This is a genomic window from Pseudomonas ogarae (assembly GCF_014268695.2).
GTDB lineage: Bacteria > Pseudomonadota > Gammaproteobacteria > Pseudomonadales > Pseudomonadaceae > Aquipseudomonas > Aquipseudomonas kilonensis.
On the sequence record NZ_CP077086.1, the window covers coordinates 3294089 to 3524774 of the forward strand.

Genomic DNA, 230686 nt, shown 5'->3' on the forward strand with positions numbered 1-230686 from the left:
GAACTCTGGAGCATCGAGATTCGCTGCGCCGAAGGCGTCCTGCGCCTGGACAACGGCGGTGCGCTATTGAGTCTCGACGGCGTGGGCCAGGCTGTTTCCGAGGAAGGCGAGTACGCAGCGGTGTATCGACATTTTCAGCAACTGATTGCCGACAAAACCAGCGACATGGACCTGCAGCCGCTGCGGTTGGTCGCGGACAGCTTTTTTGTCGGCAGCCGGACCGCGGTCGAGCCGTTCTACGATTAATCCAGGGAATTGCAGTTGAACGAACAGACCTTGTCCATGCGCCTGGAGCGCGTGGCGGCGCATATGCCAGCGGGTGCGCGCCTGGCCGATATCGGCTCGGACCACGCCTACCTGCCGGTGGCCTTGTTGCGTCGTGGTGCTATTGCGATGGCGGTGGCTGGCGAGGTGGCGTTGACACCGTTTCGCGCCACCGAACGCACCGTTGGCGAGAATGGCCTGGAACAGCAGATCAGCGTGCGCCTGGCCAATGGCCTGGCGGCGATCGAGCCGGAAGACGGGATCACGGCGATCAGCCTCTGTGGCATGGGCGGCGAGACGATCCGCGACATCCTGGATAGCGGCAAAGCGCGGTTGAGCGGTCAGGAGCGTCTGATCCTGCAACCCAATGGCGGTGAACAACCGCTGCGCCAATGGCTGATGGAACACGACTACCGCATCCTCTGCGAGGAAGTGCTGCGGGAAAATCGTTTCTACTACGAGATCATCGTCGCCGAGCGCGCTGGGCCGGTGACGTACACCGCCGAGGAGCTGTACTTCGGCCCGCTGCAGCTGCAAGCCCGCACCCCGATCTTCCTGGCCAAGTGGCAGCGCCTGCTGCGCCAGAAGCAAAAGACCCTCACCAGCTTCGCCAAGGCGCGGCAAGCCGTGCCGGAAGAGAAGCTGCAAGAGGTTGCTCGGCAGGTCCGGTGGATCACTGAGCTGTTGGCTTGAGTTGCATTGAGGTTGGCTGTGCCGACGTCATCGCGAGCAAGCTCGCTCCCACAGGGGGTTGCGCAAGACCTTTTGTGGGAGCGAGCTTACTCGCGATGAGGCCATCAGCTAAATGCCACGATTTCCAGCCGCCTGATTATCGACCCACCACCGGGTAGTGCTTGATACGACACGCATACGAGTTGCCGTCGCCTTTACAGACACCATCCAGGTAGCGGTAGTCCACCCGTACCGACTGCCCTTTCCGGGGCCATTGCCGGCGGGGGAGCGTGGCTTGGTAGTCCGGGGTTTCCGGGGTAAAGGTGAGCAATGACCCTTGCTGCGGACACTCCACCGAGGCGGACTTCGGCCTGATTGTCATGACCTGTGCCTGGAGCTGCGGATAGGGTTGTTTCAGGACCTCGACGATACGCAGTTCCATATGGCAGATCTGCCACGTCGAGGCCTGGACGGGCTCGCACAGGAAGGGGAGCGTCAAGGCAAGCAGTCCGAGGCACGCTGCGTGAGTGTTCATGGTTACCCTTGTTTGAGGTGCTGGCGTTCGCGAAATCATCGACTGGTATTGCACCTTTGCCTGACTCAACCGTAAAGCCCCATCAGCGAGAAAGACTTGTCAGTGGTCAGTGCGACAATTTCGGCCAGCGAATGCAGGAGCACCGGCACCAGCAGGCCACCGCTGACCACTCTCGCAACAGCGAATACGCCTCCACAGGCGAAGATCAGCGCGACAGTCATCCAATTCCCGTATTGGATGTGCATGCTGGCGAAGATGGCTGACGTGACGATGATCGCGATCCATGTCCAGGCACGGCTGTTCTCGTAAGGAAACAGCCGGAGCATGTAATGACGGAAAAATAACTCTTCAGCGATGGGCGGCAGCACGATCAGCGAGGCGATCTTGATCGTGGCCTGCCAACGGTTGAGCCCCTCCAGGAGCTCGGCCATGAACACTTCTCGTGGCAACCCCTGCACGCATATGGCGACCCCGAAAAGCAGGTAGGCCCCAATGATGCCAAGCGCCCCCCAATGCAGGGGGGGGCGTATGGAATGACCGCGCCATTGGGTGCGCGCATCGGCACGGTATTGCAAGGCGAAGAGGGCGAGGAGAACGAGCGCGGTGATACCGGAGGTTGTCGTGAACGCCAGGTAGGCCTGCATGTCTGCGGGTACGAAAAGGAACTCGGGCACTGCTGCCAGGAAGACGACCAGGGTGGCAAGCGCAAACATCCCGAGTCGGGGAAAAAAGCGGTAGGGCGATAAAGTGGAGGCGGATGCCAACTCAGAGGCGGTACACAGATTCGTCACAGTCACTCCATGAGTGCAAGGAAAAAGGCATGATGCCAGTGTTTTGATCTTCTGGGATGAGCGGCTATCGGCTTTGTGGGACGGTCCACTCAGGAATGCCCCTCAACCGGTTTCGTCGTACTCAACCGCGGCGCTGCCGAATGACGAATCACACTAAGAATAGCCAGCGTCGCAACCACCAACCCAGGAGACGTCGCCAGCAATACGGCCGTGGTCCCGCCCCCGGCCGCCAGGATCTGCCCGGCGGCCAGAGGCCCGGCCACCGACCCCAGGCGTCCGATGGCCACCGCTGCACCAACCCCCGTCGCACGGATGGCCGTAGGGTAGGAGGGCGGTGCCAGGGCATAGAGGACCAATTGCGCGGCCATGACGAACAACCCGGCGGCGAACCCGGCAATGGCCATCGGTACGATGCCGACGGACAACCCGACCCCGGCCAGGGCGCTCAGCAGACCGGCATAGACGAACAGCACCACCTTGATGCCATTGCAGCGGTCCAGCAACAGGCCGCCGAGCAACGAGCCAAGCGCTCCGCCGATGTTGAACAGCATCTGCACCAGGCCGGCCTGGGGTTTGCTGAAGCCTTGTTCCAGCAGCAACGACGGTAGCCAGTTGAGCAACATGTACATCACCGTCAAGGTGAAGAAATAACTCAGCCACAGCGCCAAGGTGGTACGGCCGCGACCTTCACCGAACAGCGCCTGGGCGGTGGAGTCGCGCGATGAGCCGCCATCCTGCGCCTGGCGAAAGGCGCTGGACTCGGGGAGCCACAAGAGCATCAGCGGGACCACCAGCAAGGGCGCCAACCCACCGATGAAAAACGTCATCTGCCAGTGTTCGCCAAACAGCATGGCGACCACTGCCGCCAACGCACCGCCCAACGGCACGCCCGCATACATCACGCTGATGGCTGTGCCCCGGCGCTGCTCGCCCACGGCTTCGGCGCACAGGGCAATGAGGTTGGGCAGGGCGGCGCCCAGGCCCAGGCCGGTCATGAAGCGCACCAGCAAGAGGCTGGAAAAGTGTTCGACATAAGCAGTGCTGAGGGAAAACACGCCGAACAGCAAGACCGCGGCGACGAGGATTTTCTTGCGACCGATGCGATCCGCGATCCAACCACCGAAGAACGCACCTGGCAACAGCCCGATGATCCCGGCGCTGAATACCCAACCCATCATTTTCGGGTCGAGGGCAAACGTCTGTCGCAGCCCTGCGGCTGCGGTACCGGCTGACTGCAGGTCGAAACCCTCGATCAACGCAACGATGAAGCACAAGGCGATGGTCAGCGTCGCACGACGCGCCGGCTGGTTCATGGCAAATCCTCTTATTGTTTTTGTGAGGGAACACCGGCTCGGAGGAAAACCGGCGGGTGCATTTAAGATTAACAAAGCTAACTAAAAAATGAAGGCGGCCAAAGGGAAGTCAATAACGGACCAGATCATTAAGAAAATCAGCGGTTTGGCGAGAATCTTCAGGGTAATTGATAAATTAGTTAATGATATTAATGTTCGATTATCGGTCATTCTAGATTGACGAAGCGCCCGTACCGTTTCCATTCTTTGTTCGCGCGGCCCCCATTACCTAGGCAGGGCCGATCAAAACAACAACAATAAATGGACATCGAACATGCCAAACTTTGCTCGGGACACGCTGACGGCGCGCCCTGTTTTATCGCTCGTCCCTCTGCTGGCCTGCCTCGGGCTGAGCCTGGGGTCTCCCGCCTTGTGGGCGGAGGGCTTCATCGACGATAGCCACGGCACCCTGACCCTGCGCAATTACTACATGGACCGCGACTACAAGGACGACGGCACCAAGACCGCGACCAGGGAGTGGGCTCAAGGCGTGTTCATGAACGTCGAGTCGGGGTTTACCCCAGGCACGGTCGGGTTCGGCCTCGACGTGAGGGGATTGCTGGGCATCAAGCTCGACTCGTCGCCGGACCGAAGCGGCACCGAACTGTTGCCGGTGTCGAGCAGCGACAAGCGCGCAGCGGATGAATATTCGCGTCTGGGCGTGACCGGCAAGCTGCGGTTCGCACAAACCACGGTGAAGACCGGCGATGTGTCGATCTTCCTGCCGTTTGCCTTTGCCAGCCCGTCGCGGCTGCTGCCGCAGACCTTTCGCGGGACGACCCTCAGTTCCAAGGACATCGACGGTTTGACGTTGAACACCGGTTATATCGATCGCATCGCCCGGCGCGATTCCACCGACTACCAAGCGATGAGCATCGCCTCGCCCAACCGTCGTTTCAACGGTGCGGCGACTTCTTCCCATATGGCGTACGTAGGCGGCGACTACCAGGTCAACAAAGACCTCAGCCTGCGGGCTTACCACGCCGAAGTGGCGGACTTGTACCAACAGGACACCCTGGCGTTGTTGCATAACCTGCCCTTGGGCGACGGCGTCCTGACCACCGATCTGCGCAGTTTTTTCAGTGACGAAGACGGCGCGGCCAAGGCTGGGAAGGTGGATAACCGCAATGTCTCGGCGCTGGTCGGTTATCGCCTGGGCGGGCATCGCGTGAGCCTGGGCTACATGCATTCCAGTGGCGATACGGCCACGCCTTATGTGTCCGGCACCGAGCTGATGGGCTTGAGCGAAATGACCATGAGCTCGGACTTCCTCAATGCCAAGGAGCGCACCTGGCAGGCGATCCATGACTACGACTTTGCGGCCGTGGGCGTGCCGGGCCTGCGGAGTCGACTGCGTTATGTGCGTGGCGATCACATCGAACTGGCGGCCCTCAATGCCGAGGATCGCAAGGAGCGCGAGTTCCAGATGGAGCTGGGGTACGTGATCCAGGGCGGCCCGCTGAAAAACGTCGGGCTGCTGGCACGCAAATCGATCTATCGCAACAACTTCCCGGGTACGGCGGCATTTCGCGACGAGAACCAGACCCGGTTCCTGGTGACGTACAGTGTGCCGATCTGGTGATGCGCTGAGGAGCAATGAGGATCTCCTGTGGCGAGGGGATAAATCCCCTCGCCACAAGGATCCGTGCCAGGTTCGCTACTGATAAACCTTCTTCAACAACCGCAGCAACTCCTCACGCTCAGCCCCTGAGAGGGTCGCCGTGGAGTCAAGGTCGCTCTGCGCGGCGATTTGCTTGAGTTCCTTGAGCAGGGTTTCGCCTGTCTTGCTCAGGAAAATCCCATAGGAACGTTTGTCCGGCTTGCAGCGCACGCGCACGGCCAGGGCCCGGCTTTCCAGTTTGTTGAGCAGCGGCACCACTTGCGGTGGTTCGATCGTCAGGGCCTTGGCCAGGTCGGCCTGCATCAGGCCGGGATTCTGGTCGATGATCGCCAGGGCCGAGAACTGGGCAGGGCGCAGATCGTGGACGGCAAGCCGGCCAATCAGGTTCTGGAACAGTTTCAACTGGGCGCGACGCAGGGCGTAACCGATCAGGTCGTCCAGCGCGGAGTCCAACGGCGCTTGCGCGTCGGTACCAGCGGCCAGGGGCTCGGCGGGTTCGGCGGGTTCGGCAAGCTTGGAAGACTTGGCCATCGAAGTGAACTTCCTCAAGGTAAGTGGTTAACAAGGCTATCCAGTTTGCCGGGGTTGCGACGCCCTGGCTATGGGGTCGCGCATATTCGAGATTTGTAACCCTCGATCCAGGCCCGGAAAAATACAGATAAATCGATTAATAGTTAATTGACATAACTAATTTTCCGGTTTAGTTTTTGATCATCTTCAGCCAAGAACAAGAGAGCACGCATCATGAGCAATTACGAAGGTCGCTGGAAAACGGTCAAGGTCGAAATCGAGGAGGGCATCGCCTGGGTCATCCTCAATCGCCCGGAAAAACGCAACGCCATGAGCCCGACCCTCAACCGCGAGATGATCGACGTGCTCGAGACGCTGGAGCAGGATCCGGCCGCTGGCGTATTGGTGCTGACCGGGGTCGGTGATGCCTGGACCGCTGGCATGGACCTCAAGGAATATTTCCGCGAAGTGGATGCCGGGCCGGAAATTCTCCAGGAAAAAATCCGTCGCGAAGCGTCGCAATGGCAGTGGAAACTGCTGCGCATGTACGCCAAGCCAACCATCGCCATGGTCAACGGCTGGTGCTTTGGTGGCGGTTTCAGCCCGCTGGTGGCGTGCGACCTGGCGATCTGCGCCGACGAAGCGACCTTCGGGCTCTCGGAAATCAACTGGGGCATCCCGCCGGGTAACCTCGTCAGCAAGGCCATGGCCGATACCGTGGGCCATCGCCAATCGCTGTACTACATCATGACCGGCAAGACCTTCGGCGGGCAGAAAGCCGCCGAGATGGGCCTGGTCAACGAAAGCGTGCCCCTGGCGCAGCTGCGTGAAGTCACTGTGGAGCTGGCGCGCAACCTGCTGGAGAAGAATCCGGTGGTGCTGCGGGCCGCCAAGCATGGTTTCAAGCGCTGCCGCGAGCTGACCTGGGAGCAGAACGAGGATTACCTGTACGCCAAGCTCGACCAGTCGCGCCTGCTCGATACCGAAGGCGGCCGCGAGCAGGGCATGAAGCAGTTCCTGGACGACAAGAGCATCAAGCCTGGCTTGCAAACCTATAAGCGCTGAAACGACAGGCGAATGGCAGGCCGCATCCCGCTGTTCGCTGCGTCGCCCTGACGCTACTGTTACACCGCTGCGATGTATTCCCGATAAAGACAATAAAGAGGAATCACCATGCTGGACGTGCCCCTGTTGATTGGCGGCCAGTCGTGCCCGGCCCGTGACGGCCGGACCTTCGAACGCTGCAACCCGGTGACGGGTGAGGTGGTGTCTCGCGTGGCCGCCGCCACCCTGGAAGATGCCGATGCCGCCGTGGCCGCAGCCCAAGCGGCGTTTCCCGCCTGGGCCGCACTGGCGCCCAACGAGCGCCGCACACGTCTGTTGCGTGCGGCCGAGCAGTTGCAGGCCCGCAGCAGTGAATTTGTCGCCGCCGCCGGCGAGACCGGCGCCATGGCCAACTGGTACGGTTTCAACGTGCACCTGGCGGCGAACATGCTGCGCGAAGCCGCTTCCATGACCACCCAGATCAACGGCGAAATCATTCCTTCGGACGTGCCTGGCAGTTTCGCCATGGCCCTGCGTCAGCCTTGCGGCGTGGTACTGGGCATCGCACCCTGGAATGCCCCGGTGATTCTCGCCACCCGCGCTATCGCCATGCCCCTGGCCTGCGGTAACACCGTGGTGCTCAAGGCTTCTGAAATAAGCCCGGCGGTGCACCGGCTGATCGGCCAGGTGTTGCAAGACGCCGGGCTGGGTGACGGTGTGGTCAACGTGATCTGTAACGCACCCGCGGATGCGCCGGCCATCGTCGAGCGGTTGATCGCCAACCCGGCGGTGCGCCGGGTCAATTTCACCGGTTCGACCCACGTCGGGCGCATCGTCGGCGAACTGTCGGCGCGCCACCTCAAGCCCGCGTTGCTGGAGCTCGGTGGCAAGGCGCCGTTGCTGGTGCTGGACGATGCTGATCTGGACGCCGCGGTGCAAGCGGCGGCCTTCGGGGCGTACTTCAACCAGGGCCAGATCTGCATGTCCACCGAGCGACTGATCGTCGATGCCCGCGTGGCGGATGAGTTCATCGCCCGGCTGACTGCCAAGATTGCGACCCTGCGCGCTGGCGATCCGGCGGCCGGCGATTCGGTGCTGGGCTCGTTGGTTGACGTCAGTGCCGGCCAACGCATCAAGGGGCTGATCGACGATGCCCTGGCCAAAGGCGCAACGCTGGTCACGGGTGGACAGTTGGAGGGCAGCATCCTGCAACCGACCTTGCTCGACGGCGTCACTGCGCAGATGCGCCTGTACCGCGAAGAGTCGTTCGGGCCGGTGGCGGTGCTGCTGCGCGGTGACGGCGATGAAGAGCTGCTGCGCCTGGCCAACGATTCCGAGTTCGGCCTGTCGGCCGCTATCTTCAGTCGCGACACGAGCCGTGCGCTGGCCTTGGCCCAGCGGGTCGAGTCGGGCATTTGCCACATCAACGGGCCGACCGTGCACGACGAGGCGCAGATGCCCTTCGGCGGGGTCAAGTCCAGCGGTTACGGCAGCTTTGGCGGCAAGGCGTCCATCGAGCATTTCACCCAGCTGCGTTGGGTGACCTTGCAGAACGGTCCCCGGCATTACCCGATCTGAAACCCGTCGCATCGCGGGCGGTCGAGCCTTGAACGCCGCCGCCCGGATGCAGGCCAGAATAATAATGACAAGGCCGCAGCCTAGTGCTGCCACGCTCCGCTCGCATCGCGACCCGAGTGTGCCTTGGTGGAGGAAATGTACGTGAGTTCCGAGTCCAGATCGTCCTCCCGACCCGAGGCCGGGCGGTATCGCCAGGTGTCGATTGGTCATCCTGCCGTCGAAGTCCGGGAAGAGCGTGGCATCTTGCACATGCGCTCCCTGGAACCCCTGGCACCGCTGCCGGCGCGGTTGCTCGAGCGCCTGGTGCACTGGGCCGAGGTGCGCCCAGAGCAGACGTTTATCGCGGCCCGTGAAGCCGGTGGTGACTGGCGTCGAGTCAGTTATGCGCAGATGCTCGACAGTGTCCGGGCCATCGCCCAAAGCCTGCTCGGTTACGGTTTATCGGCCGAGAAACCCTTGGCGCTGCTCTCCGGCAACGACATCGAGCACCTGCAAATGGCCCTCGGCGCGATGTACGCCGGTATTCCCTATTGCCCGGTATCGCCGGCCTATTCATTGCTGTCCCAGGATTTCGCCAAGCTGCGCCACGTCTGCGATCTGTTGCAACCGGGGCTGGTATTTGTCAGCGAAGCCGCACCGTTCGAGCGGGCGATCACCGCCGTATTGCCAGCGGACGTGCCCTTGATCACGGTGCATGGCGAGATGGCCGGCCGGTCCAGGACAAGCTTCGCCAGCCTGCTGGCCCAACCTGGCGGCGTCGAGGCCGAGCAGGCGTTCGCCGCCACCGGCCCGGACAGCATCGCCAAGTTCCTGTTTACCTCAGGCTCCACCAAGCTGCCCAAGGCGGTGATCACCACCCAGCGTATGCTTTGCGCCAATCAGCAGATGCTGCTGCAGACCTTTCCGGTGTTCGGCGAGGCGCCGCCGGTGCTGGTGGACTGGCTGCCGTGGAACCACACGTTCGGCGGTAGCCACAACGTCGGCATCGTGCTGTACAACGGCGGCACGTTCTACCTGGACGACGGCAAACCTACTGCCCAGGGCTTCGCCGAAACCTTGCGCAACCTCAAGGAAATTTCACCGACCGCCTACCTGACCGTGCCCAAAGGCTGGGAGGAACTGGTTAGCGCCCTGGAGCGGGACGGTGAGTTGCGCGAGCGATTCTTCAAGCGCATCAGTCTGTTCTTCTTTGCGGCGGCGGGCTTGTCCCAAAGCACCTGGGACCGGCTCGACAAGGTCGCCGAACAGCATTGCGGCGAACGTATCCGCATGATGGCGGGCCTGGGCATGACCGAGGCGGCGCCGTCCTGCACCTTTACCACCGGGCCGTTGTCCATGGCCGGCTACATTGGCCTTCCAGCGCCTGGCTGCGAGGTGCGCCTGGTGCCGGTGGACGGCAAGTTCGAAGGGCGTTTTCGCGGGCCGCACATCATGCCCGGCTACTGGCGTTCGCCGCAGCAGACTGCCGAGGTATTCGACGAGGACGGTTTCTACTGCTCGGGGGATGCGATCAAGCTGGCCGATGCCAGCCATCCGCAACTGGGGCTGATGTTCGATGGGCGGATTGCCGAGGATTTCAAATTGTCTTCCGGTGTCTTCGTCAGCGTCGGGCCGTTGCGCAACCGGGCGGTGCTGGAGGGCACGCCTTACGTGCAGGATCTGGTGATCACCGCACCGGATCGCGAGTGCCTGGGGGCGCTGGTGTTCCCACGGCTTGCTGAATGCCGGCGCCTGTCAGGCCTGGGCGCGGACGCCAGTGATGCCCTGGTCCTCGCCAGCCCGCCGGTACGCCAATGGTTCGCCGACTGGCTGCAACGCCTGAACCGCGAAGCCAGCGGCAACGCCAGTCGCGTGGAGTGGATCGCCTTGCTCGATGAACCAGCTTCCATCGACCGCGGTGAAATAACCGACAAGGGCTCGATCAACCAACGGGCGGTGTTGCAGTGGCGGGCGGGGAAGGTCGAGGCGCTGTATCGCGGGGAGGATGTGTCGATCCTGCGGGCGGGAGCAGTGGCTTAAAGCAAGACCTTGTGGGTATTTCACGCATTACATGCCCACTCAGCAAATCCCTGTGGGAGCGAGCTTGCTCGCGATAGCGGTGGTTCAGCAGCAGAAATGTTGCCTGATACACCGTCATCGCGAGCAAGCTCGCTCCCACAGTTTTAACCATTCATAAAACCTCTGTGGGGGTTCTGGGGGCTGGTGTTTAACGCCGCCCCAGCAACAAGCCCACCACCAGCCCGAAACCGGCGGAAATCGCCACGGTCTGCCAAGGGTGGCCGCCAATATAGACCTCAGTGGCATCGACCATCGGACGGGTACGCTCCCGTGCGCTGGCGACCGAATCAAGCGCTTGCTGCAGTTTCTGGGAGATCTGGCCGCGCAGGTCGTCAGCTTCTTCACCCACCAGTGACGCACTGCTTTTGAGCAGTTTCTCCGATTCCTCGATCAACGCCTTCAGTTCGCTGAAGGCTTGATCCTTGATTTGTTCTCCATTCGCTTGCACGGTGCTTTTACGGGCCATTGAAGTACTCCTTGCTGATGATGGCATTGAACAATGGAGTGCTGCGCTTGAGCAAAAGTTGCAACCTCCGACCTTGGCAGCGCAGCCCCATCACAAATCGTGGTTAAGACGTTTCCCTGCAAGGTGTAAGATGGCGCCTATTTACGCAACAGGTAATTCCCATGAGCTTCAATCTGGCTGACAAGCCCCTGGCCGAGCGTGCCGCGCTGGAAGACGAAAAATCCCGACTTTTTGAACTGTGGCAAAACAACCTGGGCAAAGCCAAGGGCGATGCTGCCCGCTTGTTTGGCGAGCGCTCCAAGCGCAAGGGCAAGTGGGCCGAGTGGGTGCGTGCCGAACTGGACGGCATGTCGCCGCCGGAGTACGCCAACATGGTGCGCAGTGAGGTCAATCGACTGATGGCTGCCAACAAGTAAGCCTTAGGCGAATGTTGCCGTAATGGCCTCGCGAACCTTGAGCATCGTCGGTTCCATTTGCGTGTGGGTTCGCCATCCCAGTTCGATCGGGTAACGGGGCAAGGCCAGGGGGCAAGGTAGCAAGGCCAGGCCGCTGAGGTCGGCGATGGCCCGGGCGGCATGGGTCGGGATGGTCGCCACGGCCTGGCTGCCCTTGAGCAGGAACGGCAACGCGGCAAAGTGGGTGGTCGAGGCACAGACTCGCCGACTCAGGCCAAGCCCGGCCAGCCCTTCATCGGTGATGCCGATGAAGCCCCCCGAAGACACCAGCAGATGCTCGCGGGCCACGAACGCCTCCAGGCTGAGGGATTGCTGGCCCTGCGCAAGGCTCGCCGGGTCCAGGAGGCAGGCGTAATCGCCTTCGCCCAACACCTGGCGGCTGAGCAACCGCTGGGCGAAACCGCCCGCCGTGATCGCCAGGTCAAGGTCGCGCTCCATCAGGGCCCGGCCGACGATCTGACTGTGGGTCTGGCGGAAAATCAAGCGCAGGCCCGGCGCGCGGTGGGCCACTTCTTCGATCAAGCGTCGCCCATGGGCAATCTCGAAATCGTCCGACAGGCCGACGATGATCGAGCGGCCTTCGTAATGGCTGGCATCCGGGTCGACCATCGCCAGGCTCTGGCGGCATTTATCCAGTGCTTCGCTGATCACCGGCTTCAGCTGGTTGGCACGCAGCGTCGGCGCCAGGCCCCGGCCCGTTCGCACGAATAATTGATCGTCATACAAACCGCGAAGCCTGCGAAGCGCAGCGCTGATGGCCGACTGGGTCACGCCCAGGCGCACGGCGGCGCGGCTGGCGCTGGATTCGTCATGCAGGGCTTCGAAGGTCTTGAGCAAATTGAGGTCGATGTCGGCGATATTCATAAGGCTCATATCATTTAGCAGCATTCGGGGCTTTATTCATGATCGGCGGCTGCTTGAGAATCAGCAACACCTGATGATCAAGGAGTTGAAAAACCATGCCCAAATCCATTGTGGCTGCCCTGCAGATCGGCTCGTTGCCCGGCGGCAAGGGCGAGACCCTGGCACAGATCCTTTCCTACGAAGAGGCCATTCGCGAGGCTGGCGCGCGCCTGGTGGTAATGCCTGAAGCGCTGTTGGGTGGCTATCCCAAGGGCGAGGGGTTCGGGACTCAACTGGGTTACCGGCTGCCGGAAGGGCGCGAGGCGTTCGCCCGTTATTTTGCCAATGCCATTGATGTGCCCGGCGTTGAAACCGAAGCGCTGGCCGGGCTGTCGGCGCGTACGGGGGCGAGCCTGGTGCTGGGCGTCATCGAGCGTGTCGGCAGCACCCTGTACTGCACCGCGCTGTATTTCGAACCCGATGCAGGCCTGGTGGCCCGGCACCGCAAGTTGATGCCTACCGGCACCGAGCGGCTGATCTGGGGCAAGGGCGATGGTTCGACCTTGCCCGTGATCGACAGCCAGGTCGGTCGGGTCGGCGCGGCAGTGTGCTGGGAAAACATGATGCCGCTGCTGCGCACCGCGATGTACGCCAAAGGCGTGGAAGTCTGGTGTGCGCCGACGGTGGATGAGCGGGAGATGTGGCAAGTGACCATGCGCCATATCGCCCACGAAGGTCGCTGCTTTGTGGTCAGTGCCTGCCAGGTCCAGGCCTCGCCGCAGGCCCTGGATATCGAGGTTGCGCACTGGCCGGCCGAGCGGCCGTTGATTGCCGGTGGCAGTGTGATTGTCGGGCCCATGGGCGATGTGCTGGCCGGGCCGCTGAAAGACACGGCGGGGTTACTCACCGCCGAAATCGACACCGATGAACTGGTGCGGGCGCGCTACGACTATGACGTGGTGGGGCATTACGCCAGGCCGGATGTGTTCGAGTTGGTGGTGGACGAGCGCGCCAAGCCCGGCGTGCGCTTCACCGCCTGATCACCAGTTGGCGGCGGAGCCCGGCAGGTCGAGGGTTCCGCGGTCGACGAAGCGCAGGGTGCCGAATACGCCGCCGGCGAGCTTGCCCTTGAGCACATAGGGCAGGTTGTCCAGGCTTTGGGTCTGGCTCAGGCCCAGGGTCTGGCGCAACACCGAAAACGCCGAAATGCTCACTGGGACACTGAGGATCGCCTCGGAAAAGCGCGGGATCGAACCGCTCTGGTCACTGACCCCCGTCGCCAGCGTACGGTTGTTGACCTCCAGGTCCAGTGCCACGCCGTTGTAGTCGATGGCGGTTTCGTTGGGGTTCTGCACGCGCAGTTTCACAGCGAAACGCACCTCCAGGCCCTGGTTGGGCAATGGCTCGATGCCGACCACGTTGATGTTCAGCGGGTCACGGTGCGGGAAGAGGGCGCAGGCGCTCAGGCTGAGCAGTATCAGGAAAACGGAAAGGCCGAGGATTCTGCGCATGGATAGACTCTCAACGAATGAAAAAACGGAAGCGATCAAGCACGATACCCCACAGTTGCCTTACGGCAACCGACGAACCCTTGGATAGGGTGCTTTTGTGGCGAGGGAGCTTGCTCCCGCTGGGCTGCGTAGCGGCCCCAAGCTTTTGCGGTTGCTGCGCAACCGAGCGGGAGCAAGCTCCCTCGCCACAAAAAACCCATGCCACACCGATTTATGCGAGACATAGTGGGAGGGCTCCTGACAGTTTCTGACACCAGCCTCTGCTAATCTGCGTCATCTTTTTCTTTGCGGACAGTCCATCGTGTCGCGTACCACTCGTCTGCTCACTTTGCTGCAAGTCCTGCGCGGCAAGCGTTGCCCGGTCACCGCTGCGACGTTGGCGGGCGAACTGAACGTCTCCGAGCGCACCTTGTACCGCGACATCGCCGAACTCACGGCCCTCGGCGCGCCGATCCAGGGCGAGGCGGGCATCGGTTATGTCTTGCGCAGTGGCCTGTTCCTGCCGCCACTGATGTTCACCGCCGATGAAATCGAGGCCATTGTGCTGGGCTTGCGCTACGTGGATCAGCGCGCCGACGAGGTGCTGGGCAAGGCGGCGGCTGACGCGCTGGCGAAGGTCGCTGCGGTGCTGGCACCCGATGTGCGAGACGCGTTGCGCAACCCCACGGTGTTGCCTGGCCCGCCGGGTTATGGCTATCCGCAGAACACCGTGGAACTGAATGTCTACCGCCAGGCCATTCGCGCCCAGGCCAAGCTGCACATCGATTACGCCGATGTGAACAAGACCCCGAGCCAGCGCTTGATCTGGCCGCTGGCCCTGGGCTTTTTCAATGAGGCGCGGGTGGTGGTGGCCTGGTGCGAATTGCGCAGCGCCTATCGGACTTTCCGCACCGACCGGATTGCCTCTGCCACCGAGCAGGGCGAGCGTTATCCGGGCCGACGCAGCGACTTGCTGCGCGACTGGTTTGCGCTGATGAAACTGGACGAAACCGGGCGTTTCACTCCTGACAAAAACTGACACAGCGCTGGTCTAGCATGGTGCCAGATCGATAAAACAAGGAGCCGTATCATGTCCAATCCCGTCTCTTCCCTGGCCCCGGCCATCGCCGGCTACATTGCGGCCGCCAATGCCCGTGACAGTTCGGCGGTGACGCGTTTCTTCGCCGAGGATGCCAACGTGTTCGATGAAGGCCAGCACCGTGTTGGCACCCAGGCCATCGCCCAATGGATGGAAGACACTGCCCGACGCTTCCAACCACGTGTGGAGGTCCTCAATGTGCAGCAACGCACCGGCAAGGTGCTGGTGCAGAACCTGATCTCCGGGACATTCCCCGGCAGCCCGTTGGAGTTGCGCTACACCTTCCGGCTCGATGAGCAAGGCAAGATCAGCCGGTTGGATATCTCGATTTAAAGTTCTGCACCCAGGTCTGTGGGAGCAAGGCCTTGCTCCCCTGCAATCGTCCGCCATGGCATACTCCCCACCTTCGTTTTCCGGACCCGGGCCGTATGACTTTCGACTCCCCCCTGAGCGCCTGGCAGCATGCCATCGAACACCACGGCTTCGTCCAGGACGAGGCCCAGGAATTGGCCATCATGGCGTTGGAGCAATGCCACACGGCGTTGCACGAAGGGCGCAAGTCGATCCGGGGCGTTTACCTCTGGGGACCGGTGGGGCGTGGCAAGACCTGGCTGATGGACCGTTTTTACGAAAGCCTCAAGGTGCCGGCCCGTCGTCAACACTTCCATCATTTCATGGCGTGGGTGCATCAGCGTTCGTTCCAGCTCACCGGCACGCCGGATCCTTTGCAAGCCCTGGCCCGGGAGCTGAGCGCTGAAGTGCGGGTACTGTGTTTCGACGAACTGTTCGTCAACGACATTGGCGACGCGATCATCCTCGGGCGCCTGTTCCAGGTGATGTTCGAACTGGGCATGGTGATGGTCAGCACCTCCAACCTGCCGCCGGAAGAACTCTATGCCAACGGCCACAATCGTGAGCGTTTCCTGCCGACTATCACCGCGATCAATCGATATATGCAGGTCGTGCCGGTGAACGGCTGGCAAGACCATCGCCAGCACCCAGGCCAGTTACAGCAGCGTTATTGGCTGCACGATCCCGGGCAACCTGATCCGCTGGCCAATGTTTTCATCCAGTTGACCGCCGGGCAAGCGTCGAACAGCGCACCAATTGAAGTCGGTCATCGTCTGCTTGAACCGGTCCAGGCCAGCGATACCGTGCTCTGGAGCCGTTACCCCGACCTTTGCGAACAGCCGTTCTCGGCGTTGGATTTCATGGCGTTGTGCGACCGCTTCAGCGTCATCTTGCTCAGTGACGTGCCGTGCCTGAGCGCCGAACAGCGCAAAGGGCGCATTGCCCGTGGCACCGAGGACGGCGTCGAACGGGTCGCGGCGGGTGATCGCGAACTGCCGCAGCTGTCGATCCACGACGATGGCGTACGGCGCTTCATCGCCCTGGTCGACGAATGTTATGACCGTAAGGTGCCGCTGTGCCTTTCGGCCCAGGTGCCGATGGATGAGTTGTACACCGAGGGCTATCTGCAATTCCCGTTTCGCCGTACGCTCAGTCGCCTTCAGGAAATGCAAATGCAACGTTTTGGTCAGCAGGTCTGACCTGTATCCCGCCGACGGCCTCGAGTCGCCGGTACTACCGAAGTGAGATGGAAGGTCATGGAAGAAGCCAAGGACATTCTTGTTCTGCAAGCCAGCTACAGCAACCCGGTCCACGCCGAAGCGATCTGTCATGTGCTCAATGGCTATGCGCAGGACCCGATGGGAGGGGGGCATTCGTTGCCGGCCGAGGTGCTGTTGCACCTGCCCGGGGAACTGGCCAAGCGCCCCCATGCTTTCAGCGTGCTGGCCTTCGTCAACGGCGAACCGGCGGGGCTGGTCAATTGCTTCGAAGGTTTTTCAACCTTTGCCTGCCGGCCCTTGGTGAACATCCACGACGTGGCGGTCATGCCGGATTTTCGCGGCCTAGGGTTGAGCCAGAAGATGCTGCAGAAGGTCGAGGACATCGCCCGCCAGCGCGGTTGCTGCAAGATTACCCTGGAAGTGCTCGAGGGCAATGCCGTGGCCCAGGGCAGCTACGCCAAGTTCGGCTTTGCCGCTGGCATGTTCGACCCGGCCCACGGGCATATGCAGTTCTGGATCAAGCCCCTGTAAAAGCGGGCATCTGGACGACTGCAGTTATTTCTGCACGACTTTAGTCAATGTCGACTTGGGCTGCATCAGGCTAAAGTCGATCAGGGCCTTGCGTGGGGCGTGATACGGGTTGCCGATGAGCAGCGGCCGGGCCTTGAAGTCATCGCTGACCAGGCTCTTGCTGTGGTCCAGCTCATCAAAGCTCAAGCCAGCCATGTCCGCCCAGGTGTGAATCAGATGCGAGCTGCTGTAGGGCCGTGACAGGTCGCCGGCAAAGTTCCAGTCATGGCTTTCGCGCCATTTGGGTGACGCCCAGGCCATGAAGGGAATGGTGTACATCGGTGCGGTCGGCTTGCCTTCGTTACGGCCCAGCGTGCCGTGGCCCTGCGAGTCGAACACGTCTTCACCATGGTCTGACAGGTACAACAGGAAACCGTTGGGGTCGGTCTTGGCGTAGTCCTTGATCAGGCTGGACACGACGAAATCGTTGTAAAGCACCGCGTTATCGTAGCTGTTGTAGGTCGGGACCTGATCATCACGCAGGCCCGCCGGTACGTCCTTGCGGTCGGTGAACTTGTTGAAGGTCGGCGGGTACCGATACTTGTAGCTCATGTGGGTCCCGAGCAGGTGCACCACGATCAGCTTGCGCGGGGCGCTGTCGGCCAGGGCCTTGTTGAATGGCTCGATCACGTCGCCATCATACTGCGCGGCATTCTGGTTGCGGTTGTTATTCAGGTACACCTGTTCGTCGGCCTGTTGGGAAAAGGTCGTGAGCATGGTGTTGCGTTTGGTCATGGTCTGCTGGTTGGTGATCCAGAAGGTCTTGTAGCCGGCCTGTTTCATCATGCTCACCAGCGAAGGCGTGCTCAGGTACAGGTCCGGGTTCTGTTCGTCGGCGAACGTCAGCACCTGCTGCAGCGCTTCGATGGTGTAGGGGCGCGGGGTGATGACGTTGTCGAACACCGACAACTGGTCCTTGAGCTTGTCAAGTTCCGGTGTGGTTGCTCGGGGGTAACCGTAGAGGCTCATGCGCTGGCGGTTGGTGGACTCACCGATCACCAGCACCAGGGTGGCCGGCTGGTCGGCCATGGCATCCTTGAGGTTGCGCAATGGTGCAATCTTGCTGGTGCTGTGGAGCATGCCTTGCATGTTCTCCAACTGTTCACCGTAGCGACGATAGGCCACCAGCATCTGCCATGGCACCGCCGGTTCGATGCGATCTTCGAACTTCTCCAGGCCGCGGGCGAAGCTGCCGGTGCTCAGGGTCTGCTTGATCAACGGGTAGCCGGCCACGGCGAGCACGATGACGGCTGCCGCCACCATGGCCTGACCTCGGGGCAGGTACACCGGGCGCAGGCGGGTCCAGAGCCAATAGCCGACGGCGGTATGGGCCAGGAACGCCGCCACCATCCACCAAGCGAAATATTGTGTCAGATACTCGCCGGCTTCAGACACGTTCGATTCGAACATGATGAAGATGACGCTTTGGGAAAACTCTTGCTGATAAATGAAGAAGTAGCCCAGGCTAGCCATGGAGCAGGCCCACAGCACCAGGCCGATCAATGCGGCAAGCAAGCGTGTACGGGCGGGGAAGAGCAGCAGCGGGGCCAGCCATATCGCGCTCATCACGAATGCTTGGCGAAAGCCGGTGAAACCGGAGGTGTCGCTCAACAGAATGAGCAGTTGGGTGATGCCCGAGAAATACCAGAAGAACAGAAACAGCCAGCCGAATCCGGCCCAGTCGAAACCTTTCGCAGTCGTTTTGCTGCGTTTGAACAAGCTCATCAAGCGCTCCAGCCCTTATCGACGAAGCTGTCGGCACCGGATTGGTGACCGCAGGCATACGCCGAGCAACCCTAAAGGCGGGGAGTATTGCGAGCCGGTTGTGAAAAGTTTGTGAGTTTTTCGAATACAAATCGATGACGGGGTGCGAGCGCACCTTGGTGGGGGATTTATTTGTGGCAGGGGATGTATCTGTGGGAGCAAGGCTTGCCCGCGATGAAAGCGATGCGGTCCTTCAGGAACCGAGGTGCCTGTTTCGCGAGCAAGCTTTGCTCCCACAGCCCTGCGGGGACAAATATCCTCGCCACAAGCGCACATGGCGGACTCGCATGGAAGTGGCACCAGTTTGGCCAGTGTCACTTCCTGGTGCTGTGCCTCAGCGGCGGTTACCGAGCCAGGGACTGGCTCTGGTGGGGCAGTTGTGCGTGTTGCAACTGCATGCGCAGCTGCGCCACTTCATCAAGCAGTAGATCGCGTTCTTCCTTGAGTAGGCGCAATTCATCGCGACGAATGGTCACGTAAAGGGTTTGGGGAGGACGTGTGGTAACGACAGGGCCCATTGCTCACCTCGCAAATGGCGTACATCAACTATAGAGATGTCGCCATGATTTGGTCGACACCTCTACTATCGGCGCCGATTCTGATTTCTTTTGCTTGTGATTGGAACTTTTTTATTTTTCATGGTCGCTGTGTCTTTGGCCGGATCTTGTGCGTTATCCCTTGTGATCGCTGGAATTACCCGGAAACTATGCAGCAATGCTCTGGACTAACCTCCATTAGTCGATAGTGTTAAATCTTTGACACACCTTTATTTGTAGTAGGGAGCATCAGCACATGCAACTCGGGATCATTGGACTGGGCCGCATGGGCGGCAATATTGCGCGGCGCCTGATGCTCAATGGGCACACCACCGTCGTCTATGACCGCAATGCCGCTTTTGTCGAAAACCTGCACCAGGAAGGCGCGATGGGCGTCGCGGACCTCTCGGCACTGGTCGCCGGCCTGGAAAAGCCACGGGCGGTCTGGGTCATGCTGCCGGCCGGCGCACCCACCGAAGACACCATCAACGCCCTCAGCGAACTGCTTGAGCCGGGTGATGTGATCATTGACGGCGGTAACACGTATTACAAGGACGACATCCGTCGCGCCCAGGCCCTGTCGGAAAAAGGCCTGAGCTACATCGACGTCGGCACCTCTGGTGGCGTTTGGGGCCTGGAGCGCGGCTACTGCATGATGATTGGTGGTGAGGCCGACGTGGTGAAGCGCCTGGACCCGCTGTTCGACAGCCTGGCCCCGGGCATGGGCGACATCCCGCGCACCCGTGACCGCAAGTCCGACGATGACCGCGCCGAACGCGGCTACATCCACGCGGGCCCGGCCGGTTCTGGGCATTTCGTGAAGATGATCCACAACGGCATCGAATACGGAATGATGCAGGCCTTCGCCGAGGGTTTTGACATCCTCAAGACCAAATCCAGCGAAAGCCTGCCGGCTGAGCAGCGGTTTGACCTGAACGTCGCCGATATCGCCGAAGTCTGGCGTCGCGGCAGCGTGGTGTCGTCCTGGCTGCTGGACTTGACCGCCGACGCGTTGGCCAGCGATCCGAAACTGGACGGTTTTTCCGGTGAAGTCGCCGACAGTGGAGAAGGGCGCTGGACCATCGAGGCCGCCATTGAGCAAGCGGTGCCGGTTCCGGTCCTGTCCAGTTCGCTGTTCGCCCGTTTCCGCTCGCGCCAGCAAAGCACGTACGGTGACAAAATGCTTTCGGCCATGCGCTTCGGCTTTGGCGGCCACGTGGAGACGCCGAAAAAATGACCTCGATCGGCAGCAAATCCAAGGCAGAACCTGCGCCACCGAGCACGTTGTTTCTGTTCGGCGCCCATGGCGATCTGGTCAAGCGTCTGCTGATGCCGGCGCTTTACCACCTCAGTCGCGACGGTCTGCTGGACGATGGGCTGCGCATCATCGGGGTTGACCACAACGCCATCAGCGATGTGGATTTTGCCAAGAAACTCGAGGATTTCATCCGTAACGAAGCGGCGAGCAAGGGCGGTGATGCCAACCGCGCGCTCGACCCAGTGCTATGGGCCAAGCTGGCCCAGGGCATCAGCTACGTCCAGGGTGATTTCCTCGATGAGAGCACCTACCAGGCGCTGGCGGCGAAAATCGCTGCCAGCGGCACCGGCAATGCGGTTTTCTACCTGGCGACCGCGCCGCGCTTTTTCAGTGAAGTGGTCAGCCGCCTCGGTGCGGCCGGGCTGCTTCAGGAGCAGGAGGGGGCCTTCCGGCGGGTGGTGATCGAAAAACCGTTCGGCTCCGACCTGCATACCGCCGAAGCGCTGAACGCCTGTCTGCTCAAGGTCATGAGCGAGAAACAGATCTATCGCATCGACCATTACCTGGGCAAGGAAACGGTGCAGAACATTCTGGTCAGCCGTTTCTCCAATAGCCTGTTCGAGGCATTTTGGAACAACCACTACATCGACCACGTACAAATCACCGCTGCCGAAACCGTCGGCGTGGAAACCCGTGGCAGTTTTTATGAACACACCGGCGCCCTGCGGGACATGGTGCCCAATCATCTTTTCCAACTGCTGGCGATGGTGGCCATGGAGCCGCCAGCGGCGTTTGGTGCCGACGCCGTGCGTGGGGAAAAGGCCAAGGTCGTCGGGGCGATCCGGCCCTGGTCGGTGGAGCAGGCCCGGGCCAACTCGGTCCGCGGCCAATACACTGCCGGTGAAGTCGGTGGCAAGGCGGTAAACGGTTATCGCCAGGAGGCCAACGTGGTGCCTGACAGCAGCACCGAGACTTACGTCGCCCTCAAGGTCATGATCGACAACTGGCGCTGGGTCGGCGTGCCGTTTTACCTGCGCACCGGCAAGCGCATGAGCGTGCGGGACACGGAGATCGTCATCTGCTTCAAGCCCGCGCCTTACGCGCAGTTTCGCGACACTGACGTCGACGAACTGCAACCTACGCACTTGAGAATCCAGATTCAGCCCAATGAAGGCATGTGGTTCGACCTGCTGGCCAAGCGGCCGGGGCCGGCACTCGACATGGCCAATATCGAGTTGGGCTTCGCCTACAAGGATTTCTTCGTAATGCAGCCCTCCACAGGTTACGAAACCCTGATCTACGATTGCCTGACCGGCGACCAGACGCTGTTCCAGCGTGCCGACAACATCGAAAACGGCTGGCGCGCCGTGCAGCCGTTCCTCGATGCCTGGCAGCAGGACGCAGCGGTCCAGCCCTACAAGGCTGGCGAAGATGGCCCGGCCGCCGCCGATGACTTGCTTGCTCGCGACAGTCGCGTCTGGCACGACCTCGGATGAGTGATCTGATGAAGCATCCCATCCGTTTCCTGCTCAGCGACATGGACGGCACATTGCTGTTGCCCGACCACAGCCTGAACCAGCGCACCATTGAGGCGGTTCGCTCATTGCGCCAGGCCGGTGTGCTATTCAGCCTCGCCACCGGGCGGCCGCCGCGGGCCATGTTGCAGCAGATCGAGGCCCTGGGCGTCGACCTGCCCACGGCGGCGTTCAATGGCGGCACACTGGTTCATCCCGACGGCAGCTTCCTTGCCGTCCATTACCTGCCCCCCGAGGCCGCTCTGACCACGCTGGCCCTGTATGCCGATCAACCCGGCATCGAAGTCTGGGTATTTGCCGATGGCGAATGGCTGGTGCGCGACGCCAACGGTCCGATGGTACCGGTGGAGACGCGTGGCCTGGGCTATCCACCAGCAGAGGTCGAAAGCTTCGAACCATACCTGGAACGGATCGACAAGATCGTCGCCACCAGCGCCAACACCGACCTGCTGGTGGAACTGGAGGCGCGGCTGCACCCGCTGCTCAAGGGCCAGGCCCAGGTGTCGCGTTCGCAACCGATTTACTTGGATGTGACTGCGATGAAGGCCAACAAAGGGGAAGCACTGTCGACCCTGGCAGCCTTCCTTGATGTGCCACTGGAACAGACGGCGGCCATGGGCGACGGTGGCAACGACCCGGCGATGTTCCACCGCGCGGGGTTGTCGATTGCCATGGGGCAGGCGGAGGAGGCGATCAGGCGTCAAGCGGATGTCGTGACCGCTACTGTGATCGACGACGGTGCGGCGCTGGCGATCGAACGCTACATCTTGCTGCGATAAGTTTTGGCCCTTTGTGGCGAGGGAGCTTGCTCCCGCTGGGGCGCGAAGCACCCCCCCTGTACTTGCCTGACACACCGCAGTGTCAATGCTTTCTTGGGGCTGCTGCGCAGCCCAGCGGGAGCAAGCTCCCTCGCCACAGGTTTTCCTTCAGCTCAGCAATATTTCTACAACCAGTAAGTCACCGCATACCAGCCCAAGCCACCCATTACCACGGTGTAGGGCACGGCCATCCAGACCATCCGGCCATAGGACAGGCGAATCAGCGGGGCGATCGCCGAGGTCAGCAGGAACAGGAAGGCGGCCTGGCCGTTGGGTGTGGCGACGCTCGGCAGGTTGGTGCCGGTGTTGATGGCCACCGCCAGGGTCTCGAACTGTTCGCGGCTCATGTGGCCGTTGACGAAGGCCTGTTTGACCTCGGTAATGTAGATGGTCGCCACGAACACGTTGTCGCTGATGGCCGACAGCAGGCCATTGGCAATGAACAGCATGCCCGGCTGCTGGTCGGCGGGCAGGGCCAGGACCCATTGGATCAGCGGCGTGAACAACTGCTGGTCGTGGATGACCGCCACTACCGCAAAGAACACCACCAACAGCGCCGTGAACGGCATGGCGTCCTTGAACGCATTGCCCAGCCGGTGCTCGTCGGTGATGCCGGTGAAGGCGGTAATCAATACGATGACCATCAGGCCAATCAGGCCGACTTCGGCAATGTGTAACGCCAAGCTCACGATCAGAATCAGCGCGGCGATACCCTGAACGATCAGCGCCGCTCGTTGCCGTGCGGTGCGTTCGCGATTGTCCTGCTCGGCGTAGTCGGCCAGCACGGCACGCACGTTGTCTGGCAACAACGTGCCGTAACCGAACCAACGCAGCTTTTCCAGCGCCACGCAGGTCGCTAGCCCGGCTACCAGCACCGGCAGCGATACCGGCGCGACTTTCAGGAAGAATTCGGCGAAATGCCAGCCCATCTCATGGCCGATCAGCAGGTTCTGCGGTTCACCCACCAAGGTGCAGACGCCGCCCAGCGCCGTGCCCACGGCGCCATGCATCAACAGGCTGCGCAGGAACGCCCGGAACTGGTCCAGGTCGGCATGATGCAGCGATGGCAGGTCGTGGTCTTCATCGACGCTACTGTCCTGGCGCGGGTCGTTGCCCGACGCCACACGGTGGTACACCGCATAGAACCCCACGGCGGCGCTGATGATCACCGCGGTAACGGTCAGTGCGTCAAGGAACGCAGACAGGAACGCCGAGAGAAAGCAGAACATCAAGGACAGCATCGCCTTGGAACGCACCCCCAAAAGCAGGCGCGAGAACAGGAACAACAGCAGATCCTTCATGAAGTAGATCCCGGCCACCATGAACATCAGCAGCAGGATGACCGGGAAGTTATGCAGCAGTTCGTCGTACAGTGCCTTGGGGGTGGTCATGCCCAGCACCAGGGCCTCGACCAGCAGCAGCCCACCAGGCATCAATGGGTAGCATTTAAGGGCCATGGCGAGGGTAAAAATGAACTCCAGCACCAGCATCCAGCCTGCGACGACCGGGCCCAGGGTCCACAGCACCACGGCATTGAGGATGAGGAAGGTGATGATGCACGCCTTGTACCAGCGCGGTGAGTGGCCAAGAAAGTTGTGCGCGAACGCTTGAGCCATTGGACCGGACATCGGCTGCTCCTTTTAGTTAGAAGCGCGCAAGTTGCCGTAAGAAATGAGGAATATCAAGCGTAAGAATAAATACCGTTCACCCGCGACAATTCGACTCAGGCCCAATACCGCGCAATCACCGCTCGATAAAGCCCCAGGAGCGAGTAACCGCCCACCAGAATCCTCCCATCCGCCTGCACAGCCAGGGTGGTGGCGGTATCGAGGCTGTAGCCGAGTCGAGTGCGAACCCAGCCTTTGCCCTGGACGAAATCCGGGTCGAGGCTGGCATCTGGCAGATGTCGGGCAAGTACGAAATCGGCCTCGATACCGCCGATGGTGGCGCCGGCGGTCAGCAGTTTTCCGTCTGATTGAAGCCGGGCGGCAGTCCACTGACTGGCATTGCTCCCGATCGCCATCAGTTGGCACTGACCCTGGTTGCAATGACGGTCCGGCTTGCCGTCGGGGCGCACTTTCAGGGACAGGCTATGCATCGGATCACGGCTGCTGCCGAACACCTGCAGATCACCGTTCGTGTCCTGGACGATCTGGCTGACCATCACGCTGTGGCCCTGCGCCAGGATCGACAGAAAGCCGTTCTCGCCGAAGCTGTCATCGAGCTTGCCGCTGCTGTCATAGCGGGCAATCAAGCCATGCTGGGGCAAGTCGATGGCGCCGCCGACGACAATGTGGCCGTCAGCCTGGAGCGCCAGGCAGCGGCCTTGCTGATCGAACAGCGCCAGGGCGGGAAAGGTATGGTCGTTGTTTTCGTAGTGCAGGCCGGACAACAGGATATTCCCGTCGGGTAACTCGATCACCTTGCCTGCCGTCGCGTCGAAACCGTTTTCAAACGCGCCGATCACGCAGCCGCGAGTGCCGAAGTCCGGATCGGTTAATCCGTCATGGTTGAGTCTTGCCAGCCCGAACCGGCTGCCGTGGGCCGTCTCGATCCTGGCCGCCACCAGGATTCTTCCTGCGTGGTCGAGGGTCAATCCAGTGGTCAGGCTCGAGGTGCTGTCTTCGAAATGAACCCAGGCTTTGCCGTTGGCGGCAAAGCCTGAGTCAAGCTGTCCGGCGTGGGCCATGGTCCGGGGGAGCACAAACGCGAACTGAGCGAGCATGCCTGCCTCTCCTTGCGTGTCGAAAGGCCCGGAAGGGCGACGACTGCATGAGGGCAACATTCAATCCCTGAATGTGACAATGCACAACTGTCATGTTCTGCGGATACAGCAGCGATTCGTGCCATAACAATGGCTTTACAATCCAGAGCCAAGCCTGCAATCGATAACAGGCTTTACCGGTGGTTATTCAGGCATCGACCACGATTGCAATGTGTAACCTTCCTGGCTCAGTTCGGCACGGGCCTGTTTCAACAGGTCGGCCAGTTGGACCGGGTCGGTATAGGCGCTGCTTGGAATCTGGGTGCGGCCAATGTGGGTATTGGTGCGGTCGACGACGGTCAGGCTAAGTTCACCGTTACCGTCTTGTGGAGCCCAGGCCACGCAGTGGAAAGGACGGAATGCGCGGTCGGCAATCAAAAGAGCTTCGTTGATACGGAGCGGGGCGTTCATGGCGTTTTCTCTTAAGTGTGCCCAAACAAATGATGTGCCGTCGGTTGGGCGTACCGTGCGGCTGGTTACTTGTACTGATGTCCCGAACCCGCAGGCGGGTCACACATTATTTAAATAAATTTCGATTTTCTTTCAGACCAGGCTTTTTGGCTTTTGTTTGAAAGCGCCATGAAAGAAATACGCCTGCGACAACTAACGAAACGCTCGCTTATAACCAGTTTGACGCGATCTCGATAATCAATCGATACAAGGGGGCGTCAACTTCTTGCTACTGTTACATGCAGGTTTGCCAAACGACTGTTTCTAATCATATTTCCTTATTTTTGGCGCCAAGGATCAGTCATGATCGAAGCCAGTACGTCACGTCGTCTGCTCGTGGTTGATCCCTGCGACGATTGTCATCGCCTGTTGCCAGGTCTGCGCACCATTGGCTGGGATGTGGACAGTTGCGCCCTTGAACACGCCGGCGATCGGACGTGTGACGTCGGCCTTTTGCGGTTACAACCTTTTCACCTGGAGCGCCCGGAAGCGGTCAAGGAGTTGATCAGCCGTAGCGGCACCGAATGGATCGCCGTGCTCAACCAGGAAGTGTTGCGCCTGCAAAACGTCGGTGATTTTGTCTGCGAATGGTTTTTCGACTTCCATACCTTGCCGTTCGACGTGTCCAGGGTCCAGGTGACACTGGGCCGGGCGTTTGGCATGGCGCGCCTGCGGGGGCAGGGCTCGGTCCACATTGATCAGCCCGAACATGAGCTGCTGGGCGACAGCAAGCCGATACGCGAATTGCGCAAATTGTTGAGCAAGCTGGCGCCTGCCGAGTCGCCGGTATTGATTCGGGGTGAGAGCGGCACCGGCAAGGAACTGGTGGCGCGCACCCTGCATTGTCAGTCTCACCGGCGCAACAAGCCGTTTATCGCCATTAACTGCGGTGCGATTCCGGAGCACCTGATCCAGTCCGAATTGTTCGGGCATGAGAAGGGCGCGTTCACCGGGGCTCACCAACGCAAGATCGGACGGATCGAGGCGGCTCACGGAGGTACGTTGTTTCTCGATGAAATTGGCGACCTGCCGTTGGAGCTGCAGGCCAACCTGCTGCGTTTTCTGCAGGAAAAACACATTGAGCGGGTCGGTGGCAGTCAGCCGATTGGTGTCGATGTGCGGGTCTTGGCCGCCACCCATGTGGACCTTGAGGCTGCCATCGAGCACAAGCGATTTCGCGAGGATCTGTATTACCGCTTAAACGTGTTGCAAGTGTCGATGGCGCCGTTGCGCGAACGCCATGGTGACCTGGCGATGCTGGCCAGCCACTTTTCCCATTTCTACAGCCAGGAAACCGGCCGCCGTCCCCGCAGCTTCAGCGAGGATGCGTTGGTAGCGATGGGCATGCATGACTGGCCCGGCAATGTGCGGGAGCTGGCCAACCGCGTCCGTCGAGGTTTGGTACTTGCCGAAGGCCGACAAATCGAGGCCCGGGACCTCGGCCTGGCCAGCCACCAGGGTGTCGCGGCACCGATGGGCACGCTGGAGGACTACAAGACCCGCGCCGAGCGCCAGGCCCTGAGCGATGTGCTCAACCGTCACAGTGACAACCTGAGCGTGGCCGCCCGGGTACTGGGCGTGTCCCGGCCGACTTTCTATCGTCTGCTGCACAAGCACCAGATCCGCTAGAACGGTCTACACACACCTGTGGGGAGCTCGCGATGAGGCCCTTTCAGTCAGCATGGATGTTGACTGAAATACCGCTGTCGCGAGCAAGCTCGCTCCCACAGTGGTTTTGCAGTGCCCTTGGGGTATGTGCTCATCACATACCCCTAAGAGCGTCAGAAGTAGTACGGGAATTTGAGACTAAAGGTGAAATCCGGCGCATCGTCGGTCAGCCCGATGGACAGGTTGGGCACGATGGTCAGGTTGTCGGAGGCGGCGACGGTCATGCCGATATTGAAGTAGCCGGCGTTGGCGTCGCTGGAGGTCACCGACTCCCAGTCGCCACCGTCCTGTTTGAGCTTGCTTTTCTTTTGGATCAGGTCAGAGACCGAGAATGACATGCTCATCTTCTCGTTCAAGGCAAAGGCAATGCCCGCGCCGATCTGGAAGCTGTCGCCGATTCGAACCTTGCCCGGCACCTTCTGGTTGACCGTGGAGCTGATGTCGTCGAACGATTCTTCGAAGTTATGGGTGTAGGAAAGGGTGCCGAACAAGACGGCCGGGTCGAAGGTCTTGACCAGCGAAAGCCCGGGCGTGATCGACCATACGCCGTTGCCGGTGGGCAAGTCGTCAGGCACGAACAGGTTGGTGTTGGCCTGGGATTGGCGCAGCTTGATGCCGAACGGATCCTTGCCGGTGGGGGCCTTGACTCGCAAGGTGACCACTGCGTCCGGGGAGTTGATCGACTCATCCATGAATTTGTAGGCGATGCCGAAGTTGACGTCGCCGATGGTGGGGTCGCGGGTCACGGTTTCTTCGCTGGTGACGCCGGCAGCGCCGTTGTTCGCGCCGCCTGACTGGTACGTGGATTCGCGGTAGATCACCGGGACGTTGAGGTCGAACTGCCAGCGGTTGTCGAAGTTATAGCGACCGGTGAGGTCCAGCGTCCAGGTGTCGGCCTTGATTCGGTCGAGGTTGATGTTGCCCAGGAAAATCGAATCCAGGGCCAGGAAACCGTTGAGGATCAGTTGCCGCGTGTCGTAGCGCGAATAGGTCACGCCAGTCTCGAAACTGAATTTGCCCCCGCCGAAGAAGCCGCTGGCCTCGTCATAGAGGTTGGAGACGCTCTGGGCCGGTTGGGAATCATCGGCCAGGGACTGCCCGTAGCCGCTGCCACCAGCCGTTGCCGCGCCACCGCCGGCCACGGTCTGGTTGCCTTTCATGTCGGCCGGGGATTTGGCCAGGCGTTTGGGCGGTGGCGCCGCGGGTTGATCTTCCACCTGGCGAACCCGCTGTTCGAGCACCGCCAGGGCCCTTTGCTGGACCTCGTATCGTTGCTTGAGCTCGAGAAGTTCCTGTTTCAGGGCCTCGATGTCCGCATCCGGGGCCGCGTGCAACACAGCCGCCGGGAACAACGTGCTTAAACACATGACAGCGCGCAACGATACGGATCGATACATGAAATATGCCGTCCCTATTTGCCCAATGATCGGAGATCAGCGTAGTTCAATAACCGAGGTTACGGAGGCCACGCAGTTGGGTCAGATTGCAGTCCAAGGCGCCGGCACTAGGGCCGTTATTGTTGAGCACCACATTGAGTTGCGTCATGTTGTTGACCAGGTTGCTGTTGCCCAGCAGGCGGGTGTTTTGCAGCAAGCCGCCTTGGGCCACTTGTTGCAGGCTGCTGCCTTGGTTGTGGCTGGCCTGGATCGCCATTTGTACGCCGCTGCCGGTGGCGGTGACCGCGACGCTGCCGGCGGCGTTGCTGCCGCTGATGGTCTGGCCCTTGGTCAGCAGTTGGCCCTGGGAAGGCACAAGCGCTGGCGCCCGGTTGCTCTCCTTCACATTGATGTTGACGTTGTTGTAGGCCGTGTTGCCGTCGCCGGCGGCACGTACGCTCTGGGTCACGCCCTGGCTCGTGCCAAGGCCTGCACCACCGGTAATGTTGCCGCTGCCCTGTTCCGGGACGCTGCCGTTGCCGGTCTGCTTGACGGTGGAGACATAAAACTCGGGTTTGACGGTGGCAGCCTGGATCTGCATGGTGCTGGTGGCACCGATCAAGTCGCCGCTGGCGTTGCGCCAGGTACTGCTCATGACGATGCCAAAGCTGATGACTCGGCCGGGCATGACATAACGACCGCGCAGCTCGGCAAGCTCCTGGTCCTTGACTTCGATGGGTTTGAAGCCGGCATGGGCATAGCCCGAGGCAGTCGCGAGCAGGCAGGCCAGCGACAGCCAGTGTGAGGTTTTCATGTGTTGCTCCCGGAGCGTCCTGCTCCTTGTTGTACTTATTGTTGGCAGTAGGTCGGCGATTAAAAAAAGTCGCTCTGAATGAAGCCGAAATCCATCAGTTCCGCATCCCTGACCGGGTTGAAACCGTCCAGCTTGTTACGGGCTGTCAGGGGTTGAGGAGGGCTGCGTAGCGCATTGGTCTTGTCATAACCCGGGCCGACGATCGCGAAGACGATGCCGTTCCAGCCTTTGACGAACTCATCATGGGCGTAGCGCTTGTGGCCCAGCACCGGGTCGCCGATGTAGACCCATTGCTTGTCGGCCCGCTGCAACACCACGAAGTGCTTGTAGCCGCGTATATCCATCAGGACCACCACCGGGATCGTCACCGCTTCGAGTTTCTCTGGCGGTATCCGGTAGCCTCGGGCACGCATGCCGATGCTTTCCACGTAGCGCTTCATGTCCAGCATGGAAAAACCCTGGGTGCGAACCAGGTCCTGGTCGGCATTGACCAGCATGCCTTTGATGACGTGCTCTTCATCGACGTCAAGCCAATAGGCCTGGCGCAACACCGTGGCCAGTGCGGCGGCGCCGCAACTGAAATCGGTTTTCTGCTCGACGATGTCGCTGAACTTGCGCTCGCGTACGCTTTGCACCGGTTTGTAGACCAGCATGCCGCCAGGCAGGGCGGCGACCGGTATCTGCGCGGCTTCAGCCACGCACGCCAGGCAGAGCAGCAGGGAAACGGCAGTGACACGCATGATCAATACGCCTAGTGGACATCCGGGAAAAAAGCCCACTGTGGGAGCGAGTCCGTGGGAGCAAAGCTTGCTCGCGATAGCGGTTTACAGCCAACAGAGGCGTTTTATGTAACGACCTCATCGCGAGCAAACTTTGCTCCCACAGACTCGCCCTACAGCGGTACTTTTTTACATGCAAGCCCTGCAGCCGGCCGCGATGGACAGCGAGTTGCTTTGCTGGTTGCCCACGCCTGCCGACACGTTGGCGCCGCCGTTACCGGAGAAGCCGTTCATGGAGTTGGTCATGGTGGCGTTGTTGATCACAGGGTTTTTCCAACCGTCGCGGGTCAGCACCTGCTGGGTGTTGCTGCCGGCCAGTTCGAAAGTCCCCACGGCGGAGAACTTGAACTTGTCGTCATCGTGACCGCCGTTACCGCCTCTGTTGCCCCAGCCACCATGATCGTCTTCTTCCACGGTGCCGGTGCCTTTGGCCTTGAAGGTGCCAGAAGCGGCGTAGGTGCTGGTGAGCGTGTCGGTTTTGTAGGTCCGTACACCCTTGTTGTCGACCACAAGACCGGTGGAGGACTGATTGGCCTCGGCAGAGGCCTGTGCGACACGGCCACCCGACACTGCGATGGCCAGGTTGTTTTTCTGTTGGTTGAAGTTGCCGGCGGTCACGTTGATGCCGATGTTGCCGGAGCCGTTGTTGCCTGCATTGGTGAGCGAGGCGTTGTTGTGGGTCGAGTTGTTTTTTACATAGTTGTTGGTATTGGTTTGCGTGGCACTTGAGGCGGCGACAGCCGAGCCGAAGATGAAGCTTTCGTCAGCGGTAGCCAGCGCTGCGGCGTTGTCTTGTTGGTTACCGTCGCCAGCGGCGATGTTCGCCCCCATGTTCCCGTTGCTGCCATTGAGGGAATCGGTAGCTTCGGCGGTGTTTTTAGTGCCCTGGTTGAGCACCTCGTTGCCGTCGCTGTTCTGCTCATCAATCACGGTAGCCATCGCGCTGGCGTTGATGGACAGCTGTTCTTCCCACGTAGGGCCTTTGGGACCATGGTGGCCGTGCCCGTTGCCGTTTCCTCCAGCCTGTGCAGCCATTGCCATGACAGCGGCGAGAGCGAAAACCAATGGTTTGAGTGCCATTGTAGGTTTCATGGTGTTTCTCCTTGCGTGTCGTTGGTTAAGTGTCAGTACTTTCTTATGTAGCCTCCGGGTCAATCAGCGACTCGGATGCTCAGGGTGTTAGCCATACGGTTCCCCACCCCGGCGCTCTGGTTCACCTGGATTACCCCTCGGCTGCCGGTGAAGGCCTGGTCGCTGGTAACGACCTGGCGACTGCCGGTTGGGGCGCCAGCTGCTCCTGAGTTCGGTAGCAACGCCACGTTCTGTTGAGACAGGGCGCTGTCGTCAATGCTCTGCGGCTGGGCACTGATGCCCACGCGCATGACATTGGCCATCTGGTTGTTGGCCCCGGCGGACTGGTTGACGCCCAGCACACCGTTGCCGTTGGTAAAGGATTGGCCGCCGATGCGGGCGGTGGCGTTCATTGAGGGGTTGGCCTGTGTGTCGACCCGTTGCTGCACGCTCGTGCTGGCCTGGGCGTGGCTGCCAATGGCGATGGCCCGGGCATTGGTCTGCTGGATCTGGTCACCGGCCGCCTGGTTGACGTTGAAGTTGCCGGTGTAATGGCTGCCGGAGTCCTGCAGGTTGGCGTTACTGATCACCGCAACACCCGAATCGGCAAATACGGTGAAAGAGCTGAGCAGGGAAAGCATGAACAGAGTGAGCAGAAACAGCGCGGGCTTCATATCACTGACCTCCCGCCAGCCGACCCAGCGGGGCCAGGCCGGAACTCAACGAGCGGTTGATGGTGCCGGAGATCGCGCCACCGCTACCGCCACCGTGCCCGGCATTCATGCCCGGCATGCCGTTGGGGTTGGTCACGACGTTCAGGCCCTGCACGCCCGTGTTCGGGTTGATGGTGTTGCGGATCGACGAGCCGCTGGCCACGCTGGCGAACTCACCATCGCTCAGTTCGGTGCTGGCGGTCGCCTGGTTGATTCGTTCGGAGGGGTTGGCATTGACGGTGGTCGGGTAGGGGTCTTTACCACCGTTGCGACCAATTGCGATGGGCTGCACGTCACGGTTGAGCACAATGACGCCGTTGCCCTCGGCCTGAGCTGGCAGACTGAGCGTTGCGCTGGCGGCGCAGCCGATCAACAGCAGACAGGTCAAACTTTTCTCGAAAGTTCCCACGGCATCGATTCCTTCTTCGGTGGGCTGGCCCTGGTCCAGCGTTGCGAAATGGGGCAGAGCAGGTGTCGTGCCGTGTTTTGGAATGCCTTTGGATTCAATGAGTTGGATTTATGGGGAGGATGCCGGGGAAGGGACCTGTTTCAGCGCTGAGACAAGGGGCATGGTGACCAGGCGGTCACACACTGTCCCAGGGCTCTGGATCCAGGCTTTTGGGGGGGTGTTTCAGAAGCTTGACAGTCTTGATGGCAATTTGGTGAAAGCGACGTTGGATCCGGGTTTGCAGCGACCGTGGTGTTTCAGCAATGGAACAGATCACCCTTGTGGTCAGGCTTCAAGCAGGCGGGCAACGGCGGCGAACACTTGCTGCTGGCGTTGCGCCCAATCACCTTCAATGACCTGGAACGGTTGCCGATTTACGCTCAGCCAAGCCTCGATCGCCTGAAAAAACGCCAGCCGTTCTGCCAGTTCGGGTTGGCAACGCAAACCGTCGCCGGTCCATTCGACCTGCTCGGGGCTCAGCAGCAGGTGCAGGTCATAATGACGGGCCAGCAGTGCCGGCTCGAGCCAGTCCGGGCAGTCGCCGAACAGGGTCTGGCTCCAGAGGATGTTGCTCAGCAGGTGCGTGTCGAGGATCAACAGCGCGGGACGGCGGGCACGGGCTTGATCTTCCCCGGCCAGTTGGCCGGAGGCGATGTCGGTGATGTCGGCCAGGCAGGTATCGCGCCGGGTCTGTTCCATGAAGTGGCGCACGTACTCATCCACCCGCACGCCGCCAAAGTGTTCCTGCAATTGCGCCGCCAGCCAACTCTTGCCGCTGGATTCCGGGCCAGTCAGGACCACCACCTTCATGCGCGCAGGGCCGGGTCGGCGCGCCATTCTCGCCAGCCTTGCACGGCCAGGAGGGTGAACAGGGCGTAGAGCGCGGCGGTCAGGTGCAGGCCCTTGTAGATGAACAGGCCGACGAAGATCACGTCCAGGACGATCCACAGCGGCCAGCATTGCACGCGTTTTTGCGCCATCCACCACTGGGCGACGAGGCTGAAACCGGTGAGCGCGGCATCGAGCCAGGGCTGGGCGGCATCGGTCCAGTGAGCCATGGCGGCGCCCAACAGCAGGCTGCCTGCCGCGCCGATGGCCAGGCCGAGCAACACCGACGGCCCGCCGAGGCGGCTGACCTGGCGTCCATCATGATTGTTCCCGGCTCGGGTCCATTGCCACCAACCGTAGAGTTGCAGCACCGCGTAGACAACCTGCAGCAGCATGTCCGAGTACAACTTCACCTCGAAAAAAATCCAGCTGTACAGCAACACCATGACCAGGCCGATCGGCCAGCACCAGGGGTTCTGCTTGACGGTCAACCAGACAGCGATCACGCCGAGGGCTGCGGCAAACAGTTCAAGCCCGGACATGGCGGTTCCTTGGGGCAGTAGAAGAGGGCGGCGATTGTAAACGCTATGGCGTGGGCAGCTCCAATACCAATGTTGAATGTACCGTCGCTATCGCGAGCAAGCCCGCTCCCACAAATAGCCCATCAATCTTCAGACCCGGAACTGCTTGAGCAAACCGTTCAACTCTTCACTCAGTGCCTTGAGGCGGCTGCTTGCCTGGCTGGATTGTTCGGCGGCCATGGCGGTGCTGTGGGACAAGCCGGCGGCCTGGGTGACGTTCTGGTTGATGTCTTCCACCACATGGGCCTGTTGCAGGGTGGCACTGGCGATGGAGGCGTTCAGGCTGTTGAGATTGCGCAGGGCCTGGCCGATGGCGTTGAGGCTGGCCCCGGCCAGGCCGGCCTGTTCGATGGTCAGTTGCGAGGCGCGGCTGCTGTCGCTGATGACTTTCACGGCGGCTTCGGAATGGGTTTGCAGGCGCTCGATCATCGCCTGGATCTCTGCGGTGGACTTCTGTGTACGCTGGGCCAGCAGCCGCACTTCATCGGCGACCACCGCAAAGCCCCGGCCTTGTTCGCCGGCGCGGGCGGCTTCGATCGCGGCGTTGAGGGCCAGCAGGTTGGTCTGCTCGGCAATGGAGCGAATCACCTCCAGCACGCTGCCAATCTGGGTGCTTTCACTGGCCAGGGTGCGGATCACTTCCACCGCCTGGTCGATGGTCTGGGACAGGCGGTCGATCTGCTGCAAACTGCCATCAATGTTGACCTGGCCTTGCTGGGCCTGGGATTCGGCGTCGCGCATCTCGCTGGCCGCGTGCTCGGCGTTCTTGGCCACGTCCTGCACGCCATAGGTCACTTCATTGATCGCGGTCGCCACCAGTTCCATTTGTTGCGACTGCTGCTGGCTGCGTTCCTGGGCCTGGGCGGCGTCGTTGCCCAATTCACTGGAGGACTGCCCCAGCGCGCTGGCCGAAGCTTGCAGTTGGGTCACCACTTGCCGCAGCTTGGCGGTAAAGGCGTTGAAATGCCGCGCCAGTTGGGTGACTTCGTCCTGGCCGTGGGTATCGAGGGTGCGGGTCAGGTCACTTTCGCCGCTGGCGATATTGGCCATGGCGTTGACCGTTTCCTGCAGCGGGCCGACGATGCTGCGCACAATCAGGGTCAACAGCAGGCCCATGAGCAGGGTGATGATCAGGCCGACCACCGAGGCCTTGATCACTTGGGACTGGAACTCGGCCTGGACGTCATCGATGTAAACGCCCGAACCGATGATCCAACCCCAGGGTTCGAACAATTGGACGTAGGAGGTCTTGCCCACCGGGGCCTCGGCGCCTGGCTTCGGCCAGAGGTAGTTGATCATGCCGGCGCCCTTGGACTTGGCGATGGCAACCATCTCGTTGAACAGCGCATAACCGTTCGGGTCACGGATCGCCGAGAGGTTCTGGCCTTCAAGTTTCGGGTTGGTCGGGTGCATGACCATGACCGGCGCCAGGTCGTTGATCCAGAAATAATCACTCTGGTTATAGCGCAGGCCACGCACGGCGCTGAGGGCCTGCTTTTGCGCGGCGTCGCGGGTCAGGGTGCCAGCGGTTTCCAGGCCATGGTAGTAGGTCAGTACACCGCTGGCGGTCTGTACCACGTGCTGGGTTTTCTGCACCTTGGCTTGGTAGAGGTCGGTGTGGATCTGTTTAAGCATCAACGCGCCGAGCGTGAACAACATCACGACGGCCACGACCAGGATGAGCCACAAGCGTCGGCTGATCGACACACTGCGCAAGCTATTCATACGCTGTCACTCCGGTTTTTTATTCTTGTCATATCGACGGCCGGCACTGTAGCGCCCGGCCGCTATCGGTCATTGACCTGAGTCACAACGCGGCAGCGTTATCAGGGCTTGTCTGATAGGATTTCGGCCCCGCAGCGCAAAACCTGAGCCTGTTCTGATTTTTCATTGGTTTTTTTTGAAAGGTCACGGTTATCGTGCACCGGCCGCGGGGTACCTGCATGACACTTGAATATTGATAAGACCTGCATGAACAGCGTCTTTTTTGGGGGATGAATGGATTTGTGGACCGCCTTTTCGGCACTGATTCTTGGCGTAGTAGAAGGCTTGACGGAGTTTCTGCCGATTTCCAGCACGGGGCACCAGATCATTGTCGCCGACTTGCTTGAGTTCGGTGGCGAACGTGCGATGGCGTTCAACATTATCATCCAGCTCGGCGCGATCCTGGCGGTGGTCTGGGAGTTCCGGCGCAAGATCTTCGATGTGGTGCTGGGTCTGCCGACGCAACCCAGCGCCCGCCGGTTTACCGCCAACCTGCTGATCGCCTTCCTGCCTGCCGTGGTCTTGGGTGTGCTGTTCGCCGACTGGATCCACCACTACCTGTTCAACCCGATCACGGTGGCCGCCGCGCTGGTGGTGGGCGGCCTGGTGATGCTCTGGGCCGAGAAGCGCCAGCACCAGGTGCACGCCGAAACGGTGGACGAGATCTCCTGGAAGGATGCACTGAAGGTCGGCCTGGCCCAATGCATTGCGATGATCCCAGGTACCTCCCGTTCCGGTGCGACCATCATCGGTGGCCTGCTGTTCGGGCTGTCGCGTAAAACCGCTACCGAGTTTTCGTTCTTCCTGGCGATGCCGACCATGGTCGGTGCGGCGGTCTACTCGGGCTACAAATACCGTGAGTTGTTCGTCCCGGCGGATTTCCCGGTGTTCGCCATTGGCTTCGTCACGGCGTTCATTTTCGCCATGATTGCGGTCAAGGGCCTGCTGCGATTCATCGCCAGTCATAGCTACGCCGTGTTCGCCTGGTATCGAATCGCCTTCGGCCTGTTGATCCTGGCAACCTGGCAATTCGGCTGGGTGGACTGGACCGCTGCCCAGTCATGAACGAGTCAGGCAGGCGCAAGCGCGCCGGACGCAATGTCGACGGCGCCGTGCAGCACCTGCGGCTCAAACTGATGCTGTTTGCACTGCTCTGTGCCTTGCCGTTGTTCGGTGCGCTGCTGTTCGGACTACGGGCGGTGTCGTGGGTGCCGATGGTGGCCTATGGCGTCGTCAGCGTGGTGGCATTCCTGCTGTACTGGAGCGACAAGCGCAAGGCGCGCGCCGACGCCTGGCGCACCCCGGAGAATGTGTTGCATGCGGTGGAACTGGCCGGCGGTTGGCCCGGAGCCTTCCTGGCCCAGCAGCTGTTTCGCCACAAGACCCGCAAAGTGTCGTTTCAGGTGGTGTTCTGGTTCATCGTGCTGCTGCACCAGGTGTTCTGGATCGACCAGTTGTTCCTGGGCAGCTATCTGTTCTGAATGGCTAGAGCAACAGGCCCACCTGCGTGCGCTTGGGCAATTTGCTGACCACCAATTGGTGTGAGCGTTGCAGCAGGCCACGCAGCTCTTCGGCCCCCAGCGGGTAGGGCACTTGCATGATGACCCACTGGGCCCGCGCTAGGTAAGGCGCCGGGTGAATGCCCGGCCGGTCGCAGTGCCCCAGGAACAGGTCCTTGTCGACCTTGAACGCCAACGAGTCGCCTCGCAGGCCCTGCAGGGCGAACATCTTGTTCCCGGCAATGGAAAACACCCGCACGCCGCCCCATTTGTAGTCCTCCCTGGCGCCGGGCAGGCCCAGGCAAAACTGCGCGACATCCTCTTCGCTCAACCTCATATCGTTCTATCTCCACAGCCCTCGAAGGCTTCCACCAAATGATCGATCCATGCACGCACCGCTGGCAGCATACCGCGCCGATGCGGGTAGACCGCCTGGAGCCAGCCATCGGGCGACGACCATCCAGGCAACAGTTCCACCAGTGTGCCGTCCTGCAATTCCTGCTCGCAATACATGCTCGGCAATAAAGTGAAGCCCAGGCCGGCGAGGGTGCAGGCCCGGCGCACAATGAAGTCGTCAATGCCCAGGCGGGCTTCCAGGCTCAGTTCCACACGCTGCCCATCGCCGTTGACCAAGCGCAGGTGCACTTGGCGATCGGCTTCCAATGCCCCGAGCGCCGGCAACTGTTTGAGATCGTCCGGGGTTTCGATCCGCCGCCCTTCGACAAAGGCTGGGCTGGCGACCATCATCAGCCGCGCCTGGCGCAGACGTCGGGTCATCAGCAAGGGGTCCTCGTCCCCCAGGTCACGCACGCGCAACGCCACGTCGATGCCTTCGCCGATCAGGTCCACCCGCCGGTTGAGCAGGGTCATGTCCAGTTGCACCAAGGGGTATTTCACCAGGAAGGTTTCGATTACCACCGGCAGGAACTGGTGGGCCAGCCCTACCGGACTCGACACCCGCAATCGGCCACGGGGTTCGCTGGACATGCTCGCCACCGCTTCGTCGGCCATCTCGGCCTCCAGCAACATGGCCTGGCAGTGGCGCAGATAACGTTCGCCGACCGCCGTCAATTTCAACTGGCGGGTGGTGCGCTGGAGTAATCGGGCGCCGAGGCGTTCTTCCAGCTCGGCGATACGCCGCGACAAGCGCGACTTGGGAATGCCCAGCAACCGTCCGGCCGCCGCGAAACCGCCGGCTTCGACGACTTTGGCGAAGTAGTACAAGTCATTGAGGTCTTGCATATCGAGCTCGATTGTCCTGTCAGTGGGACAAACTATCGCATTTATGCCGACTTATCGATCATTGGCTTCGTCGATAGGATTGTCGCCAATTGATCGCCTGGTTGCGGTCCTCACTTGGAGAGCACTGACATGAAACTGCTGCACATCGATTCGAGCATCCTCGGCGACCACTCTGCTTCCCGCCAATTGAGCCGTGAAGTGGTTGAAGCCTGGAAAGCTGCCGAGCCAGGCATCACGGTGACCTACCGTGATCTGGCCGCTGATGCCATCAGCCATTTTTCCGCCCAGACCCTGGTTGCCGCCGGTACCAGCGCCGAATTGCGCGACGCCGCGCTCAAGTACGAAGCTGACCTGAGCGCCGAGACGATGGCAGAATTCCAAGCGGCGGACGCGCTGGTCATCGCAGCCCCCATGTACAACTTCAGCATTCCGACCCAGCTCAAGGCCTGGATCGACCGCATTGCCGTGGCTGGCCAGACGTTTCGCTACACCGAAGCCGGGTTCGAAGGGCTGTGCGGCGGCAAGAAACTGGTGATCGTTTCCACCGCGGGCGGCTTGCATGCCGGCCAGCCGAGTGGCGCAGGCCATGAGGAATACCTGAAAGTGATGTTCGGTTTCCTGGGCATCACCGATATCGAATTCGTCCGTGCTGAAGGGCTCGCCAAGGGCGACGACATGCGTTCCAAAGGCATGAACGAAGCCCAGGCGCAGATCGGCGAACAGTTCGCTGCTGCGTAAGGCTTGCGTAAAGGCACCGAGCGATTCGGGCAACCTTCGTAAAACCCTGTATTCTCGTCGTCATTGGATGGCCGGGATGCAGGGTTTTGCTGCATTCGGCGCCGGGCTTTATGGCGCAGCTTATGCACGGCCAAGATGGCGAGCGACGGGGCCTTCCCGTGCGCTGGTGAAGGTGGACGATTCGATGATACGTTTTGGTGCAGCGTTGTTGCTTTGCTTGTTTGCCAGCGTTGGTTCAGTGCAGGCCGCACCGGGGCCGCATCCGCATTGGAGCGCGGGTTTCCATGAGCTGAGCTTTCTCGATCCGCTGGATCAGCAGCCGATGCGCGCCATCGCCTTTTATCCGTCCACCGACCGGGAACAGTCCAGCCTGCTGGCTGGCTACCAGATCGATGCCGCACCAGACGCCCAGATCGCCATCGGCCGCTTTCCACTGTTGATGCTGTCCCATGGCAATACCGGTACGCCGCTGGCCCTGCATGACCTGGCCACCGCCCTGGCGCGCAAGGGGTTTGTCGTCGTGGCGGTGATTCATCCCGGCGACAACAACCAGGATCACAGTCGGCTTGGCACCCTGAGTAACCTGTACGGGCGGCCGATCCAGATTTCCGAAGCCATCACCGCCACGCTCAATGACCCGATGCTCTCGCCGTTCGTCAACGCCGGGCAGGTTGGGGTGATCGGCTATTCGGCTGGCGGCGAAACCGCGCTGATCCTGTCGGGTGCGACGCCGGACCTCAATCGCCTGCGCCGTTACTGCGTGGAGCGACCGGATGACCGAGACGCCTGTAATACCCAAGGCGAACTGATCGCCGACCGCGATGACCTGCAACCCGTGGCCGACCCCAGGGTCCGGGCATTGTTGTTGATGGCGCCGTTGAGCCTGAAGTTTGGCCGTCATACCCTGGCCGATGTCCACGTGCCGGTGCTGCTGTACAGCGGCGATGGCGACAAACTCGTGGCCTTCGACAAGAACGCCGCCGCTCTGGCCCGCAAGCTGCCCACTGCTCCGGACTTCAAGACCCTGGCCGGCGCGGGGCACTTTGTCTTCATGGCGCCGTGTACCGACGAGCAGGTCGCTGCGATGCCGGCGCTTTGCACGGATGCTGACGGGGTCGACCGCAAGGATATCCACCGCACCATGATCTCCGAGGCCAGTCGCTTCTTTGGCGAGGCCTTGGGCAAGCCGACCCGGGCAGGGATGAGGACGGCTGATCAATAGAGAGGCATGGTTTTACGTAAGGATGGTGTGTATATCCATTGCTGCGGTAACGGCTGCTTAGGGTTCCGCTCTTACAGCGGGTCACTTTCGAAAAGCGCGAAAGTAACCAAAGCGCTCTTGCCCCACCACTCGGTGCCTCGCTTAGGCTCGGCATGCCTTCACTCCGGCATTGGTTCGTGGGCCGCCGCGAAGGGCCATCCATGGCCCAGCGCGGCTAACCCGGCATCCATGCCGGGTTGCCCACGAACCAATGCCTGCGTTCAGCCATCGTGGTTAACGGGGCGCCCGAGATCAACGTCCACCGCGAGGCGGCCTAACAGCCGACCTGGTTCTTGATGGGACCGCGTTTCTCCTGTGGGAGCGAGCTTGCTCGCGATGGCGATGTGTCCGGTTGCGGCGATGTTGGATGTGCCGGCCTCATCGCGAGCAAGCTCGCTCCCACAGGTTTTGCGGTGTACATGGATTTTGTGTCTGCTGAAGATCCAATGTGGGAGCGAGCTTGCTCGCGATAGCGGTGGCTCAGCCACATAGAATACCGGCATGTACCTCGCTCTTGCTCTCGCTTTGGATCTTGCTCTTGCTTTGGATCTTGATCTGAACGCCCCGTTAAACCACGCTGGCCGAACGCAGGCCTTGCGCAGTGGGCACCTCGGCATGGATGCCGAGGTAGCCGCGCTGGGCCATGGATGGCCCTTCGCGGCGGCCCACGGAGCAATGCCGGAGTGAGGGCACACCGAGCCTAGGCGAGGTGCCAAGTGGTGGGGCAGAAGCGTTTTGCTTACTTTTGACTGGGCCGGCTCCCGGGCTTCTCAAAAGTGAGCCGCCGTCAGGGCGGAACCCTAAGCGGCCGTTACCGCAGAAACGGATATACACACCAGAGCAGGTAAATACCGGACCTTCTCAAAACAAAAAACAGCAGTGAACAGTATGACGATCAATAAGGTGCGCTTATGGCTCGGCGACGCAGCAGCAGAGTCAGGCCCAGTCCAGTGACGGACAACAAGGCAGCACAGAAGAAAATCGACGAATAACCCATGTTCAACGCCACCGCCCCCATCAGCGGACCGGCAATCGCCAGCGCCAGGTCAAAGAACACCGCATAAGCGCTCAAACCGGCACCCCGACTGGTGTTCGGCACCTGCTTGATGGCCTCCACCCCCAGCGCCGGGTATACCAGCGACAGCCCGAAGCCGGCCAGCCCGGCACCGACCAGGGCGAACGGGGTGGACGGTGCCAGCCACAGCAATACCAGACCGAGGGTTTCGATGCTCATGCAGGCAATGGCCGAGTTGAAGCCACCGAAGCGGGCGATGCTGGAAATGAACAACAACCGCGCCAGGATGAAGCAAATACCAAACACCGTCAGGCACCAGGCTGCGCCGGTCCAGCCGCGACTGACATAAAACAAGGTGATGAACGTGGTGAGCGTGCCGTAGCCGATCGACGCCAGGCTCAGGCCCGCCCCGTACGGCGCAATGCGCCCAAACACTGCCCAGAAAGGCAAGCGCTCGCCGCGAATGACCGGTACCGACGGCTTGTTGCGAATCATCAACAGCGCAGCGCCCGCCAGCAACGACAAGGCAACGCCCAGGCTGGCGAAGCCCAGTTCACCGACCATCACCACCCCCAATGGGGCGCCAATGGCAATGGCCCCGTACGAGGCGATGCCATTCCAGGAAATCGAGCGGGCCGTGTGCTCCACACCCACCTGGCCCATGCACCAACTGATGGTACCCACGCCAATCAGCCCTTGGGCCACGCCGAGCAGCAGACGGCCGGCAATCAGGATCAGCAGGCTGGGCAGGGGAAAGCTTTGCAGCAAGGTCGAGAGCAGCGTCAGCACGCCGCTGAGCACAATCCCCGACAGCCCGTAGACGATGGCCCGCTTGGTGCCGACGCTGTCCGACAACCGCCCAGCCATGGGGCGGCTGAGCAGGGTCGCCAGGTACTGTGAACCGATGGTCAACCCGGCCACCACCGCGCTGAAGCCCAGTTGTTCGTGGACATAACCCGGCAGCACGGCAATGGGCAGGCCGATGCAGAGAAAGGCGATGAAGGTGTAGAAAACGATGGAGACGATCTGCAGGGTGATCGACAGGGAGCTGGAGGCAGGTGAGGGCGTGGGCATAGGGCTCGTTCGCGGGCAGCGGTAAGAGAGCCTCATCATGGCGCGAGGAGGGGATAAAAGAAAGCAGGCTAACTAAATGTGCTTGGGGGCTGGGTGTTCAGTTTGGATTGAGGGTAAATGTACCGGCCTCATCGCGAGCAAGCTTTGCTCCCACAGGGGATTGACCTTTGGGATACAAAAAGGCCCTGTCACAGTGGACAGGGCCTTGCTTTTGCAGCGAACAGCCAAGGGCCGTCCTTAGAACACCACACCCTGGCTGCGCAGGTAATCGTCATAGGTGCCGCTGAAGTCGACCACGCCATCGGCGCTCAGCTCGATGATGCGGGTGGCCAGGGACGAGACGAACTCACGGTCATGGCTGACGAAGATCAGCGTGCCCGGGTAGTTTTCCAGTGCCAGGTTCAGCGCTTCGATCGATTCCATGTCCAAGTGGTTGGTCGGTTCGTCCATCACCAGCACGTTCGGCTTTTGCAGGATCAGCTTGCCGAACAGCATGCGGCCTTGCTCACCACCGGAAATGACCTTGACCGACTTGAGGATCTCGTCGTTGGAAAACAGCATGCGGCCCAAGGTGCCACGAACCAGTTGTTCGCCGCCCTGGGTCCATTGGCCCATCCAGTCGAACAGGTTGACGTCGTCTTCGAAGTCATGGGCATGGTCCTGGGCGTAGTAGCCCAATTCCGCGGCGTCGGTCCATTTCACGGTACCGGCATCGGGTTCCAGTTCATTGACCAGGGTGCGCAGCAAGGTGGTCTTGCCGATACCGTTCGGGCCAATGATCGCCACGCGCTCACCGGCTTCGACGGTGAAACTGAAGTCCTTGAACAGCGGCTTGCCGTCAAACCCTTTGGCCATGCGCTCGACAATGACCGCCTGGCGGTGCAGTTTCTTGGTCTGCTCGAAGCGAATGAACGGGCTGACACGGCTCGAAGGCTTGACCTCGGCCAGTTGGATCTTGTCGATCTGCTTGGCGCGAGAGGTGGCCTGCTTGGCTTTCGAGGCGTTGGCCGAGAAGCGACTGACGAACGACTGCAGCTCGGAAATCTGGGCTTTCTTCTTGGCGTTGTCCGACAGCAGTTGCTCGCGGGACTGGGTCGCCACGGTCATGTACTCGTCGTAGTTGCCCGGGAACAGGCGCAGCTCGCCGTAGTCCAGGTCCGCCATGTGGGTGCAGACACTGTTCAGGAAGTGACGGTCGTGGGAGATGATGATCATCAGGCTCGAACGCTGGGTCAGCACGTTTTCCAGCCAGCGGATGGTGTTGATATCCAGGTGGTTGGTCGGTTCGTCGAGCAGCAGCACTTCCGGGTCGGAGAACAGCGCCTGGGCCAGCAATACACGCAGCTTCCAGCCTGGCGACACTTCGCTCATCGGGCCGAAATGCTGTTCGATGCCAATCCCCAGGCCCAACAGCAGTTCACCGGCACGGGATTCGGCGGTGTAGCCGTCCATCTCGGCAAATTCGGTTTCCAGCTCGGCCACGGCCATGCCGTCTTCTTCGGTCATTTCCGGCAGCGAATAGATGCGATCGCGCTCGGCCTTGACCTTCCACAGCTCTTCGTGACCCATGATCACGGTGTCGATCACGGTGAATTCTTCGTAGGCGAACTGGTCCTGGCGCAGTTTACCCAGGCGCACGTTCGGCTCGAGCATGACCTGGCCGCCAGACGGCTCAAGGTCGCCGCCGAGGATTTTCATGAAGGTCGACTTGCCGCAACCGTTGGCGCCGATCAGACCGTAGCGGTTACCCGCGCCGAATTTGACAGAGACGTTTTCGAACAGTGGCTTGGCGCCGAACTGCATCGTGATGTTAGCTGTAGAGATCAAAGGTTTATCCTGCGGAACATTCAGAGTAGCTAAGGGTGCGGCAGTACCTGTTCAGTACCTGTTTGCGCACGTCCCGACCGCCCAAAGGCGTCGCGGTCGCAAGCGCAAGGGTCCATCCGGCATAAGAGGACAGCAGCATACGGAGCGCCTGGCCCGGTAGACGTGCGCCGAAACCGTGGTTTGCGGTATCGGCCAAAGGGGGCGCGTAATAGTTGGCGGCAATTGTACTGATCTGGCCGCATAAACGATAGGGGATTGCCTGGGCAAGACAGTTTTTCACAATTGAAGGATAACTTTCGGTTACAAACTGTGGCTAGAATGCCATCTCACCCGATGCCATCTCCCTTGCCGCTTGGCTGGCCCGGGAAAGCAACCTGTTCACTCCTGCATTGTGACGGTTTCCGTGAAGCTCATCATTGTTGCGATCTACATGTTCTCCATTGGCTACGTTCATCTGCGCGGGCGGGTGCGGCATAAGATCGGACGCCAGTTGAGCGATCATTCGTCTTTTCTCGCGCCGATCAATTGCCTGCTTTACCTGTGCTCGAAACTGCCCAACAGGCCGTTCCTGAGCCCGGCGCAGTTCCCGGACCTGAGCCCGTTGCAGGCCCACTGGGAAGAGATCCGGGCCGAAGGCCAGAACCTGCTGCACGCAGGGGAGATCAAGCGTTCCAATCAATACGACGACGTGGGCTTCAACTCGTTCTTCAAGACCGGTTGGAAGCGTTTCTACCTGAAGTGGTACGGCGACAGCCATCCTTCGGCCATGAAACTGTGCCCACGCACCACCGAACTGGTGCAGAGCATCGGTTCGATCAAGGCGGCGATGTTTGCCGAGTTGCCGCCGGGCTCGAAGCTGGTCCGCCACCGCGACCCATATGCCGGGTCCTATCGGTATCACTTGGGCCTGGAAACGCCCAACGATGCCGGTTGCTACATCAATGTCGATGGCGAGCCTTATCATTGGCGCGATGGCGAGGCGGTGATCTTCGACGAAACGTTTATTCATTACGCCCAGAACACCACCGACCAAAACCGCATCATCCTGTTCTGCGACGTGGAGCGGCCCATGAAGTTTCGCTGGGCTAGCGCGTTCAACCGCTGGTTCAGCCGCACCGTGATGGCGGCGGCGGGTGCGCCCAACGACGCGGGTGACAGGACGGGCGGCCTGAACCGGGCGTTCTCCAGGCTCTACAAGATCCGCTTGCAAGGCAAGGCCCTGAAGAAACGCAACCGCACGCTGTATTACCTGCAGAAGTGGGCTTTTTTTGGTGGTTTGCTGGCGATCTTTGTCTGGATTTGAACACCGGATTTACCCCTCATGCCTCGGGTTTTTGCGCATCCAGCTGCGCCCACATCCTGGCCGTGATCCGCTGGCGGTGGTTGTAGCCTTCCCAGGGATCGGCACCCAAGCCCTTGGCCCGTTCCAGGGCGGTATAGATGTCCCATTGCTGGGCGTTGCGCAGGGTCTGCAGTTCGGCCCGGGCAATCGGCACCGAGACCGGTAGGCCTGGCCTGGCGCGTACTGAGTAGGCGGCCACCGTGCTGGCCCCGCGGGCGTTGCGCAGGTAGTCGACGAATATTTTCCCGACGCGGTTCTTCGGTCCCATGGTGGCGGTGATGCGCTCTGGCATTTGCCGGGTAAGGAACTGTGAGATGGCCTTGGCGAACGCCTTGGTGGTGTCCCAACCCTCACTTCTCGCCAAGGGCACGATCACGTGCATGCCTTTGCCACCGCTGGTCTTGAGAAAAGCCTGCAAACCCAACTCGTCGAGCACCGTCAAGGTCATGTGGGTCGCCTCGATCATGGCGCGCCAGGGCAGCGAAGGGTCCGGGTCCAGGTCCAGGACAAACATATCGGGCGTCTCGATTCGGTCGTGGGTCGCGGTCCAGGTGTGCAGTTCCACCGTGCCCATCTGCGCCGCGCTGACCAGGGCGTGGATGTCATCGATTTCCATCAGCGCCGCATGGCCTGGGTCCAGGCGAGGATCCAGCTGCTTGATGTGGGGAATCTCCAGGCGATCGGCGTGTTTTTGGAAGAACTGCTCTTCGCCGATACCGTCCGGTGCCCGTAGCAGTGCGACCGGTCGCTGCTTGAGGTGCGGCAGGATCCACGGCGCGATGTCCAGATAATACTGCGCCAGTTCAGCCTTTTGCACGCCGCTGACACTGTCGATGACCCGATCGGGGTGGGTAATCGTCACGCCGTCGACCTTGGCCGCGCGGGCTTTGCTGCGACGCTTGGGTTCTGGCGTCGTGGGCTTTATCGGCAGGGGCTGCTCGCGAACAATCTTGTTGGCCGGCATATTGGTCGGCCAGCCCAGGAAAATAGCCTGCCGCACCTGGTTATCGCGGGTCCATTCAGTGAACTCGACCTCGCAGGTCTGGTCAGGTTCGACCCATTGCACGCCGCGCTCCTGCACACCGTTGAGTGGCAAAGCCAGTGGCGACGTCTCGCGCTGCTGCACGCACAATTGCGCATGTAATTGTTTGATTTGCGCCTGGCTGAACCCTGTGCCGACCCGACCGGCGTACACCAGCCCCGACGGCCCGTTGACCGCCAGTAACAGCGCGCCGAAACCGCTGCGCTTGCCTTGGGGGCGGGTGAACCCGACGATGACGAGGGCTTGGCGTAACCGGCACTTGAGCTTTACCCAATCGGCGCTTCGCCGGGACATATAAGGGCTGCCCAGGCGCTTGCCGACCACGCTGTCCAGGGAGAGCGCGATAGCGCTTTCGAACATGTCGTGCTGGCTTGCGGAAAACGACTCGGAAAAGCGCAGGCGCTGGCTGGCGTTGTTGCCAAGGGCTTTTTTCAGGGCTGCACGGCGTTCTTCCACCGGTGCCTGACGCAGGTCGACACCATTGAGGAAGGGCGCATCGAACAGGAAATACACCATGTCGACGGTGCGGCTGATGTCGAAGGCCTGGCGCAGGGCCGCGAAATCGGACTGGCCGGCATCATCGAGTAGAACCAATTCGCCGTCGAGCCAACTGTCCCCCAGGTTCAACCCGGCCAGGGCGTCGGCATGCAGCTTCAACCGCTCGGTCCAATCCTGGTGATTGCGATTGAACAAGCGGACTTCGCCACGCTCGATGCGGGTCAGCAGCCGATATCCGTGGAATTGGACTTCATAGCGCCATTCGCCGGTAGGCGGTTCTTCCACCGGCGTGGCCAATTGCGGCGACAGGCGCTCAGGCAGGCGGTTTTGAGGCGCCTTGCGGGCCGTCGTAGCGTCCGACTTGGCGTTGGACAAGCGAGCAGATTCACTCTCGGCGTTGGCCATGACAGATTCCCTTGTATTGCACACGCCAGGGTTTACCCCCGGGAGGCCTTGGTGGCTTTTTTGGCAGGAGCGGATTTGCGGCTTTTCGCAGGTTTTGCAGGGGCTTTCCCGGCGGATTTGTCGGTGACCTTGCCCTTGCTGCCCAGGCTGCGCTTGAGCAACTCGGTAAGGTCGATGACATCGGCGGTCTTGCGTTGTTCTTCGCCCGGGTCGGTCTCCACCGCTTCGAGACGGCCTTCATTGGCCTTTTTCTCCACCAGTTCCATGATTTTGTCTTCGAAACTGTCCCGGTATTCTTGCGGCTCCCAGTCGGCGCTCATGTCTTCCACGAGACGCTTGGCCATTTCCAGCTCGCCCTTGGCCAGGGTCGGGTTCGTCACCTCGTCGCCCAACTCGAGGACATCAAGGTCGCGCACCTCCGCGGGCCAGCGCAGCATCACCAGTACCAGCGCCGATTCAAGGGGCATGAGCGCCGCCAGGTGCTGGCGGGTATGCAGCACGACGTGGGCCAGGGCGACCTTGTGGGTCTTGACCAGGGTTTCGCGCAGCAGGGCATAGACTTTGCCCCCGCGTTTGTCGGGGGCGAGAAAGTAGGGCGTGTCGATGTTTTGCAACGGGATCTTCTCGCTGTCGACAAAGGCAAAGATATCGATGGTCTGGGTGGACTTGGGGTGGGCGGAGCGAATTTCCTCTTCGCTGAGCAGCACGTATTGACCCTTCTGGTACTGGACGCCCTTGACGATGTCTTCCTTGGTCACTTCCTTGCCCGTGGCCTTGTTGACCCGCTTGTAGCCCACCGGGTCCATGCTGCGCTTGTCCAGCCAGTCAAAATCCACGCCCTGGGAAGAGGTGGCCGACACCAGCGCGACAGGAATGTGGACCAGTCCGAAACTGATTGCGCCTTTCCAGATTGCCCGTGCCATGGTGGTGTTTTCCTTGCCGGTGAATGTCTTTCTGGTGACCTTCGCGCCTTGGGAAAAGTTTCCATTGTGGGGAGCGAGCTTGGAGACTCTTGGTTACATCTTCACCGGGACATTTCGCTTAACAATGGCGAACCTGCGGCGTAGCGTGCTTTCGATATGCCTGAACTCAAGAGGTGTCCGAATGAACAGGCTGATACTCGCCATCATGACGCTATTACTGACCGCCGCTGCCCAGGCCACCCCTCCGGGCGAAGGCCCTATGGTCCTGGCCCAGAATCTGCCGGGCAACAACAATCCCTATAACAGCCCGACACGGCGGGCCAATCCCAACAGCATGCAGGGCACCCGGCCCAACGTGCCGACGATTCATGACAATCCGAGCGTGCCTGTACCACGCCCACCGACCCTGGAAAATGGCGGTATCGGTAATGGCTACCCTCGATCCGGCCAACCGTCGGGTTCGCCGCGTCCCACCATCGAGTCTCCCACGCCCCCCAGGAACAGCCAGAATGGCAACCGCTAGGCGCTGGAGCCCGTTGTTCTCTTTCAACACCGCAGAAGGAAATGTGCATGTTGCGTAAAACACTCCTGGCCGCCTGTTGCGCCAGCGCTGTCCTGACCTTTGCCATGCCGGCTGCTGCCGCGCCAACCCAGTCATTCAAGAGCGAGGAGGGCACCCTGGAAGTGACCACCGTGGTCAAGGGGCTGGAACACCCTTGGTCCGTCGCGTTCTTGCCTGGTCAGCAGGGCATGCTGGTGACGGAGCGACCGGGCAACCTGCGCGTGGTCAGCCCCGATGGTCAATTGTCCACACCCTTGAGTGGCGTGCCACAAGTGTGGGCCAAGGGCCAGGGTGGTCTGCTGGACGTGGTGCTGTCGCCTGACTTCAAGCAGGACCGTACCGTCTACCTGTCTTATGCCGAGGCGGGCGCAGACGGCAAGGCCGGCACCGCCGTGGGACGCGGGCAACTGTCCGAAGACCTCAAGAGCCTGAAGAATTTCGACGTGATCTTCCGCCAGCAGCCCAAGCTGTCCACGGGCAACCACTTTGGCTCGCGACTGGTCTTCGATCGCGACGGCTATCTGTTCATTACCTTGGGGGAAAACAACGAGCGGGCCACCGCCCAGGACCTTGACAAGCTGCAAGGCAAGGTCGTGCGTATCTACCCCGACGGCAAGGTGCCCGACGACAACCCCTTCGTCGGCCAGAAAGACGTCCGTCCCGAGATCTGGTCCTACGGCATGCGCAACCCTCAGGGCGCGGCCATCAACCCTTGGAATGGCACGCTGTGGGAAAACGAGCACGGGCCCAGGGGCGGTGATGAATTGAACATCATCGAGCGCGGCAAGAACTACGGCTGGCCACTGGCGACCCATGGTATCAACTACTCCGGCGCCCCGATTCCCGAAGCCCAGGGCAAGACCGTCGAGGGTGGCCTTGACCCTCACCACGTCTGGCAGGTGTCACCGGGGCTCAGCGGCATGGCGTTCTACGACCATGATCGTTTCAAGGCCTGGCAGCGCAACGTGTTCATCGGGGCGCTGGTGCCCGGAGAACTGATTCGCCTGCAATTGCAGGGCGACAAGGTCGTCCATGAAGAGCGTTTGCTGGGCGAGCTCAAGGCACGCGTCCGGGATGTTCGCCAGGGCCCGGATGGTTACCTGTATGTGCTGACGGATGACGACGACGGGGCGTTGTACAAAGTCGGACTCAAGTAATTGTAGAAAATGTGGGAGCGAGCTTGCTCGCGATGGCTTTGGGTCAGCTGATATTAATGCTGACTGACACACCGTTATCGCGAGCAAGCTCGCTCCCACAGGTAAAGCTGTCCACTTAAGACTGTCGCCACAGCTAATCAATATTTGCCATTGACTTGCCACCAACTCACCGCTAATTTCCAACCATGACTTCAACCGTACTGCGCAGCCAGCCAAGCATTATTACCGCCATTCCTTATTTGGCGGGTTAGCTGACGGCTGCACCCAACCCGCCCTGGAGGCGGGTTTTTTCTTTCTGTCTCCTGGGCTCCGCCCGAACCAGGAGATCGCCATGACCGTTACCCGCACCGAGCAAGCCCTGCTTGAGCACTATGTTAAGAAGATTCTCGCCGCGCCGGTCTATGAACTGGCCGTGCGTACGCCGCTGCAAGCGGCTCCTGCACTGTCCGAGGCCTTGGATAACCGGATCCTGCTCAAGCGTGAAGACCTGCAACCGACCTTTTCCTTCAAGATCCGCGGTGCCTACAACAAACTCGTGCAACTGACCCCGGAGCAGCGCGCCCGTGGCGTCATCACCGCGTCTGCCGGCAATCATGCCCAGGGGGTCGCGCTGGCGGCACGGGAGTTGGGTATTTCGGCCAGCATCGTCATGCCTGTGACCACTCCCCAATTGAAGGTGCTGGGCGTGCGCAACCGAGGCGCCGAAGCGATTCTGCACGGGGAAAGCTTTCCGTTTGCCCTGGCGCACGCGCTGGACCTGGCCGAGCAGACCGGACGGGAGTTCGTCTCGCCTTTCGATGACCCGGACGTGATCGCCGGGCAGGGCACTGTCGCTATGGAAATCCTGCGCCAGCACCCCGGCCAGCTGGATGCGATTTTCGTCCCGGTCGGCGGCGGTGGGTTGATCGCCGGGATCGCGGCCTACGTCAAGTACCTGCGCCCGGAGGTACGCATCATCGGCGTCGAGTCGCAGCATTCTGCTTGCCTCCAGGCGGCGCTGGCAGCCGGCGAGCGGGTGACCTTGCCAGAGGTGGGAACCTTCGCCGATGGCGTGGCCGTCGCGCAGATCGGCGCCCATGGCCTCGATATCTGTCGTTTCTGTGTCGATGAAGTGATAACCGTGAGCAACGATCAACTGTGCGCCGCGATCAAGGACATCTATGACGATACCCGTTCCATCACCGAGCCGTCGGGCGCACTGGCGGTGGCAGGCATCAAGCAGTACGTGGCGCACACGGGGGCGCGAGGCCAGACGCTGGTGGCGATCGACTCCGGTGCCAACATCAATTTCGACAGTTTGCGCCACGTGGCCGAGCGTGCGGCGGTGGGCGCGATTTGAGTTTTTTACGCTACGTCACACTTTTTTTGAAGCAGGCGACGGATGCCCGCTTGCGTCTTCACATTAGGGGCTACTCTAGTTTGCGAACAGGATAAAAGCGATTGCAGTTTGCATGGAAAAAGTAGCGTTTCCTTGCATTTTGCACGAGCTCTCTGACGCGGGACGAAGCTAAGCGTTTGATTCAGATCAATCCGCAAGGTCTTCAATACAGGCACACTTCTTGCGGGATGATCCAAGAGTTCGCCTGGCGAACTCATTGACTGAAAACGCTAAAAAGAACGAACGAACGGCACGGTATTCGTAGTCCCAGTCCGCAGGGAAGAAAACGGACGAAAATACCGCCGGCGTGAACATAAGTTGGCCGCCTCAACAGGAGAGAGTCGCCATGTTTCTATCTGCCCTCGAAATGCGAAACATCATTGAAAGCAGCTTGTTGCCCAAGCGCTCGCAATGCACCTTGTCACCTGAGCTTAAGATGACGGTCAAGATTTACGACGATCACGAAACCGATCGCGTGGCTTTGGTCAAAACCGACATCGATGCCAATAAACTCACCGGTTGCCGGGCCATCAACGACTTGATCGCCGAGCTGCGTACCGAGCTCGACCACAACCCTGCCGTTGGCAATCACTTTCATCAGCAACACCATCGGATGACCGGGCGCTAATAGCAGCCTTGTTCTTGTTAGCCTGACGCTCGGGTCCGGTCATGTCCGAACCCGGCGTCCAGTTTTTTAGCCGCGATTTTTTAGCCGTGATGCGCCATTCAGTTCAATTGTTGCCTATAGGGCAGGTCCGGCCCGGTTTTGCCACACGTCAAGGCGGCGGCGCGAATGGCGAACTCAAGCATGGCGCTGATCTGCTCCCGGGTCAGGGTTTGCAAGCCCTCGACCGAATCCAATTGTTGTTCAGTCAACCACGCAATCAGCGCGGCCTGGAAGGTGTCGCCTGCACCCACGGTGTCGGCGATCTTCACCGGACAGGACGGCAGCGACCATGAGCCGTATTGGCGACTGAAGACCGTAGCGCCCTGGCCGCCACGGGTCAGGAAGACCAATTGGCAGCGGTTCCCCAGCCAACCTTCGATGATGGCCTTGGGCTCCACCCCTGGGTAGAGCAGCTCCAGATCCTCGTCACTGACCTTGATCAGGTCGGCATACTGCACCAGTGTCGCAATCCGTGAGCGCCACAGCGCGATATCCGGCTGCGGGTTGAGCCGCACGTTCGGGTCGAGGCTGATCAGGCGCTGGCCGCTTTCGCGTTGCATCAGGGCCAGGAGCGTGTCGGCGATGGGCTGGACCACCAGCGAGAACGAGCCGAAATGCAAGCCGCGCACATCGGGGCCCAGGTCCGGTAGATGCGCCAGGCTCAGTTGTCGGTCCGCACAGCCTTCGCCGCGAAAACTGTAGTGGGGCGAACCATTGGCGCCTACGGCAACCATCGCCAGGGTGGTCGGTGCGTCGAACTCCACCAGATATTGGGCGCTGACACCTTCATTGAGCAGCACCTGCTGCAAGCGTCGGCCAAGGTAGTCGGTGGACAGCCCGGTAAACAGCGCCGAATCAACACCCAGGCGGCGCAGCCCCACGGCCACGTTGAACGGTGAACCGCCGGCAATGGCCTTGTAGTTCACTTGCGAGGCAGGCCCATCCGCCTCGGTTTCACTGAAAAAATCAAACAGCGCTTCACCACACACCAAATACATAGTTTCCCGCTCTCAAAGGGTTGCGACGTGTTGTCGATAACGTTCATAAGCCTGTTGCGACGCCGCGACATGGGCGGCGATTGGCCGGGTTTCGCTGGTCGGGTCGAGCTTGACGCAGCGCTCGCACAGCTCGGCCAAATCCGTCTGTGACCCCGAGTGACACCATGCTGCCTGGATCGCCGCCCCCAAGGCAGCGGCTTCGCTCTGTTCGGTGCAAATGACCGTGGTGTCCATGGTGTCGGCGACGATCTGCCGCCACTCCGCGCTCTTCGATCCACCGCCGATCAGGCGAATGCTCTGGGCCTGGAGTCCGTTGGCTCGCAGCAAGTCCAAGCCATAGCGCAAACCGAAGGTCGTGCCTTCGACCACGGCGCGACACAGGTTGGCCCGGGTCAGGTTGGTGGTGGTCAGGCCCAGCAGGCTGCCGGTGGCATGGGGCAGGGCGGGAACACGCTCGCCGTTGAGGAACGGCAGCATGCACACGCCCTCGGCGCCAATCGGGGCCTGGACTACCAAGGCGTTGAAGGCGTCGATGTCCAGGTCCAGCAGCTCGCGAATCGCCCCGGTGGCGTTGGTCAGGTTCATGGTGCAGATCAGCGGCAGCCAGCCACCGCTGGAGGAGCAGAACGTCGCCACCGACGGCTGTGGACTGACCGCAGGTTCGGCGGCATAGGCGTAAACCGTACCCGAGGACCCGAGGCTCATGGTGATCACACCGGGCTGAATATTCCCGGTGCCGATGGCGCCCATCATATTGTCGCCGCCACCACTTGCCACCACCGCGTCGGGGTTGATGCCCAGGTGCGCCGCAATGGCCGGCAGGATACGTCCGACCGGCTGATGGGCCTCGATCAGTTCCGGCAGCGCTGCTTGCAAGCGACCGCTGGGGTCGATGTGTTGTAGCAGTTGCAGGTCCCATTGGCGGGTGCGTACGTTGAAATAGCCGGTTCCCGAGGCGTCGCCGTATTCGCTGCAATGGCGGCCGGTGAGCCAGTAGTTGAGGAAGTCGTGGGGCAGCAGGACGCTGGCGATGCATTCGAAAACCTGGGGATGTTGCTCCCGTGTCCAGAGCAGTTTGGAAACCGTGTAGCCTGGCGCGATCACCACGCCGAGGCGTTCGAGGCTACCGTCTTCACCGCCCAGGTGCGCCAGGAGTCGATCGTTTTCCGGCGTCGTCTCGGTGTCGCACCACAGCTTGGCCGGGCGCAAGACCTGGCCCTGGTCGTCAAGCAGCACCAAGCCGTGTTGCTGACCGGAGACGCCGATGCCGAGGATCGCCTGGCCATCGACCCCAGCGTCCGCCAAGGCTTGCTGAGTCGCCTGGGTGAATGCATCGAGCCATTGCTGGGTGTCTTGTTCGCGGCGACCGTTGAGGCCGCTGATCATGGCGTGCGCCGCGGCACCCTGGCCCAGGACCTGGCCACTGGTCGCGTCCAGGATCAGCGCCTTGGTGCCTTGGGTGCCGCAGTCGATGCCCAGGAACAGTTGTTGGTTTGCCATGGAAATCCTCGGATCAAAGAACAAAACACAGAACCTGTGGCCAGGGAGTTACTTGTGGCGAGGGGATAAATCCCCTCGCCACAAGAGCGGATCGCGTCGAGCTTAGTTCACGTCAGCCAGTATCCGCTCAAGCGTTCGCGTTACCCCGTGCTCGCGCAAGCTGTTGCAGCACCATTCGAATGCTGCCACGAACTCCGGCGAGCGGGGAATGGCGGTGCCAAAGATTTCTTCCACCCCCAGCACCCGCTGGGTCACCAGCGCATCGTCAGCCACCAGTGCCTGGCAGAACGCTGCCCGTGGGTCCGGGATTGAATACGTCACGCCGTTCTCGTCCACGCCCTTCAGGTACACGGCCCAGGCCGCCACCACCAGCGCCGCGCGACGGGTTTCGCCACCGTCGGCGATCAAGCGGTTGATGGTCGGCACCGTGAATTTTGGAAACTTCGACGAGCCGTCCGAACAGACCCGTTCCAGCTGGTCGGCAATCGCCTGGTTGGAAAAACGCTCCACCAGGGTGTTCTTGTAGTCGGTCAGGTCGATGCCCGGCACTGGCGCCAGTTGCGGCGTCACGTCCAGGTCCATGTAGGCGCGCATGTAACGCACGAACAGCGGGTCGTTCATGGTCTCGTGGACGAAGCGATAACCCTTGAGAAAGCCCAGGTAGGTCAACGCCAGGTGGCTGCCGTTGAGCAGCTTGATCTTCATCTCTTCATAGGGGGTGACGTCATCGGTGAACTGCACGCCGACCTTTTCCCAGGCGGGGCGACCGTTGACGAACTTGTCTTCCAGGACCCATTGCACGAACGGTTCGCAGACCACCGGCCAGGCGTCGTCGATGCCATGCTCATCATGCAGCTGCAGGCGATGGGCCACGCTGGTCATGGGCGTGATGCGATCGACCATGGCGTTGGGGAAACTGACGTTGAGGTCGATCCATTGCCCCAGCTCCGCGTCGCGCAACGCGGCGAAGGCCAACAACGCCTTGCGGGTCACGGCGCCGTTGTGGGGCAGGTTATCGCAAGACATCAGGGTGAACGCCGGGGTACCGGCCGCGCGGCGCTTGGCCAGGGCGGCGCAGAGGAAACCGAAGACGGTTTTCGGAGCGTCAGGATGGGCCAGGTCATGCTGGATCTGCGGCAGCTGGGCCATGAACTCTCCGTTGCTGTCGTCGATGCAATAGCCGCCCTCGGTGATGGTCAGCGAGACGATGCGGATCTGCGGATCGGCCAGTTTGTCGATCAGCGCCTGGGCGCCATCCTCAGCCAGCAACATGTCATTGATCGCGCCGATCACCCGGACTTCGGTGTCATCGGTGTCGCCCAATTCGTACAGGGTGAACAGGTAATCCTGGCCAGCCAGGTCGTCCCGGGCGCGGCGATCCTCGGCCCGCAGGCCCACGCCGCAGATGGCCCAGTCCAGGTCGGTGCCGGTATTCATCAGCGCATCGGTGTAGTAGGCCTGGTGAGCCCGGTGGAAACCGCCAACGCCGATGTGGGCGATGCCCTGGCGGATGTCGCCCAAAGGGTAGGCGGGCAGGGCGACGTCAGGCTTGAGGTTGTGCAGGTTTTGTCGGTTGAGTTTCATCGCAGGTCTCGGCAACCAGGCGGCAGCGAGCAGCGCGCGGGTCACCGCAACGCCCTCGGCATCGAATAAGTGGCAGTGTTCAGCGTCCAGGTGCAGGTTCAGTTGCTCGCCGAAACGGCTCGCCAGGTCGCCGCGAACGCGCATGGTCAAGGCTTCGCCGGAGGCCGTGACGACGTGACAGAAGGTGTCGCTGCCCAGTCGCTCGCTGACATCGGCGGTGACTTGCAGGGTGCAATCCCCCGGTTGCGCCAGGTTCAGGTGTTCCGGGCGAATCCCCAGGGTCACCGCGCCGCCGACGCTCAGGTTGGCACCGCTCAAGGGCAGGCTGATACGCGTGCCGGCGTCCAGCAGCACTTCACAGCCCTGACTGTCCAGGCCGGTAACCTTGCCTTTGAGAAAGCCCATTTTCGGCGTGCCGAGGAACCCGGCGACAAACAGGTTGGCCGGCTGGTGGTACAGCTCCAGCGGTGAGCCGACCTGTTCGATGCGCCCGCCATTGAGCACCACCACCTTGTCGGCCAGGGTCATGGCTTCGACCTGGTCGTGAGTCACGTAGATCATGGTCGCCTGCAACTCTTTGTGCAGGCGTGCCAGCTCCAGGCGCATTTGTACCCGCAGGGCGGCGTCGAGGTTGGACAGCGGCTCGTCGAACAGGAAGATTTTCGGGTTGCGCACGATGGCCCGGCCAATCGCTACACGCTGGCGCTGGCCGCCGGACAGTTGCTTGGGCTTGCGCTCGAGCATCGGCCCCAGTTCGAGGATGCGCGCCGCCTCGTTGACCTTCTTCTCGACCTCGGCCTTGGGCACGCCGGCCAGGTCCAGGGCGAAGGACATGTTCTTGCGCACGCTCATGTGCGGGTACAAGGCGTAGGTCTGGAACACCATTGCCAGGTCACGCTTGGCCGGGCTGACTTCGGTAATGTCCCGGCCATCCAGTTCGATGGTGCCGTCGCTGACCTCTTCAAGGCCGGCGATCAGCCGCAGCAGCGTGGACTTGCCACAGCCCGACGGGCCGACGAAGACCACGAACTCGCGGTCGTTCACCTCAAGGTCGATGCCCTTGATGATGGAGAAGCCTTCGAAACCCTTTTGCAGATTCTTGATTTTCAGGTTGGCCATGATGGGCCTCCACTTCTGATTATTGTGTAGGGCGCGTTATTTCACCGCGCCGAAGGACAAACCGCGCACCAGCTGTTTCTGGCTGATCCAGCCAAAGATCAGGATCGGCGCGCAGGCCAGGGTCGAGACGGCTGACAACTTGGCCCAGAACAAACCTTCCGGGCTGGAATAGGAGGCGATCAACGCCGTCAGTGGCGCGGCTTTGGAGGAGGTGAGGTTCAGCGACCAGAAGGCCTCGTTCCAGCACAGGATCAGCGACAGCAGCACGGTCGAGGCCAGGCCGCCCTTGGCAATCGGCAGCAGCACGCGGACCATTTCCTGCCACAGGGTGGCGCCATCCAGGCGTGCGGCCTCAAGGATGTCGCGAGGGATGTCCTTGAAGTAGGTGTAAATCATCCAGACCACGATGGGCAGGTTGATCAAGGTGTAGATGATGATCAACGCGACACGCGTGTCCAGCAGGCCAAACTGCTTGGCCAGCAGGTAGATCGGCATCAGCACGCCCACTGGCGGCAGCATTTTGGTGGAGAGCATCCACAGCAGCGTGCCTTTGGTGCGCTGGGTTTCATAGAACGCCATGGAGTAGGCCGCCGGCACCGCAATCAGCAGGCACAGGGCGGTGGCACTGAAGGAAATCACCACCGAGTTCCAGGCGAAGCTGAAGTAGTTGCTGCGCTCGTTGATGTGCAGGTAGTTCTCCAGGGTCGGCGCGAAGATGAACTGCGGCGGCGTGGCGAACGCGTCGATTTCAGTCTTGAAGCTGGTCAGCACCATCCAGAAGATCGGGAAGAAGATCAGGATCGCGATGGCCCAGGCCAGCGTGCCCAGCAGCAGGCTTTGCAGGCGACGGGATTGTTGAAGAGTCATGGCGACGGCCTCAATGCTTGTCGGTGAGGTTTTTGCCGATCATCCGGACCAGGATGATGGCGGCGATGTTGGCAATGACCACGGCAATCAGGCCACCGGCCGAAGCCATGCCGACGTCGAACTGCACCAGCGCCTGGTTGTAGATCAGGTAGGCAAGGTTGGTCGAGGCGTAGCCAGGGCCACCGTTGGTGGTGGTGAAGATCTCGGCGAACACCGACAGCAGGAAGATCGTTTCGATCATCAGTACCACGGCAATCGGGCGGGCCAGGTGCGGCAAGGTCAGGTGCCAGAAGATCGCGATCGGGCCGGCACCGTCCAGGCGCGCGGCTTCCTTCTGTTCCTGGTCCAGAGACTGCATGGCGGTCATCAGTATCAGGATCGCGAAGGGCAGCCATTGCCAACTCACGATGATGATGATCGACAGCAGCGGGTAATGGGCCAGCCAGTCCACCGGTTGGGCGCCGAACAGTTTCCACACCGAAGCGAGGATGCCCGAGACCGGGTGGAAGATCAGGTTCTTCCAGATCAGCGCGCCGACGGTGGGCATGATGAAGAACGGAGAGATCAGCAGGACTCGGACGATGCCGCGACCAAAAAACTCGCTGGCCTCCAGCAGCGCGCTGATCAACACCCCCAGCACGATACTGATCAGCAGCACGCTGCCCACCAGCAACAGGGTATTGGTGGCGCCGGGCATGAAGCCTGAGTCGGTCAGGAAATAAGTGAAGTTCTCCAGCCCGACGAATTCGTTTTCGCCGGGGTAGAGCAGGTTGTAGCGGATCAGCGAGAAGTAGACGGTCATGCCCAGCGGCACGATCATCCACAGCAGCAACAAGGCCACCGAAGGGCTGACCAGGAACCAGCCGGGATTGGCCAGGCGGACCTTGCGTGCCGGCGGCGGGGCAATCTCGATGGGGGCTTTGGCGGTTGTAGTTGAGCTATTCATGGCATTGGACCGATTTTTGCGGGCCTATGAAGATCCACTGTGGGAGCGAGCTTGCTCGCGATAGCGTCGTGTCAGTCGCTCGGAATATTGGCTGGGGGGCCCTCATCGCGAGCAAGCTCGCTCCCACAGGAATCGGGAGCGGGCCTCAATGAACTGACTACTTGGGATACCCAGCGCGTTTCATCTCGCGTTCGGTGGTGGACTGCGCGGCGGTCAACGCCTGGTCCACGGTCTGCTGGCCGGTCAGCGCGCCCGAAAAGAACTTGCCCACCTGCGTGCCGATGGCCTGGAACTCGGGAATGGTCACCAACTGGATGCCGATGTAGGGCACAGGCTTGAGGGTTGGCGCTTTCGGGTCGGCGACTTTCAACGACTCCAGGGTCACCTTGGCAAACGGCGCGGCCTTCATGTACTCGTCGCTGTAGGTCGAGGTGCGGGTGCCAGGCGGTACGTTGGCAATACCGTCGGTCTTGGCGACCAATTGGCTGTATTCCTTGGACGTCGCCCAGGTGGTAAAGACCGTGGCCGCTTCCTTGGCTTTGGAGCTGGCCGGGATGGCCAGCGACCAGGAGTACATCCACGAAGTGCCCTTGTCGGTTTTTTCGTGGGGGGCGAAGGTGAATCCAACGTGATCGGCCACCTTGCTCTGGGTCTTGTCGGTGACGAACGAGCCGGCGACGCTGGCATCCACCCAGATCGCGCATTTGCCGCTGTTGAACAGCGCCAGGTTTTCGTTGAAACCGTTACTGGAAGCACCCGGTGGGCCGGACTTCTTCATGTTGTCGACATAGAAATTGAGTGCTTCCTTCCACTCGGGCCCATTGAATTGCGGCTGCCATTTCTCATCGAACCAGCGCGCGCCATAACCGTTGGCCAGGGTGGTGATCAGCGCCATGTTCTCGCCCCAACCGGCCTTGCCCCGCAGGCACAGGCCATATTGTTCCTTGGATTTGTCGGTGAGTTTTTCGGCGAACTCACCGATCTGGGTCCAGGTCGGGTGTTCGGGCATGGTCAGCCCGGCGTTCTTGAACAGGTCCGTGCGGTAATAGGTGATCGAGCTTTCGGCATAGAACGGCAGGGCGTACAGCGAGCCTTTGACCGACAAGCCATCGCGCACGGAAGGGAATACGTCGTCCAGGTCGTAGGCGGCCGGCAGGTCTTTCATCGGTTCCAGCCAGCCCTTGGCGCCCCAGAGTGCAGCTTCGTACATGCCAATGGTCAGTACGTCGAACTGTCCGCCCTGGGTGGCGATGTCGGTGGTCAGGCGCTGGCGCAGGACGTTTTCTTCGAGCACCACCCAATTCAGCTTGATGTCCGGGTGTTCGGCCTCGAAGGTTTTCGAGAGCTTTTGCATGCGGATCATGTCGCTGTTGTTGACCGTGGCAATGGTGAGGGTCTGGGCGCCAAAGCTGACGCTGCTGAGGGTCATGCAGGTGGAGACAAGCAGAGCTTTTACCGAAGGTTTCATCGCGCACTCCTTTTCCGCGCCCGAAGGCTGCAGAAGGACAGTTATTGTTTTTGTGTCTTCCGGATGAAGGGAAGAATGTGCGCTGATTACAGCCCTCATTGGACGGCGTGACAAATCATCCGTCGCACTTGTGCTGATACTTTTTTGCACAGGATGGGGTGTGGTGATGGAAATTATCTGTGGGAGCAAGGCTTGCCCGCGATGAAGTTGACGCGGTCTTCCGGGGAACCGAGGCGCCTGCATCGCGGGCAAGCCTTGCTCCCACATTAAATCCCGTCACAGAAATGATTCGAGATTCTCAGCCCTGGTTCTGCTCGGTCAACCGCTGTACCGCCAGCCGCCGATAATGGGACGGGGTCATGCCCTTGAGTTGCTGGAAACGCCGGTTGAAATTGGAGATGTTGTTGAAACCGGATTCAAAACACACGTCTGTCACCGGTTTGTCGCCATCGGCCAGCAATTCGCAGGATTTGCTGATGCGCAGGCGATTGACGAATTCAATGAAGCAGCGGCCAGTGGCCTGTTTGAACACCCGGCTGAAATAGGTGGGTTTCATGCCCAGGTGCTCGGCCACTTCTTCCAGGGACAGTTCCCGGGCGTAGTGGGCAAAGATGTAGTCCACTGCGCGGTTGGTGCGGTCGATGCTGTGTTCGTCCGCCGCTTGCGCAGAGGTCGCGCCGGAAAGCAGTTGGTAGTCATCCGTGGCGGCCAGCAACTCCATCAGGATGAAAAAATGCCCGAGGCGGCTCATGCCTTGGGAATCGGCGATGCGCTGCATCAGGGTCATGGCCTGGCGGATGGTGCGCTTGCAGCGGAACTCGATGCCGTATTGGGCACGTTCGAGCAGCGGTGCGACCGTCTTGAGTTCGGCGAACACCTGGTGGCCGCTTTCGAACAACTCGTCGGTGAAGTTCACCAGCATGTCGCGCTTGTGCACCACTTCGTCCTCGGCCACCTGGCTGATCCAGTTATGGGGCAGGTTGGGCCCGGTGAGGAACAGCGACTGGGGATAGAAGTTGCCAATGTAGTCGCCAATGAACACTTTGCCGGAACTGGCAACGATCAAGTGCAGCTCGTATTCCTTGTGGAAATGCCAGCGCACCAGGGGGCAGGGGAAACCGTGCTGACGGTAGATGATGGACAGCCCGTTATGGTCGTCCATCAACTCGTAGGAGGGGTCGGTGATTCTGGCTGTTCGGGTCATGGGCCTGGCGCTTTTATTGTTATCGCCGTTGGATAATGCCCCCTTCGCCACGTGGTTGCCACTCTGACTGCTAAGCGTTGCGGTTTTTTTCTTCGATCCACTGGGACATGTATTGGGTGCTTTTGTGCTGGTGGTGACGCAGCATGCTGCCGGTGAAATTGTCCCTGCGTCGTTGTGCCAGGTCCGCCCGGCAAGCGTTGATGCTGTCGATCAACGCCGGGCCGTGCACCTGTTGCCGGTAGCGGTTCTCCAGCAGGGCGAGGCCCGCATCCCGGGCTTGGGCCCAGCGCGCCGGGTCGCGATACAACTGCACCGCCGCATCGGCGATGCCTTCGGCGCTCTGGGCAATCGCGCCCGGCCAGGGCATGCCGCCGTGCATGGCTTCGGCCCCCACGGGCGTGGTGACGTTGGGTGTGCCGCAGCGCATGGCATCGATCAGCTTGCCCTTGATGCCGGCGCCGAAACGCAGCGGTGCCAGGCAGATGCGTGCCGCCGACATCACCTGCAAGGCGTCCTCGGCCCAGTTCATGATGTGAAAGCCCTGGGCCGGGTTGTGCAATGCGGCGGCCTTGGGTGGGGTGTAGGCGCCGTACAGGTGCAGTTGCGCACCGGGCAATTGTTGGCGGATCAGTGGCCAGATGGCGTTCTTCATCCAGAGCACGGCGTCCCAGTTCGGCGCGTGGCGGAAGTTGCCGATGCTGAGGAAATGCGCCCGCTCCTCGAACGGCACGGGCTGTTCGCTGGGCAGGTCCAGCATCAACGGGCACCAGAGCAGCAGGCTGCGGGGCAACTTGAAGTGTTCCACCAACAGTTCGATTTCAACCTCGGACACCATCAGGTTGAGGTCGCAACGGTACAGGGCGGCGATTTCCCGCTTGGCCAGGTCGGTGTCGGCCATCCGCTGGAACTCCTCGTCCAATGCCGGAGCGAAGAGATCGCCGAAATCCTCGCTGGCCTCATCGCGCTTCAGGCGTTCCTTCAGGCGCTGATGCCGGGCGTGGCGCAGGCTTTGCAGATCGGAAGTCTCCAACACCCGCAGGGCGCCGGGGCAGTGCTTTTCGACCCGCCAGCCGAACTGTTCTTCCATCATGAATTGGTCGAACAGCACGATGTCCGGCGCAAGCTCGCTGATGAAGGCGTCGAAGCTGCTGCTATTGAGTTCGATCGGCACTTCGCGGATGCCCAGCGCGACCAGGTCGGCGCGCTGTTCGCCCGGGCCCGCCGGGCTGCTGAAGGTGATGTCCCAGCCTTGCCCGAGGAACGTGTCGAGGATCTGCATGATATGCCCGCTGGCAGCCGATGAGCGCGGCTCGGGCCAGACATAGCCGATAACCAGGACCTTGGTGGCGGTGGGGTGATGCATGAGCAGGGGGTTCCTCGGAGCGATTCAGGCGCCGTCGGCGCGCGGGGCGCCGATAGTGACCAAGAATGCGATCCGGCTCAAGAAAGAATGCGTTTGACCTTGTCGCGCAACTGATCGATGGAGAAGGGCTTGCCGATCACCGACATGCCTTCAGGCACATCGATGCTTTCGGCATAACCGCTGGCAAACAGCACCGGCAGCGCCGGCCGCATGGACCGAGCCTGCTTGGCCAGTTCCCGCCCGTCCATTACCGGCAGGCCGACGTCGGTCATCATCAGGGCAATGGCTTGCTCGTCGTTGCGCAAAAACGCCAGCGCCTGCTCACAACCGTCCGCCTCCAGCACCTGGTACTCCAGTTCCTCAAGCACGTCGACGATCAGCATCCGCACAATGTCGTCGTCTTCGACTACCAGGATGGTGGGCTGGGGGGGAGGAGGAGGGGTGGACATAGTCGGCATTCTCGAAGATGGGGGCGGGAGGGGGCTCGAAAAAAAATGGCCTCTTTCATGAGCCTCTTTTATGAGTAAGCTGCGAGGCGGCACAAGTTCCCAGGGTTGTACAAGAAAGGATCTATAGTACAAGAGCTGACAAGGATAGTCGCTTCCTTGCTACAAGGTAGATCCTCGCGGGACTTGCGCCTTTGACTCGTCAGAAAATGTGGATCCAACTGCCATTTTTCGGGCAGACTCCATGGTTTTCAACTGTCCACCAAGGCCCTTTCCATGATTCCTTCGTCTTCGGTTGACGAGCAAAGTTTTCGCAAACTCCTGAGCCGCAATATAAGCCTGCCGCTGGGCATGGGTGCTCTCAGCGCGGTGTTTTTCATCATCCTTGTCACGTACCTGCTGTCGGTGATCCAGTGGGTCGGGCATACCGACAGGGTGATCAATAATGCCAATGAGGCGCTCAAGCTGAGCGTGGACCTGGAAACCGGCATGCGTGGCTACCTGTTGAACGGTGACGAGCACTTTCTCGAGCCCTATGAAGTGGCCAAGCCGCGGATCGCCGTCGCGCTGGATACACTGCTGGAATTGACAGCCGACAACCCCGTCCAGATCGACCGGCTGCACAAGATACAGGCGCTCCAGACGGAATGGTCCAAGTACGCCCAGGGCATGATCGACCTGCAGCGCAGCAGCGGAGATTACCGGAGCGCGGTGAGGTCCGGGCGCGGCAAGCGCTTGACGGATGAGATCCGCCAAACCTTCGAGGAAATCGTCGATACCGAGCAGCAACTGCGTGCGGCGCGTAACCAGGATGTGCGCACCACCACGATCTGGAGCATTGCCCTGTACCTGCTGTTCGTCGCCGCCGTCAGTGGGTTGCTGGCCTACGTCGGTCGCCGGGATCTGTTGAACTTGTCCGAGAGCTACAGCGCCAGCCTGAAAGTCCAGCAACGCAGTGCCTTGCACCTGGAGAAGCAGGCCTGGTTGCGCAATGGCCAGACGCTGCTGGCCGAACAGGTCCTGGGGCAGTTGTCCCTGAACCTGTTGGGCCGCAACATCCTGCAATTCTGTGCCAAGTACCTGGATGTGGCGGTCGCTGCACTCTATACGCGGGAAGAAAATGGCGTCCTCAAGCGCGTCGCCACCTATGGGCTGTCCCGGGAGGATGACGAGCAGCAGCAGGTGATCATCGACGGTGAAGGCATTGCTGGCCAGGCCGTGCAACAGGGGCGTCTTATCCGCCTGGACGACGTACCGAACGATTATCTGAAAGTCAGCTCGGGATTGGGGCAAGGCTTGCCCAACAGCGTGCTGGTGGTGCCCACCAGTGACGATGACCGGATCAACGGGGTCATCGAACTGGGCTTCCTGCGGCCATTGACCGAGCGCGATATCGAGCTGTTGGAGTTGATCGCCGGCAATATCGGCACCTCCATCGAGGCCGCCCGTTATCGCCAGCGCCTGCAGGAAGTACTGGCCGAAACCCAGCAGTTGAACGAAGAGCTGCAAGTGCAGCAGGAAGAGCTCAAGACCGCCAACGAGGAGCTGGAAGAGCAGTCGCGCATCCTCAAGGAATCCCAGGCCCATCTGGAAGCCCAGCAGCAGGAACTGGAGCAGACCAACGAGCAATTGGCCGAGCAGCGCGACGCCATGGACCAGAAGAACAGCGAGCTGAACCTGGCCCAGATCCAGTTGCAGGAGCGCGCCGAAGAGCTGCAGCGTTCGAGCAAGTACAAATCCGAGTTCCTCGCCAATATGTCCCATGAGCTGCGCACGCCGCTCAACAGCTCGCTGATCCTGTCCAAGTTGCTGGCGGAAAACCCGCAGCAGAACCTCAGCGAGGAACAGGTCAAGTTCGCCGAGTCGATCTACTCCGCCGGCAACGACCTGTTGAACCTGATCAACGATATTCTCGACATCTCCAAGGTCGAGGCCGGAAAGCTGGAAGTGCGCCCGGAAAACACCAGCGTGCAGCGTCTGGTGGAAGGCCTGCGGGACATGTTCGAGCCCTTGGCAGCCGACAAAGGTCTGGATTTCGAGGTCCAGGTGCTGCCCGATGCGCCGGCGATGCTCTACACCGACCGCCAGCGCCTGGAGCAGGTGATCAAGAACCTGCTGTCCAATGCCGTGAAGTTCACCGAGCAAGGCTCCGTCTGCCTGTCCGTGGCCGGGCAGCCGGGCTCGGGCATCGCGTTCATGGTGCGCGACTCCGGGATAGGCATCGCCGCCGATCAGCAGCAGAGCATCTTCGAAGCGTTCCGCCAGGCCGATGGCACGACCAACCGTCGTTACGGCGGCACGGGCCTGGGGTTGTCGATTTCCCGGGACCTGGCCATGTTGCTGGGCGGCTCTATCTCGGTTTCCAGCGAGCCGGGGCAGGGCAGCGTGTTTACGCTGGTATTGCCTGAACGTTATGTCGAGTCCGGGGACACGCCGACAGAGCCGATGACCTTCACCCCGACGGCCACCGCGCCAGCGCCTGTTGCGCCAAGAGCCGCGCTGGCGCCACTGATCGCTGAAGTGGATACGCCGATTGCCCGCTTCGCCGACGACCGCGACAAGGCGCCGTTCGACACCCGGTGCATCCTGGTGATCGAGGACGAGCCCAAGTTTGCCCGGATCCTGTTCGACCTGGCCCATGAGCTCGGTTACCAGTGCCTGGTGGCCCACGGTGCCGATGAAGGCTTCGACCTGGCTTTGCACCTGGCCCCCGACGCCATCCTGCTGGACATGCGCCTGCCGGACCATTCCGGGCTGACGGTGTTGCAGCGGCTCAAGGAGCGAGCCGAAACCCGGCACATCCCGGTGCACGTTATTTCCGTCGAAGACCGCGTCGAAGCCGCCATGCACATGGGCGCCATCGGTTATGCCGTCAAGCCGACCACCCGTGAAGAACTCAAGGATGTATTCGCCCGCCTGGAAGCCAAGCTGACCCAGAAGGTCAAGCGAGTGCTGCTGGTGGAGGACGATGACCTGCAGCGCGACAGTATTACCCGCCTGATCGGCGACGATGACATCGAAATCACCGCCGTTGGTTTCGCCCAACAGGCCCTGGACCTGCTGCGGACCAATGTCTACGACTGCATGATCATCGACCTCAAGTTACCGGACATGCTCGGCAATGACTTGCTCAAGCGCATGTCCAGTGAAGACATCTGTTCCTTCCCGCCGGTGATCGTCTACACCGGGCGCAACCTGACCCGCGACGAAGAGGCCGAACTGCGCAAGTATTCGCGCTCGATCATCATCAAGGGCGCCCGTTCGCCAGAGCGCTTGCTGGACGAGGTGACACTCTTTCTGCACAAAGTCGAATCCCGGTTGTCCCATGAACGGCAGCGGATGCTCAAGACCGCCCGCAGCCGCGACAAGGTGTTTGAAGGCCGCAAGGTGCTGCTGGTGGATGACGATGTGCGCAACATCTTTGCCCTGACCAGCGCCCTGGAGGCGAAGGGGGCGATCGTTGTCATCGGCCGTAACGGCCTGGAGGCGATCGATCGCCTGAACGAATTCGACGACATCGACCTGGTGCTGATGGATGTAATGATGCCGGAGATGGACGGTTTCGAAGCCACCGCGCTGATCCGCAAGGACCCGCGCTGGCGCAAGCTGCCCATTATTGCCGTGACGGCCAAGGCCATGAAGGATGATCAGGAGCGCTGCCTGGCGGCGGGTTCCAACGACTACCTGGCCAAACCGATCGATCTGGATCGTCTGTTCTCGCTGATTCGCGTGTGGTTGCCGAATATGGAAAGAATTTAGTGGAACGTGACACTGACATTGAACTTCGTTTGTTGATCGAAGCCATTTACCTCAAGTACAGCTACGATTTTCGCGATTATTCCGGTGCGTCCATCAAGCGTCGGGTCCACCATGCGCTGAGCCAGTTTGAATGCAGGACCATTTCGGCCCTGCAGGAGCGTGTGCTGCACGACCCGGGGGCGTTCATGCAGTTGCTGCAACTGCTGACGATCCCCGTCAGCGAGATGTTTCGCGACCCCACGCATTTCCTGGCCATCCGCGAGGAAGTTGTGCCGCTGCTCAGGACGTACCCTTCGATCAAGATCTGGATCGCTGGTTGCAGCACGGGGGAGGAGGTCTACTCCATGGCGATCCTGCTGCGCGAAGAAGGCCTGCTGGACCGCACGCTCATCTATGCCACCGATATCAACCCGCGCTCGTTGGAAAAAGCCAAGCAGGGGATTTTTTCCCTGGAAAACGTGCGCACCTATACCCAGAACTACCAGAATGCCGGAGGCCGGCGCTCGTTTGCCGATTACTATACCGCCGCCTACGATTATGCGATGTTCGACAAAACCCTGTGCGAGAACGTGACCTTTGCCGATCACAGCCTGGCGACCGACAGTGTCTTTTCAGAAACCCAGTTAATTTCCTGTCGTAACGTATTGATATATTTCAATAAGAAACTACAAGATCGTGCCTTTGGACTGTTTCATGAGTCCCTTTGTCACCGTGGTTTCCTGGTATTGGGCAGTAAGGAAACGTTGGATTTCTCGGCTTACGGCCATCGATTCGAGCCGTTGGTCAAACAGGAACGGATCTATCGCAAGTTATGAACCAGACGAAGGACAGATCCAACCCGCCCATCGAGGCCATTGTTGTCGGTGCATCGGCCGGTGGCGTCGATGCGTTGCTGAGGGTGTTCGGTCACCTGCGCAACGGCTTTGGCGTGCCCATCCTGGTGGTATTGCATTTGCCGGATGAGCGCGACAGTCAACTGGCCCATGTACTCGGTCATCGTCTGGCGGTGCCGGTGGAGGAAGCCCGGGACAAGCAAGACATCCTGCCGGGAACCTTGTACGTCGCCACGCCCGGCTATCACTTGTCGGTCGAGGCCGACCGTAGCCTGTCGTTGAGCCTGGAAGAGCCGGTACACCATTCGCGGCCATCCATCGATGTGTTGTTTGAGTCGGCCGCCGATGTCTACGGCCAGAAACTGCTGGCCGTGGTGCTGACCGGCGCCAACAACGATGGCGCCCGGGGCTTGGCGAAGGTCAGGGCGCTGGGCGGGATCACGGTGGTCCAGGACCCCGGTGAAGCCCAGGTCTCGACCATGCCCGAAGCGGCGCTGGCCCTGCACGAGCCCGACCATATCCTTACTTTGCAAGGCATCGGCCAATTGCTGGCCGGGCTGGAATGAACTACATGCCAAGAGATATTCAAGCCAAACTGCTGATCGTCGATGATCTGCCTGAGAATCTGTTGGCCCTGGAAGCGTTGATCAGGGGGCACGACCGCGAGGTCTTCAAGGCTTCGTCGGCGGACGAAGCGCTGTCGCTGCTGCTGCAACACGACTTTGCCCTGGCCATCATCGATGTGCAGATGCCGGAGATGAACGGTTTCCAGCTGGCCGAGCTGATGCGCGGCACGGAAAAGACCCGCAGCATTCCGATCATCTTCGTCAGTGCCGCTGGCCGCGAGCGCAACTATGCCTTTACCGGTTATGAAAACGGTGCGGTGGACTTCCTGCACAAGCCGCTGGACACCCAGGCGGTCAAAAGCAAGGTCAATGTGTTCGTCGAGTTGTACCGTCAACGAAAGGCCATGAAGGAGCAGGTCGTAGCCCTTGAGCAGAGTCGCCGCGAGCAGGAGGTGCTGTTGCATCAACTGGAGGCCACCCGCGGCGAACTGGAGCAGGCGGTGCGCATGCGTGACGACTTCATGTCCATCGTCGCCCACGAGGTGCGTACGCCCCTCAATGGTCTCATTCTTGAGACACAACTGCGCAAGATGCACCTGGCCCGGGACAACGCCGCAGCCTTCAGCCTGGACAAGGTGCGGGCGATGGTCGAGCGCGACGAGCGGCAGATCAAGAGCCTGATCCGGCTGATCGAGGACATGCTGGATGTGTCGCGGATTCGCACCGGCAAGCTGTCGATCCGTCCGACCCGCTTCAACCTGACGGCACTGGTGGAGAACCTGCTGCGCAATTTCCAGCCGCAGATCGCCGTCGCCGAGTGCTCGTTGACCTGCATGGCTGAACCTGCGGTGGAGGGGCTTTGGGATGAGTTTCGTATCGAGCAGGTGATCTCGAACCTGTTGACCAATGCGTTGCGCTACGGCGGCAAGGGCCCGATCGAGGTGCGCGTCTACAAGACGCCCGACCACGCCTGTATCGAGGTTCAGGATCACGGGATCGGCATCAGCGAGGAGAACCAGAAACGTATCTTCCAGCAATTCGAGCGCGTATCGTCCAAGGCGGTCGCCTCAGGCCTTGGGCTGGGGCTGTTCATTTCCGAGCAGATTGTCACGGCCCATGGCGGGACGATCACGGTCGACAGTCGCCTCAATGAAGGGGCGTTGTTTCGTGTTTGCCTGCCCTTGCAGAAAACTGTCTTGGACAAAACCGCCGAACAGACGCAACCTCTGCGAGACCCCAAGGTCGTATCAGCAGCTATTGATCGAACAAAGGCTTCTCATGAGTGAAGATGCGCAAGATGTTGTATTGATCGTCGAGGATGACCCGTCGATCCTGATGGTGCTGTCGGCTTATCTGTCGGGCGAGGGCTACCGGGTGCTACAGGCCGAAAACGGTGCCCAGGCATTCGAGATCCTGGCGAGCAAGCCTCATCTGGACATGATGATTACCGATTTCCGCCTGCCGGGAGGTATCTCCGGGGTGCAGATCGCCGAGCCTGCGGTCAAGTTGCGCCCCGAGCTGAAGGTCATTTTCATCAGTGGCTACGCGCAGGAAGTGCGCGACACCGATAGCCCCATTACCCGCAAGGCGCCGATCCTGGACAAGCCGTTCGACCTGGATGAGTTGCAGAGCATCATGCAGTCGATGTTGTCGTAGGTCCCGGCAGATTAGGCAAACCCCTGTGGCGAGGGAGCAAGCTCCCTCGCCACAATGTATGCAATGCCCCTGCTCAAACAGAGCCCAGCACCTCAAACTGTGATCATCTCCCGCACCTTGGCCGTCAACAAATCAAACGTGAACGGCTTGGTGATCATCTGCATTCCCGGGTCCAGGAAGCCGCCGCGTACCGCTGCGTGTTCCGCGTAACCGGTGATGAACAGCACCCGCAGGTCCGGGCGGATCTGCCGGCCGATTTCCGCCAGTTGCCGGCCATTCATGCCGGGCAGGCCCACGTCGCTGATCAGCAGGTCGATGCGTTGGTCTGACTGGAGGATCGGTACCGCGCCGTTGGCGTCGGCCGCCTCCACAAAGGCATAGCCCAGTTCGCTCAGCACCGCGCTCACCAGCACTCGCACCGCTGGATCGTCTTCGACGATCAGCACGGTCTCGCCGTCCTGCGCATAGGGTGCGTGTGGGGTGGTGGCCTGGGGCTCATGTATTTCTTCACCGATGAAGCGCGGCAGGTAAAGGTTCACGGTGGTGCCTTTGTCGACTTCGCTGTCGATGGTCACATGCCCGCGCGATTGCTTGCTGAAGCCATAGATCATCGACAGGCCCAGCCCGGTGCCCTGGCCGATTGGCTTGGTGGTGAAGAACGGATCGAACGCGCGACCGATGATCGCTTCGGGCATGCCGCAACCGCTGTCCTGCACGCTCAGCACCACATAGTCGCCGGGTTCCAGGTTGGTGTAGGCGTCGGTGAAATCGGCCTCCAGGTGCTGGTTGCAGGTCTGTACCACCAGGTTCCCGCCGTTGGGCATGGCATCCCGGGCGTTGAGGACCAGGTTGAGCAGGGCGCTTTCCAGTTGGTTGGGGTCGGCTTCGGCGACCCAGAGCTGTTCGTCCAGCCGCATGTCCAGGCGGATACTTTCGTTGAGGCTGCGTTGCAGCAACTCGCCCATGGACAGCACCAGCGTATTCATCTGGACGGCCTTGGAGTCCAGTGATTGCCGACGGGAAAACGCCAGCAGGCGATGGGTCAGGCCGGCGGCGCGGTTGGCCGAGGTCACGCCCAGGTCGATCAGGCTGTCCAGGTCTTCGGTGCGGCCCCGGGCCAGGCGTCGGCGCAGCAGTTCGAGGCTGCCGATGATCCCGGTGAGCATGTTGTTGAAGTCGTGGGCAATACCGCCGGTGAGTTGGCCGACCGCTTCCATTTTCTGCGACTGGCGCAGGGCTTCTTCGTTATGGCGCAACTGGGCGGTACGTTCTTCTACCTGCTGCTCGAGGGTTTCAAGAGTGGTTTGCAAGCGCAGTTCGCTGTTGCTGAGGTCGATCAGGCGGTCGCGGGCTTCGTACTGCCTTCGACGGCCGCGCAGGGCGGTGGTCACCAGGCTGATCAGGGTCACTGGGTGGAAAGGACGCTCGAGGAAGGTCACGTTGCCCAGTTGCGTACCGATACGCGCCGCCGGGTTCTGTTCCGGGCCGCCGTGATGGGTCAACAAGACAATGGGCAGGTCGGACCAGGCCGGCTGCTGCTCGATGTGCAGTAACAGCGCTTCCAGATCGGGCCCCGCCAGGGCTTCCGAGGAAATCACCAGCAGACCGGCACCTTTTTCCAATTCTTCGCACAAATGGCCCAGATGACGGCAAATGAGGCCGGCAAAACCGGCTTCATTGAGGATCATCAAGGCGATCTGGCTGTCCCGTCCCAGCGGCGCGAGGATCAGCGCCCGTTCGGACAGGGGCTCGGCCAGCGTCACCGGTGTTCATCCTTGAGCAGCGGGTTGCTCTCGCCCATGTAGGTGGGAACTCCCCGCAGGACGCCTTGGAACGCCTCCAGCGGTTCGCCGATGGTCATGCCCTGGGCGCTGATGCGGTATTCGCGGATGGTCGACTCGTGGCTGCCGGTGCGTTTCTTGATGATGGAAATCGCCCGGCGCACCTTGCCCAGTGCTTCGAAATAACGCAACAGAATCACCGTGTCGGCCAGGTAAGTAATGTCCACGGGTGCCTGCATGTCGCCGACCAGGCCATGCTGGGCGACGGTCATGAAGGTCGCCGCGCCCTTGCGGTTGAGATAGAGCAACAATTCATGCATGTGCAGCACCAGGGCATTCTCTTCCGGCATGGCCGCCTGGTAACCGTTGATGCTGTCGATGACCACGGTCTTGATGTCGCCCTCATCGACGCAACGGCGCACGCGATGGGAGAACTCGCCGGGGGACAGCTCGGCGGCGTCCACCTGTTCGATCAGCAGGTTGCCGGTCTCTTGCAGGGCCTGCAGATCGATGCCGATGTTTTTCATGCGCTCGAACAGCAAGCCCAGTTCTTCGTCGAAGATGAATAGCGCGGCCTTCTCGCCGCGATGTACCGCGGCTGCGGCAAAAATCAGCGAGATCAGCGACTTGCCGGTTCCCGCCGGGCCCAGGATCAACGTGCTGGAACCGGTCTCGATACCGCCGCCCAGCAGCGAGTCCATTTCGCCGATACCGCTGGAGAGTTGTTGGCGCAGGTACTGGCCACGGTGTTCGGCGGCCACCAGGCGCGGGAAGACGTGCACGCCGTCACCCATGATGGTGAAGTCATGGTAACCGCCGCGGTATTTCTGCCCGCGATACTTGACCACTCGGATCCGCCGCCGTTCGGCGCCATAGTTGGGCGTCAGTTCTTCCAGGCGAATCACCCCGTGGGCGACGCTGTGTACGGTCTTGTCCAGGGACTCGGTGGTCAGGTCGTCGAGCAACAGGACCGTGGCGTCGTAGCGCACGAAGTAGTGCTTGATCGCGAGGATCTGGCGACGATAGCGCAGGGAGCTTTGCGCCAGCAGGCGAATCTCCGACAGGCTGTCGAGCACCACCCGGGTCGGTTTGACCCGTTCGACCACTTCGAATATCTGCCGGGTCGCCTCGCCCAGCTCAAGGTCCGATGAGTACAGCAAACTCTGCTGGTGCTCGGCATTGAGCAGGCTTTCAGGCGGGGTCAGCTCGAAAATATGAATGTTGTCGTCCAGCGTCCACCCGTGGGAGGTTGCGCCCTGACGCAGTTCACGCTCGGTTTCCGATAGCGTGATGTACAACGAGCGCTCGCCAGCCTTGGCGCCGGCCAACAGAAAATGCAGCGCGACCGTGGTCTTACCAGTCCCCGGTTCCCCCTCAAGCAGGAACACATGGCCGCGGGACAAACCACCGGAAAGGACGTCGTCCAGTCCTTCGATGCCGGTGGCGGCTTTTGCACTGATCAACTCGTTAGATGTAGACAAAAATAGCCCTCTCATGACTAGGGAAGTGGGCAGCAGGCGGGGTAACGCCTGAATTCAACTGCCTGAACACTTGACCCTTGGCGGTGATGGCGGTTCCGCTTATATCGATAAAACGCGGTGTGCTGCACAACTTTGGATGTGCAACGAGGGGCCTACAGACCCTGTTGCAGCGCCGGGTCGTCAGGGTTCAACTGTTCAAGTTGCGCCAGCAGGACTTGAACATTCTGCAACTGGCCGGTCTCCTTCCAATAGTTGATCAGCAGCACCCGTGCCTTGCGGTCGGCGGGGTAGCGCTGGACGATTTCCTGCAACTGTTTCTGCGCGGCTTCCACCTCCTGCTCGGCATGCAGGGTGGTCGCCAGGTCATAGCGGTAATGGCGGTTCTCGGGCTCCAGTTCCACGGCTTTTGCCAAACCGAGCACCGCATACTCGTTCTGGCCGTGCTGCAGCAGCCACATGCCCAGCGCATGTTGCAGATAGGCCGACGCTGGCTGGGTCTGCAACTGTCGGGCGAGCAATTGTCGTGCGGCTTCGCCCTGGCCTTGTTTGTCCAGCACTTCGATCTGCATGACCAGCGCCGGCAGGTTGTCCGGTTGCAGGCGCAAGGTCTGCTCAAGCGCCAGTTGGGCTTTCTTCAGTTCGGCGTTGTGCAGGTGCAGTCGGGCGAGCTGGTAGTGGGTCTCAGCGGTTTTCGGACCGTCCTCGAGCACCTGTTCCCAGGTGTCGATGGCTAACTGCATCGCCCCGAAATACAAGCCGAGGTCATCCGGCGACAAGCCCAGCAGCGCGTTCACGGCGGCGAACCGGACGTTCTGGTCATCATCATCCAGGAGCGGGCCGAGCAACAGGCTGCGCTGGCCGGTCGGCACCAGCCCGACGATGCTGCCGATGGCGGCTCGACGCACGTCCGGCGATTCGCTGTGCAGGTCCGCGTCCGCCAGTTTCAGGGCTTGAGGGCTGGGGTAGTTGGGCAGTTCGGCGTGCAACCATACGCGGCGCTTGGGCGAGAGGTCTGGACGCCCCAATTGCTGGTAAAGCATCCGTGCCGCCCCTGGCTGCCCATTACGGGCGTTTTCCAAGGCTTCGCTGTAGCCACGCTTGATCGCTTCGGGGATTTGCGGCGTGGTGCTGCGTAGCCACACCGCGACAAGACCGATCACCAACAGGACACAGAGGCTGAGGAGCAGATAGCGGCGGCGAGGCGAGAGCATGCAGGGAATCCATTACCAGAAGCGTGAAATGTCGCAAGCTTCGGTCAGGTGGGGGCTTGAGTCAAACCCTGTGAAGCATCTCATGGGCCCAGGGTAAGCTTGCCCGAATCAATGTGGGAGCAAGGCTTGCCCGCGATGAGGGCGGCACATTTAGCAGCAATGCAACTGACACACTGCTATCGCGAGCAAGCTTTGCTCCCACAGGGTGCTCCTACAGGGTGCTTCTACAGGAGGAGGTGGAGGTTCGCACCAGCCGAAAAAAAAGCCCCGCGTCCAAATGAGAGGCGGGGCAAAAATTTGGCTGGTTGCGGCCAACCAAAGGAGCTCGGTTGAGCAGGTGGATCAGTTGCTGGCAACGGTCTCCGGTTTCCAGCCGCCGCCCAGGGCCTTGTAGATCGCGACGATGCCGCGGTACAGGTCTACTTCGGCCTGGGCCTGAGTGTCTTCGGCGGCCAGGCGTTCGCGCTGGGCGTCGAGCAGCACGAGGAAGTCCTCGGTGCCTTCGCGGTAGCGAATCTCGGCCAGGTCGGCGGCGGCACGGCTCGATTCACTCTGGCGGATCAGCGAGATCAGCCGTTGTTGGCGCTTGCCGTAGTCACTGAAGGCGTTTTCCGATTCTTCCAGAGCCAGCAGCACTTGCTGTTCGTAGGTCGCCAAGGCGCCGTCCGCCTCGGCGTCGGCACCGCGCAAGCGAGCCCGCACGCTGCCCAGGTCGAAAGCCGCCCAGGTAATGCTCGGGCCCAGCGCCCAGGCGTTGGCCGCCGAGGAGCCGATCTGCGAACCGCGTCCAGCCGTGAAGCCAAGGAAACCGCTCAGGCTGACCCGCGGGAACAGATCCGCCTTGGCCACGCCGATGCGCGCCGTGGCAGCGGCCAGTTGGCGTTCGGCGCTGAGAATGTCCGGGCGCCGTTGCAGCAGCTCACCCGGATCGCCGATGGGCAGGGCCTTGGCGATGGCCGGCAACTGTTTCGGGCTCAGGTCCACGCTGAGTTTGTCCGGACGCTCGCCCAGCAACGTGGCGATGCGATTGCGTTGGCGCACCTGTTCGGCCTGCAACTGCGGCACGCTGGCTTCCACCGCGGCCAGGCGGGCGTCGGCACGCACCACGTCGAGCTGATCGCCGACGCCGGCATCACGCAGGCTTTCGGTGATCTTGCGCGAATCCTGCTGGTTCTTGAGGTTCGCCAGGGCGATCTTTTCCCGCAGTTGGGCGCCGCGCAATTGACCGTAGGCATCCACCAGTTCGGCGATCATCGTCACCTGCAACTGATAGAGATCGGCCTCGATCGCTTGTTGATCGGCATCGGTGGCTTCCAGGTTGCGCTGGATGCGTCCGAACAAGTCCAGCTCCCAGGCCATGTCCAGGCCCAGGTCGTAACGCTCGGAGTTGACCCGGTCGTCAGTTTGCCCCATCGGGTTCTGGCCTTTGCCCAGTTCGCTGCTGGCGCGGCTGGTAATGGTCGGCATGGCGTCATTGCTGGCGTCATCGCGAATCGCCCGGGCGGCCCGCAAGCGGGCGAAAGCCACGCGCAACTCGCGGTTGCCTTCCAGCGAGCGGGTCACCAACGCGTTAAGGGTCGGGTCGTCGAACTGCTGCCACCAGATCCCTTCAAAGCGGGCGCGGTCGAAGTTCTTCTGGCCGGCGGCGCCGTCGGTGGCGGTGGTGATGTTCGCCGCCTCCGTTTGCGGGGCCTTGTAGTCCGGGCCCACGGCACAGGCACTCAAGGCCAACACCAGCAAGCTCGGCACGAACGCTTTCAAACTCATTGTTGCGCCTCCAGTTTCAAAGCCCGGGCCGCTTTGCGGGCCTCGCTGCGCTCGACGAAGTTGCGGATCAGTACATAGAACACAGGGGTGAGCAGCAGGCCGAAAAAGGTCACGCCGAGCATCCCGGAGAACACCGCCACACCCATGGCGTGGCGCATTTCCGCACCCGCGCCGCTGGAGAACACCAGGGGCACCACGCCCATGATGAAGGCGAAGGAGGTCATCAGGATCGGCCGCAGACGCAGGCGGCACGCTTCGAGGACCGCCGCCAGCGGGTTCATGCCTTCGAGCTGTTTATCCTTGGCGAACTCGACGATCAGAATCGCGTTCTTGCAGGCAAGTCCCACCAGTACGATCAAGCCGATCTGGGTAAAGATGTTGTTGTCGCCACCGGAGAGAATCACCCCGGTAATCGCCGACAACAGGGTCATCGGTACGATCAGGATCACCGCCAATGGCAGGCTCCAGCTTTCGTACTGCGCCGCGAGCACCAGGAACGCCAGCAGTACGCAGAGCGGGAACACGAACAGCGCGGTGTTGCCCGAGAGGATCTGCTGGTAGGTCAGGTCGGTCCACTCGTAGGTCATGCCGTTGGGCAATTCGTCCTTGAGCAGTTTCTCGATGGCCTTTTCAGCCTGGCCGGAGCTGTAGCCCGGGGCGGCGGCACCGTTGATTTCAGCCGTGATGAAACCGTTGTAATGCATCACGCGGTCTGGCCCCGAGGTGTCGCTGACCTTGATGAAGGTCGCCAGCGGGATCATCTCGCCACGGTTGTTGCGCACCTTGAGCTGGCCGATCTGGTCTGACTCGAGACGGAATTGCTGCTCAGCCTGGACGTTGACCTGGTAGGTACGGCCGAAGCGGTTGAAGTCGTTGGCATACAGCGAACCCAGGTAGATCTGCAGGGTGTCGAAGATATCGCTGACGGCCACGCCGTGGGTTTTGGCTTTTTCACGGTCGATGGCGGCATCGACCTGGGGCACGTTCACGGTGTAGCTGGTGAACAACCCGGCCAGTTCCGGCACGTTGTGGCTCTTGGTAATGATGTTCATGGTTTCTTTGTACAGCTCGTCGTAGCCCAGGTTGCCCCGGTCTTCGATTTGCAGGCGGAAACCACCGATCGTGCCCAGGCCCTGTACCGGCGGCGGTGGGAAGATCGCCATGTAGGCCTCCTGGATCCCTGCGTACTGGCCGTTCAAGGCACCGGCGATGGCGCCGGCCGACATGCTCGGGTCCTTGCGCTCGTCGAAGGGCTTGAGGGTCACGAACACGATGCCGGCGTTCGGGCTGTTGGTGAAACCGTTGATCGACAGGCCCGGGAAGGCCACGGCGCTTTCAACGCCCGGTTGCTTGAGGGCCAGATCGGACATGCGCTTGATCACGTCTTCGGTGCGATCCAGGCTCGCGGCGTCCGGCAGTTGGGCGAAGGCCACCAGGTATTGCTTGTCCTGGCCGGGTACGAAGCCGGTCGGGGTGTTGGAGAAGCCGAAGAAGGTCAGCACCATCAGGCCCGCGTACAGCACCAGGGCGATGCCACTGCTGCGGATCACCCGAGCGACGGTGCCCACGTAACCGTGGCTGGCTCGTTCGAAAAAGCGGTTGAACGGACGGAACAGCCAGCCGCCGAAAACCTTGTCCAGGAACTTGGAAAAACGGTCCTTGGGCGCATCATGGCCCTTGAGCAACACGGCAGCCAGGGCCGGCGACAGGGTCAGGGAGTTGATCGCCGAGATCACCGTGGAGATGGCAATGGTCAAGGCGAACTGCTTATAGAACTGCCCGGTCAAGCCACTGATGAACGCCGCCGGAACGAAGACCGCGCACAGCACCAGGGCGGTGGCGATGATCGGGCCGGTTACTTCGCCCATGGCGCGCTTTGTCGCCTCCACAGGGGTGAGCCCCAGTTCGATGTTTCGCTCGACGTTCTCCACCACCACGATCGCGTCGTCCACCACGATACCGATCGCCAGTACCAGGCCGAACAGCGAGAGGGCGTTCAACGAGAAGCCAAACAGGTGCATCACCGCGAACGTACCGATCAGCGAAACCGGCACGGCCACCAATGGAATGATCGAGGCGCGCCAGGTCTGCAGGAACAGGATCACCACCAGCACCACGAGAATCAGTGCTTCGAACAGGGTATGCACCACTGCCTCGATGGAGCCCCGGACGAAGATCGTCGGGTCATAGACGATGCTGTAGTCCATCCCGGCCGGGAAGCCCTTCTTCAACTCATCCATCTTCTCGCGGACGTCGTTGGAGATCTGGATGGCGTTGGAGCCTGGACGCTGGAAGATCGGGATCGCCACCGCCGGCTGGTTGTCCAGCAGCGAACGCAGGGCGTATTGGCTGGAACCCAGTTCGACCCGGGCGATGTCCTTCAGGCGAGTGATCTCACCGTTGGCGCCGGAACGAATGATGATGTTCTCGAATTCTTCCTCATTTACCAGGCGACCCTGGGTGTTGATCGACAGCTGGAAAGCCTGGGCATTGGGCGCTGGCGGCGCACCCAGGGCACCGGCAGCCACCTGCCGGTTCTGTTCACGGATCGCCGTGACCACGTCGGTGGCGGTCAGGTTGCGCGAAGCGGTCTTGTTCGGGTCCAGCCAGACCCGCAGGGAGTAGTCGCCCATGCCGAACAGTTGCACGTCACCCACGCCGCCCAGGCGCGCCAGCTCATCCTTGATGTTGAGCAGGGCGTAGTTGGACAGGTAGAGCATGTCGTAGCGTTTGTCCGGCGAGGTCAAGTGCACGACCATGGTCAGGTCGGGCGATGCCTTGTCCACCGTGATGCCGATCCGGGTCACTTCTTCCGGCAGCTTGGGCTCGGTTCGGGTGACGCGGTTCTGCACCTGAACCTGGGCATTGTCCAGGTCGGTGCCCAGGGCGAAGGTGATGGTCAGGGTGATCTTGCCGTCAGCGGTGGACTGCGAGGACATGTACAACATGTTCTCGACGCCAGTGATGGCTTGCTCCAGGGGCGCGGCCACGGTCTCGCCGATGACCTTGGGGTTGGCGCCCGGGAAGTTGGCGCGCACGACCACGGTCGGCGGCACGACTTCCGGGTATTCGCTGATCGGCAATTGGAACAGCGAGATGGCGCCGGCGATCAGGATCAGCAGCGAAAGCACCGCTGCGAAGATCGGCCGCGAAATGAAGAACTGGGAAAATTTCATCTTGGATTCAGTCCCTTAACCGCGTGGGGTCGCAGCGGCCAGTTTGCCTGCCGATCCTGACGCGGCCTTGGACGGCGCGACTTGGGGCAGGTTGCTGGCTTCGAGCGCTTTACGTTGTTGTGCCAGGGCGGCAATGGTTTCGTCGCTGGCCATCGGCACGGTTTCAGGCGTGACCGGTGCGCCCGGGCGAGCACGTTGCAGCCCCTTGACGATAATGGTGTCGTCCTTGTTCAGGCCGCTGCGCACGATGCGCAGGCCTTCGATCTTCGGCCCCAGTTCGACGGCGCGGTAGGCCGGCTTGTTCTCGGCATCCATCACCAGCACGAATTTCTTGCCCAGGTCGGTGCCCACGGCTTCGTCGTTGATCAACACGGCGGAGTAGGTGCCGCTGCCCACCAGTTTCAGGCGGGCATACAGGCCTGGGGTGTAGGCGCCGTCCTTGTTGTCGAACACGGCGCGACCGCGGATGGTGCCGGTCTGCGGGTTGACCTGGTTGTCGACGAAGTTCATCTGGCCCAGGTGCGGGTTGCCGTCTTCGTTGGACAGCCCCATGTACACCGGGGTGGCCTGGCCACGCTGGCCCTGGCGGGCAAGTTGGGTGTATTTGAGGAAGACACGTTCGTCGGCATCGAAGTAGGCGTAGACCTTGTCCGTGGAGACCACGCTGGTGAGCGGCGTGACGTCGGCGGTCACCAGGTTGCCGGCGGTGATGTCCGCCCGGCTGACGCGACCACTGATAGGTGAGGTCACCCGGGTGAAGCTCAGGTTCAGCTTGGCCAGGTCCAGTTGGGCCTGGATGGCCGCAGCAGCGGCGCGGGCTTCCTGGGCGGCGCTGGTGCGCGAGTCGGCCAGCTCGGCGGAAATGGCATTGCTCAAGCGCAGGCGTTCGCCACGCTGGGCTTCGTTCTCGCTGCGGGTGGCGGTGGCGCGGGCTTGGGCCAACTGGGCTTCGAGACGACGTACTTCAGCCTGGAAGGGGCGTGGGTCGATCTGGAATAACAGGTCGCCTTTCTTGACCAGCGCACCTTCGGTGAAGGCCACTTCGTCGATCTGCCCGGAAACCCGTGGGCGGATCTCGACGGTTTCCGGTGCTTCAAGGCGGCCGGTGAACTCATCCCATTCGTTGACAGGCTGCTCCAGCACCTTGGCCACACTGACTTTGGCCGGCGGCATGGACGCTGCCGTGTCGGGAGTCTTGCCGCAAGCGCTCATCACCAGCACCGCCAGCAGCGCGAGGGGAAAACGCAGTTTTGAAAGTGAATGTTCCATGGATAGCATCCGCCAATGTATTGAGAATGGGCGGATGATGCGTGGCGCATGGCACAGGAACGAATCGAATGAAGCAAAGGTAACTATCATTCAGAATGATATAAGCCATCGATAAGGCCTCTAGTCCGGCAGTGCTGTCCATTGGATGTGAGTTATTGTGGCGAGGGGATTTATCCCCGCTGGGCTGCGCAGCAGACCCAAAAAAGCAGGATGCAACCAACCTGAGATGATGCGGTAGCTGGATTCAGGGTTGCTTCGCAACCCAACGGGGATAAATCCCCTCGCCACGGCCTAATGCGGCAAATAAACGTCATGGACCCGCTTGACTGTCCCATCCGCGCGAAGCGCTTCAACCGCTTCGCGCAAATCCTCGACCATTTTTGGCGAGCATTGCTTCGAGCAGGCCAGGTAAAGGTCAGCGCTGCTGCCGACCTTGCTCATGAGCAGTTTGCGCTTGGACACCTTCGGCCAGATGTACAGACTCTCCGGCACGCCGTTGAACCAGGCATCGATACGCCCCATCAACAGCATCTGGGCGGGGTTGTCGCCGATGACCAGCGGATAGATCTGCTCATCGCTGAACCCTTCGGTGCGCAGGATATCTGCTTGGGCGCTGCCCAGGCCGACGCCGATCTTGCGGTAGGTTTCTTTCGCTTGGGCGAAGCTGCTCACTCGCCGCTCAAGGCTGAAAAAAGCGCGCTCCATGGGCATGATCGAGGCTATCCAGGTGAAGCGATCCTCGCGGGTGGGTATGCGCGACAGTGGTGCGATCAAGTGGTCATGTTCTTCACTGACATGTTTCTGTGCCCTGGCCCAGGGGAGTACATGGATTTTCACTGTGTACCCAGCCTTGGTCATGGCCGCCACGGCGACATCGCCAACGATTCCGTGGCCCCTGGGGTCGTTGACGAACGTCAGCGGTGGCGCGTCGAGGATATGCAGTTCTATCTCCAAGGGTTCGCCGCGTGCATTGTTTACAACTAGCAGCGGTAGCAACAGACAAAGCCTGGATAGCGCTCTGGTGGGGGCATTCAAGACGCGTTTGCTCGGGCTCATGATCAATACTTCAGGCATTGGAAAGTGGTGCGCCATTCAAAGGGGGGGCGCGGAAACAGCGTCTTGCAGGCCGACGTTTTATGTCATGCAGCGCACCTGAAGCAGGTTCGCCACAGTCGTCTTATCAAGACACGCCAGTCTGTTGCCCTGGCCTGACTGCGTGTACTTGAAGGTATAGATCATCCGCTCGACAAAAACCTTGAGCCTGCGCATTGGTTTTTGTTTGGGCGCAAACAAAAAGGTGTGATTCATACGGGATTGGCTCGGGCCTGCTCGGCAAGCAATTGCACCAATATCCCCGCGGGTTCGGTGAGGCTATGTTGAGGTCTATGGACCAGCCCGACATCACGGTGGAAGGTGTGCTCAGCGAGGTCGAGGGCACGTACACCCTCAGGCCATTTGCGGTGGGTCGCGGTTTGCGGCACCAAGGCCACTCCGACGCCGTTTCCAACCAGCTTGATGATGGCCTCCAGTTCATCGAGCTCGCTGACTTCATGCAAGGCGAAGTGCATCTTGCGCAGGAAACGGTCCACCTGCCGGCCGCCGAACGACGCCCGGTCATAACGAATGAAGGGTTGGCTGCCAAGCAGTTCGGCCCAGTCTTCTCCGGGGAGCGTGCTCGGAACTATCAGCCGATACGGCTCCAGCGCCAGGGTCATCCAGCGCAGATCGCTCTGCAGCGAGAACGGCGGGCGGATAATGGCGGCCATGTCGATTTCGCCGGCATCCACCAGGTTGATCAACTCCATCGATACGCCAGGAAGGACCCGCGTTCGGCATTGCGGACATTGCTGGTGAAACCTGGCGAGCGCGTCTGGCAGGAAGGAGCGCTGCACCGAAGCGATAGCGCCAATGTTCACCAGGACGCTGGGGGCAAGCCCGGCAGGACTCGCGCCAAGATTGTCGTAAAGGCGCAACAATTCTTGGGCTTGCAAGAGTATTTGATGACCCATCCGATTGAGGTGAGCCGAGCGTCCCTTGCGGTCGAAAATCTCGAAGCCAAGCTCGGCTTCCAGACGCTGGATCTGCGCGCTGACCGCCGCCTGGGTGAGGCCGATTTTATTGCCTGCGGCAGCGAAAGTACCTTCCCGTGCTATGGCGATAAGGGTCTTGAGTTCTTTAATCATTCACAAATATTAATTGTGTCACTGAGAGAAATATATTGTTTTTCTTGTTTTAAGCACGGCCTTACGATGGCCCGGTCCTTACAAAAGCAACAGGAGCCATGATGAGCCTTTCTCCCTTCCACCTCGCAATCCCTGTTTATGACCTTCCAGGCGCTCGGGCCTTTTATGGCGAGGTGTTTGGGTTGCAAGAGGGCCGCTCCAGCGCCCACTGGGTCGACTTCAATTTCTACGGCCATCAGTTGGTGATCCATGAACAGCCGAAGACCGCTTCCCAAGAGAACGTCCACAGCAACCCGGTAGATGGGCACGACGTGCCGGTGCCTCACTTCGGCATCATTCTGGGTTGGCAGGAGTGGGAAGCGTTGGCCGAGCGGCTGAAATCCTTTGGCACCGAGTTTGTGATCGAGCCTTACATACGCTTCAAAGGGCAGGTGGGGGAGCAGGCCACGATGTTTCTGTTCGATCCTTGCGGTAATGCGCTGGAGTTCAAGGCGTTCAAGGATATGAGCCAGCTCTTCGCTAAATAGAAGGGAGGAGTGTGCCGACAGCTTGATAGTGGCTGGGTTGTGACGCTATTACTTAATGGTCACAAGTTGTCAACGATCTTCAGGATGCGTAAGCTGCCTCCATGAACCAGCCCTCAATACCTTCGCCCAGCACCCGCGGCCCCGCCGATCACGACATTCGAAACCAGATTGTCGCGGCGGCCAACGAGCATTTCAGTCAATACGGCTATGGCAAGACCACGGTGTCCGACCTGGCCAAGGCCATCGGGTTCTCCAAGGCCTACATCTACAAGTTCTTCGACTCCAAGCAGGCGATTGGCGAGGCCATCTGTAGCCAGTGCCTGGCAGAAATCGTCGCGGCGGTGGAGCAGGCCATCAGCGAAGACGGGCTTTCAGCGACGGAGCGTTTTCGCCGCCTGGTCAAGGCCCTGATCACCACAGGCGTAAACCTGTTTTTCAATGATCGCAAGCTCTATGACATTGCGGCGTTTTCCGCGTCTGAACAATGGCCCAGTTCGCAAGTCTATAACGCTCGGATCAAGAGTTTCGTGTTGCAAATCGTGCGCGAGGGACGGGAACTGGGCGAGTTCGAACGCAAGACGCCATTGGACGAAACCGTAGACGCGATCCATCTGGCGCTGCGGCCTTTCGTCAATCCCTTGCTGCTGCAGTACAGCCTCGATTACGTCGAGGTTGCCCCCACGCTCACCTGCAACCTGATCTTGCGCAGCCTCATGCCTTGAGCCGTGGCTGAAGATTGCACCCAGACCATTGCAGGCACGCCTTTACCCATCCGATTCACCTCTCGCCCCAGCGGTTGATGGTCGTCTTTATTTATCCACTTCGTGACCATTGACACAAATGGTCACATGAATAAATATGGCGCATCTGCTCTTAGCCTGGGGCGTCGGTATGACGAGCTTTGCCAAACTGCTGCAGCAATTCGATCCGGACGCCCCCTTTGTTTCCCCGCCCAACTGGCAGCAAGGTCGTACCATCTTTGGCGGGCTTTCGGCAGCGCTGTCGCTGCAGGCGGTCTTGCGGGAACGTCCGGTGGATTTCCCTCCGTTCAAGTCCGCCCAGGTGTCGTTCATCGCACCGGTGACGCAGGCCCAGACGTTCGATGTAAGCGTGTTGCGCCAAGGACGCTCAGTCACCTCGGTATCCGTCGACTGCCTGTCGGGCGATGACCTTGCGCTGCGCTCGATCCTGCTGTTCGCCCAGCCGCGGGCGAGCAGAATTACGCATGATTCCTGGGGCCGGCCGTTTGTGGAGGGGCCGTCCCGCTACGCCACCCTGGCGCTGGACAGCAAGATTGCTCCGGCTTGCGCCTATAACTTCGAGATGCGTCCTGCAGGCGGTTCGCTGCCGGTGTCCGGCGCCGAAAGTCCTGAGTTACTGATGTGGGTCCGCCATCTGGATGCCCAGGGCGTAGACCCGGCAGTTGCCTTGATTGCACTGGCTGACAGTTTACCGCCGGCCGCCATGACCTGCTTTACCGAACCCGCCGCTATCAGCTCCGCGTCCTGGATGATTGACCTGCCGCAGCCAGCCGTTGCCGGCGAATGGTTCCTCGTCAGCTCTTTCAGCCAGCAGGCGCTGGAAGGGTACTCGCTACAGGACATGGAGATATGGGACGAAAGCGGCCGTCGCGTGCTTTGGGCACGCCAGACGGTGGCGATTTTTACCTGATACAAACAACCCTACCCAGACTACCGCTCCCAGAGTTCCAATAATGAAAAAAATAATGCTCAAGGCCCCTATGGGTCTTGCCGTTGCGTTCGCCACTTCTCATGTGTTTGCAAGCGGCTTTGCCCTCAATGAACAGAGTATCAGCGGGATGGGGTCCGGGTTTGCCGGTCGCTCGTCCTCGGCCGAGGATGCAAGTACTGTCTTCGGCAACCCTGCGGGCATGTCTCGCCTCAAATCAGAGCAGGTCAGCCTGGGGGCGGCGACGCTCTTCGCGAAGAATGACATCAGCCAGACCCGCAGTACCTTTGGCGGCCAGGAAGACGGCGACGTCGTGCCTACGACCACCGTGCCCATGGGGTACTACGTCAAGCCCATCGATGAACATTGGGCGTTCGGCGTGGGCTTCTATGTGCCGTTCGGTCTGATTACCGATTACGGCAGCGGTTTTGCCGGGCGCTACTACGGCAACAAAAGCGAGGTCACGACGCTCACGTTTCAGCCCACCATCAGCTATGCCTTCAATGACAGGGTTTCGATCGGGTTCGGTCCGACGATCAACCGCATCAGTGGCGAGATAACGGGCATGGTGCCCAACCCACTGAGCCCGGGTCGCAACGATGGAAAACTCAAAAGCAACGGCGATGATACGGCGCTGGGTTTCAATGCCGGTGTCCTGGTCCAGGCGACAGATCGAACTCGTGTGGGGTTGACCTACCATTCCAAGGTCAGCTACCACCTGGATGCCAAGACCAAGGTCAGCAATGGCATCTTCAGCGTGATAGGGCTCAGCGGTCGCAGCTATGACGCTTCACTGGATGTGGATACCCCGGAGTCCGTGGACGTGTCGGTGACTCACCAGCTCGACAATGATTGGACCTTGTACGCGGGCAGTACCTGGACACGCTGGAGTCGCTTCAAGGAGTTGACCATCGAGAACACCGGCTTGCCGCCGTTATTGAGCGGTTCGCTGGGTACTATTACCGAAGAACAGGACTGGCACGACACGTGGGCTCACGCCATTGGTACGTCGTATCAGTTGAACAGCCAGTGGGTGCTGCGCGCAGGCTTCTCCGTCGACCAGTCGCCCGCCAACAACACCAATCGTGGGCCACGTATTCCTACCGGCGACCGAAAAATCGTCAGCTTCGGCGCTGGCTGGACGCCAGTGGACAATGTCACGATCGATGTCGCTTATTCCTATCTGTGGGAAGAGAGCGTACGGGTCAACGAAACTTCGGCAACCCGGGGAGCCTACAGCTCCAAGTACAAAAACAGTGCGAGTGGTTTCGGTACTTCAGTCAGCTATCGCTTCTGATCGAGTGCCGCTTTGCCGGCCGGGAGTGTAGGCTGACTCCCGGCTTTCAGAACACTTCGCCATCCTTTCAGGCGCCCATGATGCGTGCCATGAGACCTTGGTGAAACCGACGCGGCGTGGCCCAGGTCAGGACGGTCATCGCCTTGTTGCCAAAGCCCGGCACGACACTCAATCGTCCGGCTTGCAGCGCTCGAATGCCAGCGCGGACTACGGGTTGTGGTTGCATCATGACCATTTTCAAGGCTGGCGTAATCGTTTGCCTGGCGCTTTGCGCAAACCCGGTATCCGACATCCCCGGACAAAGAGCCGTCACGATGACGCCGTCGCTTTTGAGTTCACGATGCAACGCATCGGAGAAGCGCAACACGTAAGCTTTGGCGGCAGAGTAAACGGCAAAATTCTTCACGCCTTGAAAAGACAGCAGGCTGGCGACCATCAGGATGTGTCCACGCTTGCGGGCTCGCATGTCTGCCGCGAAGACGTGAGTCAGGGCCGTCAGGCTGGCGATATCCAGATCAATCATGGCCAGGGAACGATCCAGAGGCTGATCCAGAAAAGGCCCTTGCAGTCCATGTCCCGCATTGTTGATGAGCACATCGACCACTATTTTTCGCTCGCTCAGACGCTTATGCAGTTCGATGACCGCGGGGATCGACGACAGGTCTACTTGCTCGACGATCACATCAATGGCGAAGCGTTCGCGCAACTGAGCGGATAACACTTCGAGCTTATCCAACCTGCGCGCTACCAGGATGAGCGATTTTCCCTGTGCTGCGTATTGCCGGGCAAACTCTTCGCCAAATCCGCTTGAGGCGCCAGTGATGAGCACCCAGGAGCGTTCGTTCGGTTTCATATCGTTGTTCTCTGGTTGTGAGCGGAAGGAGAAGGAGCCGCAGGTGTTGTGTAACGGGGTCGGCTCAGCGAGTCGCCACCGGTTGGGTTTCAGAAGGCTGCCAGCCACCGCCGAGCGCCCTGAATGCTGCCACCGCCGCCCGTGCCGATTCCGTGCGTGCTTGCGCCCGTGCGTCGGAGACTTGCAGCAGCGTCGCGTCGGCATTCAGGACATCGATCAGGCTGGCTGTGCCTTTCTGATAAGCAATGAACGAGGACTGGCGAGCTTGCGTCAGCGAGGTTTCGCCCTGGGTGAGGGTGCTCGCCTGGGATTCTCGATTCACCAGCGCGGAGAAGGCGTTCTCGACGTCCTCGGTGGCGCGCAATACGGACTGGCGATATGCCGCCAGCGCTTCGGCTTCCTGTCCCTTGGCCTGGTCGATTTGCGCGTTGATGCGGCCAAAATCGAAGAGTCTCCAGCGCAGGCCCAGCGCGCCAGCCGCCTGGCTGGCGTCGCCGGTGAACAGATTGCCGCCGGAAACCGCCGTGGCACTGCCCAGCAATGCACTGAGGGAGAATTTCGGATAGTACTCAGCAACGGCCTCGCCGATACGCGCATTGGAGGCGGCAAGACGGCGCTCGGCCACGATCAGATCTGGTCGGCGGCGCAGCAGATCGGCGGGGGTTCCCATGGTCGTTATCTGTGGCGCCAGAGGGATGCTTCGTGCATTCGCCAGTTGCGTGCGATGGGTGCCGGGCGGCGTGCCAAGCATGACGTCCAGCGCATTCATGGCGGCATCCAGGCCGGTCTGCAGTACGGGAACCGTCGCCCGGACCTGCGAGAGGGTGCCCTCGACCTGGTGAACCTGATAGCTGGCCGCAAGGCCCTTGCTGTAGAGCAGTTGGACTTTTTCCAGCAAACCCTGTTGCGTCTTGACTTGTTGGTTGGCGATGTCCAGCCGCGCCTGCAACCCGCGGGCGGTGATGTAGAGGTCGGCGGTCTGTGCGGCAATGGCAAGTCGTGTGGCCGCGACGCCTGCCTCGGAAGCCTGGTATTGGGCCAATGCCGCCTCGCGTCCGCGGCGCAGGCCCCCAAACAGGTCTACCTCCCAGCTGGCACCCACGTTAAGTTCGTAGGCGTTCCCGTACCGATCGTATCCAGGTGTCGAGTTCAGCACTTGGCCCAGTGGCGTTTCGACGGATTGGTATGAGCGCGCGGCTTGGCCGCTGATGTTTCCAGAGGGCAATAACGCGGCATTGGCAGCACCCAGGCCCGCTCGCGCCTGCGTGACGCGGGCCGATGCCTGCGCCAGGTCCAGGTTCTGCTCAAGTGCCTTGGCAACGAGGTCGCTGAGCACTGGATCCGCAAAGCCTTCCCACCATGCGGCGAGGCTGGCCGATGTCGCTGCGGACCTCTGCTCGACAGACGCCTGGCCCAGGTAGCGATGCGCCAGCGCAGCGTCTGGACGCTGGTAGTCCGGACCGACCGTGCAACCTGTCATCAAGCTGAAGCTCACCAGCAAAGCAGCGGGGTGGAGGGGCGACATTGAGACTCCTGGAGCCATGGATGGTTTGTGACCATATTATATTATGGTCACAATCTGTCAATGAACACTCGTAGGACACAGCAGCGATATGATCTATTGTGCGGCAAGCATTGCTGCAATCAATGCAATGTGATGGGTTGTGACGATTGACAGTAATGGTCACTAGATTGAGAATAAGGCTCCTGTCCTATCTGCCCAAAAGGGAACCTATGCTCCGGCTTCGACCTGTCACCTTTGCCGCTTGCTTGTTGCCTCTCGTCCTGACGGCGTGCGGCGACTCATCCACCGCTAAAGATCCACGCACGCTTGCGCCCTTGGTGCGGGTCTCTGAAGTCCAGGGTTCGTCTGATCTCTCACGATCTTTTACCGGTGTCGTGGCGGCTCGGGTCCAGAGCGACCTTGGCTTTCGGGTAGCGGGCAAGGTGCTTGAGCGCCTGGTCGATAGCGGGCAGGCCGTCAAACGGGGGCAGCCGTTGATGCGCCTCGACCCCATCGACCTGGGGCTGCAGGCGCGAGCCCAACAAGAGGCGGTCTCTGCCGCCCGGGCCCGGGCCAAGCAGACCGCGGATGACGAGGCACGCTATCGCGACCTGGTCGCCGCAGGTGCTATTTCTGCATCGGGCTATGATCAGATCAAAGCCGCTGCCGATACCGCCAAGGCACAACTGAGCGCCGCACAAGCGCAGGCTGACGTCGCCCAAAACGCGTCTGGTTATGCCGTGTTGCTTGCCGATGCCGACGGCGTGGTGATGGACACGCTCGCCGAGCCTGGGCAAGTTGTCAGTCCCGGGCAAACCGTGGTTCGACTGGCGCGGGCAGGGCAGCGCGAAGCTGTTGTGCAATTGCCCGAGACCTTGCGGCCTGCCGCAGGCGCTACCGCACAAGCGACGCTTTATGGCGTCACCACGGGAGCGGTCACCGCGAAGCTGAGGCTGCTGTCGGATTCGGCTGACCGCGTGACGCGCACCTTCGAGGCGCGGTATGTGCTGGAGGGGGCGCTGGCCAATGCGCCGCTGGGTTCGACCGTCACCCTTCGCATCGTCGAGGACAGTGCGCAACGGCAGGCGCTGCAAGTGCCGATCGCTGCTGTTTTTGACCCGGGCACCGGCACCGGCGTGTGGGTCATCAACGGGGAACCGGCGAAAGTGACCTGGCGACCCGTGCAAGTCCTGGGTTTGAGCGATGACGCTGCACAAGTCGCCGGCAAGCTCAATGTGGGCGAGCGTATTGTCGGGCTCGGCGCCCATCTGTTGCGTGAAGGGGAGCAAGTGCGGTTGGCTCAACCGGGTGACGTGAAGGTTGCTGGGGGCCGTCCATGAGCCTCAACCTGTCGGCACTCGCCGTTCGCGAGCGCTCCATTACCGTGTTCCTGATCTTCCTGATTGCCGTCGCGGGGACCTTGGCGTTCTTCCAGTTGGGGCGTGCCGAGGACCCGCCGTTCACGGTCAAGCAGTTGACCGTCATCACCGCATGGCCGGGCGCGACCGCCCAAGAGATGCAGGACCAGGTTGCCGAGCCGCTTGAAAAGCGCCTGCAAGAACTGAAGTGGTACGACCGCACGGAAACCTACACCCGTCCCGGTCTGGCTTTCACCATGGTGTCACTGGTCGATCGAACGCCACCTTCGCAAGTGCAGGAGGAGTTCTATCAGGCGCGCAAAAAGCTCCAGGACGAAGCACTCAAGTTGCCGGCGGGTGTGATCGGGCCGATGGTCAATGATGAGTTTGCCGATGTGACATTCGCGCTGTTCGCCCTGAAAGCCAAAGGCGAGCCACAGCGCTTGCTGGTGCGCGATGCTGAAGCGTTGCGCCAGCGCCTGTTGCACGTGGCGGGTGTGAAAAAGGTCAACATCATCGGCGAGCAGGCCGAACGCATCTTTGTGTCCTTTTCCCATGACCGGCTGGCCACTCTGGGCGTTTCGCCCCAGGACATCTTCGCCGCGCTGAACAGCCAGAACCTGCTCACGCCTGCCGGCTCCATAGAAACCAACGGGCCGCAGGTCTTCCTCCGGGTAGACGGCGCCTTCGATAAACTGGCAAAAATTCGTGACACGCCCCTGGCGATCCAAGGTCGCACACTCAAGCTCTCGGACGTCGCGACCGTCGAGCGTGGCTATGAAGACCCCGCCACCTTCCTGGTGCGCAATAATGGCGAAGAGGCCCTGTTGTTGGGGGTCATAATGCGAGAGGGCTGGAACGGCCTGGACCTGGGCAAGGCCCTGGACGCAGAGACGGCCAAGATCAATGAAGGCATGCCACTGGGCATGACGTTGACCAAGGTCACCGATCAAGCCGTGAACATTGACTCGGCCGTCGGCGAGTTCATGGTCAAGTTTTTTGTCGCGCTGCTGGTTGTAATGCTCGTTTGCTTTCTCAGCATGGGCTGGCGTGTAGGCGTTGTGGTCGCAGCCGCCGTACCGTTGACACTGGCGATAGTGTTTGTGGTGATGGCGGCCACCGGAAAGAACTTCGACCGGATCACCCTGGGTTCGCTGATCCTGGCGCTCGGGCTGTTGGTGGATGACGCGATCATCGCTATCGAGATGATGGTGGTGAAGATGGAGGAGGGCTATGACCGGATCAAGGCCTCCGCGTATGCCTGGAGCCACACAGCCGCACCGATGCTGTCCGGCACGCTGGTGACGGCGATCGGATTCATGCCCAACGGTTTCGCCCAGTCGACCGCTGGCGAGTACACCAGCAACATGTTCTGGATCGTAGGCATCGCCCTGATCGCTTCCTGGGTGGTGGCGGTGGCCTTCACCCCTTACCTGGGGGTGAAGCTGTTGCCGGACATCAAGCAGGTCGAGGGCGGCCATGCCGCCATCTACAACACTCGACACTACAATCGTTTTCGCCAGATCCTGACCCGCGTCATCGCGCGCAAATGGTGGGTGGCCGGCACCGTGATCGCGACATTTGTCGTGGCGGTTCTCGGCATGGGGCTGGTCAAGAAACAGTTCTTCCCGACCTCCGACCGGCCGGAGGTGCTGATCGAAGTACAAATGCCCTATGGCACCTCCATTGAGCAGACCAGCGCCACCACCGCCAAGGTCGAGGCCTGGTTGCAAAAACAGGACGAGGCAAAAATCGTTACGGCCTACATTGGCCAGGGCTCGCCACGCTTCTACCTGGCAATGGCGCCGGAACTGCCCGATCCTTCGTTCGCCAAGATCGTAGTATTGACCGACAGCCAAGAAGCGCGCGAGACCCTCAAGTTCCGTCTCCGTGAGGCGGCTGCCGAGGGGCTCGCCCCAGAAGCGCGGATCCGGGTGACGCAACTGGTGTTCGGTCCGTACTCGCCATTTCCGGTTGCCTACCGGGTGATGGGGCCGGATCCGTCGAAATTGCGCGAGATCGCGGGCCAGGTCCAGGATGTCATGCAGGCGAGCCCGCTGATGCGAACCGTCAATACCGACTGGGGACCGCTGGTGCCGACATTGCATTTCAGCCTGGACCAGGACCGTTTGCAGGCGGTCGGCCTGACGTCAAATGCCGTCGCGCAGCAGTTGCAGTTCCTGCTCACGGGGGTGCCGATCACGGCGGTTCGCGAGGACATCCGTTCGGTGCAGGTGGTCGGTCGTGCTGCCGGTGACATTCGCCTCGATCCGGCCAGGATCGAAGGGTTCACCCTGGTGGGCGCGGCAGGCCAGCGCATTCCGCTGTCCCAGGTGGGCGACGTCGATGTACGCATGGAAGATCCCATTCTTCGTCGTCGTGATCGCACCCCGACCATGACCGTACGTGGCGACATTGCCGAAGGCTTGCAGCCACCGGACGTCTCGGGCGCGATCATAAAGGCACTGCAGCCGGTCATCGAGACGCTGCCGAGCGGCTACCGGATCGAGCAGGCAGGCGCCATCGAGGAATCGGGCAAGGCCGGCAAGGCGATCGTGCCGTTGGTGCCGATCATGGTGGCCCTGACGCTGCTGATCATCATCGTGCAGGTGCGTTCGATCTCGGCCATGATCATGGTGTTCCTCACCGCACCGCTGGGCCTGATTGGTGTGGTGCCGACATTGCTGATCTTCCAGCAGCCGTTCGGGATCAACGCCCTGGTCGGCCTGATCGCACTGTCGGGCATCCTGATGCGCAACACACTGATCCTGATCGGGCAGATCCATCACAACAAACAAGAAGGGCTGGAGCCCTTCCATGCGGTCATTGAGGCCACGGTGCAACGGGCCCGTCCGGTCCTGCTGACGGCACTGGCGGCCATCCTGGCTTTCATTCCGCTGACGCATTCGGTGTTCTGGGGCACGTTGGCCTACACACTGATCGGCGGCACGTTCGTGGGCACCATCATGACGCTGGTGTTCCTGCCAGCGATGTATTCCATCTGGTTCAGGATCCGTCCTGACCATTCAGCATACGCTCAGACAGCACCGCAGGTTTAAGCCCGCGCACTTGTGCTTTTTAGTGAACATTGACTGATATGAAGAGGTTCCAATGATGACTTCCCAAGGGCAAAAACGCATCGTCGTCACCGGCGTGGGCATTGTCGGCCCATTGGGCTGTGGCGTTGAAGAAGTCTGGCAGCGGTTGTTGGCCGGGCGCTCCGGCATTCGCCTCCTGTCGGGCGATATCACCGAGGGGACGGGCGTAGCCGTGGGCGGCCAGGTGCCGTCGCTGGAAGAGGACCCCATCGCCGGTTACGACCCGGAGCGCATCATCCCGGCCAAGGATCGCAAGAAGATGGACCGCTTCATCGAGTTCGCGCTGGTGGCGGCAGAAGAAGCGTTGCAGCAGGCCGGCTGGCAACCGGCCGATGCCCACGACCAGGAGCGGACGGCGACCCTCATCGCCTCGGGCGTGGGTGGCTTTGGCGCGATTGCCGGCGCCGTACGCACCACCGATGAGCGTGGCCCGCGGCGATTGTCGCCGTTCACGGCGCCGGCTTTTCTCGCCAACATGGCGGCCGGGCACGTATCCATCCGGCACGGTTTCAAAGGCCCGCTCGGTGCGCCGGTCACCGCCTGCGCGGCTGGTGTGCAGGCCATTGGCGACGCGGCCAGGCTCATTCGCAGTGGCGAAGCGGATATCGCCATATGCGGTGGTACGGAAGCGGCGATAGACCGCGTGACCCTGGGTTGTTTTGCCGCCGCCCGTGCGCTCTCCACCGGTTTTGCCGAACGTCCGCAAGAGGCTTCGCGGCCCTTTGATCGTGATCGCGACGGTTTTGTCATGGCCGAGGGCGCCGGGTTGCTGGTGATCGAGTCGCTGGAGCACGCCCTCGCACGTGGCGCCAAGCCCTTGGCAGAGCTGGTGGGTTATGGCACCAGTGCCGACGCCTACCACCTGACGGCGGGCCCGGAAGACGGCAACGGCGCCCGGCGTGCGATGGAACAGGCGCTGCGCCAGGCCTCTGTCAGCCCCTCGGATGTGCAACATATCAATGCTCACGCGACGTCCACCCAGGTTGGTGATAACGGCGAGCTGACTGCGATTCGCTCGGTGTTCGGGCGCGATTCCGATGTGGCGATCACCTCCACCAAGTCGGCCACCGGGCATCTGCTGGGGGCGGCTGGCGGTATCGAGGCTATTTTTACGGTGTTGGCGCTTCGGGACCAGATCGTTCCGCCTACCCTGAACCTGGTTCATCCTGACGAAGCCGCTACGGGGCTTGATCTGGTTGGTCTGGAGGCCAGGCAGATGCCGATTACCTATGCGCTTTCCAATGGGTTTGGGTTTGGTGGGGTTAATGCCAGCGTGTTGTTTCGTCGTTGGGGGGCTGAGGTTTAGGGGCGTGTGTATATCCGTTGCTGCGGTAACGGCCGCTTATGGTTCCGCCCTGACGGCGGGTCACTTTTGGAAAAGCGCCAAAAGTAACCAAAAGCGCTTTGCCCCACCACTCGGCACCTCGCCTAGGCTCGGTGTGCCCTCACTCCGGCATTGCTCCGTGGGCCCGCCGCGAAGGGCCATCCATGGCCCAGCGCGGCTATCCCGGCATCCATGCCGGGATGCCCACTCCACAATGCCTGCGTTCGGCCATCGTGGTTAACGGGGCGCCGAGATCAACGTCCACCACGAGGCGGCCTAATAGCCGACCTGGTTCTTGGTGAGACCGCATTTCTCCTGTGGGAGCGGGCTTGCTCGCGAAGGCGTCGGTCCATTCCCAACCCAACCTCGACGTAATCGCATGGCCCATACCCCGTTACGCCAATTTTTCTTAAGAACCGCCCAAACGTGCCGATACAGCGCGGTAGATCCGATTACGCGGGCGCTCCAGCAGTATCCCGCCAAAGATATCCCAGGCGTTCGCACGCCTGTGCCTTGTGATTTTTCAGGTTTGACCAGAATCGGACCGCAGGTAATGAACCATGTCAGCCCACGTCAGGACCGAACTGGAAGGCGCCCTTGCCGTCTGCAAAGGTAGTTTTCTTTCCGTTGGTTTTTTCAGTTTCTTCGTCAACTTGTTGATGCTGGTTCCTTCGTTCTACATGCTGCAGGTGTATGACCGCGCGGTAGGCAGCGCCAGCCTGTCGACGCTGTTGATGCTGACGCTGATCATGTTGCTGTTGATGGTCACGATGGGTGGCTTGGAGTGGGTTCGTTCGCGGATCATGGTGCGGATCAGCACTCGCCTGGATACGCTGCTGAGCCAGCGTCTGTTCGACGCCAGTTTCAAACAGGCGCTCAATACCAGTGGCATGCATGCCACCGCCCAGCCTTTGAACGACCTGAACGGTTTGCGCCAGTTCCTGACCGGCAACGGCCTGTTTGCGTTTTTCGACGCGCCGTGGATCCCGATCTACCTGGCCGTCATGTTCATGTTTCACCCCTGGTACGGCTGGATGGGGGTCGTGAGTGCCGCGTTGCTGGGGGCGCTGGCCTTCGCCAATGAAAAACTCACCCACGCGCCGCTGCAGGCGGCCAACCGTGAACAGATGGCGGCCTCTGCGTTCACCCACAAAAGCCTGCGCAATGCTGAAGTGGTGGAGTCCATGGGCATGCTGGCCAGCCTGCGCCAGCACTGGAGCGGGCGAACCCACAAGGTCCTCGCGCTGCAAAGCCTGGCCAGCGACCGCGCCGCGACCATGACGTCGGTGTCCAGGACATTCCGCCAGATCGTTCAGTCGCTGGTGTTGGGCCTGGGTGCCTATTTGGTGATCAATCACGAGATTTCGTCCGGGCTGATGATTGCCGGCTCCATCTTGCTGGGGCGTGCGTTGGCGCCCATCGATCAGTTGATCGGCGTGTGGAAGGGTTTTCTGGGCGCCCGCTCGCAATATGCCCGGCTGCACGAATTGCTGCTCAAGATTGCCGACGAACCTGAACGCATGTCGCTACCGGCACCCGAGGGGGCGATTCGCGTCGAGGGCCTTTCGGCGGGATCCCCGGACGCTCGTAAACCGATTATTCGCGGCGTGGACTTTCAGGTGGCCGCGGGCGAAGTCGTGGGCATCGTTGGTCCCAGCGGCGCTGGAAAGTCGACCCTCGCCAGGGCGCTGCTGGGCGTCTGGCCAAGCCTGGTCGGGACCGTGCGCCTGGATGGCGCGGACATCAGCCAATGGCGTCGGGAGGAGTTGGGCCCTTACATCGGCTATCTGCCACAGGACATCGAGTTGTTCGAGGGCACCATCAGCCAGAACATTTCCCGCTTCGGCCCGGTGAACGCACCTGCCGTGGTCGCTGCCGCGCGCATGGCGGGTGTGCATGAGCTGGTGCTGCAACTGCCCGATGGCTACGACACTTTGATCGGCGCCAATGGCGGTGGATTGTCCGGCGGCCAGCGGCAACGTATCGGCTTGGCGCGCGCCTTGTACGGTGAACCGCGCCTGGTGGTGCTCGATGAACCAAACTCCAACCTTGATGACGCCGGCGAAAAAATGCTCGCCGAGGCGCTGCAAAAGCTCAAGCAGAGCAGGGCCACGGTGTTTGTCATTACCCATCGACCCGGGGTGTTGGCGCAGGTGGATAAATTGCTGGTTCTCAATCATGGCGAACTGAGTCTGTACGGGCCGCGGGACCAGGTCCTGGCGCGCCTGCGAGACGTAACGCCCGCAGCCCGCCAGGCTGCCACGATTCAACCGTAGGAAGTGGATGAGCGATTTCATGCAAAACAGTCAACACTCGTCCACCGCGTTGCTTGTCGATGACACGCCGGTAAGGCGCGTCGGCTACCTCATGCTGCTGGTCACCTTTGGCCTGTTCGGTGGCTGGGCTGCGTTGGCCCCGCTCGACAGCTCGGCACTCGCGCCGGGTGTGGTCACGGTCAAAAGTTACCGCAAGACGGTGCAGCACCTGGAAGGCGGCATCGTGCGCGAACTGCGCGTGCACGACGGGGACTTGGTAAAAACCGGTGATGTGCTGCTGGTGCTCGACAGCACCCAGGCGCGTTCGGACATGGAAATGACGCGCAGCCAGTTGATCGCCGCGCTCCAGTTGCAGGCCCGCTTGGAGGCTGAACGTGACGCACTGCCCGAGCCTGTGGCGGTGCCCGCCCTGGATCCTGCTGACCCGCGAGTACAGGAGGCCCGCGACAGCGAAGCCCGGATCTTCCAGACCCGACGGACCTCGTTGCTGGGCGAAATCGGCTTGCAAGAGAAGACCATCGGACAAATCGAAGAACAGATTCGCGGCTTCAAGACCATCATCGCCAGCAAGCAGACGCTGGCGGCTTCCTATCAAGAAGAAATAGTCGATTTGCGGGCGCTGCTTGCCGAAGGCTACGTGGACAAACAGCGTCTGCGCGAGCAGGAGCGCAGCCTCTCTCGCCTGCAAACCGAAATAGCCGAAAGCCAGTCCGAGATCGCGCAGGCGCGGGTCCATATCGACGAGGCGAGATTGAAGATACTGCAGTTGAAAAAGGCCTTCGCCAGTGAAGTTGCCGGCCTGTTGGGCGATGCGCGGAACAAGGTGTACGAACTGCGCGAGCGACTGGCCACCCTGCAGGACCGCGATCAGCGTACCGATATCCTCGCGCCCGAGTCAGGAATGGTCATGGGCATGACGGTCCACACCCTCGGCGCGGTGGTCAGCCCAGGCACTGCGCTGCTGGACATCGTCCCGGCCAACGAGGAACTGATCGTCGAGGCGCAAGTGTCGCCGATGGACATCGACCGCATCGCCTTGGGCAAGTTGGCGGACATTCGCTTCAGCGCGTTCAAGAGCAGCACCACGCCCGTCATCGAGGGGCGGTTGGTGCAGATTTCCGCCGACCGCCTGATCAACAAGGACACCGGCACGGCTTATTACCTGGCCCGCGTGGCCCTGACGGACAAAGGGCGTCAGACGCTCGGCAACCTGACCCTGGTGCCGGGAATGCCTGTCGAAGTGCTGGTCAATACGGGTGCACGAACGCTGTTGCAGTACTTGATACAGCCTGCGAGCAATGTGTTCGCCCGTTCGTTGATCGAGGACTGAGATGAAGCTCCTGATCACGCTGTGCCTGGCCTTCATGCCACTGGGAGCGCTCGCTGACGAGACGTATGTCGACCTGTGGCAATTACATCAGGAGGCGCAGGGGGCTGATCCGCGCGTCCTGCGGGCACAAGCCCTGGTTCGAAGCGGCGAGGGCAAGGAGCGCGCGGCCTTTGGTCAATTGTTGCCACAGCTCAACGCCAGTGGCAGCGTCAACCGCAGCCGGCGCGACGACGACCTGGACCGTATCCAGTACAACGGCAAACGCATGGCCGTGATGCTCAATCAGGTGATCTACGATCCGCAGGTCTGGCGCAGTTACCAGAAGTACATCGAGTTGGCCCGGCAAAGTGGCTATGAGTCGGCCGATACGCAGGTACAGGCCAGTATTGATTTGTCCGAGCGCTACTTCGCCGTGCTTGCGGCGGAAGACGACTTGTCGCTGGTGCGCAGCGAGCTGGAGGCGACCGAGCGCAACCTCAAGCGGGTCAAGGCCCTGTACGCGCGGCAGATGGCGATGGTGACCGACGCACTCGATCTTGAGGCGCGAGTGGATGCGCTCAAGGCTGACGAGATCGAAGCCAGCAACAAAGTCCTGGTCAGTCGTGAAGCCATTTCCGAACTGGTGGGGCGCGATGTCAGCGAGCGGTTCAAGCGCATCGGCGACAATCCAGCCTTCAACCTGCCGGCCCAGGCGCAAGATTACTGGGTGCAGTCAGCGCTCGACAGTAACCCGGCATTGCACGCCCGCGAGCACAGTGTTCGCGCCGCGGAGGCGGCTATCGATGAAAACAAGGCGGGTCACCTTCCTCGGCTGGGTCTGAACTTGACGGCCCAACGCAGCGATATTGGCTATGAAGGCGCCGTGACGCCTCGATCGGACAACCTCGTCGCTTCCCTCGACTTGCAGATGCCGCTCTACAGCGGCGGCTCCACCCGGGCACGGGTATCGAGCTCCGAAAGTGACAAGGAAGCCGCCCAGCAAGAGCTGGAAGCCTTGCGTCGCCAGGTCATCAAGGAAACCCGCACCGCTTATCTCGGCATGACGGCCGAACTCAGTCGGATCAAGGCAACACGTCGCGCGCTGGAATCGGCTGAAAAATCACGGGTAGCGACGGAAAAAGCCTTCGGCTATGGCGTCAAGAATGCCGTCGATGTGCTGGACAGCATCAAGGACGAGTTTCGTGCACGGCGTGATTTCTATCAGTCCCAATACAAGTTCGTGACCAGCTTGCTGGTGTTGCACCGCTGGAGCGGAAGATTGGGAGATGGGGATATTCGCCGGGCCAATGAGTGGCTGGTTGCACCATCGTTATCGGATTTCGGATCAAAAAGCAGTGGCTAAGTGATATCAATGCTCCTGTTTCTCATGCAAAATAACCCCTATGTAGCGGCCGCATCCAGGAAGGTCCGCAGACAGCCCACAGGAAACACACATGCCCAGTCCATTAGGTTACTCATCCATTTCATACGCAAAGCTGACCGGCAACGCCCAGGTCAATAGCTTGCTCTATGGCACTTATTGGGCTGGCAGCTTGAGTACCACGTCCCTGACGTACAGTTTCATGACGATGAATTCATATTTCGCCAGCAATTACAGCAGCGATAATGAATATGAGGCTGGCTACGTCCTCTCGTCGGCGCAGAAAAATGGCATTGTCAGCGCACTAGGCACCTGGAGTTCGGTTGCCAACATTAAATTCCAACAGGTCAGCGAGACGGCGAGCAACGTCGGTGATTTGCGGTTCGGCGGCTATCTGTACATGGACGACGACACCGCTGCCTGGGGCTATTTCCCCGGCAGGACCCCCAGCGCGGGTGATGTCTGGCTGGGGCCAGTCACGAACAACCCGGCACCTGCCAAGGGCACCTACGATTACCTGGTCTTCATGCATGAGATTGGCCACGCCCTGGGCCTCAAGCATCCGTTCTCCCCAAGCTCGTCGAACGCCACGGTACTTTCTGCTCAGTTCGATGATGTTCGTTACACGATCATGAGCTACAACACCGCGTATTCCTATGAGCCAACCACCCCCATGCTGCTGGATATTGCCGCCATCCAGAGTCTCTATGGCGCAAACACCCAGTGGCAGACGGGTAATAACACCTACAGCTGGGCCGTCGACCAATCGGTTTTCGAGACGATCTGGGACGCGGGCGGCATTGACACCATCGACGCAAGCAATCAGCTGGCAGCAGTCCGCATCAATCTGAATGAAGGCCAGTTCAGCAAAATCGGCCAAGCGTTTCTGAAACTCGATACCCAGACGGCCTTCGATGAAGGATTGGCGATCGCCTACGGTGCCAAAATTGAGAACGCAGTCGGTTCGGCCAATGATGACACCCTCATTGGCAATGCGTTGGCCAACGTTCTGGACGGACGTGCTGGCAAGGACACTATGATCGGTGGCGCCGGCAATGATACCTACGTGGTCGATAACCTCAATGACGTTGTCAGCGAAACCAGCACCCTGGCCAGTGTCGATACCGTGCGATCTTCGGTGAGCTGGAGCCTGGGCGTTAACCTGGAAAACCTGGTCCTGACCGGCATTGCCCACCTCAATGGCACTGGCAACACTCTGAACAACGTACTCACCGGTAATGCCGGCAACAACGTACTGGACGGTGGAGCCGGGCGGGATACGTTGATCGGTGGCGCAGGGAATGACACCTACATTCTCGACAATACTGGCGACAAGGTCACCGAACTCGCCAACGCAGGCGTCGACCTGATACGCACCTCCGTTAGCTACACCCTGTCGACCAATGTCGAGAATGGCCAACTGCTTGGTGCTAGGGCCGTCAATCTGGTCGGCAATGCCTTGAACAACAACCTGGTGGGCAATAGCGCTGCCAACGTGCTCTATGGCCTGGGCGGCGCGGACATCCTGGACGGTGGTGCCGGAATCGACACCCTCATCGGTGGTACCGGCAATGACACCTACGTGGTCGACAATCTCAAGGACATCGTCAGCGAAACCAGTAGGCTGGCCAGCGAAATCGATACCGTGCGTTCTTCGGTAAGCAGGAGTCTGGGCGCCAACCTGGAAAACCTGGTCCTGACCGGCATTGCCCACCTCAATGGCACCGGCAACACGCTGAACAACGTACTCACCGGTAACGCCGGCAATAACGTGCTGAACGGTGGAGCTGGGCGGGATACGCTGAGCGGTGGGGCCGGGGATGACACCTATATTCTCGACAATCTTGGCGACACGGTCACCGAACTCGTTAACGAAGGCGTCGACCTGATACGCACCTCGGTCAGCTATACCTTGTCGACCAACGTCGAGAATGGCCAGTTGCTTGGTGCTAGCGCCATCAGCCTGGTCGGCAATGCCTTGAACAACAGCCTGGTGGGCAACAGCGCTGCCAACATGCTCAATGGCCTGGACGGCGCGGATATCCTGGACGGTGGTGCCGGGATCGACACCCTCATCGGCGGCACCGGCAATGACACCTACGTGGTCGATAACCTCAGGGATATCGTCAGGGAAACCAGCACTCAGGCCAGCGAAATCGACACGGTGCGCTCTTCGGTGAGCTGGAGCCTGGGCGCTAACCTGGAGAATCTTACGCTGACCGGCACTGCCCATCTCAATGGTACCGGCAACGCGCTGGACAACGTACTGATCGGCAATGCCGGCAACAATGTGCTGAATGGCGGAGCCGGGGAGGATACGCTGAGCGGCGGGGCGGGGAATGACACGCTGATTGGCGGCATTGGCACTGATACACTCACCGGCGGTGTCGGCGCCGACCGATTTGTTTTCGGTGCGTTGAATGAGCTGGGCATAGGCAGTGGTCGTGACGTCATTTTCGACTTCAGCCGGCTCCAGGGTGACAAAATTGATCTGTCGAAATTCGATGCCAATGTCCTGACCGCTACGGTCAATAAATTCAGTTTCATCGACTCGAATGAGTTCACGAGCGCAGGACAATTGCGTTTCGTCGACCAGATACTCTACGGCAACGTCAACGGCGACCTGGAGGCGGATTTTGAAATCCAACTGGTGGGTGTCAGTACCCTTAATGCCACCGATCTGATTGCGTGATAGAGCACTTTGGGGGCCTGAGGGAATGATCAGGACCCTGAACCATTGAGCGCTCAGTGTCCCGGCGGGCGCTCATTCAAGAAAAACCATGAACCCCATGGCGAGGAAGCACGCTCCCTCACCACCTGTTTTGTCTTCTGCCTAATCAGTTCATTGATTTCATGAACGCTGATCTATTCAAGCGCCGGGAGAAACGCTGCGATCGGCATTATTGATGTCGATCAGCATCAAAATGGTTGATCGCTACGATTATGATCATCATCATAAGGCTGCCAGTCGATGATCCAGGACCACAGTTGCGATCTCTGACCGGATAACGTCGATAACCGGAAGGAAAGTCATGATGATCAACAAACCCGTGGCGTTAGTGACCGGCGCTTCATCAGGCATCGGCGAAGCCATTGCACGCAAGCTCGTGGCCGCAGGCTACAGCGTCTACGGCACCAGCCGACGCGGCGGGCAGGTGGGGCAGCAGGGGTTTCCGTTGTTGGTGCTTGATGTCACCGACGATGTCAGCGTCGAAGCTGCCGTCCAAGAATTACTGAAGTTGGAGGGGCGGATTGATCTGCTGGTCAACAATGCCGGCTTCGGCATCGCGCCCGCGGCGGCAGAGGAGAGTTCAGTCGAGCAAGCCAAGGCCCTTTTCGATACCAACTTCCTCGGCATCGTACGGACTACCCGCGCGGTGGTGCCGCACATGCGACGCCAGGGCGGCGGTCGCATTATCAACATCGGTTCTATCCTCGGCGTCGTGCCAGTTCCTTATGCCGCCCTCTATTCAGCCAGCAAGCATGCGGTGGGGGGCTATTCGCAAGCGCTGGATCACGAATTGCGTACACACGGGATCAGGGTCACCGTCGTCGAGCCCGGCTATACCAAGACTCAATTCGAGAGCAACAACCTCCAGCCCGACGCTAGACTCGACGTGTACGAGGACGTTCGGGTAAAAGTGACGAAAGTGGTGAGCCAGGCCATGGCGACCGCCGATGGCCCCGACGTGGTGGCTGAAGTGGTACTCCAGGTCGCACGTGCCGAGCGTCCGAAGTTGCGCTATACCGCTGGCAAGTCGGCCGGCCAGTTGCAGTTTCTGCGCAATTTCGCTCCGGCACGCTTGCTGGACACGGGCATTCGCAGGGCGCTGCAACTCGAAACCAAATGGCCTGCTCAGGCACGCTGACAGCGATGACCATCCGTTTGAACGAACAGGATAAAAACCATGACATTCAAAGCGCTGCTCTCGAGCAAAACCGGTGACGCGATCTCGACCCACCTGGTCGACTTCAAGGACGAGGACCTGATGCCCGGTGACGTCACTGTCGCGATCGAGTTTTCGACCGTGAACTACAAGGACGCCATGGCCCTGAGCGGACGCTCCCCCGTCATTCGCCAGTTTCCGCTGATTCCGGGCATCGACTTCGCCGGTATCGTCGAGACGTCCAGCCATCCGGGGTTCGAGGCCGGTGACCGGGTGCTGGTCAACGGCTGGGGGCTGAGCCAGACCCACCACGGCGGCTTTGCGCAGAAGGCGCGGGTGAGCGGTGACTGGCTGGTAAAAGTCCCGGAGGTATTCTCGACCCAGGCGGCCATGGCCATCGGCACCGCAGGCTACACGGCGATGCTCAGTGTCCTGGCATTGGAGCATGGCGGGCTGACCCCGGATCGAGGCGATATCCTGGTCACCGGCGCCAGCGGCGGCGCCGGCTCGGTGGCCATCGCGCTGCTGTCGGGCCTGGGCTATCGAGTGATCGCCTCGACCGGACGGCAAGAGGAGGGCGACTACTTGCGCGACCTTGGGGCGACGCAGGTCATCGACCGCAACACCTTGTCGCAGCCGGGCGCGCCAATCGCCAAGGAGCGTTGGGCTGGCGTCATTGATTCAGTGGGCAGCCACACTTTGACCAATGCCTTGGCACAGACCCAATATCGCGGCGTTGTCGCTGCCTTCGGCCTGGCCCAGGGCGCGGATCTGCCCGGCTCGGTACTGCCTTTCATCCTGCGCAACGTGACCCTGGCCGGTATCGATTCGGTCAATGCTCCGCAAGCGGTGCGCCTGCAGGCATGGTCGCGACTCGCCCAGGACCTTGATTTGAGCAAGCTGGCCCGCACCACCCAGATGGTTGGCTTGGCAGAGGTGCCGGCCGTTGCCGCTCGGGTACTGGAAGGCAAGGTGCGCGGGCGCACCGTCGTGGACGTGAATGCATGAGCAACGCTTCTCGCGCTTTTCGCTACCTGGCGAGCTTTTCGGCGCTGTTGTTTTTTGCGTTGGCGGCCATCTGGTTGTTCGCGCCGGCCACGTTGCTGGCCAATTGGGGCGTGATCTTCGATGGCGGTACCACGGGGTTGGTAGGCCGGCGTGCGGCACCACTCTACGTGGGCATTGGTGTCGCGTTGCTGTTGGCACGCAATGCGCCGCCCTCGCCGGGACGAACCGCCGTGGTGGCGGGGTTTGTCACCACGTGCCTGCTGCTTGCGCTGCTGGGGCTGGGCGAGTGGGCCGTGGGGCATGTGGAGTCGGGCATCTTGCCAGCGGTGCTGGTGGAAGTTGCCCTGGGGCTGGCGTTCTTGTTTGTCGTAGGTGCCGAAGGTGGGGCAAAGGCTCAGCGCTGAACATCTGGGGACCGCGCCGATGCCTCGTCAAGTCAGCGTCACAGCATGCGGCGCAGGACGTCGTTTCGAGGGTCACGGTCATAAAATCGGTGCTTGAGGGCGCCGGCAATATGCACCAGGATCAGACCGAGCAGCGTATAGGCGAGCACTTTGTGCAGCCATTGAAAGACGACGAACCAGTCGTCATTCTTGGCCAGCAGCTCGGGAAGGTTCACCCCAAAAAAGAACACCCCGTCACTCATCGTGTAGGTACTCGACATCGAATAGCCCATCAACGGCACGATCACCAACAGCGCATACAAGGTACGGTGCGCGAGCCTTGACGAAACCCGCTCATATCGCGCAAGCGTCTCTGGCGGTTGTGGCAGCCTGGCCGTTTTCACCCGTAGGGCGATCTGGACCAGCACCACCAGGAATGCCAGCACCCCAAAGGATTTGTGCCACGGGTAATAGAGCTCATATTTGCTTGCCACTTCGTCATCGAGCCCGGTCATGTGCCAGCCTGCCCAGAGGAGGCCGGCGATGAGCACGGCGCGCACCCAGTGCAAAATCCGCAGGGACGTCGGATACCGATCAATTATTGTTTGATTTGTCGGATTCATCGCGGTCTCTCCATCCATCATCAAGGCATCGGAAATGCACGTTTGAACGGCCACCCTCTACGACACAGGGGTGGTCCGGTCAGTGCGGTTTTTTGTTCTCAGCTGGGTAGCAATACGGTAATGACTTTCTCCTCGGTATAGGCCAACGCGCCGCTAAATCCGCCTTCACGGCCAACGCCACTGGACTTGACGCCGCCCCAGGGCAGGTTGGCGTCCAACGGGCTCCAGCAGTTGATGCCCACGGCACCGGCCTTGACCGCTGCGGCGACGCGGTGCGCTCGCACCAGGTCGCTTGTCCAGACCGTGGCCGCCAGGCCGTAGTTGGAATCGTTGGCCAGCGCGATCGCCTCGTCCTCGCTGTCGAACGTGATCACCGTGCCGACGGGGCCGAAGATCTCGTCCCGGGCGATCGCCATGTCATTGCTGGCATGGGCGAAGATCGTCGGGCGGACAAACCAGCCCCGCTCAGGGCTTGATACGCCGCCGGCCAACAGGGTGGCACCTTGGTCGATGCCCAGTTGGATGTAGCGGTTGACGCGATCCAATTGCGCCTTCTTGGCCACCGGCCCCATCTGTATGTCGGGTTGGCGAGGGTCGCCGACCTTGACGGCTCGCGCGGCATCGGCAAGCGCTGCGGCGAAGCGATCCGCGATGTTGCGTTGGACCAGGATGCGCGAGCCAGCCGCGCAGACCTGTCCCTGGTTGGCGAACAGGCCGAGCGAGCAGCCGAACAGCGCGTCCTCGAACGAGGCGTCGTCGAAGACAATCTGTGGGCTCTTGCCGCCCAGCTCCAGTGCCACGTGCTTGAAAAGTACACCAGCGGTGCGTTGGATTTCGCGTCCGGCCTCGGGGCTGCCGGTGAAGCTGATCTTGGCGACGTGTGGGTGCTCGCACAAAGCGCGCCCCACCTCGTTGCCGTAGCCGGTGACCACGTTGATCACGCCGTCAGGGAAGCCCGCTTCCTGAGCCAGCGCCGCCAGGTGCAGGGCCGACTGTGGCGTCTCTTCCGAAGGCTTGATGACCACGGTGCAGCCGGCCGCCAGCAAAGCGGCGAGCTTCCAGACTGTGATCATCAGCGGCGAGTTCCAGGGAACGATGGCGCCAACCACGCCCACCGGCTCCCGGATCGTGTACGAGAGGGCCTTGGTGCCGAAGTAGCCGCCGGTGGGAATGGTGCGGCCCTCCAGCTGGTTGGCCCAGCCGGCGGCGGCGCGCAGGTTGGCGATGGCGTTGGGTACGTCCAGCCGGCGCGGCTCGATCGGTGAGCGCCCGATGGCATTGGCGTCCAGGTCAGCCAGCACGTCGGTGTCGCGCTCCACCAGGTCCGCCAGCTTCGACAACAGTCGTGCACGCTGGGCGCCGTCGAGCTGGCTCCAGGCGCCACCTTCAAGTTGGCTGAGTGCCGCCGCTACGGCACGGTCCACGTCCTCGGCGGTGCCCCGCGCGGAGCTGCCGTAGATCTGTTCTGTCACGGGGTCGACGAGTGTGATGCGACGCCCGTCGGAGGCCTCGAAGGACGCGCCTTCGATGAAGTGGTTCAAGTGTTGAGTCATTTTGCAGTCCCTCAAGTGATGTGGAGTAGGCGGGGTGTGCACATCTCATCCCTTGAGGGAGGCCAGGGCGTCGCCAAAGATGTCCAGTGCCTTGAAGAACAACGCCCGTGAGATCGTCAACGAAGGCATGACACGCATCACGTTGCTGTAGCGCCCGCAGGGAATCATCAGCACGCCGTGGCTCAGCAGGTAACCCATGAGTTGGCCGATCTTCTCCGGTGCCAGTGGCGCCTTGGTGACCGGGTCCTCGACCAGCTCAATCCCAATCATCAGGCCGCGACCGCGGACTTCACCGACCAACGGGCTGTCGAAGCCACGGATACGTTCCTGCGCTTCGAGCCCCAGCGTGTGAGCGCGGTTGAGCAGATCGAGCTCCGGGTCCTGGAGGATGCTGATGTTGGTCAGCGCCACCGCTGCAGACAACGAGTTGGCGGCGAAGGTGTTGGGCATTGATCCGTCAGGAATCGCGGCTGCCAGGTCCGAACGCATGATCAGGCCCGCCATCGGCAAGTCGCTGCCGATGCCCTTGCCGAAGGTGAGCATGTCGGGCTTCACGCCCGAGTGCTCGACCGCCCACATCTTGCCGGTACGTCCCGCGCCGGACTGCACTTCATCGACGATCAGCAGTGCGCCGCTGCGATCGCAGGCTTTGCGCAACAGTTGCAGGAACTCGGGTGAGGGTGGCACGTAACCGCCTTCGCCCTGCACCGGTTCCACGATCACGGCGGCCACGTCATCGGCGGCGGTGTAGGGGGTATTCAGCAGGTAATCCACGTAGTCGCCGGCAATCTGCTCGGCGCTTTTGTGCGTGGTGTCGAAGGGGAAACGATAGGCATAAGGGTAGGGCGCATGAATGACCCCGCCCATCTGGGCGCCGTAGCCCTTGCGGTAGGCCGTGCCTGTGGTCAGCGCACCGGAGGCGTTCCACACGCCGTGGTAGCCGCCGTGGAAGGCGATGATCTGGTGCCGCCCGGTGACGCGTTTGGCGAACTTGATCGCCGCTTCCAGCGCATCGCTGCCGCTTTGCGTGAAGAAGGTGATGCAGTCACCGCGCAAGCCGTCGGGCGCGATCTCGGAGAGCTTGGCGGCCAGTTCGGTGCGCCGGGTGCTGTTGACTTCCAAGGCATGCATCAGCACTTCGGACTGTTCGCGAATGGCCTGCACCACCTTCGGATGGCAACGGCCTACGCTGCTGACGCCCACGCCAGCGGACAGGTCGATGTAGGTGTTGCCATCGGCGTCCTTGAAGGTCGCGCCGAAGGCCCGGTCCATGGCCACAGGCATGCGTGCGCCGCCGCGAGCCATCGACCCGGTACGCGCCGACAGCGCCAGGGCCTCGGTGGTCCTTGGGCCGGGAATGGCGGTGGTAATTTGCGGGGCATCGGCGAAATGGAGGGATTCTAGTTTGGCTTCACTCATGACGGTCTCTCAGGATGTCGGTTTCAGTGTCCCGATCATCCTCGTGGCCCGTGCCCGGCCGGTAGCCCGAATCGGCACATTGGGCGGGCCGTCTAGAGGGGCAGCACCAGCGCACTGACATGATTTAAAGAGAATTTGCATAATTCTCTTATTGTGAGAATATCGCGCAACGAGGCATTCTAAGAACAAGAATATTGGCCGAGGCTTTCGTCATCATGAAAAATCAGAACATCAGCCATTTTCGTGACATCCATGTCCACGCCGCCACCGTCCAGGAGTGGAACCAGGACTACAACCAGTTAACCGCTGGTACGGCCGAGAGTTCGCTCATCCAGTTGTCGACAGGGCGTTGCCACGTATTCCGCGAGCAGATCAACCAACGCGTGGTGCAGCATGGCGTGGCCCCCCGAGGCAAGATGTGCTTTGCCGTGCCCATCACCGTCCCGGGTTCTATTCGGATGCAGGGTCGGGAGGTGGACGAGAGCAGCCTGTTCTTTCTTCATGGTGGCGAAGAGTTCATGTTCCACATGCCGATGGGCATGGAGCTGCTGGCGATCACCTTCGAACGTGAGTTGTTCGAGCAGGCGTTGGCGCAAACCGCGTCGGCCAAGGAAATCAGCCAGTTACTCCGCCAACCCGTAATCAGGCTCCCCGCGCAACGCTACGCTGACGCTCGACGTCGGATGCTGGCGGCATTCTCCCAGGCGCTCTCGAACGAAGAACTCGACAATGCGCAAGATCGGGAGCTGGAACTGGAACAGGCCATGCTCGACGAACTGCTGCAACTCATGACCGACCCGGCCTGTGACAAGCAGCAGCGTTCGCCAAGCTCCACGCGCAGCTTCATTGTCGAGAAATGCCATCGCCTGGCGACCGCAGAGCTGAACAACGTGCCCAGCGTCGACGAGTTGTGCCAGCGACTCCAGGTGAGTCGACGTACCGTGCAGAACAGCTTCCGCTCGGTTGCCGAGACGACCCCGCTCAATTACCTGCGCTCCGTGCGGCTCAACGGTGTACGCCGGACCTTGATGTCCACCCGGGCGTCGCATCTCTCGATCGGCGATGCCGCCGCCCAATGGGGTTTCTATCACCTCAGCCATTTTGCAGCGCAATACCAGGAACTGTTCGCCGAGTTGCCTTCCCATACGGCCCGTGCGGCCATCAACGACCGCGCGCCTGCCTGAATACCGGTGGACGGATAACGGTCATCTGTTTTTTTGAGAAGAGGCCTCTGGTTACCGATTTGGGATAGTGGGGTGTTCAGGGAGAGGCATAGGATCGAATCCAGCGTGCGACAAGAACAATAACGCTATTCGGTGACGGTGAGTGGTTGACTGCATCGATCCTACAGCGCCTGCCTCATACAATAAGGTCAAGAAAACATGAGTGTACCTCTCCCGGTCAACAGCTCCACGGAGCTCAAGCGTGGGGCCCTGGGTGTCGGCTTCATCATCTTCTTCGTGGTTTCGGCGGCGAGCCCCTTGAGTGTCATCGCCGGCGGCTTTCCCATTGGCATCATGCTGGGCAACGGTGCCGGCACGCCGGCGTTGCTGATCCTGGCTCTGCTGGTGTTACTGGCGTTCTCGGTGGGCTACACGACCATGTCCCGGCACGTCACCAACGCTGGCGGTTTCTATGCGTTCACCTCGCGCGGTCTGGGTGGCCTGGCCGGTGGGGCGGCGGGGGTGCTGGCGATGTTTGCCTACAACATCCTCCAGGTCGGCCTGTATGGCATGTTCGGTGGGGTGGTCAGCGGCACGATGGAAAGCGTGTTCGGCCTGGTGTTGCCTTGGTGGTCGTATTCGCTGATGGCGATGGCCAGCATTGCGATTCTCGGCTATCGCAAGATCGATCTGTCGGCGCGGGTGTTGTCGGTCATTGTGATCGCCGAATATCTGGCGATCCTGCTCCTGGACTTCGCCATTCTCAGGACCGGCGGCGACAGTGGCATCAATCTCGACGCGTTTGCGGGCCGCCACGTGTTCAGCGGCACTCCGTCGATCGGCCTGCTGTTCTGTTTCGCCGCGTTTATCGGCTTCGAGGCCACCACCATCTACGGTGAAGAGGCCAAGAACCCGCAACGTACGATCCCGATTGCCACCTACTGTTCGGTCTTGCTGATCGGTGGGTTCTACGCGCTGTCGGTCTGGTCGATGGTGATTGGCGTCGGGGCGGACAAAATCGTCTCCACGCTTCAGGCCTTGCAGGACCCGACGACGTTTATCTATGGCATGTCCGATCACTTTGTCGGCCCGCACCTGACTCAGGTCATCCGCGTGCTGTTCATGGTCAGCATCTACGCCGGGCTGCTGGCGTTCCACAATGCCGCGGCCCGTTATTTCTACGCCATCGGGCGTGACGGCTTGCTACCCAGCCGGTTGGGGACCACCCATCGCGTCCATCAGAGCCCGCACATGGGCTCGGCGTTGCAGAGCTTGATCTCCGCCGTGGTCGTGCTGATTTTCGCCGCGATGGATGCCGATCCGATCCTGCAGCTGTTCGCCTGGCTGTCCAACCTGGCGACGCTTTGCGTGATTTTGCTGATGGCGCTCACGTCCGCCGCGGTCTGGGTCTTTGCCCAGCGCCACCCCGAGCTCAAGCTGGGAATCTGGCGTGGACGGATTTTCCCGGGGTTCTCTTGCATTGCGCTACTGGCGGTCCTGTTTATCGCGGTGGTGCATTTCGATGTGCTGACGGGCGCGAGCAAGGCCTTGTCGTACGGCCTCTGCGCCATCATTCCCGCAGCCCTGCTGGCTGGCGTGTTCCTCGCGGCGCGACTGCGCAAAGTAGCGCCGCAACGGTATTGGGTGTTGGGCAGTCACAAGCTATAGGAGCGGCGCAGTATCGATGGCGCTTGAAAAGGATAAGGCTAAGCTCATTGGGTTCCCGCGTTCCAGAGCCTCGGCGGCCGGTGTGCCAGGCTGGACCTAAATAGCAGAGGAGTCTTGCGATGACGCTTCCACGAGCGTTGGCATTCGATGTGTTCGGTACCGTAGTTGACTGGCATTCAGGCATCGCACGTGAGGCGAGTCCATTCGTGTCGACCTACTTGCCCGCTGTCAGCCCCGCAGAATTTGCAATGCAATGGCGCCGATTGTATGCGCCAGCGCTGCGCGAGTGCATCAAGGGGCATGGAGGCTTCGTCGTGCTGGACACATTGCACTACGAGACGCTGGTTCAGTTGTTGACGAATTACGGCCTGGAAGTCGACCAGCTTGCCCCCGAGGCATTGCACACGCTTGCCCATGGCTGGCGTCGCCTGGACCCTTGGCCTGACGTGGCCGAGGGCCTGGCCTTGCTGCGCCGACGCTTTGCTGTGGTGACCTTGTCCAATGCCAATGTGGCCTTGATGATCGCCATGAACCGCTACAACGGTTTGCAGTGGGACGCGCTGCTGGGGGCGGAATTCGCGCAAACCTACAAACCGGATCCTGCCGCCTACCTGTCCACGGCCAGGGCACTGGACATCAAACCCGCTGAACTCTGCCTGGTGGCCTGTCATCACAGCGATCTTGCTGCCGCCAGGGATTGCGGCCTGATGACGGCCTATATCGACCGGCCCATGGAGTACGGTGGAGCACCTGCCCCCGATGCAGCCCAAGCCCAGGATTGGGACTGGCAGGCCGATGGTTTCATCGACCTTGATCGCAAGCTTCAGGTGATGTCTATCTGATCAAGCGCATGAGCCGTTGAATGCCTGGCTGACGATGGTACTTGATATATATCAACGTCACGGTTGCCCTGACGGAGGATGGTGAACCTACAACGAAGATGCCCGTTGCAGCGGCAAACACGACAGCGGCCCGCCGTGGCAGGCAGTGACAAACGTGCAAGTTCCATGGAGTCCGATCATGAGCCAGTATCAACGGTTATTGCTGATCATCAACCCGGCCCTGCGCCAGTCCCAAGCCCTGGAACACGCTGCGGCCCTGGCCAAGGCCAGCGGTGCGAGCTTGCACATCGCGGCCTTGATCCCGTCCTGGAAACTGTTGTCACTGCTTGAAGAGGGTGACCGGGAACAGGCGCGCGAAGGCTACCTGCAAGACCATCGCGATTGGCTCAAAAGCCAGGCGAATCACCTGCGCGAAAGAGGCATCGAGGTGACCGCGGAGGTGACCTGGGCCGATGACATGCAACAAGACATCCTCGATCACGTCGCCGAAATGCAGCCCGACCTGCTGATCAAGCAGGTGCAGCACGAATCAGCGGTAAAGCGGGCTTTTCTCACCCCGCTGGACTGGCGCTTGCTGCGTCACTGCCCGGTACCGGTGTACCTGCTGAGTGAAGGTGACCTGCCCCTGCCGCGCAAGGTCGTGGCGGCGGTCGATGCGTCCAATACCCTGGCGCAGGACAACGAGCTCAATGAGCGGATCATCCAGCAGGCATGCGGGCTCGCCATCCAATGTGATGCCGAGTTGCACCTGCTGTACGCCTGCGACATCTCGATGGTGTACATGGGCGATATGGGCGGCGGCGGTCTAACGCTCTCGGATCTTGGCGCGCAGTTGCGCAAAGAACATGAAACATCCTTTTTCGACCTGGCTGACCGATATGGCGTGGCCGCTGACCGACGTCATTTCATTGAAGGGCACCCTGTGGCGGTGCTGAGTGCGTTCGCCGATGAGCAGCATATGGATGTGATTGTGATGGGCAGGGTCCAGTCCCATGGCCTGGAAAAGCTTTTGGGCAGCACGACCGAACATATCCTCTACCAGGTGCCTTGTAGCGTTCTAGCCATCTAGCGCGGCCAGGATCGTCCATATCGAAGCGACAGCATCATTGCCTCAGGAGGTTCCCATGATTCAGAGCCCCTCATTGCAAACCACTTTGCCGAACCGCACCGAGGCCGGGCGGCGACTGGTGGAACCCTTGCTCAAGTACGCCAACAGACCTGACGTCATCGTCCTCGCCTTGCCCCGTGGTGGCGTCCCGGTGGCTTATGAAGTCGCTACCGCCCTGAAGGTTCGCCTGGACCTGATGTTGGTGCGCAAGCTCGGCATCCCGTCGCACCCGGAGTTTGCCATGGGCGCCATTGCCAGCGGTGGCATACAAATCCTCAATGACGACGCGTTGCGGGTGCATCCGATCGATCGCGCCAGTTTCGAGGCCGTGGTCGCCCGGGAAACGCAGGAATTGTCCCGGCGTGAACAGGTGTATCGAGGAAACCGCCCGCCGTTGCAGCTCAAGGACCAGGTCGTGATCCTGGTCGACGACGGTATGGCAACCGGTTCCTCCATGATGGCTGCGGTCCATGCGGTACGCGCGCAGTCCCCGGCGCGCATCGTTGTCGCGGTGCCGGTTGCTCCGCTGGAAACGGTCGAGGCTTTGCGCTGCGAAGTGAATGAAGTGATTTGCCCGCTCATTCCCGAGTGGATGATGTCGATCGGTTACTGGTATTTGAGTTTTGCCCAGACTTCGGACGAAGAAGTCATCGATCTCATGCACCGGGCCTGGCAGCGGGAAGCGTCGAGCGGTTGCATGGCGGAGCGTCCTGATGCTTGAACCCAGTAGGCGCGGATGCGGCCGTGGTCGGTCGGGGAGGGCGCCTGATCAGGTTGTTCCGGCCTGTCGGCGAGCGGCACCAATACCCAGCGGGTGGCGAACATGGAACACCTCTACCTCGGTCAAATGGGATCAGCCTGCAAGAAGGGGCGTCGCATCATGAAGTACATCCAACGGCATTTGACCGAGCCGGACCTGTCGATTGAGGTCATCGCCCAGGCGCACAATGTATCCACTCGAACCGTTACGCGGGCGTTCGCCCGCTACCAGAAGACCTCCGTTGCGGAGATTTGGAAAGAGCGCCTGAATGCCAGTCGTGAAGCGATTGAGCGCGGCCAGGTGCGCTTTTGCGGTGGGGATGAATTTTCCGTATGCATCTTCTACATTGCGCCGCGAGTCGTACGCAAGCAGCGTCATGGATACTCCGTGCAGGTGGCTGGATTCGCCTCAATTGCCCGGGCAGTTACAAGCAATGTCCAAGATGACCTTTATTTTTAAGTCGGAGGACTGAACGAAGGACGTTTTCTTACTTTCGCTGCAGAGTTTAACCAGAGCAGAATGGCTGCGAGAGAGGCGGTTATTATCAGCGTAAGCCACATGATGACCAAGAGAGTGAAGGTGACACTATTGTTTAACTCGCGAAGAATGCCGAAGGCAAAAGCTGTGTACCAAGACACACCCGAAACTGCACCTGATGCGAGAAACAAGGTAGCTCTTCTACGGGAAACTCCAAAGAGCAAGGGGCGACTCAAGTCGCGCAGCGCTTCTGGCAACACAAACGCGTGAATGATTATTCCATTGATGGTCAGTACGGCCACCACAATGACCTTCGCCCAGAGTTTAGGATTTTCAAACTTTTCCGGCGACTCCATCGCATAAAGAGCAAGGAAACCAAGGCCTGAAAGCCACAGGAGGCATAGTCCAAGAGTGACTGCGTCGCTGATGAAGTGAAAGGTACGTCCGATTTCAACGGGGAGGCTACCCCTACGCATCCAACGCAAAATCCAGAGGTCCAGCATCGTCGCCCCGCCGAGACCGAAACACATACCGAGCAGGTGTAAACCTACAAGGAGTGTCAGAACCTTCAACTGTGGGAGTGGATCAGGCAACGGAACGCTAAGCGCAAGTGTGTCCGCGAGTATGTGACCACTGCTGGAGAGCGCAAGTAGGCCGCCGAAAATCATGAGAGACGTTCGTGTTTTCATTTATTACGACCTTAGTCTCGCGTTCTTATTAGAACGCGTGCACAGTTTATTTGCTGGAGAATAAAGTCCTTGAATTCTCAATGTTATGGATATAGGTGGTGGTCGTGAAAGGAAGTTAAAGCTTGCTCCGGTAAAACGCCAATAAAGCTCAGGAAGGAACCGGTACTTGAGCATCAATCAAACTCTGGCTCTTCAGCTCCTCCCAAAAGGCTGCCGGAATACCGACCTTCATCGCCTGTACATTGGAAACTACCTGCCCCGGCGAACGCGCCCCCGGAATGATCGCGGACACTAGTGGATGTGCCGCTGCAAACTGCAAGGCGGCAGTATGAATGTCGATGCCATGTCGGCTGGCAACCGCCATGATTCGCGCGCGCTTTTCTACCGCACCGGCAGGTAGATCCTGGCTGAAGTTATATCGGTTGCGACCGCCCAGAAATCCATCATTCAAAGGGGTTCCAACGACGATGCTGGTGCCTTTTCGTTTCAACGCCGCAAAGGTGCTGCGCAACGCATCGCCGTGGTCTAGGAGGGAATACTGGCAGGCGAGCAACACGATGTCGGGCGTCGGGTCATTACTGGCCAGTGCCTGAACCACGGCGTTCGGCGTATTGACGCCGAAGCCCCATGCCTTGATGAGCCCTTCATCACGCATCTTTTCAAGCTCAACCATCGCCCCTGTGCGCGCAATTCGATATGCCGCTTCCCATCCGCCTTCCAGCTCAGTGTTATCGGGCGAGATGTCGTGGATAAAAACGATATCGATACGTGGTAGCCCCAGACGCTGCAGACTGTCTTCCACGGAACGTCGCGTGCCTGCTGCGGTGTAGTCATATCGGTAGTTGAAGGGGGCTGGCGACTTCCAGATGGCATGGTCCGCGCGCAGGCCACCCGCAGCCGTCAATACGCGACCGACCTTGGTGGAGATCACATAGTCGTCTGGATCTTTGTCATGAAGGAAGCGGCCCAGACGATATTCACTCAAGCCAAACCCATAGAACGGCGACGTGTCGTAAAGCCTTACACCCGCATCCCAAGCAGCCTGCAGAACCAAGTCCGCCTGTTCGTCGCTGATCGGCGCAAAAATATTGCCGATCTGCGTCCCACCCATACCAAATCGTTGAGGTGTCATGTATCTCATTGTGTGGGAGGGCAGATTGAGGGGCAGGTCTGCGCGCACGAGCCGCCCTTGCGTAGGCATCACGCTTCCGCGCTCTGTCAGCGAAGAGGGCGCTGGGGCTGTAGCCGCCGAACTTGCGACACTCAATGCTGGCAGCAAAGCGGCTGCAACAGCACCCGTCGCCGAATAGGTAAGAAAATCTCGTCTGTCCATCCAACTTTCCTTTCGCGACTGAGGTTTTACGGGTTCATCGAAGCCGGTATTCGTACTAGAAGTTAGAACAACGAGGGTTGGCCGGGTGACCCTAATGCGCCATATCTTTTGCACAATCCTGCCGATGCACTTGTGCTGGTCACACACTCTCAGCAGACTCGAACATTCCGTAAATAGGGGGGCATGTAATGACGAGCGGTTCCTTCTCGCAATTCCGTTCCAGCCATGTGCATTCCCTGAGCGTGCACGAACCCGCTCAGCCCAACGAACGCCTCCAGGCACTCAGACGGCTTATCGAAAAAGTCACTTTGCAGATTGGCTTGGCCGAGGCTTGCACGACGTCGATTCCAGGTTTGGCCTTTTATCGAGTGGCCGAACTGGGTACGCCCAAGTACTGCATTTATGAGCCTTGCGTGGCCATCATTCTGCAGGGCGCGAAGGAGATCGCGTTCGGCGAGCAAGCCTGTGAGTTCGGGCAAGGGGCGTTTTTTGTCACTTCGGTCGATATACCCACACTGGCTCGCGTTAACGCGGCTAGCGAGCAGACCCCTTATTTATCAGTTGTGTTGAAGCTCGATTTTGCCATGCTCAACGAGGTGATCCTGACCCTGGAATCGCCAAAGCAGGAAATGGCTACTGAGGCGCGGGGCTTCGTATCCGGTGTGGCGACGAGTGAGATGCTCGATGCGTTCGCTCGACTCGCCACGCTGATCGAACGGCCGCTTGAAGCAGGCTTGATGTCGGGCCTTATCAAGCGGGAGATATACGGTAGGCTGCTGCTCAGTGAAGCGGGGCATTTGTTGCGCAGCGTCACTCGCGATGGTTACCGAGACAAGGGCATCGTGAGAGCCATTGAGTGGCTGAAATATCACTACGACAAGCCGCTGCACGTGGCCGAGCTCGCCGAACGATCAGGAATGGCCAGCTCTACCTTGCATCACCGGTTTCGCAAGCTGACAGGCACCAGCCCCATCCAGTATCAAAAATCGTTGCGGCTGCAAGCCGCGCGCAGCCTGATGTTGACCGATAGGCTAGACGTGAACACCGCCGCGTTGCGCGTCGGCTATGAAAGCGTCGCCCAGTTCAGCCGCGAATATGCCCGACGTTTCGGAGCCCCACCCTCCAGAGATATCAAGCACGCACGGGAAAATGGTGGGCGGCTCGACTAACCGCGCCAGGCGTGATTCGAGTATCTGTACTTGAAGTCCGCGGCCAAGCGCGTCGGTTCGGCGGAGCCAGATAATGATGTGACTAACACCTCCTTGCCAAGGGGCTGATTCAGCCCCCAGCAAGTTCTAAACCCTATAACCAACCCTTGATCTGCGCGCACACAGCCTGGGTGGAAATACCGTAGCGATCGTGCAACGTCGGCAGCGCGCCAGCATCGAGAAACGCGTCCGGCAGCGCTATTTGCCTGAACGTCGGCGTGACCCCATTGCGCAACAGCACGGTTGCCACCGCTTCGCCCAATCCACCAATGATGGAGTGGTTTTCGGCAGTCACTACCAGTCGTCCCGGCTTTCTGGCCTCAGCCAGAATAGCCTGCTCATCCAAGGGCTTGATGGTGGGAACGTGAAGCACCGCGACATCCACGCCATCAGCCTGAAGTTCCTTGGCGGCTTCCAACGCGCGCATTGTCATCAAACCGGTGGAAATGATTAAAACCTCATTGCCCGTACGCAGGGTCTTGGCTTTGCCGATCTCGAATTTATAGCCATATTCATCGAGCACCAGCGGTACGTTGCCGCGCAGTAACCGCATGTAGACTGGCCCTTGATGCGCGGCAATGGCGGGCACTGCCTGTTCGATTTCCAGGGCATCGCAGGGATCGACGATCATCAGGTTCGGCATGGCCCGGAAGATTGCCAAATCATCCGTTGCCTGGTGGCTGGGGCCGTACCCAGTGGTCAGTCCAGGCAGGCCGCAGACGATTTTGACGTTGAGGTTTTCCTCGGCAATCGCCATGCAGATGAAGTCATAGGCCCGGCGCGAAGCAAACACCGCATAAGTGGTCGCGAAGGGCACGAACCCTTCCCGAGCCATGCCTGCCGCCGCGCTCATCAACAGCTGCTCGGCCATGCCCATCTGGTAGAAACGCTCCGGGTGCGCCTTGGCAAAAATGTGCAGATCGGTGTATTTGGACAAGTCAGCCGATAAGCCCACGATATCCTGGCGCTGGTCTGCGAGGGCGGCCAATGCGTGGCCAAAGGGCGCCGATTTGGTGGCCTGACCTTCAGCTGCAATCGAGGCAATCATCGCGGAGGTTGTCAGTTTTTTCTTCAATGCCGCGGGCACCTGAACGTTAGTGTTGTGTGTGTTGTTCATACTGTCTTGCCTTCTTCGAGGTTGTTCAGCGCCACATCCCATTCATGCTCGTCAACGCGGATGAAGTGAGTCTTTTCACGGGTTTCCAGGAACGGCACGCCTTTGCCCATCTTGGTATCGCAGATGATGACGCGCGGTTGTGCGGCGGGATGGCTGCGGGCCGCGTCGAACGCTTTGACCAATGCGTCCAGGTCGTTGCCGTCTACGCGCTGGGTGAACCAGCCAAAGGCTTGCCATCGGTCAACGATGGGTTCAAATGCCAGCACCTCGCTGGAGTGTCCGTCGGCTTGCTGGTTATTCACGTCGACGATGGCGATCAGGTTGTCGAGTTTCCAGTGCGAAGCGGACATCACCGCTTCCCAGGTGGAGCCCTCATTCAGCTCGCCATCCGATAGCAGGTTGTAAACGAATGAGGCGGATTGCTTGCGCTTCAAACCCAGGCAGGCGCCCACCGCGATGCCCAGTCCCTGGCCCAGCGAGCCACCGGTGATTTCCATGCCGGGGGTGTACGTGGCCATGCCGGACATGGGCAGGCGGCTGTCATCCGAACCGTAGGTTTCAAGCTCATCGAGTGGAATGATTTCAGCCTCGATCAACGCCGCATACAGCGCGATAGCGTAGTGGCCAATGGAGAGGTAAAAGCGATCACGCTGTTCCCACTCGGGGTCTTCGGGCTTGTAGCTCAAGGCATGAAAGTACGACACGGCCAGCAAGTCTGCCGCCCCCAGCGCCTGACCAACATAGCCCTGGCCCTGGACTTGCCCCATGCGCAAGGCATGGCGGCGAATGTTATGGGCGCGCTGCACCAGTGTGGTGGACGATGCGCGAGATAATGTGACAGTCATGGAATTCTCCGTTAACTCAACGATTGACCGAAGCAGCAGGAATGCGCAGCACCAGACAGGCACCGATGCACAGCACACCGGTAATCAGGTACATGCCGATGGCGCTCGAACCGGTTGTGGTGGTGATCCAACCAATCAGGTAGGGCGAGCAGAACCCCGCGAGATTGGCAAAACTGTTGATTCCGGCGATCCCGGCAGCGGCGGAGACACCACCGAGCAAGGTTGTTGGCAGCATCCAGAACAGTGAAGACGCCGACAGCACGCCTGCTGCTGCAAGGCACAGGCACAACACCGACAGCATCAGGTTGGTACCGAACACCGCCGCCAACGTGAGGCCCAGCGCGCCGGCAATCATTGGCCCGACCAGGTGCCAGCGGCGCTCCTGGTGCTTGTCGCCGCTACGCCCCATCAGCACCATCGCAACGATGGCGCACAGGTAGGGGAGACTGGTGAGCAAGCCGATGTGCATCGGATCGGCTACGCCTGCGTTACGGATAAGCGTCGGCAGCCAAAAGGTGATCGCGTATTGGCCCATGACCACGCAAAAGTAGATGCAGGCGAGAATCCACAGGCGACGGTCCCGCAGGAACGCCCCGACCGATGCATGAGTGACTTTGCGGCTGTTGTCCTCAGCCAGTTCTTTGCTGACCAGCGCTTTTTCTTCATCGGTGAGCCACGTCGCCTGGTGGACGCCATCTTTGAGATAAGCCAGCACCATCAGGCCAACGACGACGGTCGGAATGGCTTCGATCACGAACATCCACTGCCAGCCCGCCCAGCCTTGAAAACCTGCGAACTGGGTCATGATGTAGCCTGAGAGCGGCCCGCCGATCATTCCTGAGAGCGGGATGGCGATGAACCACAGCACGGTCATTTTTGCGCGGCGGTAGGAGGGGAACCAGTAAGTGAGGTAGAGCAGCAAGCCCGGCGCGAGACCGGCTTCGGCGATACCGAGCAGAAAGCGCAGTGTATAGAACTGCCAGGCCGTTTCTACGAAGGCGAAGAGGGCGGAGATGATGCCCCACGAAATCATGATGCGCGCGATCCAGCGACGGGCACCGACCTTGTGGAGGATGAGGTTGCTTGGCACTTCGCAGAGAAAATAACCAAGAAAGAACATGCCCGCGCCGAGCCCATATACGGTCTCGCTCAGGGACAGGTCGTTCATCATCTGAAGCTTTGCAAACCCGACATTTACCCGGTCCAGGTAAGCGCACAGGTAGCACAGCATCAGGAAAGGCATCAATCGCCAGGCAGTTTTGCGATACGCGCTGGAGCGTACTGTGGACACAGCGTCGAGCGTCATGGTGGTCATCATGATGGTCTGATCTCTTGTTTTTATAGAACGCCGGGCCTGAAGCCCGACGTATCGTCGATCCAGAACTGAATGGACAGCGGTGGTGACACCTGTTGTCAGTGGATCAACATGCCGCCGTTTACATCGAGCGTGATGCCGGTGAGGTAGGAGGACAAGTCGCTGGCGAGAAACAGTGCCGCATTGGCAACATCCTGCGCTGCGCCAAGCCGGCCCAACGGGATGCTTTCGATGATTGCGTGGCGACGCTCATCCTGCATCAGGCCGCCGGTGATGTCGGTGTGGATCAAACCTGGTGTGATGGAGTTGATGCGAATGTTGTCCGCGCCAAATTCGCGTGCCATGGCCTTGCCCAGTCCGAGCACACCGGCTTTCGCTGCACTGTAGTGCGGGCCGCCGAAAATGCCGCCGCCACGTTGGGCCGATACGGATGACATGCAGACGATGCTGCCCGAAGCCTGAGTGCGCATCACCGGAATGACCGCCTGCGACATCAACAGTGTGCCGCGCAGGCTTACATCCAGGACCTTGTCGTAATCGCCCGGGCGAATGTCCAGGGTCTTGATCGGCTGCGTGATGCCGGCATTGTTGATGAGTATGTCGATACGGCCGTAGTGCTCGATAACCTTGGCGACGGCTGCTTTGACCTGCGTCTCATCGGCGACGTTGGCAGCCAGGCCCAGATGGCCTTCGCCGAGGGTGGCCGCAGCGTCACGGGCGGCGGACTCGTCGAGATCCAGGATAACAACGCGGGCGCCGTGTCTGGCGAAGGTAACAGCCGTTGCGCGGCCGATACCACGTTCGGATGCAGCGCCAGTAATAATCGCGACTTTGCCTTGAAGAAGCATGAGGGGTACCTCTGATTGTTTTTATGGTTCGATTCAGCGATCGATGGCTCAGAGTGGTCCCCGTGGACATGCCGAGCAATAACGCAAACGTCACTGCTACATGAATAAAATTCAGCACTCGTCAATGCAGACCGCAGATGCTTGAATGGCACTCCCGCGTTCGAGCCCAAAACAATAGGCTGGATAATGATGCGCCAGGACGATATCCCTTCATCCAAGCTGCCACCGCTGAGAGCCATTCAAGCCTTCGAGCAAACCGCGCGTTTTGGCAACCTGGCAAGAGCCGCCGAAGTGCTGGACCTCACGCCGTCGGCGATCAGCCACCAACTGGCCAAACTGGAGGTCATGATCGGTCGACAGTTGTTTGTGCGGGCAGCGCGTGGGGTGACGCTGACACCGGTGGGTGAGCAGTACTTGAAGGACATTTCCGGTTTGTTGCAGAGCCTTGAGGTCGCTACCGAGCGGGCGGCGAGTGACGTTAGCCTGGATTGCCTGCGGCTGCATTCCTCCCCCAGTTTTGGCTTGCTCTGGCTGATGCCCCGGCTGGAGTCATTTCGCTTGAGCAACCCGGACATCCAAATCAATTTGTCTTGTTCCTATGAATCGCTGCATTTCAGCCAGGACAAGATCGATGTCGATATTCGCCACGGCCGGCCGAATTGGCCTAGCTATGAAGTGCGCACCGTGCGTAACGAGAGCTTCGCTGTGCTGGCCTCGCCCAAGCTGATCGCACGCTGCGCGGTAAAAAACGCAGCCGATCTTCTAGCTGAAGATCTGATTCTTTCCGAAGCGACCTTGCTCAGATGGCCTGAGTGGTTCGCTCAGCATGGTCTGGCGCGCCCCGAAAAACCCTACGCTTTGAGTTTTGACCGATCCTACATGAGCTTGGAAGCGGCGAGTCACGGTTTGGGATTTGCCCTGGAAAGCACGCTGCTGGCGCAAAAGTACCTCGCCAGCGGTTCGCTGGTTGAGGTCGCCCCCGAAGCCTTGAGTTCTCCAGTAGCTGCCCACCATCTAGTGTTCCCGAAGGCTCACTCCAGTTTTCCCAGAGTCAGGCGATTTTTGGGTTGGATGGAAGGGGAGTTGGGGCATGGCTTTGTGTTTTAACGTTATGGCTGTCCGAAGGGCGGCCGCTGTGATTTCAGCAATTGAATGCGATTGGTGAGGCGTGTGCGATGTCGCATTAAAGGCTCTCAGGATCGCCGAAGAACATTTTGACTTGGCTCTAGGACGATTGTTTCAGGTGGAAACAAAAGAGCTATGCCCCCATTTTCGCCCCCACTTGCACCGGCTGTGCTAGCAATCGTGAATGGCGATTTCTGATAACACCAATGTGGCTTTGGCTGGCTTTCAGTGGACTTCCTTCCACGCCGAGTCATCTGGGTACTTGACTCTGCCCCATGGGACACCTCGTATGCTTTTTTCCAGCGCCCACTCTGGCGCGCTGCCAACAAGGAGTTCCTGTGAAAAGTTTATGTCTGGTGACAGGTGCCAACGGCCATCTGGGCAACACCTTGCTGCGAGCGCTGCTCGATCAGGGCTATCGGGTCCGAGCCGGCGTTCGTGATATCTGTAACCACACACCCTTTGTCGGGCTGGACTGCGAGTTGGTGTATGCCGAGCTGCTAGACAGTGCGGCCTTGGACAAGGCGCTGGAGGGGGTGCAGGTGCTGTTTCAAGTGGCCGCCGTGTTCAAGCATTGGGCTCGCAACCCGGAGGCCGAGATTGTCGAGCCGAATATTCAAGGCACGCGGCGTGTGCTGCAAGCCGCTTCACGGGCGGGTGTGCAGCGTGTGGTCTACGTCAGTTCGGTGGCCGCCGTCGGTCATGATGGTACGGCGCTGGATGAGGCGCACTGGAATACGGAAAGCGAAAACGCCTACTACAAATCGAAGATACTTTCCGAGCAAGCGGCTTGGCAGTGCGCTGAGACGTTGGGGTTGAACATGGTGTCGGTATTACCTTCGGCCATGGTTGGCCCCAATGCCGGCAACCTAACCGATACCATGGGATTTCTTCAGTCGGTTCGCCAGCGGCAGATGCCCTTTGACCCGGGGTTTCGTTTCAACTTCGTGGATGTTCGCGATGTGGCCGAAGGGATGATACTCGCCGCCGAAAAGGGTCGGCCAGGGCAGCGTTATATCCTCGCCAATGAGCGTTCGTCGCCGCTCAGCGATTTGATCGAGGCTGCCAACACCCAAGCGCCTGGGTATCGCCAGCCTGTCTCAGCACCACGCTGGTTACTGATGGGCGTGGCGTGGCTCCAGGAACGCTGGGCGCAACGAGTTGGCAAACCCGCCCAGTTACTCTTGAGCCAGGTGCGCCTGTTTCACAACGTGGCGCAGGAATACGACATCACCAGGGCGAAAAACGAATTGGGATTCAACCCTCGACCGCCTGAAGTGGCCTTGAGGCAAGCGTTTGCTTATCTGTACAGGCAGGCGCATCAACCTTATGAAGACCTGCGACAGGGCGAGGCGCAAACATTGAGTTCATCTCGCTTTTAAGTTCAATCAAGTGAAGATCAAGCGCCTGCAGTTCCGCGATCCTGTCCCGGACCTGCTGGCGCTTGTCGTCGACTGCCTGGTTGGCCAATTCCAGCGGAAAGGATTTCAACTTGTTTTTTGCGGCAATCAGCGGGTTCATCTCGGCCAGCTTGAACCCGGCAGTCTGCGCTTTGCGGATCAGATGGACGATTTCCAAGTGATGAGCATTGTAGAGGCGATACCGCCCCTCACGCTCTGGCTCGCTGATCAGGCCCATTTGCTCGTACAGTCGAATGGCTTTTGGGGTGCAGCCGGTCAGTTCGGCGAGTCGTCCAATGAACATCTGTCAATTCCTTAAATGTCGAGGTTGGGCTCAGTAGCCAATCATCAACGACTTCAGCTCGAAGTAATCATCAACGAATGCGCTGCCGAACTGCCGGCCTATCCCCGAGGATTTTTGCCGCCAAAAGGCTCCACTGGGTCCAGGATCGTGCTGGCTTCGATGGCGGGCACCATGCGCAAGGGCTTTGCCCCCAATGGAGCAATCCACCGGAAGTGAATGGAGCTCCATGGTTTGTGGAAAGGCAGAAATGATCAGCCGAACAGCCCACCCGACAACGCCTAAAGACTCTCAGGATCGCCAAAAAACATTTTGACTGGGCTCTAGAACAATGTTTTCAGGCAGAAAAATTTCAAATATGCCCCCAGTTTTGCCCCCAGTTGCATGCGATGCACTCGCAATTGCGAGTGCGCGCCCTGGCGGTGATGCTACGTGGGGCTTGATGGCTTTCGGTGGCACAGCCCTTTTGAAATTGGCTGGTTCGCCCGCCTTACATATGCTCACTGGCTGCCAGTCTGCCGGTATCTACTGATGCATCTCCGTCACGGACATGGTGAACACCAACTTGGATCTGCCAGCGTTGGAATAGGAATGAGGTACATCGGTTTTCGCCACTGCCGAACTCCCCGCAGGGATGACCAACTCTGTTTCCCCTACCACGCATTTCAGCGTGCCTTTCTCCACATGAAACAGTTCAAGCGTGCCCTGAGGATGCCCCTGTGAAGCGAAAGATTCGCCTGGATGCATTTCCCAACGCCACAGCTCGATCATATTAGGGCCGGACGTTCCCGCCAGGAGGCGCGCCGTTCCTCCCAGGTCACCGGTCCAGAGCGTGGGGATGTCTTGGCTGTCGATGATATGGGCGGATGGGGCTTCGGTCACATTGACGATGTCTGCAACAGACAGTCCAAGCGCGGCGGCGATTTTGCAAAGGATGCCGATACTGGGGTTCGCCGTACATTTCTCTATTTCGACGACCATTCCTTTGCTCACCCCTGAGCGGCGGGAAAGCTCATCCAACGTAATCTTCTTTGCTTTGCGCGCCTGTTTGAGAGTGCGCGCGACGGCCAGGCTGACGGCTTGAGCGTCAGCACCAGAGGTAGTCGACAGGCTGGTATTGGTGGTCATTGATGAAGGTCATTAGAAAAAGGTGCTGGGATTTTCGGCCTTTATCAGTAGCTGCGTCAATCGGCTCAGCCGTATATTAGATGATAATGGTCATTATATTGACTTTGTTGGTCGTCGCTGACTAGCATGAAATGACATTTAGGTTCCTGGAGGTTTTTGATGCTGTCCGTACTGCCGTTGATCGATCAAGCCGTTGCAGAATTGGCTCCGGAGTTCAGGGCCCTGAGCATTGTGGTGGGAGCTGCGCCGCTGATTCATCCTGAGGTTGCTCAGTCTGCGCTGGATCGCGCTTGCAAGGCCGTGCAGGAAGGTGGGCCAAGCTGGGGAGATGCGCACCTGGCCGCATGGGCGGAGACATTCCGAAAGTTCGGCGCAAAGCCGCAGCGGACGCCTTGTTCAGCTGAGGCGCTACGTAAACGGGTTTTACGTGACGGAAGCTTGCCGAGCCTGGATCCCATCGTCGATCTCTACAACGCAATCAGTATTGAGTACGCCATCCCTGTTGGCGGGGAAAACATTGAAGCCTATGTGGGCTCCCCACGGCTGGTAGTCGCCGATGGCACCGAGCCTTTTGACACCATGAAAGAGGGCGCTCCTGCTTTCGAGTATCCAGACCCCGGCGAGGTTGTCTGGCGCGATGACAAAGGCGTGACCTGCCGTCGCTGGAATTGGCGGCAAGGTGTCAGAACCCGTCTCGGTGCTGACGCGAAGAGCATGTGGTTCATTTTGGAGAGCTTGCCGGCGATGCCGCTTGAAGCCTTGACGGAAGCGGGGGACAAGCTGATCGAAGGGTTGCAGCAAATGATGCCAGGCGTCCAGATCGAAAGCTCACTGATTGGTCTTGGGGTCAAATAGTCGACAAGCCACTGCAAGGAGTGATGACGATGTTTACCGGCCTTAGTGCATTTCCTCTAACACCTATGAATGAGCGAGGGGTGGACGAAAATGCTTTTACCCGTCTTGTGCAGCAACTGGTGGCGGCGAAAGTAGATTCCATCGGGGCTCTCGGATCCACCGGAAGTTATGCGTATCTTTCTCGCGCCGAACGTTCTCGAGTTGCGCAGTTGGTGGTAGAGGCGGCGGAGGGTGTGCCTGTGATGGTGAGCATCGGAGCGCTGCGTACACGCGACGTTTTGCTGCTGGCCGAGGATGCGCAAACCGTGGGAGTCAAAGCCTTATTGCTGCCACCCGTGTCGTATCAAAAACTGACTCAGGACGATGTTTTTTCGATGTACGAAATGGTTTCGGCCAACGTCTCAGTCCCGCTATGTGTCTATGACAATCCGGGTACCACCCATTTCGATTTTACCGATGAGTTACATGGGCGTATCGCGGAGTTACCCAACGTCAGATCAATCAAAATTCCGGGCGTCCCCGACGCGCCGCACCTGGCCAGGGAGCGCGTGGTACGTCTGCGAAAATTGATTCCGAGCCACGTGACGATCGGAATAAGCGGCGATGCGTTAGCGGCTATTGGCATGAATGCCGGCTGCGATGCCTGGTACTCCGTCATGGGCGGTTTGTTCCCCAACATAGCGCTCGCAATCACGCGAGCTGCATTGTCAGGGGACGCCGCTGAAGCCGCGCGCCTTTCTGAATCGTTGAAGCCGCTCTGGGCTTTGTTCAGGCAATTTGGCGGTAGCTTTCGAGTGATAGCAACAGCGGCGGAGCTTCTCGGGTTTACTCACTCTCCGAGTCTACCCCTGCCGCTCAGAACCATCGCCGGGGAAGGGCGAGAGCAAATTGCTGCGGTGATCCAGGCGCTTGAATTGAGCTGAATGTTGACAGGGATGTTCTGCCTCACCCTTGGTGGGTGAGGCAGAAGTCCCAATATCTACAGCTTCAAAAACGTTGTGAAATGATCCTGGTGCCCCTCCAGAATGTCCCTTGGCAGGATTGTGCCAACAGCGCCTCGATGCTGCAGGCCATGAGAAAGTACATGAGCAAGGATTTGCTCCTTGGTCATGTTGCCGGGTTTGCCGTCCTTGAAGATAAATGCCACCGGGTCAGACAGCTCCGCTGCGGTGACTGATTTTGTGTAGTCAACAAACCACTGATTTGCCTTTGTGAATGCCTCTTCCAGCTGACGAATGCCTTGCCGTTGCTCAGTGACAACGTCGTCAAATTCCTCCGGTTTACCTTGCAGTCTGGCGATGAACAACTGGTCCACAATATTGATGTGCCTGAGCCAATAACAGGCCTTCTCCATTTCCACAGGGAAGGACTGTGCAATGGGTGCTTTCAAGCACCGGAATAGCGCCTCCTCAGACCATGCCTTGTACTGATAAAGCGAGTGCAGCAGGTTTTTGGCACACATGGCGTTCTCCCATTTTCTAAGCGTCTTTCTAAGCGTCGTCGGCCCTTGGCACATCACAGGAGCTGGGACAAAGGGGGGGGGCGTGCAACGGAGCGGAGTACCGTTGGCGAGATATAATAGTCACTATATTGACTTTTATAGTCAATGGTATGAAGCTTCATCAAAGGCGATTAACGCCGCCGCATTGAACTCCAACAGAGCCCCACCTTGCAGGTGGCCCGCTCGGAAATGGCTTGAGGGTGTCTTGGATCATGAAGTACGTCAGCACACGGACCCCTGGTAGAACATTCGATTTCAGCGAGGTGCTGATGGGGTCGTACGCGCCTGACGGTGGCTTGTACGTGCCCCACAAGGTGCCTCGCTTCAAAAAGGAGGAACTCTCAAAGCTCGAATGGTTGCCCTTTCATGAATTGGCTCGCTATGTAATCGAGCCATTTTTGGGGGGCTGGATCGAGCAAGGTCAGCTGTCCCGGATGCTTGAGGAGACCTTTGATTGTTTTAAAAGCAACGCAGTGACACCGCTGTACCAGACAGCAAGTAACGAGTGGATACTCGAGTTGTTTCATGGGCCGTCAGGCGTCTATCAAGACTTTGGCCTTCAATTGATGTCTCGCTTTATCAATCACGATTTGCTGAAGTTTGGAAAGAAAACGCTGATGGTAGGTTGTACAGGCGGAGATACAGGGGTTGCTGCAATAAAAGCATTTTCGGGAATGAAGGGCGTTACTGTGTTGGTGTTACATCCCGCCAAGGGTTTAACCATGGAGGATCGCCGACGTTTACTGAGTAAGGACGAAGGAAATGTTGTCAACATTGCGGTCGACGGAGATTATTCTGATTGTCATCGTTTGTGTGAGCAGTTCCTGAAACAAAATAATGATGCGCAGCAGTATCTTATTTCGTTCAACTCAGTGCATTGGGTTCGCATACTCGCGCACCTGTCCTTCTATTTTTATTCCGCTCTTCAGCTCGGCGCGCCTAAAAGAGAGGTTGCTTTCAGTGTGCCGACTGGGAATTTTGGCGCCCTGTACGCTGGTTATATTGCCAAGCAAATGGGGCTGCCCATCCGACAGCTAATCGTTGCCACGAATGCTAACGCCGGATTGCATAACTTTCTCCAATCAAATCTGTACAGTCGAAATGAGATTCGTACGACCAGAACGCCCACTATGAATGTTTCATTAGCCTCTAATTTTGAGCGCCTGCAGTGGAGTATTTTAAATCGATGTGGAGAAAAAGTAGCTCGTAATATGCAGTTGTTAGAAGGCGAGGGCACCATCCACTTAGAGCAGGATGAATGGTTGGAGGCGCGCAAATTGTTTGACTCACTGGCTGTGGACGATGCGGACGCATTCAGTTGTATTCATGAGGTCTTTGCACAGAGTGGGTATCTTGTCAGCCCCAATACCGCTATCGGCTTGCGCGCTGCACGTGCGAGCAGGCGCAGCTTGCTGATCCCCATGATTTGCCTGGCGACGACACATCCGTCGAAGATTGGCGCTGCAACCCATAAGTCGGAGATTGTCGGCCACCTGAATACAGGCGGTGCTCCTGCAGTCGCCGAACAAGACTGTACTTCAATTGCTAACGACATCAGGGCGCTGACCTCGCTGGTCAAGGCCTTATCCAAAGACACGGAGTCTCACTCGTTATAAGTTCGGAGCCAGAGATGAAACGTGTTTTAGATAAAGTTGATGAAAAAATTTTGGAAGAACTCACCCGAAATGCACGGTTGGCCCACAACGATATTGCCCTAAAAGTTAATTTGTCCAGGAATGCAGTCAGGCTGCGGATTGAGCGACTGGAACGTGATGGTTATGTCCGAGGCTACACAATTATTAAAGGTATGCCCTCAGCCGATGCAGGCCCCATTAATGCATTGATCTTCGTTTATCGTCAAGACCGTATGCGAGATTCAGAAGTTGTTCGCTCCGTTGGTGCAATGCCTGAAGTCATTTCCTGCAATGTGATGAGTGGAGACCTTGATATCGTACTGACGGTTCAGGCGATGAATGCAGATCGTATCCACAGGGTATGGAGTGAAATTTCGGCGTTGCCGGGTGTCCTGAACACCGTGACCTCTTTTGTGCTGTCCAGCACTAAGTAGCAAGTTGCGTTGTTGCGTGAGCATTTTGCTCGTAACAACGTTCTGTTTGCCATATTCGTAAAGTTAAGTTGGCGGATTACTATCTCAGCACCACAACATAACAATGAGAACCCTGTCGTGACTGAATACAAAATTGCGTTGCTTGGTTTTGGTGGCGTTAACCGTGCGCTGACTCAGCTTATTGCCGATAAGAATTCGCGCTGGGCGGATGAGTTAGGTTTCACGTTGAAGATTGTCGGTATCAGTGACCTTTACCTCGGCTCAATCATTAACAAAGACGGCTTGGATGCTCATGAATTGGCTGCAGTGCCTGCTGCTAAAGGCGGCTTCAGGACGCTACCCGGCGGCAGTGCTGAACCGGCGAACGAAACCGTCATCCGTTTCTCAGGTGCCGATATTGTGGCTGAAGCAACCTTCACCAATCCTGTGGATGGTGAACCGGCTACTACCTTCTGCCGCTGGGCGTTGGAGAAGGGCGTCAGTGTCGTGACCACCAACAAAGGGCCTGTGGCGTTGCATGCACAAAGCTTGAAGGCGCTGGCCGATAGCGCCGGTGCCCGCTTTGAATTTGAAGGTTCTGTCATGAGCGGAACCCCGGTTATCCGTTTGGCCAAGGAGTCACTGGCAGGCTCGGAAATCACCGGCTTCAAAGGGATCCTCAACGGCACGTCAAACTTTGTCCTCTCCAGCATGGAGACGGGGTTGGACTTCTCGAGTGCTGTCGCAAAAGCCCAGGAGTTGGGTTATGCCGAAGCCGATCCAACAGCGGATGTAGAAGGGCACGATGTGCGCTTGAAGGTCGTCATCCTCGCCAATGAACTACTGGGCGCAAAACTCAAACCAAGCGATGTCTTGTGCAAAGGGATCTCTGAAATCACGGCCAAGGATGTCGCCGAGGCAACGAAAGCGAATGCCCGTTGGAAGCTGATTGGCAGTGCAGAGAAACGGAGCGATGGCTCGATTTCGGCCTCGGTGAGTCCTCAGTTGTTGCCATCCAGTGACGCGCTGTCAGCAGTCAGCGGAGCCACCAACGCAATCACGTTCAACACGGCCATCCTCGGTCCCGTCACTGTGGTGGGTGCGGGGGCAGGTCGTTTTGAAACCGCCTTTGCCTTACTGGCCGATATCGTGAGCATTCACAACCACAAAACCACGTCAGGTAAGTAATCATGAATAGCTTGAGTCTCTCGCTCGCTGCTGATTATAAAGCCATTACGGTGTTCAGCCCGTTTGACGGAAGCAAGGTGGGTGAAGTGGCAGACATGCCTGCATCGTCAGCTACCACGATAGTCGACACCGCCATCCTGGGGGGCCGGATTGCCAAGGATTTACCGCGGCATGAACGCGCACGCATCCTGGAGAAGGCCGCACGCTCGGTTGAGCGTGATAAGGACGCCTTTGCCAGACTGATTGTTGCGGAATCTGGCAAAACCTTGAAGCAGGCTAGAAAGGAGGTGCTGCGTTGCGTCAACACCTTGAAGCTGTCTGCCGAAGAAGCCAAGCGCAATGCCGGTGAAGTCATCCCTTTCGATGCCTATGTCGGGTCTGAATCCCGTCAGGGGTGGTTCACTCGTGAACCGTTAGGCGTCATCGTCGCCATCACGCCTTACAACGACCCGCTTAATCTGGTCGCCCATAAATTGGGGCCTGCCATTGCGGGGGGAAATGCGGTTGTTCTCAAGCCGTCTGAGCTCACACCGCTATCGGCGATCAAGCTGGTGGAGTGCTTGATCGACGCGGGCCTGCCTCCGGTTGTCGTCACTGTCGCCACAGGCGGCGCCGCGTTGGGCAAGGCCCTGGTTGCTCACCGTGCCGTGCGCATGGTGTCGTTCACAGGCGGCTTTGTCACCGGTGAGCAGATCGCTCGCACAGCTGGCCTCAAGAAACTGGCGATGGACCTTGGCGGTAATGCACCAGTCATCGTGATGGCCGATTGTGATTTGGCTGAAACCGTCGACTCCTGCGTGTCAGGGGCTTTTTGGGCGGCAGGTCAAAACTGCATCGGTACTCAGCGGATCCTCATCGAGGCCCCTCTCTACGAAGTCTTCAAAACGCGCTTTGTTGAAAAGACCCGGCAGTTGATCGTAGGCAACCCTGCTGATGAGCAGACGGACGTAGGGCCCATGATTACCGAGGCGTCAACCAAGCGTACCGAAGAGGTGGTAAATGACGCCATTGCCCAAGGTGCCACCTTGTTGTCTGGCAATACACGCATTGGTTCGCTCTATTCCCCCACTGTGCTGGAAGGCGTCGACCGCCATTGCAAGTTGTGGTGCGAGGAAGTGTTCAGTCCGGTTGTCATCCTTCAAAGCGTTGCGTCTCTGGATGAGGCATTGACGCTGGCTAACGAACCCGAATACAGCCTGCATGCCGGGATCTTCACCAGCAATCTGAACGTTGCAATGACTGCCGCTAAACGACTGGAGGCGGGCGGGGTGATGATCAACGACTCTTCCGATTATCGCTTTGATGCAATGCCTTTCGGCGGTTTCAAGTACGGGAGCATGGGTCGTGAGGGCGTGCGTTTCGCTTATGAGGATATGACGCAACCCAAGGTCATTTGTATAAACGGTGTGAGTGGAAGCTAAACAACTCGCTCGACTCAAGTACGAATCACACAACAATAAAGAGGAATCGACATGCGCCCCGATAAGCACAATCTTTCGACATTATCTGCAGCGACACTGGCTGTTCATGGCGGGAATGTCGCGGATGTCACCAGTGGCGCCGTCCGCACGCCATTGGTCATGGCAAACTCCTATCTCCTGCCTGAAGATCCGGCGACCATGGACTGGTCCAGCCCGGATGGTCTTGTGTACACGCGCAATCAAGGCCACAACCAAGTCTGCCTTGAGAAGAAACTCGCAGCCCTTGAGGGATGTGGCGACGCGGTGGTATTCGCGACCGGTGTCGCGGCTTTGCACTCGGTGTTTTTTTCATTTTTGAAAAGTGGCGACCACGTCATTGTCAGCGACATCACCTACCAGGCGGTCTGGCGGCTTTTCGCAGAACTCCTGCCTGAACGTTACGGTATTGAAGCAACGTTCGTGGACGTCGGGGACCTGGAGTCGGTGCGTAACGCCATTCGGCCCAATACCAAGCTGATCCATACCGAAACGATCGCCAACCCGACCACCAAAGTCGCAGATATTGCAGCGCTGGCTGAGATTGCCCATGCGCATGGCGCGCTTATCTCTGTGGACGCGACATTCACTCCTCCTCCTTTTTTCCGTGCCAGTGAGCACGGTGTCGACTTCGTCATTCACTCACTGACCAAGTACATCAATGGTCATGGTGATGCCATGGGTGGGGTGGTGATCGGCTCCAATCAGTTGATCAACAAGATCAAGAATGATGCGTTGGTTGACCTAGGCGCGACCATTTCCCCGTTCAATGCGTGGATGATCATGCGCGGTTCAGTCACGTTGCCATTGCGCTTGACGCAGTTGCTGAACACGGCCGAAAAGTTGGCCCAGTTTCTGGAAGGCGACGATCGGATTGCCTACGTCTATTACCCAGGTTTGCCTTCCCACCCGCAGCACGAGTTGGCGCGTCGGCAATTTGCGGGCAAGGGGTATGGGGCCGTGATGGCCTTTGCAGTAGAAGGCGATCCCGACACCCAGAACCGCTTTGTTTCGAACCTGCGCATCATCACATCGGCTGTTTCATTAGGGCATGACGAATCGCTGATCGTGCACGTGGGCGCAGAAGGGCGGGGTGGCTTTGACAAGTACCCTGAAGAGTTCCGCCAGTACGGTCATTTGCGTTTTTCTGTTGGGCTGGAAGATCCAGATGACTTGATCAAGGATATTACGTTCGCGCTGGATGCGACATTCAACTGATTTGAATACAGGCGTCACGCAACCAGGGTTTGGTCAACCCGTCTTTACCCCCGTGCTTGCGGGGGTCTTTTTAATAAGATTGATGTGTTAATTGTGTCTATACGAACTGTCTGTTTGTTGCTTGGGAGTTGCTTATGGCTTGGGTAAGTTTGATTGTGGCAGGGCTGTTTGAAGTGGTCTGGGCTTTTTCGATGAAACAATCTGAAGGGTTTACCCGATTAGTGCCAACGGTCATTACATTTGTCACGGTGATCGCCAGTTTTGCGTTGTTATCGTTCTCGATGAAGAGTTTGCCGTTGGGTACGGCGTATACCATCTGGACCGGCATCGGCGCGGTGGGTGCGTTTGCGGCGGGTATTTTCTTCATGGGTGAACCCGCCACGCTGCTGCGGATCGTGGCGGCTGTCTTGATTGTCAGTGGTTTGTTAATGATGAAGCTCGTGTCTGCTTGAAAGGCGAGCATTTTGCTCGTGATAACGTTCAGTTTGCCATATTCGTAAAGTCGCGACACTCGGGTAATGTTCAAGTCGAGGCTCTGGCCTTGGTAAATAATAATGAGTGTCACGTTTAACGCTGTCAGATGTTTACTGCCCTTAATCCAACTACAATATCTAGGGATGTACTTATGATTTCGCTAAAAAAGTTGTACTTGATTACGTGCTTGGCATTGTGCACGAGTGCAGTGTCGGCCAAAGAATACTCCACCTTGCGCTTCGGCGTGGATGCCAACTATGCGCCGTTTGAGTCCAAGGCAGCAGATGGCAGCCTCAAGGGATTTGATATTGATTTGGGTAACGCGATCTGCGCCAAGCTTTCAGTCAAATGCATATGGGTGGAAAGCGATTTTGATGGCCTGATTCCGGGGCTCAGAGCCGGCAAGTTCGACGGGATCCTGTCATCCATGACCGTGACGGCCACCCGCGAAAAAGCCATCGATTTTTCAAACGAGCTGTTTTCCGGGTTCACCTCCTACGTGTTCAAGAAAGGGTCGGGCCTGAGCGCTGATGTGGCGTCGCTCAAAGGCAAAACGGTTGGCTACTTTCAGGGCAGCATCCAGGAAGCCTACGCCAAGGCCGTGCTGGACAAGGCCGGCGTAAAAATCCAGTCCTACCAGAACCAGGACCAGGTGTATTACGACCTGGTAGCGGGGCGGCTGGACGCCTCGTTGCAGGATACACTTCAAGCGCAATTGGGCTTTATCAAGTCAGCGCAGGGCACTGATTACGAAATGAGCCCTCCGGTAGAGAGTCCTTATCTTCCCTCCAAGACAGCCATCGGTATCGCCAAGGGCAATACAGAGCTCAAGGCCTTGTTGGATAAAGCGATCCAGGCCCTGCACGACGATGGCACCTATGATTCGATCCAGAAGCAGCACTTTGGCGATCTGAATCTTTACAGCGGCAAATAACCACCCGGCGCTCATCCGCCGGATGGGCGTTTATCGCTATAGGTTGTTGATCATGTTCGAAACACTAATAGGCGCATTGGGGCTCTCTGCATTCAGCCTTCAAGGCTTCGGCCCTCTGCTGCTCGAAGGCGCCTGGATGACCGTCAAGCTGTCCCTGTGCTCCCTGGTGCTCAGCGTATTGCTCGGGCTGATCGGGGCCAGCGCCAAACTTTCCAGCATCAAGCTGCTGCGCTTGCCGGCGCAGCTCTACACCACGCTGATTCGTGGGGTGCCCGATCTGGTACTGATGCTGTTGATTTTCTACAGCCTGCAAACCTGGCTGACGGTCATCACGGTGGCGTTGGGCTGGGAGTACATCGAAATCAATCCCTTCGTCGCAGGAATTATCACCCTTGGGTTTATCTACGGTGCCTATTTCACCGAAACCTTCCGCGGCGCCATGCTGGCAGTGCCCCGTGGCCAGGTCGAAGCCGCTACCGCCTATGGGTTAAGTCGTGCTCAGCGTTTTCGCTTTGTGGTGTTCCCGCAAATGATGCGGTTTGCCCTCCCGGGGCTGGGTAACAACTGGATGGTGATTCTCAAAGCCACCGCATTGGTGTCGATCATCGGCCTGGCTGACTTGGTTAAAGCTGCCCAGGACGCGGGAAAAAGCACCTATCAATTGTTCTTTTTCCTGGTTCTGGCTGCACTGACCTACCTGATCATCACCAGTGTCTCCAATTTCGTCCTGGGCTGCCTGGAAAAACACTACGCCGCGGGTTCACGGGAGGCGGTGCGATGATCGAACTACTGCAAGAGTACTGGCGGTCATTCGTCTACAGCGACGGCCAGCAAATTACCGGTCTAGCCATGACGTTGTGGTTGCTCAGTGCATCGCTGTTCATCGGCTTTGTCGTATCGATTCCACTGTCCATCGCTCGAGTCTCGCCGAGGTTTTACGTGCGCTGGCCGGTGCAGTTCTACACCTACCTGTTCAGGGGCACACCGCTCTATATCCAGCTGCTGATCTGCTACACCGGGATCTATAGCCTGGCAGCAATACGTGCTCAGCCTGTGTTGGATGCATTTTTTCGCGATGCGATGAACTGCACCATTCTTGCCTTCGCCTTGAACACGTGCGCCTACACCACAGAGATATTTGCCGGGGCCATTCGCAACATTGCCCATGGCGAGGTCGAGGCGGCAAAAGCGTATGGCCTCTCGGGATGGAAGCTCTATGCGTTTGTGATCATGCCGTCAGCCTTGCGTCGCTCGCTGCCGTATTACAGCAACGAAGTGATCTTGATGCTGCACTCGACCACGGTGGCATTCACCGCCACGGTACCGGACATTCTCAAAGTCGCCCGTGACGCGAACTCTGCGACCTTTTTAACCTTTCAATCGTTTGGGGTTGCGGCACTGATTTACCTGGCGGTGACCTTTACGCTGGTCGGCCTGTTCCGAATTGCCGAACGTCACTGGCTGGCTTTTTTAGGGCCGACTCACTGAGCCTTGTTTCTGACAGGGCTGCTCCCAATCCGCTTAGAGGATGATTGCGAACATGTACAAATTGACGGTTGACGGGCTACACAAAAGTTACGGTACCCATGAAGTACTCAAGGGCGTTTCCCTGCAAGCCAAAACGGGCGATGTCATCAGCCTGATCGGCGCCAGCGGCTCGGGAAAGAGTACGTTCCTGCGCTGTATCAATTTTCTCGAAACACCTAACGACGGTGCCATGAGCCTGGATGGCAAACCGATCTGCATGGTTAAAAATCATGCGGGATTGCGTGTGGCGGATGATCGCGAGCTGCAACGACTGCGTACCCGTTTGGCCATGGTCTTCCAGCATTTCAACCTGTGGGGGCATATGACCGTGCTGGAAAACATCACCATTGCCCCGCGTAGGGTGCTGGGTGTCAGCAAAAAAGACGCGGAGGACCGTGCCCGGCGATATCTGGAAAAAGTAGGGTTGCCGGCTCGTGTTGCCGATCAGTTCCCTGCCTTTCTTTCGGGCGGGCAGCAACAGCGGGTAGCGATCGCGCGTGCCCTTGCCATGGAGCCTGAGGTCATGCTGTTCGATGAGCCCACCTCGGCGCTCGACCCTGAAGTGGTGGGCGAGGTGTTGAAAGTCATCCAAGGGCTCGCTGAAGAGGGACGAACCATGATCATGGTGACCCATGAAATGGGGTTTGCACGCAAAGTGTCGAACCAACTGCTGTTTCTTCATCAGGGGCTGGTTGAAGAGCAGGGCGGACCTGAGATTCTGGATAGCCCCCGAAGCGAGCGCCTGCAGCAGTTTCTGTCCAACGGGCTGAAGTGAAACGCCTTGGCCATGGGGCTCTGGGGCATATCGACGAAGCAGTCATCAACCAACCTCGGTATCGAATAACAACTACAACACCCCGGACCTATGGATAAACCATGATGATTGCCAACCTGAAGTTCAGTCATAAGGTACTGCTTGCGGCATCATTCGTTGTTGTCGCAGCGTTTTCGCTTTTTACGCTTTACAACGACTCGATTCAGCGCAAAACGATCCGCACGAACCTTGAAAACCATCTTGAAGAGATGAGCAAGATCACGGCCGCAAGTGTTCAGTCCTGGCTCTCTGGACGGATACTGCTGGTTGATCATATTGCTCAGACCTTTGCCAGCGATCCAGTTCCGGAAAACGTCACGCGACTGCTTGAGCAGAGGTCAGTGCTATCAACGTTTACCTTCACTTATCTAGGCAGTCGTGACGGTAGTTACGCCATTCGACCGAAGGACGATTTACCCGCTGATTACGATCCTCGCACCCGTCCTTGGTATACGGACGCGATGGCTGCCGGAGGGACTACGCTGACCGAGCCGTACCTGGATGTGACGACGGGTCAGTTGATGATGACCATTGCAACTCCGGTCGGTCGCGACGGCCAGCCGCTTGGGGTGGTAGGCGGGGATCTGACGTTGCAAACGCTGGCGAAAATCGTCAGCTCGCTTGATCTGGGGGGAATCGGCTATGCCTTTCTGGTCAACGCCGAGGGCAGGGTGCTGGTTCATCCGGACAAAGATCGGGTGATGAAGCGGCTGAGCGATATCTATCCCCAAAGCACACCGTCACTCAGTACCCACATCAGTGAGACAGAGCAGGAAGGAGTCCCTCAAATCGTGATGTTTTCACCAATCAAGGGACTGCCTTCGGTGAACTGGTATGTTGGTTTGTCTATCGACAAAAGCAAAGCTTACAAGGCACTTGGTGATTTTCGCGCTTCTGCCATTTTGGCGATGGTCATTGCCGTGGTGATCACGCTGCTTCTGCTGGGCGTACTGATTCGCGTATTGATGCAGCCCCTGAGGCTGATGGGTAAAGCCATGCGTGATATCGCTCAGGGTGAGGGCGACCTTACCCGTCGCTTGAGTGTGCATTCAAAGGATGAGTTCGGAGAGCTGGCCGGCGACTTTAACCTTTTTGTTGAGCGTATCCAGCACTCAATACGTGAGGTCTCTTTTGCCACCGAGCAGGTTAATGAAGTGACTAAGCGCGTGATGCAGACTTCCAGCTCGTCCATGGACAACTCGGACAACCAGGCCAGTCGAACCAACAGTATTGTCGCAGCGATTAATGAACTGGGTGCGGCGGCCCAGGAAATTGCGCGTAGCGCTGGTGACGCTTCCCTTCAGGCGTCGGATGCCCGACGTCAGGCAGAAGGTGGCCGCGAGGTAGTGACACAAACGATAAATGCCATGGACAAGCTATCAGGAAAAATCCGCACGTCATGCAACAACATAGAGGTGCTGAACGGCAAGACGGAGAACATCGGGCGGATTCTTGAAGTGATCAAAGGCATTTCCGAACAGACCAACCTGTTGGCACTCAATGCCGCCATCGAGGCCGCGCGGGCGGGTGATGCCGGCCGCGGTTTTGCGGTGGTAGCTGACGAAGTTCGCAGCCTGGCTTACCGGACTCAGACGTCGGCCCAGGAAATCCATACGATGATTGAAGAGCTTCAGGTGGGCGCACGGGAGGCGGTACTCACCATGAATGAAAGTGAACGCTACAGTAAGGACGGCGTGATGATCGCCAACCAGGCAGGTGAGCGGCTGGGCAGTGTCAGTCAGCGTATCAGCGAAATTGACGGCATCAACCAGTCGGTGGCGACCGCGACTGAAGAGCAGACTTCGGTCATTGATTCGTTGAACGTTGACATCACCGAGATCAAAACCCTTAACCAGGAAGGGTTGGAAAACCTTCAAGCCACGCTGCTTGCTTGTGACGATCTTGAACGGCAAGCCACACGACTCAAGCAGTTGGTGGATGGCTTTCGAACTTAGGCCATCCTCGCAAGGGTTGGCTTTGAATCACGTGCGGGAGAACAGCAGCCTAAAACCTGCGGCGCCAAAGACCAACGCAAGGGTGCCTTCAATCCACCCGCGCGCCCTGCGATACCCCCGAATCATCGGTGCCGTGGAGAAAACGATCGCATAGCCGCAGAAAATAGTAATGCTCAACACGGCACAGCCAGCCAGGATGATTACAACCGTTTCAGGCGTCGCTTGTGGTCCTAAACCCAGTGTCATCGTTGCGATCCAACCCAGTAAAGCCTTTGGGTTGGTAAGGTGCATAAGCAAGCCCCGCCGGTAGAGGCCAAAGCCCGAGACGGTTGGTGCTGCGGCCAGCGCTTTCTCAATTTGCTCGTCAGGTGTCAGAGCAGAACGTCCCGCTTTCAGGGCTAGGAACAGCAAGTACGCTCCGCCGACGATCTTGAGTACGAAGAGTGCCTGGGTGAACTGAAGCAGAATGGCCGAGACGCCTGTGGCGGCCATTGATCCCCAAAAAAAAGAACCACTGATAACTCCGGCTGCAAGTATCAGCGCAGGTTTTCTGCCTTGGTGCATGGCAACGCCCATGATCCGCATATTGCTGGGACCCGGGCTTGCAGCTCCAACAATGTAGGCGGTAAAAACGAGTAGAAGGTGGTGAAAATCAAATGACATTAATGGCCCCTTGAGTGGTGCGTAATAACCAGCAGCTTAAGTGTTCACAAGCTATCCGTCATTGCGTTCTTTACTCGCATTTTCTGGCTGATTTAATTTTCATGTCATGGGACTGGATCGCGCTGAATGTGGTGTTTTCCATCGCCAACGTCCGGGATCGTGATACACCTTAGAAAACCGCGAAGAGGGAAGAGGTCAGCATGGACCGAGCAAAGGGAACCGCCATTCTCGACAAAACCTTCGGCGTTCTTGAAGCGACTTGGGAGCGTCTCACTGAGTGAGACGCTGGCACGGCATAGTCCTCAGCCGAGTTTGCCCACGTCAATCCCATCACCAGTGTGTGACTTTTTCGAGATTGGGCTGCTGGACCTTAGGCTGGGGGCATCCTTTTCAAACCATCCCAAACATGCCCTCAGATTTGCCCCCCAGGTGTCTCATCCTCTGGAAGTGGATAGATCTCCATGGTCTATGAAAAGGCAGAAATGATCAACTGAACAGCCTGCCCGACGACGCCTAAAGACTCTCAGGATCGCCAAAAAACATTTTGACTGGGCTCTAGGACAATATTTTTAGGTCGATAACACTTTTGTTTGCCCCCAGTTTTGCCCCCATTCGTCCATGCGCTAATCGGACGGAATGGCATCGGAAAAACCGCTATTTTGAATGGCATCATCAAAGCTATCCATGATGGCCACACTGGTGCGGATACGATCCATCAGGTTCAGTTTTGGGGCCAACAGCGGGCAATCATTGCCCCAGACTTTTTTAGCAGCGTGTTGCTCGTATCGTTCAGCGCGTTCGAACGTAAGGTCAGGCACTACGTTCGACCTGAACTACATCAACTTCAAGGTCGCCAAAGGCGCAACCTACGAACGCGTGCTGATCATCGCAACAGGCCCAATCACAACCTTTCTGCAGCGTGGCAAGTCGCTTGATCCTGGCCCTGCTGCGACGTTCTACGTGGCGGTTACCCGGGCACAGCAAAGCATAGCTATTGTGCTGGATCGTCCAGGGGAATCCCTCATTCCGTATTGGGAGCCCTGATGCATAAGAGGGCAGGGCGCGGTGATCGCTAGCAACGGCTGAGACTCGAATATCTCAACGTCGTCAACCACCTGTCCGCTTGCCCTACCATCTGTTGGCCAGGGCGTTGAAGGTCGAAGTAGACGGAGTAACGTAGGTGGCGTTCCAATCCGTAATGACTGAGGAGGGCCTGCGATGACACAGAACCTAGATCTTCACTTTTTCACGAGCGAGCAACTCAAGGCTCACGATCTTGACATTGCAGCCAAGGTGCACCAAGCCACGGTCGCGAGCGTCATGCGCCGGGTAAACCAGATGAACTCAGGGCAGATACTCAACGCTTCAAGAGAAAATGGCAGGAGGATGCTCTGGTCGCAGGAAAAGATTGAAATAGTGCTTCAACATATTGGTGAGTAGCTCACTCCCGCCTCGGGGCCTGCTATAGATATGCAGGCCTCATTGGGCGTGAGCCTTGCCAGGGGCGGCCAAGGCACAACGAATGCGTCGCTTGGATCAGGCATCGGCGACGCTTTGCCTCATCGATCGTCAGGGTTGTGACTGCTGGGCTAGGCTGCCGAACGAACTCCGAGCTTCCACATACCGCAACGCCGACTTCATATCCTTCCAGCCGACGTATGTCATCAACTCCTTGATGTCCCAACCACTAGCTGACGCCCAGGTCGCCAATCCGCGTCGCATGGACTGACTGCTGTAACCCTCTGCAGGAATACCGGCTCTCCAGGATACGCCGCAGCAAAGGGATCAAACTGGTGGCCTTAAAGCCCTCATCCGATAGGTTCCCCAACGATCAATTTTCCGGAACAATGGGCCATTACTGATCCCGGCCACGGTTATACAGTTGATGTATGACTCGACAGGGCAAAGTTTCATGAGCGGCGGTGTGCGAAACGTGCTCCCTTGGTGATCACGATCCACCCTTGTGTACGGCAAGTAGAAGGTAATGCCTGAGCCAGCCTCAGCGTTTGTGTTTCAACTGTCAGCCGAGCGAGCTCATCGCTTCGAAAGCCACGCCAGAACCCGATCATTAGTAGAGCTGAACGCCTTCGTGAAACGTCCGGTTCAAAGGCTGATATTAGATGCGCACCTTGCCTGGGCAGCGCAGTGCGTGCGACGAAAAGGCTCATTGGTCGATTTTGGATACCTGAGCCTTCAGAACTAAGTAAGCGTCAATATCCGTTGCTCATTGGAAACAAGACGCCGACTGGCCTCCTTATCAACGAGATTGCGAGCTTAGCCCAGCCTCCATTTCTTTGCCGCCGCAACCCTGTCAAGAACAGGATAAGCGTCAGATTTATTTATCTAGATTAAAAAGCTATTCACTATATAACTGAAAGAGATAACGATACAGGCTTATTGCCAATAAGCAGTCCAGCCGATTGATTGTAAAGACTTTATCTCGTTGCTTATGCTGTGCTTGAACGGCTTACCTATCGTCCAAAAAAATTAAAGATCTCAATTGTATGGCCGAATTAATCGATAAGACGCCGTCAGCTTGGAAGACATTTATGCAGTTATTAAATCACCGATGCGTATGCTTTTTTGTCGGTATATTTAGCCCGTTTGCTTTTTCTTTTGGTGCCCCTTCTGCCGAACATGCCGATCTACTGGGCGTGTACCAGTCCGCCTTTAAAAACGATGCTGAGTTGTCCGCAGCGCGGCACGCCTACGCTGCCCAGCGCGAGGCTGTACCCCAGGCCCGTTCCGGACTCCTGCCAAGTTTGACTGCGGGCGCAACTACGGAAGCGAAGCGTCTGGAGCGCGACGAACCCTCTCTCAGTCGTGCGCGTAGCGGAACCACCTTTCGTGCCAACCTAAGCCAACCACTTTTTCGTATTGATCGCTGGTTTCAATTAAAGGCGGCACAATCCAATGTTGCGCAAGCCGAACTGGAGCTTTCAGTAAAAGTCCAGACATTAGCGCTTACTGCTGCGGAAGCATACTTTGAAACATTGCGTCAACTTGACGCTCTTGCAGCCGGTGAGGCCGAAGAAGCCGCACTGCTCTATCAGCGCGACCAAGCCCAAGGTCGGCTAGAAGATGGCGCCTCTAGTATTACGGACGTCTATGACGCTCAAGCGGCCTATGACAATGCGCAGGCGAACCGGCAATTGTTACAGCGAAAGGTCGACGATGCGTATGAAGCATTGAGCCGGTTGACTAATCAATCCTATCGATCTATAGCTGGGATGGGTCATCAACTGCCCGTTGAATCGCCAATCCCTAACGAAGCTCAGTCATGGGTAGACACGGCTCTGCGTCAAAATCTCCAACTTCAAGCTGATGAAAAAGCGGAGTATGCGGCTGAGCAAACGCTTAAGCAGTACAGGGCGGGACACTTACCTACGATCGACGCGGTCGCCTCATACCGTAAAGGGGATAACGACAGTTTTGGTTATAGCAATCCTACAGATTTTGGGCGTAACGGGTATCGAGACAATGTTGCGGAAAGTACCATTGGGATCGAGTTAAACATTCCGATCTATTCCGGCGGCATGACTAACTCTAAAGTGAAGGAATCTGTCGAGCGGCTTCTACAGCGACAGGATGAAAAAGAAGACCGCCGTCGCGAAGTTGTATTAAATACTCGTAATGCATTTCGAGGAATTAACACTGACATTGCGCAAATTAAGGCCCGTCGACAGGGAATCACATCTGCTCGAAAATCAGTAGAGGCGAATCAAGTGGGAGTGGATATTGGTTCGCGCAATATTGCTGATGTGCTAAACGCACAGAAACAACTATACACTGTCGTGCGCGACTACAACAACGCACGATATGATTATATTGTTGACACACTTAGATTAAAGCAGGCCGCGGGGATCCTAAGCGTCGACGACTTGCAGCAGCTTGCTGTTCACCTGAGGAACGATTATGTGCCCTCTCGAGACTTTCTTCCTCCAGGAATTTGAGCGGATGGCGTTAAATTCAGCGCGCGCCTGGAAGTGAAAAGTTAGACGTATTGAGAATAATTAGTTAGCTGTGGCTTTTAGGCCATAACTGTTCGCGGATTTCACTCTGCATGATGAGTTTTGAATAATGGCCAAAGCAGAAACAGGTGGTGAGATGCCGGAAGAAAAAACGATGCTGGACACCGGTTTGGCGTGTCTTGTCATGCTCGCCCGATTTCACCAAGTAGCAGCCTCCGCTGATCAGCTTGCTCATGAGTTCGGAAGCGTTGACCGCCCATTCGGGCAATCAGATATTCTTTTGGCTGCCCGAAAGCTAGGTCTAAAAGCTAAAGACGTAAAAACAACTATTGAACGCCTTACTCGGACGCCGCTGCCCGCTGTAGCCACGGATGTAGATGGAAAATACTTTATTATTGCGCGCATAGATCAAGACAATGTCCTGATCCATGATCCGGCAAAACAGCGGCCAGAAGTTATCACGTTTGACGCACTGCAATCTCGCTGGAAAGGGCAGCTTTTACTGATTCGCTCCGAGGCGAGTACATCAGGAGAGCCCTCTCGGTTCGACTTTACATGGTTCATTCCAGCCATTATTAAGTACCGAAAATTGCTCGGGGAAGTCATGCTTGTGTCGTTCGCGCTGCAGATATTCTCACTGGTCACGCCACTATTTTTTCAAGTGGTAATGGATAAGGTGCTTGTGCACCACGGTCTAACGACGTTGGATGTCATCGCGGTTGGCTTGGCTATAGTGATGCTATTCGAATCCGGCCTAACGGGTTTACGCAGCTATGTGTTTGCACACACCGCCAGCCGTATTGATGTCGAGTTGGGCTCTAAGTTATTTCGTCATCTGGTTACCCTTCCGCTTGCCTATTTTCAAGCACGGCGGGTAGGGGACTCGGTGGCGCGAGTACGGGAACTGGAAAATATTCGTAACTTCCTAACGGGTAATGCGATTACGCTGGTGCTCGACGTATTATTCTCGGTAGTTTTTCTAGCGGTTATGTTTTATTACAGTGGCTGGTTAACGTTGATAGTTGTACTGTCGCTTCCGTTGTATATTTTAGTGTCGGTGCTTATTACACCGATATTGCGGGCACGGCTGAATGAGAGCTTTGCTCGGGGCGCTGAAAATCAGGCTTTTTTGGTCGAGACGGTAAACGGGATCGATACGCTAAAGTCTATGGCTGTCGAACCGCAAGCTATCCGTAAGTGGGACAATCAATTGGCCGGTTATGTGGCGGCCGGCTTCAAGACCCAAACATTATCGACTCTTGCCAATGAAAGCGTGTCGTTAATTGGCAAATTAGTCACCGTGGCGACCTTATGGATGGGGGCACGGCTGGTGATTGATGGTCAGTTGTCAGTGGGTCAACTGATTGCATTTAATATGTTAGCTGGTCGAGTAGCGCAGCCAATCATGCGCTTGGCGCAGTTATGGACTAATTTTCAGCAAACCGGCGTTTCAGTGCAGCGTTTGGGAGATATTCTCAACACTCGCACTGAGATTGCGCAGGCGACGCGCGGTTCATTGCCGCCGATCCGTGGACGCATTGAATTCGACCAGGTGCATTTTCGCTATCGCCCAGATGGAGCAGAGATCTTACGCGGCGTCAGCTTAAGCGTTAATGCAGGAGAGGTGATAGGTATCGTCGGGCGTTCAGGGTCTGGAAAGAGCACTCTGACTCGATTGCTCCAGCGACTTTATGTTCCGGAACGCGGTCGCGTATTGGTGGATGGGATGGACTTGGCACTGGCAGATGTATCTTCATTACGCCGGCAGATTGGCGTGGTGCTACAGGACAATATGCTCTTTGCTCGCAGTATCCGAGAAAATATTGCTCTGGCCGATCCCGGTGTGCCGTTAGAGAAGGTCATTCAGGTTGCCAAACTTGCTGGTGCCCATGACTTCATTTTGGAACTCCCTGAAGGATATGACACCGTCGTGGGCGAGCACGGCGCATCGTTGTCCGGAGGTCAGCGTCAGCGGATCGCCATTGCTCGCGCTTTGATGGGGAATCCCAGGATCCTGATCTTCGACGAAGCCACTAGCGCACTGGACTACGAGTCCGAGCGGGTAGTGCAGCAGAATATGAAGGACATCTGTAGAGGCCGTACCGTGGTCATCATTGCTCACCGTCTCTCGGCTGTACGCGATGCCAACCGCATCGTAGTGGTTGAACGAGGTCAGATAGTCGAGCAAGGCTCTCACGCAGAACTTTTGACTCATCAGGCGGGGCATTACTCACGGCTGCATCGTTTGCAGCAAGGGGCCAGCAATGTCTAAGGCAGAAGCAGCTAGCTTGTTGCAGCGGTACCGTCAAGTTTGGAGGCAATCCTGGAAAGCCCGTCGCGAGATGGATGCGCCGAGGCGTCTCGCTCATGAAATTCAGTTCCTTCCCGCCTCAATTGAATTGCAGGAGCGACCGTCTCACCCGGCGCCTCGGGTGCTCATGTGGGCAATTATGGCTTTCTCCGCCATCACGTTAGTTTGGGCATGTGTCGGCAAGATCGATGTCGTTGCGACAGCTACAGGCAAAATTATCCCAAGTGGTAAGAGCAAGATTATTCAGTCCAGCGAAACGGCAGTGGTGAAGGCTATACATGTGCGCGATGGTCAAACGGTCAAGGCGGGCGAATTGCTATTGGAGTTGGATTCAACTGCCGCTGAGGCTGATGTCAGTCGAGTAACAAGCGATCTATGGGCCGCACGCGTTGATAGTGCGCGAGCGGCTGCCATGATCGATGCAATAGAACACCAACGGGCGCCTGGGCCGTTAACCGGCATTATCGAGAATGCCGACCCCAAATACATTATGGCTGCCGAGCGCTGGCTTCAGGGCCAGTATCGGGAATACCGTAGCAATGTAGATACCATTGATGCCGAAATCGCTCAGCGCCAAGCCGACGTTCAATCGGCCCGGGGCCAAGTAGCGAGTCTTCATAAAACGCTTCCCATCGTAGCCAAACTGGCGGATGACTACCGACGCTTACTGGAAAAACAGTACATCGCTCGCCACGCCTATTTGGAAAAGGAACAGGCGCGACTAGACATCGAACGGCAGTTGAGCGTACAGCAAGCCAGCATACTTCAGTCCTCGGCAGCGAGACAGGAGGCAGAACGACGGCGGGCGAGCTTGGTAGCGCAGACGCTACGAGCGATGCTGGATTTACTACAACAGGCGGATCAGAAAGTCGCGTCGTTAGAACAGGACTATGCCAAGGCTGAGTACGAGGACGGTCTGAAGACGCTGGAGGCTCCAGTAGATGGAACTGTGCAGCAGTTAAATACACATACGGTGGGTGGAGTAGTGACCCCCGCGCAGCCGCTGCTGACAATTGTGCCGACGGGGCAACCAGTTGAAGTCGAGGCTATGCTGGAAAATAAAGATGTTGGATTTGTCCACCCCGGGCAACTGGTAACGGTCAAAGTAGAGACTTTCACGTTCACTAAATATGGAGCTGTCACCGGCCAGGTCATCAGCGTTTCTAATGATGCCATTGAGGATGAAAAACGTGGCTTGATATACAGCGCTAAGATTCATCTGGACACGGATTATTTGACGGTCAAGGGGCAGAATATAAAATTGTTGCCAGGCATGGTGGTGACAGCAGAAGTAAAAACTGATCGGCGTCGGATCATTGAGTATTTTTTAAGTCCGTTGCAAATTAAGACGAGTGAAAGCTTTCGAGAGCGTTGAGCGTGGACGCTCTTGGCGATAAAAAGTGCATGCGGGTAAGTGTTAGGGCATCTGTGGAATTGAAATGCTGGGTTACTGCACTGTTAACTTCCAGCTAGAGTATTTGGTTACTTCCGCTTGCTGTTTTATGTCAATTGCGGACTCGCTGCTATACTACTAACAGGGACAGGCATGAATACAATATGGAGCGTGCCAGTGAGCATGATTTTCATTTTTGCGACGCCCCGGAATCACGTTTGCAACGGCGTACTGCCAGCTTTGTCGACGGGCGCGAACAAATTATGGGGGCTGACCTGCTTTATCTTCAGCCTGAAGCAAACAACTCCAATTATAACGAGATTTAATTTTGACGAAAAATACTTATAGAAATGAGAAGGCGGCCTGCAGGGAAATATGCTTTGCTAAGTCCTGTAGTGCATCGGATAAAGGCGATTGACTATCGCTTTTTTTATAGCGCACTCGCGCGTTAGTATTTAAAAAATTATAATTGAGGTTTTAGTCATGCTCTCTTATGTCAGAATTTTTTTGATAAAAATATTAATAGCTGCCAGTTTCTTTTCCGTGAGCAGTGTTCATTCGGCCGACATTAAAAAAGAAAAAAATTGTTACGACGAACTGGCAGGACTTGACGAATGGCCGCTCAAATCCGGACTAAGCATTAGAAAGGATGCTCTTGGAAATTTGCATGCTGCTTTCGGTCGAGATAAAGGTAAGTGTTACTTGCAATATTTAGAAGGAGCAATCGTATGGGATGGAGAGAAAGCATATCCAAATGGCCTCAAGGTGAGTATAAGGCCAGAAGAACCTAGTTATTTTACAGTGCTACTTGCGTTTGGAGATGATAATGGGTGCAGCGACTTGACGACTTGCTTGAAGAAGTCAGGCCAAAGCGAGTCGCAGGCGCATAGAAACAGTGTGATTGTAAATCTTAATAATTATCCAGGATTTAGCTTTCATTTAAATCAACCCCCTCCTAGCGCATCGAATCGCGACGCTTTGCATCTCCTTAAGTATGAGGAAAAGACAACGAGTGGCGCCGTACAAAGAATATTTGAATGCCACGGTTTAAGGTCAAAAAGCGTCAGTCGACCCAGCGAGACAAAAATTGATCAGATGAGCGAAATGGATTTTTCCGAACTAAGCACTATCGATTTTTCAAATAATAAAAGTTATTGCGTACTAGAATTCCCCTCTTTCCGTTTCCGTGCTGGGGGAGGGCAACTGACATTGAATATTTATCAGTTAAACGAAGCTGCACAAGCAATGCCACACATAGAAAATTATCTTTCTAACGCAATAAAATAGGGGTGCATATGAGTTACGTATTTTCTGAGTCTGAGAAGAATAGAATTTTAGAGGCTGTCTCAGTGAGTTCAGGACTGCTTTTTCAAGCAGAGGGATCTTTACCCTATACAGCTGTTCAGGGAAATCCTGAAGCGAACTGTGCCGATGTATATCAAGTTATCTACGATGTGATCTCTGAGAAGCTTAGCGACACGTCCGGCTATGACGACAATACGATCAGCGATCTGAAAAGTGCAAGATTGTGGTTCTCTGTTGCAATAGAAGCTAACGGTGGGACAGGGCCCTATTCTACATTAATCAGAGACTACACTTTAACTCAAGGAGAGCTAAGGCTAGGTCGGGAATTTTCTGAAGGTGAACTCCAGGGCGCATCTAATCAGGTGGCTGCAAACGTGGTGAACGGCTTGCTCTTGGGCGACGTAAGCGGAGATCTTGCTCCATGGACTGTACCCTCAATTAAGCAAATTGCGGCGCTAGATGCCACCGCTGTTCAACGGGTTCTATTCAGAGATGCTTTGTCGCCCGCTGACACGGCTGTTACAGCGAATTCGGCGTGGTCTGGGACCTGGCTTTCAGTTGGTTGGGTGGCGTTGCGCCGTATGAGACGTGGAGGCTTGTCTCATCCGGCGATGCTGCTAGTCCCTCTCAGGTCGTCGCAAACACGATGGACGATTATAAGAACGTATTATTTGCAATTGAGTCTTGGGGGGCAGCGGTCAAAGGAGGCATTGCGGAGTTCGGTGAAGATTGGCTGTTGCGAAGACTAGATCTAGTGTGGAATATCAGTGCGAAGCAGTTCCGCGTAATGATCGATACCGGAAATTATCTACCGTTCGTTCAAAATCTCGTAAAAGGCACGCCATTAGAAAACACAGTTAATATTATTCAGAGTTATGGCGTTGAGCCATTCCTGGATATGCTTAAACGTGCATACACAGGAAGCGTCTCGGATGTGGCCTCCACCGACTTTATTGCTTCTGCTTACGAGTTTTTCAGTTCCATTTCCGCAGAAGAGGCTAATAGCCTGACCGTCAAATCATTGGCTGAATATGGTGACTGGAAAAGCCAAGCTGCCGAAGACGGCCCAGTCGGCATCGCGATTCGTAATTCTCTTAAGTTCTTCAGTGCAGTCGTAGTGGAGCGAAGCGACGGATTTCCTGGGAGAGGATTAGAGCTTTACGATCAATCAACGGGCGTAGGCTCGATAACCTCTCAATGGCTGGCTGATAGGGAGGCTATGTTCGCCCGTATTCTCAGTAGGAACTCTACCGAGTTCTTCAATGGGAATACAATTCAGCAATTCTCCTACTTGGATATTGAAACAGGCCAACAGGCTCCCATGGCCACAGGAACTGGAAACCCACTGGTCATCTTCGCATCTGGATTGGGTAGTAATTTCAGCGGGGGAACAAAAGGTGATCATCTATACGGCGGGTTAGGTAACGATATTATCGATGGTCTCGGCGGCCATGATTATATTGAGGGGGGCGAGGGTGACGATAAACTTTCCGGCTCTAGTGGTACCGACAGTATATACGGTATGCTTGGGTCAGATGATATTACCGGCGGCACTGGGAATGACATATTAGAGGGCGGGCACGGAGCTGACATTTATCGGTTTAGTAGCGGCGATGGTCATGATCGCATCAGTGATCTCGATGCACAAGGGGCAATAATTATAAACGGGTCAGCAGTGACCGGAACGAGTGCAAAAGCGATCGCAGAGAATACTTGGCTAGATGAAGTGAGAGGGATCCGATACGTGCTTTCTGCCGGTAACTCAGGTCAAGCGTTGACAATATATTATGGTGACGATGATTACCTCGTTATTGACAATTATTTAACGGGGCACCTGGGCATCGTTCTTGAGGAATTTCAAGAGCCTGAAGTTTCTGTCGCTAGTTTGGCAACGATTGTCGGTGATTTGGCACCTGTTGATGTAGATCCTAATACTGCTGGCGTTCAGTATGAATACGATAACATTGGAAATGTCGTTGTTAATCCTAATATCGTAGAGCTTGATCGCGAAGATTTTCTAAATGATTCCGCCAATGATGACGTTATCTATGGTCATGGGGGAGATGACTATATAGGTATGAGCCGCGGTGGGAACGACTACCTTGATGGGGGGCACGGAGAGGACAGAATTTTTGGCGGGAGCGGAATTGACACAATTATTGGCGGTGAGGGGAGTGATATCGCATTTGCGTATGCCGGTAACGATCTACTTTATGGAGACCAAAAGCAAAGTTCAACCGACGCAAGCGCCATTGAACATTCAGCAGGGCTTCGAGGCGACTGGCTAGACGCAGGGGATGGCAATGATCATGTCATTGGTAGCACCAATAATGACCTACTGCTAGGTGGACAAGGGGATGATTTGCTCACAGGTGGCGCTGGTGATGATGCTCTTCTAGGCGATGCAGAAAAAAGCAGGACGACAGATCAGTGGGGCTTTTATACAGAGCGCAACGAGAAGTCTGGCATTTTGATTGTAGAGGGAGCTAGTTACTCACAGTCTCTAGAGGGAGGCGACGATATCATTAACGGGGGATACGGAAATGACTTCATCTCCGGGGGCGCGGGTAAGGATCTCTTGGAGGGGGAGGATGGTGACGATCTAATTAGCGGGGACGCTGGCAACGATATAATCTATGGAGGAGCGGGGACTGACCTGTTGCTTGGGGATAACGATATAAAATACGTGCCTGGAAATCAGCACGGTAATGACTTTATAGATGGTGGTGAGGGGGACGATTACATTTATGGTTACGGCGGGAACGACGTGTTACTTGGCGGAGCTGGTGATGACACGATCCACGGTGATGGAGGCGATGGCTCACTAGAGGAGCAATATCATGGCAGCGACCACATTGAAGGCGGCGCTGGGGCTGATAAGATTTACGGTGGCGGCGCAGATGATGTGATATCGGGGGGCGCGGGGGATGACCTTCTATATGGAGATTTTGAATCCCAATTATCGCAAGGAAACGACATTATCGATGGAGGCAGCGGCTCGGACTTCATAATTGGAGCTGGTGGCTCCGATACCATTATGGCAGGCGATGATAACGACACAGTATTCGGCGATGGCGATAATGTGAGCATCAGTCTTGCTGGTGACGATCTCATTGATGCTGGCAGAGGTGCTGACACCGTATATGGTGGATTGGGTTCAGATACGATTTTTGGCGGCGAGGGTGATGACATTCTTGCTGGCGACGATGGCAAGAATATAAATATTGCTCTGCATGGTAACGATTTTATCGACGGGGGAAGTGGGAACGACATAATAGATGCAATGGGAGGCGACGACGTAATTTATGGCGGATCAGGAAGCGATGAAATAAATGGCGGAGCTGGAGATAACTATATCGAAGGCGGGCTAGGAAACGACGTTTTAGGCGCAGGCTTGGGAGGCGATATTTACGCCTTCAACAATGGAGATGGAGTAGATGTCGTGCGCGACGAGGGAGGCAGCAATGTCTTTGTATTCGGGAATTCTTTTTCCCAATATAGCGTCGCTGCTCAGCAGGCTTCCTCCGGGCTTTTGTCGTTAGCTTTCGGTACTGACACAATTTACTTTCAAGATTACCAGAAATTATATCACTCGGTATTTGAGTTTTCTGATATTAGCCTGTCTTTCTCTGAAATGATGTTGCTTGTTAAAGATTCTTTAGTGCTGAACTCTACGGACAGCTATGGGACTGCAGTAGGCGGGGGCGGTAATGATACACTTAACTCTGGGGCGGGAGATGATTTGATTTTCGGTCAGTCCGGGGACGACTCGCTGTTCGGGGGAGATGGTAACGATATTTATCATTTTAATGCAGATGACGGAAATGACATAATTATCGACGCTAAGTCAGATGCCTTGGGTGTTCGGTCTTCAAACGTTATTGAGTTTGGACAGGGCATTGCTCGCGACTCAGTAACGTTTTCCTCTGTGTACGTTGGGAGCGGGGATATCGCTTTAAAGGCTGTATATTCGGGCGGTAGCATAATTATTGTGGGGGGTATAACGGGAGCCATTTCGTCTTTTACGTTCCAAGATGGTTCGGAGCTGTCATTTAAAGAGGTTATGGCTAGCTTGCCGGGCATGGATTTAATACAAAATGATACATTTGGCGGTATCTTGTTTGGGACAGATAATGACGACAGGGTCTATGGAAGTGTAGGAGTAGATGAGGTTTACGGTGGCGGGGGAAATGACAAAATAGAGGCCGGCGATCAAAACGACCTAATCTACGGTGAGGCAGGAAACGATTCTCTATATGGTGGACAAGGGGATGACCATTTAGATGGAGGGGCGGGAGACGACAAGCTTTACGGCGGCGATGGCGATGATACTCTCAATGGAAGTGATGGTGATGATTATCTGCTCGGCGGACGTGGGGACGATAACCTAGCAGGCGGGACTGGGCATGATACCTATATCTTTCAGCTCGGGATGAAGCACGACATTGTTGTCGATGAAGCTTCTGATCGCAACACGATTAAAATTGATAGCTCGGTCGATCCTAAAAATCTAGTGTACTCTAGGGATGGAGATGACTTGATTATAGAGAATGCTAACTTAGACGACTCATTAACCGTTAAAGATTATTATAACAATATTGGGAGGTGGGATGTCACAGTGTCAGATCAAACTGTCTCGCTGAATGAGTATATCTCCCAGTCTGGCAGTGCCGATACAGCTGGATATGAATACTACGAGCAAGCTTTCAAGTCTAGGGTGTTAAGCGCACTCTCTTTACAATTGCTGGATTCAGGCTATTCCTTGGAGTCTGACGGCACGCTTCGCCATAACTACACTTACAACTATGCTTACCAATATACAAATGACACCTTCATAGCCAGTCATAAATTTATAGAGGGTGATGTATCGGAGGTGCCATATTGGGTTCGCGATTCAAATATACAAGGCGTTGTTACTAGCAACGTTATTGAAAACACGACTGTGGATCAGGAAACTCGCATTGTAGCTGCGGCGAATCTTTCAAGTGCCGGCCAATTAGGTGCGCCTGTGTTTTATTCCGCTCGCGAGGGAAGTGGGTTTTCATATAATCTCAATGATATCATTGTCGAGAAATTTGATAGCGCCGGTGAGTTGATTGGATTCTATGTTTATCCAAATGCGACAAGTACTGATCGCGTCTATAAGGATTTTATATACACTAATACGGTAAGTGATACGCAACACTTGATCGTAAATGGAAGTGATGCGGGCGGATCTTTATATATTACGGACGCAAATATCTTTCATGGCGGGCTTGGCGATGATTTAGTTACATCAGTCGATGATCCTACGCGTATCATGCATGGCTTGCACCAAGGGGTAGCCATTTCAGGAGGCGGCGGCAACGACACGCTCAGAGGTTATTGGGGGGACGATCTACTGGCAGGAGGAACGGGGCGGAATATACTGGAAGGCGGGGATGGTTCGGATACATATGTTGTTGACTCTGATACAGGTTCGGATCTGATTAATGATTTCTCTATCCCCATTTATCAGACTAGCGAGGTACCGCCTTTCACCTCTTGGACATATGTAGACCCTACCGGCGGAGCTTCTGATATCGTTGTGTTACCAGACGGCGTGTCTCTTTCAGATCTTGTGGGATCATGGGGAACGGTGGTTGCTGAAGGGGTAGATAATAGATTCATAGGCGGAAAAAATATTGATCGAGAGACAATAAAGCAATGGAAGGATGGAGTCGGTCTGACGAGTCTGCAGCTCTTCAATACTTTGAATCTGTCATGGGGAAAAGATAAAAATCTAAACATTGTCATTCCTCATGAGGATGGAGCAAAAGGGGATGGAGTGGAATATTTTAGGCTTTCCGATGGTACTCAGGTTTCTTTCTCTGACTTAGTGAGTCATCTAGGATTAACGCCCAACCCTACCGACGTTCAAGACATTATTATTGACACTATCGATTCGATTGTGTCGCCTCACGTTGCAATTAGCGGTGGTATTGGAAACGACACTATAAAAGGTAATGGCGAGCTGCGAGGCTGGGAAGGCAACGATACTCTTGTAGGTGGATTTAGTTCAGATACGCTAATTGGCGGAAGTGGATCTGACATTCTGAGAGGGGCCGACGGCGACGACGTAATCCAAGGTGGGCGTGGTGATGATGTTCTGGATGGCGGGGACGGTAATGACCGTTATATTTATGATTTTGAGGGCAGCGATGTAATAGATTCAAATATCAACGGCTATGATGGTGTGGTTATAAAAAATTCCTGGGATTTAAGCGAGCTGTCATACCATCGCGATGGCAATGACCTGGTGGTATTGTCTAGTGGGGATCTCCGCACTCAACTCCGAATCAAAAATCAATTTGGATCAGCGGAGGCTGTTGTAGATTTTATAGAAGCAGGCGCTACTGGCTCGTCAATTTCCTCTGAGGAAATTGAGTTACTACTCAGCCCTTTGCCCGTTAATATCCATGATAATTTTATTAGCGATTATCGGGATGGATGGTCGGGCAATAATTACCTATATGGCGGTGGTGGTGCGGATCAGTTAAGCATCACCGAAGGTTTCTCTATGCTGGACGGCGGCTCTGGCAACGACACTTATAGTTATACGGGTGGAAGTGTAATTATCAGAGATGATGATGGTGTTGACTCGTTTTCGGTTATGAATGGGGCAAACCTTGAAGAAATCGAGCAAAGTATGTCTAGGTCAGAAAACGACCTTGTTTTAGATTTCTCGTCTAGCTATGGTGGCAATGTAGTTTTCCAGAATTATTTTTTAGACACTAAACATCAGATAGAGAGCCTTTCGGACTCTTACGGACAGACTATTACAAGTGTTGAGGTGCACCAAGTTCTTAATATTGCACCTCCAGTTGACAGTTTTTATAATAAAGTTGTTGATGAGGTCGCAAGAGACGGTATTCTTTCTGGCACTGACGCAAATGATCTTCTTCAAGGCTTCAACGGTGATGACACCTTGGATGGCGGCGCCGGGGTTGATAGGCTTGAAGGGGGCTGGGGAAATGATTCACTAACTGGCGGCGTAGGAAACGACTTCCTTATTGGCGGGAGAGGAGATGATCTTTACCATTTCTCAAATGGACATGGACAAGACGTAGTTGACAATCAAGGAGGCGGTAACGATGCGGCGGTTTTCCAAGGATTAACCATCGCAGGTTTTTTGCAAAGCGTTCAAGCCGATACTAATGATTTGAAGGTTTCGTGGGGTGGCAATGGAGATCAGGTCACCTTTTTGAACTGGCTAGATGGCGGAGATAATATGGTAAACCAGTTCCGATTGGATGACGGCAATCTGTCGGCTGAAGATATTCGGGCACACCTGAATATCCCAATGACTACTGGCTATGTCTCTCCGGTCTATTCGGATGAACCGGACGTTAATAATTTCTCTACCATCTCAGACGAATCTGGAGGCTCATCATACATAACGGGAAGCTCAGGTGACGACCTATTAATTGGTGGTGCTGGTGATGACGTAATTTATGGCGGATATGGAAATGATTATTTGATAGGGGGCGATGGAAGCGATAAATATGCAATGGATAAAAATTCTGGTCGTGACGTAATTGACAACCATTCTAATGGTTCTGATTTCGACATATTAGAAGTGGAAGGTGAACTTAGTCAGCTTTGGCTATCTCGGTCAGAAGATAACTTAGTGATTACCCTTCTCGACTCTGATGCTGAAATGACAGTGAAGAATTGGTATTCCGATGTAAGCTCTCGCTTAGACGGTATATCTGTGAGCGCTTCGCAGTCCAGTTTTTTTGAAGCCAGCCAGGTCGATAGTTTAGTTGAAGCTATGGCCGTATTTGGTGTGCCGGCTAGTGGCGAAATTAAGCTTAGCATTAGTCAAAGAGGCTATGTGGATCAGTTGCTAGGGGTGGGCGGTACGACTCCTGGTGGTTCTGGAGGAGGTCAAGTTAGCTAATCAGCAATGCCCTATCGCGGGCGATCGTTCGCGATAGGGCAACTTTCACCTGTTTAGGTGCTAGTGACCTGAACAATCTGACAGCAATGGGGGTCGATCAGATTCGCGAACCTGCGGATATTTGTTCGAGCGCTCTATCCATCTGAATGCCTGCTTTCACGAATATCTAAAACAACGTGCAGAGTCTGCCTGGTAGCGTCAATCAATGCCTGGGTTATGGCCGGAAACCTTCTTACCCTCAATGGAGGGCGCTTGCTGGGCCGCACGCAAAGCAATTCCGCCGAACGACACGCTACCATCAACGTAGCGCAACGCCGACTTCATGTCCTTCCAGCCCACATAACTCATCAGCCCCTTGATATCCCAACCGTTTGCAGAGGCCCAAGTCGCAAAACCTCGCCGCATCGAATGGCTGCTATATAGCTGTGCAGGCAATCCTGCCTCTTTGAAAATGCGGCGTAGCACAGGGATCAGGCTATGCGGCTGCATGGCTTTGCCAGACAGATTGCCCCAGCGATCAATCCGCTGGAACACCGGGCCTTTCACGATCCCGGCAATTGTTATCCAGTTGATGTACGCCTCCCCAGACGGAGGTCGCCAATCTGGCGTTTACCGCCGCCGAAAAAGCTGTTGTGTGCTTTTCCCCAGTAGAATGGCTTATCGTCCCATTCATGAAGGTAAATGACGCGATGGCGATCTTTCGCCTCATCGTACGTCAAGCAGAGTTGCCAAGTGATCTTCATCTGTAATGTCCCCGCATGGATAGCCCGCGATGCCGACTTTTAAACAGGACCTGTCAATATCGTCAATGGGCTCATGCTATCGGCCTGACCCGATATTTGGACTACTCGATGCCAGTGAGCCCGTAGGAATCGAGCGGTTATGAAACGCCTTACTCAAACCCTCTGGCAAAAGGCTCTTCATCTTCCGCGCAAGCTAATGCGTTGCTGATGTCGTTGATTGTCTGGTTGTACCTTGCAGGTGATGAGATCCGCGCGCAATCCAACTGCTTAAGCAGTTTCAGCTTCACCTTCGAACTCTCTCTGCGATTATGGGAAACGTAGAGCACATCTAGAGCATCGAGTAATTCATCCAGTACCTCGTCTGGGGCCGGCGCGATGGCAAGCAGTTGGGTGGCCAGTTCGCTCCACTCGAAGGTTTCGTTCGGTGGCGTTTTGCGCAAGGGATTGATCAGGCTGGCGAGCAGCGGACAGCGAGTAAGGGATTGCGTATTGCACCAAGCCAGCAGTGCGGCCAGAGGTGCCCGCATGAAAACATCCCTTTCTACCGACCTGAAATGGTGCAAGAAGTCTTGGGCTATCAACGTGGTCTCGGGGTCTGTGCAGCAAAGCCTGTCCAGTACGGTGGCGGGCTGTACCTGCAGCAGTCCTTCAAGCAGGTCGCCATAGGCGTAAACGTTGACGTTGCGAACGCTCGGATGAACAACAAACGCACCACTCAATCGCTGGGCAATCACTGCGCCTTCAGCACCTTTCAAGGCAATAGCTACCAGCTCACCAATATTTCCGGGCATTCTGGACCCTTTGTCTTGGGGGAACAGATACACCTCCAAAATCGCGCGGATAGTCGGTGCCCAGCGTGCACCTTCCGTGGCAGCATTCGTCAACATGCGCTGCGAGACAAGCTTCAGCGCGACACGAGCCCCACCCGGCAGCTCAAGGAGGGTGTGAATGAAACGCTCCAGTTCAATGAAGTCGATCTGCGCGTAGAACGTGCTATGGCCGAAGAACCCAAACGCCTTGATCGGGGTGCTGGCAAGGGCAGCGTGAAGGCGCGGCATTGTGCGAGCATTCATCCCGATACAGCCGTAGATGATGGGTAGCTGATCATTGAACTGTGGGTAGTGAGGCAGTGCATCAATCAAGGTATCCGCCAGCGCCTCATCTGTTTCTTGCGTTGCCTGAATAAAGTCGAGGATGAAGCGCAGGTTCGAGGGTTCAGGTGCAAAGCTGTCCAGCACCTTTCTCCAGAGCACCAGTGGCTCGGGTGCCTGCGCGGCCAACGCGGCGCCAAACAGTTCGCCCCCCTGCTTATCATTGACCAGCGTCGGCAGCAGCGTGTCCAGTGTTTCGGGCTCGCCCAGGAGCTCTTTGGCCGTGGCCTTGAGCGTGTCGAAGTAGCGCTGTTTTGCGGTTGCGTCCATGTGCTCCAATGCACCGCTACTGACGCTCTGGTGCTCAACTATCTGCATCACGCGATCCGTCAGGTGCTGTGGAGACAGCGAAACGTCCAGCGCGCTGAGCTGGGCCAACACCTTCGGATTAAAGCGCTCGTCAGTTTCACCCAAGGTTTTGCGCACGGCGCGCGAGCCCTCAGGCCAGTAACCGGATGCGGCGATGTTGCGGTAAAGGGTGTCCAGTTCTGCCGACACCGGCTCGATCAGCCAAAGGTTATGTGATTGCTCTGCGATGACGTTGCGTACTGCAGAGCCCTGGTCGTTGTTAGAGAGCGCAATGGGGGTCGCGAACTCCAGGACGGTGGAGAGCCATTGCTCAACCTCTTCGACGCTTTGCGGCGCAAAGCCTGCGTCGTACAGCGACCCGCCGCCAAAGTAGCTGCCGATCACTTTGAAATAGCGGGTTTCCAGCATGCTTTTCAACGCCAGATAACCTGCTTGCCGCTCGTGTGCGTACGCGCCATTGATCAGTTTGCCGACGACCTGCAATCGGGCCGAGACCGTGGCCCGGGTGCCCGACCAGGCCATGGAAAACAGCGAGCTTATGACGTCCTCGACGCTATTTTTTTCAGCGTTGGAATTGTCCCCGTCCAGCAGTTTGACCAGCAAGGTGAGCGTTTTTTCGAAGTCCTGCGCCTCACGCGCGAGGAAGTGCAGAAGCAGACTCAGGTCATGCTTTCTTTTAAGCAGCGAAGAGTCTTTCGACCGCGTGGCCTTTTCGATAAGTACGAACGTGCGCGTGCGATCCAGGGGCGCCACACTGAACAGCATGTCGATCTGCTCTGTGCCAAACGTTGCGGGGTCGGCGAGCAGCCCGCCGGGGCTCAGCCATTGATTCGCAATGGCTTTGGCGGTCTGATTGCCATCCAGAAAACCCAAACGACGTGCAAATGATCTTGCAAGACGAGGTGTCTGGTTGTTCGCCAGGTGCGTAAGGAGTTCTTGCATCGATATCTCCTCCAAGGCCTGGGCGGCGAGTCGATTGGCGATGGCTTGTGGCAGCAATGCTCTCCAGCGACCGCGCTGTTGGATGATGCTGCGGCGCTGCAACTTGGCAAGATTGGCGCGGAACGTGCGCACCCGCATATCTCCCAGCCTCGCTAGCATTGGGATCTCGCAAGGGTGTGCGTGGTCCCCGGCATCGTCACCGTTGAATGAGTAAACCAGTGAGCAGACCTTGGCTACGGTCAGCAGCTCGTTAGAATCGTTTTCTTTCTGCAACACGATTTTGCGCAGCAGGTGATCATTGTCGAACGAGGCGATATGACCGGTTTTCGTGGCAAGCATCAGTGCGATGCGCGCATTGCCCCCGGCGAACTCGCAGATCCTTTGGATATTGGTGTCGGAGAGTTGCGGATTATGTTCCGCCACCAGTGTCGCAATCACACCGGGATGCGCAGGGTTTAATAAAAAGTAATCCTGGGCCTCGGTATCGCCATCGCGGATGTCGTGTTCCACCGTGATGACACTGAGCGTGCTGTCTGTAGCGCTGACAAAGTCGACCAATTGTTGATGGAGCTCGGCGGGGCAATTGTCTACGATGAAAATCGCTGGGCGTTTTTCCGCCTGGAGGCGAGTCGCCAGTTCCACGGGGTGTGGATCGGGAGCATTGCTTTGGTCGGTATACATGGCGACGGCAGGTGCCAGGCTATTCACACCGACGTCTTTGTCGAACAAGGCTTGGACCAGGCGGGTCTTGCCCACGCCGGAGAGCCCGAGCAGGCGTACGGCCCGCCCAGGCGCGGACAACCGATTACGTATTTCATTGATGACCGACACCGTGGATAGCGTGCGACCGTGGTCGCTCTTGTGCAGTTGGACATGCTCCTCGGGCACGTAGTATGTGCGCTTGCCGTTGACCCAGGACTCGGGATAGCAGGATCGCCAGCCTTTCAACGGTCTGCCGATTTTCTCGCGTACCCAGGTGGCGATGCCGGGGTGAGCGCGTACCCATGTAGCGATGTGACTGCTGTCGTAGAATTGCAGCGACAACTTTTCGGCATCCGCACAGTCATGCAGGGCAGCGGACATTGCGGCGAGCCGTTCCTTCAGGGCAGAGTCGGTGGTGGATGCTGCACCGCTGAGGATGATGTAGGCGCCGTTGTTTTTCGCCAGATCGGCGATGACCGGGCGCAGTTGACCCTTCGGGCGCATTTCGCTCGTGATTGACGCAGCGGCCATATTGGATTTCTTGACCTGAATACCCGTGCGATTACGCGGGATGAAGCCTTGCACCGGATTGGCGAGAGGGATTTCAATCACGACGTCGAGACCACCGTCCGGGCTGTTCTGATCGCCGCCCCAACGCACAAAGGCCGTCGATAATCCGCCGGCCCTCAGCTCAGCCCCACACAGCAAACCCACCAGGCTGCGCAAATCTTTGTCGTTGAGCCGGCCAATATCTTCATCGGTGATATCGAACATGTGCCTGGATGCATCCATCATCAAGTTATTCAGGCTCGCATGTTGCCAGCTTGTAGTTCGTTGCGAACAGTATTTTTGCCTTCCTGGTAGGCCGCGGCGGATGTAGAAAGGGGACGGATTTCTCTAGCAAGCAATAAATCCGTCCCCCTTCTAGGGAACGCTTTAAAGGCACCGGTGAAGGCGCGGTCAGGCCTTTACGGCAAGCAGCTCAGAACTTGCCGTCCACGCCGATGCGGAACGTGTCATTACGTTTGTCGCTACCCAGGGCTGTCTTGTAGGGGGCGCCCATCTACCGGGCAATTCTTCGACAGGGGGCTGCTGGACCTTAGGCTGGGGGGCATCTTTTTCAACCCCCCCAAAGCATGCCCCCAGATTTGCCCCCAGGTGTCTCATCCTCTGGAAGTGGATAGATCTCCATGGCCTACGAAAAGGCAGAAATGATCAGCTCAATAGCCTGCCCGACGAAGCCTAGAGACTCTCAGGGGCGCCAAAAAACATCTGAATCCGCGACCGCAACCAGCGCTCCCCAGGGTCGTTATCCTGGGAGCCGCGCCAGGCCATGTGCAGCTCGAAGCTGCGCACTGGTATGGGCGGGTCTTCGGCGCGTACGCCGCCGGCGGCGGTCAGCGCGTCGGCGGTGTAGTCGGGCACGGTGGCGATGATGTCGGTGCCCGACAGCAGCGTGCTCAGGCCGTTGAATTGCGGCACCGCAAGCACCACGTGGCGCTTGCGGTCGAGTTTCGCCAGCTCTTCATCGATGAAGCCGCTCAAGTCACCCGCGAAAGACACCAGGGCATGGGGGCGAGCGCAGAATTCGTCCAGGGTCAGTCGTCCTGGGGCGGTGTCGGCCCGCAATACTTTGGGCATGCTGCGCCGCAAGACCTTGCGCTTGGCGTTGGCCGGCAGGTCGTCGGTGTAGCTGACGCCGATGGAGATTTCACCGGACGCCAGCAAGCCGGGCATCAGAATGTAGTTGACCCGGCGCACCACCAGCACGATGCCGGGTGCTTCGGCCCGCAGGCGCTTGAGCAGCATCGGCAGCAGGGCGAATTCGGCGTCGTCCGACAGGCCAATGCGAAACACCGAGGTGCTGGTGGCCGGGTCGAATTCCGCCGCGCGGCTGACCGCCGTGGAAATCGAATCCAGGGCCGGGGAGAGCAGGGCGAAGATCTCGACCGCCCGGGCCGAAGGCTCCATGCTCCGGCCGGTACGTACGAACAACGGGTCATCGAACAGGCTGCGCAGGCGCGACAGCGCGGCGCTGATGGCCGGTTGGCCTAGGAACAGTTTCTCGGCCGCGCGAGTCACACTGCGTTCATGCATCAATGTTTCGAACACGATCAACAGGTTCAGATCGACACGCCGCAGGTCATTACGATTCATCTGGGGTCCTGGCAGATTCGGCAAGCTTGACGTGAGCGGCCATATGGGAACAATGGCCGGCATGAATCTTACGGGGAAAGGCTGGTACTCTGCACCGGCTAATTGAGTTTTCTTAGGTTAAGTCCTACAGGAGTGGTTGGTTTTTCTTACTGCGGAATCAATGACAGGCATGTCGACTATTAATAGCCACTGATGGTCTTGGGTACAAAGCCCGGATAGAGTTCATGGCATTAGAGGTTACTTTGACGAGGTTTGCGATGTCCCGCACGATCCGTTTTCACAAGTTTGGTGGTGCCGAGGTGCTCAAATGCGAAGAGCATGCGGCGGCTCTTCCTGCGCCAGGAGAAGTGCAGGTCCGTGTCGAAGCGATCGGCATCAGTTGGTACGACACCTTGTGGCGCCAGAACCTGGCGTCGTCCCAGGCGCGCCTGCCTTCGGGCCTGGGCCATGAAATGGCCGGCGTGGTAACGGCCGTCGGCGACGGCGTCGATGACTTGGCCGTGGGCGACAAGGTCGCCAGCTTCCCGGCCGAGAGCCCGAACGATTATCCGGTGTACGGTGAAGTCATCGTGCTGCCACGCACCGCACTGACCCGTTATCCCGACGTGCTCAGCCCGATCGAAGCTGCCGTACATTACACGCCGCTGCTGATCGCGTATTTCGCCTATATCGACCTGGCACGGGTCAAACCGGGGCAATTCGCCCTGGTCACCGATGCCAGTCATTGCGCCGGTCCTTCCTTTGTACAACTGGGCAAGGCCCTGGGTGTACGGGTGATCGCGGCCACCAAGACGGCTGACGAGCGTGAGTACCTGTTGTCGCTGGGCGCCGAGAAGGTCATCGTCACCGAAGAGCAGGACTTGCTGATGCAAATCAACAAGCTCACCGACAACCGTGGCGTCGATGTGGTATTCGATGGCCTCGGCGGGCCGCAGATGTCGCTGCTGGGCGACGTGCTGGCACCGCGTGGCAGCCTGGTGCTGTATGGCTTGCAGGGCGGCAACCAGACGCCGTTTCCAGCCTGCGCGGCGTTCCAGAAGAACATTCAGTTCTTTGTGCACTGCATCGGCAATTTCACTGGCAAGCCGGAACTGGGCATTCTCCAGGACCAGGTGGCCTTGCAACGAGCATTGCGCGATATCAATCAACTGACCGCTGACCGTGTGCTGTTGCCACTCAAGACTCGGGTCTTCCCGTTCTCCGAGTTTGTCGAGGCTCACCGCTACATGGGCGAATGCCCTTGCCGTGAGCGCGTTGCCCTTCAGGTCGTCGACCCGGCCTGAATCCTGTCTTGCGCAAGAGTCATCGCCCCGGCTCTTGCGCCGCCTTCGTCCTGCCCCCCATCCTTTCTCACGGTACCTCCCGCCTGGCGGTGCTGCGTTCGTATCTCACCCTCTCGCGCCTTGAACGGCCTGTCCCGGTTCGCTCAAGCCTGAAACGGTTTGTCGGCCAACATCTGAACTGGTTTTTGCCCTCAATCTGTATCTTCTAATCATTGTTTAAGTCTTGATAATTGAACGCTGATTTCCATATCAAGGAAGAAGTCGTGGTGCGGTATAACTTTTTCGAAGGTCTTCATCCTTCAAGATGCATTCAAGGGGCAACGAGCGTTAATGGGTGCAAGGCTATCTATCGACCTTGGGGAAAACAGGGCGGGGTAGCGGGCCAATTAAAGTTCGGCAAGTTCTTTATTTCTCGTACTCATTGTCTGTGGGACGTTGTCAGAATTCTCCTAGGACGTGCCGACAGGTCGGCTATGCCCCTTGTTTTAAAGGGTCCTCAGCGGGAGTCTGAAGAGGCGTAAGCCGACTCTCGGTATGTGTATCAAATAATTACGACAAGCAATGCTTGAGCGTATTGCTAATACTCTTTGAGTACTAGAACAACCCTCTTGATCAACACGTCGCGCAGTCACGTTGGTGCGGGTGCGACGCCGATAGTTGAATTTCCAGGTAAATGGCTATGAGTGCAATTCATGAGCAGGCAATGACTCACGTGTATCAACAGATACTGCAACGACTGTTGGGTTTTTATTCCAGGGCAGAACGTACCGCGTTGCAGCTTTTGATCCAGCGTTTAATTGTCGCCGCCGGAGGCATCGAGCGGATTGGTGATTATCGTGTGTTGACGGTCCAGAATGGGAGCAGGGAAAGTTTTTATGTGCTGACCGCCTTGCGGGCCGCGCAGCTGAGTATCGCGGGGCGGCATCCGGTGACCTTCACCTTGCGCGTCGCCACGCCACGCCTGAGCGAAACCACCCAGGCGACGCTGGAAAACATCCACCGCTGCTACAGCGCGCTGTTTGTCTACGATGATCCCCGGGTCGAATTGCTGATGGCGGATAATCGCGAGGTGTTGCCGTTCAATCACCGGCAGCCCTTGTCGGTGGCGGGGCACGAAGCCAATCGCATGGACCTGCTGGTCCTGGGCCACCTTCGTGCGGTCGACAGTCCCTTGGAAATTGGGGATGACGGCTACCTGGCGATGGCCGAGTTCTATCGGCACATGGCCCGCTGGGAGTCGGGCGTGGATTCGCTGGTCAGCAGCGATACGCCGCGCCAGCAAAAACAGTTCATATCGGGCCTTCGCCGCGCGACTCGCAAGATCGGCCTGCTGACCGAGCACGCCTGCGGTTTCGACAACCTCTTTACCCACCTCGATACCCTGGGCGGTGATGTCTACCAGCATTTCTACGGGCCGGATCGCCTCGGTGCCTGGAGGCCCGAAGGCCATTTCGAGGCCTGCCGGCGAGTGAGCCACGTCGGCATCGACGACCTGATCGTCGATCGTTCGGAGGGAACCAACTGGCCGCTCTTCAACGAGTTCCTGCGGGTGCAGACCGAGGGGCTTGTTCCTTCGGCGCCTGAAAACGAATACCTCAGCCCGCTGCTGTCGGCCCATTTGCACGGCCTGCAGGCCTGCTACCTGCACGGCCGCAGCTATGAAACCGGCTACGGGGACTACGCGCAGCGGGCGATCATGATCATGCATCGCAAGCAACTGTCGGAACACGCCTGCGAGCAGGCTCGGGCGCTGTTCGGCTCGCCGTCGTCGATTCCCGAGCGTCGTGCCTACGCCGCCCTTGAAGCGCAAAAGATCCTGGGGCTCAGTGAAACGCAACTGGTGTGCATGCTGTTCGCACCCTTCGTGGGCCGGGGCGCGGGCCTGGAGGATTTCCTGCGTTGCTGCCACCCCGGCATGCTGGTGGCGATGCCGGACCTGCACAAGGCCATGCAGGGCGCGACCGTCGCCGATCAGATCGCGCAGTGGATGGTCGATGTCAGCGGCCTGCCCATCGACATCCTTGGCAAGCTGTACCGGGCGAGTGCCTCACTGCCGGAACAAGCGGAAATTGCCCCGGGCGCCGACCTGCAGCAGGCCATTGACGGCGTCGACACTGCAGAAGCCGGGCCGACCGTCGATGGGCTGCACGAACGCTCGGCAAGGCATTGAGGAACGAGGTTTGACGGACTCATCTACCTCGTCCCCTATTGCTACACCCGGCATTGCGACTGGGCCGGTTGCGACCCGCTCTCCTGGCCTGAGCCGATGAAAGGTTGCCGGGAGACAGACTTCGCCTACCAGGCGGTTTATCGCTACCTGACCACGCTGATCAACGAACTGGAGGTTGATGTGCGGGTTCGCCTGCCGTCGCTGCGGCAACTGGCCGAGCGTCTGAACGTGTCGATATCGACCATCCAGTACGCGTATTCGCTGCTGGAAAAGGAAGGGCGGGTCTATTCGATCGCCAAGTCCGGTTACTACGCGCTGCCAGTGCCCAGCATGACCACGCTGGATGGCGGTGGCGATTTGCTCGAGACCCTGTACGTCAATGCCCGACGGCCAGGTATGCAAGTACTTAGTGCGGACGAGCCGGCATCGATGCAGTCACTGGATAGCCCGCTGTTGCTGCTTGAGCGCGAATTGCTGCGCCAGTACCCACGTTCCTCGCAGACGCCTTCGCAACCTTGGGGCGAACTGGAGCTTCGCACCGCGCTGGCGGCTCGCTACACCTCTTCGCCGGCCCGCTGTTGGAATGCCGATGACGTCTACATTGGCGCCGACCTGCGGGGCGTCCTGGAGATCCTGATTGCGGTACTGGCACTCAGGGGCGCCGCGGTGCTGATCGAATCGCCCTGCGATTGGGCGGTGTTACGCCTGCTGCAGGCGGCGGAAGTCAACGTCATCGAGCTGCCATTGCTGGCCAGCGGGGAACTCAATGTCGAGCAGTTGGAACAACTGCTGGTGAACGAAACGGTACGCCTGGTGGTGCTGTCGTCGGTCTTGAATATGCCGAGGGGGACGCTCGTTCCTGAAGAGAACCGTCGCGCCATCGCGCATCTGCTGGAGCGGCACGGAACTTGGGTGCTGGAGAACGACAGCCATACGGACCTGGCGTTCGAGGCGAGGGTGACACCTTTTCGCGACTTGCTCGACCCGGACCGGCTGATCGTCTATTCGACGTTCGAGAAAACCATCGGGCCAGAGGCGCCGTATGGCTACGTGTTGTCGCGCCAGTTGACCCTGCACCTGCAACGACATTTCCTGTTGCGTGCGTTTCGCTTGTCGCCGATTCGCCAGAAAGCCATCGCCCGGCTGTACAGCAACGGTCGGATTGACCAGCACTTGCTGGTGTTGCGGCGCCTGTTGCGCGAGAGTGCGGTTTCAACCACCCACTTGCTGCGCGAACGGCTGGGAGACAGTCTGCAATGGGCAGAGCCCGAAGGTGGCGCGACGATCTGGATGCAATCGACGCGGCGGGTTGACTTGCGGCGGGTTTTCCATCGGCTGCTTGCCCAGCGAATCGTCATCGCGCCGGGGGAGTTGTTCAGCCTCCAGGGCCTGTATGCACAACATATACGCTTGACCCATGCCCTGAATGGACCACAGGACATGGACGCAGCGCTCTGCGCGCTGGGCGATGCCTTGAGGCTTGAACAATCGTAATCGGCGGCGATGGATCGAACCCATCGCGCCATGGTCGAACTGTCAGTAAACTGCACCCCATTTCCCGAGCCACTCCACTCAGAGGTTTTGCATGACAGTCAGTCCATTTGCGGGCAAGCCGGCACCGGCAGAGTTGTTGATCGATATCCCGCGACTGGTGACGGCCTACTACACCGGCCGACCCGATGCGTCGGTTGCGACCCAGCGCGTGGCTTTTGGCACCTCAGGTCACCGTGGCAGTTCCTTTGACCTGGGCTTCAATGAGTGGCATGTGCTGGCAATCAGCCAAGCGATCTGCCTGTACCGCGAAGCCCAGGGCATCAACGGGCCACTGTTCGTCGGCATCGACACCCACGCGCTGTCGACCCCGGCGGGTGCCAGCGCGCTGGAAGTATTCGCGGCCAATGGCGTCACCGTAATGATCGCCGAGGGTGATGAATACACCCCGACACCGGCGATTTCCCACGCCATTCTCTGCTACAACCGTGGTCGCACCTCGGGCCTGGCGGACGGTATCGTCATCACGCCGTCCCACAACCCACCGCAAAGCGGCGGCTACAAATACAACCCTACCAACGGCGGCCCGGCCGATACCCACATCACCAAATGGATCGAAGCCAAGGCCAACGAACTGCTGGCCAACCAGCTCGCCGGCGTCAAGCGCGTCAGCTACGAGCAAGCCTTGAAGGCCGACACCACCCACCGTCACGACTACGTCAACACCTACGTGGCGGACCTGGTCAATGTCATCGATTTCGATGCCATCCGCGCTGCCGGGCTGCATTTGGGCGTCGATCCGTTGGGTGGCGCGGGCGTGCGCTACTGGCCGGCCATTGCCGAGCATTACCGCCTGGACCTGGAAGTGGTAAACACCCACGTGGATTCCACCTTCCGCTTCATGACCGTCGACTGGGACGGGCAGATCCGCATGGACCCTTCCTCCAGCCATGCGATGCAAGGGTTGATTGGCCTGAAGGAACGTTTCGACGTGGCCTTTGCCTGCGACCCGGACCATGACCGCCATGGCATCGTGACGCCGTCCGGTGGCTTGCTGGCACCGAACAATTACCTGGCGGTGTCCATCGACTACCTGTTCCAGAATCGCCCGCAATGGCGCGCCGATGCCGCCGTGGGCAAGACGGTGGTCAGCAGCGGCCTGATCGATCGCGTGGCCAAGCGCCTGGGTCGCCGGCTCTATGAAGTGCCGGTGGGCTTCAAGTGGTTTGCCGACGGCCTGTTCGATGGTTCCCTGGGCTTTGGTGGTGAAGAAAGTGCCGGTGCTTCGTTCCTGCGCAAGGACGGCGGCGTCTGGAGTACCGACAAGGACGGCCTGATCCCGGCGTTGCTGGCAGCTGAAATGACGGCGCGCACCGGTCGTGATCCGAGCCAGGCCTACCGCGCATTGACTGACGAGCTGGGCGAGCCGTTCTCGGTACGCGTCGATGCCAAGGCCAGCCCACAACAGAAGGCGCTGTTGAGCAAGCTGTCGCCGGATCAGGTGACATCTACCGAACTGGCCGGGGAGAAGATCCAGAGCATCCTCAGCCATGCGCCGGGCAATGACCAGGCCATAGGCGGCCTGAAGGTCATGACCGAAAACGGCTGGTTTGCGGCACGTCCGTCCGGTACCGAGGATATCTACAAGATCTACGCCGAAAGCTTCATTGGCGATGCGCACCTCAAGCAATTGGTGGCTGAGGCGCAAACGTTGGTGGATGGGGCTATCACCAGCAAGTGACTCCGTTGGCAAGCCTTGCTCCAACCCTGTGGCGAGGGGATTTATCCCCGCTGGGCTGCGAAGCAGCCCCCAAAGACCTGCAACCGGGGGCTATCTGGCATACCGGTGCAATTGATTGGGGTTGCTTTGCAACCCAGCGGGGATAAATCCCCTCGCCACAAGACCAATCAGGCCAGGTCCACGAGCACGATTTCGCTATCTTCTATTGCTGTCACTCGTAAGATCTGTTCATCTTCAATCGCAACCCCATCTCGAGCTTGCGCACGCAACCCATTGATTTCTATCAGTCCTGTGGCCGGTACCAGATAAGCTCGACGTGCGATGTCCAGCCGATACTCCGCACTTTCACCCGCCTTGAGATTGGCCGCTACCAGTCGTGCGTCGGCGCGAATGCGCAGGCTTTGGTCATCGCCGGCCTTGCCACTGGCCAAAGTCACGAAGCCTTCGCGCGAGTCCTTGGGAAACGGTTTGGCGCCCCATGACGGTGGCAGGCCTTCTTCGTTGGGGATGATCCATATCTGGAAAATGCGGGTGGCCGTCGATTCCAGGTTGTATTCGCTATGGGCAATGCCGGTGCCCGCGCTCATGACCTGTACATCACCGGCCTCCGTGCGGCCCTTGTTACCCAGATTGTCCTGGTGGCTGATCGCGCCTTCGCGCACATAGGTGATGATTTCCATGTCCCGGTGCGGGTGTTGAGGAAAACCGCTGCCAGGGGCGATGACATCATCGTTCCAGACCCGCAAGTTGCCCCAATGCATGCGCTGGGGGTCGTAATACTCGGCGAACGAAAAATGATGGTGGGCATCCAACCAGCCGTGGTTGGCGGCGCCCAAGGTGGCGAAGGGCCTGAGTTCGAGCATGTTCGTGTCCTTTTCCGCTGAGCAGCGAAAGCGATGGTTGATGGGGTTATTTTCGCCAGGCAAACCATCGATAAAAAGCGTAAAAAGTGCGTCAATCCTATCGAATGTTTAGATGCAAAATCGAGAGCCAGCTTTCACTTCATCGCCTAAACCCATGAGTTAAAAGCTTTTGGGTGGAACCCGGCGGCAAATACAGACACCATAGCCGTCATGGTTCATGAACACCGGAGTCCCCAGCGTGGCGCAACACACTCCCGATCTTCCCCCCGAGCTTTTATCCCTGGCCCAGATGCCGCTGTTCAAGCGCCTGGCCGCCCGGCTTTTCGGCCATGGCCTGACACGCCTGCGCGCCCAACATCGCGCCTCCTGGTTGCATGGCCAGGCCGACGGTTTCCGCAGTGGTCATACCGCCGGTTTTGACTATGGCTACAAGGAAGGCCGGGCCGAAGGGCTTGAGGAGGGCCGTCAGGTCCTGCTGATCCGTGATTCGCGCAGCACGGAGCATCCGGCACCGCAGGTCGATGATTTGCTGTTCGATGACTGGCGCCTGCCGCTGACCGCTGAGCTGAAGAAACGCATCAAGGCAGATGTCGCCAGATTGCTGCCGGCCCATGCACAACCCAGTGTCGCGCAATGGAAAATGATTTTCAGCGACACGCCCTCGACCTCGGTGGTCGCCGGGGCCGGGGCGGGCAAGTCCACCACCCTGGTGTTGCGCATTGTGCTGTTGTCCCATTACCTGGGTTTCGAACTGGACTCGATGACCGTGGTGACGTTTACCCGGGAGTCGCGCAAGGATTTCATCCAGAAACTGATCGAAGTGTTTGCCCTGTGGGGGCGAACCGTCAGCCTCAAGGAAGCTCGTGACCTGGTGCGGACATTCCATTCGCGCATCTTGCCCATGGTCCGCAGCCTGCCTGGGTTCGAGCGGCTCCAGGCCTTCGAGACCCTGAGCCATCGCGCCGAAGCGGGTGACGATGATGCCCAGGGCAATCCCTTTGATTTGCGCATCAACGACGCCCAGCGCCAGCAACTCAACGCCTGTTATTACAACCTTTACCAGCGTGACGGGCGTTTCCGTGAGCTGATCCTGCCGTTGTCCCGCCACGCGCTGCAACTCAAGGAGCTGGAACGCGATCACCCGGATGTGCAAAAGCGCGTCGCGGTGACCGAGTTGGCAGCCCAGCGCGACGAAGAGTTGTGCGATGCGATCGAAGACCTGTGGTTGCGCGCCGGTGCCTGGCCGATCAAGGGGATCGAGCCGAAGCGACAAACGTTCGAAATCAATGGTTCGACGTTCCACTGCCATGGCTACGCGCCTTCCCTGGATGCCTGGGTGATACTGGGGTTCGATCCACGGGAAGACGCCCGGCTCAGCCGTCCGGGCGCCAAGTTGAGTATCCGTGCGGAATGGGCGGTCAAGCGCACACTGTTTCAAGCTTTCTGTCGTAAGCCATTGATATGGTTTGAAGGTTATGAGGCGTCAAAACGTGTATTGGCGTCGATGGCCGGTGACGCCAGCGCCGGGCCAGGGTTCGACTATAAGGTCAAGGGCGAACTGGGTTCGGCGCCATTGCTGGACTGTTTTGTCGCGGCGGCAGGCTTTATCGAGAATCTTGGCCTGGACGTCCCGGATGCCGTGGGCCGGATGTCCTTTGCCCAGGACGACCCTGATCGGTATTTTTTCGAGGCGCTGAGCCGCTTCTGGCGGGCATTCGAAGACCATTTGCTTGATCAATCGCCGCCGGTCATGACCTACAACCGCATGTTTGCGCTGTTCAGCGAGCACTCACCGGAAAATTTCAAGTTGCTGGGGGATGCGTTGCTCAGGCCGCTTTCGCACCTGATGATCGACGAATTTCAGGACGTGTCACCGCAGATCGTCTCCTGGCTACGGGCCAGTCTGCGGGAAGTACGCAGCCGTGGACCCGCGATGCACGTTGGGCGCGGTGCCCAGCGCTCTTCCTTGTTATGTGTCGGGGACGATTGGCAATCGATCTATGGCTGGCGCGGCAGTTCGCCGAGCTACTTCATGGCGTTCAACAAGCAATTCCCGTCGCCAACGACGACACGGGTCATGCTCACCGACAACTACCGCAGCCACCAGCACATCATCGACGCGGCCGAGCACATCGTGCGGGCTGCCGCGGCTATCCCCGGTAAAAAGGCTAAGGCCAGTGGTATGCCTCGCTCTCTGAGTCCAGTCAACGTGCTGGATCGAGATGACGAAGGGCTGGCCCTGCGATTGGAAGAACACTATCGCAGGGGCGATTCAATTTTGATGTTGTATCGAAAAAGCAGCGATAAGCTATTGATAGAAAAGTATATTTATCCAACAGTTAATGTTGATTCTAGCTTGCCGTACGATGCCCGGCGGCTCAGGCAGATGACTTATCACAGTGCCAAGGGGCTCCAGGCTGATGCGGTGTTCTTGTTGGGCGATTGCCAGCACCTGAGCAGTTCACCCTATAAGAATCAGGTCTATCGAATGGCTGGGCTGGGGCAGGACGGAGATGCTGAGCCTTACGACACGGCGCAAAAGGATGAAATTTTGCGTTTGGCGTATGTGGGGATTACTCGTGCGGTGCAGCATTGTTATTGGTATGTCGATGGGCAGGATGGGCAGGCGGCCAATGGGCCTAAGGCTTCGGATCGTGTTGCGGGGGACAAGCCCTTTTTTGCTGACCATCGGCGTGTTCGTAAAGGATAGGGTTTGGTGTGTATATCCGTTACCGCAGCAACGGATATGTACACATCAATCCAATAAAAAACGGCGCCTGCCCATACAAATGGGACGCGCCGCTTTATCTAGCAGTAAAAAGAACCAACCCTGTCAGGAAGCAAACCGCCGCAACCCCACCGGTGGCACAAAAGCTTCCAGTTCGGCCTCTACTGCCTCGATTATTCGTTCCACATCGGGAGCATTCATCACGGTCGCGCAGGGGATACCTGCAATGGCGATCATGGTCTCGCCGCTGGCACGGTCAAACAGCCTGGCAACCATGCTGCCAGGCGCATCCATGCTCGCTTCGAATCCCATGGGATGGAAGTGCCAGCGCATCAACTGGCAAGCGTTGGGGAACGTAACCTTGCTGAAAGATCCTTTATTCATGTGTTGCCCGCCTTCTTCAATCGAGCGCTTCCTTTTGCCCATGTCAGGAAGGAAGAGCCATCATGGCTCTACCAGTGAGAACTAAAAATAGCACCTGAAAATGAAGCTCATGTGGATTTTTTCAGTCCGTTTTGCGATTGGTTCACTTTTTTTGATCTGGATCACGACTTAAGCGGTAATGCTCAGAATGCCATCACGCTTGGCTGGGGTTGTCCCGAGGCTTGGGCAAGGGCTCTGGCTCGCGGCTTTTCCAGGCGATGAGCAGGGCCAGGGTCACCATCGCCAGGGCGACGGCGAAGGTCGTGTGCAGGCCGTTCGTCACCGCTTCGGGGCTGGCGCGGGCGATGTCATTCGTCGCTGCGACAGCCGCAAACACTGCGCCGAGCACGGAAGCGCCCGTGAAGAAACCCAGGTTGCGCGACAGGTTCAGCAGCCCGGCGATGACACCACGCTTCTGGACAGCCACCTCGGCCATGACGGCCGTGTTGTTGGCCGTCTGGAAGAACGCATAGCCGAGAGTCGTCACCACGATAGCCGCGAGGTAGCCGACGATGCCAAGGGCAGGGGGTACCAGCGAGAGCATCAGGCAGCCGACGACCATGGTCGCCAGGCCAGCGAGTCGCATGGACGTTACGCCGAAGCGATCCGCCAGGCGTCCGGCAGGCACTCCAGCCAATGCCGCGACGCCCGGCCCGGCCGCCAGCACCAGCCCCACGATGGCCGCCGGCAGTCCGAGGGTGATGGACAAGTAAAAAGGCCCGACCAACAGCGTCGCCATCATGACCGTCGCGACCAGGGCGCTCGTCGCCAGGCCCGACACCAGCAGCCGGTCGCGAAAGATTGCCAAGGGAATCAACGGCGATACGGCCCGGGATTGGACCCGAATGAACACTCCGCCGCCCACGAGCGCGATCAGCAGCAGTGCAATATTCAATCCGCCAAAGCTCCCGCGCCCGGAGGTCATGGCCAAGGCATAGGCGGCGAGCGTCATTGCCAACAGCAATGTACCGGTTACATCGAAGCGGGTTCCTTCGGGCTTCGGCGGCACTTCACGCACTGGTAGCGAATACCACGCCAGCCCTAGCGTCAGCAGGCCGAGGGGGATGTTGACCAGAAACAAGGCCTGCCAGCCGAATCCGCCGATCAACATGCCGCCAAAGGATGGCCCAAGGGCCGTGCCCACCGCCGACAGCGTGGCCAGCAGCCCCATGGCGCTGCCGGTTTTTTCCTGGGAGACCGTTTCGCCGACCAGGGCCAGGGTCAACGTCATCATGATGGCCGCCCCCAGGCCTTGCAGCGCCCGACCGGCGACCAGAAGCCAAAGCGAAGGCGCGAGGCCGCACACCGCCGATGCCAAGGTGAACAGGATGATGCCGACCAATAACAGCTTGCGCCGCCCCATCAGGTCTCCCAGACGGCCGACACTGACAATCAGCGTGGTGATTGCCAGCAGATAGGCCAGCACCACCCATTGAACCTGCTGGAAAGAGGCATCGAGCGCCTGGGCCAGCGTCGGCAGCGCCACCGCGGCCACACTGGCGCCCAGAGAGGCCAGCAGTGTCGAAAGCGCAAGGCTGGCCAAGGCCAAACGGGGTGAAAAGAGCCGGTGTGCGGACGCGGTTGCCGGCCGGTTTTGTGGTGTGTTGACGGGTTTCATCGTGTCACCTGTATCCGTAGCGCTCGAAACGGAGCTGTCAGAACGTTACGCCTGGGCATAACATGGCGGAAGACGCAGCATTTGCAGGTTATAGCTGCACCAAACGCCATCTGTTCAATTCGAGATACCGCCATGTCTTCGCCTGACCTCAATCTGCTCGTCACCCTTGATGTGCTGCTCTCGGAAGGCAGCGTGGCCCGGGCCGCCCGGCGCTTGCAGCTCAGTCCGTCGGCCATGAGTCGGGCACTGGCGCGGTTGCGTGAAACCACTGGTGACCCGCTGTTGGTGCGGGCCGGGCGAGGGCTGGTACCGACACCCCATGCGCTGGAGTTGCGCGAACAGGTCAGCCATCTGGTGCAGCAGGCCCAGGCGGTGCTGCGGCCAATGACGACCCCGGATCTTGGGCGCTTGAACCGAATTTTCACGTTGCGCACCCGCGAAGGGTTCGTGGAAAACTTTGCCATCGACCTGATCACCCGCATCCACGAGCAAGCGCCCGGCGTGCGCCTGCGCTTTGTGGAAAAAACCGACCGCGACAGTACGGCGCTTCGCGAAGGCGCCGTGGACCTGGAGACCGCCGTCGTGGACAAGGACACCAGCCCGGAACTGCGAACCCAGGCGTTGTTCAGCGATCGCTTGATTGGCGTGGTGCGCGCGGGTCACCCGCTGAGCCAGGCAGTGGTGAGCGCCGGCGGTTATGCGGCAGGCGGGCATGTCGGTGTCTCGATGCGCGGCCTGGATCATGGCCTCATCGACCAGGCCCTGGCGGCGTTGAATTTGTCCCGGGAAATCGTCACCAGCGTGCCAGGCTTTTCCTCGGCGCTGGGCTTGGCCCGCTCCAGCGACCTGATTGCCAGCGTGCCCGAACGCTACACCGCGAGCCTGCGGGTCGGCCTGCACAGTTTTGCGCTGCCGTTTCCAGTACCTGGGTTCACGATCGCCATGCTCTGGCATCCGCGGATGGACGCCGATCCTGTGCATCGCTGGCTTCGAGGCTGTCTGCGGGAAGTGTGCGCACGTAAAACAGTAGAGGTTTAGTAGATATTGATTAATAGCATTTCGCTGGCACTTAGTTGGAAGAAGGGCGACGCTGTCCGCAAATTGCTAGTTATCGATATTTAATATTTAAATAGAATTTTGTCTGACAATCTTTAACTCAGGCAGTTGAATTCGCGCACTAACGAGGCAGAAACCTATTGTTTGTTGGCGTTATGGATAGGCCGTGAAATTGAACGAAAAAAATTGCTAGACGTTTGATTTCCAATTGTGTCAGGTTTCTTACGTCCTCATTGGGCGAGTGATAGGACGATCTCGCCAGAGATTGTCTGTCTGACTAAATCTATTCCATTTGCAAACAAGGAAGTGTGTTTATGTCGAAAGTCAAAAGCAGCGCTATCGATTCTGCCGAACAACTCCTCTGGGCGCCGCAATCATTGGCGGCTCCCAGTAATGCGTTCAACCAGATCAATAGTTTCAGCCACCAATACGACCGGGGCGGCAACCTGACCGTCAACGGCAAACCGTCGTACTCCGTCGACGAGGCGGCCACTCAGTTGCTGCGCGACGGCGCGGCTTACCAGGACCGGGACGGCAGCGGCAAGATCGAGCTGACCTACACCTTCCTGACGTCCGCCTCTTCCAGCACCATGAACAAGCATGGGATCAGCGGCTTCAGCCAGTTCAGTGCGCAGCAGAAAGGCCAGGCAGCCCTGGCCATGCAATCCTGGGCGGACGTGGCCAATGTCACCTTCACCGAAAAAGCCAGCGGCGGCGACGGTCACATGACCTTCGGCAACTACAGCGGCGGCCAGGATGGCGCGGCGGCGTTCGCTTATCTGCCGGGGACGGGGGCCGGCTATGACGGGACCTCCTGGTACCTGATCAACAGCAGCTACACCCAGAACAAGACCCCGGACCTGAACAACTACGGCCGCCAGACCCTGACCCATGAAATCGGTCACACCCTCGGCCTGGCCCACCCGGGTGACTACAACGCTGGCGAAGGCAGCCCGACCTACGATGACGCCACGTATGGTCAGGACACCCGTGGCTACAGCCTCATGAGTTACTGGAGCGAAAGCAATACCGACCAGAACTTCAGCAAGGGCGGCGTCGAAGCCTACGCCTCCGGTCCGCTGATGGATGACATCGCGGCCATCCAGAAGCTCTACGGTGCCAACACCACGACCCGTACCGGCGATTCGACCTACGGCTTCAACTCCAACACCGGCCGCGATTTTCTCAGTGCGTCTTCGTCGTCGGACAAAGTGGTGTTTTCGGTATGGGACGCGGGCGGGCGCGATACCCTGGATTTCTCCGGTTTCACCCAGAACCAGAAAATCAACCTCAATGACGCCTCGTTCTCCGATGTTGGTGGCATGGTGGGCAACGTGTCCATCGCCCAGGGTGCCGTTATCGAAAACGCCATCGGCGGTTCGGGCAGCGACTTGCTGATTGGCAACACGGTGGCCAACGAACTCAAGGGCGGCGCGGGCAACGATATCCTTTGGGGCGCTGGTGGCGCAGACAAGCTCTGGGGTGGCTCGGGTTCGGACACCTTTGTTTTTGCCGCCAGTTCCGATTCGCGGCCGGGGGCGACGGACCAGATCCTTGATTTCGTCAGCGGCCTGGACAAGATCGACCTGACCGGTATCACCAAGGGCGCGGGCCTGCACTTCGTGAGCGCGTTCACCGGTGCGGCGGGCGATGCGGTGTTGTCGACATCGGGTGGCAACAGCCTGCTGTCGGTGGACTTCTCCGGGCTCGGCGTGGCTGACTTCCTGGTCAGCACCGTTGGCCAGGCAGCGGTCTCGGATATCGTGGCCTGATGCTAAACCCTGTAGGAGCTGTCGCTTCGCTCGACAGCGCCTACAGGACCCAGGCCAGGATGAAAAAATGCGTAGAAAATTCATGCCCATTAGCGCTCAGGCAACCGCCGGGTTGCTCGCTACGCTGATGATGTTTTGTGGAGAAGTCGCCATGGCGCGCAGCCTGTTGTTAGCAGAACCCTCGCAATTGGCCGGTCAGTGGCTGGCCGTTTTGTCGAGCCCGCAGGACACTGCACAAAGCCAGGCGATGCAGGACAAACCGTCCAACACTTGCCTTGTCGAGCTCAAGGTGGACCAGACCCTCGGTGGGCAAACCGAATGCCTGGGTCGCTGGCTGGGGGATGAACCGGTCCATTGGTTTACCGAACCCGATGGTCTTTCCCTAATTGGCAGACAGAACTCTAGAGTGCATCTGGGGATGCGCCAAGAACATCATTATCAAGTCACTTTGAAGTCCGGCCTGATACTCAGGCTTGAGCGCCCGATCGAGCGTTAACAAATTGTTACGTTTATCCCGGAACAAGACGCGTATGTTCAATCAGGCGTGCGCATCGGCCGGGGCCGATTTAATAATTAAAGATTGGTAGTGCATAACAGCCGTATATCCGGCGAAGCCAACAGCAGGAAGAGTCATGACTAAGAGCCAGGGCGCTGTCGCCGTGCCGCTGTTTAAAGCGCTGGGCGCTTATAAAAATATTCTGATCAGTGTCGGTTGTTTTACTGCGTTGATTAACGTCTTGATGCTTGCGCCTTCGATATACATGCTCCAGGTATATGACCGCGGGTTGTCATCCCAAAACGAAACCACGCTGGCGATGTTGTCATTGATGGTCGTCGGCTTCTTCGTATTCATCGGGCTGCTGGAAATGGTCCGCAGCTTCGTGGTCATCCGCATCGGCAGCCAGTTGGAGAGACGCTTCAATCTCCAGGTGTACCAGGCCGCGTTCGAGCGCAATCTGCGCCAGGGAGAAGGCAACGCCGGGCAATCCCTGGGCGACCTCACGCATATTCGCCAATTCCTCACCGGACCGGCGCTGTTCGCTTTCTTCGACGCGCCGTGGTTTCCCATCTATCTGCTGGTGATCTACCTGTTCAACGTGTGGCTCGGCGTGTTTGCCTCCGTCGGCACGCTGCTGCTGATCGGCCTGGCCTGCCTGAACGAGGCCATGACCAAAAAAGCCTTGGGGCAGGCCAGCGTCTACTCGCAACAGTCCAGCCAACTGGCTACCAGCCATTTGCACAACGCCGAGACGATCCAGGCCATGGGTATGCTCGGCGCGCTGCGCAGCCGCTGGTTTGCCGTGCACTCACGGTTTCTCGGCTTGCAGAACCAGGCCAGCGACACCGGCGCGGTGATCAGCTCCTTGAGCAAGACCCTGCGCCTGTGCCTGCAATCGCTGGTGCTGGGTTTGGGGGCGCTGCTGGTGATCAAGGGCGACATGACCGCCGGGATGATGATTGCCGGCTCGATCCTGATGGGACGGGTATTGAGCCCCATCGACCAGTTGATCGCCGTGTGGAAGCAATGGAGCGGCGCCAAGCTGGCTTACCGGCGTCTCGACGCGCTGTTGCAGGCGTTTGCGCCCCAGGATCACGGCATGACGCTCCCTGCGCCCAAGGGCCAGGTGAGCTTCGAACAAGTGAGCGCGGGGCCACCAGGACAACGCAACGCGACGCTGCAGCAGGTCAGCTTCAGCTTGGCTGCCGGGGACGTGCTCGGTGTGCTGGGGGCGTCCGGTTCCGGCAAGTCCACCCTGGCCCGAGTCCTGGTGGGGGTGTGGCCGACCCTCGCGGGTACGGTGCGCCTCGACGGGGCCGACATTCATCGCTGGAATCGCGAGCAACTCGGCCCGCACGTTGGTTATCTGCCCCAGGACATCGAGCTGTTCAGCGGCAGCATTGCCGAGAACATCGCCCGGTTTCGCCAAGCCGATCCGCAAAAAGTCGTCGCCGCCGCGCAGCAGGCCGGGGTCCATGAGCTGATCCTGCGCCTGCCCAAAGGCTATGACACGGTGCTGGGGGAGGACGGCGGTGGTTTGTCCGGCGGGCAGAAACAACGGGTTGCGCTGGCCCGGGCGATGTACGACCGGCCGAGCCTGGTGGTGCTCGACGAACCCAACTCCAACCTCGACACGGTTGGCGAAGCGGCGCTCGCCAGTGCCATCGCGCAGATGAAGGCCCAAGGCACCAGTGTCGTGCTGGTCACCCATCGCTCCTCGGCATTGGCCCAGGCCGACAAGTTACTGGTGCTCGACGAAGGCCGGCTACAAGCCTTCGGCCCAAGCCAGCAAGTGTTGCGGGCGCTTTCCGGCCAGTCGGGCCCACAGGACAACGCGCCGCGCAGCTCACCGCCGAACAGTCCCCAGGTGGCCCCCAACGGACTGAGCATGAGTCGCCAGTACCAGGCCGCCAGCAAACCCGGTGGCGCATGAGCAAGGAGCGCGACATGAATCTAGAACATTCTCAGGACGTTGAGCAGCCGGAGCGCGACGCCCGTTTCTTCACCCGCATGGGCTGGGCATTGGCGCTCATTGGCGCGGGCAGTTTTTTCACCTGGGCCAGCCTCGCGCCGCTGGACCAGGGCATCCCGGTGCAAGGCACCGTGGTGGTTTCAGGCAAGCGCAAGGCGGTGCAATCGATGAGCGCCGGCGTAGTCAGCCGGATCCTGGTGCGCGAAGGCGAAGCGGTGAAGCAGGGCCAGCCGCTGTTCCGTCTGGACCAGACCCAGGCCGCCGCCGATGTGCAATCGCTGCAGGCGCAGTACCGGATGACCTGGGCGAGCCTGGCGCGTTGGCAAAGCGAGCGGGACAACTTGTTGCAGGTGAGTTTTCCGGCCGAGCTGAGTCGCGATCCCGATCCAGGCCTGGCCCTGGTGCTTGAAGGCCAGCGGCAACTGTTCAGCAGCCGCCGCGAAGCCTTCGCCCGGGAGCAGGCGGCGTTGCGCGCCAGCATCGAGGGCGCCGCGGCGCAATTGGCGGGCATGCGCCGGGCCCGCAGCGACCTGACCGCCCAGGCCGAATCCCTGCGCCTGCAACTGGGCAACCTGCAACCCTTGGCGGACAACGGCTACATCCCGCGCAACCGCCTGCTGGACTATCAACGCCAGCTGTCGCAAGTACAGCAGGAACTGGCGCAGAACAGCGGCGAAAGCGGGCGGGTGGAGCAGGGGATCGTCGAGTCGCGGCTGAAGCTGCAGCAGCACCACGAGGAATACCAGAAAGAGGTGCGTAGCCAGTTGGCCGACGCCCAGCTCAAGAGTGAAACCCTGCAACAGCAACTGAAATCCGCCGGCTTCGAGTTGCAACACAGCGAAATCCTCGCCACCGCCGACGGCATCGCGGTCAACCTGGGGGTGCACACCGAGGGCGCGGTGGTGCGTCAGGGCGACACCTTGCTGGAAATCGTCCCCCAAGGTACGCGGTTGGAAGTGGAAGGGCATTTGCCGGTGCACCTGATCGACAAGGTCGGCCCGCATTTGCCGGTGGACATCCTGTTTACCGCCTTCAACCAGAACCGCACGCCAAGGGTGCCAGGGGAAGTCAGCTTGATTTCCGCTGACCAGATGCTCGATGAGAAGACCGGCGCGCCGTATTACGTCCTGCGCAGCAGCGTCAGTGACGTGGCGATGGACAAGCTCAACGGCCTGGTGATCAAGCCCGGCATGCCGGCCGAGATGTTCGTGCGCACGGGCGAGCGCTCGTTGCTCAACTACCTGTTCAAACCGCTGCTCGACCGAGCCGGCTCTGCGTTGACCGAAGAATAAGGATGTCCGGCGCTATGAAGCGTTTCTATTGGGTGGTCGTGCTGGCCGTTTCCGTGTGCAACAACGCCTGGGCCATGGGGCCCTTCGAGTTCTACGAGCAGGCCCTGCGCAATGATCCGGTCTACCTGGGCGCGATCAAGGAGCGCGATGCGGGCCTGGAGAACCGCGCCATTGGCCGCGCCGGGCTGTTGCCGCACCTGGGCTACAGCTACAACAAGGGCCGCAACCAATCCAAGGTCACGTACCTCAATGACCGTGGCGCCAGCCAGCATGACGATCGCAACTACAGCAGCTACGGCTCCAGCCTGACGCTGCAACAACCGCTGCTGGACTACGAGGCTTACGCCGCCTATCGAAAGGGCGTGGCCCAGGCGCTGTTCGCCGACGAAAGTTTTCGTGGCAAGAGCCAGGAGTTGTTGGTGCGGGTGCTGAGTCATTACACCCAGGCGCTGTTCGCCCAGGACCAGATCGACATTGCCCAGGCCAAGAAAAAGGCGTTCGAGCAGCAATTCCGTCAGAACGAGCATCTGTTTCGCCAGGGCGAAGGGACGCGCACCGATATCCTCGAGGCGCAGGCGCGCTATGAACTGGCAATCGCCGAAGAGATCGAGGCGCGGGATGAGCAGGACGCCGCCTTGCGTGAGCTGGGCTCGCTGATTGGCGTTCCGGCCCTGGATATCGGCGACCTGGCGCCGCTGCACGACACCTTCCAGACCTTTGCCTTGCAGCCGGCCAGTTTCGATACCTGGCACGAACTGGCGGTGAGCAACAACCCCAATCTAGCGTCCCAGCGCCAAGCCGTGGACGTGGCGCGTTTCGAGGTGGAGCGCAACCGCGCCGGGCACCTGCCCAAGGTCAGTGCCTACGCAACGATGCGCCAGAACGAATCGGAAAGTGGCAACACCTATAACCAGCGCTACGACACCAACACCATCGGCCTGGAAGTCAGTGTGCCGCTGTACGCCGGTGGCGGGGTTTCGGCGTCGACCCGCCAGGCCAGCCGCAATATGGAACAGGCCGAATACGAGCTGGATGCCAAGACCCGCGAGACGCTGATCGAATTGCGCCGCCAGTTCAGCGCCTGCGTGTCCGGGGTGAACAAACTGCGGGCTTATCAGAAGGCCCTGAGCTCCGCCGAAGCGCTGGTGGTCTCGACCCGGCAAAGCATCCTTGGCGGCGAGCGGGTCAACCTCGATGCGCTCAATGCCGAACAACAGCTCTACACCACCCGCCGCGACCTGGCGCAGGCCCGTTACGACTACCTCATGGCCTGGACCAAGCTGCATTACTACGCCGGCACCCTCGGCCCGCAGGATCTGGCGAAGGTGGATGAGGCGTTTGTGTCCCAGGCGTCAATTCAATGACCTGCGCGTTGCTGTTGTGGCGAGGGAGCTTGCTCCCGCTCGACCGGGCTGGCGCACCAGTGCGAAGCGTTCGCAGGATTTTCGGGGCCGCTGCGCAGCCCAGCGGGAGCAAGCTCCCTCGCCACACAGACGTGTGACCACCCGGGTTTGACATTCCAACAACAAAAAGAGGGCAACAACCATGGGTATCTACGACTACAAGAACCTCGGCACCGCCGAATCCAAGGCACTGGTCAGCGACGCAATGGCGATCATGCTGTATTCCTACCACAACCTCGACAACGGTTTTGCCGCCGGGTACCAGCACAACGGCTTCGGTGCCGGGCTGCCGGCGACCCTGGTCACTGCGGTGCTGGGGAGCAGCGATTCCCAAGGGGTGATTCCCGGCGTGCCGTGGAACCCCGACTCGGAAAAACTGGCCCTGGAGGCGGTGCAGAAGGCTGGCTGGACGCCCATCAGCGCCGCGCAACTGGGCTACGCCGGCAAGGTGGATGATCGCGGGACATTTTTTGGTGAAAAAACCGGCTATACCACCGCGCAGGTCGAGATCCTCGGCAAGTACGATGCCGCGGGGCACTTGCAGGAAATCGGCGTGTCGTTTCGCGGCACCAGCGGCCCTCGGGAAAACCTGATTGGCGACACCATTGGCGACGTGATCAGCGACCTGATGGCCGCGCTGGGGCCCAAGGACTACGCGAAAAACTACGCCGGCGAAGCCTTTGGCAACCTGCTGGGGGACGTCGCGAAGTTTGCCCAGGCCCATGGCCTGACGGGCAACGACGTGCTGGTCAGCGGCCACAGCCTGGGCGGGTTGGCGGTCAACAGCCTGGCGGACTTGAGCGCCAGCCAATGGTCGGGGTTCTACGCCGATGCCAACTACATCGCCTACGCCTCGCCAACCCAGAGCAGTACCGACAAGGTCTTGAACATCGGTTACGAGAACGATCCGGTGTTCCGCGCCCTGGACGGCTCGACGTTCAACCTCGCGTCGGTGGGTGTGCACGATGGGCAACAAGAATCGGCCACCAACAACATCGTCAGCTTCAATGACCACTACGCTTCGACGGCATGGAACGTGTTGCCGTTTTCCATCCTCAACATCCCCACCTGGATTTCCCACCTGCCTACCGGCTATGGCGATGGCATGGGCCGGATCATGGGGTCGGCGTTCTACGATCTCACCGAAAAAGACTCCACCATCATCGTCGCCAACCTGTCTGACCCCGCGCGCGCCAATACCTGGGTGCAGGACCTCAATCGCAATGCCGAAACCCACACCGGCAGCACGTTCATCATCGGCAGCGACAGCAATGACCTGATCCAGGGCGGCCAGGGCAACGACTACCTGGAGGGCCGCGCGGGCAACGACACCTTTCGCGATGGCGGTGGCTACAACGTGATATTGGGCGGGCAGGGCAACAACAGCCTGCAACTGCAGCAGTCGGTGAAGGATTTCAGTTTCGCCCACGACGGGGCCGGAACGCTGTATATGCGCGACGCCCATGGCGCGATCAGCATCACCCGCGACATTGGCACCTTGGTCAGTAAGGAGCCTGGGTTGTTCTGGGGGCTGCTCAAGGATGAGGTGAGCCACAGTGTCACCGCCAATGGCCTGGTGGCCGGCGCCAACCTGACGGCGTATGCCTCCTCGATCAAGGGCAGCGCGGCCAACGACACACTGGTGGCGGGGGCGAAGGGTGACTGGCTGTTCGGCCAGGACGGCAACGATGTGCTGGTGGGCGGCGCGGGTAACGACACCTTTGTCGGTGGGGCGGGCAATGACCAGATGCAAGCGGGGGGCGGCAGTGACACCTTCCTCTTCAACGGCGCCTTCGGCCAGGACCGGATCAGCGGCTACGACGCGGGGGACAAGCTGGTGTTCCTTGGCGTACCAGGTGCCGGGGCAGGACATGACTACAGCCAGTACCTGTCACAAGTGGGCAATGACACGCTGCTCAAGGTCGGCGACAGTTCCGTGACGCTGGTGGGCGTTGGTCTGGGTCAGGTGGGGGGCGAAGGGATCGTGTTCGCCTGATATCGCTATCGCGAGCAAGCTCGCTCCCACAGTGGAACTCGGGTGTATGCAGTATTTGTATTCACCATCGAACCTTTGTGGGAGCGAGCCTGCTCGCGATGGCGGTGCGGCAGGCGAATCACTGGTAATCAGTCTTCCTTGCGAATGGTTGCCACATCATCGGCGCGGACCCGGACTTTCCTCCCGGAGATATCCTCGAACTCGTAGAAACCATCGACGGTGCGAGTATTGGGGGTGTCCTTGGTCAAATACTGGGTACCGTTCTGCAAGGTCACTACAGTGGGCGACGCGCAGCCAGCCAGCGCCAGAAATGCCACGGCGACCATGGGCAGGCCCAGAAACCTGATGTTCATAACCATAACCTCTCAATCAAAAGGACACGGAGCAGCTGATTCGACCGCGCCATCACATTAGCTAACCGCCATTGGTCTCGCTTGTCGTAGGAAAGTTCATCGCTGGCTGAAGGATTTCACCTTAAATATAGGAGACCGTTCATCTTTTGCTGTTGCCTGGCTGGTTTACAGCTGTTATCTGTATGCATAACCAGTACCCCGATTCCCTTGGCGTTTCTTTCCGTGGCAGCCCGTTCTCTCGACGATCCGTTTTACTACCTGAACAACTTCCAGCAGGTGCTCGCTTGGTTGACGCAGCGTTATGCCGATGTGCTCAGCACTGAAGAGCAGCGCTTCATCGAGCACTTCGCCGCGCTGCCGCGTGGCGCCCAGGGCTTGCTGGTGCGCATGGTGATGCGCAAGGGGCTACGGTTTCGTCATAGCAAGCTGCATTACCCGGAAATTGGCGACATCGGCGCGGCCGTCGCGCCACTGCTGGAGCTGGGTTGGGTCGAGGAACAGGCCCCCATCGGGCTCGTCGAGCTGTTCGAGGTGCTGCTCAAGCCGGAAATCCTCCTGTGCCTGGGCCATCTGATCGAACACCCCAAGGCGAAAAAGACCGAATGGCTCCAGGCCCTGGATGATCACCTCAACCAGCCCCAGCCGTTCCATGCCTGGTGCCCGCAGCTTGACGACCGGCTGTACAGCCTGACGATCATGAATCTGTGCGACCGACTGCGGTTGATGTTCTTCGGCAACCTTTACCAGGATTGGTCGGAGTTTGTCCTGGCGGACCTGGGCATCTTCACCTACGAAACCGTCGAGTTCAGCGCCGAGTCACGGGGCTTGCGCAGCCGCGAAGACGTCGATGCCTGCGTGTTCCTGCACGACTGCCAGCAACGCTTCGAAGCCGGCGAGCCGCTGGAAGAGATCGTCGCCCAAATCAACGAGCTGTCCCCGGACAATCCGTGGCTGGAGCGGCGCCGGGCCAAGTTGTCGTTCCTGATCGGCCAGCACGGCGAGCGCATCGGCGATTTCGCCTTGGCCTTGGGTATCTATCGCGATTGCACCTACCCGGGCGCGCGCTTGCGGATGGTCCGGGTGCTGGAGCGTATCGGCGAGTACACCCTGGCCCTCGAACTGGGCGAGGCGGCGGCGCAGGCACCGCAAAGTGCCGCCGAAACCCAGGCCTTGCTGCGGATCGTGCCCCGTCTGCGGCGCAAGTTGGGCGGCCCGCCAGTGCCACGGGCCATGGCCCGGGAAGTGGAACGCCTGGAGCTGCACCTGTCTCGCGTCGATCCCAGTTTGTCGGTGGAGTACCACGTCCAGGCCCACCTGCACGACGAAACCGCGCCAGTGCATTACGTCGAGAACAGCCTGATCAATTCGCTGTTCGGCCTGCTGTGCTGGCCGGCGATCTTCGCGCCGTTGCCGGGCGCGTTTTTCCACCCGTTCCAACGCGGGCCGGTGGACCTGCTCAACGAAGATTTTCACGCCCGTCGCGCCGAGTTGTTTGCGGCCTGCCTGGCAGAGTTGGACGATGGTCGCTATCGGCAGACCATCGGCCGTCGCTACGCCGAAAAGTGGGGCGTGCAGTCGCCTTTCGTATTCTGGGGCGCGCTGTCCGAGCCCTTGCTGGAGCAAGCGCTCGATTGCCTGCCGGCCGAGCATCTCAAGCACTGGTTTGACCGTCTGCTGCTGGACATCAAGGCCAATCGCGCCGGCATGCCGGACCTGATCCAGTTCTGGCCGCAGCACAAGACCTACCGCATGATCGAAGTCAAAGGCCCCGGTGATCGCCTGCAAGACAACCAACTGCGCTGGCTGGAGTTCTGCCATGAACACCAGATGCCCGTTGCCGTTTGTTATGTGCAATGGGCAGAGTCAGCCATCGCGAGCGAGCTCGCTCCCACAGTGGATGAGTCACCACAGAACACCTGTGGGAGCGAGCTTGCTCGCGATGGGGCCGCATGAACCCGGCGCCCAGCTACAGCATCGCCGTACGGGCGCTGTGTGAGTTCACCGCCAAGGTGGGTGACCTCGACCTGCGCTTCACACCATCGCCCACGGCCCTGGAAGGCATCGCCGGCCATCGCACCGTCGCCTCGCGGCGCAGCGAGGGTTATCAGGCCGAGGTGGCCCTCGACGGTCATTACCAGGCACTGAAAGTCAAAGGCCGGGCCGACGGCTACGATCCGGCCCGCCAGTGCCTTGAAGAAGTGAAAACCTACCGCGGCGACCTGAGCAAACAACCGGCCAACCATCGCCAATTGCATTGGGCCCAGGCGAAAATCTATGGCTGGCTGATGTGCCAGAAACTGCAGTTGCCGCACATCGACGTGGCCCTGGTGTATTTCGACATCGTCAGCGAAAAGGAAACCTGCATCACTCAACGTTTCGAAGCGGCGCAGTTGCAAGCCTTCTTCGAAGCGCAATGCGCGTTGTTCCTGGCCTGGGCCGAACAGGAAATGGCCCATCGACAGGCGCGCAACCTCGGCGCGCAATCGCTGGTATTTCCCCATGCGGGTTTCAGACCGGGGCAACGGCACCTGGCCGAATCAGTGTTCAAAGCGGTCAGTACCGGCCGCTGCCTGATGGCCCAGGCGCCCACGGGCATCGGCAAGACCGTCGGTACCTTATTCCCAATGCTCAAGGCTTTGGCGCCGCAGCAACTGGACAAGGTGTACTTCCTCACGGCCAAAACCCCGGGGCGCAAGCTGGCCCTGGATGCGGCGCGCGTGATCACCCGCAGCGCGCCGTCGATGCCATTGCGGGTGCTGGAAATGATCGCCCGGGACAAGGCCTGCGAACACCCGGACAAAGCCTGCCATGGCGAGTCCTGCCCGCTGGCCCGTGGTTTCTACGACCGCTTGCCGGGTGCCCGGGCGGCGGCGAGCCAGGTCACCTTGCTCGACCAGGCGGCGTTGCGCGAGATTGCGCTGGCCCATGAGGTCTGCCCGTATTACCTCAGCCAGGAAATGGCCCGCTGGGCCGACGTGGTGGTGGCCGACTACAACTATTACTTCGACTTCAGCGCCTTGCTCTTTGGCCTGGCCCAAGCCAATAACTGGACCGTCGCGACCCTGGTGGACGAGGCCCATAACCTGGTGGACCGGGGGCGGCAGATGTACAGCGCCACCCTCGACCAGGCCACGCTGACCAGCGTGCGCAAAACCGCCCCCGAACCGCTGAAGAAATCCCTGGATAGGGTCAATCGCCAGTGGAACGCCTTGCATACGCCCCAGGTGGTGACCTACCAGGCTTATGAAAAACTGCCGGAAAAACTGCTCCAGGCCCTGTCTACCTGTACCACGGCTATCGGCGATTACCTCAACGATCATCCTCAAGGCCTGGACAGCGGATTGCAGGCGTTCTACTTCGACGCGTTGCAGTTTGGCCGGGTGGCGGAAACCTTCGACGAACACTTTTTGTTCGACATCCACAAGCGCGAGCTTGGTCGTCAGCGCAGCCTGTCCACACTGTGCCTGCGCAACGTGGTGCCGGCCGCGTTCCTGCGGCCCAGGCTGACCGCAGCGCGCAGCACCGTGCTGTTCTCGGCAACCCTGAGCCCTCGGCATTACTACGCAGACTTGTTGGGAACGCCGGGCGACACGGTGTGGATCGACGTGGAATCGCCGTTCAAGGCCGAACAACTGGACGTGCAGGTGGTCAGCCGCATTTCCACCCGTTTTGCCCATCGCCAGGCGTCCCTGGAGCCGATTGCCGCGTTGATGGCTCGCCAGTTCCGCGAGCGCCCAGGCAATTACCTGGCTTTTTTCAGCAGCTTCGATTACTTGCAGCAAGTGGCTGGGCTGTTTGCCGAGCGGTATCCGCAGATTGCGCTCTGGACGCAATCGCGCGGCATGGGTGAAGCGCCTCGGCAGGCGTTTCTCGAGCGGTTCATGGAGCACAGCCAAGGCATTGGCTTTGCGGTGCTGGGCGGTGCGTTCGGCGAGGGCATCGATTTGCCGGGTTCACGCCTGATCGGCGCGTTCATCGCCACCTTGGGGCTGGCGCAGTTCAACCCGGTCAATGAGCAGATGAAACAACGCATGGCCGCGATCTTCGGCGATGGCTACGACTACACGTACCTGTATCCCGGCCTGCAAAAAGTCGTGCAGGCGGCCGGTCGCGTCATCCGCACCCAACAGGATCGCGGGGTGGTGATGCTGATCGACGACCGGTTTGGCGAGGCGAGGGTGCAGCACTTGTTGCCGCGCTGGTGGTCAGTTACCCAAGAGACCCACAAATCCCCTTGTGGGAGCGAGCTTGCTCGCGATGGCAGACTGTCAGCCAGCATTGATGCAAACTGACCCAGCGCTATCGCGAGCAAGCTCGCTCCCACAGGGTGGAAGGCTTGAGGAATTTTCCTGGCGCCCGACTTGCTCCATACTTCGCAAAAAAAGAATCCACACGGATGCCCCGGCCAGATGCTTGAGAACGCCCCCAAGATCCCACTCATGAACGATGAACAGCGCTTTCGCCTGCTCATCGACGCTGTGGTCGACTACGCCATCTACATGACCGACCCATCGGGCATCATCACCAGTTGGAACTCCGGCGCCAGGCGTTTCAAGGGCTACGAGGAAGCCGAGATCCTCGGCCAGCATTTCTCCCGTTTCTACACCGATCAGGATCGCGCCGCCGGCCTGCCGCAACGGGCGCTGGACACGGCCGTGCATGAGGGGCGCTTTGAAGGCGAGGGGTGGCGGGTGCGCAAGGACGGCACGCTGTTCTGGTCCCATGTGGTGATCGATCCGATCATCGACAGCCAGAGTGGCACCTTGCTTGGTTTCGCCAAGATCACCCGCGACCTGACCGATCGCAAGATGGCCGAGGAAACCCTCAAGCAAAGCGAGCAGCAGTTCCGCCTGTTGGTGCAAAGCGTCACCGATTACGCCATCTACATGCTCGACCCGCAAGGCCAGGTCACCAACTGGAACCTGGGGGCGCAGCGGATCAAGGGTTATCTTCCGGCGGAAGCCATTGGCCAGCATTTCTCGATGTTCTACACCCCTGAGGATCGCGATACCGGCGAACCACAACGCGCGTTGAGCATCGCCGCCAGCGAAGGGCGTTTCGAGAAAAAGGGCTGGCGCATGCGCAAGGATGGCACGCGCTTCATGGCTCATGTGGTCATCGATGCGATCCGCAGCGACACTGGCACACTGTTGGGCTTTGCCAAGATCACCCGCGACATCACCGATGTCACCCAGGCCCAGCAGGCCCTCGAGCAGGCCCGTGAGGCACTGTTCCAATCCCAGAAACTGCAAGCCATCGGCCAGCTCACCGGCGGCATCGCTCATGATTTCAATAACCTGTTGACGGTCATCCTTGGCAATCTGGAGATCGTGCGCAAGCGCCTGCCCGACGAGCCGAAACTCACTCAGTTGCTGGACAACGCGACCCAAGGCGCACTGCGTGGGGTTTCGCTGACCCAACGCATGCTGGCGTTTGCCCGCCGGCAAAAATTGACCTACGAATCGGTCGACCTGTCGACCCTGGTGCAGGGTATCAGCGGCCTGCTGCAAAGCTCCCTGGGCCCGTCAATACACGTCCAGACCCGTTTCGCCGAGGCACTGTCGCCGGTGCTGGCCGATGTCAACCAGCTGGAACTGGCGATTCTCAACCTGGCGACCAATGCCCGGGACGCCATGCCCCATGGCGGCCAGCTCATGATTACTGCCGAAGAGCGGCATGGGTCTGATGCCGCCCCGGACAAATCAATGCCCCCCGGGCGCTACATTTGCCTGTCGATTACCGATGAAGGCGAGGGCATGGACGAGGCCACGCTGGCCCTGGCCGTGGACCCGTTCTTCACCACCAAGGGTGTCGGCAAGGGCACGGGCCTGGGGTTGTCCATGGTGCATGGCCTGGCGGAACAGTTGGGTGGCCGCCTGACGCTCAGCAGCCAGAAAGGTGTCGGTACCACCGCGCAATTGTGGCTACCAGTGGCCGACAACCCGGCACCGGGCAAAGCGTCGATCCAGGAAACAACGCCGCCGGTCGACGCGTTGAAAGTGCTGGTGGTCGACGATGACAGCCTGGTGCTCACCAGCACGCGCCTGCTCATCGAAGACCTCGGGCACCGGGTCCTTTGCGCGCCATCGGGTGCCCAGGCACTGGAGCTGTATGAGATCAACCCGGACATTGACCTGGTAATCACCGACATGGCCATGCCGCAGATGGACGGTGCGCAGTTGGCGAAACTGTTGCGCGACCGCCAACCGACCCTCCCCATCATCCTGGCCACCGGTTATGCCGAACGCCTGGAAGGTTTCGCCACGCAATTGCCTCGGTTGATCAAGCCGTTCAAGCAGATAGACCTGGTGCAGATCATTGGGCAGACGATGAAGTAGTCAGGAATGCAATGTTTTCCCCCCGTGGCGAGGGAGCTTGCTCCCGCTGGGCTGCGAAGCAGCCCCAAAAGCAGACGAGCGCTACGCGCCCGAGCGGGAGCAAGCTCCCTCGCCACAAGAACATGTGTTTATTCGGTATTTTTCTTGAACCCACGCAAATTCATCGCACACAGGCAAAACTGCAACACGATCAATGCATACGCGTGGGTATGAAGCCCCCAGATCACCCACAGAATATTGCTGGCAATAAAACAACTGAATCCCGCCACCCGGCGTCGCGGTTGGCGTGAGCCGATCAGCCAGGCGGCCAGCACCGTGACGAGCATCGCTGGCCATTGCATCCATCCAAGATAATCCACACAAGCGTCCTCTTGCCCTTATGAACTAGAGACCTTGGCGGTTGGAGCGCGTTTCCTCGAAGGTTTGATGCGCCTGCGATCCATTGGCTTGAACTTGCCGCGCGCCGGGTTCTTCTAATGAGTCCGAATCATCACCGAGGCACCGCCTGCGCAATGCCCAGAATACTCACCGGGCCAACCCCGGAAGAAGAACTGACGGAACACAACGCCAAACTGTTCGGCTCGCCCAAGGAGCGACTGGATTTCTATCGTCGGGAGATCCAGTACGAAACCAGCATCCTGGCCAACCGAACCGATGCTTACCTGGCCGCCCAATCTTTCCTGGTGATCGCCTTTGCCTCGTGCATGGCCAACCTGAACCCGGAGTGGGGCAAGTTGTTCACGTTGATCGTGCCGCCATTCCTGGCCTTGCTGGGCTTCTTGAGCTCACTCAACGCCTGGCCGGGCATTCGAGCGGCCTACGAGATCATCGATCACTGGCATTTCAAACAGAGCGAGTTATTGCGCGCCGAACCCTTGATGGGACTGGCCTACGACGAGTCGCCGCTGTTCAGCGAACGGGAGTCGACGCACAAGGGCTACCGCAAGTCGTTGCTGTTCTCGGTGCGTACGCCATGGATCTTCGCCACCTTCTGGGTGTTGCTGGGGGTGTATTCGGTCTATATCCAGATGGGCGATCCTGGCGGTTGAGACGCACTGGCCTCAGCCCGAATGCTTGTGGCGTTCATACCACGCCAGGGTCGGTTGGGTCGTGACACCATGGACCAAAATACTCAAGGCCACCACCGACAGGGTGAGGTTGATGCACAGTTGCGCCACCTCCGGCTGCAGGTCATGGTTCAAGGCGAAAAACAGATAAAACAGACTGCCGATCCCACGGATGCCAAACCAGCCGATCAGTAGCCGTTGCGGTCCGTCGAGCAGTCGCCCCCAGGGTAACGCCAGCACACTCAACGGGCGGATGACGGCAAACAGCAGGGCACCGATCGCCAAGGCCCGCCAGTCCCAATGGTTGGCCAGCACCACACCGAGCAGGGTCACCAGGAAGACTTCCATCGACCGCTCCACCAGGCTGCCGAACGCGAGCATGTCGCTCATCATGACTCCAGCGGCCAATTGACCGTCGTCCAGCGACTCGGTATCGCCCAGGACAGCCTGCTGGGGCTCGACGGTTTCGTGGCCCACCACCGGTTGCACCAGGTGCTCCGCCGGCGGTGCCGCTTCATCGGTGGATTTGACCTCGGCCTGGCGCAGCCCCAGGCCGGCGGCGAATACAGAGAGAAAGCCGTAGCCCTGGATCCACTCGGCCACGACGTAGGCCAGGGCAATCAGTGCCAGGGCCAGGTAGTCATTGGGCGACCAGGTGCTGTCGGCATTCCTGATGCGCATCGACAAGGTCAGCTTGCCAATCCCGCGTCCCATCCAATAGCCGACCAGCAAACCGGCCGGCACCGCCCACAGGACGTTACGCAGCAGCCATTCGCCGAGAAAACCGCTGCCGTCTTCACGCAGCATCAACAGGCCGAGGATGACAAAGGGAAACGCGGTGCCGTCGTTCAGTCCCGCTTCGCCCGACAGGCCGAAACGCACCCGGTCGTCATCCCGCGCATCGTTGACCTGCACCAGCGCCGCCAATACCGGATCGGTGGGGGCCAACATCGCGCCGATCAGCATCGACACGCCCCAACTGAGGCCGAACAGATAATGCAATGCCAGGCACAGGCCGGCGATGCTCAGGATCATCACCGGCCCGGCCAGCCCAAAGGCCACGCGCCAGGTGCGGTCCTTGAGGGGCAGGCGCAACTTGAGGCCGCTGACGAACAGCGAAAACACCACCGCGACTTCCGTGAGGTGTTCCATCCAGACCGAGGAGTCGCTGATGTCCAGCTTCAGCACGTCCAACCCAATCGGCCCGATGGCGACGCCCAACACCAGGCACATCGCCGAGGTGGTGACCGGCATCCAGCGCAGATAGGAGGAGGTCAGGGCCAGGGTCAGTAACACCGCACCGAGCACTGCTACCCATACCGTGAAAGTCATCGTTGCTCCTTGGATAGCACTTGGCACCAGCCGGCGAGTGAAACCCGTGGCGAGGGAGCTTGCTCCCGCTCGGCTGCGAAGCAGTCGTAAAAACGCTTTGACCGCGCCCCTTGCATGGGCCGCTTCGCGTCCAGCGGGAGCAAGCTCCCTCGCCACAACGGCGCCGTTGCCACATTCAACAGCTGGGTGGTTCTCAGTATTCGAGGGCTGGAGCGAAACGAGGGTTCCCGCCTTGAGAGAACAACCCGTTTATCCGCCTGCCTTTCAACCCAACGGAATTTTTCGCCGTTGCCAGCGCTCTGCAACAGAAGAGACGTTCTGATTCAGCGTCCGCCGAGAACCCAAGAGGCCCTTATGACTGCGCTGACACCCCTTCAATCCCGGCCGGCCACCGTCCAGCCTGTCCCCCCTAACGGACACGTGCGCCAATGCTATGAGCGACTGTTCCAGGGCCCCGACGACGCCGACAAGCAAGCCGTCGCCCAAGCGTTCCTCCAGCAATGCATCGCAAAGGCTGCGGCGCTCCCCCAGGAGATGCCCGATGACCCCATGGCGCTGCAGGCCTGGGTCGAGCAGCACAGCACCGGTGTGGCCCGGCAATACGCTGACTACCTGGAGCGGCGCAAAAACGGCGGCCCGCGGGAGTTCTTCAGCGGCAAGGCCCACGCCCTGTACTTCCTCCAGGCCGTGGCGCCGACCAAACGGGTCGACGGCGCCTGGCTGTATGGCGTGGTCAAGCACTGGCACGACCACCGTTTCGAAGGGTTGCTGTGCACCTACCTGGAAGAACTGGGGGACGGTCAACCCGCGCAGAACCATGTGGTGCTCTATCGCAAGTTGCTTGCCGAACACGACCTGTCGGATGCCCCGGACATCGACGATGACCTTTATCTGCAAGGCGCCGTGCAACTGGCCTTGGGTTATGCCGGTGACGAATACCTGCCAGAGGTCATCGGCTACAACCTGGGCTATGAACAATTGCCCTTGCATCTGTTGATCAGCGCCTATGAGCTGAGCGAACTGGACATCGATCCCTACTATTTCACCCTTCACGTCACCATCGACAACGCCAGTACCGGCCACGCCCATAAGGCCGTGCAGGCATTGCTGCAACTGATGCCGATGGAGGCGGACCGTGAAGCTTTCTGGCACCGGGTCACGTTGGGCTATCGCCTCAACGACCTGGGGCAGGGCAGCCGGGACATCATCGCCTCGTTCGACCTGGAGCACGAAGTGCTGGACATGCTCGAACGCAAACGCCCGTTCGGCCAGCACATGCATTCCGATTACTGCAAGTTCGAGGGCAAGACCGTCAACCAGTGGCTTTCGGCGCCAGGCCAGTTGGAAGGGTTCTTGGCGGCAATGCAGAGCAAAGGCTGGATAAAACGCCATGAAGACCCGCTGAACAGCCGCTTCTGGGCGCTGATCGACGGGGCCGGCGCGGCCATGTTCGGCGTGTTCAGCCCCTACGAAAAACAGCTGCTGCACGATTGGATAGCCGGTGACTGGTTGGACGAGAGCACAAGGTCCAGCGTCCGACGTGGTCCGGTTGCTGCTTGCGAGCCAACGACACCGATGGATGATCCCGATGTGCAAAGCCTGCAACAGGCACTGCAAGGCCGCACGCCCGACGCGCAGATGCAGGTTCTGATGCCCTGGCTCTGTGCCCGTTGCCATAGCCATCCGGCCGGGCTATTGGCGACTCGCCGCTTCATCAAACTCAAATCCGCACTTCGCTAGGGAGCCCTGCATGAATGAGAAAGAACGCCTGTGCGAGACGGACCTTGCGCTGTTGCAACTGGGCCGTCGCCTGCAAGCCGACGGCTACCGTTTCATTACCCCGACGCCGTTGACCCACGAGCGGGTCAACCAGCGGCCTGGCAATGAACGCGCCAAGACATTGCGGGACGTGTTCGGCTGGTCACGGCCGTTTGCACCGGGGCTGATCAGCACCGACGAACAGCGGCAACTGCAAGACGCCCAGGTGCTGGAAGCACACGACGGCCTGATGCGTAGCCGGGTGCGCTGGTCGAGCCTGGATGGCTTGCTGTTCGCGCATTCGCAGTTCCCCACCCAGGCCACCGATGCGGTGTTTTTCGGCCCTGACAGCTACCGCTTTGCCCAACTGATCCATACTCATCTGCAACAGAACTTCACTGCGGTGCATCGCGCCGTGGACATCGGTTGTGGCGCTGGCGTTGGTGCGATCGTGATTGCCCGCGCCCGGCGTGAAGCGCAAGTGCTGGCGGTGGACATCAACCCACAAGCCTTGCGCCTGAGTGCTGTGAACGCCGCGCTGGCCGAGGTGGGCAATGTCGAGGTCGCTCGCAGCGACGTGCTGCAGGAGGTGCCAGGCAACTTCGACCTGATCGTCGCCAACCCGCCGTACATGGCTGATCCATCCGAGCGCGCCTATCGCCATGGCGGCGGCGCTTTGGGCGCCGGGCTGTCGTTGCGCATCGTCGAACAGGCCTTGCCCCGGCTCACACCGGGCGGCTCGCTGGTGCTCTACACCGGTGTGGCGATGGTGGATGGGCGCGACCCGTTCCTGGAAGCGCTGGGCCCATGGCGTGACTCGGCGGATTTCGGCTGGACCTACAAGGAATTGGACCCGGACGTGTTTGGTGAGGAATTGCTGACGCTGGGTTATCAGGACGTGGAAAGGATCGCCGTGGTGGCGTTGGTTGTAACCCGCATTGGCGCAGGTATCGGCGGGGCTATCGGAGGGATTATCGATGAACAGGCGCATGAAATTCGGCATTGAAGAGGAGTATTTCATCACCGATCTGCAAACCCGTTGCATGCCGGGTGAACCACCCGCGGAGGCTGTCGCCGCGTGCCAGGCCGAGCTGGGCAAGCATTTCGCCCATGAAATGTTCCTGTGCCAGGTCGAGATGGCATCGCCCATCTTTCGCAGCCTGTCCGAGGCCGCCGACTACCTGAGCCAGGTGCGTACGGGCTTGAACCAGCGGTTGGCACCGTATGGCCTGGGTCTGCTCAGTGCCGGTTCACATCCGATGACGACCCAAGTGCTGCAGCCGACCGACGAACTGCATTTCCAGCAACTGTTCGATGATTACCAGCGGGTGGCACGGCGCAGCGTGCTGTCGGGCCTGCATGTCCATGTGGAAGTTCCGGCTACCCAGGATCGGGTGCGGGTCATGAATGAGATCCTGCCCTGGTTGCCGATGTTCCTGGCCCTGAGCGCTTCATCGCCGTTCTGGAACGGTGGCTACAGTGGCTTCAGCAGCTATCGACAAGTGGCCTGCGATGAATGGCCGCGCATGGGCGTGCCGGAGTTTTTCGAAGACGAGTCGGCGTTCGCCAGCTACGTCGACATGCTCATGCGCACCGGGTCCATTCGCCAACCCAGCGATTGCTGGTGGGTGATACGGCCTTCCTCACGTTACCCCACGCTGGAACTGCGAATTTGTGACGCCTGTCCTCGGGTCGACGACGTCCTCTGTCTGGTCTCGCTGTTTCGCCTGATGGTGGCCCATGCCGTGGCGCAACGCCGGCCTGGCGCCCACTACAGCCAGATGTCCCAGTGGGTCCTCAAGGAAAATCGCTGGCGGGCCAAGCGTCACGGGATTCTCGCGGAGTTTATCGTCGAGGGGCAGGAGCAGCCGATGTTGATCGGTGAATGGCTGACCCTGGCCGAGCAAACCTTCGGTGAGACCGCAGCGGAGCTGGGTGTCCAGGACGTGTTCAAGCAGGTACGCCGCATGGTGCGGGAAGGCACCAGCGCCGACCGGCAAATCGTCCTCTTCGAACAGGGGCTGCTGCTGGGCGATTCCGTCGAACAGGCCTTGTGCCGCGTGGTCGATCAGTTACTCGCGGAAACCGCCGGGCTGCCGGTCGCTGATCCGGCGTTGCAACAGGTGGCAGGTGGTGCATGAGCCGCAAGACCCTGGATGATTACAACCGCATGCGCGACTTCGCCGCCACCCCGGAGCCGGCGGCGAAGCGCTCGCGCAAATCGGCAAGAACCGCCCATGCCTTGCAGTTCTGTATTCAAAAACACGACGCCTCGCGGCTGCATTACGATTTTCGGCTGGAACTGGACGGTGCGCTCAAGAGCTGGGCGGTGCCCAAAGGCCCCTCCCTGGACCCGAAAGCCAAGCGCCTGGCGGTGCATGTCGAAGACCATCCGCTGGATTACGCGACGTTCGAAGGCAACATCCCCGAGGGCCATTACGGTGCCGGTGACGTTATCGTCTGGGACCGGGGCGTCTGGATTCCCCAGGATGATCCCCATGAGGCCTATGAAAAAGGCCGGCTCAAGTTCGAACTGCAAGGCGAAAAGCTCAGCGGCCTGTGGAACCTGGTGCGCACCCACATGCCCGGCAAGCAGGAGCAGTGGTTCCTGATCAAGCATCAGGACGAGGCCGCCCGGCCCGAGAGCGAATACGACGTGGTCCAGGCCGAGCCGGACAGCGTTCTCAGCGATCGCACCCTCGTGCCCAAGCGCCGCGGCAAGGCCGCTGCAGCAGCGGTGAAACAAGCGGAGAAAGCCGTCCAGCCGAAATCGCCGAAACGCCCCTCGAAAACCACCCTAAGCGGTGCGGTCACAGGACCATTGCCGGAAACCCTCAAGCCGGAACTGGCAACGCTGGTGGAAAGCGCGCCCGACGGCGATTGGCTCTATGAGATCAAGTTCGACGGTTACCGGGTCATGGCGCGCATTGAAAACGGCGATGTAAAGCTGCTCACCCGCAACGGCCATGATTGGACCCATAAATTGCCAAGACAGGCCGAAGCCTTGGCTGCGCTGGGCTTGGAATCGGCTTGGCTCGACGGCGAAATGGTGGTTGCCAACGACCAGGGCGTGCCGGACTTCCAGGCCTTGCAGAATGCTTTTGAGGCCGGCAGCAGCGGCAAGATCGCTTACTACTTGTTCGACATGCCTTACCTTAACGGCATGGATTTGCGCAAAGTGCCGGTACAAGAGCGCCGGGCGGCATTGGCCGCAGTGCTGGAGCCCAACGAAAGTCCCTTGCTGCGGTTTTCCGATGCTTTCGAAGAAACTCCCGAAGCGCTGCTCAACAGCGCCTGCCAGATGCAGATGGAAGGGTTGATCGGCAAGCGCATCGGCAGTGCCTATGTGTCCAGGCGCAGCAACGACTGGATCAAGCTCAAGTGCAAGAATCGCCAGGAGTTCGTGGTGGTGGGCTTCAGCGATCCCAAGGGCGCTCGCAGCGCCTTTGGTGCCTTGCTGCTGGGGCTGCATGATGTCGACAGCGGTCAGTTACGCTACGCCGGCAAGGTCGGCACCGGGTTCAACGAAAGCACCCTTAAAAGCATCTACCAGCGACTACTGCCCCTGGAGACGAAAGAGCCCGCCGTGGCGAATCCGCCCACCGGCTACGAAGCCAAGGGCGTGCATTGGCTCGAACCGACGCTGTTGGCCGAAGTGGCCTTTGCCGAGATGACCAAGGAAGGTTCGGTGCGCCATGCGGTCTTCCATGGCTTGCGCGACGACAAGCCGGCCAAGGACATCACCCAGGAGTTGGCCAAGCCTGTGAAAAAAACCACCGCAGCGAAGAAAACCCGGGCCAAATCTGAACCAGACGTGGTATCGCCCATGGACGGCAAGGTCCGCATCACCCACCCGGAGCGAGTCATTGACGCCAGCAGCGGCACCACCAAGCTGCAACTGGCCGAGTACTACGCCAGCGTGGCCGAATTCATCCTGCCGGAACTGGCGGATCGCCCGGTGGCCTTGGTCAGGGCGCCGGATGGCATCGCCGGGGAGCTGTTCTTCCAGAAGAACGCCGAGCGCCTGGCGATTCCCGGCATCACCAGTCTGGATAAGGAACTGACCGGGCAGCCGGTGATGATCATCAACAACGCTGAGGCGCTGATCGGCGCGGTGCAGATGAGCACGGTGGAACTGCACACCTGGAATGCCACCTCTGTTGATCTGGACAAGCCTGACCGTTTCGTCCTCGACCTTGACCCGGACCCGGCCTTGCCCTGGAAAAGCATGGTCGAGGCGACGCAGCTCACGTTATCGGTGCTCGATGAGCTGGGGCTCAAGGCGTTTCTCAAGACCAGCGGTGGCAAGGGCATCCATGTGGTGGTGCCGCTGACGCGCAAACTGGGCTGGGACGAGGTCAAGGGGTTCAGCCATGCGATTGTCAATCACATGGCCAAGCTGCTGCCGGACCGTTTTTCGGCGGTGTCCGGGCCGAAGAACCGGGTAGGGCGGATCTTCATCGATTATCTGCGTAATGGGTTGGGCGCCACCACCATCTGTGCCTACGCGGCCCGGACGCGGGAAGGGTTGCCGGTTTCGGTGCCGATTTTTCGCGAGGAAGTGGCTGAGCTCAAGGGCGCGAATCTTTGGAATGTGCGCAATGTTCATGAGCGGCTGGCGGAAGTGGGGCATGAGCCTTGGGTTGGGCTCAAGACAACTCGACAGAGTATTACTGCTGAGATGCGACGACGTATCGGCATGAAGAAGACCGCGAAGTAACGTATTTGAGGGGTGGTGTGCATATCCATTGCTGCGGTAACGGATATACCCACCGGCCTACCTACGCCCCCCAGCAATCACTGTTGTTTCGATACCCCGCCAATCTGCCAGACATACGGCGGTTCCGTGCCGTTGATTTCCCAATCACCAATAATGCGCTCCTTGTAGATCAGCGGATTGTGCGAAGCGGCGGTGCGGGCGTTGCGCCAGTGGCGGTCGAGGGCCTTGCTGGTGCTGGTGGCCGAGGCACCAAGGGCATTGAACAGCTCGCTGGTGGCGCGCAGCACCAGGTCGGAGATGACCACCTGGGCCTGGGCCGATTCCAGTTCGGCGGCGATGTTGGCGGCGTGTTCGGTCGCGTCGTTCTGACTGAAGCGGCTTTCGTAGGCGCGTTGGGAGGCGCTCGCGGCTCGCAGGGCAGTGGCTTGGGCGGCATAGACCTGGGCCGAGGCCCTGCCGACGACCTGTTGCACCTGCACGTCCTGGCTCACTTCGCTGGCATTGCCGGTGCTGAAGACCCGGGTGCGTTTTCGTACTTGCTCGGTGATGTCGTGGACCGCAGCGCGGCCGGCGCCGGTCAGCACGGCCAACAACACCAGTTGATAGAACGCGGTCTGGTATTTGAAGCGGGTAGAGAAGTCGATGAGGTTTTGCGCCTCGACCAATGCATTCTCGAACAGCGACGTCCCGCTGCCGGTAGTGCGTTGGCCAAAACCGTCCCAGTCATCGCTTTGCTTGACGCCCGGCTGGTGCACGCGCACGGCGGCAATCACGTCGGCGCCGTTGTCGTCGCGCTGGGCATACACGTCGATCCAGTCGGCGAAGATACTGCCGGTGCTGTAGTACTTGGTGCCGTTGACCACCCATTGATCACCTTGCCGGGAAACCCGAGTAACGACGTCGCCGATTTTCACGGCGCCGACTTCCGTCCAGGCATTGCCCACCAGTTCACCCTCGACGAAGCGCTTGAACCAGATGTCTTGTGGGCTGCTGGCGTGGGCGTTGAGACGGTCCTCGACGAATGCAAAGTGCCCGCGCAGCGCCTGGGGGAGGTTGGAATCGGCTTCGGCCAGTTCGATCAGCAGTTGCAACAGCTGCGGTAACGAAGCCCCGGCGCCGCCATATTCGACCGGTACGCGAATGGCACCAAAACCTGCTTCCTTCAGCCATTTCACCTGTTCAAAAGGCAAGCTGCGCGTCTGCTCACGCTCCAGGGCGCCGGCCTGGATGCGTGCAAAGATCGGCCGAAAGCGCTCGGCCAAGGGCTCATAGTCGGTGCCGAGGGAAAGGATCGGTGGCAAATGTTGTTGCTGTGCGGTCATGGCGATGTTCCTTCTTGTGACGAGTAGGCAGGCAGGGGAGAAACCTGCCGGTGCCAGTGGCTATTGCACAGTCCATGCCCGAGACCCGACGCCGGTAAATACGGGGCTTGTACAGCGATCATCAGCGCAGGGGCTGTCCTTGCCGAGGACAATCTGTTGCGCAACTGTGTGCCGGGCAACAGTTGCTGCCATGGATATCGACGCGGCGAATGTTCGTCAGGCAACAGTGGATCAACAGCTTGTCCGTCGAGCGACAGTGAGGTGATTCGACGTGCCTTCTAGTTCATTGATTATTAAAGGAATATTCAACTGGCACGGTTGCTGCTCTACACCTTGTGCTGACGCTGAGGTGGCGTCTCCAGGCATGGGGTAAGCGATGAGCAAGCAATTCAAAGTGGTGGCGGTGTCAGGCAGCGTGCAGCACCCGTCGCGCACGCTGGTCCTGCTCCAGGCATTGGTCGACAGGCTCGGACAGCAACTGCCGATCGAGCTGCGCTTGATCGAACTGGCCAAGGTCGGTCCACAGTTCGCCGGGGTCTTGCGTCGCGAGGCGTTGCCGGCTGCCGTGCAGGATGACCTGCAGGCCATTGAGTCGGCTGATCTGCTGATCGCCGCCAGCCCGGTGTATCGGGCCTCGTACACCGGCCTGTTCAAGCACCTGTTCGATTTCGTCCATCACGAAGCCCTCAAGAATGTACCGGTGCTGCTGGCCGCGACGGGAGGCTCGGATCGCCATGCCTTGATCATCGATCACCAGTTGCGGCCGCTGTTCGGCTTCTTCCAGGCCCTGAGCCTGCCGGTGGGGGTCTATGCCAGCGAAACCGATTTCACCCAATACCAGATCTCCAGCGCACAGGTGTTGGAGCGTATCGAGCGCGCCGTCGAGTCGGCGTTGCTGAGCCTGGCCACGAGCGCCCGATACGACGCCAGTGCCGCCTGATCCATTTTTCCTTTCAAACCGAGCTGTGGAGTACATGCAATGAGCCAGGACACGATCAAATTTGCCTACTGGGTGCCCAACGTCAGTGGCGGGCTGGTGGTCAGCAAAATCGAGCAACGCACCGACTGGGGCATCGACTACAACCGCAAGCTGGCCCAGATCGCTGAAGCCGCCGGCTTCGACTACGCCCTGTCCCAAGTGCGCTTTACCGCCGGTTACGGCGCCGAATACCAGCATGAGTCCGTGGCGTTCAGTCATGCCTTGCTGGCCGCTACCACGCGCCTGAAAGTCATCGCCGCGGTGTTGCCTGGGCCGTGGACGCCGTCGGTGTTGGCCAAGCAGATCGCAACCATCGATCACCTGACCGGCGGCCGGGTGGCGGTCAACATCGTGTCGGGTTGGTTCAAGGGCGAGTTCACCGCCATTGGCGAGCCGTGGCTGGAGCACGATGAGCGCTATCGCCGCTCCGAAGAGTTCATCACCGCCCTCAAGGGCATCTGGACCACCGACAACTTCACCTTGCGCGGTGACTTCTATCGCTTCCACGACTACACCCTCAAGCCAAAACCACTGCAGCTACACCCGGAGATCTTCCAGGGCGGCAGCTCGCGTGCGGCGCGGGACATGGCCGCACGGGTATCGGACTGGTACTTCACCAACGGCAATACCGTGGAAGGCGTCAAGGCGCAGATCGATGACCTCCAGGCAAAAGCCGCGGCCAACAATCACAAGGTCAAGGTCGGTGTAAACGCCTTCGTCATTGCTCGCGACACCGAAGAGGAGGCGCGGGCGGTCCTTGCCCAGATCATCGACCAGGCCGATCCCGAGGCCGTCAATGCCTTTGGCGATGCGGCGAAGCAGGCCGGCAAGTCCAGCCCGGAAGGCGAGGGCAACTGGGCCAAGTCCAGCTTCGAGGACCTGGTGCAGTACAACGATGGCTTCAAGACCAACCTGATCGGCACACCGCAGCAGATCGCCGAACGCATCGTCGCGCTCAAGTCCGTGGGTGTGGATCTGGTGCTCGCCGGCTTTCTGCACTTCCAGGAAGAAGTCGAGTATTTCGGCCGTAAGGTGCTGCCGCTGGTGCGTGAGCTGGAGCAACGCAAAGTGGCGACCAAAACGGCGGCAGACGCGTAGGCGCGGGAGGCAGCATGGGCACGTTCACCAACACTCTCGACGCGGCACCGGCCAGCTTGCCCCAGTGGTTGCAGCAACAGGCGCATCGGCATGGCGCGGATGTCGCGCTGCGCCATAAGTACCTGGGTGTCTGGCAGGAGCGGAGCTGGGCGCAAGTGGTCGACGAGGTGCGCCGTTTGGCGAGTGCCCTGCAAATCCGCGGTTTTTCAGCGGGCGCGACCCTGACGATCATCAGCCGACCTCGGCCGCAGGCGCTGCTTGCGGCCTTGGCCGTGCAGTGGCTGGGTGGCGTGGCGAGTCTGTTCGACCCGCTGGAGGTGGCGGCCGAACAGGTGCAACTGCTCGGCACGCTGCAGCCGGATTTCGTCCTGGTCGAAGGCCTGGAGGAGATGCGGCGTCTGCGTGCGGCGCAGGTGGCTGCACCTGTGCTGGTTTATCTCGACAAGCGTGGCCTGGCCGATTCGACGCCATTCGTTCAAGCGCTTGATTACGCCGCGCTGGTTGCCGAGCAGCCAACCAATGAACGGGCACCGCAGGGGCGAGTGCTGCAAACAGCCTTTGTCTTTTATCGCAGGGCAGGGCAGGCGATTGAAGAGCAACGCGTCAGCCACGCCGAGCTGCTGCAGGAGGGCCAGCGGTTGGTGACGCGCGAAGGCCTGGGACGGCAGGAAGAGGCATTGGCCGCACGGGCGTTCGCCTCGGGCGGACAAGCCCGCTATCTGCTTGCGCCCTGGTTGATAGCCGGTTTTCGCCTGAACTTTCCGGAGAACCTGGCGACCCGTGATCGCGATCGTCGCGAGCTGGGCCCGACGCTGGTGGCCGGAACGCGGGAAACCTATGAGCGTTTGTACCGTTATGCGCTGGAGCGTTTGCCGGCGCCGGGCAGTTGGTCGCGTGGGCTGGTGGACTGGGCGTTGGCTGCCCATCCCGACGTCCTGCAACGGCATCTGGGTGACTGGCTGGTGCGTCGGCCTTTGCGCGACGTGCTGGGGTTTTCCAGGACCCGCGCGCCGTTGCTGGTGGGCGATGCGTTGCCGCCCGAAACCCAGGCGTTTTTCCAGGCATTGGGTATCAGGGTTCGCCAGTGGGGCGATGCGGGCCACTGGGAAGCGCCGACGCATCTTGTGCAGCAAACCACCGATGGCTGGAGCGGGCTCCAGTCGCAATTGGCCTGAGAGGAGACGCACCATGACCGAGACGGCCACCGCGCATTTGCTGGAGTTGGAGCATATTTCGCTGTCATTCAAAGGCGTCAAAGCGGTCACGGACATCAGCTTTCGTGTCGCCACCGGTGAGATCTGCGCCTTGATCGGCCCCAACGGTGCCGGCAAGAGTTCGCTGCTGAATGTCATCAGCGGCGTGTACCAGGCCCAGGACGGGCACATCCGTTTTGATCGACAGGAGCGGCGCCGGATGCGCCCCCACGACGTGGCCGTACGCGGCATCGCCCGGACATTCCAGAACATCGCGCTGTTCAAGGGCATGAGCGTGCTCGACAACGTGCTCTCCGGACGTAACCTCAAACGGCGCAGCACTTGGATCGAGCAGGCGCTGCGCATCGGTCGCGCTCGGGCCGAGGATGACCGCCAGCGCGAAGCGGCCGAGCGCGTTATAGCGTTCCTGCATTTGCAGCCCTGGCGCGACACCCTGGTGGGCACGTTGCCCTACGGCTTGCAGAAACGGGTGGAGCTGGCCCGGGCGCTGGCGGCGGAGCCTCGGCTGTTGCTGCTGGACGAACCCATGGCCGGGATGAACGCCGCCGAGAAGCAGCAGATGAGCCGCTTCATCGTCGACATCAATCGTGAACTGGGCACCACCGTGGTGTTGATCGAGCACGATATCGGCGTGGTCATGGACATCAGCGACCATGTGGTGGTGCTCGATTACGGTCGCAAGATCGGCGACGGATCGCCCGAGGAAGTACGGCTGAACCCCGAGGTCATTTCGGCCTACCTGGGCACTCGCCACTGACACTGGATATTCGACGCCTTCCCACCAGGGAGGGCAGGCAAGTTGCGCCCGCAGAACAGGAACAGCGATGGAATTTTTCTTTGAAGTATTGATTGGCGGGTTGTTGGCGGGGGTGATGTACGCCTTGGTGGCCATCGGTTTTGTGCTGATCTACAAGGCCTCCGGGGTATTCAATTTCGCCCAGGGCGCGATGGTGCTGTTCTCGGCGCTGACCTTCGTCAGCCTGCTGGAACGCGGCGTGCCGTTCTGGCTGGCGTTCCTCATCAGCCTGGCGGCGATGCTGCTGATCGCCGTGGCCGTGGAGCGTGTGGTGCTGCGCCCTCTGGTCAACCGTTCGCCGATCACGCTGTTCATGGCCACCCTCGGGCTCTCCTACGTCATCGAAGGCTTCGCCCAGGCGCTGTGGGGCGCCCAGGTGCATGGCCTGGAACTGGGCATCAGCGACGAACCGCTTGAGTTGGGCGGGATGTTGTTGTCGCAGTTCGACATTTTTTCCGCGCTGACGGCGGCGGTCCTGGTGTTGCTGCTGTCCTGGTTGTTCAACAAGACCCGGCTCGGATTGTCGTTGCGGGCGGTGGCCGATGACCCACTGGCGGCGTTGGCCGTGGGTATCCGCTTGCAACGAGTGTGGGTGGTGGTGTGGGCGGTGGCGGGGTTTGTCGGGCTGGTCGCCGGGCTGCTCTGGGGCGCTCGCCTCGGTGTGCAGTTCTCGCTCTCGCTGGTGGTACTCAAGGCCTTGCCGGTGCTGATCATCGGCGGCTTCACCTCCATCAGCGGCGCGATTGTCGGTGGCTTGATCATCGGCGCCTCGGAGAAGCTGGCGGAGGTTTACCTCGGGCCCTTCATCGGCAGCGGCATCGAGAACTGGTTTCCCTACGTGCTGGCGCTGCTGTTTCTGCTGGTGCGTCCGGCGGGGTTGTTTGGCGAACGGGCCATCGAACGGGTTTAGGGGAACGCATGATGTTTTATCGAGAAGCAGGCCAGTTCAACACCCGCTATGCCCAGGACCGTCGGGTCTTCGCGCTGCGCCAGGACCGTCACGGACTCGTCGCGTTGCTGCTGTTTGCCTTCGTCGTGGTGCCCTGGCTGGGCAATGACTATTGGTTCAGCGCGATCCTGATTCCATTCCTGGTGCTGTCCCTGGCCGGGTTGGGGCTCAATTTGCTCACTGGTTATGCCGGACAACTGTCCCTCGGTTCAGCGGCGTTCATGGCTGTGGGCGCCTTTGCCACTTACAACCTCGAAGTACGGGTCGCCGGTTTGCCGCTGTTGGTCAGTATCGTCCTGGGCGGGTTGACGGCGGCCCTGGTGGCGGTGCTGTTCGGCCTGCCGAGTTTACGCATCAAGGGCTTCTATCTGCTGGTCTCGACCCTGGCGGCGCAGTTCTTCGTGACCTGGGCGCTGACCCGGTTCAGTTGGTTTTCCAATAACAGCGCCTCGGGCGTGATCAGCGCGCCGCGCCTGGAGGTATTCGGGGTAAACCTCGACGCGCCGGCCGGCCGCTATCTGCTGACCCTGACGGTGGTGGTGGCGCTGTTCTGGCTGGGCAAGAACCTGGTGCGCAGCGAGTTGGGGCGCAACTGGATGGCGGTGCGCGACATGGACACCGCCGCCGCGGTCATCGGCATTGCGTTGGCAAAAACCAAGTTGCTGGCATTCGCCATCAGCGGTTTTTTCCTTGGGGTGGCCGGCGCGCTCTGGGCCTTCGCTTACCTGGGCACGGTGGAGCCTCACGGGTTCGACCTCAATCGGTCGTTCCAGATTCTGTTCATCATCATTATCGGCGGCCTCGGCAGCCTGCTGGGCAACCTCCTCGGCGCCGCCTTCATCGTGCTGTTTCCGGTGTTGCTCTCGAACCTGGTGTCGCTGCTGCCCGGCGGGCTGATTGACGCCGGCCAGGTGGAGAACCTGCAGAAGATGATATTCGGCGCCCTGATCATTTTGTTCCTGATCAAGGAGCCAGAGGGCCTTGCGCGCCTCTGGCAGAGATTTCGCCAGCGCGCACGGCTGTGGCCATTGCGCTACTGAGCGATGCGCACAGCGCGGGTTTGCAGTTGCATTTTGTTGGCTTACCTATGGCTTCATAACAAGGAAAATCCGATGTTCAAACGATCATTTGCCAGCAGCCTGGCACTGGCCCTGAGCCTCACCGCCGCGGCCTTCACCGTCCAGGCGGACAACGAACAATACTTCCCGCTGCAAAGCTATCGCGTCGGCCCTTATGCGGCCGGCGGCACCGGTTTTTTCGGCGGCTTCATCGACTACCTCAAGTACGTCAACGCCAATGGCGGCGTGAATGGAGTCAAGCTGACCTGGAGCGAGTGCGAAACCGAATACGTGGTCGAAAAAGGCGTCGAGTGCTACGAGCGCCTGAAGAAAGGCTTGAACGGCGCGCCGGCGGCGGCCACCAACCCATTGTCGGTGGGTATTGCCTACGCCACCCTGGAGCGCTCGACGGCCGACAAACTGCCGCTGATCACCATCAACCACGGTCGTACGGACTCCACCGACGGCAGCGTGTTTCCCTACGTCTTCCCGTTGCAGTTGAACCCGTATTCCGAAGTGTCGGCGATCATCAACTACATCGGCCAAAGGGCCGGGGGACAGGACAAACTCAAGGGCCTGAAGATCGTCACCCTGTATCACGGCTCGCCCTACGGCAAGGAAACCAACGAGGTGCTGCAAACCCTGGCCGACAAGTACGGCTTTGCGCTGACCTTGCTGGAGGTGCCGCACCCGGGCAACGAGCAACAATCGCAATGGCTGAATATCCGTCGGGAAAAACCCGACTGGGTGATCCTGCGCGGTTGGGGTGTGATGAACCCGGTGGCGCTGAAAACCGCGCAGAAAGTCGGTTTCCCGGCCGACCACATCATCGGCAACATCTGGAGCAATTCCGAGGATGACGCCGCGCCGGCCGGTGCCGCGGCCAAGGGTTTCATCGCCATCACCACGCACCCTTCGGGCACCGATTTCCCGGTGTTGCAGGGCATCAGGAAACAAGTGGTCGACGCCGGCCATGGCGACCTGGCCGATCCGAAGCGTTTCGGCACGGTGTATTACAACCTCGGCGTGGTCAACGGCATTCTCAACGTAGAAGCGCTGCGCATTGCCCAGCAGAAATTCGGCAAGCAACCCCTGACGGGTGAGCAAGTGCGTTGGGGCTTCGAGAACCTCAAACTCGACGACGCTCGGCTCAAGGAACTGGGGGCGTTGGGCCTGGTGCAGCCGTTGCAGTTGTCGTGCTCGGACCATGAAGGCGGTGGTGCGGTGCGCTTCCAGCAATGGGACGGTGCGCAGTGGAAGCTGATCAGTGATTGGGTGCAGGCCGACCGCGCCTTGCTGCGACCGATCATCGAAGCGTCTTCGCATCAGTACGCCCGGGAAAAAGGCATTACCCCGCGTGATTGCAGCAAAGAATCCTGAGGCATCGCGGCGGCCGGGCACACGCGTCCGGCCGCTACCCGAAAAGGCGAAACAGCATGACGACGAACGTGCCGATCCTGCAGATCGACGATATTGAAGTCCTCTACGAACAGACCATCCTGGCCGTGCGCAGTGTGTCGCTGGAGGTGGCAAAAGGGCAGGTCGTGGTGCTGCTGGGCGCCAACGGCGCGGGTAAAAGCACCACCTTGAAAGCGGCCTCCAACCTGGTGCGCGCCGAACGGGGCGAAGTGGTGCGGGGGCGGATCGTCTACCAGGGACGGGAGGTGACCCACAGCGCCCCGCACACCTTGGCGGCGAACGGCCTGGTGCAAGTACTCGAAGGGCGGCATTGTTTTGCCCAGTTGACCGTGGAGGAGAACCTCCTGGCCGGCGCCTTGGCGCGCCAGGTGCCGCGGCGCCAGTTATTGGCTGACCTGGAGTCGGTCTATGACCATTTTCCGCGCCTGAAACAGCGGCGCAAAAGCCTGGCTGGCCACACCTCGGGCGGCGAGCAACAGATGATCGCGATAGGCCGTGCACTGATGGCCAAGCCGCAACTGGTCTTGCTCGACGAGCCGTCGATGGGCCTGGCGCCGCAGATCGTCGAGGAAATCTTCGAGATCGTGCGCCAACTCAATCAGCGCGATGGCGTCAGTTTCCTGATTGCCGAACAGAACATCAACGTCGCCCTGCGCTACGCCCACTATGGTTACGTGTTGGAAAGCGGCCGCGTGGTCAGTGAAGGCAGTGCCGAACAACTGGCGGCCCGTGGTGATCTCCAGGATTTCTACCTGGGAGCGCGAACGAGAGGCGAGCAATGTGCCGGAATTGAAGCGCAGCGCTCCCCCTGAATGGGCCACTGTGGAACCGCTTTTGTGGCGAGGGAGCTTGCTCCCGCTGGGCTGCGCAGCAGCCCTAAAGCCAGTCACCGAGGCGTGTCAGGTGGATGTCATCCGCTTCATGGGGGCGCTGCGCACCCCAGCGGGAGCAAGCTCCCTCGCCACAAAGGTGTGGGCTCAGGTCGACAGGTTGACCACCCGACCATCGCGCGTGTCCAGCGCCGGGCGACGTCGATTGACCACCAGTTCGCCAATCCTGATCAGCAACGTGCGGGTGACATTGCGGCTCAGGCCCAGGAGGCTGGCGGTGTGGACCTGATTGCAATTGGCGTAGCGGTAGGCGGTGCGCAACAACTCGGCCTCGACCTTTTCATACAAGTCGCCATGCTCTTGCTCGAGCAGTTTCTCGAAGGCTTTGTGCAAGAGCGTCTCTGCGCTTTGAGGGGGCGCCTGCGGCGGGTTGTCCTGGCGTTCGATACGCAAGTTAGACAGGTGCAGGTCCTGCACGCCGATCACGTTGTTACGGCAAATCAACAGGGTGTGGTGGATGACATTTTCCAGCTCGCGGATGTTTCCCGGCCAGGAATAGTCGAGCAATTTGCGCTGCGCCTGGGCATCCAGCGTCACCTCGCCGTGCCCGAGCCTGCGGCTGTACTCGGCAATGAAGTGGCGGATCAGTGGCAGGATGTCACCGGGGCGTTCGCGCAGCGGCTTGAGCACCAGGCTGACCACGTTCAGGCGGTAATAGAGGTCTTCGCGAAAGTGCCCGGCATTAATGGCTTTTTCCAACTGCACGTTGGTGGCTGCCAACACACGCACATTGATCTTGATGCTCTTGCGCGAACCTAGCCGGACCACCTCGCGCTCCTGTAGCACACGGAGCAACTTGACCTGGATCGGCAACGGCAAATCACCGATTTCATCCAGGAACAACGTCCCGCCGTCCGCTTCCTCGAACCAACCGGCCTTGGCCGTCAGTGCGCCGGTGAACGCGCCTTTTTCATGGCCGAACAACTCGGCCTCCACCAGGGTTTCGGAAAACGCCCCGCAGTTGACCGCAACAAACGGTTTGTGGCGACGGGCGCTGAGATTGTGTACGTGGCGCGCCACCAGTTCCTTGCCGGTCCCGGTCTGGCCGATGATCAGCACGCTGGCGTCACTGGGCGCGACTTGCTGCAGGTGAGCCAGCAAAGCGCGGGAGGTGGGGTCTTCGAAGACCTGGGCCGTGGCACGAATCGAGGTGGCCAGGCCGGGAGAGGGGGGAAGTGTTAGAAGCTGCATGACGGTGGCCCGTTAATGAGATTTGCCGTGACTGAGGAGGGGTAAATGCCAACGTTCTTGAGGCAGTACCGCGAAGCCATTGGGCTCAAGGCTTAATTTAAATGATCTAAAAAATAGACAATAAATAACCTTTAGTTATTTGCTTAGGGCTTTCGTCCCAGAATTCAGCACAGATCTATTGGTCATGTCGCCGTTAACGAAACGAACCGAATTGAAGTGACGATAAAAAGTTTTATTGACTAAAGAATAATTGCGAGTAATTATTTCCCTGCATCTGCTTTCACGCAGAGTCATTTTGCAGGGGCAACCCGATGAATCAGAACACCGTGCCTTCACTGGCCAGTCTTTACGTCGAGACTCACGAATCGCCATTTGACGCACGCCTGGCACCTACACTCATGCAAGGCTTTCCCGCCGAACCCCACCGCCGCGTCACCTGGCACAACTGGATGAGCCCGCCGTTCAACCAATGGGGTTTTCGCAACCTGGCGCGCTTGCGTCCTTCTATCGACGTGCAGGCCGGCAGTGGGCCGGTCAGCGTGTTCAAGCAGGCGCTCCAGCCGCTGGATGAGCTGCATTTCGACAGCGAGTGTGGCTTGAGCATCAGCGTGATCGATCACCTGGTCGCCAGCCAGACCGATGCTTTCCTGGTCCTGCAGGGCGACACCGTACTGTTTGAGCGCTACTTCAACGGCCAGCGTCCCCAGGACCGACACATCATGTTTTCGGTGACCAAGTCGCTGATCGGTGCCCTGGGCGAGCAACTGGTCTGCGAAGGCTTGCTGGACCCTACGTTGACGGCCACGCATTACGTACCGGAACTGGCGGGCAGCGCGTTTGCCGATGCGACCGTGCGCCAGTTGTTCGACATGGCGGTGGCCGTCGATTACAGCGAGGTCTATGAGGATCCGGATTCAGAGAGTTCCCAATACGGTTACGCCTGCGGTTTCCAGCCGGCGCCCGCGCAGTACGTGACCTTCGAATCCCTGTACCAGTACTTGCCCTCACTGAGGAAACGCGGCAGTCACGGCGGCTTTTTCCATTACGTGACGGCCACCACCGAGGCGTTGGCCTGGGTCATGGAGCGGGCATCAGGCAAGGCCTGTCATCAGTTGCTGCAGGAGATCTGGAGCCAGTTGGGCTGTGAGCGTGACGGCTACTTCCTGGCGGATCCCTGGGGGCGCAGCGTCGCCGGCGCCGGTTTCAGCGCGACCTTGCGGGACATGGCGCGCTTCGGTCGCCTGCTGGCCAACGATGGCCGCCAGGGTGGGACACAACTGCTCTCGGCCGAGGCGCTGGCCGGTATCGCCGCCGGAGCCGACCCGGCGATCTACGCTGCATCCCCTGACTTTTCGAGCTGGACTCCAGGGGCCTCCTACCGCAGCCAATGGTATGTGTTCAACGACCACAGCCAGGCGCTCATGGCCGGAGGCATCCATGGCCAATACCTGTTCGTCGACAAACCGTCCGGCGTGGTGATCGTCAAGCAGTCGTCCCTGGGCGAAGCCGTCAGCCCTTTCGACGGCGACAGCGTGCGCATGTTGCGTGCCATCGCGGCGCAACTGACGCCCTGACGTCATCCGATAAACACAAGAATTTCGTTCCGCTCACCTGGCCCCGCCAGGCGTTGGCGCGGGTTTGCGCCGCCATTTACTGCCCTGTAACAACAATAATCAACAGGAGCTCCATATGGTTTCCATGATGCGTTTGTCCCGAACGTTCCTCGTGCTCGGGTTACCCTTGACCGCCCAGGTTGCCTGGGCGGGCTACACCTTCGAGGAGGGCAACCTCAAGGGCGAGGTCAACTTAACGGCCGGTGGTGCAGTCCTGTCCACCCGCAACGTCAACTTTGGCGGCGGCGTGGTGGACATGCGCAGCGGCAAGAATGGCGGCACGAAAAACGACTGGCAGGAGTTCTACGTCAAGCCGGGCGTCAAGTTGGAATATGCCGTGCAGCCGGATTTCAGCCTGCTGGCCGGCGGCTCCCTGGTGGGGGCGACCACCTTCGGTGATGGCGATGCCGGTGGCTTCACCCGCAGTTCCGACGGCAAGGTGTCGACCGAAGAGTTCTATGGCGGTTTCCGGGCCGGGGAGTGGACGGTCACGGGCGGTCGCCAGAACTACATGATCGGCAACGGTTTCATCGTGATGGATGGCAACCTCGACCAATTGAATGACGGTGCCTACTGGCTCGCCCCACGCACTGCCTTCAAGGATTCGGCGGTGGTCGCCTGGGACCATGGCGCGTTGAAGGTCCAGGGCTTCAGCCTGGCAACCGACAGCGACCTGGGTGACTTTCGCATGAGCGGCGTGAACCTGGACTACAACCTCGACGACCAGGTGACGCTGGGCGCCACCGCGTTGAAGGTCAAGGCCCTGGGCCCCAAGGGCAGCACATTGCCGCGTCGTCGCGATGGCATGCTGGTGTACAACGTCAGAGCCTTGAACGCCAAACTCCCGGGCATCCCGGACCTGACCCTCAATGCCGAATACGCCCTGGAGCGAGGCAGTGGCGAAGGCGTGGATTACGATGCCAAGGCCTGGTACGGCCAGGCGGATTACACCTTTGGCACGCTGCCGTTGACCCCGGTGATCGGCTACCGCTACGCGAGCTTTTCCGGCGACGACAACCTCACGGACAACCGACAGAAAGCCTGGGACCCGCTGAGCAAGGGTTTCGTCGACTGGGGCACCTGGCTGATCGGCGATGTCGTCGGCAACTACCTGCTGTTCAACAGCAACGAAAACGTCCAGCAGTTCTCACTCAAGACCCACCTCAACGAAACCCTTACGCTCGGTGCGATCCACTACCAGTTCTGGCTCGACGAAAAAAACTATATGGGCACCGCTGTCAGCGACAAACGGTTTGCCGACGAGAGTGTAGTCTTCCTGGATTGGGCGCCGTCGAAGTCGTTGTCCACCTCGCTGTCCTATAACTGGGTCAAGCCCATGGCAGCGGCCAAACAAATCTTCGGCGACGACCGGAAATTCAGCGCGCTGGAACTCTACTTCACCTACCGCTATTAAGTGCCGCGAGCCTTCGCGGCCGCGCTGGAGTGTTTGATCATGAACCTGTTTTTGCGTAACACCTTGCTGGGCGCTGTCGTTTCGATGCTGGTCAGTGGCGCGAGCCTGGCCGAAGAGCGGACGGTGCGGATCTATAACTGGATCGAGTACCTGCCGCCTGAAATCCTCAAGAGTTTCCAGGAGGAAACCGGCATCCGTCCCATCTACGACGTCTTCGACAGCGTCGAGACCTTGGAGTCCAAACTCCTGACCGGCAACTCCGGGTATGACGTGGTCTACCCGAGCAGTTCCAACGTCAGTCACCTGATTGCCGCCGGTGCCGTCCAACCCCTGGACCGCAGCCAATTACCGAACTGGCAGCATCTGGACCCCGAGTTCATGAAGTCCCTGGAGACGGTGGGCGATCCGGGTAACCGCTATGCGGCGCCGTATCTGTGGGGCACGACCCTGATCGGCTACAACGTCGACAAGGTGCGGCAGGTGCTGGGTGCCGATGTGCAAATGAACACCTGGGACATCCTTTTCAAGGAAGAAAACATGGCCAAGCTGGCCAGTTGCGGCGTCGGTCTGCTCGACGCCGCCAACGAGATCGTGCCCATCGCCTTGCACTACGAAGGGCTGGACCCCAACAGCCAGAAACGTGAAGACTACGCAAAGGCGCAGGCGGCCATGCTCAAGGTTCGCCCCTACATCACCTACTTCAATTCGTCGCGTTATGGCATGGACCTGGCCAACGGTGATATCTGCGTAGGGGTGGGTTGGTCCGGTGGGGTGGCCCTGGCCAAACGACTGGCCGAAGACGCAGGGAAGGGGGTCAAGGTGGAAATGGCGCTGCCCAAGGAGGGCGCGCCGATGTGGTCGGACGTCATGATGGTGCCCACCAACGCCCCTCATGCCCAAGAGGCCTACGCGTTCATCAACTACATCTTGCGTCCGGATGTCATTGCCCGAATCAGCAACAAGATCGGTTACCCCAACCCGAACAAGGAAGCTACGGCGCTGGTCAATGCTGAAATTCGCAACAACCCCGCCATGTATATACCGGACGAGGCGCGCAAGACCCTGTTCGCCTTGGAGCCGGTGCCGGCGGCGGTGGAGCGGATCCGCACCCGCACCTGGACCAGCATCAAGACGCATCGCTGATCAGCGTGACCCGGTGTTGCGGCGTCGGGTCCGTATCGGTGGGGTGTTCACTCAGGCGCGCATGCCCAGGAAGAGCAATTCGGTGATACGCCGGACTTGGGTGGAGTGTGCCTCGATGTCCGGTTGCTCCTGGTTGACCAACCTGAACAGCTGCAAGTGCGAATAGTCGTTCAACAGGAAGGCGGCGAGGTCGACGTCGAGGTCGGCGCGCAGCTTTCCGGCCTGTTGCAATTCCCTGATCAGCCCACTGATTTCGGCCCTGAGCGCATCGTTCATGGCGCGATAACCCTCGGGCAGCCCGTTGTTGCCACCAAACAGGATCAGCGGCAGCAACTCGCGCCACAGGCTCGGATGCATGACCTCCAGTGCGTAGCCGGTCAACAGCCGCTCCAGATAACACAGCGCTTCGACCGGGTCTTCGATTTCAGGGATCTGGTTGCGGGTGTCCGTGAGTGCGCGCTGGTCGGCGTCGTGCAGGATCTCCAGGATGATCTCCTGCTTGTTGCCGAAATACTTGAAGACGGTAGGCGCCGATACGCCGGCCTGGCTGGCGATCTGCTCGATGGTGGTGTTCTGGAAACCCTGGCGCTCGAACAGTTCGACCGCCGCCTTGCTGATGGCTTGGCGGCGTTCGGCTTTTTGACGTTCACGCAGTCCGCTCACGGTAGGTCCTTGTTGGAAAGCAGCGATTAAAGGCCTTGGTACACCAGCCCTGTGGGAGCGAGCTTGCTCGCGATAGCGTTGGATCAGCCGCATTGAAGTCGACTGAAATACCGCCATCGCGAGCAAGCTCGCTCCCACAGGCTTCCTGGTTAACAACAGACCGGGCATAGGCATGCAAAATACTTAACCCAGTAAAGTTTTTAAAGGGTTTATTTCATGGCTCCCCCTCAAGGACGTGACTGAATACCGCGCTCCAGACACCTGGCAAGCGGCAAAATGCCATGCCCTACTTGGCGAAATCAGGCACAGGGATGGCGCGTTCAGGTAACTAACTCGGGAGGGAAGGCAGGTAACGTGGCGCGACTTTTCATCGCAAGTGCGCACGTTCGCCCAGGGTGGATCAACCCGACCAAGAGGTAGCGCTTCCAGGAGGGGCGGGAATACCAGAAGCACCGACTGTCCCAGCGCGCGTCTCAATGTTCGATCACAAGAGAATAAAAAAATGACCAGCCCCAGCTTCAAGGATTCGAACGGCCATTTGGCACAGGGCTTCAAGCCTCGTCACGTCACCATGCTGTCCATTGCCGGGATCATCGGTGCGGGTCTGTTCGTGGGATCGGGCCATGCCATTGCCGCCGCCGGCCCGGCCGTCATGCTGGCCTACTTGTTTTCCGGGCTGTTGGTGGTACTGGTCATGCGCATGCTGGGTGAGATGGCGGTTGCCAATCCGGACACCGGCTCATTCTCCACCTATGCCGACCAGTCCATCGGACGCTGGGCAGGCTTCACCATCGGTTGGCTCTACTGGTGGTTCTGGGTGCTGGTGATCCCCATCGAGGCGTTGGCTGCCGGCCATGTGTTGAACCAGTGGTTTCCCGCCATCGACGCGTGGTTGTTTGCCTCGGTCTCCATTGTCCTGCTGGCCGTGACGAATCTGTTCAGCGTGTCCAAATACGGCGAGTTCGAGTTCTGGTTCGCCATGGCCAAGGTCGTGGCGATCATCGGCTTCATCTCCCTGGGTTTCGCGGTGCTGATGGGCTGGATTCCCGAGCGTGAAGCCAGCGGCCTGAGTCGGTTGATGGAGGAGCACGGCGGGTTCGCACCCAACGGTTTGTCGGCGGTGGTAGGTGCCTTCATCACCATCATGTTCAGCTTCATCGGGACGGAGGCGGTGACGATCGCTGCCGCTGAATCCAACAATCCTGCGCAGAACATTGCCAAGGCCACCCGCTCGGTGATCTGGCGTATTGGGGTGTTCTATCTGTTGTCTATTTTCGTGGTCATTTCCGTGGTGCCTTGGAACGATCCACTCCTGGCTTCAGTGGGCTCATACCAGCGAGCGCTGGAGCTGATGAACATTCCCCACGCCAAGTTCCTGGTGGACGTGGTGGTGCTGATCGCGGTGGCCAGTTGCATGAACTCCTCGATCTATATCGCCTCGCGGATGTTGTACTCGCTGGGGCGTCGTGGCGATGCGCCAAAAGCGCTGAAGGTGACGTCTTCGGCCGGTGTTCCAAGGTCTGCGGTGATTGCCAGTACCGTGTTGGGCGCGGGTGTCACCTTGTTCAGTTACTTCATGCCCGCCGGCCTGTTCCAGTTCCTGCTCGCCAGCTCCGGCGCCATCGCCTTGCTGGTGTACCTGGTGATTGCCATCTCGCAACTGCGCATGCGCCGTATGTTGCTTCGCCAGAATGTCGAGCTGACTTTTCGCATGTGGCTGTTCCCCTGGTTGACCTGGTTGGTCATTGTGTTCATCTCGGCGGCGCTGGCGGTCATGATGATCACGCCCGAGCACCGCAGCGAGGTCAGTACCACCCTGGGCCTGGCGCTGATCATTTCCTTTATCGGCCTGGCGACATCGCGACATTCACCCCAGTCTGAGGGCGCCGCTGCCCTCGGTTAGCCTGTCATTTTTGCCCTGTTGACGTCACGTTACTGGCGTCAACAAAACCGCCTTTCAAGCCCATTCGAGACGCAAAAACCGCCGTCTTGAAACGCGGCCCTTCCGCCTGTCACCCACTTGCAAACCCAGCCTTGCGAACCGGCACTAACCCGCGACCGCGTTGTCAGTAATTGGCGTCTGTAGGGATGAGGATCGTCCCTGGTATCGGCACATCAGCTGGACAGTTTTTTCTTGAGCATGCTCGGGAAAAAAGCCTCGCGAAGGATTGCGTCCTAGACCGACAATTTCTCTTGCAGGCGATTTCCCATGGGGTTTCTACTCGATCCGCGTCATGACATTGATGCTGCCTTATTGAGCTACCGACGGGTGTTCTGGGCCCTGGCATTGTTCAGTGGCGTTATCAATCTGTTGGTGCTGGTGCCGTCGCTCTACATGATGCAGGTCTACGACCGGGTCCTGACCAGCCGCAACGAAACCACCTTGTTCATGCTCACCTTGATGGCCTTGGGGCTATTCATGTTCAGCGCCTTGATCGAGTGGGTCCGTGGCGAGGTGATGATTCGCATGAGCGCGGGGCTGGACGAAGCCTTGGGTGAGCGGATTTTCGACGCTGCCTTTGCCCGCAGCCTGCGCGAGCACAACGCCAACCCGGCGCAAGTGCTCACCGATCTGGCGACGCTGCGCCAGTTGATTACCGGGCAGGGCCTGATCGCCTTGCTCGATGCACCCTGGCTGCCGATCTTCCTGCTGGTGGCGTTCATCTTTCACCCCTGGTTCGGCGTGCTGACACTGGTGTTGGCCCTGGTGCTGGTCGGCCTGGCGCTGTGGGGGGAACTGGCGACGCGAGCACGCCTGGGGGAGGCCAATCGGCTGGGGGTGCAGTCGTCGATCTATGTGAACAGCACGCTGCACAATGCTGAAGTCATCCAGGCCCTGGGCATGCTCGGGCCGCTGCGTCAGCGCTGGAGCCTGTTGCAGCAACGGATCATTGCCGCCCAGGCCCATGCCAGCGACCGCAGCGCGCGTATCACCTCGATGACCCGTTTCGTGCGTATCTCCGGGCAGTCCCTGGCCTTGGGCCTGGGGGCCTTGCTGGTGCTCGAAGGCCAACTGTCGGCGGGCATGATGATTGCGATGTCGCTGTTGCTGGGGCGAGCCCTGGCCCCCGTGGAAATCGCCATCGGCTCGTGGAAGCAATTCAACGCCGGACGCCAGAGCTACCAGCGCCTGAGCCAATTGCTGGCCCAGCATCCGCGCGAGCGTCTGCGCATGCCGTTGCCGCCACCGACCGGTGCGGTGCGCCTGGAGCAGTTGTATGTCGGTCCGCCAGGTGCTTCGCAGCCGATCCTGCGCGGGATCAATTTCAGCCTCGCCAAAGGCGATGTGCTGGCGGTGGTCGGGCCCAGCGCCAGCGGTAAATCGACACTGGCGCGCGCCTTGGTCGGGGTCTGGCCGGCCATGGGCGGGTCGGTGCGCCTGGATGATGCCGAGATCAGCCAGTGGTCCCACGACGCCTTGGGGCCTTACCTTGGATACCTGCCACAGGACATCGAGTTGTTCGATGGCACGGTCGCCGACAACATCGCCCGTTTCGGTGAACAGGACGCCGACAAGATCATCGCCGCCGGGCGTCATGCTGGTATCCACGAAATGATCCTGCGCTTTCCCAAGGGCTACGACACGCCGCTGGGTCCCGGCGGACTTGGCTTGTCCGGTGGGCAGAAACAACGCCTGGGCCTGGCCCGCGCGCTCTACGGACGACCATCGCTGATCGTGCTCGATGAGCCCAACTCCAATCTCGATGACGCCGGCGAGCTGGCGCTGGTGCAGGCCATCAGTGCGCTCAAGGTGGCCGGCAGCACCGTGGTGTTGATTACTCACCGGCCCAGTGTGCTGGCGGTGGTCGATCACATCCTGGTGCTCAAGGACGGTACTCAACAAGCGTTCGGGCCACGGGACCGGGTGCTCAAGGCATTGATGCCGGGGCCGAGACCGGCCGCGGTCAGGGAGGCGGGCGGCGATGCGTGATCTGACTCCTGGGGCACAAGCGTACAGCGAGCAGGGGCTGAGCGTGCGCAGCACCACGACGCTGCCCAGCGCCAGTACCGATGCCGGGAGCGCGGCGCGTTATGGCATGGGATTCCTGGTCCTGACGCTGGGCGGTTTCCTGCTCTGGGCCTGCCTCGCGCCGCTCGACCAAGGGGTGGTAGGCAGCGGCACTGTGGTGGTGGCGGGGGAGCGCAAGGCGGTGCAGTCGTTGGTCGGCGGGGTGGTGGAAAAACTGTTGGTCAGCGATGGCGACCGCGTCACCCAGGGGCAATTGCTCGTGCAGCTCAATACGGTGCAGGCGCAGTCGCAACTGGACGTGACCCTGGGCAAACTCCTCAACGATCGCAGCATCGAGGCGCGCTTGATTGCCGAGCGCCTGGGCAGTACCGAGATCCAATGGCCCGCGGAACTGCTGGCCCACGCCGACGAACCGCGGGTCAAGGCGGCCATGGCCTTGCAGAGCCAGTTGTTCATCACCCGCCGCGCGGAGCTGGGCAGCCGCTTGCAGATCATAGAGCACGAAGCCGCGGCCTTGCAGCAGCAATTGCTTGGTTACGAAGGCGTCAAGCGCAACTACGACGCGCAGATGCGCTTCCAGCAGCAGGAGCTCGAAGGCCTGCGCGATCTGGCCCGGGAAGGCTACGTTCCGCGCAACAAACTCTTCGAGGCCGAGCGCAACGCGGCCCAGTTGGCGGGGCAGATCGCCTCTGGGGTGGGTGATGTCGGCAGGACTCGCCAGGCGATCAACGAAAGCCGGCTCAAGGCCTTGCAGGCGCAGCAGGAGTTTCGCCGCGATGCCGAAACCCAGCTCAGCGAAGTCTCGGCCGAGGCCGCCGGTTACGCCGATCAGATTCGTGCCTTGCAGTTTGAAGTCGACAACGGTGCGATCCGAGCGCCGGTGGCCGGGCAGGTCATGGACGTGAGCATTCATACGGTCGGCGGCGTGGCACAGGCCGGCCAGACCCTGATGCAGGTCGTGCCGCTGGATGCGCCGATGGCGATCACCGCGCGTTTCGAGCCGCTGATGGCCAACAAACTGCGCCCGGGCCTGCCGGTGCACGTGCATTTCACCGCACTGCAACGGGTGGATACGCCGACGGTTACCGGCACGGTGACCACAGTGTCGGCGGACCAGTTGATCAATGAGCAGACACACCAACCGTACTTCTCCGCCAAGGTCGAGATTCCTGCCGACACCGTGGTTGCGTTGCAGAGCGCCGGCCTGCTGGTTCGCCCGGGCATGCTCGCCGACGTCACGGTGGTGACGGGCGAGCGTACCTTGATGAATTACCTGATGAAGCCTTTGCGTGAACGTTTGCTTGCAGCCTTCAAGGAGGAATGAGCATGGTCGATCGTTGCCGCTACCGTTTGCATGTATTGCTGAGCCTGTGTGCGGGTTGGGCGGCGCTCAATCCGCTGTGGGCCGCTGAGGGGGGGCTGAGCCTGACCGCCGCCTACGATGCTTCGCGCCTCAACGATCCGACCGTGCAGTCGGCGGCCCACGCCTTTGAAGCTTCGCGGCATGAGGAGGACATCGGACGTGGCGGCCTTTACCCGCAAGTGTCGCTAAGCTCGCGCTACGGATACGGTGGGCGGACCGACGGCGGTGACGACAGCAGTTACGTCAACAGCAACGATTACCAGGCGAACAACGTCACCTTGGCGGCGCAACAGCCGCTCTACGACAAGGCACGCTGGGCGGCGTATCAGGAGGGCAAGGCGCGCGGTCAACTGGGCACCCAGGTGTTCGATGTGGCCGGCCAGACTCTGTATGACCGGGTGGCGAAGGGGTATTTCGACGTCGCCCGGGCCGAGAACGAGATCAAGTTGATCGTCCAGCAGAAGAGCGCCATCCAAGGTTTGGTCGTTCAAAGTAAAAAGCTTTATGAAGGCGGCCAGGGCGCGATCACCGATATCGATGAAGCCCAGGCGCGACTCGACCTGGTGCAAGCCCAGGAGGCTGAAGCCCAGGCGCGCCGGGTGGCGGCGTTGCGGGCCTTGTCCGGGCGTGCCAGCGTGCCGATCGATGACATCCTGCCGATGCGCGAAGAGCTGGCCGTCGGTAGCCCGATCCCGCCGGAACAGGACTTGCCGTACTGGACGGCGATTGCCCGTGAAGCCAGCCCCGAGCTGGCCGCCCGACTGGCGGCAGTGAAAGTGGCCGAAGCCCAGGCCGACAGCCAGCGCGCCGGGCATTATCCAACCTTGTCGCTGACCACCCAGTTGACCCGCCGGGAAACCCGTCAATACCAGGAACTCGACCCGCGCCAGGACACTTACTACGTGGGTGTGCAGTTGGATATTCCGTTGTATCGCGGCGGGGCGGTACGGGCGTCGGTGGCCAAGGCCGAAGCGCAACTGGCCGGCGCCCAGTCCGACTACGACGTGCAACGCCAGCAACTGGCCGAGGATATCGAGGCTGATTATCTGGGCGTCGTCGCCGGGTTTGCCAAGAGCAAGGCCATGCAACGGGCGGTGGAGTCCAATCAGCGAGCACTGACCTCGACGGAAAAAGGCTTCCAGGGCGGCGTGCGTTCCACGGTGGATATTCTTGACGCGCAGCAGCGGCTGTTCCAGGCCCGTCGGGACCTGCTCAACACCAAGCTCGACATGCTGCAAAGCTATGTGAGCCTGCACACCCACACCGGCCAGATGAACCGCGCGGTGCTGGAGCAGGTGCAAAGCTTGTTCTAGACAGTCCAGGGTTCAAGTTTGCAACTTATCCCTGTGTGCAGGCTTGCTCGCGATAGCGGTGGGTCAGTCAGCATCCATGCTGAGTGTGCCGCCGCTATTGCGGGCAAGCCTGCGCAGGGGGCAATCAGGCGGTGAAGTCGCTGGCGTGCAGCTCCTTGACACCGACCAGTTCGAATTCGAACTCGGGGGTGGCGTCGGCGTTGGTACTGCCGGAGAGGATGCCATCGACGAAGCGCAGCTGGCCGGTGGCGTTGCTGGGGTCGAAGGCGTTGCTGCCGATGAACGTGAAGGCATCGACCGTGGCGGTCAGCGGGTTGGCGTCCAGGCCGGTGAGGTCCAACTTGTCGAACTCCGCGCTCTTGAAGCCACTGATCACATCGCGCAAGGCCCCGACGCCCATGTCCGACAGCGCACCAAACACGTAGGTGTCCGCACCTGTGCCTCCGGTGAGGTTGTCGGTGCCTGCGCCGCCAATCAAGCGGTCATCGCCCGAACCACCCACCAGCGTATCGTTACCGGCCCCTCCGTCGAGGACGTTCGCCGCGCTGTTCCCCGACAGCGTGTCGGCGTAGGCGCTTCCCTTCAGGTTCTCGATGAACTTCAAGGTGTCGAGCCCGGCCCCCACGGTGTTCTGTTGCGCCGACGTCGAGAGGTTGACGGTCACGCCGGACAGCGCACGTTCATAGCTCGCCGTATCAATGCCATCGCGTCCATCCAGTACATTGCTGCCGGCGCCGGCGAACAGCGTATTGTCCAGGGCGTTGCCGGTGCCATTGGCAGCGCCGGTGCTGTCGACATACAAGTTCTCGACGTTATTGCCCAAGGTGTAGGCCGCCAGACTGCTGTGCACGCTGTCGATCCCGCCCGTCACCGCGTTGGTGCTGGTCTCGATCACGCTGTCATCGGCATTGTCGACAAAGTAAGTGTCGTCCCCGTCGGCACCGCTCATGCTGTCTGCCCCGGCGGCGCCGTTGAGTATGTTGTTGGCGGTATTGCCGGTGATGAAGTTGCGCCGTTCATTGCCGGTGCCGTCGATGTCCGACACGCCGGTGAGCACCAGGTTCTCCAGATTGGCCCCCAGTGTCCAACTGACCGAGGCTTGCACCGTGTCGATCTGCGCGGTCGAGGTGTTGGTTTCCACCACGCTGTCGAAGGCGTTGTCGACCACGTAGATGTCGTTGCCGTCGCCACCGGTGAGGGTGTCGGCGCCCAGGTCACCGTCCAGCGTGTCGTTGCCCGAACTGCCCACCAGGGTGTCGTCCTGGTCGGTACCGGCGATCATCCCGCCCTGGTTCTGGGCGTTGTCGAAGATGTCCTGCACGCTGTTGTTGTCGTTAGGATTGCCCTGGAAGCCCAGGTCATCGGCGATGTAGTCCGCCAGGCGTTGGCCGACGATTTCCGCCGATTCCTCGTGCAGGTGCCAGACATCATCGGGGTACACCAGCGGGTCGACTTCGTAGCGCAAGGGCAGGTCGGTGTAGTCCACCGCCAGCTTGACGTCGGCGCGCTCGGCGGCGATGGCTTCCTGGGCTGCCCGCACATAACCGACACCCTCGACGATGGAGGCGATTTTCTCTTCCGAATAACCCCGGGCCCGGGCCGCGTCCTCCGAGTAATGACCGGTTTCCATCAGGTACACGCTGAAATTGCCGAACTGGGCGTGCAAGTAGTCGAACACCTTCAGGGTCGCGGCTTTGTAGGCCGCTGCTGCCGCTACCTTGTCGGTGGCGCGGGCGATTTCCTGGGCGGCTTCCTCGCCCTGGCCCCAGATGATGCCCATGGTGACGTTGTCGATCGACTGCAGTTCGGTGAGCTGGTCGCGCAGCAACGTCACCGCGCGCAACAGTGCCGGCCCGGGTTGGTTGGTGTCGGTCAGCCACCAGCACAGCTGGAGCTCCTCGGCGCTGAGTGTGGAGAGGCCGTTGACCGTGCTGCCGCCCACCGCGATGTCGATGCCGTTGCCGTCGGCATCGGTGAACTGGCTGCGCACGTCGTAGGTGGTGTAGCGGTCCAGGTCATTGACCAGCATCGAGGTACCGGACTGGTCGTCGTCCTCGGTCATGCGCAACAGGCGCGCATTGGATTGGCCGAGGGTCGGCAGGTAGAGGATGTCCTGCTGGGCGCGCTCGCCGAAGACGAAGTCGCTGGCGGTGAGGGTGTTGAGGTAGTTGCCGTTGAGGGCTATTTCGAAGCGATTACCGTCGGCATCGGCTTCGGCGGACTTGATGTAGGTCTTGTCGCCAGCCGCGTTCAAGGTCATGTACAGCGTGCCGTTGCTGCCATCGCCGAGGCCGAGAAAACCCAGCCCCGAGACATCGATTTTGTCGACGCCGACGGTGAAGTCATAAATCATATCGGTGGCCGTGACGCCCCCGGTGTCGTAGTCGCGGTAGCTGTCGGAGAGGTTGCTGTAGCGGAAGGTGTCGGCACCGTCGCCGCCGTACAGCGAATCGCGTCCGGCACCGCCGTCGACGATGTCCGCACCGGTGCCGGCCTTGATCGTGTCGTTGCCGCCCAGGCCAAGGATCAGGTCCGCGCCGGTCGTGCCGTTGAGGGTTTCGGCGTTGTTGGTGCCGGTGATGGTGTTGGCGGGCGCATCGGCCACCACCAGGGCGAAGCTGTCACTGACCGAGGCGCCCGAGGGATCGGTGGCCTTGACCAGCAGGTCGTAGTTGCCTGCCGCGGTGCTGGTCGGGGTGCCGCTGAAGGTCAGGCTGGTGGCATTGAAACTCAGCCAGGCGGGCAGGGCGCTGCCGTTGGCGAGGGTCGCGGTGTAGGTCAGTACATCCTGGTTGGCGTCGGTGAAACTGTTGCTGGCCACGGTGTAGCTGAACGGCGTGCTTTCACTGGCGTTCTGGTCCAGCAGTGGGATGGCTACGACCGGCGCCACGTTGCTGGGGGTGTTCTGGTCGGCGAAGACAAAGTGACTGGCCGTCAGGCTGCTGACCAGGTTGCCCGCCAGCGACACCTCGAAGCGGTTGCCATTGGCGTCGACCGTCAGGTCCTTGAGGTAGGTGCGGTTGGTCGACGAACTGTAAGTGATCTGCAGGGTGCCGTTGAGTCCGTTGCCCAGGCCGGTATAGCCGAGCGCTGACACATCGATCTTGTCCGCCGTCACGTCGAAGTCGAGGATCTGGTCACTGGCGCTGGTGGAGCTGGTGCGGTAGCTGTCGAGTTTGGAGGTGTAGCGGAACACATCGGCTCCCGTGCCACCGGTGAGCTTGTCCACCCCGGTGCCGCCGACCAGGATGTCGTTGCCGGCGCCGCCGTTGAGGGTGTCGTTGCCCGCGCCACCGAACAGTTGCTCATTGGCCGCGGTGCCGGTCAGCGTGTCGTTGTTCGGCGTGCCATTGATCACAATGGCGGCAGGCACGTCCTGCACGGCAAGGGTAAAGCTGTCGCTCACGGTGGCGTTACTGCCGTCGCTCGCGGTGACCTGGATGGCGTAGGTGCCCGACGCGGTGTCAGGTGGCGTGCCACTGAAAGTGCGGGTGGCGGCATCGAAGACCAGCCAGTTGGGCAGGGCGCTGCCATCGGCGAGCTTGGCGGTGTAGCTCAGGCTGTCGTTATCCGGATCAGTGAAACTGGTGGCCGGCACCACGTAGCTGAACGGGGTGTTTTCGGTGGCGTTCTGGTCCAGCAAAGGCGTGGCCAGCACCGGAGCCTGGTTGGTCGGCGAGGTGGTGGCAAAGACGAAGTTGGCGCTGCTCAGGGTATTGAGGTAATTGCCGTCCAGCGCCACTTCGAAGCGGTTGCCATTGGCGTCGGCCTCCAGGGACTTGATGTAGGTCTTGGTGCCGGCACTGTTGAGCACCAGGTACACGGTGTTGTTCCTGCCGTCCCCCAGGCCGGTGAAACCCATGGCGGAGAGGTCGATCTTGTCGGCGCTGATGTCGAAGTCGGTGATCAGGTCGCCGAGGTTGACGCCGCCGGTGTTGTAGTTGCGGTAGCTGTCCAGGCGGCTTGAAAACACGAAGGTGTCTGCCCCGGTGCCGCCGGTGAGGGTGTCCATGCCTGCGCCGCCGTCGAGCTTGTCGTCGCCGGCGCCGCCACTGAGGCTGTCGTTGCCCGCCAGGCCGAGCAGGGTGTCGGCTGCATCGCTACCCAGCAGCGAGTCGCTGCCGCTGGTGCCGGTGACCACTCGGTTGAAGATGAAGTTGCTGGCGGTCAGGGTGCTGACCAGGTTGCCCGAGAGAATCAGCTCGAAGCGATTGCCGTTGGCATCGGCATCGAAGTCCTTGATGTAGGTGCGGTCGCTGGTGGCGTTGTAGCTGACTTGCAAGGTGCCGCCACGGCCATTGCCCAGGCCGGTGAAACCGAGGCCGGCGAGGTCGATTTTGTCCTGGGTGACGTCGAAGTCGGTGATGGTGTCATCGAAACTGGTGGTCGCATTGCGGTAACTGTCCGACTGGGCGACGAACCGGAACGTATCGGCACCGGTGCCGCCAGTGAGTTTGTCGATGCCGGCGCCGCCGACGAGGATGTCACTACCGGCCGCGCCATTGATCGTATCGTTGCCGGCGCCGCCGTAGAAAATCTCGTTGGCGGCGCTGCCGAGCAGGGTGTCGTTGCCCGCCGTGCCTTGCACGGTGGTCATCGGCACCGTGGCGCTGACGTAGCTGCCGTCGCCATACACCAATGTGGTGCCCTTGCTCGTGTGGCTGATGGTGTTGGCGATGATGGCGTTGCGGTCGGTGCCGTCTTCGTTGCGCTCTGCCACACCGTAGGTCGACAGGTCGCTGCCGCTGATGATGTTGCCCTGGATGAGGTTGTCGCTGCCGTTGAAGTACTTGCCGGACACGCCCAGGGTGTCGTCGTAGGACTGGATGATGATTTCCGGTACGGCACCGCCCAGGGAGTTGTTGTTGAGGGTGTTGTCGAGGACCTCGACATGGTTGCTGCCGTAGATGCGGATCCCGGCGCTGGCGTTGTCGTGGATGTCGACGCCGGTGACGGTCACTTCGCTGGAGAGCTTGATCAGCACGCCTTCAGCGCCGTTGCCATACACCTCGCCGCCGGTGATGGTGATGTTGCTGGGCGAGGGGATGTCTTCGCTGCCGCGCTGGACCACGATGCCATTGCCGCCGTTGTCGTAGGCGACGTTATTGGTCATGGTGAAATCGTGGGTGCTGGTGACGACGTTGAAACCGTGGCGGTCGTTGTTGTAGGCGATGTTGTTTTCGAAGGTGCTGTCGCTGAGGAAGTCGGCGACGAAGCCGTCCAGGCCGTTGCCGTGGGACACGCTGTTCTTGATGACCATGTTGACGGTCTGCTCGTGGGGGTCGAAACCGTACCCGGAGCAATCCTTGATCTCGACGCTGTCGAGGGTGACGTTGGAGTCGTAGCCTTCTTCGCCGGGAATGTAGCCGTTGAACCAACCGTCGACCTTGCCGGTGGTGCTGTCGCGGTTGCCGTCGATGGTGAGGTTGCTGACGCCGAAATCGTGGGTTTCTTCACCGTAGGCCGAGCGGATAATGCCGGTGATCTTGGTGTCGGAGCCATCGGCCAGCTTGACCGTGGTTTCGCCCATGCCGTCGCCGTACAGGTAGACGTTGCTCTTGAGCATCAGGCAGCCATCGGAAGGTTCCTCTCCCCCCGAAACGATGTAGGTGCCGGTCGGCATGTACACCTGCCCACCGCCGGCTGCGGCCGCCGCATCAATCGCACTCTGGATGGCTGCCGTGTCGTCGGTGATGCCATCTCCTTTGGCGCCAAAATCTTGTACGTTGAAAATCATGAGCTTATCTCCGTATCAGGCTTAAACCTCGGTAGACGCCAATATTCCATCGACGACCTCGGAGTTATGACCCAACGGAACGCAAAAGTTGTGACCGCATATCGGGGAAAGTGTCAAAAAGCCGGACTAACTGATCAGCGGTTGTGTGGAGATTGCGCAGGAGTAACGTTCTGTTGACGCTTTCTCAACGCCGACGATGCCCTCTCCTGTGGGAGCGAGCTTGCTCGCGATAGCGGTGCGCCAGTCAACCTCGATGCAACTGATCCGACGCTTTCGCGAGAAAGCTCGCTCCCACAGGGTTTGGTGGTGTGGCAGGCATTGCGCTTTCCTTGATTGGCATCAACCCCACTTTTGGGATGGCGCGATAACCTCGAATAAACCATCGCCCCGTTGAAGAGGGCGACCGAGGAAGCTCATGAGTTATCCGCTGTT

At 59.5% G+C, this 230686-nt stretch carries 180 protein-coding genes and 4 pseudogenes (2 of these 184 cut by a window edge); 109 read left to right on the forward strand and 75 right to left on the reverse strand.

What is annotated here, in order from left to right; genetic code table 11:
* Positions 1-246, forward strand: partial view of a Gfo/Idh/MocA family protein gene (locus HU749_RS14375; protein WP_095962207.1) — the 3' portion only. Its footprint begins 681 nt before the window's first position; the window shows 246 of its 927 coding nt (coding positions 682-927); its start codon lies off the left edge, out of view; its stop codon occupies positions 244-246.
* A gap of 15 nt (positions 247-261) precedes the next feature.
* Entirely contained in the window at positions 262-957 is a 696-nt protein-coding gene (locus HU749_RS14380) for a tRNA (adenine(22)-N(1))-methyltransferase (protein WP_095962206.1), read from the forward strand.
* Between the two features lie 136 nt (positions 958-1093).
* Here HU749_RS14380 and HU749_RS14385 read toward each other — a convergent pair whose 3' ends face one another.
* From HU749_RS14385 to mhpT, 3 genes are all read right to left on the reverse strand, one after another.
* Positions 1094-1471, reverse strand: coding sequence for a hypothetical protein (locus tag HU749_RS14385; RefSeq protein WP_095962205.1), 378 nt, complete (start codon positions 1469-1471; stop codon positions 1094-1096).
* A gap of 65 nt (positions 1472-1536) precedes the next feature.
* Complete coding sequence (locus tag HU749_RS14390; RefSeq protein WP_225919090.1) at positions 1537-2262, reverse strand: CPBP family intramembrane glutamic endopeptidase; 726 nt, start codon at positions 2260-2262, stop codon at positions 1537-1539.
* Positions 2263-2351: 89 nt separating this feature from the next.
* The gene (mhpT, locus tag HU749_RS14395) at positions 2352-3575 is read right to left on the reverse strand and encodes a 3-(3-hydroxy-phenyl)propionate transporter MhpT (RefSeq protein WP_079303883.1); all 1224 of its coding nucleotides are present in this window, start codon (positions 3573-3575) and stop codon (positions 2352-2354) included.
* Between the two features lie 313 nt (positions 3576-3888).
* Here mhpT and HU749_RS14400 point away from each other — a divergent pair, with 313 nt between their 5' ends.
* Positions 3889-5196 (forward strand): OprD family porin, encoded by a 1308-nt coding sequence (locus HU749_RS14400; RefSeq protein WP_079303881.1) that lies wholly within the window; start codon positions 3889-3891, stop codon positions 5194-5196.
* Positions 5197-5271: 75 nt separating this feature from the next.
* On the opposite strand, the gene HU749_RS14405 is transcribed toward HU749_RS14400, so the two are convergent.
* Positions 5272-5766, reverse strand: coding sequence for a MarR family winged helix-turn-helix transcriptional regulator (locus tag HU749_RS14405; RefSeq protein WP_095962204.1), 495 nt, complete (start codon positions 5764-5766; stop codon positions 5272-5274).
* Positions 5767-5979: 213 nt separating this feature from the next.
* Between HU749_RS14405 and HU749_RS14410 the strand changes: the two genes are divergently transcribed.
* The 3 genes from HU749_RS14410 (at position 5980) to HU749_RS14420 (ending at position 10386) form a co-directional block, all read left to right on the forward strand.
* A complete protein-coding gene (locus HU749_RS14410) occupies positions 5980-6810 on the forward strand; it encodes a p-hydroxycinnamoyl CoA hydratase/lyase (protein ID WP_186650705.1) in 831 nt (276 codons plus the stop codon).
* A 108-nt stretch (positions 6811-6918) separates the two neighbouring features.
* Positions 6919-8367: an aldehyde dehydrogenase gene (locus HU749_RS14415; RefSeq protein WP_053188801.1), complete on the forward strand. Its 1449-nt coding sequence runs from the start codon at positions 6919-6921 to the stop codon at positions 8365-8367.
* Positions 8368-8508: 141 nt separating this feature from the next.
* On the forward strand, positions 8509-10386 hold the full coding sequence (locus HU749_RS14420; protein WP_095962257.1) for a feruloyl-CoA synthase: 1878 nt from the start codon (positions 8509-8511) through the stop codon (positions 10384-10386).
* A 187-nt stretch (positions 10387-10573) separates the two neighbouring features.
* Here HU749_RS14420 and HU749_RS14425 read toward each other — a convergent pair whose 3' ends face one another.
* Positions 10574-10891, reverse strand: a complete 318-nt coding sequence (locus tag HU749_RS14425; protein WP_014338130.1) for an ElaB/YgaM/YqjD family protein — start codon at positions 10889-10891, stop codon at positions 10574-10576.
* Positions 10892-11052: 161 nt separating this feature from the next.
* Here HU749_RS14425 and HU749_RS14430 point away from each other — a divergent pair, with 161 nt between their 5' ends.
* Positions 11053-11307: a hypothetical protein gene (locus HU749_RS14430; RefSeq protein ID WP_003181187.1), complete on the forward strand. Its 255-nt coding sequence runs from the start codon at positions 11053-11055 to the stop codon at positions 11305-11307.
* Positions 11308-11310: 3 nt separating this feature from the next.
* On the opposite strand, the gene HU749_RS14435 is transcribed toward HU749_RS14430, so the two are convergent.
* On the reverse strand, positions 11311-12219 hold the full coding sequence (locus tag HU749_RS14435; protein WP_079303879.1) for a LysR substrate-binding domain-containing protein: 909 nt from the start codon (positions 12217-12219) through the stop codon (positions 11311-11313).
* An 86-nt stretch (positions 12220-12305) separates the two neighbouring features.
* Here HU749_RS14435 and HU749_RS14440 point away from each other — a divergent pair, with 86 nt between their 5' ends.
* Entirely contained in the window at positions 12306-13229 is a 924-nt protein-coding gene (locus HU749_RS14440; RefSeq protein ID WP_079303877.1) for a carbon-nitrogen hydrolase family protein, read from the forward strand.
* On the opposite strand, the gene HU749_RS14445 is transcribed toward HU749_RS14440, so the two are convergent.
* On the reverse strand, positions 13230-13700 hold the full coding sequence (locus HU749_RS14445) for an LEA/WHy family protein (protein WP_079303875.1): 471 nt from the start codon (positions 13698-13700) through the stop codon (positions 13230-13232).
* 301 nt (positions 13701-14001) lie between these two features.
* On the opposite strand from HU749_RS14445, the gene HU749_RS14450 reads away from it, so the two are divergent.
* The 4 genes from HU749_RS14450 to HU749_RS14465 all read left to right on the forward strand — a co-directional run bounded on the left by HU749_RS14450 (position 14002) and on the right by HU749_RS14465 (position 16880).
* Positions 14002-14718, forward strand: a complete 717-nt coding sequence (locus HU749_RS14450) for a helix-turn-helix transcriptional regulator (RefSeq protein ID WP_018601589.1) — start codon at positions 14002-14004, stop codon at positions 14716-14718.
* 51 nt (positions 14719-14769) lie between these two features.
* Complete coding sequence (locus HU749_RS14455) at positions 14770-15111, forward strand: nuclear transport factor 2 family protein (RefSeq protein WP_072348557.1); 342 nt, start codon at positions 14770-14772, stop codon at positions 15109-15111.
* A gap of 95 nt (positions 15112-15206) precedes the next feature.
* On the forward strand, positions 15207-16328 hold the full coding sequence (gene zapE, locus HU749_RS14460; protein ID WP_186650703.1) for a cell division protein ZapE: 1122 nt from the start codon (positions 15207-15209) through the stop codon (positions 16326-16328).
* A gap of 57 nt (positions 16329-16385) precedes the next feature.
* Complete coding sequence (locus tag HU749_RS14465; protein WP_046065387.1) at positions 16386-16880, forward strand: GNAT family N-acetyltransferase; 495 nt, start codon at positions 16386-16388, stop codon at positions 16878-16880.
* 24 nt (positions 16881-16904) lie between these two features.
* On the opposite strand, the gene HU749_RS14470 is transcribed toward HU749_RS14465, so the two are convergent.
* A complete protein-coding gene (locus HU749_RS14470; RefSeq protein WP_095962201.1) occupies positions 16905-18644 on the reverse strand; it encodes a phosphoethanolamine transferase CptA in 1740 nt (579 codons plus the stop codon).
* Positions 18645-19027: 383 nt separating this feature from the next.
* A complete protein-coding gene (locus HU749_RS14475) occupies positions 19028-19201 on the reverse strand; it encodes a DUF6026 family protein (RefSeq protein WP_172436037.1) in 174 nt (57 codons plus the stop codon).
* A gap of 250 nt (positions 19202-19451) precedes the next feature.
* On the opposite strand from HU749_RS14475, the gene gnd reads away from it, so the two are divergent.
* The 3 genes from gnd to HU749_RS14490 are packed head-to-tail and all read left to right on the forward strand — an operon-like array spanning position 19452 to position 22791.
* Positions 19452-20456: a phosphogluconate dehydrogenase (NAD(+)-dependent, decarboxylating) gene (gene gnd, locus HU749_RS14480; RefSeq protein WP_225919183.1), complete on the forward strand. Its 1005-nt coding sequence runs from the start codon at positions 19452-19454 to the stop codon at positions 20454-20456.
* Positions 20453-21973: a glucose-6-phosphate dehydrogenase gene (zwf, locus tag HU749_RS14485; RefSeq protein WP_095962200.1), complete on the forward strand. Its 1521-nt coding sequence runs from the start codon at positions 20453-20455 to the stop codon at positions 21971-21973. Before gnd ends, zwf begins: the two co-directional genes overlap by 4 nt.
* On the forward strand, positions 21970-22791 hold the full coding sequence (locus tag HU749_RS14490) for an HAD family hydrolase (protein WP_095962199.1): 822 nt from the start codon (positions 21970-21972) through the stop codon (positions 22789-22791). Before zwf ends, HU749_RS14490 begins: the two co-directional genes overlap by 4 nt.
* A gap of 164 nt (positions 22792-22955) precedes the next feature.
* Here HU749_RS14490 and nhaB read toward each other — a convergent pair whose 3' ends face one another.
* The 3 genes from nhaB to HU749_RS14505 form a co-directional block, all read right to left on the reverse strand.
* Positions 22956-24458, reverse strand: a complete 1503-nt coding sequence (nhaB, locus tag HU749_RS14495; protein WP_095962198.1) for a sodium/proton antiporter NhaB — start codon at positions 24456-24458, stop codon at positions 22956-22958.
* A 95-nt stretch (positions 24459-24553) separates the two neighbouring features.
* Positions 24554-25555, reverse strand: a complete 1002-nt coding sequence (locus HU749_RS14500; protein ID WP_095962197.1) for a hypothetical protein — start codon at positions 25553-25555, stop codon at positions 24554-24556.
* 183 nt (positions 25556-25738) lie between these two features.
* Positions 25739-26005: a hypothetical protein gene (locus tag HU749_RS14505; protein ID WP_014338145.1), complete on the reverse strand. Its 267-nt coding sequence runs from the start codon at positions 26003-26005 to the stop codon at positions 25739-25741.
* Positions 26006-26347: 342 nt separating this feature from the next.
* On the opposite strand from HU749_RS14505, the gene HU749_RS14510 reads away from it, so the two are divergent.
* Positions 26348-27673, forward strand: a complete 1326-nt coding sequence (locus HU749_RS14510; protein ID WP_095962196.1) for a sigma-54 dependent transcriptional regulator — start codon at positions 26348-26350, stop codon at positions 27671-27673.
* A gap of 152 nt (positions 27674-27825) precedes the next feature.
* Here HU749_RS14510 and fapF read toward each other — a convergent pair whose 3' ends face one another.
* The 9 genes from fapF to HU749_RS14555 all read right to left on the reverse strand — a co-directional run bounded on the left by fapF (position 27826) and on the right by HU749_RS14555 (position 36047).
* On the reverse strand, positions 27826-29109 hold the full coding sequence (gene fapF / locus HU749_RS14515; RefSeq protein WP_046065379.1) for a fibril amyloid transporter FapF: 1284 nt from the start codon (positions 29107-29109) through the stop codon (positions 27826-27828).
* A 46-nt stretch (positions 29110-29155) separates the two neighbouring features.
* The gene (fapE, locus tag HU749_RS14520; RefSeq protein ID WP_018601565.1) at positions 29156-29902 is read right to left on the reverse strand and encodes a fibril amyloid subunit FapE; all 747 of its coding nucleotides are present in this window, start codon (positions 29900-29902) and stop codon (positions 29156-29158) included.
* Between the two features lie 59 nt (positions 29903-29961).
* Positions 29962-30642, reverse strand: coding sequence for a fibril amyloid maturation endopeptidase FapD (fapD, locus tag HU749_RS14525; protein ID WP_046065378.1), 681 nt, complete (start codon positions 30640-30642; stop codon positions 29962-29964).
* A gap of 168 nt (positions 30643-30810) precedes the next feature.
* On the reverse strand, positions 30811-31773 hold the full coding sequence (fapC, locus tag HU749_RS14530) for an amyloid-like fimbrin subunit FapC (RefSeq protein WP_046065377.1): 963 nt from the start codon (positions 31771-31773) through the stop codon (positions 30811-30813).
* 59 nt (positions 31774-31832) lie between these two features.
* On the reverse strand, positions 31833-32426 hold the full coding sequence (gene fapB, locus HU749_RS14535) for a fibril amyloid subunit FapB (RefSeq protein WP_095962195.1): 594 nt from the start codon (positions 32424-32426) through the stop codon (positions 31833-31835).
* 1 nt (position 32427) lies between these two features.
* A complete protein-coding gene (gene fapA, locus HU749_RS14540) occupies positions 32428-32874 on the reverse strand; it encodes a functional amyloid chaperone FapA (protein WP_095962194.1) in 447 nt (148 codons plus the stop codon).
* A 324-nt stretch (positions 32875-33198) separates the two neighbouring features.
* Entirely contained in the window at positions 33199-33723 is a 525-nt protein-coding gene (locus HU749_RS14545; RefSeq protein WP_079303952.1) for an AAA family ATPase, read from the reverse strand.
* Positions 33720-34283, reverse strand: coding sequence for a nicotinamide riboside transporter PnuC (gene pnuC, locus HU749_RS14550; RefSeq protein WP_079303863.1), 564 nt, complete (start codon positions 34281-34283; stop codon positions 33720-33722). Before pnuC ends, HU749_RS14545 begins: the two co-directional genes overlap by 4 nt.
* A gap of 129 nt (positions 34284-34412) precedes the next feature.
* Complete coding sequence (locus tag HU749_RS14555; RefSeq protein WP_186650701.1) at positions 34413-36047, reverse strand: methyl-accepting chemotaxis protein; 1635 nt, start codon at positions 36045-36047, stop codon at positions 34413-34415.
* Between the two features lie 273 nt (positions 36048-36320).
* Here HU749_RS14555 and HU749_RS14560 point away from each other — a divergent pair, with 273 nt between their 5' ends.
* Positions 36321-37151 carry an undecaprenyl-diphosphate phosphatase gene (locus HU749_RS14560; RefSeq protein ID WP_079303861.1) on the forward strand — a complete coding sequence of 277 codons (831 nt, stop codon included), beginning with the start codon at positions 36321-36323 and terminating at the stop codon, positions 37149-37151.
* On the forward strand, positions 37148-37567 hold the full coding sequence (locus HU749_RS14565; RefSeq protein WP_186650699.1) for a DUF1294 domain-containing protein: 420 nt from the start codon (positions 37148-37150) through the stop codon (positions 37565-37567). Before HU749_RS14560 ends, HU749_RS14565 begins: the two co-directional genes overlap by 4 nt.
* A gap of 4 nt (positions 37568-37571) precedes the next feature.
* On the opposite strand, the gene HU749_RS14570 is transcribed toward HU749_RS14565, so the two are convergent.
* Positions 37572-37922, reverse strand: coding sequence for an MmcQ/YjbR family DNA-binding protein (locus HU749_RS14570; protein WP_013693486.1), 351 nt, complete (start codon positions 37920-37922; stop codon positions 37572-37574).
* Positions 37919-38827 (reverse strand): LysR substrate-binding domain-containing protein, encoded by a 909-nt coding sequence (locus HU749_RS14575; RefSeq protein WP_079303855.1) that lies wholly within the window; start codon positions 38825-38827, stop codon positions 37919-37921. Before HU749_RS14575 ends, HU749_RS14570 begins: the two co-directional genes overlap by 4 nt.
* Before the next feature lie 129 nt (positions 38828-38956).
* Between HU749_RS14575 and HU749_RS14580 the strand changes: the two genes are divergently transcribed.
* Positions 38957-39565, forward strand: a complete 609-nt coding sequence (locus HU749_RS14580; protein ID WP_046065369.1) for an FMN-dependent NADH-azoreductase — start codon at positions 38957-38959, stop codon at positions 39563-39565.
* Positions 39566-39749: 184 nt separating this feature from the next.
* Positions 39750-40787: an alpha/beta hydrolase family protein gene (locus tag HU749_RS14585; RefSeq protein WP_095974967.1), complete on the forward strand. Its 1038-nt coding sequence runs from the start codon at positions 39750-39752 to the stop codon at positions 40785-40787.
* Between the two features lie 934 nt (positions 40788-41721).
* On the opposite strand, the gene HU749_RS14590 is transcribed toward HU749_RS14585, so the two are convergent.
* On the reverse strand, positions 41722-42915 hold the full coding sequence (locus HU749_RS14590; protein WP_079302418.1) for an MFS transporter: 1194 nt from the start codon (positions 42913-42915) through the stop codon (positions 41722-41724).
* Positions 42916-43152: 237 nt separating this feature from the next.
* Positions 43153-44742, reverse strand: a complete 1590-nt coding sequence (locus tag HU749_RS14595; protein ID WP_003181279.1) for an ABC-F family ATPase — start codon at positions 44740-44742, stop codon at positions 43153-43155.
* A gap of 403 nt (positions 44743-45145) precedes the next feature.
* Here HU749_RS14595 and lpxO point away from each other — a divergent pair, with 403 nt between their 5' ends.
* On the forward strand, positions 45146-46045 hold the full coding sequence (gene lpxO, locus HU749_RS14600) for a lipid A hydroxylase LpxO (RefSeq protein ID WP_046065365.1): 900 nt from the start codon (positions 45146-45148) through the stop codon (positions 46043-46045).
* A 16-nt stretch (positions 46046-46061) separates the two neighbouring features.
* On the opposite strand, the gene ligD (HU749_RS14605) is transcribed toward lpxO, so the two are convergent.
* Both ligD (HU749_RS14605) and ku read right to left on the reverse strand, forming a co-directional pair.
* Complete coding sequence (ligD, locus tag HU749_RS14605) at positions 46062-48029, reverse strand: DNA ligase D (protein WP_095974276.1); 1968 nt, start codon at positions 48027-48029, stop codon at positions 46062-46064.
* A 32-nt stretch (positions 48030-48061) separates the two neighbouring features.
* Positions 48062-48952, reverse strand: coding sequence for a non-homologous end joining protein Ku (gene ku, locus HU749_RS14610; protein ID WP_046065364.1), 891 nt, complete (start codon positions 48950-48952; stop codon positions 48062-48064).
* A 181-nt stretch (positions 48953-49133) separates the two neighbouring features.
* On the opposite strand from ku, the gene HU749_RS14615 reads away from it, so the two are divergent.
* The 4 genes from HU749_RS14615 (at position 49134) to HU749_RS14630 (ending at position 52677) form a co-directional block, all read left to right on the forward strand.
* Positions 49134-49475 carry a hypothetical protein gene (locus HU749_RS14615; RefSeq protein WP_018601530.1) on the forward strand — a complete coding sequence of 114 codons (342 nt, stop codon included), beginning with the start codon at positions 49134-49136 and terminating at the stop codon, positions 49473-49475.
* Between the two features lie 47 nt (positions 49476-49522).
* Positions 49523-50671, forward strand: a complete 1149-nt coding sequence (locus HU749_RS14620) for a PQQ-dependent sugar dehydrogenase (RefSeq protein ID WP_095974275.1) — start codon at positions 49523-49525, stop codon at positions 50669-50671.
* Between the two features lie 331 nt (positions 50672-51002).
* A complete protein-coding gene (gene ilvA, locus HU749_RS14625; protein WP_095974274.1) occupies positions 51003-52010 on the forward strand; it encodes a threonine ammonia-lyase, biosynthetic in 1008 nt (335 codons plus the stop codon).
* Between the two features lie 385 nt (positions 52011-52395).
* Entirely contained in the window at positions 52396-52677 is a 282-nt protein-coding gene (locus tag HU749_RS14630; protein WP_079302422.1) for a DUF1652 domain-containing protein, read from the forward strand.
* 98 nt (positions 52678-52775) lie between these two features.
* Here the strand turns inward: HU749_RS14630 and HU749_RS14635 are convergent, their stop codons facing one another.
* From HU749_RS14635 to HU749_RS14680, 10 genes and pseudogenes are all read right to left on the reverse strand, one after another.
* Positions 52776-53714, reverse strand: a complete 939-nt coding sequence (locus HU749_RS14635; protein WP_046065360.1) for a carbohydrate kinase family protein — start codon at positions 53712-53714, stop codon at positions 52776-52778.
* A 12-nt stretch (positions 53715-53726) separates the two neighbouring features.
* The gene (gene xylB, locus HU749_RS14640; RefSeq protein ID WP_186652319.1) at positions 53727-55214 is read right to left on the reverse strand and encodes a xylulokinase; all 1488 of its coding nucleotides are present in this window, start codon (positions 55212-55214) and stop codon (positions 53727-53729) included.
* 102 nt (positions 55215-55316) lie between these two features.
* On the reverse strand, positions 55317-56798 hold the full coding sequence (locus tag HU749_RS14645) for a mannitol dehydrogenase family protein (RefSeq protein WP_095963493.1): 1482 nt from the start codon (positions 56796-56798) through the stop codon (positions 55317-55319).
* Positions 56799-56816: 18 nt separating this feature from the next.
* Positions 56817-57917: pseudogene (locus tag HU749_RS14650) on the reverse strand (ABC transporter ATP-binding protein); the annotation flags it as partial.
* Positions 57918-57953: 36 nt separating this feature from the next.
* A complete protein-coding gene (locus HU749_RS14655; protein WP_018601515.1) occupies positions 57954-58784 on the reverse strand; it encodes a carbohydrate ABC transporter permease in 831 nt (276 codons plus the stop codon).
* Positions 58785-58794: 10 nt separating this feature from the next.
* Positions 58795-59730 (reverse strand): carbohydrate ABC transporter permease, encoded by a 936-nt coding sequence (locus tag HU749_RS14660; protein ID WP_095974271.1) that lies wholly within the window; start codon positions 59728-59730, stop codon positions 58795-58797.
* A gap of 157 nt (positions 59731-59887) precedes the next feature.
* Positions 59888-61198 (reverse strand): ABC transporter substrate-binding protein, encoded by a 1311-nt coding sequence (locus HU749_RS14665; protein ID WP_095963494.1) that lies wholly within the window; start codon positions 61196-61198, stop codon positions 59888-59890.
* Between the two features lie 298 nt (positions 61199-61496).
* The gene (locus tag HU749_RS14670; protein WP_041475904.1) at positions 61497-62402 is read right to left on the reverse strand and encodes an AraC family transcriptional regulator; all 906 of its coding nucleotides are present in this window, start codon (positions 62400-62402) and stop codon (positions 61497-61499) included.
* Positions 62403-62472: 70 nt separating this feature from the next.
* Complete coding sequence (locus HU749_RS14675; protein WP_095963495.1) at positions 62473-63765, reverse strand: glycosyltransferase; 1293 nt, start codon at positions 63763-63765, stop codon at positions 62473-62475.
* Positions 63766-63842: 77 nt separating this feature from the next.
* Entirely contained in the window at positions 63843-64214 is a 372-nt protein-coding gene (locus tag HU749_RS14680; protein ID WP_095974269.1) for a response regulator, read from the reverse strand.
* 273 nt (positions 64215-64487) lie between these two features.
* Here HU749_RS14680 and HU749_RS14685 point away from each other — a divergent pair, with 273 nt between their 5' ends.
* Genes HU749_RS14685 through HU749_RS14705 form a run of 5 tightly spaced genes read left to right on the forward strand, consistent with a single transcriptional unit; the run spans position 64488 to position 71025 of the window.
* On the forward strand, positions 64488-67970 hold the full coding sequence (locus tag HU749_RS14685; protein ID WP_095974268.1) for a response regulator: 3483 nt from the start codon (positions 64488-64490) through the stop codon (positions 67968-67970).
* Positions 67970-68785 (forward strand): CheR family methyltransferase, encoded by an 816-nt coding sequence (locus HU749_RS14690; RefSeq protein WP_046064246.1) that lies wholly within the window; start codon positions 67970-67972, stop codon positions 68783-68785. The genes HU749_RS14685 and HU749_RS14690 overlap by 1 nt, the downstream gene beginning before the upstream one ends.
* Complete coding sequence (locus HU749_RS14695; protein ID WP_186652321.1) at positions 68782-69369, forward strand: chemotaxis protein CheB; 588 nt, start codon at positions 68782-68784, stop codon at positions 69367-69369. The genes HU749_RS14690 and HU749_RS14695 overlap by 4 nt, the downstream gene beginning before the upstream one ends.
* Before the next feature lie 5 nt (positions 69370-69374).
* The gene (locus tag HU749_RS14700; RefSeq protein ID WP_079301916.1) at positions 69375-70655 is read left to right on the forward strand and encodes a hybrid sensor histidine kinase/response regulator; all 1281 of its coding nucleotides are present in this window, start codon (positions 69375-69377) and stop codon (positions 70653-70655) included.
* Positions 70648-71025 (forward strand): response regulator, encoded by a 378-nt coding sequence (locus tag HU749_RS14705; RefSeq protein WP_014338183.1) that lies wholly within the window; start codon positions 70648-70650, stop codon positions 71023-71025. Before HU749_RS14700 ends, HU749_RS14705 begins: the two co-directional genes overlap by 8 nt.
* Positions 71026-71117: 92 nt before the next feature.
* Here the strand turns inward: HU749_RS14705 and HU749_RS14710 are convergent, their stop codons facing one another.
* From HU749_RS14710 to HU749_RS14745, 8 genes are all read right to left on the reverse strand, one after another.
* Positions 71118-72788: a response regulator gene (locus tag HU749_RS14710; protein ID WP_079301917.1), complete on the reverse strand. Its 1671-nt coding sequence runs from the start codon at positions 72786-72788 to the stop codon at positions 71118-71120.
* Positions 72785-74287: an ATPase domain-containing protein gene (locus tag HU749_RS14715; protein ID WP_079301918.1), complete on the reverse strand. Its 1503-nt coding sequence runs from the start codon at positions 74285-74287 to the stop codon at positions 72785-72787. Before HU749_RS14715 ends, HU749_RS14710 begins: the two co-directional genes overlap by 4 nt.
* Positions 74288-74439: 152 nt before the next feature.
* Positions 74440-75498, reverse strand: coding sequence for a tetratricopeptide repeat protein (locus tag HU749_RS14720; protein WP_079301919.1), 1059 nt, complete (start codon positions 75496-75498; stop codon positions 74440-74442).
* A gap of 342 nt (positions 75499-75840) precedes the next feature.
* Positions 75841-77265, reverse strand: a complete 1425-nt coding sequence (locus tag HU749_RS14725; protein ID WP_079301920.1) for an efflux transporter outer membrane subunit — start codon at positions 77263-77265, stop codon at positions 75841-75843.
* A complete protein-coding gene (locus HU749_RS14730; protein WP_014338188.1) occupies positions 77262-80441 on the reverse strand; it encodes an efflux RND transporter permease subunit in 3180 nt (1059 codons plus the stop codon). Before HU749_RS14730 ends, HU749_RS14725 begins: the two co-directional genes overlap by 4 nt.
* 15 nt (positions 80442-80456) lie before the next feature.
* The gene (gene mexE / locus HU749_RS14735) at positions 80457-81710 is read right to left on the reverse strand and encodes a multidrug efflux RND transporter periplasmic adaptor subunit MexE (protein ID WP_046064254.1); all 1254 of its coding nucleotides are present in this window, start codon (positions 81708-81710) and stop codon (positions 80457-80459) included.
* 291 nt (positions 81711-82001) lie between these two features.
* The gene (locus tag HU749_RS14740; protein ID WP_186652328.1) at positions 82002-82766 is read right to left on the reverse strand and encodes a substrate-binding periplasmic protein; all 765 of its coding nucleotides are present in this window, start codon (positions 82764-82766) and stop codon (positions 82002-82004) included.
* A gap of 248 nt (positions 82767-83014) precedes the next feature.
* Positions 83015-83893, reverse strand: a complete 879-nt coding sequence (locus HU749_RS14745; protein ID WP_095962101.1) for a LysR family transcriptional regulator — start codon at positions 83891-83893, stop codon at positions 83015-83017.
* A gap of 101 nt (positions 83894-83994) precedes the next feature.
* On the opposite strand from HU749_RS14745, the gene HU749_RS14750 reads away from it, so the two are divergent.
* The 4 genes from HU749_RS14750 (at position 83995) to HU749_RS14765 (ending at position 87406) form a co-directional block, all read left to right on the forward strand.
* Positions 83995-84420 (forward strand): VOC family protein, encoded by a 426-nt coding sequence (locus HU749_RS14750; RefSeq protein ID WP_014338192.1) that lies wholly within the window; start codon positions 83995-83997, stop codon positions 84418-84420.
* 101 nt (positions 84421-84521) lie between these two features.
* A complete protein-coding gene (locus HU749_RS14755; protein WP_003202289.1) occupies positions 84522-85142 on the forward strand; it encodes a TetR/AcrR family transcriptional regulator in 621 nt (206 codons plus the stop codon).
* 136 nt (positions 85143-85278) lie between these two features.
* Complete coding sequence (locus HU749_RS14760) at positions 85279-86091, forward strand: thioesterase family protein (RefSeq protein WP_095974267.1); 813 nt, start codon at positions 85279-85281, stop codon at positions 86089-86091.
* Positions 86092-86134: 43 nt separating this feature from the next.
* Entirely contained in the window at positions 86135-87406 is a 1272-nt protein-coding gene (locus tag HU749_RS14765) for an OmpP1/FadL family transporter (RefSeq protein ID WP_095974266.1), read from the forward strand.
* Positions 87407-87473: 67 nt separating this feature from the next.
* Here HU749_RS14765 and HU749_RS14770 read toward each other — a convergent pair whose 3' ends face one another.
* Complete coding sequence (locus tag HU749_RS14770; protein ID WP_095974265.1) at positions 87474-88259, reverse strand: SDR family NAD(P)-dependent oxidoreductase; 786 nt, start codon at positions 88257-88259, stop codon at positions 87474-87476.
* Between the two features lie 64 nt (positions 88260-88323).
* On the reverse strand, positions 88324-89784 hold the full coding sequence (locus tag HU749_RS14775) for an efflux transporter outer membrane subunit (RefSeq protein WP_079301925.1): 1461 nt from the start codon (positions 89782-89784) through the stop codon (positions 88324-88326).
* Between the two features lie 209 nt (positions 89785-89993).
* Here HU749_RS14775 and HU749_RS14780 point away from each other — a divergent pair, with 209 nt between their 5' ends.
* From HU749_RS14780 to HU749_RS14825, 10 genes are all read left to right on the forward strand, one after another.
* Complete coding sequence (locus HU749_RS14780; RefSeq protein WP_186652323.1) at positions 89994-91103, forward strand: efflux RND transporter periplasmic adaptor subunit; 1110 nt, start codon at positions 89994-89996, stop codon at positions 91101-91103.
* The gene (locus HU749_RS14785; RefSeq protein ID WP_095974264.1) at positions 91100-94180 is read left to right on the forward strand and encodes an efflux RND transporter permease subunit; all 3081 of its coding nucleotides are present in this window, start codon (positions 91100-91102) and stop codon (positions 94178-94180) included. Before HU749_RS14780 ends, HU749_RS14785 begins: the two co-directional genes overlap by 4 nt.
* A 52-nt stretch (positions 94181-94232) precedes the next feature.
* Positions 94233-95525, forward strand: coding sequence for a beta-ketoacyl-ACP synthase II (gene fabF / locus HU749_RS14790; RefSeq protein WP_186652325.1), 1293 nt, complete (start codon positions 94233-94235; stop codon positions 95523-95525).
* A gap of 578 nt (positions 95526-96103) precedes the next feature.
* Positions 96104-97819 carry a type I secretion system permease/ATPase gene (locus tag HU749_RS14795; RefSeq protein WP_186651090.1) on the forward strand — a complete coding sequence of 572 codons (1716 nt, stop codon included), beginning with the start codon at positions 96104-96106 and terminating at the stop codon, positions 97817-97819.
* 7 nt (positions 97820-97826) lie between these two features.
* Positions 97827-99149, forward strand: coding sequence for an HlyD family type I secretion periplasmic adaptor subunit (locus HU749_RS14800; RefSeq protein WP_079304760.1), 1323 nt, complete (start codon positions 97827-97829; stop codon positions 99147-99149).
* Between the two features lies 1 nt (position 99150).
* On the forward strand, positions 99151-100491 hold the full coding sequence (locus tag HU749_RS14805) for a TolC family protein (protein WP_079304758.1): 1341 nt from the start codon (positions 99151-99153) through the stop codon (positions 100489-100491).
* A 91-nt stretch (positions 100492-100582) separates the two neighbouring features.
* Positions 100583-103201, forward strand: coding sequence for a M10 family metallopeptidase (locus HU749_RS14810; protein WP_079304756.1), 2619 nt, complete (start codon positions 100583-100585; stop codon positions 103199-103201).
* A gap of 343 nt (positions 103202-103544) precedes the next feature.
* Positions 103545-104378, forward strand: coding sequence for an oxidoreductase (locus HU749_RS14815; protein ID WP_095962106.1), 834 nt, complete (start codon positions 103545-103547; stop codon positions 104376-104378).
* A 39-nt stretch (positions 104379-104417) separates the two neighbouring features.
* Complete coding sequence (gene acuI / locus HU749_RS14820) at positions 104418-105404, forward strand: acrylyl-CoA reductase (NADPH) (protein ID WP_095974261.1); 987 nt, start codon at positions 104418-104420, stop codon at positions 105402-105404.
* A complete protein-coding gene (locus HU749_RS14825) occupies positions 105401-105808 on the forward strand; it encodes a hypothetical protein (RefSeq protein ID WP_095974260.1) in 408 nt (135 codons plus the stop codon). The genes acuI and HU749_RS14825 overlap by 4 nt, the downstream gene beginning before the upstream one ends.
* Before the next feature lie 38 nt (positions 105809-105846).
* On the opposite strand, the gene HU749_RS14830 is transcribed toward HU749_RS14825, so the two are convergent.
* The 3 genes from HU749_RS14830 to HU749_RS14840 all read right to left on the reverse strand — a co-directional run bounded on the left by HU749_RS14830 (position 105847) and on the right by HU749_RS14840 (position 109382).
* On the reverse strand, positions 105847-106410 hold the full coding sequence (locus HU749_RS14830) for a cytochrome b (protein ID WP_079304749.1): 564 nt from the start codon (positions 106408-106410) through the stop codon (positions 105847-105849).
* Between the two features lie 98 nt (positions 106411-106508).
* Positions 106509-107963, reverse strand: a complete 1455-nt coding sequence (locus tag HU749_RS14835) for an aldehyde dehydrogenase family protein (protein ID WP_095974259.1) — start codon at positions 107961-107963, stop codon at positions 106509-106511.
* A gap of 45 nt (positions 107964-108008) precedes the next feature.
* Positions 108009-109382 carry an aspartate aminotransferase family protein gene (locus HU749_RS14840; RefSeq protein ID WP_186651088.1) on the reverse strand — a complete coding sequence of 458 codons (1374 nt, stop codon included), beginning with the start codon at positions 109380-109382 and terminating at the stop codon, positions 108009-108011.
* 215 nt (positions 109383-109597) lie between these two features.
* Between HU749_RS14840 and HU749_RS14845 the strand changes: the two genes are divergently transcribed.
* From HU749_RS14845 to HU749_RS14870, 6 genes and pseudogenes are all read left to right on the forward strand, one after another.
* Positions 109598-110566, forward strand: coding sequence for a helix-turn-helix domain-containing protein (locus HU749_RS14845; RefSeq protein WP_046064340.1), 969 nt, complete (start codon positions 109598-109600; stop codon positions 110564-110566).
* 198 nt (positions 110567-110764) lie between these two features.
* Positions 110765-112213 (forward strand): APC family permease, encoded by a 1449-nt coding sequence (locus tag HU749_RS14850; protein ID WP_079304745.1) that lies wholly within the window; start codon positions 110765-110767, stop codon positions 112211-112213.
* A gap of 119 nt (positions 112214-112332) precedes the next feature.
* Entirely contained in the window at positions 112333-113055 is a 723-nt protein-coding gene (locus tag HU749_RS14855; protein WP_079304743.1) for a haloacid dehalogenase type II, read from the forward strand.
* 178 nt (positions 113056-113233) lie between these two features.
* Entirely contained in the window at positions 113234-114124 is an 891-nt protein-coding gene (locus HU749_RS14860; protein ID WP_079304741.1) for a universal stress protein, read from the forward strand.
* Positions 114125-114179: 55 nt separating this feature from the next.
* Entirely contained in the window at positions 114180-114884 is a 705-nt protein-coding gene (locus HU749_RS14865) for a phosphoribosyltransferase (protein WP_079304739.1), read from the forward strand.
* A 153-nt stretch (positions 114885-115037) separates the two neighbouring features.
* Positions 115038-115229: pseudogene (locus HU749_RS14870) on the forward strand (helix-turn-helix domain-containing protein); the annotation flags it as partial.
* Positions 115230-115378: 149 nt separating this feature from the next.
* On the opposite strand, the gene HU749_RS14875 reads toward HU749_RS14870, so the two are convergent.
* Positions 115379-116089, reverse strand: coding sequence for a hypothetical protein (locus tag HU749_RS14875; RefSeq protein ID WP_172436030.1), 711 nt, complete (start codon positions 116087-116089; stop codon positions 115379-115381).
* A 148-nt stretch (positions 116090-116237) separates the two neighbouring features.
* Positions 116238-117221 carry an aldo/keto reductase gene (locus HU749_RS14880; RefSeq protein ID WP_186651086.1) on the reverse strand — a complete coding sequence of 328 codons (984 nt, stop codon included), beginning with the start codon at positions 117219-117221 and terminating at the stop codon, positions 116238-116240.
* Positions 117222-117610: 389 nt separating this feature from the next.
* Here HU749_RS14880 and HU749_RS14885 point away from each other — a divergent pair, with 389 nt between their 5' ends.
* A complete protein-coding gene (locus HU749_RS14885; protein ID WP_172436032.1) occupies positions 117611-118591 on the forward strand; it encodes an AraC family transcriptional regulator in 981 nt (326 codons plus the stop codon).
* Between the two features lie 133 nt (positions 118592-118724).
* On the opposite strand, the gene HU749_RS14890 is transcribed toward HU749_RS14885, so the two are convergent.
* The 4 genes from HU749_RS14890 to HU749_RS14905 all read right to left on the reverse strand — a co-directional run bounded on the left by HU749_RS14890 (position 118725) and on the right by HU749_RS14905 (position 122755).
* A complete protein-coding gene (locus HU749_RS14890) occupies positions 118725-119747 on the reverse strand; it encodes a transketolase family protein (RefSeq protein ID WP_079304731.1) in 1023 nt (340 codons plus the stop codon).
* Positions 119744-120592 (reverse strand): transketolase, encoded by an 849-nt coding sequence (locus HU749_RS14895; RefSeq protein WP_079304729.1) that lies wholly within the window; start codon positions 120590-120592, stop codon positions 119744-119746. The genes HU749_RS14890 and HU749_RS14895 overlap by 4 nt, the downstream gene beginning before the upstream one ends.
* A gap of 16 nt (positions 120593-120608) precedes the next feature.
* On the reverse strand, positions 120609-121910 hold the full coding sequence (locus tag HU749_RS14900) for an MFS transporter (protein ID WP_046064289.1): 1302 nt from the start codon (positions 121908-121910) through the stop codon (positions 120609-120611).
* A gap of 95 nt (positions 121911-122005) precedes the next feature.
* Positions 122006-122755, reverse strand: a complete 750-nt coding sequence (locus HU749_RS14905; RefSeq protein ID WP_095962116.1) for an SDR family NAD(P)-dependent oxidoreductase — start codon at positions 122753-122755, stop codon at positions 122006-122008.
* Positions 122756-122944: 189 nt separating this feature from the next.
* Between HU749_RS14905 and HU749_RS14910 the strand changes: the two genes are divergently transcribed.
* Together HU749_RS14910 and HU749_RS14915 are read left to right on the forward strand one after the other, a co-directional pair.
* Complete coding sequence (locus HU749_RS14910) at positions 122945-123862, forward strand: LysR substrate-binding domain-containing protein (RefSeq protein ID WP_046064291.1); 918 nt, start codon at positions 122945-122947, stop codon at positions 123860-123862.
* 356 nt (positions 123863-124218) lie between these two features.
* Positions 124219-125262, forward strand: a complete 1044-nt coding sequence (locus tag HU749_RS14915) for an NAD-dependent epimerase/dehydratase family protein (RefSeq protein ID WP_079304723.1) — start codon at positions 124219-124221, stop codon at positions 125260-125262.
* A gap of 58 nt (positions 125263-125320) precedes the next feature.
* Here the strand turns inward: HU749_RS14915 and HU749_RS14920 are convergent.
* The 3 genes and pseudogenes from HU749_RS14920 to HU749_RS14925 form a co-directional block, all read right to left on the reverse strand.
* Positions 125321-125584 (reverse strand): annotated as a pseudogene (locus tag HU749_RS14920) (MerR family transcriptional regulator); the annotation flags it as partial.
* Positions 125585-125614: 30 nt separating this feature from the next.
* Positions 125615-125790, reverse strand: a pseudogene (locus HU749_RS29665) (NAD-dependent phenylacetaldehyde dehydrogenase); the annotation flags it as partial.
* A gap of 316 nt (positions 125791-126106) precedes the next feature.
* Entirely contained in the window at positions 126107-126709 is a 603-nt protein-coding gene (locus HU749_RS14925; protein WP_003202223.1) for an XRE family transcriptional regulator, read from the reverse strand.
* A gap of 159 nt (positions 126710-126868) precedes the next feature.
* Between HU749_RS14925 and HU749_RS14930 the strand changes: the two genes are divergently transcribed.
* Together HU749_RS14930 and HU749_RS14935 are read left to right on the forward strand one after the other, a co-directional pair.
* A complete protein-coding gene (locus tag HU749_RS14930; RefSeq protein ID WP_003202221.1) occupies positions 126869-127564 on the forward strand; it encodes a B3/B4 domain-containing protein in 696 nt (231 codons plus the stop codon).
* 29 nt (positions 127565-127593) lie between these two features.
* Entirely contained in the window at positions 127594-128487 is an 894-nt protein-coding gene (locus tag HU749_RS14935) for a dihydrodipicolinate synthase family protein (protein ID WP_186651085.1), read from the forward strand.
* A 56-nt stretch (positions 128488-128543) separates the two neighbouring features.
* On the opposite strand, the gene HU749_RS14940 is transcribed toward HU749_RS14935, so the two are convergent.
* Positions 128544-129026 (reverse strand): DinB family protein, encoded by a 483-nt coding sequence (locus tag HU749_RS14940; protein WP_041475911.1) that lies wholly within the window; start codon positions 129024-129026, stop codon positions 128544-128546.
* Positions 129027-129277: 251 nt separating this feature from the next.
* Between HU749_RS14940 and thrC the strand changes: the two genes are divergently transcribed.
* From thrC to HU749_RS14995, 11 genes are all read left to right on the forward strand, one after another.
* A complete protein-coding gene (thrC, locus tag HU749_RS14945) occupies positions 129278-130681 on the forward strand; it encodes a threonine synthase (RefSeq protein WP_014338220.1) in 1404 nt (467 codons plus the stop codon).
* Between the two features lie 14 nt (positions 130682-130695).
* Entirely contained in the window at positions 130696-131133 is a 438-nt protein-coding gene (locus HU749_RS14950; protein WP_003202213.1) for an Lrp/AsnC family transcriptional regulator, read from the forward strand.
* Positions 131134-131250: 117 nt separating this feature from the next.
* Positions 131251-132300, forward strand: coding sequence for a homoserine dehydrogenase (locus HU749_RS14955; RefSeq protein WP_014338222.1), 1050 nt, complete (start codon positions 131251-131253; stop codon positions 132298-132300).
* 2 nt (positions 132301-132302) lie between these two features.
* Positions 132303-133721: an aldehyde dehydrogenase family protein gene (locus HU749_RS14960; RefSeq protein ID WP_186651083.1), complete on the forward strand. Its 1419-nt coding sequence runs from the start codon at positions 132303-132305 to the stop codon at positions 133719-133721.
* A 51-nt stretch (positions 133722-133772) separates the two neighbouring features.
* The gene (locus tag HU749_RS14965) at positions 133773-134975 is read left to right on the forward strand and encodes a trans-sulfuration enzyme family protein (protein WP_013693449.1); all 1203 of its coding nucleotides are present in this window, start codon (positions 133773-133775) and stop codon (positions 134973-134975) included.
* Between the two features lie 134 nt (positions 134976-135109).
* Positions 135110-135427: a DMT family transporter gene (locus HU749_RS14970; protein WP_003202205.1), complete on the forward strand. Its 318-nt coding sequence runs from the start codon at positions 135110-135112 to the stop codon at positions 135425-135427.
* Between the two features lie 173 nt (positions 135428-135600).
* Positions 135601-136383 carry a transporter substrate-binding domain-containing protein gene (locus HU749_RS14975; RefSeq protein ID WP_027911548.1) on the forward strand — a complete coding sequence of 261 codons (783 nt, stop codon included), beginning with the start codon at positions 135601-135603 and terminating at the stop codon, positions 136381-136383.
* A gap of 52 nt (positions 136384-136435) precedes the next feature.
* The gene (locus HU749_RS14980) at positions 136436-137164 is read left to right on the forward strand and encodes an ABC transporter permease (protein WP_003202201.1); all 729 of its coding nucleotides are present in this window, start codon (positions 136436-136438) and stop codon (positions 137162-137164) included.
* Positions 137161-137871, forward strand: coding sequence for an ABC transporter permease (locus HU749_RS14985; RefSeq protein ID WP_003202199.1), 711 nt, complete (start codon positions 137161-137163; stop codon positions 137869-137871). Before HU749_RS14980 ends, HU749_RS14985 begins: the two co-directional genes overlap by 4 nt.
* A 52-nt stretch (positions 137872-137923) precedes the next feature.
* Complete coding sequence (locus HU749_RS14990; RefSeq protein WP_003202197.1) at positions 137924-138685, forward strand: ABC transporter ATP-binding protein; 762 nt, start codon at positions 137924-137926, stop codon at positions 138683-138685.
* Between the two features lie 104 nt (positions 138686-138789).
* Positions 138790-140679 (forward strand): methyl-accepting chemotaxis protein, encoded by a 1890-nt coding sequence (locus tag HU749_RS14995; protein WP_027911546.1) that lies wholly within the window; start codon positions 138790-138792, stop codon positions 140677-140679.
* Between the two features lie 27 nt (positions 140680-140706).
* Here HU749_RS14995 and HU749_RS15000 read toward each other — a convergent pair whose 3' ends face one another.
* Complete coding sequence (locus HU749_RS15000) at positions 140707-141342, reverse strand: LysE family translocator (RefSeq protein WP_003202193.1); 636 nt, start codon at positions 141340-141342, stop codon at positions 140707-140709.
* Between the two features lie 623 nt (positions 141343-141965).
* Entirely contained in the window at positions 141966-142160 is a 195-nt protein-coding gene (locus tag HU749_RS15005) for a hypothetical protein (protein ID WP_186651081.1), read from the reverse strand.
* A gap of 400 nt (positions 142161-142560) precedes the next feature.
* Here HU749_RS15005 and HU749_RS15010 point away from each other — a divergent pair, with 400 nt between their 5' ends.
* The 7 genes from HU749_RS15010 to HU749_RS15040 all read left to right on the forward strand — a co-directional run bounded on the left by HU749_RS15010 (position 142561) and on the right by HU749_RS15040 (position 158243).
* A complete protein-coding gene (locus HU749_RS15010; RefSeq protein ID WP_186651079.1) occupies positions 142561-142782 on the forward strand; it encodes a hypothetical protein in 222 nt (73 codons plus the stop codon).
* Between the two features lie 1064 nt (positions 142783-143846).
* The gene (locus HU749_RS15015) at positions 143847-145295 is read left to right on the forward strand and encodes a TolC family outer membrane protein (RefSeq protein ID WP_225919092.1); all 1449 of its coding nucleotides are present in this window, start codon (positions 143847-143849) and stop codon (positions 145293-145295) included.
* A gap of 127 nt (positions 145296-145422) precedes the next feature.
* A complete protein-coding gene (locus HU749_RS15020; RefSeq protein ID WP_186651077.1) occupies positions 145423-147585 on the forward strand; it encodes a type I secretion system permease/ATPase in 2163 nt (720 codons plus the stop codon).
* On the forward strand, positions 147578-148999 hold the full coding sequence (locus tag HU749_RS15025; RefSeq protein WP_186651075.1) for an HlyD family type I secretion periplasmic adaptor subunit: 1422 nt from the start codon (positions 147578-147580) through the stop codon (positions 148997-148999). The genes HU749_RS15020 and HU749_RS15025 overlap by 8 nt, the downstream gene beginning before the upstream one ends.
* A 182-nt stretch (positions 149000-149181) precedes the next feature.
* Positions 149182-149343 carry a hypothetical protein gene (locus tag HU749_RS15030; protein WP_186651073.1) on the forward strand — a complete coding sequence of 54 codons (162 nt, stop codon included), beginning with the start codon at positions 149182-149184 and terminating at the stop codon, positions 149341-149343.
* Positions 149344-149500: 157 nt separating this feature from the next.
* Positions 149501-150304 carry a hypothetical protein gene (locus tag HU749_RS15035; RefSeq protein WP_186651071.1) on the forward strand — a complete coding sequence of 268 codons (804 nt, stop codon included), beginning with the start codon at positions 149501-149503 and terminating at the stop codon, positions 150302-150304.
* A gap of 553 nt (positions 150305-150857) precedes the next feature.
* On the forward strand, positions 150858-158243 hold the full coding sequence (locus tag HU749_RS15040; protein WP_186651069.1) for a hypothetical protein: 7386 nt from the start codon (positions 150858-150860) through the stop codon (positions 158241-158243).
* A 198-nt stretch (positions 158244-158441) separates the two neighbouring features.
* On the opposite strand, the gene HU749_RS15045 is transcribed toward HU749_RS15040, so the two are convergent.
* The 3 genes from HU749_RS15045 to HU749_RS15055 form a co-directional block, all read right to left on the reverse strand.
* Positions 158442-158789, reverse strand: a complete 348-nt coding sequence (locus HU749_RS15045) for a tyrosine-type recombinase/integrase (RefSeq protein ID WP_202888914.1) — start codon at positions 158787-158789, stop codon at positions 158442-158444.
* Between the two features lie 346 nt (positions 158790-159135).
* On the reverse strand, positions 159136-162864 hold the full coding sequence (locus HU749_RS15050; protein ID WP_186651067.1) for a hypothetical protein: 3729 nt from the start codon (positions 162862-162864) through the stop codon (positions 159136-159138).
* Positions 162865-163332: 468 nt separating this feature from the next.
* Entirely contained in the window at positions 163333-164247 is a 915-nt protein-coding gene (locus HU749_RS15055) for a LysR family transcriptional regulator (RefSeq protein ID WP_225919093.1), read from the reverse strand.
* A gap of 257 nt (positions 164248-164504) precedes the next feature.
* Between HU749_RS15055 and HU749_RS15060 the strand changes: the two genes are divergently transcribed.
* The 4 genes from HU749_RS15060 (at position 164505) to pgm (ending at position 170932) form a co-directional block, all read left to right on the forward strand.
* Positions 164505-165530 (forward strand): zinc-dependent alcohol dehydrogenase family protein, encoded by a 1026-nt coding sequence (locus HU749_RS15060; protein WP_046064292.1) that lies wholly within the window; start codon positions 164505-164507, stop codon positions 165528-165530.
* 679 nt (positions 165531-166209) lie between these two features.
* Positions 166210-167700: a hypothetical protein gene (locus tag HU749_RS15065; protein ID WP_079304721.1), complete on the forward strand. Its 1491-nt coding sequence runs from the start codon at positions 166210-166212 to the stop codon at positions 167698-167700.
* A gap of 96 nt (positions 167701-167796) precedes the next feature.
* Positions 167797-169194, forward strand: coding sequence for an aminotransferase-like domain-containing protein (locus HU749_RS15070; RefSeq protein ID WP_079304719.1), 1398 nt, complete (start codon positions 167797-167799; stop codon positions 169192-169194).
* Between the two features lie 91 nt (positions 169195-169285).
* Entirely contained in the window at positions 169286-170932 is a 1647-nt protein-coding gene (gene pgm / locus HU749_RS15075; RefSeq protein WP_077508333.1) for a phosphoglucomutase (alpha-D-glucose-1,6-bisphosphate-dependent), read from the forward strand.
* 167 nt (positions 170933-171099) lie between these two features.
* On the opposite strand, the gene HU749_RS15080 is transcribed toward pgm, so the two are convergent.
* Positions 171100-171795, reverse strand: coding sequence for a pirin family protein (locus tag HU749_RS15080; RefSeq protein WP_079304717.1), 696 nt, complete (start codon positions 171793-171795; stop codon positions 171100-171102).
* A 238-nt stretch (positions 171796-172033) separates the two neighbouring features.
* Here HU749_RS15080 and HU749_RS15085 point away from each other — a divergent pair, with 238 nt between their 5' ends.
* The gene (locus HU749_RS15085) at positions 172034-174505 is read left to right on the forward strand and encodes a UvrD-helicase domain-containing protein (RefSeq protein WP_186651064.1); all 2472 of its coding nucleotides are present in this window, start codon (positions 172034-172036) and stop codon (positions 174503-174505) included.
* Between the two features lie 123 nt (positions 174506-174628).
* Here HU749_RS15085 and HU749_RS15090 read toward each other — a convergent pair whose 3' ends face one another.
* Complete coding sequence (locus tag HU749_RS15090) at positions 174629-174907, reverse strand: DUF1652 domain-containing protein (protein WP_003201764.1); 279 nt, start codon at positions 174905-174907, stop codon at positions 174629-174631.
* A 193-nt stretch (positions 174908-175100) separates the two neighbouring features.
* On the reverse strand, positions 175101-176564 hold the full coding sequence (locus HU749_RS15095; protein WP_079304713.1) for an MFS transporter: 1464 nt from the start codon (positions 176562-176564) through the stop codon (positions 175101-175103).
* Positions 176565-176696: 132 nt separating this feature from the next.
* Between HU749_RS15095 and HU749_RS15100 the strand changes: the two genes are divergently transcribed.
* From HU749_RS15100 to HU749_RS15130, 7 genes are all read left to right on the forward strand, one after another.
* On the forward strand, positions 176697-177602 hold the full coding sequence (locus HU749_RS15100) for a LysR family transcriptional regulator (protein ID WP_079304711.1): 906 nt from the start codon (positions 176697-176699) through the stop codon (positions 177600-177602).
* A gap of 332 nt (positions 177603-177934) precedes the next feature.
* The gene (locus tag HU749_RS15105; protein ID WP_186651063.1) at positions 177935-179392 is read left to right on the forward strand and encodes a serralysin family metalloprotease; all 1458 of its coding nucleotides are present in this window, start codon (positions 177935-177937) and stop codon (positions 179390-179392) included.
* A gap of 67 nt (positions 179393-179459) precedes the next feature.
* A complete protein-coding gene (locus HU749_RS15110; protein WP_225919094.1) occupies positions 179460-179888 on the forward strand; it encodes an AprI/Inh family metalloprotease inhibitor in 429 nt (142 codons plus the stop codon).
* A 136-nt stretch (positions 179889-180024) separates the two neighbouring features.
* A complete protein-coding gene (locus HU749_RS15115; protein WP_095974251.1) occupies positions 180025-181824 on the forward strand; it encodes a type I secretion system permease/ATPase in 1800 nt (599 codons plus the stop codon).
* Positions 181821-183155 (forward strand): HlyD family type I secretion periplasmic adaptor subunit, encoded by a 1335-nt coding sequence (locus HU749_RS15120; RefSeq protein WP_095974250.1) that lies wholly within the window; start codon positions 181821-181823, stop codon positions 183153-183155. Before HU749_RS15115 ends, HU749_RS15120 begins: the two co-directional genes overlap by 4 nt.
* Positions 183156-183169: 14 nt before the next feature.
* The gene (locus tag HU749_RS15125) at positions 183170-184519 is read left to right on the forward strand and encodes a TolC family outer membrane protein (RefSeq protein WP_079304703.1); all 1350 of its coding nucleotides are present in this window, start codon (positions 183170-183172) and stop codon (positions 184517-184519) included.
* Positions 184520-184700: 181 nt separating this feature from the next.
* Entirely contained in the window at positions 184701-186554 is a 1854-nt protein-coding gene (locus tag HU749_RS15130; protein WP_079304699.1) for a polyurethane esterase, read from the forward strand.
* Positions 186555-186682: 128 nt separating this feature from the next.
* On the opposite strand, the gene HU749_RS15135 is transcribed toward HU749_RS15130, so the two are convergent.
* Positions 186683-186907, reverse strand: coding sequence for a YgdI/YgdR family lipoprotein (locus tag HU749_RS15135; RefSeq protein ID WP_014338391.1), 225 nt, complete (start codon positions 186905-186907; stop codon positions 186683-186685).
* Positions 186908-187129: 222 nt separating this feature from the next.
* Here HU749_RS15135 and HU749_RS15140 point away from each other — a divergent pair, with 222 nt between their 5' ends.
* The 3 genes from HU749_RS15140 to HU749_RS15150 all read left to right on the forward strand — a co-directional run bounded on the left by HU749_RS15140 (position 187130) and on the right by HU749_RS15150 (position 193245).
* The gene (locus HU749_RS15140; protein ID WP_079304697.1) at positions 187130-188860 is read left to right on the forward strand and encodes a VRR-NUC domain-containing protein; all 1731 of its coding nucleotides are present in this window, start codon (positions 187130-187132) and stop codon (positions 188858-188860) included.
* Positions 188857-191199, forward strand: a complete 2343-nt coding sequence (locus HU749_RS15145; RefSeq protein ID WP_186651061.1) for an ATP-dependent DNA helicase — start codon at positions 188857-188859, stop codon at positions 191197-191199. Before HU749_RS15140 ends, HU749_RS15145 begins: the two co-directional genes overlap by 4 nt.
* A 117-nt stretch (positions 191200-191316) precedes the next feature.
* On the forward strand, positions 191317-193245 hold the full coding sequence (locus HU749_RS15150; RefSeq protein ID WP_079304693.1) for a hybrid sensor histidine kinase/response regulator: 1929 nt from the start codon (positions 191317-191319) through the stop codon (positions 193243-193245).
* 128 nt (positions 193246-193373) lie between these two features.
* Here HU749_RS15150 and HU749_RS15155 read toward each other — a convergent pair whose 3' ends face one another.
* Positions 193374-193604, reverse strand: coding sequence for a hypothetical protein (locus tag HU749_RS15155; protein ID WP_046062382.1), 231 nt, complete (start codon positions 193602-193604; stop codon positions 193374-193376).
* Positions 193605-193757: 153 nt separating this feature from the next.
* Between HU749_RS15155 and HU749_RS15160 the strand changes: the two genes are divergently transcribed.
* A complete protein-coding gene (locus HU749_RS15160) occupies positions 193758-194294 on the forward strand; it encodes a hypothetical protein (RefSeq protein ID WP_014338386.1) in 537 nt (178 codons plus the stop codon).
* Between the two features lie 12 nt (positions 194295-194306).
* Here HU749_RS15160 and HU749_RS15165 read toward each other — a convergent pair whose 3' ends face one another.
* Positions 194307-195644 (reverse strand): cation:proton antiporter, encoded by a 1338-nt coding sequence (locus HU749_RS15165; protein ID WP_186651059.1) that lies wholly within the window; start codon positions 195642-195644, stop codon positions 194307-194309.
* Positions 195645-195998: 354 nt separating this feature from the next.
* On the opposite strand from HU749_RS15165, the gene HU749_RS15170 reads away from it, so the two are divergent.
* The 4 genes from HU749_RS15170 to ligD (HU749_RS15185) are packed head-to-tail and all read left to right on the forward strand — an operon-like array spanning position 195999 to position 202122.
* The gene (locus tag HU749_RS15170) at positions 195999-197384 is read left to right on the forward strand and encodes an iron-containing redox enzyme family protein (protein WP_186651057.1); all 1386 of its coding nucleotides are present in this window, start codon (positions 195999-196001) and stop codon (positions 197382-197384) included.
* 10 nt (positions 197385-197394) lie between these two features.
* The gene (locus HU749_RS15175; protein ID WP_186651055.1) at positions 197395-198408 is read left to right on the forward strand and encodes a methyltransferase; all 1014 of its coding nucleotides are present in this window, start codon (positions 197395-197397) and stop codon (positions 198406-198408) included.
* Positions 198380-199543: a carboxylate-amine ligase gene (locus HU749_RS15180; RefSeq protein WP_079304685.1), complete on the forward strand. Its 1164-nt coding sequence runs from the start codon at positions 198380-198382 to the stop codon at positions 199541-199543. The genes HU749_RS15175 and HU749_RS15180 overlap by 29 nt, the downstream gene beginning before the upstream one ends.
* On the forward strand, positions 199540-202122 hold the full coding sequence (gene ligD / locus HU749_RS15185) for a DNA ligase D (protein ID WP_186651053.1): 2583 nt from the start codon (positions 199540-199542) through the stop codon (positions 202120-202122). Before HU749_RS15180 ends, ligD (HU749_RS15185) begins: the two co-directional genes overlap by 4 nt.
* 77 nt (positions 202123-202199) lie before the next feature.
* Here the strand turns inward: ligD (HU749_RS15185) and HU749_RS15190 are convergent, their stop codons facing one another.
* Positions 202200-203444, reverse strand: a complete 1245-nt coding sequence (locus tag HU749_RS15190) for an acyl-CoA dehydrogenase family protein (protein ID WP_186651051.1) — start codon at positions 203442-203444, stop codon at positions 202200-202202.
* Positions 203445-203820: 376 nt separating this feature from the next.
* On the opposite strand from HU749_RS15190, the gene msuE reads away from it, so the two are divergent.
* The 8 genes from msuE to HU749_RS15230 all read left to right on the forward strand — a co-directional run bounded on the left by msuE (position 203821) and on the right by HU749_RS15230 (position 211769).
* Complete coding sequence (msuE, locus tag HU749_RS15195; RefSeq protein ID WP_095962137.1) at positions 203821-204384, forward strand: FMN reductase; 564 nt, start codon at positions 203821-203823, stop codon at positions 204382-204384.
* Between the two features lie 39 nt (positions 204385-204423).
* A complete protein-coding gene (gene sfnG, locus HU749_RS15200) occupies positions 204424-205521 on the forward strand; it encodes a dimethylsulfone monooxygenase SfnG (RefSeq protein ID WP_095962138.1) in 1098 nt (365 codons plus the stop codon).
* A 14-nt stretch (positions 205522-205535) separates the two neighbouring features.
* Positions 205536-206696, forward strand: coding sequence for an AMP-binding protein (locus HU749_RS15205; protein WP_095962139.1), 1161 nt, complete (start codon positions 205536-205538; stop codon positions 206694-206696).
* A gap of 13 nt (positions 206697-206709) precedes the next feature.
* On the forward strand, positions 206710-207492 hold the full coding sequence (locus HU749_RS15210; protein ID WP_079304673.1) for an ABC transporter ATP-binding protein: 783 nt from the start codon (positions 206710-206712) through the stop codon (positions 207490-207492).
* A gap of 67 nt (positions 207493-207559) precedes the next feature.
* On the forward strand, positions 207560-208441 hold the full coding sequence (locus tag HU749_RS15215) for a branched-chain amino acid ABC transporter permease (RefSeq protein WP_046062317.1): 882 nt from the start codon (positions 207560-207562) through the stop codon (positions 208439-208441).
* A gap of 11 nt (positions 208442-208452) precedes the next feature.
* Positions 208453-209520 carry a branched-chain amino acid ABC transporter permease gene (locus HU749_RS15220; protein ID WP_079304671.1) on the forward strand — a complete coding sequence of 356 codons (1068 nt, stop codon included), beginning with the start codon at positions 208453-208455 and terminating at the stop codon, positions 209518-209520.
* Between the two features lie 72 nt (positions 209521-209592).
* On the forward strand, positions 209593-210918 hold the full coding sequence (locus tag HU749_RS15225) for an ABC transporter substrate-binding protein (protein ID WP_095962140.1): 1326 nt from the start codon (positions 209593-209595) through the stop codon (positions 210916-210918).
* A gap of 56 nt (positions 210919-210974) precedes the next feature.
* Complete coding sequence (locus tag HU749_RS15230; protein WP_095974242.1) at positions 210975-211769, forward strand: ABC transporter ATP-binding protein; 795 nt, start codon at positions 210975-210977, stop codon at positions 211767-211769.
* A gap of 165 nt (positions 211770-211934) precedes the next feature.
* On the opposite strand, the gene HU749_RS15235 is transcribed toward HU749_RS15230, so the two are convergent.
* Positions 211935-213038, reverse strand: a complete 1104-nt coding sequence (locus HU749_RS15235) for a sigma-54 interaction domain-containing protein (protein ID WP_095962142.1) — start codon at positions 213036-213038, stop codon at positions 211935-211937.
* 311 nt (positions 213039-213349) lie between these two features.
* Between HU749_RS15235 and HU749_RS15240 the strand changes: the two genes are divergently transcribed.
* From HU749_RS15240 to HU749_RS15250, 3 genes are all read left to right on the forward strand, one after another.
* Complete coding sequence (locus HU749_RS15240) at positions 213350-214612, forward strand: serine hydrolase domain-containing protein (protein ID WP_079304665.1); 1263 nt, start codon at positions 213350-213352, stop codon at positions 214610-214612.
* Positions 214613-214727: 115 nt separating this feature from the next.
* Positions 214728-216065 carry an alginate export family protein gene (locus tag HU749_RS15245; protein WP_079304663.1) on the forward strand — a complete coding sequence of 446 codons (1338 nt, stop codon included), beginning with the start codon at positions 214728-214730 and terminating at the stop codon, positions 216063-216065.
* Positions 216066-216104: 39 nt separating this feature from the next.
* Positions 216105-217208: a polyamine ABC transporter substrate-binding protein gene (locus tag HU749_RS15250; RefSeq protein ID WP_186651049.1), complete on the forward strand. Its 1104-nt coding sequence runs from the start codon at positions 216105-216107 to the stop codon at positions 217206-217208.
* A gap of 51 nt (positions 217209-217259) precedes the next feature.
* Here the strand turns inward: HU749_RS15250 and HU749_RS15255 are convergent, their stop codons facing one another.
* Positions 217260-217871 carry a TetR/AcrR family transcriptional regulator gene (locus tag HU749_RS15255; protein WP_046062325.1) on the reverse strand — a complete coding sequence of 204 codons (612 nt, stop codon included), beginning with the start codon at positions 217869-217871 and terminating at the stop codon, positions 217260-217262.
* Positions 217872-218373: 502 nt separating this feature from the next.
* On the opposite strand from HU749_RS15255, the gene gabP reads away from it, so the two are divergent.
* The 4 genes from gabP to HU749_RS15275 all read left to right on the forward strand — a co-directional run bounded on the left by gabP (position 218374) and on the right by HU749_RS15275 (position 224517).
* The gene (gabP, locus tag HU749_RS15260) at positions 218374-219774 is read left to right on the forward strand and encodes a GABA permease (protein ID WP_079304661.1); all 1401 of its coding nucleotides are present in this window, start codon (positions 218374-218376) and stop codon (positions 219772-219774) included.
* Positions 219775-220080: 306 nt separating this feature from the next.
* On the forward strand, positions 220081-221802 hold the full coding sequence (locus HU749_RS15265) for a type I secretion system permease/ATPase (RefSeq protein ID WP_186651047.1): 1722 nt from the start codon (positions 220081-220083) through the stop codon (positions 221800-221802).
* Entirely contained in the window at positions 221795-223165 is a 1371-nt protein-coding gene (locus tag HU749_RS15270) for an HlyD family type I secretion periplasmic adaptor subunit (protein WP_046062332.1), read from the forward strand. Before HU749_RS15265 ends, HU749_RS15270 begins: the two co-directional genes overlap by 8 nt.
* 2 nt (positions 223166-223167) lie before the next feature.
* A complete protein-coding gene (locus HU749_RS15275; protein WP_079304657.1) occupies positions 223168-224517 on the forward strand; it encodes a TolC family outer membrane protein in 1350 nt (449 codons plus the stop codon).
* A gap of 124 nt (positions 224518-224641) precedes the next feature.
* Here the strand turns inward: HU749_RS15275 and HU749_RS15280 are convergent, their stop codons facing one another.
* Positions 224642-230254, reverse strand: coding sequence for a putative Ig domain-containing protein (locus HU749_RS15280; protein WP_186651045.1), 5613 nt, complete (start codon positions 230252-230254; stop codon positions 224642-224644).
* 415 nt (positions 230255-230669) lie between these two features.
* Here HU749_RS15280 and HU749_RS15285 point away from each other — a divergent pair, with 415 nt between their 5' ends.
* Positions 230670-230686, forward strand: partial view of a CopD family copper resistance protein gene (locus HU749_RS15285; protein ID WP_079304653.1) — the 5' end (the start) only. Its footprint extends 427 nt past the window's final position; only the first 17 of its 444 coding nucleotides appear in the window; its start codon is at positions 230670-230672; the stop codon falls past the right edge of the window.

Coding starts and splice junctions, on each gene's coding strand:
- fapE (WP_018601565.1), bottom strand. CDS start 29,902: ATGAAAACCTCACACTGGCTGTCGCTGGCCTGCCTGCTCGCGACTGCC.
- HU749_RS14635 (WP_046065360.1), bottom strand. CDS start 53,714: ATGTATTTGGTGTGTGGTGAAGCGCTGTTTGATTTTTTCAGTGAAACC.
- HU749_RS15210 (WP_079304673.1), top strand. CDS start 206,710: ATGACCGAGACGGCCACCGCGCATTTGCTGGAGTTGGAGCATATTTCG.
- HU749_RS14400 (WP_079303881.1), top strand. CDS start 3,889: ATGCCAAACTTTGCTCGGGACACGCTGACGGCGCGCCCTGTTTTATCG.
- HU749_RS14445 (WP_079303875.1), bottom strand. CDS start 13,700: ATGCGCAGAATCCTCGGCCTTTCCGTTTTCCTGATACTGCTCAGCCTG.
- fapC (WP_046065377.1), bottom strand. CDS start 31,773: ATGAAACCTACAATGGCACTCAAACCATTGGTTTTCGCTCTCGCCGCT.
- HU749_RS15080 (WP_079304717.1), bottom strand. CDS start 171,795: ATGCTCGAACTCAGGCCCTTCGCCACCTTGGGCGCCGCCAACCACGGC.
- HU749_RS15205 (WP_095962139.1), top strand. CDS start 205,536: ATGGGCACGTTCACCAACACTCTCGACGCGGCACCGGCCAGCTTGCCC.
- HU749_RS14875 (WP_172436030.1), bottom strand. CDS start 116,089: ATGAAAACACGAACGTCTCTCATGATTTTCGGCGGCCTACTTGCGCTC.
- HU749_RS14840 (WP_186651088.1), bottom strand. CDS start 109,382: ATGAGTGAAGCCAAACTAGAATCCCTCCATTTCGCCGATGCCCCGCAA.
- gabP (WP_079304661.1), top strand. CDS start 218,374: ATGACCAGCCCCAGCTTCAAGGATTCGAACGGCCATTTGGCACAGGGC.
- HU749_RS14405 (WP_095962204.1), bottom strand. CDS start 5,766: ATGGCCAAGTCTTCCAAGCTTGCCGAACCCGCCGAACCCGCCGAGCCC.
- HU749_RS14455 (WP_072348557.1), top strand. CDS start 14,770: ATGTCCAATCCCGTCTCTTCCCTGGCCCCGGCCATCGCCGGCTACATT.
- HU749_RS15265 (WP_186651047.1), top strand. CDS start 220,081: ATGGGGTTTCTACTCGATCCGCGTCATGACATTGATGCTGCCTTATTG.
- HU749_RS14590 (WP_079302418.1), bottom strand. CDS start 42,915: ATGCCCACGCCCTCACCTGCCTCCAGCTCCCTGTCGATCACCCTGCAG.
- HU749_RS15050 (WP_186651067.1), bottom strand. CDS start 162,864: ATGTTCGATATCACCGATGAAGATATTGGCCGGCTCAACGACAAAGAT.
- HU749_RS14660 (WP_095974271.1), bottom strand. CDS start 59,730: ATGAATAGCTCAACTACAACCGCCAAAGCCCCCATCGAGATTGCCCCG.
- HU749_RS15280 (WP_186651045.1), bottom strand. CDS start 230,254: ATGATTTTCAACGTACAAGATTTTGGCGCCAAAGGAGATGGCATCACC.
- HU749_RS14560 (WP_079303861.1), top strand. CDS start 36,321: ATGGATTTGTGGACCGCCTTTTCGGCACTGATTCTTGGCGTAGTAGAA.
- zwf (WP_095962200.1), top strand. CDS start 20,453: ATGACCTCGATCGGCAGCAAATCCAAGGCAGAACCTGCGCCACCGAGC.
- ligD (WP_095974276.1), bottom strand. CDS start 48,029: ATGGCCAACGCCGAGAGTGAATCTGCTCGCTTGTCCAACGCCAAGTCG.
- HU749_RS14465 (WP_046065387.1), top strand. CDS start 16,386: ATGGAAGAAGCCAAGGACATTCTTGTTCTGCAAGCCAGCTACAGCAAC.
- HU749_RS15170 (WP_186651057.1), top strand. CDS start 195,999: ATGACTGCGCTGACACCCCTTCAATCCCGGCCGGCCACCGTCCAGCCT.
- xylB (WP_186652319.1), bottom strand. CDS start 55,214: ATGGCAAACCAACAACTGTTCCTGGGCATCGACTGCGGCACCCAAGGC.
- thrC (WP_014338220.1), top strand. CDS start 129,278: ATGAAGTACGTCAGCACACGGACCCCTGGTAGAACATTCGATTTCAGC.
- HU749_RS14675 (WP_095963495.1), bottom strand. CDS start 63,765: ATGCATCACCCCACCGCCACCAAGGTCCTGGTTATCGGCTATGTCTGG.
- HU749_RS14575 (WP_079303855.1), bottom strand. CDS start 38,827: ATGCAAGACCTCAATGACTTGTACTACTTCGCCAAAGTCGTCGAAGCC.
- HU749_RS14800 (WP_079304760.1), top strand. CDS start 97,827: ATGAGCGATTTCATGCAAAACAGTCAACACTCGTCCACCGCGTTGCTT.
- HU749_RS14855 (WP_079304743.1), top strand. CDS start 112,333: ATGACGCTTCCACGAGCGTTGGCATTCGATGTGTTCGGTACCGTAGTT.
- HU749_RS15125 (WP_079304703.1), top strand. CDS start 183,170: ATGAAGCGTTTCTATTGGGTGGTCGTGCTGGCCGTTTCCGTGTGCAAC.
- HU749_RS14935 (WP_186651085.1), top strand. CDS start 127,594: ATGTTTACCGGCCTTAGTGCATTTCCTCTAACACCTATGAATGAGCGA.
- HU749_RS14965 (WP_013693449.1), top strand. CDS start 133,773: ATGCGCCCCGATAAGCACAATCTTTCGACATTATCTGCAGCGACACTG.
- fapB (WP_095962195.1), bottom strand. CDS start 32,426: ATGAAGCCCGCGCTGTTTCTGCTCACTCTGTTCATGCTTTCCCTGCTC.
- HU749_RS15120 (WP_095974250.1), top strand. CDS start 181,821: ATGAGCAAGGAGCGCGACATGAATCTAGAACATTCTCAGGACGTTGAG.
- HU749_RS15250 (WP_186651049.1), top strand. CDS start 216,105: ATGAACCTGTTTTTGCGTAACACCTTGCTGGGCGCTGTCGTTTCGATG.
- HU749_RS14750 (WP_014338192.1), top strand. CDS start 83,995: ATGAGCCTTTCTCCCTTCCACCTCGCAATCCCTGTTTATGACCTTCCA.
- HU749_RS14810 (WP_079304756.1), top strand. CDS start 100,583: ATGCCCAGTCCATTAGGTTACTCATCCATTTCATACGCAAAGCTGACC.
- HU749_RS14925 (WP_003202223.1), bottom strand. CDS start 126,709: ATGACCACCAATACCAGCCTGTCGACTACCTCTGGTGCTGACGCTCAA.
- HU749_RS14795 (WP_186651090.1), top strand. CDS start 96,104: ATGTCAGCCCACGTCAGGACCGAACTGGAAGGCGCCCTTGCCGTCTGC.
- HU749_RS15180 (WP_079304685.1), top strand. CDS start 198,380: ATGAACAGGCGCATGAAATTCGGCATTGAAGAGGAGTATTTCATCACC.
- HU749_RS14730 (WP_014338188.1), bottom strand. CDS start 80,441: ATGAAATTTTCCCAGTTCTTCATTTCGCGGCCGATCTTCGCAGCGGTG.
- HU749_RS14655 (WP_018601515.1), bottom strand. CDS start 58,784: ATGACTCTTCAACAATCCCGTCGCCTGCAAAGCCTGCTGCTGGGCACG.
- HU749_RS15110 (WP_225919094.1), top strand. CDS start 179,460: ATGCGTAGAAAATTCATGCCCATTAGCGCTCAGGCAACCGCCGGGTTG.
- HU749_RS14930 (WP_003202221.1), top strand. CDS start 126,869: ATGCTGTCCGTACTGCCGTTGATCGATCAAGCCGTTGCAGAATTGGCT.
- HU749_RS14845 (WP_046064340.1), top strand. CDS start 109,598: ATGAAAAATCAGAACATCAGCCATTTTCGTGACATCCATGTCCACGCC.
- HU749_RS15015 (WP_225919092.1), top strand. CDS start 143,847: ATGGCCGAATTAATCGATAAGACGCCGTCAGCTTGGAAGACATTTATG.
- HU749_RS14825 (WP_095974260.1), top strand. CDS start 105,401: ATGAGCAACGCTTCTCGCGCTTTTCGCTACCTGGCGAGCTTTTCGGCG.
- HU749_RS15275 (WP_079304657.1), top strand. CDS start 223,168: ATGGTCGATCGTTGCCGCTACCGTTTGCATGTATTGCTGAGCCTGTGT.
- HU749_RS14430 (WP_003181187.1), top strand. CDS start 11,053: ATGAGCTTCAATCTGGCTGACAAGCCCCTGGCCGAGCGTGCCGCGCTG.
- HU749_RS14570 (WP_013693486.1), bottom strand. CDS start 37,922: ATGAGGTTGAGCGAAGAGGATGTCGCGCAGTTTTGCCTGGGCCTGCCC.
- msuE (WP_095962137.1), top strand. CDS start 203,821: ATGAGCAAGCAATTCAAAGTGGTGGCGGTGTCAGGCAGCGTGCAGCAC.
- HU749_RS14890 (WP_079304731.1), bottom strand. CDS start 119,747: ATGAACAACACACACAACACTAACGTTCAGGTGCCCGCGGCATTGAAG.
- HU749_RS14545 (WP_079303952.1), bottom strand. CDS start 33,723: ATGAAGGTGGTGGTCCTGACTGGCCCGGAATCCAGCGGCAAGAGTTGG.
- HU749_RS14615 (WP_018601530.1), top strand. CDS start 49,134: ATGAACAGGCTGATACTCGCCATCATGACGCTATTACTGACCGCCGCT.
- HU749_RS14880 (WP_186651086.1), bottom strand. CDS start 117,221: ATGACACCTCAACGATTTGGTATGGGTGGGACGCAGATCGGCAATATT.
- HU749_RS14905 (WP_095962116.1), bottom strand. CDS start 122,755: ATGCTTCTTCAAGGCAAAGTCGCGATTATTACTGGCGCTGCATCCGAA.
- fapD (WP_046065378.1), bottom strand. CDS start 30,642: ATGCGTGTCACTGCCGTTTCCCTGCTGCTCTGCCTGGCGTGCGTGGCT.
- HU749_RS14585 (WP_095974967.1), top strand. CDS start 39,750: ATGATACGTTTTGGTGCAGCGTTGTTGCTTTGCTTGTTTGCCAGCGTT.
- HU749_RS14835 (WP_095974259.1), bottom strand. CDS start 107,963: ATGACTCAACACTTGAACCACTTCATCGAAGGCGCGTCCTTCGAGGCC.
- HU749_RS14895 (WP_079304729.1), bottom strand. CDS start 120,592: ATGACTGTCACATTATCTCGCGCATCGTCCACCACACTGGTGCAGCGC.
- HU749_RS14410 (WP_186650705.1), top strand. CDS start 5,980: ATGAGCAATTACGAAGGTCGCTGGAAAACGGTCAAGGTCGAAATCGAG.
- HU749_RS15220 (WP_079304671.1), top strand. CDS start 208,453: ATGTTTTATCGAGAAGCAGGCCAGTTCAACACCCGCTATGCCCAGGAC.
- HU749_RS14740 (WP_186652328.1), bottom strand. CDS start 82,766: ATGAGCCCGAGCAAACGCGTCTTGAATGCCCCCACCAGAGCGCTATCC.
- HU749_RS15150 (WP_079304693.1), top strand. CDS start 191,317: ATGCTTGAGAACGCCCCCAAGATCCCACTCATGAACGATGAACAGCGC.
- HU749_RS14885 (WP_172436032.1), top strand. CDS start 117,611: ATGACGAGCGGTTCCTTCTCGCAATTCCGTTCCAGCCATGTGCATTCC.
- HU749_RS14385 (WP_095962205.1), bottom strand. CDS start 1,471: ATGAACACTCACGCAGCGTGCCTCGGACTGCTTGCCTTGACGCTCCCC.
- HU749_RS14700 (WP_079301916.1), top strand. CDS start 69,375: ATGCCAAGAGATATTCAAGCCAAACTGCTGATCGTCGATGATCTGCCT.
- HU749_RS15065 (WP_079304721.1), top strand. CDS start 166,210: ATGAGTGCAATTCATGAGCAGGCAATGACTCACGTGTATCAACAGATA.
- HU749_RS15055 (WP_225919093.1), bottom strand. CDS start 164,247: ATGAATCGTAATGACCTGCGGCGTGTCGATCTGAACCTGTTGATCGTG.
- HU749_RS14565 (WP_186650699.1), top strand. CDS start 37,148: ATGAACGAGTCAGGCAGGCGCAAGCGCGCCGGACGCAATGTCGACGGC.
- HU749_RS15035 (WP_186651071.1), top strand. CDS start 149,501: ATGCTCTCTTATGTCAGAATTTTTTTGATAAAAATATTAATAGCTGCC.
- acuI (WP_095974261.1), top strand. CDS start 104,418: ATGACATTCAAAGCGCTGCTCTCGAGCAAAACCGGTGACGCGATCTCG.
- HU749_RS14780 (WP_186652323.1), top strand. CDS start 89,994: ATGCTCCGGCTTCGACCTGTCACCTTTGCCGCTTGCTTGTTGCCTCTC.
- HU749_RS15190 (WP_186651051.1), bottom strand. CDS start 203,444: ATGACCGCACAGCAACAACATTTGCCACCGATCCTTTCCCTCGGCACC.
- HU749_RS14860 (WP_079304741.1), top strand. CDS start 113,234: ATGAGCCAGTATCAACGGTTATTGCTGATCATCAACCCGGCCCTGCGC.
- HU749_RS14985 (WP_003202199.1), top strand. CDS start 137,161: ATGATCGAACTACTGCAAGAGTACTGGCGGTCATTCGTCTACAGCGAC.
- HU749_RS14760 (WP_095974267.1), top strand. CDS start 85,279: ATGGCGCATCTGCTCTTAGCCTGGGGCGTCGGTATGACGAGCTTTGCC.
- HU749_RS14970 (WP_003202205.1), top strand. CDS start 135,110: ATGGCTTGGGTAAGTTTGATTGTGGCAGGGCTGTTTGAAGTGGTCTGG.
- HU749_RS14620 (WP_095974275.1), top strand. CDS start 49,523: ATGTTGCGTAAAACACTCCTGGCCGCCTGTTGCGCCAGCGCTGTCCTG.
- HU749_RS14980 (WP_003202201.1), top strand. CDS start 136,436: ATGTTCGAAACACTAATAGGCGCATTGGGGCTCTCTGCATTCAGCCTT.
- mexE (WP_046064254.1), bottom strand. CDS start 81,710: ATGGAACATTCACTTTCAAAACTGCGTTTTCCCCTCGCGCTGCTGGCG.
- HU749_RS14995 (WP_027911546.1), top strand. CDS start 138,790: ATGATTGCCAACCTGAAGTTCAGTCATAAGGTACTGCTTGCGGCATCA.
- HU749_RS15030 (WP_186651073.1), top strand. CDS start 149,182: ATGGAGCGTGCCAGTGAGCATGATTTTCATTTTTGCGACGCCCCGGAA.
- ligD (WP_186651053.1), top strand. CDS start 199,540: ATGAGCCGCAAGACCCTGGATGATTACAACCGCATGCGCGACTTCGCC.
- HU749_RS15025 (WP_186651075.1), top strand. CDS start 147,578: ATGTCTAAGGCAGAAGCAGCTAGCTTGTTGCAGCGGTACCGTCAAGTT.
- HU749_RS15240 (WP_079304665.1), top strand. CDS start 213,350: ATGAATCAGAACACCGTGCCTTCACTGGCCAGTCTTTACGTCGAGACT.
- HU749_RS15175 (WP_186651055.1), top strand. CDS start 197,395: ATGAATGAGAAAGAACGCCTGTGCGAGACGGACCTTGCGCTGTTGCAA.
- HU749_RS14775 (WP_079301925.1), bottom strand. CDS start 89,784: ATGTCGCCCCTCCACCCCGCTGCTTTGCTGGTGAGCTTCAGCTTGATG.
- HU749_RS14990 (WP_003202197.1), top strand. CDS start 137,924: ATGTACAAATTGACGGTTGACGGGCTACACAAAAGTTACGGTACCCAT.
- HU749_RS14940 (WP_041475911.1), bottom strand. CDS start 129,026: ATGTGTGCCAAAAACCTGCTGCACTCGCTTTATCAGTACAAGGCATGG.
- HU749_RS14960 (WP_186651083.1), top strand. CDS start 132,303: ATGAATAGCTTGAGTCTCTCGCTCGCTGCTGATTATAAAGCCATTACG.
- HU749_RS15095 (WP_079304713.1), bottom strand. CDS start 176,564: ATGAAACCCGTCAACACACCACAAAACCGGCCGGCAACCGCGTCCGCA.
- ilvA (WP_095974274.1), top strand. CDS start 51,003: ATGACCGTTACCCGCACCGAGCAAGCCCTGCTTGAGCACTATGTTAAG.
- HU749_RS15060 (WP_046064292.1), top strand. CDS start 164,505: ATGTCCCGCACGATCCGTTTTCACAAGTTTGGTGGTGCCGAGGTGCTC.
- HU749_RS15090 (WP_003201764.1), bottom strand. CDS start 174,907: ATGAATAAAGGATCTTTCAGCAAGGTTACGTTCCCCAACGCTTGCCAG.
- HU749_RS15235 (WP_095962142.1), bottom strand. CDS start 213,038: ATGCAGCTTCTAACACTTCCCCCCTCTCCCGGCCTGGCCACCTCGATT.
- HU749_RS15165 (WP_186651059.1), bottom strand. CDS start 195,644: ATGACTTTCACGGTATGGGTAGCAGTGCTCGGTGCGGTGTTACTGACC.
- HU749_RS14425 (WP_014338130.1), bottom strand. CDS start 10,891: ATGGCCCGTAAAAGCACCGTGCAAGCGAATGGAGAACAAATCAAGGAT.
- HU749_RS14500 (WP_095962197.1), bottom strand. CDS start 25,555: ATGCTCGCTCAGTTCGCGTTTGTGCTCCCCCGGACCATGGCCCACGCC.
- HU749_RS14865 (WP_079304739.1), top strand. CDS start 114,180: ATGATTCAGAGCCCCTCATTGCAAACCACTTTGCCGAACCGCACCGAG.
- HU749_RS14705 (WP_014338183.1), top strand. CDS start 70,648: ATGAGTGAAGATGCGCAAGATGTTGTATTGATCGTCGAGGATGACCCG.
- zapE (WP_186650703.1), top strand. CDS start 15,207: ATGACTTTCGACTCCCCCCTGAGCGCCTGGCAGCATGCCATCGAACAC.
- HU749_RS14645 (WP_095963493.1), bottom strand. CDS start 56,798: ATGAAACTCAACCGACAAAACCTGCACAACCTCAAGCCTGACGTCGCC.
- HU749_RS14745 (WP_095962101.1), bottom strand. CDS start 83,893: ATGATTAAAGAACTCAAGACCCTTATCGCCATAGCACGGGAAGGTACT.
- HU749_RS14435 (WP_079303879.1), bottom strand. CDS start 12,219: ATGAGCCTTATGAATATCGCCGACATCGACCTCAATTTGCTCAAGACC.
- fabF (WP_186652325.1), top strand. CDS start 94,233: ATGATGACTTCCCAAGGGCAAAAACGCATCGTCGTCACCGGCGTGGGC.
- HU749_RS14805 (WP_079304758.1), top strand. CDS start 99,151: ATGAAGCTCCTGATCACGCTGTGCCTGGCCTTCATGCCACTGGGAGCG.
- HU749_RS15070 (WP_079304719.1), top strand. CDS start 167,797: ATGAAAGGTTGCCGGGAGACAGACTTCGCCTACCAGGCGGTTTATCGC.
- HU749_RS14505 (WP_014338145.1), bottom strand. CDS start 26,005: ATGAACGCCCCGCTCCGTATCAACGAAGCTCTTTTGATTGCCGACCGC.
- HU749_RS15270 (WP_046062332.1), top strand. CDS start 221,795: ATGCGTGATCTGACTCCTGGGGCACAAGCGTACAGCGAGCAGGGGCTG.
- HU749_RS15215 (WP_046062317.1), top strand. CDS start 207,560: ATGGAATTTTTCTTTGAAGTATTGATTGGCGGGTTGTTGGCGGGGGTG.
- HU749_RS15145 (WP_186651061.1), top strand. CDS start 188,857: ATGAACCCGGCGCCCAGCTACAGCATCGCCGTACGGGCGCTGTGTGAG.
- ku (WP_046065364.1), bottom strand. CDS start 48,952: ATGGCACGGGCAATCTGGAAAGGCGCAATCAGTTTCGGACTGGTCCAC.
- HU749_RS15100 (WP_079304711.1), top strand. CDS start 176,697: ATGTCTTCGCCTGACCTCAATCTGCTCGTCACCCTTGATGTGCTGCTC.
- HU749_RS14785 (WP_095974264.1), top strand. CDS start 91,100: ATGAGCCTCAACCTGTCGGCACTCGCCGTTCGCGAGCGCTCCATTACC.
- HU749_RS15105 (WP_186651063.1), top strand. CDS start 177,935: ATGTCGAAAGTCAAAAGCAGCGCTATCGATTCTGCCGAACAACTCCTC.
- HU749_RS14490 (WP_095962199.1), top strand. CDS start 21,970: ATGAGTGATCTGATGAAGCATCCCATCCGTTTCCTGCTCAGCGACATG.
- fapF (WP_046065379.1), bottom strand. CDS start 29,109: ATGTATCGATCCGTATCGTTGCGCGCTGTCATGTGTTTAAGCACGTTG.
- HU749_RS14910 (WP_046064291.1), top strand. CDS start 122,945: ATGCGCCAGGACGATATCCCTTCATCCAAGCTGCCACCGCTGAGAGCC.
- HU749_RS14670 (WP_041475904.1), bottom strand. CDS start 62,402: ATGACCCGAACAGCCAGAATCACCGACCCCTCCTACGAGTTGATGGAC.
- pgm (WP_077508333.1), top strand. CDS start 169,286: ATGACAGTCAGTCCATTTGCGGGCAAGCCGGCACCGGCAGAGTTGTTG.
- HU749_RS14440 (WP_079303877.1), top strand. CDS start 12,306: ATGCCCAAATCCATTGTGGCTGCCCTGCAGATCGGCTCGTTGCCCGGC.
- HU749_RS14630 (WP_079302422.1), top strand. CDS start 52,396: ATGTTTCTATCTGCCCTCGAAATGCGAAACATCATTGAAAGCAGCTTG.
- HU749_RS15225 (WP_095962140.1), top strand. CDS start 209,593: ATGTTCAAACGATCATTTGCCAGCAGCCTGGCACTGGCCCTGAGCCTC.
- HU749_RS14765 (WP_095974266.1), top strand. CDS start 86,135: ATGAAAAAAATAATGCTCAAGGCCCCTATGGGTCTTGCCGTTGCGTTC.
- HU749_RS15130 (WP_079304699.1), top strand. CDS start 184,701: ATGGGTATCTACGACTACAAGAACCTCGGCACCGCCGAATCCAAGGCA.
- HU749_RS15230 (WP_095974242.1), top strand. CDS start 210,975: ATGACGACGAACGTGCCGATCCTGCAGATCGACGATATTGAAGTCCTC.
- HU749_RS14725 (WP_079301920.1), bottom strand. CDS start 77,265: ATGAGTTTGAAAGCGTTCGTGCCGAGCTTGCTGGTGTTGGCCTTGAGT.
- HU749_RS15000 (WP_003202193.1), bottom strand. CDS start 141,342: ATGTCATTTGATTTTCACCACCTTCTACTCGTTTTTACCGCCTACATT.
- HU749_RS14415 (WP_053188801.1), top strand. CDS start 6,919: ATGCTGGACGTGCCCCTGTTGATTGGCGGCCAGTCGTGCCCGGCCCGT.
- HU749_RS14900 (WP_046064289.1), bottom strand. CDS start 121,910: ATGATGACCACCATGACGCTCGACGCTGTGTCCACAGTACGCTCCAGC.
- nhaB (WP_095962198.1), bottom strand. CDS start 24,458: ATGTCCGGTCCAATGGCTCAAGCGTTCGCGCACAACTTTCTTGGCCAC.
- HU749_RS14770 (WP_095974265.1), bottom strand. CDS start 88,259: ATGAAACCGAACGAACGCTCCTGGGTGCTCATCACTGGCGCCTCAAGC.
- HU749_RS14555 (WP_186650701.1), bottom strand. CDS start 36,047: ATGAATAGCTTGCGCAGTGTGTCGATCAGCCGACGCTTGTGGCTCATC.
- HU749_RS14695 (WP_186652321.1), top strand. CDS start 68,782: ATGAACCAGACGAAGGACAGATCCAACCCGCCCATCGAGGCCATTGTT.
- HU749_RS14685 (WP_095974268.1), top strand. CDS start 64,488: ATGATTCCTTCGTCTTCGGTTGACGAGCAAAGTTTTCGCAAACTCCTG.
- HU749_RS14580 (WP_046065369.1), top strand. CDS start 38,957: ATGAAACTGCTGCACATCGATTCGAGCATCCTCGGCGACCACTCTGCT.
- HU749_RS14830 (WP_079304749.1), bottom strand. CDS start 106,410: ATGAATCCGACAAATCAAACAATAATTGATCGGTATCCGACGTCCCTG.
- HU749_RS14950 (WP_003202213.1), top strand. CDS start 130,696: ATGAAACGTGTTTTAGATAAAGTTGATGAAAAAATTTTGGAAGAACTC.
- HU749_RS15115 (WP_095974251.1), top strand. CDS start 180,025: ATGACTAAGAGCCAGGGCGCTGTCGCCGTGCCGCTGTTTAAAGCGCTG.
- HU749_RS14815 (WP_095962106.1), top strand. CDS start 103,545: ATGATCAACAAACCCGTGGCGTTAGTGACCGGCGCTTCATCAGGCATC.
- HU749_RS15135 (WP_014338391.1), bottom strand. CDS start 186,907: ATGAACATCAGGTTTCTGGGCCTGCCCATGGTCGCCGTGGCATTTCTG.
- sfnG (WP_095962138.1), top strand. CDS start 204,424: ATGAGCCAGGACACGATCAAATTTGCCTACTGGGTGCCCAACGTCAGT.
- HU749_RS14510 (WP_095962196.1), top strand. CDS start 26,348: ATGATCGAAGCCAGTACGTCACGTCGTCTGCTCGTGGTTGATCCCTGC.
- HU749_RS14720 (WP_079301919.1), bottom strand. CDS start 75,498: ATGCTCTCGCCTCGCCGCCGCTATCTGCTCCTCAGCCTCTGTGTCCTG.
- pnuC (WP_079303863.1), bottom strand. CDS start 34,283: ATGTCCGGGCTTGAACTGTTTGCCGCAGCCCTCGGCGTGATCGCTGTC.
- HU749_RS14665 (WP_095963494.1), bottom strand. CDS start 61,198: ATGAAACCTTCGGTAAAAGCTCTGCTTGTCTCCACCTGCATGACCCTC.
- HU749_RS15010 (WP_186651079.1), top strand. CDS start 142,561: ATGACACAGAACCTAGATCTTCACTTTTTCACGAGCGAGCAACTCAAG.
- HU749_RS14680 (WP_095974269.1), bottom strand. CDS start 64,214: ATGTCCACCCCTCCTCCTCCCCCCCAGCCCACCATCCTGGTAGTCGAA.
- mhpT (WP_079303883.1), bottom strand. CDS start 3,575: ATGAACCAGCCGGCGCGTCGTGCGACGCTGACCATCGCCTTGTGCTTC.
- HU749_RS15160 (WP_014338386.1), top strand. CDS start 193,758: ATGCCCAGAATACTCACCGGGCCAACCCCGGAAGAAGAACTGACGGAA.
- HU749_RS14470 (WP_095962201.1), bottom strand. CDS start 18,644: ATGAGCTTGTTCAAACGCAGCAAAACGACTGCGAAAGGTTTCGACTGG.
- HU749_RS14755 (WP_003202289.1), top strand. CDS start 84,522: ATGAACCAGCCCTCAATACCTTCGCCCAGCACCCGCGGCCCCGCCGAT.
- HU749_RS15020 (WP_186651077.1), top strand. CDS start 145,423: ATGGCCAAAGCAGAAACAGGTGGTGAGATGCCGGAAGAAAAAACGATG.
- HU749_RS14975 (WP_027911548.1), top strand. CDS start 135,601: ATGATTTCGCTAAAAAAGTTGTACTTGATTACGTGCTTGGCATTGTGC.
- HU749_RS14850 (WP_079304745.1), top strand. CDS start 110,765: ATGAGTGTACCTCTCCCGGTCAACAGCTCCACGGAGCTCAAGCGTGGG.
- HU749_RS14475 (WP_172436037.1), bottom strand. CDS start 19,201: ATGGGCCCTGTCGTTACCACACGTCCTCCCCAAACCCTTTACGTGACC.
- HU749_RS15245 (WP_079304663.1), top strand. CDS start 214,728: ATGGTTTCCATGATGCGTTTGTCCCGAACGTTCCTCGTGCTCGGGTTA.